Genomic DNA, 230,686 nt, shown 5'->3' on the forward strand with positions numbered 1-230,686 from the left:
TCTTTCTCTCCTTTGAAGAAGATCGGCAGTTCTATTTAGTTGAGCAATATATAACAGGCCAGAGTCTCAGTCGCGAGCTGAATTGGTGGCACTGGACCGAAGCCAAAACCGTGGCCTTTTTGCAGGACATTCTGGAAACCCTGGCCTTTGTCCATCGCAAGCAGGTGATCCATCGGGATATTAAACCTGAAAATTTAATCAGACGCGATCATGATCAACGGATTGTCTTGATTGATTTTGGTTCTGTCAAGAAACGTCAGCAGTCTGAACATACTGCCATTGTGGGGACCAAAGGCTACATGCCCCTTGAGCAACTTTTGGGCAAACCTCGCCTCAATAGTGATGTTTATGCTGTCGGTATGATTGCCCTCCGAGGTCTCACAGGCATCAATCCGGCCAAAACTGCTTTTCCGACAGACCCAGATACGGGTGAGTTGCTTTGGCAACATAAAACCGATGTCAGCCCTGAACTGGCCCAAGTTCTCAACACCATGGTCCGCCAGGATCATCGGCATCGTTACCCCTCGGCTCAGGAAGCTCTAAAAGCAGTCAGTCAACTGGGTGAAATCCCAGCTCCGAGTCGGCGTCGTCTACTGCAAGCCGCAGGCTTAAGCGTTATGGGTTTGCTGGGAACCGGCATGGCTTATCCGGCCTTTAGCCAGGAACTCCCCAACCGCAAGCCTCCCTCATCGTTCCCTGGTCATTCACCCGTTGCTGACAAATCTCCCACCCCTGAGCAAGAGGTATCGGTTGAGAAATCCCCCAATTCTGAGGGGAAAGGTACCACCTCCAAGGAGAGAAAAGAACCTTCTCCAGCATCCCCCGCTCTAGCAGCGGCCCCTCAACGTCTGGATAAGCAAGAACTGCTCCGTCGATACGGCTCCTATAACGAGTGTCGCAAGGTTGCGAAAGCCAACGGCATTAAATTCTCGACGACGCCCACTTGGGATAAGTTGGTCTATGCCTTTAGCTATTCCGAAGCCCTGCAACAAATGAGTCAGGTTTATCTCAAGACCTATCCCAACCCGGCCTTGGCGGGCATTTCTCTGGAGCTGCCTCTACAGAGCTGAGCAAACTACTCGAAATCCCACATCATAGGTGAAAAATCCAGAGGTGTTGTAGGTGCGAGACGCAGACCGACAAAGCTTGGGGTTAGACGACATAGAGCCCCCCCGCATGACTCGACGGGCAGTCCCTTCTTGCTCCCAGGCCTGACCATTAGTTGGTGCGCCCTGATAGGTCTCATGCCAAGTATCCTGGCACCACTCGCTCACATTGCCATGCATATCATGGAGGCCAAAGGCATTGGCAGGGAAACTGCCCACCCCTACAGTCTTTTTACGGTATTGTCCCCTGGGACCGTCGCCATAGGCATGGACTCCCCAGTAATTGGCTAACTCTGGTGTAATGGTTTCTCCCATATGAAAGGGGGTTGTCGTCTCCGCACGACAGGCATATTCCCATTCGGCCTCGCTGGGTAAGCGATAATCCCGCCCGGTTTTCTGAGACAGTCTTTTGCAAAAGGCAACAGCATCTTCCCAGGACACATTATCTACGGGGCGACTTAAGGCTTTCTCCCGTGAAGGATTAGAGCCCATAATGGCCCGCCATTGGGCCTGAGTCACTTCAAATTTACCCATGGCAAACGCCGGAACCGTCACCTGGCGCTGGGGTCCTTCGTGGCTCTCCCGATCAGACTCTCGATCAGGAGACCCCATAGTGAAGTTTCCACCGGGGATACTGACCATCTCTAGGGTGACGCTATCGCTCAAACGCTCTTGAAAAACTGAGGCTTTCCCCTCCGTCCGCTTCACAATTTTGCCTTGGGGATTAACTTGCACATAGGCAAATGCGCTATCCAAGGCGGAGACGGTTGCCGTCTGGTCCGATGACAGTTGCTCCAGCGAAAACAAAGACACGGCTGTGTCAATGGGAATGGCTAAATTAAAGCCAGACTTGACGGCGACATTGCCCACGGTTTGGCCTTCTGCCCGACCATGAATGCCCGCGACTTGACCTGAGCGGTTAAGAACAGGTCCACCACTCATGCCCGGTTGGGTAACAGCCGTATAGGTAATGCCATAGCCTCCCGCCTGGGTCCCGACGGAGGTTACTTGTCCCGGGGAAATCGTATATTGGGGCTGAGTAATCGCTAGTCCTGGCAAGGGGAATCCGGCTACAAACACTTCATCGAGTTCGCTTAAGGCATTCTTCCCGGCCAGCTGAGCCACGGCATAAGTGTTTTTGCTATTGATAGTGAACAAAGCCAAGTCGACGTTCCCCCCCGACTGAATCCCTGACGTGTCAATGGGATGTTGCTGACCATCAAAGGTTTCGATGTATGCTTCTTCCCCAGGATTGGTGTCTTTGAGGACATGGCCAGCCGTTAAGGCATAGTAAGTATTTCCAGCTTTACGAATCAATACTCCAGAGCCAGAAGTGCCTTGGGTCACTACTCGTACGGTGATTTTTTTAGCTAAATCTTTCAGGGTTCGCCGGTCTTGGGCTAGGAGCGAGCGCTGCCAAAATCCGACGGACAATAAGGTTCCACCAAATAATAGAAAGTCCCTGCGTTTGATTTCCATATTCCTGAGTTGAAGGGTGACTGCCGGTAGACCTCGGGCGTGATGCGGTCTCGATTGCGGCTCCACTATTCTATGCCAACCTTTTGCGAATCTCCCAACAGTAAGACTTTTGAGGCGATAGCCCCTCTTTCACAACGGCTCTTTTTTACAGTTTTCGGGCTAACTGCTCTAACTGCCGTTGGGCTTGGCTATAGTTCTTGAACTGTCGTTCATCCCGGCGAAATTCAGGCGTATGGACCCGGCGACGCCCGTTCTGAGTCCGTCCGCCATGGACTTTATGCAGGAGCTCATGGTACATCACAAATTCAATCACGTCCTTGGGGAGTTGGTCCGTATCCAGACTCAGACTGATCACCACCCGATCTCGACTCGGCTCATAGTGACCAAATTTGCGGTTGCTGTAGACTTTGCTCCAGGCAAGCCGGGGCTTTTCTAGGTTCTGGTTAAAGTACACCTGATTGACCCGTGCAAACACATCATCCAGATTGTGGACATTGCCTTGAGCCGTGTCCCGCAGATCCTCCACCATCAGATCCAGCGCTAACAGCAGCTCAGAAAATTCTTCCGATAGGGAGTACTCCGTCATGATGGTCGTAGTTTCAGGCGTTTTGCCCAGAAGCATGGAGTCGAGAACCGCTTGGATCACTTCCGGTTCTGCCAAAATAAATCCTTCATTGATCTTGATTTTGAGGTGGGGCGGTTTAAATTGGCAACGATAGAGGGCGCTCATAGGAGCGAATTCAAGCCTGAGATGCTCCAACGCTTTGAATTGCTGAGCCTTGCGGCCAGGCAATGGATTGGCCAAGATCTGTTCAACCCTTGCTTTGGTTTGGCGAGCGGCATGAGCGTGCAGATGGAGATGATCTTCCTGCTGGAGAAATTTCATCCAACCGTAGATTTGTTGAGACTGCGGGGTTAAATTCCCGGGGGTTGCCCCCTGGGCGGTACAGAGCTGCTCGATTTGTGTCGTTCGTTCTCCAAGCTTCTGTTTCAGCTTGTTTTCAGCATCGGTATCGTCGGGAGATAGGTCGGCAATTCGGTCTTGAAAGTATTGGAGCTGGCTGCGAATTCCCTGGATAGAAATTTCCAGCTTTCCCTTCGGTGATGATTGGTTGTTCCCATCAGATTCAACGATTGGTAAACGGTTGAGATTCACCCCTTTCAAAAACCTGTAGGCATTGCGAGATGGCACCGGCAGCTGACTGGGTTTGATCCGAGCCTGGGCACAAATTTGGTCTGTGGCCTGAATCGTCCCTTCCACATACTGTCGAAAGGCTGAGATTTCGTGACTGGGAATGCCAATCTTGAGTTGCTCTCGCACTCGATTAGAGGCTTTCACTAATCCGCGAATTCTCATGAACGGCCTATCAGGATGGACATGAGCAGAATAGCAGACAGAGCAGGGCGATTCCCCATAAGCTACCCCATTCCCTGCCCGATCCGACAAAGTGGATAAAAACCCTGGTTTTTTAAGAAATGCGAAGTTATCTTCCTATTGATCTGTTTTTGGGGTACTACCTCTACAACGGCTATTTGCGGGGAAAAGAAATTGGCGACTCAACATGACAGTCTGCATTACTATCTCAAAGAGATAGGGCGGTTTCCGCTGCTGACCCATGAGGAAGAAATTACCCTAGCTCGGCAAGTCCAGGCAGGTAACCCTCGCGCAAAAAGAAAAATGATCGAGGCGAATCTCCGATTGGTGGTCTCGATTGCCAAAAAACATCAGAATCGAGGTTTGCCGCTACTCGATTTGATTCAAGAAGGTAACTTGGGCTTAAGTATTGCCGTTGATAAATTTGAGCCGGAGCAAGGGAATCGGTTTAGTACCTATGCCTACTGGTGGATTTTGCAGGGGGTGACCCGTTCCTTGCAAAACAAAGGTCGCGTCGTCCGGTTGCCTGTGAAACATTGGCAAGTAGGTAATCAGATCAAACGCACTCGACATCAGTTGAGCCAAGAGCTAGGTCGAGAACCCACCGTCGTTGAAATAGCTGACGCCATGGAGATGGATCTGACCCGCTTGAAAAAGTACCTCCATAGCTTGCAAGAGACGGTGTCTTTAGACAAGTTTGTGGGCAGTGAGCAGGATACAACCCTAGGGGATCTGATTGAGGGGAATGATTCCACGCAGTCCTACCTCGATCTGCTGCTGCAGGATGAGGAATTGTCTGGGTACTTGGCGTTGTTGGATGATCGCCAGCGATTTGTGATTTCTGAGCGATATGGGTTGGAAGATGGTAAACCCAAGTCTATGGAGAAAATCGGCCAAAAGTTGGGGATTAGCCGTGAACGGGTCCGGCAGATTATCAAAAAGGCGATGCAAACCCTAGAGAAATGCGCATTATCGGCTTAGATTAAAAAAAGGGCATGGAAGACCCATACCCTGATTGGTCTCTGTTGTGAAAATTAGGCTTCTGCGTCTACCTCTACTGCCGTAACGGAATTGGCAGAAACTTCAGCTCCCAACTCTAATCGCTGACGGACCTGTTGCTCCACGCTATCGGTAAACTCAGGATTATCAGCAAAATATTGAATCGTATTGTCTCGACCTTGACCGATATTATTGCCGTCAAAGCTATACCAGGCCCCTTTTCGGACGATGATATTGGTTTCTTCGGCCATATCCACTAAGCAGCCCAAGGTGGAGATACCCTGTCCAAACAGAATATCGAACTCGGCAATCCGAAACGGGGGCGCGACTTTATTCTTTGCCACTTTGACCTTTGCACGGATGCCATACATCTCTGTCCCTTTTTTCAGGGTTTGGATCCGACGAATATCCAGACGAACGGAGGCATAAAACTTGAGGGCATTACCACCCGTAGTGACTTCGGGGCTACCGTAGGTGACGCCAATTTTCTGGCGAAGCTGATTCAAGAAGATCACAGTGCTACCAGACTTGCAGATATTGCTGGTGATTTTGCGTAGGGCCTGACTCATCAGCCGGGCCTGCAGGCCCATATGGGAGTCGCCCATATCCCCTTCAATTTCGGCGCGGGGGGTGAGAGCGGCGACAGAATCTACGACCACAAGGTCGACAGCGCTGGAGCGCACCAACTGATCGACAATTTCTAAGGCCATTTCACCAGAGTCGGGCTGACTGACGAGGAGTTCAGAGACATCAACGCCTAAGGCAGCGGCATAAACTGGGTCGAGGGCATGTTCAGCATCCACGAAGGCAGCGACGCCCCCGTTTTTTTGGATTTGTGCGATCGCATGTAACGCTACGGTGGTTTTACCCGAACTTTCTGGGCCGTAAATTTCAATCACACGTCCGCGGGGTAGTCCACCCCCCAAGGCCAGATCCAAGGTTAAAGCACCACTAGAGATGGTTTCGACCTGCATGCGAGCAGCATCACCCAAGCGCATAATCGACCCTTTACCAAAGGAGCGCTCCACATTTTTCAAAACTAAGTCTAGGGCTTTTTGCTTTTCTGATACTTCAGTGATGGCGGCCATACATCTCTCCTGAGAAAGGTGGGTGATTGAATTCATATAGTATACTTGTACTATAAATGTGTCAACCCGGCACAAAGATATAAATTTACAGCCAGTGTGGATGGTTGAGATGGATACCCTTGCTGAACTGATCGGATTTACAGGTAATTGGCTGGTGGGGGCGTCCTTTACCTTGGATCAGGGATATCAATGTTGGGTGATTACCCCAGAACGGCAAGTCTATACAGATGGTGAGTATTATGAGAGTCATCTGATGGCATTGGCTGCCGGTCGTTACTTGGTTGAACAGTCCCTGGAGGTGGAGTAATTATGTGTGGTCGCTTTGCCCTGACGGCAACCCCAGATGAGATCGCCACTGCCTTTGGCCTCCAGAATGTCCCACCGTTTCCACCCCGCTATAATATTGCCCCCAGTCAGCCCGTGGCCGTGATTCGGCAGCTACAGCATCAGCCCCGGGAATTTCGATTGATGCAATGGGGACTGATTCCCAGTTGGGCCAAAGATCCCAGTATTGGCAATAAGCTGATTAATGCTCGCTGTGAAACCGCCCATGAAAAGCCTTCCTTTCGCTCAGCGATTAAGTATCGTCGCTGCCTGATTCCGGCGAGCGGTTTTTATGAATGGCAAAAGGTCGATAAAAGCACGAAGCAGCCCTATTATTTCCACAAGCCTCAACCTTTTGCCCTGGCGGGGCTGTGGGAGTCTTGGAATGATATTGAAACCTGCATTATCCTTACCACCCAGCCCAATGATGTGGTGGCCCCCGTTCATCAGCGGATGCCCGTGATCATCTCTCCTGAAAACTATAAGGTGTGGCTCAACTTTGATACGCAAACCCCGAGTCACCTGTTTCATCTGTTTGACCCGGATTTAGTCCAAGATTTATCGGCTTTGCCGGTGACCACTTTAGTCAACAGTCCGACAGTGGATCGGCCTGAATGTATTGAGCCGATGCTGTAGCCTCTAGCCAAAAACGATGCGTAAGATCCTGCATATCGATATGGATGCGTTCTTCGCCTCCGTGGAGCAGCGAGATAATCCCCGCCTACGAGGCAAGCCCGTCGTGGTGGGTGGACGTCCAGAACAGCGAGGTGCTGTCGCTGCCGCCAGTTATGAAGCCCGCAAATATGGAATTTTCTCTGCCACACCATCGCGGGTAGCGGCCACAAAATGCAAGGACCTGATCTTTGTGGCGCCTCGGTTTGAGGTCTACCGCCAAGTCTCTCAGCAGATTCGAGCTATCTTTCACCAATTTACGGATCTGGTGGAACCAGTCTCTCTAGATGAAGCCTATTTGGATGTGACGGAGAATAAACCTGAAATAAACTCAGCCATGGCGATTGCCCGAGAAATAAAGGGTTTGATTCATCAGGAAACTCACTTAACGGCTTCAGCAGGGGTATCGATCAATAAATTCTTGGCCAAGATGGCGTCTGGATTGGATAAACCCAACGGCCTGTCTCTGGTCGCTCCCGACCAAGCCGAAGCCTTTGTTCAGCAGCTCCCGATTGAGAAGTTTCACGGCATCGGTAAGGTCACCGCTGCTAAAATGCACCAGCTCGGCATTCAAACGGGTGCAGAGTTGCGTCAATGGTCCGAACCTTCATTAGTGCGCCAGTTTGGCAAGGTAGGCCACTACTACTACGGCATCGCTAGGGGTATCGATGAGCGCCCAGTGATTGCCAATCGCATTCGTAAGTCCATTGGCGCGGAGCGCAGCTTTTTTCCGGATATTTCGGGATTGCCTGTTTTGATGGAAGAACTGGATGCGATCGCAGCCCAAGTACACCTGCGATTGGCTGAAAATCAACGGTCTGGCCATACCCTGACCCTGAAAGTAAAGTATGCCAACTATCAACAAATCACCCGCAGTCGGACGGTAGATCATCCCTTATATGAAGTGGATGAAATTTTGGTCCTTGGGAAAGAGTTACTCCAAAGCCATATCGATGAACAGCAGGCCGTCAGACTATTGGGGCTAACCCTCGCCAATCTTGTAGACAAAGACCGTAGTCCCAAACAGTTATCGATTGGGTTTGTCTAAGACCGTTTGGGCAACCCCACAAAAAGCAAAGGATGGTGATTCAAAGTGTCTAATCAACCCAAATTTGAAGCAACGTTCCCCTTTCAAGAGGATGTGCTAGCCTTGCCAGTCGTCGATCTGGATACCACGTCTAGCTGGTATGCCCAAGCATTTGGCATGGTAGAGGTGGAGCGCAAGGATCAGCCCAATCCCACCGTTATTTTAGAAAGAGATGATGTGACAATCGGTTTCTCCATTAATGGTAGAGATGCGTCGCAAGATGGTGCTGCCATACTGGTCTCCAATATTCAGGGCATCAAATCAGAATTGGAAGCAAAGGGGGTGGAGATAGGGAACTGGCGAGTAGACGAGCGAGATGGAAGAAGATTCCAAGTCTTCTTTGTCGTAGCACCGGATGGACTCTGCTATTGCTTCAATGAGCCTATTTGACATATGTTGAAAAGCTATGTTTAGCAATAACCTCAACGGGTTGGGATAAATATGGGCGAATACAAGATTTGCAAGATTATGTAGAGTGAAACAGGATAGCTCAAGGACTAAAATATCAATCTACCTTGGCATAAACATCTTCATCAGCCTTCTGCAAAGCAGGACGTTCCATTAGTCTAGCGAGATAGCTTTTAACTGGACTTTCTTGCTTGAGCATTCCTAGTTTTAATGCCCATAACAACACACCACCAGTCACGATATCCGCAGCCGAAAAATAGTCTTCTACTAAATAATCATTCGTTGTTAATTGCTCATTTAGGGGCTCACATACTTTAGCAAACCATTGTTTAGCTTCTTCAGGGGAAACGGTTTGTCGCGCTTGCTTAGGGAGTACCTTGTTAGGCAAGCCCGGTAATACATGGAACATATACTGTTCAACGGGTGCTTCTAAGGTTAGAGAAGCATAAAACAACCATTGATAGTAATAGGCCCGTGCTGGTGCATCTAGTTGTGGTGCAAAACCATGATCGATATATTTATCAGCCAGATAAGCACATATTGCTGCTGACTCGAAAATAGTGACATTCTCATCAATCAATACCGGCACTTTTCCGTGGGGGTGGAGATGACCATATTTTTTAGAACGAGACATGTCCATCGCCACACGAATTAATTTATAGGAAATATTAAGTTCTTCGAGCAGCCAGCGGGGACGGACTGCCCGTGTAGTCGGCATAAAATATAACTTCATATCTTAAATCGTGCCAAGTTCTATAAAAACTATTTTTTCATGGTGGTGAATTATCGGATTTTAATCAAATTGAAATTTAATTTATCCCTCTTTTATCACTTTAGTCAGATAACAAATAGACTGTTCTCAGTTTCTATTTTTCTAATGAGTGATGTCAGCTTCAAGAAGTCCAGAACCAACCATTGGCTTTGTTGATGAGTACTGCCAACTATTTGCAGAGTTATTTTCCCAAGTCCGAAGTAATGAAGCCTTCAAGCATCTCCATCTGGGGATGATTAATGATATCAAACGTAAATCATTGCCCGCCATTGCAAGAGCAGTGGGCTTGGAGAATCATCAAAGCCTGCATCATTTTCTGAGTGAATCACCTTGGGTAGCGTCACATTTGTCTGACAAGAGCTTGGACATCATCTTGAAAATACTGGATGGGCGCAGGTTAATTCTATTGATCGATGAGACGGGCGATTGCAAAAAAGGCAAGAGTACCGACTATGTGAAACGACAGTATATCGGCAATGTGGGCAAGAAAGAGAATGGCATCGTCGCAGTCACTGCCTACGGGCTGTTTCAAGGGATGATTTTGCCTTTGTCCTTTGAAGTGTACAAACCCCGAGAACGTCTTAAAGAGGGGGATGAGTATCTCAGCAAACCCCAAATTGCCGCTGGAATGATCCGACAGTTGCAAGGAATGGGCTTTTGCTTTGAGCTCGTCCTGGCCGACAGCTTGTATGGGGCAGCTCAAACAAACTTTGTGAATGTCTTAGAAGAGTTAAAGCTGCCCTATATCCTAGCGATTCGTAGCAATCATGCGGTGTGGTTACCCGCAGAACAAGCAGTCTTTGCCGAACCGTGGCAGTCATTTGAACGAACCTTCAGCAATGGCACCACTGAAACTCGTTACAGGCAAGAGATCATTTATGGCCAGCGACACCACCAGAAGCGCTATTGGCTATTAACCACGGACCCCCAAACGCTGCCAGAGAACTCAACCTCTTATGTCATGGCAGCGGCACCCGAGATCAAGCTGGATGAAATTGGGGATTGCTATGGCTTCAGAACTTGGATTGAGTATGGTCTCAAACAGTCTAAAGATACCTTGGGTTGGGCTGATTTTCGCATGACGCACTACGAACAAATTGAAAAGTGGTGGGAGATAGTGATGAGCGCTTTCTTGATGGTGAGTTTGTTCGCTGATGTCTTCAATGACTCTTGTCCAGTAGCAAACCAACACTTTGCGCAGCATCCTTGGTGGGATAACCAAAACGGGTGGAAGAATCTGCTCAATAATGTGCGCTTGATCATTCAACCGTTAATCAGTTGGAATCTTCTGAAGAGTTGGTTAGAAGTCTTTCCCATCCGTGCATTGAAAAAGGGGTTTGAGCAACTCACATCAAAGATGGAGGCATTTTGCTGTCCACTGGTAAGGAAATTGCTCAAGCATCCTGATTTTCTCTCTGTCTAAAGTGATAAAAGAGGGATATAAGGTGATGTTGGCGGGATTGCTGAGTGCGCGCAACCTGGTCTACCAGCGATAGGGTTGCCCTATACGACTTGCGGGACAGCCACGCGCTATGCTAATTCAACCCGCTCTTCACCCGTACGGACCTGGACTACTTTCTGCAAGGGAGAAACGAATATTTTGCCATCTCCAACTTGGCCGGTTCGAGCTGCAAAGGTGATTTTTTCGACGACTGGTGCCACCATCTCTTCATCTACCTTGACCTCTACTTTTAATTTGCGATGAAGCCGAATCTCGGCATCTGAGCCTCGATACTGTTGTAGTGATCCCTGCTGTCTGCCAAACCCTTTCACGTCTGACAAGGTAATGTCGATAATTCCCAGTTGGACTAGGACTAATTTGACCTGATCGCACTGTTGGGGGCGGATGAATGCGGTGATTGTCCTCATCTGAGCCATGATGGAACTGCATTAAGTCGCAAAACTTACATCACCATTGTTAACCCTATTCTGGCAAACAGTCATTTTTGATACAGTTTGCAATCGGTCGCCAGCTTTGCTGTAGAATCAAGAGTGAGGTGCCATGCTAGAAAAGCACCTTCACACATTGGGATATCAGTGTGAAACTCCCCACTTACCAGGCCATTCGGATTGTGTCGGCTCCCAGATATGGCAGTTCTCGGCCAATCGTGGTGGAGACGGAGGCTGGATACTTTTTGACTAAGTTGCGAGGGGCTGCCCAAGGCACCGCAGCCCTGGTCTCAGAAATAGTGGTGTCGGCCTTGGCTGAAGCCCTTGGGTTCTGGGTTCCCAGTCAGGTGTTTATCTCCATTGATGCATCTACCCAAAACGATATTTACGAAGATGAGTTTTTAGATCTCCTGGGTGCAAGCCACGGACTGAATTTAGGGTTTCAATATTTAGAAAGGGCTCGTGATCTTCGCCCCCAGGACATTGAAGCGGTGGATCGAGACTGGGCATGCCGAGTTTTGTGGTTGGACGCCTTGGTGATGAATCGTGATCGGACGCCGTCTAATCCCAACCTAATGGTTTGCCAAAATCAGCTGTGGGTCATCGATCATGGAGCGGCTCTTCCTTTTCAGTACAACTGGTCTCAGGTCACAGAAGAGGCGCCTCGGCGGTTGAATTACGCCATGGATCGGCACCTGTTCGGGGAGAAAGCGACCGCACTCCAGCAATGGGATTTAGCCTTGACCGCAAAGCTGTCTAGAGACGTGATCCAAGAGGCTATTGCCCATATTCCAGATTGTTTTTTGATGCCCCTCTGTCGCCCAGGGGCGATGGCCGAGCAGCTTGAACGTCGGCGGCAAGCCTATGGGGCATTTTTATGGAAACGTTTGAAATTTCCTAGACCCTTTGTCCCGGAGTTTTAGGACAGGGCATCATGACGCTAAAGCATTCAATGGGCGCTGACTTTGTCTCTTGAACAGAAAAGCAAGATTGCCCTGCCCAGACCTTGGACAATAAAAAACCCCCTGACGGGGGTTGGAAATCGCAGTCTAAATCACGAAAGGCTTATTTGTTGGGTTGAGGAGTCATCCGTAAATAAGGCTTGATTTCAGTGACCCCTTTGGGGAATTTCTGCTTGGCTTCTTCTGTAGGAATGGTGGGAGCAACGACGACATCATCACCATCTTGCCAGTCTACGGGAGTAGCAACTTGATAGTTATCGGTCAATTGGAGTGAGTCAATGACCCGCAGGATCTCATTAAAATTCCGACCTGTGCTAGGTGGGTAGGTAATGGAGGCTCTGAGCTTTTTATTGTTGTCAATAATAAATACTGTTCTGACAGTGACTTTGGCGTTGGCGTTGGGATGAATCATGTCGTATAGATCAGACACTTTCTTGTCCGCATCCGCCAAGATAGGGTAATCAACGGTTGTATTTTGGGTTTCATTGATATCGCCAATCCAGCCGTTGTGGGCCTGAGCATCATCGACGCTCAGGGCAATGGTTTTGACGTGGCGCTTGTCAAACTCAGGCTTAAGCTTAGAGACAGACCCGAGCTCAGTCGTACAAACGGGGGTGTAGTCCGCAGGATGCGAGAAGAGAACAACCCAGCTATCGCCAGCCCATTCAAAGAAGTCAATTGTGCCAGCAGTGGAATCTTGAGTAAAGTTAGGTACGGTGTCCCCTAGTCGCAAAGACATGGTGAAACTCCTGTCATGAAAGGTCGGTTTGTGGTTACAAATGAGATCATGCCATAACCGAATTCGGATAATGTCCGGTTTCCCGACCGAGAAACAGTTCTTAATGTAGTTGACGAAAAATGATCCTGAACAATAGATGGATTGATGCCAGGGCAGGAAGCCTTGAAGTCAAAACAACAAAAGGCTTACAGGCCTGGAGACTAGCTTGAATCACAGACTTCCAGTATTAAAGGGATGCTTAATTTAACTGTGAGGAGAAAACTGAGTGACTTCTCGCCATTCATGGATTACGGCAGGAGGGGCGATGATGTTGGCGGTCAAACCGCTCACTAGGGGAATTTCGAGGACGAGACGGGTATCACTATCTAAATTTTCAAGCAGAGGCTGTACGTTGTACTGACCTACGTTCTCAGGCAGCATCAAGGTTGTTCCATCCATGGCGGGTTGAGACTGCCAAAGAAATTGGTCGGCAATGCTCAATTGCAACGGCTGTTCGGGGGCGACTTCGACTTGCCCTGGGAACCCCACAAGACGCAAAAATATTCCTTCGAGCTGGTTATCGACATAGCGTTTAAAGAGAATGGTTTGCCAACTGCGCTTGGCCTGATCTTGGAGACTTTGTTGCGATCGCAACGTCACTTGCCCCGGTTTCTCTTGGTAAAGATGGGTCTCGGCCTGAACGGGCAGGGGATATGCAGTCAGACTGAGCAGCAATAGCAATAGGGTGATTAGACGACGAAGCATCATAGGGACAACACCTTAGACTTAAGGGTTTGAAAGGCTGCATCTAGATCATCATTGACCAGCTGAAAATCAAATTCATCGGCGGCGGCAAGCTCGACCTTGGCCTGGTCTAAACGGCGGGCAATGGCTTCTTCTGAATCCTGGCCTCGCCCCCGAATCCGAGCCTCTAAATCGGCCACAGAAGGGGGGCTGACAAAGATTTGAAAGGCATCGGCAACCTGATCTCGGATTTGACGAGCCCCAACCAGTTCAATTTCCAAAATCACTTTTTTTCCTTGGGTAATTTCCCGCATCACGGGAGCCCGTAGCGTTCCGTAGAAATTACCTGCATACTCTGCCCATTCCAAGAGCTGATTTTGATCAATGCGGGTTTGAAATTGGTCTTTGGTCAAAAAGTAGTAGTGTTTGCCATCCACTTCTCCCTCTCGGGGAGAACGAGTCGTGGCGGAAACCGCAAGGTATAAATCTGGGCAGGCTTGTAAGAGCTGCTGCAAAAGAGTGCCTTTGCCGACACCGCTGGGTCCAGTTAGGACGATCAGCTTACCCGTTTTTGTCATTTCCTGGGACCTTGCGTCTTATAGGGGGAAAACACCTCATTTTAACGCCAGTTCGGGTTAAGCCTGGTTTGAACTTTTTATATGAAGAAATAAAGGAGTTCGTCAGCACGAAAATTGGAGTTTTAGCATAAAATGAACGGCGTTCATTTTATGAGCATAAACTGCCAAATAATAAACCATTCCCTTCAAGGACTGGTTGAGGATGTACCGGGTAAAGGAGACATTTTGCTCGATACCAATCCTGAAGGAGATAGGTCGCCCTATTTATCTGAATCCTTGGTGTCCTTGTTGGACATAAAACGGTGAGCGACCGTTTCTGGCTGAATTGCAGACAGGACAACATGACCTGAATCAGTTACGATTACTGCGCGTGTGCGCCGCCCATAGGTGGCATCAATCAATTGGGCCCGATCTCGGGCTTCACTGATGATACGCTTAATGGGTGCAGACTCGGGACTGACGATGGAAATCACTCGATTCCCAGAGACAATATTTCCAAAGCCTATATTGATTAACTTGATATCCATAAATACAAATCCTCACGCAGATTCCAACCTTTTGTAATATCAGAGCGCATCACCCAAAAAAGCTCTGATATCATCCTTTTTTCCATCTTATCCACAAAAGATCTAGACCTACAACCTATTTTTAAGTATTTATTTCTAGTCATAGGAATCTTATTTAGGATTTACAGGATTACTTAGGGTGAAATGTATCGCAGGATACAAAATGGCTATGAAAAATCAGCATCTCAAGGCTTGGGTCGACAAATCAGTATTAATTCTTAAAATATGAATGAATTTCTGAAAGATAGGTTTTCCTGCCTAGGAACTCCTCACAAGAGGTCCATTTACTTGTAATTACCCGTGCAACAGGTTGACTTTACGACATTGACTGCAGCGTGCTGCGAGTTGCGATCGCAATGGCTACCGGCACGCATTGAACAAGTGGTTCAGCAAGATCGGTTTACGGTCTATATTGCCCTGCGTACCCTCGACCATCGAGGATGGCTTTCCTTGAGTTGGCATCCTCAAGCGGCCCGAATTTGTATGGGAACCCCACCCCCGAAAGGCGCAGATACCTTTACCTTTAGCCAACAGTTACGTCACCAGCTCAATGGCCTCGCTTTGATAGCCGTTGAACCGATTGCCGATTGGGAACGGGTGATCGACTTGCAGATTGGTCAGCGCCCTCAAGCCCCTGTGGATTGGCATGTCTATGTAGAAATCATGGGTAAGTATAGCAACGTTATCTTGACCAATGGAGAAAATCGAATTGTCACAGCGGCCCATCAAGTCAGTGCCCAACAGTCTAGTGTTCGCCCCATTCAAACCGGAGACCTTTACCAGCCACCGCCCCACCTAACCGACCCCATTCCCACTTTGTCGGAATCCTTTGAGCATTGGCAGCGACAGGTCAGCTTAGTACCGGGTCCTCTGAAACGAAATTTACTCAAAACCTATCGAGGCCTGAGTTCGGCTCTGGTATTGTCCATGCTGTCCTCCATTCATCTGCAGCCTGATCAATCTACTGAAACCCTGCAAGAAATGGATTGGCAACGGCTCTTTCAAGCTTGGCAAGATTGGCTATCGGCTCTAGAATCCCAATCCTTCACTCCTGGTTGGTGTTCATCAGGGGGCTACACCGTAGTGGGTTGGGATATCACCCGGCTAGCAGCGGATACGCAAACGTTGCTGGATGACTATTACAGTCAACAGTTAGGCGAGCAGGTCTTTAAGCAGCTCCGGCATCAGCTGCAGCAAAAGGTCAAAGGCCATCTCAAGAAGCTCAATACCAAAGCTAAAACCTTTCAAGATCAGTTGAAGGCATCCGATACAGCTGAAACCTATCGGGAAAAGGCTGACCTACTGATGGCTCATTTACATGAGTGGCAGGTGGGAATGAAAACCCTAACTTTGATGGATTTTGGGTCGGGTGAACCTCGAACCCTAACCCTCAATCCAGAAAAGAATGCAGTTCAAAATGCTCAAGCCTGGTACAAACGCCATCAAAAACTAAAACGCTCTCGTGCCCAAGTGCAGCCTTTACTGGAAGAGGTGCTATCAGAGGTGGTCTATTTAGAACAGGTGGAAGCCAGTATTCAGCAGCTAGAACAGTTTGAAGATGTCGCGGATTTGTTGACGCTGCACGATATTCGAGATGAACTGATCCTACAAAACTATTTCCCGAAACTGGAGTATCGCAAGGATGCGCCACCTGAAATTCCGTTTTACCAGTACCAATCTCCCTCAGGATGGGAGCTATTAATTGGTCGCAATAATCGCCAAAATGATCTGCTCACGTTTCGGACAGCTGCCACCTACGATCTGTGGTTTCATACCCAGGAGATTCCCGGTAGCCATGTGCTCTTGAGATTAGAGGCTGGTTCTGTTGCTGAACCCGAAGATATGCAGTTTGCTGCCAATATGGCCGCCTACTATAGTCGGGCTCGGCAGAGTCATCAAGTTCCAGTAATCTATACCGAATCCAAAAATGTGTACAAACCCAAAGGGGCCAAACCAGGGATGGTGATTTATAAACATGAACAAGTGATTTGGGGCCAGCCCCAATCTGTGAAAGATCAGGTTCATGGTTCTGGCTCAGTTTAGGATGCACTGATTCAGTCCCTTAGGATGCAATGCGATGGACCTGCAGGCGTGGCGTACGCTCTGCTTGGCTAGCGATTTTTGAGCATACCTCTAGTTCTGCTGTAGGACATGGAGTTCGAATGTATACTAGGAAGCTAAGTGACAGGAGTCTCATTTTTTTGCTGAAATTCTTCCTTGTCTGCAAAAATATCGAAAATTTGGTCCATTCTGGATAATTTCAGGACAAGGCTAACCTGTTTTCTCATGGAGCAGATAGATAGCTTGCCACTTCTACCATGCACTGCTTTATGCATCGCGACTAAAGCACCAATTGCCGAACTATTGATAAAGGTGACATCTTGCAAATCTAATAGGATCGTTTTAACGCCTTCATTCAGCACCGTATCAATTTCATTACGGACCTGATTTAGACCAATTCCATCTGTCAGGCTAAGGGGTTGGATAATTTTATAGCTCATTGGTTGCACTCCTAGGTCAGAACTGTTGGTTTTGAGTCAGGTAAAGGCGAGAAAGCTACCAATGAACGACCCGTAAACCATAAGGAATTCGTTGTGTATTCAGAATTCCCGTTTCTGAAAGCGAGCGAACACTTTTAACGCAACCAGAAAATCTGTGCACTATCTTGAATGATTGCCCAGACTGCTACGAATAGAGACTGATAATGACGAGTAGTCCTTGGGTTACCCAAGATAACTGGAGGTCCAGCCCCAGTTGCTGCATGCGAGGCCTGAGTTGTTCGACATCCGCTATCAGCGTCATCACCAGAAGATGGGGGAACCATAACTCCATCGCTAGTCGAGCAGCTTTCCCCCATTCCGGTAACCCTGACATAGCAGTGGTGAGATAGGCCCAATGAGCTAACAAATAGGCAATCATTGACAATACCAACCATCGATACACTCCTGTCAATGTCCCTTGGGCAAATCGAGCTAAGCTAAACCGATGCTTGGCCGTCTTGAACCATCCCTCAATTTGCCATCGTCGTTTCCCCCATCTAGTAATCGTGCTACCCTTCCAAGGCTTCGTGGAAAGCACATACCGAAGTTCCCGCTGGCTATTCTCTCGCTTAAGCCAAAACCAAGACACCCAAACCGGAAACCTCAAACCGACTAAGTGCGTCTGCTGCCCTCGCTGAGACAGTTGAGAAATGGGTCCCCCTGCTTGTTGTTTTCGGTCTTTACGAACCCCCACAATGGTGGGATATCCCAGTTGTTTGGTTCCTTCTAGAAAGTCAATGCTGCCAAAGCCTGTATCAGCTAACACCAACACTTGAAACCCTTGAGCCAACGGTTGTGGTAATCGCCGAAGCAACTGTAGTCCTAATTGAGCAGGAGAAGGCGTGTCTTTCCCTCGATAGACCCTAAAGTTCCAAGGCAAGCGCCATTTCCCCACAACTAGATACATCACGACCAGATGCAGACCTCGTTTGCCGTGATACACCCGAATCAAACCTGGCATGGCTTTGAACTTGCCTGTTTTCTCTAGGGTGGTTATAGAATCACTTGTAAGTAGGGCTGGCGCCCCGGCATCCTCACCTGCAGTAGTCGCTCAATGGCTGCTTGACGTACCGCACGAATCACTTGACGAGTGGGCCATTGATACTGATTGAGGAATCGACTGATGGCACTGGCAGATTTAACTTTGCTATGAGCAGGTAAAGATTGACCGGTTGCTTCTAAAAACAACTCCAATAAGGCTTGTAAGGTCTCTTGCTGATAGGGACTCGGCATCAGATGGAGCAAGGTGTAGACTAGCCCTTGGGCGTGGGCAAGGATGTGTTTTGGCATGCTTGTTTCTGGATATAACTGCACGCCCTTTTCTCATAGGCAGGAACCTTGGTGCAACATCTCAGCAGACTACTTTCAGCATGAGATTGAAGGATGGTCTAAAGGGTTTGAGGAGAAATCTGACGGTGATAATAGAGGGTATCGAAGGTCTCACTGAAAGTTCGCTGGCAGTGGGGCAACGGTAACGTTGGCTGCCTTTATTGGTTTTACCGCGTTTGTGGGTCTTTGGATGACCACATAGAGGACATTGCATCAGGGGATAGGATAACTCAACTCCCTATCGGTTTAACAAACCCACACTTTTTTGATGCACGACCAGTCAGTATGTCCCACGAGCCCATAAGTGAATGCTGATGGTTTTTTTATTAGGACTTATCCTAAACTTCTGGTTTTCGAACTGCACATAAACTACAGACAGACCAGCGTTGTAGTTCAGTCTTAGGTGTTGGACATTGGCAGATTGGGCAAGTCGGATACCCATGAGACCGTTTGTGAATCGCATTCGTCCACCGTTCAAACGCCTCATTCGGATCGAGACTAGGCTCCAGTCGAGCAACAGGTAAAGCAGGAAGCAGACTAGCCGGTGTAATCGACGGAGGGACAGAACGCCGATGGGTGTTGTTCGATCGTCTTGGCCATTGACTCGTGGAAAAACGAATGTCTGTAAACTCGTAGGAGAGCTGGGTATTTAGTTTATGGAGAATGCGACTCCGTTCGAACGCCAAATTCTGAGCCCAGGCAGAACTGGTTGTAGCCACAAGCAATATTTTTCGCGGTGTAATTTGGATGGGTTGAGTTTGGGCCGCAACGACAGGTCCAACAATCTGGGTCCAGGTATCCAACAACTGCACAAATTCCTGTTCATGCTGCCAATGGGTTTGTTTTAAGGTTGATAAAACCTGTTGAACGGGTTGTAGAGACATAACCAATTAAAACAACAGAGAAGACAAATACCTACTCAATTCAAGTAGAGGTTTGATTCAGCTCTTGGCCCCTTTATCACCTGATAGGGTGAGAAAACCCTCCATATTTTCAACTAAAGCAGGGGGCCAACGGCGAATTTCTGTTAACCAGGCTGTATCTTTATAGCGCGAATCTAATCCAATCGCAGCCACCCAATTACTTTCTGCTTCCCCAATTTGGCCTTTGTCCCATAAAGCTGCCGTCATTGCCGCACGCATATCGGCAAACTGGGGATATTTGCGAACCAAATTTCGCATGGTTTTGATGGCCTCATCCCGCTCACCCACTTGATACAACGCGAGGGCATAATTGCCTCTAGCAAACGCAAACTGGGGAGATAGCTCCATGGCCGTTTCAAAATCCGTAAGAGCGGCATTCCAATCCCCTTGCCCTGCTTTGGCGTTGCCACGATTGTTGTAGGCAGCGGCCTCCTTTGGATCCAGTTCAATTACTTTGTTGTAATCAGCAATCGCAGCTTCCCAATTGGCTAGCCCTTCCTGGACTGCACCCCGATTCAGATAAGCATCGGGTTGTTCGGGGGCAAGTTCAACGGAGCGGTCATAGTCGACCAACGCGGCCTCAAATTTCCCTTGGCTTATCTTGGAGTTACCTCGATTACTCCAGATGGCAGGATTGTTAGGCAGAAAATCAAGGGCCTCGGTCCAATATTGCTCTGCCTTGGCGAAGTTACCTTTGTTTGTGGCTTCCATGGCTGCATTAAATAGATTCTCTACCTGAGTCTCGATCTCAGCAGTATAAGCAGGTGGGGTAGATTGCTCCGGGGCAGCGAACGCCGGATGTCCACCGAACGTCATTCCAATACTGAGTAGACACAGTAGTAAAATTAGTCTTCCAAAGATCCAACGGAGGGGATGCCTCATGGCTTGCAAATTAGTCCTTGACACTTAAATTCCTTCTTTTACCGTAACGATTTCGCTGAATTTTGTGGTTAGGGGCAACAGAGTAGTGATTAAGCCTGGGCAACTATATTGTCTTTCTCGTCAACCATTGATATTGTCAAGCAGTGATTCAAAATCTGAATTAAATCATTTTAGCCAACCTCCTGATCCCTAATCCTGCTATCTTAATTGGGGAGCAATTTTCGTAGCAGTTATCATTGCATGGGGAATACCTATCAACGGGTCCTATTAAAGCTTAGTGGCGAAGCCCTAATGGGAACTTTGCCCTATGGTATCGACCCCACCATTGTTCAGGGAATTGCCGAAGAAATCTCTGATGTCGCCAGTCGAGGCATTCAGGTCGCTATTGTGGTCGGAGGGGGCAATATCTTTCGCGGCGTGAAAGGTGCAGCCGCAGGCATGGATCGAGCAACTGCCGACTATATTGGCATGATTGCAACGGTGATGAATGCCATGACCCTGCAAGATGCCCTTGAACAAATGAATGTACCGACTCGGGTACAAACCGCTATTTCCATGCAGGAATTAGCAGAACCCTACATTCGTCGTCGCGCCATGCGCCATCTCGAGAAAGGCCGGGTGGTTATTTTTGGTGCAGGGTCTGGCAATCCGTTCTTTACGACAGACACCACGGCAGCGTTGCGGGCGGCTGAAATCGATGCAGACATCATCATGAAAGCCACCAAGGTAGATGGGGTGTACGACTCAGATCCTAAAATAAATCCCGATGCCAAGCGATTTCAAAGTTTAACCTACGGACATGTCCTCACCCATGATCTGAAAGTGATGGACAGCACTGCGATCGCATTGTGCAAAGACAACGATATTCCTATTTTGGTCTTTGACCTTTCCGTTTCTGGAAATATTCGACGGGCCCTATTGGGCGAATCTATTGGCACTATTGTGGGAGGTTCTTGTGGAGTTAGCTGAGGCCGAGACTTTAATGCAAAAGTCCATTGAGGCCATGAAGCGGTCCCTCAACACCATTCGGACGGGGCGGGCCAATGCTTCTTTATTAGACCGAATTACGGTGGAATACTACGGCACAGAGACTCCCTTACGGTCTTTGGCCACCATCAGTACTCCAGATGCCAGCACCATTACCATTCAGCCCTTTGACCCCAGCAGCTTGACGGATATCGAGCGATCTATTTCTCTTTCTGATGTGGGCTTGGTGCCTAACAATGATGGCTCCGCCATTCGCCTCAATATTCCGCCGTTGACGGAAGAACGCCGTAAGGACTTCGTCAAAATGGCTGGCAAGATCGCCGAAGAAGGGAAAGTTGCCATCCGCAACATCCGCCGCGATGCCATTGATACAGCCCGCAAGCAGGGAAAAAGTGGTGATATCTCAGAAGATGAATCCAAGGATCTTCAAGACAAGATCCAAGGTTTAACCGATAAGTATACGGGCCAAGTCGACAAGATTTTGGCTGAAAAGGAAACAGAAATCACCACGGTTTAATATGTTTGATTGCATTATTGTCGGGGCGGGGCCAGCAGGGGGTACCGCAGCCTATCACCTTGCCAAGAAAGGTCGATCGGTCCTCGTTTTAGAAAAGGAAACTTTACCGCGCTATAAGCCCTGTGGTGGTGGTGTGTCGCCAGTCGTCGCAGACTGGTTTGATTTTGATTTTTCTCCTGCCATATCCCTGAAGGTGAAAACCGTTCGCTACACCTGGAATATGGAAGATGTTGTGCTAGCGGATTTACAGACCCCAGAACCAATCTGGATGGTTCGCCGAGATGTTTTTGACCATTTTTTAATTCAGCAAGCTCAAAAACAAGGGGCAGAACTGCGGGACGACACAGCAGTTACTGGGATTGAATTTCAATCCGATCATTGGCAGGTGAATACAGCCGATGGTCCCGTTTCTGGGAAATATTTAATCGCAGCGGATGGAGCCAAAGGCCCCATGGCCCGGTGGTTAGGCTTTAAAGAGCGAAAGCGCCAGCTGGGTGGAGCCCTAGAAGCTGAGGCCATGACGGAAATTGAGAACCCTGATACGGTTCACTTTGAATTTGGTTTGGTTAAAAACGGCTATATCTGGAACTTTCCCAAAGCAGATGGCTATTCCATTGGCATTGGCGCTTTTCGCGGGGGTGAACGCCAAGACCTGCGAGCCATCGTCACCGAATATTCGAAAATGTTTGGGGTGGATTTCACCTCGATTCGCCAACATGGCCATCCCCTCTGTCTTTGGAATGGCGACCAAACTCTCCATACCCAACAGGCGATCTTAGCAGGCGAGGCGGCCTGTGTCGTTGATCCCTTTACGGCGGAAGGGATTCGCCCTTCTATGTTTAGTGGATTAAAAGCCTCCGAGGCCATTGATCATGCTCTATCCGGCCAAAACAACGCCCTCGAAAAATATTCTGAGGTGATGGCAACAGAGTGGGGAGGCGAGATGAAGTGGGCCCAACGATTAGCCAGCGTGTTTTATCGGGTACCCAAAATTGGCTATCAGATTGGGGTTAAGCGACCGAGCGCTACCCGGAGAATGGGCCAGCTACTCTCCGGCGAAGTGGGATACCGAGATGTCGCCAATAACGCCATCCAACGCTTAAGTAAAGGGATGATGCCTGGTGTCAATTGAGATGGGCTCACCTTCTCTTAGCTTCAACGGCCCTCATGTGCGCAATTCATGTCGACCCCATCCACCACGAACCTACTGCTTAACTTAGCGTTTGAACCGGCCTTGGAAGCGCTGGGCGAAGGATTTTACGATCCAGTTATGGCAGCTGAGTTTCCCCATCATCTCTTGCGATTTCGCAATGATGATGTTCTGGGTCAAATGGGTCTGGATGCGAACCAGGTGAATGATATCGATTTTGTGGAAGCCTACGGGCAGTTTCAGAGTCGAGAACCTTTGCTAGCTCTTTGCTATCACGGTTATCAGTTTGGGGACTACAATCCCCGCTTAGGGGATGGGCGCGGCTTTCTATACGGCCAGGTCCGTGGAACCGATGGCGAACTTTATGATCTGGGCACTAAGGGATCCGGAACGACGCCTTATTCCCGAAGTGCAGACGGTCGCTTAACCCTAAAGGGGGGGGTTCGAGAAGTGTTGGCAGCAGAAGCCCTGCACCATTTGGGGGTGCGGACCTCTCGCTGCTTGAGTTTAATTGAGACGGGAGAATCTTTATGGCGGGGAGATGAACCTTCACCGACTCGTTCTTCAGTAATGGTGCGGTTTAGTCGGTCCCATATCCGCTTTGGCACCTTTGAGCGGTTATTGGCCCTGCAGCGACCTGACATGATCCAGCAATTACTGGATCATGTGATCCAGTATTACTATCCTCACCTATGGCAACAACCCGATGCCTATGCTCGCTTTTATGCAGAGTTGGTCCAACGGACTGCGGCGTTAGTCGGCCAATGGATGTCTGTGGGGTTTTGCCATGCGGTCTTAAACACGGACAATATGTCAATTACAGGGGAAAGCTTTGACTATGGCCCCTATGCCTTTATTCAAACCCTAGACCCTGACTTTACCGCTGCCTATTTTGATCATTTCCGGCGCTACAGCTATGGCAACCAGCCCGGTATGTGTCATTGGAATTTGGAGATGTTGCAGCGTCCCCTGGTGGCTGTAATTCCTCAGGCTGATTTAGATGCAGGGCTTGAAACGTTTAAATCCCATTACTATTCGGCCTATCGACAGCGGATGCTGGGGAAGTTGGGGTTTGAACCCACGGAAATGTCAGAAGCGGAAGATTTGTTGGTACAGACTTTGGATTTTTTGCAGCGATCGCAAGTTGGATACCATGCGTTCTTTGCTGAATTACGGCTGCAATTCCAAGAGACCTGGCGCGTTGACCCAGGCCATATTTTTAGTGAATCAGAGCTTCTAAGCCCGCCCCAATGGCAAGATCAATTGGAGACATGGCGGCAGCTTTATCATCGGCTGCTTCAGCAATACCCTGAGACTGAGTTAGCTGCTATCAAGCAACGCTTGCAGCGCAATCCCCGGACGGTGATTACCCGTCCTCAAATTGAAGCTATTTGGGAGCCAATCATGATAGAAGATGATTGGCAACCCTTCTATGACTTACTGCAGCACCTGCGTCAGCCTTAAAGAGTGAGGTTAGTTAATGCGTACTAACCGAATTTCGGTGCGTTGATTGCGAGCATCACTAGGTGGAATGCCCGGTAACGGTGCACTGAACCCCTTCCCTTCCGCTTGAATCGCTTGCTTTATCCCCAATCGTTTCAGATATTGAACGACTACTTGAGCCCGTTGTTGGCTTAGGGATTGATTTAAACTAGCAGACCCAGTTTTAGAGGTATGGCCAATCACTCGCACGGCAACTGTATCCGGGTTAAACTCCGCAATTTCCTTAGATAGCTTATCCAAGGTTTGACGCCCCGAGGAAGTTAAATTGGCGGCTCCTACCGCAAACTTCACTTCCCCTCGCACTTTGAGGTTGCCAATACTGGGGGCAGACTTGATATCAGCTGTCGGTTTAGATGCTGTCTGGGTGGAGGGCGACTTTCCTTCCAGTTTTTTAGCGAGTTCAGGATTATCAGCTCGAACAATATCGATTAATTTTTTGGTGTTATCCGCCGCCTGGCTCACAAACTGAGGGTCATAGAGCTGTGAGGGATTCTCCGGCACCTGAGTTAACGTGCCCGACAGGACCAAAACAGCGGCTGTTGCCGTAATCCGCTGGTTGAGTGCGTCTTGCTGCATCCAGTCTTGGGCTTCTAAGGCTGTAAAAAAGTTAATCCCGTTCAGGACCGTATCTGCATCGGGAGCAGATAAATCACCATCAGTCGCAATTTGGTCTTGAAGTTGAGACCGATTGCTAATGCCGGACTCAATGCGTCGATAGTAGGCGGCTAGAAAGGCCGAAATTTGTTCTGGCTGAGACTGAATTACCTTGTCTGAGGCCACCAAGACATCCACGATGGTATTGGGGGCATCTTTGCTAGAAAGAACGACGGTATGGCCTTGCTTGCGCGCTTGGGAAACAAAGGGTTCCCACAAAACTGCGATCGCAACATTTTCCTTCGTATCTTGCATCAGCTTCCAGGACTGGGAAGCGTCCTCCACCTTGATTACCCGGAAATCTGAGAGGTTAAAGGCATCAAACTTGGTATCGAGGACCAGGGCTAAATATTCACTAGGCGTATCGCCAGCATAAACAATGGAATATTGTTTCGATTTCCCTTGCTTAACCAGTTGACTGAGATTAATTAAGGATTTGAGCTGAGGAAACTGACGCGTATTCAATACCACTGCATCAGCCCCCACCGTTCGGTCGATCAGGCCAACAATTTTTCCTTTAGGCTTTTGCTTCAGAAACTGATCGAGGGTCGTAACGATAAAATCTGCTTTACCTTGCCCTAATGCCTGAGCCCGTTGGGACTGATCAAACTCATCCGCATAGTCAAGGCGGATTCCTGGTTCTCCCAACGCCTCTTGAAAGGCGTCATTACGAAAGGTACTGTAGCCGCTAAACGTATCCCCTAAGACCTTGAAGGTTCCTTTCGATCGTCTAGAACCACTATTGTCTCCTGATTGCCCTAGTAGGCTCGGCAACAGGTCCGGGGCTGTATTTTGCAACAGCAAAAGCCCACCTGCACTCAGTCCTAAAGTTAAACCCAAAGACGCAAGGAGGGCGATATTTTTATTTTGAGGCATTGACTCACTCTAGACGTGCCACAACTAGCCATCCTAGCAAGCGTGCCCCAAAAGGCATCTTATTTAACTAAAAACATGCCTGAATGGGGAATTAATCCTCATGCTCTTCAAAGGGATCTGCCAATTGTTTGGAGGGAGGACCGAAAGCTGTATATAGGGAAACCGCAGTAAAGGCAATGGTTACAGCCAAGATGGTTATGATAAGAACTGTTGCAGGGTCAGAAAATTGCATTTTTTTATGAGTATCTTTCCTCTATAATATTACGATAAGTTAAAAAATAGTGTTGTTTGTTGTGAGCCGATAAGCTATGCCAAAACAGACCTGGTGGGGAGATGTTCTCAAAGGTAACAATAATTCCGAAGCCGGCAAATTCGTGCCTGGTTGGGGGACGACTCCAGTAATGGCTGGTTTTGTAGTCATGATTACGTTGTTGTTGCTTATTATGCTTCAAGTTTATAACCACACTATCGTCCTTGATGGTGTTGATGCAGGCTGGACCAGCCTCGGTGGTTTCGGCCAATAAGAACATCTTTTAGCATGACGTTTTTCCTGTAGGTGATACCAATTTCTCTTGAAGTTGATATCCCATCTGCCCCGGTCTTCCGGGGCTTTTTATTGTCGTGAGGTTAGATTTAGGGGAGACTCTAGAGATCCATTACAATCGAAGACTAGACCCGCTGCGATCGGAATCTTGAGGAGGACCCCATGAACGTATTTGGTATTGGCTTGCCAGAGATGGCCTTGATTATGGTCATTGCTTTGTTGGTATTTGGTCCGAAAAAACTCCCAGAAATTGGTCGGAGTATGGGCAAGGCCCTCAAAAGTTTCCAAGAAGCCTCGAAAGAATTTGAAAACGAATTTAAAAAAGAGGCGGATCGGATTAATGAGACTCTAAATGAAACGCCCATGGAAGCAACCTTAGAGACCCCCAAGCCTCAAGAACAGCCTCAGCTGGAAGGCCAAGAGATGGCTGAAGCCCCAACCGACGACGTAATGGCTGAATCTCCTGAAGTAACGAACTCCTAAATGACCGCTCCACTGATTATTCCTGAACTGATTGTCGGTTTAGGAAACCCTGGTTCCAAATATGATCGCACTCGCCATAATATTGGTTTTGCATTTATCGATCGATTGGCTCAGCACTGGCAAATTTCCTTAACTTCAGAACGGCGATTCCAAGGTGAATACGGGGAAGGCTTGGGTGGCCAGGGTCGCCGGGTGCGCTTGCTTAAACCCCATACTTATATGAATAACTCTGGCCAATCCATTCGCGCGGTGATTGATTGGTTCAAGCTAGAGCCCACCTCTGTTTTAGTCATCTATGATGAAATGGCTTTGCCCGTTGGTAAGTTGCGACTGCGGCTGAAGGGATCTGCCGGGGGACACAATGGGATGCGCTCCATCATTTCCCATTTGGGTACACCTGAAGTACCCAGGCTACGAATTGGTATTGGCAGTCCACCCCCAGAAAGAGGCAAAGATACCATCTCTTTTGTGTTAGGACGTTTTGCCCCGTTAGAGAACCAACTGCTTCCGGCGGTTCTTGATCTCGGTGTAGATGCGGTGGAGATGGCACTCAAGAAAGGGATTGAGCAATCCATGACTCTTTTCAATGGGCGCACAGTTTCCATATCTAGTTCTGAATAAACTCAATAATCCTGAGGCGAGATTATATAAGTTGAGCCTATCGATAGGAAATTCTAATCTATTTCTAGATGACAATGACCTATGAGTCTTTCTCCGTAAGGAGTTTAAGGGTTCTTCCGCCGTTTTTTGCTCTTTTTTCTAAGAACCAATGATGACTTTTTTTAGGCGCTATAACCCTCTTTCTGTATTGCTTTTAAGGTATTTGTCTTTACTGTGCTTGCCAAAATCATAATGTATCTATTTGACATTAGATAAGTAAATCATGGTCTAAATGCGTTCATTCATTACAAATCCCATTGGCCCAAACCCTATTTCAGCTTTATAAACCTTAATTTTTTGCGTAGTATCAGAGAAGAAGGTTCAACCTTGAGTTTTCCTTAAGTCTTGAAAACCCATGGCTGAGCTTTTTGAACTGCCGTTTCCACGAATTTTATTGAGGAGTACATCATGGCTACATATAAGGTCACACTGAAAAGTGCATCTGAAGGGCTAGACACTACTATCGAATGCCCTGATGACGAATATATTTTGGACGTAGCTGAAGAGCAAGGTATTGACCTTCCTTTCTCCTGCCGTGCTGGCGCTTGCTCCACCTGTGCTGGAAAAATCACTGCTGGTACTGTTGATCAGTCTGATCAGTCCTTCTTGGATGATGATCAAATCGAAGCTGGTTTTGTGCTAACTTGCGTCGCTTACGCAACTTCTGATTGCACCATCGAAACTCATAAAGAAGAAGATCTCTACTAAATCCAACGCCACAGGTTGTGGCTTGTGGCTAATGGTTTGGGGCGTTGTTGAGCGCCCCAATTTTTTTTGTCGATAACGTTAAAGTAGAAGACATCGCGGTTAGTTGTTCCTAGCCCTATAAAAGGCTGATGTAATGAATGCAGTTGATTATCTTCGAATTAGCTTGATTGATCGCTGCAATTTTCGCTGTCAATATTGCATGCCCGACACCCAGGACTTGCAATTTTTGCAGCCCACAGCCGTTCTGACAGCGACAGAACTATTGACTTTAATTCGGGACGTTTTTATCCCGTTGGGATTTGCTCGCTTCCGCCTTACAGGTGGGGAACCGCTACTGAGGCCCGATATTTTAGATATTGTGCGCGGAGTTATCGCATTGCCTCAGGTTAAAGATTTGGCGATGACGACAAATGCGTTTTTACTTGAGCCTCTAGCTCAGGATTTATTTGAGGCTGGATTGCGTCGCATCAATATCAGCCTAGATTCCCTCGTGCCAGAGACCTTTGCCACTATCGTGGGTAGAGATTCACAGAGACACAAACGCTGGAATAAGGTCTGGGCAGGCATCCAAAAAGCTTATCAAGTCGGGTTTAACCCTCTCAAACTCAATGTGGTGATTATTCCTGGAGTAAATGATCATGAGGTGTTAGATCTGGCAGCGTTGACCATTGACCGCCAATGGCATGTGCGGTTTATTGAGTTTATGCCGATTGGGAACGCGGATTTATTTTGCGATCGCGGCTGGATACCCTCAGAAGAACTCCGAACCCAAATTCGAGATCGATGGGGCCTCACAGACGGACAAGTCCAGGGCAATGGCCCAGCCGATGTGTTCCAAATCCCAGGAGCCCAGGGCACATTAGGGTTTATCAGTCAGATGTCGGAATGCTTTTGCGATCGCTGTAATCGCATGCGATTATCGGCGGATGGGTGGCTGCGGCCTTGTTTACTGAATGAAACGGGACAGTTAGATTTAAAGACGGCCTTGAGGGATGGCGTGTCTACAGACGAATTAAGAGATCGCGTCCGGCAGTTATTGGAACTCAAGCCAGAGATAAATTACAAGGAGCGACAATCTGGCACGGTGGGAGCAAACTATAGCCGCACCATGTCTCAAATTGGCGGATAACTCAAATGTACGCGCAACATACACTAGAAGAGGCGTACGTTGATGCAACGTATGTTTGTTGCCGACTACGGGTAAAGGTAAAGTGTGAATTGTGCCAAATAATGCGAGCAAGTTTGTGCAACCTCTTATACGTTTATGAACGACTGCATACTCGAAATATGGCAATATACGGCAACTTCCAATGGCTCAGCACTGGTTATTCCTGATGGTTGCAGAGATATTATTCGATCCACCTCGTTTGGCAAACGACCTTATTGGCGAATCACAACATTAGATACTCAGACTCGTAATGTGTATATCCACAAAGGGGTTAGCCTGATGGGCATTAGGCTAAGACCTGGCACTCAGATCAATGAACAGAAGTTATTAGGTAACCTGTCTACTGGCAGCAATAAGCTGGACCTCAAGGATCGGATCAATAGTTTCTGTTTTCTAAATCAGGCAGTGGCTGAATCTCTTGAATGCTTGAGAAGCCAACCCAGAACAGTATCCACAGCAGCTAAATGGCTGGGAATAACCCCAAGAACTTTACAACGGTTGATCACAAGTCAGACAGGACAACCACCACGTTTTTGGCTACAGCTAGCACGGGTTCGGCAAGCAGCTTTAGCCTTAAAAACCTCCACTCCTCTCAAAGATATTGCCCATATTCATGGATATTCAGATCAGTCCCATATGAGCCGAGAAATCAAACACTGGTTTGGCGTATCGCCTTCGAATCTGACACCTGAGCAATATGACCGCCTTATGGACTCAGGTTACAGCTAGCTGGCAACTGGCGAACAGATCTCAATCAGAAAACCATTGGGATCGATGACATAAGCGGTGGTTTGCCCCCAAGATTCCTCTCGAATATCCTGCTGTAAAACTGCACCTGCTTCTAAAGCTCTTGTTAAATCAGAGCGAACGTCATTTGACTCAAAAGCCATTTCAAACACAGGTGCATGGGCTTGGGCCTGAGCTGGAGACTTCCCTAAGTCTTTCATCAAGCTGAATGCTGAAAACGAAAGCGTTGTACTCCCGGTACTCAGCTCACCATAATCGCCGCTTTCGTGAAGAAACTGCTGATTAAACCCAAACGCCCGCTTAAAAAAGTCTAGGGTTGACGTTACATCTTTCACATAGAGAATCGTGTATTTGAACTTCATTAGATTCTAATTGTAAGAAGGTCGAACTTTTTGAGGATAAGGCGGTATGGCTCAGATGGTCTTGAAAATATGCGACATTTTTTTGCAGACTTTGACTCCTGAAGGGTTCTTAAGATGGCTAGTCGATGATATGAATCAACTTGCTGCTTCAAACGGGTTTTAATTCCGCAATAACAGGCCGATGATCAGAACCATTGGCACGGCCTGCCCAAGCATCCATACAGACAAACCCACGGTTCGTAATATGATCGATAGGAATCTTGGCAAACCAATGGGGTAAAGAAGACTCATAACTCCAGGTAGCCCAGATGCCTTGTCCTCGGGTTGCACTCCATAAATTTGCCTCCTGTAAGAACTGATCGAAATAAGGTGACCAGGGAGAGGTATTGAAATCCCCCAGAACGATGACACGATTGGGAACCTGCTGAATAAAGGGGGCTAGGCGTTCAAACTGTTGGTTGCGAACGGCAAATGAGGATCGGGTTAGCGGAATGGGGGGATGAATCCCCACGACCGTCAGCACCTCCTGGGGTGTTTGAATTTGAGTAACTAAGCTAAACGTAAGACCATGCTCCGTCACATTGGGATATTCCGGAGTCGCTGAGAGGATAGGGTAGCGACTAAAAAATGCATTAGACCCCCGATTAGAGCGTTGACTATAGGGATAATCCAAGCGGTTTTCCAAATCACGCATGGCCGACTTCGTAATCTCTGTGAGAAACAGAATATCGGGATCTTCCTGCTGAATAGACTGTTGAATGGCACCATAATCTTGATTTTGGGTCCAGATGTTGTAAGACATCACCCGCAATCCTGATGGTTGCGCCCCTAGGGAGGGTAGTCCTAGCCATTGAATCCAAGGAGCAAGACTAATAGCCAGTAGAAGTGATGCCAATCCTAGCCCTAGTCGCTGCCTGCGCAGGTCTAGGTGAAACAATCTAAATCCAAGACCTAAACAAGGAATCACACAAACATAAGGCCAAAACTCCATTCCTAAGGTTAACGGGAATGAACGATTGACCCAGGGGCATAGATAGAAAATATATAAGCAGAGGCTCAGGAGTAAGGCGGTATGGGAAATGCCCTGTTTCAGAGTCATGCCAACGGTTTAGAGGCTGGGTATCGACAAGGATTGGTTCGATTATACTGGGGCAATTTCGAAAGCAATGTAACCTGAGCCTGCCCTTTAACCCTAGCCTGGATTATTCATGACTATTTAGGCAATTCCTCGAACACGTTTCTAATGGATTAAACGCAGCACCTGCCTGAAATACAGCTTGTTTCTAGAAGTGTCCCTGTAATCAGTGTTTGAAGCCCTCATGAATCATTCGGACTAGCGGGTGTGCTGACCCTCATAAAAAAACAGTCCCCCTAGCAATAGGAGGACTGCGAACCAAATGATTCTTGAAAGACCTTAGCTCATTAGATCCTTGGCTTTGGCGAGAACGTTCTCAACGGTAAAGCCAAACTGTTCTAGGCAAGTGTTTCCAGGTGCAGAGGCACCAAAGCGATTGATGCTGATAGATTGACCTTCAAAACCAATATACCGATGCCAACCGAAATCGGCTGCAGCCTCTACGGCTAAACGCTTAGTAATAGCCTTGGGTAAAACAGACTCTTTGTACTCCGGCGTTTGAGCTTCAAACAATTCCCAGGAGGGCATGGAGACTACGCGAACCTTCTTGCCTTCAGACCGTAACTGCTCAGCAGCTTGTTCACAAAGGTGTACTTCACTGCCTGTCGCAATCATGATCATGTCGGGTGTGCCATCGCTGTCGGACATAATGTAAGCGCCCTTGGCCACGGCATCAATGGAGCTACCGGCTAAGTTAGGGAGGGCCTGACGCGTAAAGGCGATCAGTGTGGGATATTTACGACTTGCGATCGCAACTTTATACGCCCCAGAAACCTCGTTTCCGTCTGCAGGTCGAATCACCGTTAGGTTGGGAATGGCTCGCAAGGAAGCAATTGTTTCCACGGGTTGGTGAGTTGGACCATCTTCACCCAAACCAATAGAGTCATGGGTCATGACGTAAATAACACCCGCTTCAGCTAGGGCAGATAGACGGATGGCTGCTCTCATATAATCTGCGAACACCAAGAAAGTGGCGCAGTAGGGAATTAAACCGGAATTATGCAGGGCAATACCGTTACAGATAGCCCCCATGCCATGCTCACGAACCCCAAACCGAAGGTTGCGGTTATTGTAATCTCCCTTTTGGAAATTCCCTGAGCCTTTAATTTCCGTCAGGTTGGAGTGGGTCAGGTCAGCGGATCCACCAATCATCTCAGGAATGGCACCTGCCAAGGCATTGATGGTGATTTCGGAGTGCTTCCGAGTGGCTAGACCTTTATCTGCAGGGGTGTATCTGGGAAGAGCCTTATCCCAATCTGCGGGGAGTTCTCCTTTCAACATCCGCTCAAATTCAGCTGCTTCAGCAGGGTATTGAGACCGATAGGAGGCCAGAACTGCATCCCACTCGGATTCAGCCGTAGCACCCCGATCCACTGCTTGCCGGAAGTGGGATAGAACATCGTCGGGAATATCAAAGGGTTCATGGCTCCAGCCCAGATTTTCTCGGGTGGCTTTAATCTCTGCATCTCCAAGGGCAGCGCCATGAACACCAGCGGTATCGGCCTTATTCGGAGACCCGTAGCCAATGGTAGTAGTGACCTTAATCAAGGAAGGCTTATCGGTTACAACTTTCGCGGCTTCAATCGCTTTCTGGATCCCGTCAAGATCGGTGTTGCCATTCTCAACATGCTGGACATGCCAACCATAGGCTTCAAACCGCTTGCCCACATCTTCTGTGAAGGAAATATCTGTAGAACCATCAATGGAAATATGGTTGTCATCGTAAAGGGCAATCAATTTACCCAAGCCCAAGTGCCCTGCCAAGGAGCAGGCTTCGCCGGACACCCCTTCCATATTGCAACCATCACCCAAGATGACATAGGAGTAATGGTCTACAAGGGTATGCTCTGGCTTGTTGAACTTGGCTGCCAAATGGGCTTCGGCCATGGCCAAACCGACGGCATTACAAATGCCTTGGCCCAAAGGCCCAGTCGTGACTTCAACCCCAGGCGTTTCAAAGTTCTCAGGGTGTCCCGGAGTTTTTGAGCCCCACTGACGGAAATTCTTAATTTCTTCAAGGGAAACGCTGTTAAACCCAGTCAGATGGAGAAGGGCATATTGCAGCATGCAGCCATGCCCTGCAGACAGCACAAATCGATCGCGGTTAAACCAATAGGGATTTTTAGGGTTAAACCGCATGATGCGGTCCCAAAGGACATAGGCCATTGGGGCAGCACCCATGGGTAAACCTGGGTGTCCCGATTTGGCTTTTTCGACGGCATCAATAGCCAGAAAACGAATGGCATTAATACAAAGTTCGTCTAGGGATTGGGTCGCAACAACCATAAGCTTGAATTTTTAGTATTTACTGAACTGCAAGAAGGGATAAGCGGCAAGAAAAAGCGTTGTCTTTATTCTCTATGGGCGTCAAAAAGAGGCTTGGTACAGACAAGCCTCAAATACAGATGCCATCTCGGCAAGGGAATCCAACATTAATCGACATACTTTCGGAAGGCAAGGGTGACATTGTGACCGCCAAAACCAAAGGAATTGGAAAGAGCAACATCCACCGTTAATTCACGGCTGGTATGGGGGATATAGTCTAGATCGCACCCTTCATCAGGATTGTCCAGGTTAATGGTCGGTGGGACTTGATCATTGGCAATGGCCATGGCAGTCGCCACTGCTTCAATTCCGCCAGACCCGCCGAGTAGATGACCCGTCATCGATTTGGTGGAACTAATGGCTACCCGATAAGCATTATCACCTATCGCATGCTTAATTGCAGCCGTTTCCGTTGTATCGTTGGCGTTCGTGCTGGTGCCGTGGGCGTTGATATAGCTGATTTGATCTGGGGTGAGGTTCGCGTCTTTGAGGCATAGCTCAATGGCTCGCGCAGCACCCACGCCGCCCGGAGAGGGGGAGGTCATATGGTGAGCGTCGCAGGTGACCCCATAGCCAATCAGTTCAGCGTAGATTTTGGCCCCTCGGGCTAGGGCATGCTCTAATTCTTCAATGATGAGAATGCCAACGCCTTCTCCCAAGACAAAACCATCCCGATCTTTATCAAAAGGTCGGCTGGCTTTCGTGGGCTCATCATTGCGGGTAGAAAGGGCCCGACAGGCCGCGAATCCAGCCATGGACAAGGGTGTTACGGCCGCTTCGGTGCCGCCGCAAATCATCGCTTTGGTATAGCCACGTTGGACAAATCGAAACGCATCGCCAATGGCGTTAGACCCAGCAGCACAGGCCGTCACGGAACAGGAGTTCGGCCCCTTAGCGCCGACATGAATGGCCGTCAATCCCGCCGCCATGTTGGCAATCATCATCGGAATCATAAAGGGACTACAGCGATCTGGCCCTTTGGTCAGGTAGATTTCCTGCTGATCTTCTAAAACTTTTAGGCCCCCAATGCCGGTACCGATAATAATGCCGATATCGTTGGCGTTGGAATCGTCAATGGTGAAGTTAGCATCCGCTAGGGCTTGTTTGCTGGCAGATACGGCAAATTGGGCAAAGCGGTCCATGCGTTTGGCGTCTTTGCGATCCATATAGTCTTGGGGATCGAAGCCTTTGACTTCTCCAGCAATGCGGCAGGCATGTTTCGCTGCATCAAATCGGGTGACGGGGCCAATTCCACTGCGACCTGCAAGCAACCCATCCCAGTATTCAGAGAGGGTATTCCCCAATGGAGTGATGGCCCCCAGCCCTGTAATTACAACGCGCTTAGGCTCTAGGTTAGTCATGATGGTCACATGTGATCAGCATAGGATGAAATATTGAGGGGTTGGCAATCATGCTGCATGCTCTCTAGCACGCAGCATGATTGCTAAGCCTTTACTTTGCCGGCGATAAAGTCAACGGCAGCTTGAACCGTAAGAATTTCTTCGGCTGCTTCGTCTGGAATTTCGATGTCAAACTCTTCTTCTAGAGCCATGACCATTTCCACAACATCCAGGGAGTCAGCATCTAGATCGTTCTGGAAGCTCGCTTCTGGCGTTACTTTGTCTGCATCAACACTTAATTGCTCAGCAACAATATCTTTTACTTTGCCAAAAATTTCCGACTCACTCATGGGTTCTCTTTTCTCTAAAACTACGGACTCTAGCAGAAGGGTGAATGCGGCTTCATATGAGGCCAAATGCTTTACTTCCTTCCCTGAGCATATTTCAATGTCCTTGCTCAAAGATCAAGGCCAGAGAATGTCTGATCCAGTCTTTCAGGGTTTCAGCCATTCCTTCCATAGTAATCTGAAACCGCCCTTCTGAAAGCATCGATCTTGTTTTCTTGCTAGACCATAAATTAAGTCTTAGCCAAGGCATGTTATGGAATTTGGGCAAAGCGGTCGGTTGCTTCTATCAAAGCATTGCGAATGCCAGGTTCTGTAATGGAATGGCCGGCATCAGGGATGATTTGTAATTCGGATTGGGGTAGTTGTTGGTGGAGTTCCCAGGCGGAGATAACGGGACACACCACATCGTATCGGCCTTGGACAATGACAATGGGGAGATGCTGGATGTGATCGCACCCCCGTAACAGCTGATCCTCAGTATCTAAAAAGCCCTTGTTGACAAAATAGTGACATTCAATGCGTGCAAATGCCGTGGCAAAGGTGTCTTCACCACATTTTTCTTGTAATTCAAGATCGGGGATTAGTTTGCTGGTTGTCGCTTCCCAAACAGACCAGGCTTTGGCGGCTTCTAATTGAATCGCTGGATCATTGCTGGTGAGGCGGCGATAATAAGCGTTGATTAAATCATGGCGCTCTTCTGGAGGGATGGTCTGGAGATAAGCTTCCCAGGCATCTGGGAAAATATTGCTGGTCCCTTCTTGGTAAAACCACTGCAGCTCTTGATTGCGCAACATAAATATGCCCCGCAAGATTAATCCCTTGCAGGCTTCAGGATGGGTTTGGCTATAGGCCAGCGCCAAAGTACTACCCCAACTCCCACCAAAGACCACCCATTGATCGATACTTAAATGCTGACGCAGGGCTTCAATATCCCTAACTAAATTCCAGGTGGTGTTTTCTCTTAACTCTGCATGGGGGGTACTTTGCCCACAACCCCGCTGATCGAACAGCACCAATCGCCATTGCTGCGGATCAAAATATTGCCGATAGACCGGATCGATGCCGCCCCCTGGCCCGCCATGCAGAAATACAGCCGGTTTCCCCTGGGGATTTCCCACTTCTTCGTAATAAAGGGTATGCAGCTCAGAAACCTGAAGTTTTCCCGTTGTATAAGGAGTGATAACTGGGTAAAGGTCACGCATTTTGGAATTCAACGGCTATCTCTTGCTCTTCAAGATAAATGGTCTCACCGCTCAAGACCTCTGATTTCACCGTTTTGTAATGTTCAATCACAGGTAACCCGAATTCTCAGGCCAACATGCTAGCGTTGCTCTAGCAAAGGCTCAGTTACAGCGAGTAATTCAGATGTCGGTCCCAACACTTCAATATGCTTACTTCCCAGGATGTGTCGCTCAAGGCGCTTGCCGAGAATTGTACATGTCAACCCAGGAAATAACCCAGGCCTTAGGGATTAAACTCATTGAACTGAAGAAAGCGGCCTGTTGTGGGTCCGGCACATTCAAAGAAGATTCTCAGCTACTAGAAGATACCGTTAATGCCCGCAATATAGCCCTAGCTGAACAGCTCAATTTACCTCTACTCACCCATTGCAGTACCTGCCAAGGAGTAATTGGCCATGTTGATGAGCGACTCAAAGACGCCAAGGATAATGACCCTGACTATTTTGATCAGATCAATAACCTCTTATCTGAGCAGCATTGTTCTCCCTATCAAGGTAGTACTGAAGTCAAGCATCTTCTCTGGGCCTTGGTTGGAGACTTTGGTTTGGAAGCTCTGTCCCTTCAGGTCAAGCGTAAACTTAGCGGCTTAAAATGTGCGGCTTTTTATGGTTGCTATCTGCTCAGAGCTCAACAGAGCCTCCCCTTCGACGATCCCATTCACCCTTCTTCCATGGAAAACGTGTTTTTGGCCCTCGATGCCACCCCGATCTATTACTCAGGGCGCACCCAATGTTGTGGTTGGCCCCTCGCGAGCTATGCTACCCCTCAGTCCTTTGCCATGGCTGGTGGCAGAATTCAGGACGCCATTGCAGCCGGAGCAGATTGCTTAGTGACTCCTTGTCCCCTTTGCCATTTGAATTTGGATTCTCGTCAACCTGAAGTTGAAAAGTCCATTGATACCAAGCTAGGGCTGCCTGTTTTGCATTTACCTCAATTAGTCGGGTTAGCTTTAGGAATTGAGCCCCAGAAATTAGGGCTAGAAAAGCATGTGGTCTCTACCAAACCCATACTAGAGAAATTAGGCCTAACTTAACAGGCTCAAAATCTGTCTGCAGTTAGGTCTTAATCTCTGTTCTGACTTGCTCCCGTTCCCAATTGTGAGACACATTACAGCCTGAAGAAACCCGAAGGATTAGGTTTAGGGTTTAAGGAAACGGGAATTAGCCAGGAACCTGAGGAATTTTCCCAGCATCTTCATGATCTAACCCTTCCCTCTGTCGTTAGCTCCCATGCGCCCCCCTCTGCCAACAATGGTTTTGCTGCCCCTTGGAACACTCTTACAAAAAGGAACCTATCGCTTAGAGCAGCTGGTCCGGCATCAGGGCTTGCAGTTAACTTATGAGGGCACGCATTTACCCAGTCAGCAGACTGTTCTGATCAATACCCTTAATCCATCCCGTCAAAATCCTAAAAAAATTGTTCTACATCGCGATGCTTTTATACAAGAGGCCCAAGCCTGGCAGAACTTAAAACATCCTTCTCTAGAATCCATCCGAGACATTTTTGTAGATTCCGTTCTCCCCTTTCTAGTCAGGGAAAAGCTATCAGGACAAACTTGGGCCACAAAAGCAAAAAAACAGCCTCTACCAGAGGTGGAGGCGATTGCCCAAATTACCCAAATTGCGGATGGCTTGAATCAGGCCCATCAGCAGCAGCTTCTCCATAGGGATATTCAACCCAAAAATATCTTTATCCACCCCCAAACAAATCATCCAGTTCTAGGAAATTGGGTTTGGCAACCCAGTGCTCTGGGGGGCTCTTCTTCCCTTCTTCATGCCTATACAGCTCCTGAAGTCGCTCAAGGTCAACAAACTGTTACAACCGATATCTACGGATTAGCGGCAACTTTATACACCTTGGTGACGGGAAAAATTCCGATAGCAGCCTCCCAGCGGCAGCATATTCGCTTGGAGATCCGTCACCCAGACTTAAGCCAGGCAACGATTGTTGCCCTACTCCGGGGAATGGCCATGCAACCTCAGCACCGTCCCCAATCTATCTCGGAGTGGTTGAAACTCCTACCCAAAGCCCCTTCTCCTCCTGTATCATTCCCAATAAAATCGGGTAACATAGGCGCAGCTTCCCTTTCCTCGACTGAGGCAGTGCCTCAACCCTCAGCAAAATCCACTACCCCAGAGAGCTCTTCTCTCCCCGATTCAGACCCTTCAGATCCAGAAATTTCTTCCCCTTCAGAGGAATTATCTTTAGCTCCCGAGGCTGAGGATCTTCCTACAGCATCAACAGTCCCTCGCCAGGAGCCCAGTCAGACTGTGTCAACCACTCGCCTTCAACCCTATTCCGTGCCTCCTAGATTTCCCTACCGAGCACTACTCATTTGTTCCGTGCTCTCAGGGGTTGTAGGAATTGCCTTTGGTCTGTTGCTCCGATTTCATTATCAGAATCAGTTTACGAACCCACAAGTGCCTGCAAAGGCCCCCCCAGTTCAAAATGAAGATTTTCTACCAAAGCCAGGAACAACCAGAAGACAATTAGAAACGCTGCCGACTCCGGCGGAAACACCCCTTGAGTCTCCCGAAACCTCGCCTCTAGAAGAACCGACGGTTGATCCTCAGTTTGAGCAGGGTGATATTGGGCCAGATCCCACTCTTCAAGATCCCGTCCCTCTTAGCCCTGTCCCCGCCGATCCCTTAGACCCGGATCCTGTCCTACAAACGCCAATAGAATCCTATCCTGATAGCCTGGCTCCCAGCCCAGAGCCATCTCCCTTCGATCCCTTTGCTCAGCCTGATTTTTCCACACCGCCTCCCTCTGAATCTCCAGAAAGCTTCCAGTAAGCCCAGGAGCTAGCCTCAAAGTATCGTATGTCCTCTACTCTGCTGCGGTAGAGTTGTTGAGTATGTGTAACAGTGACGATACTTCTGAAAGTTCAGTGCTGGAAGGCAGTTGGGTTAGGTTAGCATGAGAAAAAACCTCTAAGTCTCCCCGCTCAAGGGCCATCTCCTGGACCTCAGGATGAAGAATAACAAAAGGGAAAGAGATTAAGGGAGAGTCTGCTGCCATATTCAAGAACGGCGCAGAATCATCATCGGTATAGAGAATAACATCAGGTTTCCAAATATCTACCAATAACTCAGCTTCATCCAAAGTTGTAGTCGATATTACTCTCCATTGATGTTTATACAGGGATTGGCTGATATTAATGGGTAATGCGTTGCCGGATTGATCTTGATTGCTGTCTAAATGGAGAACGGTTAATTTTTGCGCTGTTGGGAAGTTGGATGGTGTGAGGTTTTTCGGCTTAGGGGCCGATCCATGGGTAGGAATCTTGGATTTTAAGCACTTCTCTAACCATCGTGCTAGGCCGGGTTGCAGCTCGTCTAAGGTTAAGCAACCATCCACTCTAAAGTCAGTAATTTGTTGACAGTCTGCGGTACTTCCTATTAAAAGGATGGGGCAATCCCTCTCTCGCTGTTGGAGAATTGAAAGGATATCCCATCCTGAGCCAGTGGTGAGCAGAGTTTGTAGAATAATGGCTTGAGGTTTGAATAGGATGATTTTCTGAGCGGCTTCTAACTCTGAACGGGCCACGACGACCTTTAGAGATTGCTTCGATAAATATTGATTAACTTGTTCAATCAAACTAGGGTTTGTGGCAATCAGAAGAACCAAGCTTTGAGTAATTTTAGTTTGCCGTCTTCGCAGGGGTTCTGGAGGCACATACAGTGAGAAAGTGTTCCCCAGCGTCGGCCCAGAGATAAAGGAAATATCCCCTGACATCTGTTCGGCTATGCGTTGGGCCAGCACCAACCCTAGTCCTGTTTTACCCAGAAAATCTTGGTCAGGAATCGTCCAAGCTTGGGGGAGTTGAAAAATGAGGGGTTGTTGTCGGTGGGGAATTGAAACGCCCTGATCAGAAATGGTAAAAATAGTCCACCCTTGCCACTGCTCAACTCTCAATGCGATGGGGGACTGCCCCTGAGTTGCCCCTAAAGCATTGTGTAAAAGATGTATCAGAATTTGACGTAATTTCAGCTCATCACTGGTGATGGAGCCAAGGACGCCCTGAGGATGCCGATGAATGATGAGAGAAGCCTGATTAGCTGTGCCTTCTTCCAGTTGATAGTATCGTTTCGCTTGTGCGATCGCATCGTCACAAAGCAGATCAAGGCGAACATTTGTCTGGGTTTCAGGCTGAACTTGGCCTGGTAGTTGAGTTAAGTCCAGCAGCGTATTGAGGATCCCCATCAGATGCTGACTTTTCTGATGAATCAACTGCATATATTGCAATTGCCGCTCCGATAAATTTTGAATGCCCTGATGACTGAGAACATTGGACAAACTGAGAATTGCCGTCAAAGGAGATTTAAGTTCATGGCTAATTTCAGCCAATAGTTCCGCACTCAAGGGAGCAGGTGTGGATATTGGGTCTTGAGAATCTGATGACTCTGGTGATGCCAGTGGTGTATCGGATAACGCTAAAGTTGGCGAGACTGAACTTTTTAGATCCGAAGAAAACTTGATCGCAACGCTCAAGGGGGCATGATGGGCCAAGAACTGAACGAGCTTAGGGGTATCCAATAAACCCAAATATTTACCGGTTCCATCCTCAACAATTGCCCAAGACAAACTGAGATCTTGGGAAAAGGTTTGTAAATACTGCCAAAATTGCTTGAGAGAGCTTGTAGCTGCCACCTGCTGTAAGGGGTGATTATGCAAATCGCCCCATTCTCCAATGGGTTGCTGAGGCGAAACCGCTTCGGCGGACTGTTTTTCAGCAATAAACAAATGGATAAATTGCGATAAAGGCACAAGACTAATAGGTTGCTGCTGTGCATTAACCACCACTAATTGGGATAGATTGCCCCCATCACTAGCCTCATCCTCAGACAGAGCATCGGGAGATACAGAACCTTGCTGCTGAAGTCTATCTAATATGTCTTGAATAGAAGTTTCCGCTTGACATACTAAGGTCTGCTGCAAAAACTCACCAACAGTGGTTTGTTCGAATAACACAGTAATCGTCTTAATTCGTGATCGGCTTGGAAGTTTGGCCAATATCGATACTGATAAAGAGATATAAAGAAGGACTTTGGTTGAAGATCGCAGATTTTAGGGCAGAAGGGGATACTAAAAACGAGATATGGCGAAATTAAATAAGAATCTTGAACTACTCTGGCTGCTTGTATTATTTCATGAATTGCCAGCGTACCTTGCAGATCGGAACTGGATAAAAAAAGATGGACTTAGACCTGGCCTAAGGTGATATTTCCCAAAGAAGTGGCAATCTGATCAAGGGGACTGTTGACCGAGGAGTTTAGATCTTAGATTCTTGATGCGATCGCGATATTTTGCGGCCTCCTCAAACTCCAGATTCTTCGCAGCTTCTTTCATCTGTGCTTCCAACTGGGTGATCAACTCTGGCACGCTTTCCAAGGGCAAATCATCCGCTTGTTCATAAGCATCTTCAAGTTCCTGGGTATTGAGGCGGCGGGAGACTTCCAGAAAGGCCAAAATCGCATTGTCAGATCCTTTTTTGACCGGTTGTGGAGTGATGCCATGTTTTTTATTGTAGGCAAGCTGAATCTTACGCCGCCGTTCAGTTTCGGAAATCGCCTTCTCCATACTATCCGTTAGATTATCGGCATAGAGAATCGCTTGGCCCCGGACATGTCGTGCAGCCCGGCCAATGGTTTGAATCAATGAGCGTTCAGCTCTGAGAAACCCTTCCTTGTCTGCATCCAAGATCGCCACGAGAGAAACTTCCGGTAAGTCCAATCCCTCTCGCAATAAATTGACTCCAATGAGCACATCAAATACGCCCTCCCGTAGATCCCTTAAAATTTCAATGCGTTGAATGGCATTAATTTCTGAGTGCAAATAGCGAACGCGTACCCCCCGCTCTTCAAAGTACTCCGTCAGGTCCTCCGCCATCCGTTTAGTTAGAGTCGTAATTAACGTCCGTTCTTGTCGCCCCACCCGCTCTTGAATTTCAGCCAATAAATCGTCCACTTGGCCTGTTGTTGGACGCACAAAAATTTCTGGATCGACAACGCCAGTGGGTCGAATCACTTGTTCAACCACGCGATTCTCTGATAACTCGATTTCCCAAAGGCCGGGAGTCGCTGATACAAATACACACTGCCCCACTTTCTGCCAAAATTCCTCAGACTTGAGAGGACGATTATCTGCTGCACTGGGGAGCCGAAAACCGTGATCAATCAAAACCTTTTTACGGGCCTGATCACCGTTATACATGCCTCGAATCTGAGGTACGGTCACATGGGACTCATCCACAATTAATAACCAGTCCTTGGGGAAATAATCTACCAGGCATTCTGGCGGCTCTCCCGCCTGCCGACCCGCCAGATGGCGAGAATAATTCTCCACGCCGTTGCAATAGCCCACCTCTCGTAACATTTCCAAATCGTATCGAGTGCGCTGATTCAATCGCTGAGCTTCCAACAGTTTCCCAGCTCCTTCTAGGTGCTCAACTTGGGCTGTTCTCTCCGCGTCAATGGCTTCAACGGCCATCTCCAATCGCTCTGTAGGAGTTACGAAGTGGCGTGCAGGGTATACATTCAGTCCTTCCAAACTCTGTAATGTCTCTCCAGTAACGGGATCGACATAGCGAATGGCATCGATCTCATCCCCAAAAAACTCTACCCGAATAATCCGGTCTTCATAGGCTGGACCAATTTCCAGAACATCACCTTTGACACGAAATCGCCCTCGCCCTAAGTCCACATCATTACGGGTATATTGCACGGCTGCCAGATTTCGTAGCAACTGCCGCTGATCGACCTCGGCTCCAACCTTAAGGGGGATTGATGCCTTAAGGTACTCAGCGGGAATCCCCAAGCCGTAAATACAGCTGATCGACGCCACGACGATGACATCCTGACGTTCAAAGAGTGACCGTGTGGCCGAATGCCGCAGCATATCAATTTCTTCATTGATAGAAGCTGTTTTTTCAATAAAGGTATCCGTGACCGGAATATAGGCTTCAGGTTGGTAATAGTCGTAATAGCTGATGAAATACTCAACGGCATTGTTGGGAAAAAACGAACGAATTTCGTTGCATAGCTGTGCAGCTAGGGTTTTGTTATGGGCCAAGATTAGCGTGGGTTTACCAATCTCTTCAATCACTTTTGCCATGGTGAAGGTTTTACCCGTCCCCGTCGCACCCAGCAACGTTTGCCTAGAATGGCCAGACTGAAGGTGCGTTGTTAGTTTCTCAATAGCTTGGGGTTGATCACCTTTAGGAACAAACGGAGCATGAAGGTCAAAAGCTGTCATTGGGGCGAAGAGGTGACTGCCTCTTTATAATGCCGAATTTTTCGAACTACGGCAGCAGCATGACATAGAACAATACCCCCCCGTGACAACTGTCACGTTCAGTCCCATTTCCTCCGCCTAAATTATAAATAACCAAGGACTCAAATCAAAGCAGGTAAAACAGCCCCTACATAGAGGATTCACGCTTTCTGCTTGAGTCACAGAAAGGAGTAATACATCATGTCTAAGTTCAATAAGATTTCTGCAAAAGCACTGGTAATGGCATCTGTGGCCGTAGGTGTTCAAGCGGTCAGTACCTTTGGTGCATTTGCTGGCCCTGCCCTCTTTTATCGCTACGGCACGGTTCGACTCAATCAGCGGGATTGTATGCGCAGGGCTTCTGTTTCCCTAAGACGAGAAGGTCTCAATGTCCGGAGGCCAGAAGTGAATATCAACAATACCCCGTTTATCTTTGCTGACAATGAAGATTATTCTGCCATTATCGATTGTTCTCAGTTTGCCAAACGATATCGTGCCAATAAGCGTGTCACTGTGATGGTCAGCGGTTATGGAAGAGGCGCAAATACCCTTTCCAGCGCATTGATTGACAACATGTACTAACCCGAGCATTCTCAACATAAAAATTAAGGCCGGACTGGTTCTTAATAGAGCTAGTCCGGCCTTATATGGTCGAAAGGGGAAAATTCCTACTTCAGTAAATCCTCTCCCCGTCGAAATAGTTCACGGGCATAGTCAGTCCAAGTCCCTTGACCCCAATATCGGAAACAACTCGTCTCTACTAGGAGAACGTAAAGTAAAGCTTCCTGATAATCGGGCCGTTGAGTCGTACTTGGATCCGCTTGAACGAGGGGATCATATTTCTGATGAAACATAGCGCTCAACTGGTTCATGGGTTCGAGAACATTCTCATATCCCTTCACCCAGCTCAAGTCATCCGTCCAAGAGGCCCCATCCATATGGAATTGGTGATCGGTAGCTTGTAGCTCTTTAATTGCAGTTTCGACCTTCTCTGGGCTAACCGCATCGGTCCCAATCTTATTCCAGATTTTATGTTGGCCTACAGCCTGGCAAGTGGGGTAATCGTCTGGATTCACACCCGCAGCATCCAATAGCTCTAAATACTCCGTACCATGGATGCCAGCGACCCCAGCCCCTTGATCTTTCAGCTCATGCCAAACGGGTTGGTAGTCCCGGGCGAATTCATTCATCATCACGCCCCCATTCTCACCATCGGCGATTTGGGTTACGCAGGAGGGTACTGAGATGCCTCCAATCTCTTGACGTCCCCGACCTTTAGCCTCGTGGTAAGGCTGCATTTGGGCAACCAACTTCGTATCAGACCCTTGAGTTTTGATCAAAGCAGTAATGCTGATGGTCTCGCCTTTTGAATTGCGAGCCACGAGCTGATTAGGGATGTACTTATCGTCATGCCATAAGCCGGATCCGTCTAATCGCTCAACAGAATGCTCTTGCACCATCAACCAACGATAGCCACATTCCTTTAGGGCTTTAATGTATTCAAAAAGGGTATCAGGATGGTTGGGAAGATGCATCTCCGGGGGAGAGAAGCCTTTGACCCGCTTGAGAGCCTCATCTCCAAATAGGCTGGCAAAATACTGCTGCCAGGCTTGAATTTGCAATTTCAAATCGGGGATTGGTGTGGAAGGAGCTACAGCATGACTCCACATGGTTCCCAACCATTCAACATAGGGTTGATACTGCGGATTGCAAGTCAGCTTTTTCAGGTTATCCAGAACATCGTCTCGTCCCATCTGTTGGAGTCCCCACAGGAGGTTGCCGGAGTAATCCAGCATGATTCGTGGGGAACAACCCGCACTCACTAATTCAGGGATGAAATCACCCATGCGGCTGTAACACCAGGCAAACACTTCAGCGTTATGGTTATCGCCATCACCAGGGTTCTCAAACATATGCTGCAGATTGCTGATGAGCGCTCCTTGTGGGCCCGCTGGGATAGTGGGCTGATGCATATGGAGGGCACAAGCAAAACTGGAGTAGATGTTCTCTAACCGTAAATCGGTTGTGGGTAAGTAAATTGGATCAGAATGGTTGACTAGGGCTGCTAGTTCTGATTCCCGTCCCGCAAGATTGGGTAACAGAGACTGAAGATTATCTTGTTGTGAATGGGGCAATGGTGCAGTTGCAATCATAAAGGCTTAATCCTTGCAATAGTGAGGATTTGGGTCAATCTGGAAGATTTTCCTGTCAGATGATAGATCACTCTTTCAGGAAATATGTTTAAGCTCTGATAAATTCTACAAATTATTGTCAGGATTCTGAATCGAATGAATTCCTACACCAGGATCTGACTCCTCATCGATATTGGGTGATTTTGCTTCTAAGTGGAGTATAGGATTGGGAAATTGTTGCGATATATAGCATTAAGGTGATGCTAGCGTTCAAATATTTAATGGTGCTTCTTAATTACAACTATTCTCTCGATAATATGTAATTAAAATTATGAATACAACGATATTTGATATTAGAAAATAATTTCAAGCTTTATTCTTAAACTAATTTTTTGCATAAAAATTAGATTCATTGCTGATATAGCTTATGAAACCACCCATTATCTAATCCACATTCTGGTCAAAATAGCCAAAAACTTCATCCATACTAATGGTAGTAGTTCCATGGCTTAACAATAAATTTAAATTCTAAGGAGAGGGACTTCTTTTTGCCGTTGTGGGAAAGGTGGGGCTTGAGGTTTGAGCTAATAGGTTTGATAACCTGTTGGCTGTCCTGAAAATCAAATTTGATGAGGGTTTTCATGCAATCAACATTTAAATTTTTACCATTGCAATTTAGTTGGGTTGCGATCCATCCAAGGCCTGTTGGGGTTGTTCAATTTATTGGAGGCGCTTTTTTTGGCTCATTCCCCACCATCTTCTACCGATTTCTCCTACAAAAGATCTATGACCAGGGATATACGATTATTGCTTTGCCCTATCGATTTACATTTCGCCACTGGTCTGTCGCCATTGGACTAGTTCGTGAGCAAAGAGCCCTCCGTCTAGCCATTCTAGAAGAGGCAAAACGGCGGAACTATGATTATAAAATTTATGAAGAGAATCCCAAATCAGCAACTAAGAATTATTTCTGGTTAGGACATAGTTTAGGAAATAAATATATAGCTTTACTTGAATTGCTAACGGATCTAGAAACTAAGTCTGAAAAAGAGATTTTAGGAAACTGTGTTGGTCTCGATCAGTATCAGGAACTTGAAGATCGCCTAAAAGGAGTTGATTTTAAAGATATTTCTCTCTTGAATCAGCCTTCTATATTGATGGCTCCAGCTATTACAGGCATTGAAAGTGCGATACCTGTTAAAGCAGTCGCAGATTTTGTGAAACGCCTGGGGTTAGATGTTAAACCTAGTGTGGAAGAGACTCATTGCCTTATTAAGGGAAGTCAGTTATTTGGATTGATGGGTTTAATCTCATTTACGAAAGATAAAATTGCTGAAGATACTGTAGATTGGTTGAAACAGAATTTACCCCACAAGCCTGCCCAGATGGCTGAATTACCTGGCGAGCATTTGACACCGATGGGGTTTCGGCTGGGCGATTCAGTACTAGTCGAAACTGTCTTGAAATTCCTAAAAGCGCTTTAATCAGCACCTGGCGCTGTTGAAACACTATCAAAGGATAGTGCAGTGCTTAGCCTTATTGACGGCTCAAGGTAATTTCATTTTCCTTGAGCTGTTTAGGTATATTCAAACGATGACATTATTGATGCTTTTCAGGCCTATGTGTTGAGTTGTTATCAATTAGGATCAATTTAGAAATGCCTTACTCGATATCTTTTTCAGCGACAATGACGCTTAAACTTCACGATCTTACGTTCATGGCGGTAGGTAAAAATTGGGCGTCGAAAACATACCCATTTTTTATGCCAACGCCAACGAACCCGACGAAATTTTCGTCTTCTTTGCCTGTGACCATGTGCTACTAATGAACTGTTCTTCTGTTCAAGAGCTTCGGATTGTTGCCCAACCTCAGGGGTAGTAAGCATTAGCTTGAGGAATAGCGAGTGTGGTTGTAGTTACTGCTATTAGTCCTAGTATTGTAACTTTAATTGTCTTTAGAAAAGTGAATTCCTCCAACAGAAAAATCTAATGAGAACGTTGAATGATGTGCTAGGTATATATCAGATTAAGCCGCAATAAATTCTCTCTGTTTTTATTAATTTAAGAGCTAAAAAATTGCTTTTAATCTGATTATTTATCTTCTAGTAGCTTATCGGCTAAGGCCAATAATTCATCCAGCCTAGATCACATCAACAACGTGGTTTTTCTGTGTTCTAGCATGATCTTTAGCCGGGATATTGTTTGTTAGTATTATGTATCTCTAGAGTTATTTTCTATAAATGCTTAGAGATGTTGGTTGGCATTTTTTACTTGTGATGTTTATATTTTTAATTCTTCTCTTAAGGCTATTGCCTTTATTCTTTATTAAGGATTTGGATGGCCTATTGGATATATCGATGACCATTTGGACTATGAATTTATTAAAAAAGGGATGTTTTTTGAAGTTTGTTTCATTTGAATTTTATTCTTTTTTGAATTTTCTGATATAAATATTGATATTGAACAAGGGGATTGATGAGTTGATTAAAAAAGTTTTTTTAAGGTTGGTTTTTGAAGTGAGTATATGCCAAATACATTAAAATGACACTTGAGAATATTTTTAATGAATACTCATGCCAAGGTCTTTGTTTGGTATGAAAAAAATATACATCTTCTGAGCTAGACTAAAGTTCAGTCGATCTACCTTCACTTTTTACCTGGGACCTAGAACTTTGGTACTACTCCCATCCGGTTCTTTAGATCCATAACAATTTGGGAAATGCGATCCTATCGGTCATAGAGGTGCTTTTCTTATGATTAGAGTGTTGGGAGTACTAATGCACACACATCCACCCAACATCTCCAAACAAGAGGTTTTCTAGTATGAAATTTCGTGCTGTTTATTTACTGGCTGCTTTACCACTATTAATCCCCATAGGGAATGGTTTGAATATTGCGACCGAATCCTTGTTTCCTAGCTACGCAATTGCACAAGAGACAACTGAAAAACCAAATAAGGAAGAGTTCAAAAAACGTCGACGAGAGCAGTTCCGTCAGCAACTGAATCTCAGCCCAGAGCAAGCCGCAGAAATTGATCAGATTCGAGAGCAGAATAAACAGGATAAGCAAGCAAAACGAGAAGCCTTGCGAGCTGCTAGAGACAAAATGCAGACCTTGATGGGTAGTGATGCAACTGATGATGAATTGAGAGCACAACATCGAGTTTTACAAGACTTGCGCCGTGACATGGGTGAAGCCCGATTTGAAACCAAACTAAAGATTCGACAAGTTCTCACACCTGAGCAACGAACTAAAATGGCAGAGTTCAAGAAGCAAAGAAAAGGCCGTTGGGGGCGCCGCCATGGTCGTCGACATCATAGACCAGGAAGTGCTCAAGGGGAATAGTGCCACAAGCACTACCCCAATAACCATAATTCCTAACCCAAAGCAGATTTGGAATTATGGTTATTGGAAAGATAATAAATTCACTTACCCCTCAAAACCCTAGCTAGTGTGGTTTGGTGCCTCGAATATAGTATCGAATGGCTTCCCTATCTCCTAAACTATTCACTATGGAGTATCAAATTAAAAAACTAAGCAGAAATATCCTTTGTGTTGTTCCTCCTCCGAGTAAACCACTAGAACCTATCAGTGATTCGGGCTTGGACTAAGTATGATCGCTATCCGGGTAAACCACTAGAGTTTTGGGCCACCTCGCATAACAAATCCGTGATAACTCTGTTTCGCTCCCAATTACTTTGGCAGATGATAAAAGAGAACTCAGGAAAAAAGCGGGGAGATCATGTTAACCAGCCTGTTAGCCGAAGCATTAGCAGTTACCTTTGATAACTTGACCATGACAGCTACAATCCTAGATTGTGCAGAAGAAGCTGCAGAAGATTTAAGTCCAGAAGCACGGCAGAGATTAGCGCTGGTTCATACTGGCCTTGCAATGGCTATTCAAGGAATGGAATGTGATGAACTACAACAGTTAATCAAGCAATCTGAACTATTTTGCGACTATTAATAACACCTCGTGTTAGTAGGTTGAAGAATCAAATGAGTAGTAGATTCGTTGATCTTCCTCTAAATTCGCAAACTCCTCTAATAACTTGGATAAAAAATTAAGGGTGAGTTTGATCGAAGCTTGGCCAGAGCCTTAACAAGGTATTGCATCGAAGGTTCAATATAAGGCCAAGTTATTGAAGATACTCGACTTCAGCCGTTTTCACTAGTACCGAGCTGGTAAAATCAAAAAATTATTCAAAGAGCGAGAAAATTCTCCTTCACAACAGAAAATCTGTAACAATTATTAAAGTTTAAGAATAGTTGTTACACAATGCCCCAAAAACTAGATTTATCTCTAAGCCATAATTGTTCGTTTCCCCTTGTCCAAGAGATATGGTTTGACAGCTTAACCATTTTTTGGGGGGAATGGCTAGATTTGCGTGTAAGGGTCAAGCAAATCATTGCCTCTGGTATGGTTTCTCCGATCATCTACATTTTGGCTTTCGGGTTGGGCTTAGGGAATTCTTTAGGCAAACCAACTGTGGGGGATACCTATCTGGAGTTTATCCTGCCAGGTATGATTGCCCTTTCGTCGATGACGATTTGTTTTGCTGGTACTACTTTCTCTATTTGTGGCGATAGGTTGTATAGCAAAACCTTTGAAGAGCTTTTGTTGCTGCCCATACATCCTTTAGCCCTCTATCTTGGGAAAGTCATGGCTGGTGTTGCACGAGGATTGCTAACATCATCGGCCGTGATCGTAATCGCGATTCTTAGTACAGGTAAGATATTCGGCTTTTTGAATCCGCTGTTCTTGCTCTTGCTGATCTTAAACTGCTCGGTGTTTGCTGGACTAGGTGTTATTGCAGGTCTAAACGTATCCTCAATCGAAAGCGTTGGGCTCTATAACAATTTTCTGATCGTACCAATGTCATTTTTAGGGGGAACTTTCTTTGACCCGAGTAGTTTGCCAATATACTTTAAGGCACTTCTTTACGTTCTACCTTTAACCTACACTAGCCTAGGGTTAAGGGCTGCTGCCTATTTACCATTACAGCAATTCCCTTGGTTTACTCTACCCATCTTACTCAGTATGGCCTTGATCCTTGCCATAATTGGAGCTCACCAGTTCTCCAATCAACAAGACTAAACTGCGCTTTTGGGAAAAAATCCGTTTCGAGAATTTGTAATACTTTATTTAACCTCCGGAGATACTAATTGAGTGCTCCTCGAAGCTAGTTGAATAGAGTTATTAGATACTTCAGTCACAACACCCATTTGTACCGTTGGCAAATGGACTCGGAAACAACTACCTACTCCAACTTGACTCTGAATAGTAATTTTGCCTTTATGGAGTTGAGCAATGGATTGAGCGATAGCCAACCCAAGGCCTAAGCCTCCTTGCCTGCGGGCTCGGTGTTTATCCACACGATAAAAGCGGTTAAAGATATATGGAATTTGCTCTTTAGAGATGCCTATTCCAGTATCTTCCACACTGATAATAGTGACCTGGTTAGTCCGAGCTACGGATAGAGTAACTGTCCCTCCAGAAGGGGTGTATGCTACAGCATTCCTTAACAAGTTTGAGAATAATCGAGCCAATTGCATGGCATCTCCAACTAATGTCATTGGAACTATGCCTTGGGTTACTAATGTAACCCCTTGCGTTTGGGCGGAAGGATCTAAAAAGTCGACTAGGTCTTTGAGGACTTCATCTAAAGCCACCCTAGTCCATTCGCGTCGGGCAGTGGGTACAGATGTATCTGTTCTCGCCAAAAAGAGTAGATCTTCAACTAAGCGGTTCATTTGTGCAGTTGCACTGGAAATAGCTGCAAGTTTTTTAGCATCTTTAGGATGAACCCTTTCTGGATGATTCATCATCACCTCAACAGATGTTTTGATTACTGTTAGAGGAGTGCGTAATTCATGGGAAGCATCAGCGGTAAACTGCTTCAGCCTCAAAAAGCTTTGCTCAACCGGCTTGAGTGAATATTCCGTTAGCCACAGCCCTCCTATCCCAACTAAACCTAGCGCAATTGTTCCTCCTACACCTAATCCCCACAGCAGTCTAAGCTGAGCTTTTTCAACAGGTGCAATGGACTGACTTGCCCGGATATACCCTTCTAGTAAGGGACGTTTTAACGCATCGGCATCGCTATGAACTGAAATAGTAAAGGCACGAACCTGAAAAGACTTCTCTTCTCTTATGACTCGGACGACTATATTTTGTTCTCTCAGTTTTGGTGGCAAATGAAGGGTAATCGCCCCTTTCCGAGCCAATAATCGGCCATCTGCTGTAAACCATTCCAAACTATGGCGGTCTCGATTAAAGATATCGCGCCACGGCACTTTATCTACTTTATCGAGATAGGGTTTACCTTCCTGTTTAATATCAGAGAGAGAAAGGGCTGCAGATTGGGCTAAAGTTTGTAATTCTGCATCAATTTGAGCGTAAAGTCGTCGACTAACGAAAACATAGACTTGTACGCTAAAAACGGCCAATATTGCTGCCATAACCAAGAGGTAAGACAGCAGTAAACGCCACCGTAATCCTTGAAAGAGAGGATTACGAAACCTGTTTAAGACGATAGCCAAAACCATAGACCGTTTGAATTAAATCATTGGGGGCTCCTGCCCCTTTCAATTTATGCCGTAACCCTTTGATATGGGCTTTCACCGTATCTTCTTCAGGTAAAACTTCATAAGCCCAAAGATGTTCCAGGATTTGGGCTCGACTGAATACTCGACGCTTGTTTCTTAAAAAAAGCTCCAATAGACTATATTCTTTGGGTGTCAAAGCAATTATCTCTTCTTGAAAAAAGACCTCACAGGTATTGGGATTTAACTTTAGATCCTCCCATTCCAGGATAGGTGGCGAGGTCATGGGACCCCGACGCAAAAGGGCTCGAATCCTAGCAGATATTTCCTCTAACTCACAAGGTTTGACGACATAATCATCGGCACCTGCGTCTAGACCATCGACTTTATTGGCCGTGGTATCTCGAGCCGTCAGCATCAATACAGGAATATCCAAACCTTGTGCTCTCATCTGTCGACAAAAGGCCAAACCATCCATTTTAGGCAACATCACATCGAGCAAAACCAAGTCATAGGTAAACGCCTCTAGTAGTTCCCAGCCCATTTCCCCGTCATGGGCAATATCTACTGCATAATGCTGATCCGTCAGATCTTCTGCCAATGCTTCTGCAATTCGCTCGTCATCTTCTACTAGTAGAAGCTTCATTCTGATTTTTCTCTCTTTGTCTCAATACCAAATGGGGAAGATCTAGCTACTCATCAGATGTCCCATACAGAAAACATTACGGCAAACTGGGTGTGCCGTAATGTTTTCTTATCAAAAAAGCAGATTCACTAAATGGGTGAACCGCTCTAGTTTGTTTGCAACATCTGCTGAACTTTAGTTCGCAAGGATTGGTCTTGGCGAACAGCCGCTAGGATTTGACTAAATCTCTGAGGCTCTAGTCCCTGAGAGCGAATTACCTTCTCTTGCTCAGCTTGTCCTTTTTTTTCAATGGCCTGAATTTTGGTCATCGCTTGCTCAAAAGATTGCTTCTCTGCGTCAGTTGCGTCTACGGTTGGGCTGCTGGCTTGCTGCCCATTGTATAGTGCATTGAACTTATCTTGGCTAAGTCCTGACTGTCCGATCACTTGAGAAATTTCACCTTTAGTTGTTTTCTCAAGGGAACTTAACTGAGGTATAGCGGTTGCAAATTGCTTGAGCTCACTCTCAGAGATGGAGGATTGTTCTCCAGAAACAGATTCTGCTTCTGGCTTCAAAGCATCAGCACTGGGTGTAGTTTCAGGAGTACTGCTGGAGGGTTGATCGGTTTCAGAAGGCATTGCTCCTTCAGGGCTCGCTTCTTCTATAGGGGCTGCAGGAGTGGCACCCGTATCATCTGTAGGTTGCGCAGCTCCCCCTTCACCGCCTTCAGGACCTGAAACGGGGGGAGTTACGGCTGGAGGGGTAACTGTAGGAGGCGTAACGGTGGGAGCTGACATCGCCGGAGTAGTGGCATCGGCAGGAGCATCACTGGCAGACGGATCATCAGCGGGTTGCTCTGCACCACCTTCTGCAGCAGCGTCCGTCTCATCAGTGGCCTTCATGGCGTCGTCGGTAGGAGCATCACTAGCAGATGGATCACCAGCAGGTTGCTCTGCACCGCCTTCTGCAGCAGCGTCTGTCTCATCAGTCGCTTCCACGGTATCTTCAGTAGGGGCATCACTGGCAGTAGGTGTTTCGGTGGGCTGTTCTGCACCACCCTCTGCCGTACCTGTTGGTTCAGTTGCAGCATCAACTTCACCACTTGGAGCATCGCTCATGGCGGGAGAATCAGTGGTTTCTTCTGATACAGTCGCATCTGCAGGTGCGCTATCTGATGCTGAAGCATCTTCAGTACTTTCAGTTGCGGCTCCAGTGCATTGAGAGTTGAGAGGAAAATTCTTGCATAGAATTTTCAAAGCAGCAGGAGATAGCTCTTTAGGCGCTTCTGCTTCAGCTATTAACTGGGTAGATGAAAGAAGGGAAGATTGGCTGGCAACGCTAGGTAAGCTGGTCAAAACACTCATGCTTGCTAGACCGAGCAGCGTAGGGAAGATTTTCAAAGTTGAGACATACTTTTGAGTATTCATAGGTACTCCTAATCAAAATAGGTAACGAATGGTCTGGAGTGATCTGTAAAACTCAGCTCATTAGTGGTCTGAATGCTTATGTCCTGAAACAAAGCTATCTATTGCAATGATTGTCGACTTGACAATTACTCTGTTCAGGAAATTTGAATGCACACAACAGTCGGAAAGCTCAAAAAGCATTTGCTGATTGTGAAAAATAGTTAAGCAATCCTATTCCTAATAAAGGATTCAACTGTTTCTTTGTACAGAAACAGTTGAATAGAAAAATCTTGCTTCTAAACCTAAGGGGCTTGAGGTTCAGTTGAATCTGTTGCATCAGGCGCATCTGGAATTGCTGGGGCTTCAGCGTCAGGTACAGCAGGAATTCCAGATGCTTCGTCTGGGCTATCGCCAGGAACTGCATCAGGTGCTGGGGGATACTTGGGAGTTTCTGTATCGTCTAATTCTGCGCCACCCTGAGGAACTTCAGCTTCGCTCCCAGGCTGAGTTGGAGCATTTTCGCTAACTGTTTCGCAAGCGCCAAGGAATGTGGCTAGTCCTAAAGTTAGTAATGCTGGGATGAGTTTAAGTTTCACTTCAAATACCTCCACCAAAGTGATAAAACAGAGCTTCTTTAGAACTCTTTCAAATACTGAGGATAAATTTAAAGTGTGAAGAAATTGGGAAATAGATGTACTTTCTTCTCCAAAACTCATGTGCTACTAGTCGCGTTTATCTATTTTTTTCTCCGATAAAACAGCTGTAGAAAGCCTTTTACGCTGTTGTAAGAGTGCGACGAGGAACTTGATAATTTAGAAAATCATAGGCCAATTCGGTATGGGGGAAGATAGCACTTGCTTCTGTTAAAAGCTCTTGCAAACCAGTTGCACTGTTTGGGGCATATCGAGGACTAAAGTGAGTGAGGAAGAGTTTTTTCGCTCCAGCGGCCTGGGCCACTTGAGCGGCCATTGTAGAGGTCGAATGCAAGCGTTGATAAGCTAATTCAGCTTCTTGATGGGAAAAGGTGGATTCATGAATGACTACATCGGCATCCCTAGACAACTCAACTGCCTCTGGACAATAAATTGTGTCGGTACAATAGGCAATTTTTCGTCCAATTTCTTTAGGGCCACAAAAATCTTGGCCAAAAAAAGTACGTCCATCGGGCAAAGTAATGCGTTCTCCCCGTTTTAGGCGTCCATAGAGAGGGCCTGCTGGTATTCCCATACTGATGGCTTTATCGGTATCGAAACGGCCAGGGCGATCGCATTCTTGTATCCGATAGCCAAAAGCTGGAACCCGGTGCTTCAAAGGCGCACAGACAACTGAGTAATCTTGATCCGAAAACACTTCTCCAGGTTGAACCGTATGAACTTGTATCGGGTAGGAGAAATGCGTTTGAGAATAGCGTCGACACGCTTGCAAATATTCCTCTAAACCTGCAGGTCCGTAGATATCAATCCGTTCTGTATTACCAGCCAGACCACAGCTTGCTAATAACCCCATTAAGCCAAAAATATGGTCCCCATGCATATGGGTGATAAATATGCGTCTGAGTTGGCTGCTCTTCAACTCACTCCTCAACAGTTGGTGTTGAGTTCCCTCCCCACAGTCAAACAACCATATCTCCGCCCTTTGAGGCAATCGAAGGGCAACACTAGAGACATTGCGCGATCTCGTAGGCACTCCTGAACTTGTACCTAAAAAGGTAATTTGCAAAACCCGACTATCCTTATACCTGATTTACCGTTTAGTCTATTTTCCCCGATTATTGTGACACCCCGGCAACCGGGCCACTATTGTCTCGCCAATAGTATTTGCTAGGCTGAAACCAATTCACACTCATGAACCTATGCGTGATCACTACCTTGAACTCCTGGATCAGATTGTTGCAGATACGTTGAAAGGCAATATTCGCTCCAAAGGGCAGATTTACCATACCTTAGAAGCTAAGATTGCCTCCGGAACTGGAGAACTCTTTGAAAGATGCTTACAAACACGCATAGATGAAATCCAAGCACTGCTAGACGATGACGATGAACTTAAGCAAGCCAAAGCCATCCGTAAGCAAAGAGCCCTCAAGACCATCCAAGGTGAATGGGAACGATGGCAAAAGCAAAACCAGGGTAATACTATATTGACAAACCTGGTGCAGGCTTTGACCACAGCTCCTGCTGAACAGAGATTACAGCCCCTACTCAAGGTGTTTGATCCGAACCAAAAAGAAATCTTAACTGTAGAACAACTACATCAGCTACAAAAATTACTTGAGAAAGTGAGCCATCCCCCTAACGATCTAGAACCTTCTGTATCAACCGCTTTGTTAGAGATTGCGAGGGGGCTTCAACAAGGGCTGAGCTCATGGCAACAAATTGAGTCCCAAGTTGTGAATTGGATCTACAACCAGAGTCAAAGCAATCTTGGGTTTGGCAATGGGACTGAACAACAAGGACCCTGGAGTCATTGGGCCAAGACGGTCAATAGTCAATCCCTCCAGCAAGTCTTCATGGATTTGGCTCAGCATCAGGCAATTACAGAAGCAGGAATCGAACAACCGGTTCAAATTAGCGACTGGCTGGAATTGGCGCTTGTTCTGCAGAAACTGCAATCGAACCTTGTCCGTTGGTTCGATCAGCAACCCTATGACGCCAAAGCAGGAAAACGTCTTTCCATCGCGACCTACTTAACCTTCACCATTGTTTGGGGACAACTTTCACAACGATTTCAACAATTAGGACAACCCATTCTGACTGAAGCCTGTTTTCAAATGGCATTGCAAGGGCTAGTCCAATTTGCTCAGCAATCCTACTTCCCCCTATACGGTGGATTATTTACCGCCCTATCCGGTGAATCATTACAAACCCTCCTAGACTATCTTGATAGTCCCTTGAAACAAACCCCTAACACTGGTATAAAAGCTCGTATTCTCATTCTTTTGGGATATACACAACAAGCCCTTGGCCACTATGACCTAGCCCTCAAATTCCATGATCAGGCTCTGGAGATTGCCCGTATTGCCCAAGATCTTCGTTGTGAAGTTGCCAGTTATAACCACTTGAGTCGAACCTATCTCACGCAACAGGACTTTTCTGAAGCGATTACCTGCAGCCAGAGAGCGTTAATTCTGGCTCGTCAAAGTGGAGATCGATTGGGGGAAGCGAATGCCCTTGCCAACTTTGGTTACAGTGAAGTTCTACAGATTCAGGCCGTAGACCCCCTAGATTCCCAGCGATATGAACAAGTCCTTCCTTATCTGGAGCAAGGCTTACAACTTTCTGAACAGCTAGGGGATCGACCCAGCCAGGCGCTGTGTACAAATAGCTTGGGTATTGTCCTCGTAATCATGGGTAAATATCAAGCGGCCATTCCAATCCTTGAGCAAGGAACCCGTATCGCTGAAGTCATTGGCGATCAATGGCTTGTCAGCCTCAATTATTGCTATTTAGCAGAGGCGTACCACGAACTCGAGAATATTGAAAAGGCTATCTACACCGGCAGCCTAGCCATGTATTTGATGTTCCAAATTGAATCCTCAACGTGGCGCCAACCCGCTGGCTTACTGAGTATTCTGTATGGGCAAATTGGTCCCGAAACCTTTCAAGAATACTTGAATCAGCTTCGGAAGAAACTGCTCATGGTTATTGGAGTTGATGGTTATGAGTATTTACCAAAACTGTTAGCAGAATATCGACAATCCCTAGCTTGAAGGATGCATTCTACCACATTTTAAACAATGATTCCCCATTACAAAACGGAACACAAGTGTAAAGAAGTCAAGAAAAGAATTGATTTAGAATCTAATAGTTTCGAGAATAAGCAGAATATTGAAGATCCTTTAGATGAAGTTCACTAATCCGTTTATGCTGCCACTGTAGACCGATGATCATGATGATGAAGAGCATAAAACCTGGTTCTTCCATTTGAGAGAAAATCAAGCCATGGGCAAAAACCGTTAGCCAGCAAAACTTGGAGAAATCATCGCGACATAAGTAAAAGAAGACCAACATATACAAGAATAAATAGGATAATAGGCCAAATAGTCCTGTATCTCCCCAGATTCCTGCCCAACCAAACAAGGGTGAAAACATACTGGATTGATCTCCCAGCCAGCTTTCTCCAACAGCCCCCCAAACGGCACCACTCGCCGGATGAATACTAGAACCGAGTGGAGCTAGTAAATCTTCATACTCGCGCAACATCCAACCCCCAAGTCTGCCAACCGTATGGCCTGGACCAAGCCCTAAGAACATATTCAATGGAGACTCATAGAACGTAGGGATGATTCGCAAGGAAGCCATTTTTAGTAACGTGGCTTCACCATCAGAACCATATATTTCAGGTCTCATCCAAGTATTAAATGCACCAAAAGCAGGGACATTTTGAACACACCATAAGAAAATAACACCCAAGATAAGGCCAGGGATCAAATACTTGAGGGTTTCAATAATATCTTTCGTCTTCGAAAGAAATAAAATTCCACCCGCGATGATAAAGGTAAATAATACCTGCTTAGCATCTGCAAGGAGCATCCCCCAAAAAGTTGCAAACAGCACGGATATTCTCATCCAAGTCGGAGCTGCCTTAGCAAAGAAAAAATAATATAACCCAAAGGTTAACCCAACTGAAGCGCCAACAACGTGTCCTGAACCAGATTCATAAAATATTCCTTGCACATAATCTGGATTGCCGGCTTTAGGATGGCGTCCAAGCACGATGAATAAAAAATACTGGCTGTATATCAGAAAAATATGAGTGAAGCAAAAACGGATCAGCCATTTCCGAATAAATTCATAACTCTGAATCGAGAGAGGAATACTGGTTATCGCTAAAAGTAAAAGAAAGGGTTCCACTTTTAGTAGGTAATCAACTACTAAATTAATGATTCCAGCCTGGTTAATCAGAGCGCTAGCGGTCATGATGGTTAGATATACAAGTAGCCCCCCAATCACCAACCACGAAATATTGATCTGTTTAGGATCCTTGGACTTACTTTGTGAAATGGCCAGAATGCAAGCAAAAGGAACAGCGATAAAATGAAGAAAATTGAGTGGTTTGGGGACGCCTACACTGGTAATAATACGCGGTAGAAATGCTGTAGCAAAAGCCACAAGAATCAGTGTAGACGTCCTATAATAATTTCGGCGCTTAGCACTCGTAAATTGATTTGCTCTCATTGTTTTTAATAAAATAAAATCTAAAAAATCTCAATTATTTGCAGCCATTCGATAAATTTCAATGAGTTGTTGATAATTAGCCCTTGCGGTGTATTTAGCTTCAAATTCTTGGCGGACTTCTAAGCGCATCTGTTGTAATTCCTCAGGATGAGACAGAGCCCATTCAACTTGCTCTGCTAAATCCAGGGAATCGCCTGGTTGAAACTGTAAGCCTGTTCTCTTATGTTCTACCAATTCAGCAATCGCACCGATCTGGGAAGCAATTACTGGTGTTCCCTTCGCAAACGCTTCTATCGCCACTCTGCCAAAGGTCTCATACCATTTCGAAGGGAAAATCAAAAAGGAGGCTTCCCCCATTAGTTGATGCACTTCATCGATTGATTTACGGCCTAACCAAGAAATATGGGGAGACTCTTTTATCTTGTCAAGAACTAATTCGGATAAAGGTCCATCACCAACAATGCGAAGCGGAAAAGGAGATTGCAACTTATCCCAAGCTGACAACAGGGTATCTAAACCTTTCTCAACCGATAATCGCCCCACATACAACGCAAATTGGCCTTTGCCGTGACCAACACCCGGATCTGGGTTAACAAAATTGGGTTTTACAATAATCTTATTTGCTGGTAACCCCCCTTGGATGAGTTTATTCCTAGCAAAGTGAGTCAGGGCAATATACTTATCTACCTTTCGGTCCCAGGTTTTTAGCAAACGATGAATGCTGATCATGCTGGCGGTAATGCCACTCGCTAAACGATTATTGCGATAGCAGCTGTGGATGATTCCAGGCCATGGAATTGCCTTATTTAGACAGTCCTCACAGACCTTCCCTTGCCGGAAAAATAGAGCATTGGGACATAATAATCGATAATTTCGGATTGTTTGGATAACTGGGACCCCTTCTGCTTGAGCAGCGTAATAGACAGAAGGTGAAATTAAAGGGAAAGAGTTTTGGACATGAACAACATCATAAGGCTGGTGTTGTAATTTCTGTCTCACTGCTTGGTAGGACTCTTGCGACCAAATCGTTTGGGTGGCGAGTTGCCAGCTTCGATAGGACGGAATCGATATGTTGTCTTTTTCATATTCATCAACGAGATGTCCCATCTCCCTCAATAGGGATTTCTCAGATTTGCAAGACTCGTCTTCACCTCCTCGAATTTTGTAATAGTTATGAACACTAAGAATACGCATACAGTGGCCTATATCAAAATCCAAGAAACTTAATCGCAAGCTGATAGATATCTAGAGCCAAACATTATGGTCTCACCCCAATTTGGTGACTGAATTAGGGCAAATCTACCTCCATTATGACGACCTATTCCTTGACCTAGATGAATAATAGAGAGTTTCAGAAATGGCATAAAAGCTCTAGATTCTACCACTCAGCACAGATTCATAGATTCCTTCTAACACCTTAGTTTGTTTTGCTCGATCAAATTGGGTTTCAACATGTTCTCGCCCTTTATAACTCATGGTTTGCCATAGGGTGTGATCTTGAAAGAGGCGTACCATCGAACCAGCTAGACCTTGTGAATCGGCCTCGGGGGATAAATAGCCAGTCTCACCATCAATCACTGCTTCTGGGATGCCAGCATGCACTGTACTCACAACTGGTAGTGACATGGCTTGTGCTTCCAGGACAACATTCGGCAACCCTTCCGCATCGCCTTGTGACGACGTCACGCTAGGTGCTGCTAATAAACGCGCTCGATTCATCCAGGATTTAACGATTTCTGGTGGTTGAACCCCTAGGAATTGATATTTTTTAAGACTTCTTAGAGCAATGGTTTCTAGCTCAGCTCTGAGAGGCCCATCTCCAATGATGACTAACTCAACATCAGGACACTCTCTTTGGACTATCGTAATGGCTTCCAGCAGATACTTACACCCTTTCTTTTCGGTAAGACGCCCGACGAATAAGACAATAGATTCACGAGCAATTTTAGGATCTGCCCAAAACTTCTGAATATCGACACCATGATAATGGTTGAGAATCTTGTCTTCAGGAAATCCCTGGGCGATGAGTTTCTGGCGTATAAACTGAGAGACAGTGAGGAAGAGTTGTGCTTTATGCTTAAGCGTCTCTTTCTTCTGAAAATAGAGCCAATGATTCAGTGAAGTGTATTTCGAATCTGCCTCAGATATAGTGGCATCCGCTCCTCTGTAGTGAACAATCAGAGGAATCTCCAGATCCTTGACCCAAGGCAGCATAAGTACACCACTTAAACCAAATTGAGCATGGATAAGTGCTGGCTTCAATGCCTTGATTTGTTGATAAAGCTGAGGAGCAAAACCAGTGAGTTTAAAGACTTGTTCTCCAACTTTGCCGAGCAGAGTACCTCGATTAACTACCAATGTTCTTTCAAGGGGTAATTCGAGTCCTTCAACTCTGCGGGACCCTACGTAGTAGGCTGTAAACCGCTCTAGTTTTTCTGCTGGATCTCGGATGAAAGTTTGAGATGGAGGCAATAATAAACTATTAAAAATAATGATATTCATAAAAAAAGTGACTTTCTACCGATAGGCGGGCAAAATACATCAATCTGTGAGGGGAATCATTAGATTATGGGGATGTTGTCTGCAGGAGATTCTGATAAAGTTTAGCTTGAGCTAACCCTTTACTTTCCCAGCTAAATTGGGTCTGAGCGCGCTCCTGCCCGGCCTGACTAAAGTGTTTCCATAGATCTGGATCGCCAGCAATCTGCACTAGGGCAGATGCTAAATCATCAATGACCTGTTGCGGGGTTTGTACGGCAATTTTATAACCTGTTTCTTCGGTTACATGAATTGCTGGACCTCCTATGTTTAGGCATATGACTGGGCAACCTGCAGCCATAGCTTCAAGACAGACTAGACCACCCGACTCATGCAAACTGGGATGAATGAGTGCCAAGCATTCCCCTAATTTATTGAGGGTTTCTTCTCGGGAGAGTTGAGACCAAAACTTAACTTGGTGATCGATTTGAAGCGTAGCGGCTAGTTGCTGTAAGTGTTGACGTTCAGGGCCATCACCAATAATCCAATATTCGGTATTCTCAGGTAAATTCGCTTGAGCAAAGGCCTGCAACCCTAAGTGAAAGCCTTTCCAATGCAGCAAACGCCCAATACTGACAAACCGCGTTGCCCGCTCGTGGTTATTCGATTTAAGATTTAACGTGGCAATTTCGCTTGTGGACAATCCTAATTGCGAGTAAACCTCCACCTCAGATGCACCGAGAGCTTTGAGCCGATCAACGGTATCTTGAGTGGTCCCTCGAGCGAGGGAACTTCTTGCAGCGGTCTGATGGACAAAAGGATCGACTTCTCCTAGTCGACGAGCAGATTCACGGAGGATTTCATAGATCTTGCCCCTAAGACTGAAACTTTGCCAGAACTGATTGGGAGTGGTTTCTCCGCCGCCTACCGGCCCCCAAATAAAAGGCGGGGGTAAGAATGACAGAAAACTTGGGGTGGAATAGCGAACATAAGTGACATGGTGGATAATGTCGAAATTTATTTCGTCATGTAATTTTTTGGCAACCCAATATGCTTTTAACTGCCAAAGATAATAGTGTAGGTGAACAATTCTCAGATTTTGATTGAGCTTGGCTAGAACTTGAGACGGTTCACAATAAATAAAGTTGAGATCGGAAACAGGATGTTGACTGAGTTCAGTTTCTATAGGAATTTGATTGTTTCCTCGAGTTAACACCCAAATACGGTGATACTTGGATAATTCGAGCACCAAATTCCAACCTACTCCAGGCTCAGACCCTTCATGGGGTCGGCAGGCATAAGCAGAAATCAACACATTCAAGCGTTGAGACATTAGCAGAAATCACCTTTATTGCAATGTGCCTTTAGCAACGCTAGCAAGGAATTCTGCTGCGGCTTCAGGAGTATATTGAGCCATGATTTGTGATGACCGTTCTCCCATACGCTGACTTAAAGAGGGGTCATCTACAAACTTCTTCATTACAGATGCGAATGCATTTGTATCATTAGGATCGAATATATAGCCATTATCGTCATTTGCTACCAATTCCGAGGCTCCAGCAAACTGAGAGCAAAGAATGGCCTTACCCACAGCCATGGATTCTAAGACAACCATCCCCCAAGTGTCTTCCAACGTTGGTAATACGAATATATCTGCATAACCAAAATACGCCCCTAATTTCTGATAATCGACTTTCCCTATCCATTTGACGTAGTCTTCCAAGTTATGGGTGCGACAATATTCCTCTAATCCTTGGCGTTGATCACCATCTCCTACAATCATCACCGTGAAGGGCTGACACCCGTCTTGAACTAAAGAGGTGCACGCCTTAAGGAGTAAAGAAATCCCTTTACGAACACTCACACTTCCAACAAATATAAAAATGGGTCGTTTAAATTCAAGATGACTTAAATCCTCCCCTGCAGAAGAGGCCTGGAGCGCATTGCCGGAAGGAACCTCATAAGGATGTAAATGAACAAGCTCGGCAGACGCTGCAAGGCATTCTTCTAAATACTGTTTGCCAGCATGGCTATTCGTAATACAGGCATCAGCTGCCCGGACCATTGCTTTGCGAATCGACAATCTCAGGTTGGAATTTCGATAATCTACTCCGGGCGAACTACCTTCATAGGCAATCACGACCCGCCATTTGCCGATGGGTTTAGACAAGAGTGCCAGAATCGTCCAAACCCCAAAGGAGTTGCAGAAGATCACATCAGGCTTGAATTTCAGTAAGCGGTTGACGATATTTAGGGGCATGACGGTGAAATTGTCACCGTAACTCGCCGCTGATTTTCGCAAGGAAACGACTTTCCGTTCACCGACAATATCAACTTTGAAGGCCTCTTCATAGCCTGGTGCAAATCCTCTCCAATTTGCCACAAATGCCTGAGTATCAGGGTTTATATCTGAGAGGCTTTTGAGCATCGGATGCCAGTAGTCAGCTGCTGAAGTTAAAAGCCAAGCAATACGAAGATTTTTCATTTCATGTATGGGGGTAGAGCAGTTCCAAACTCGAAACATCAACTAGTAAGGCGAATGTGAGGTTTATTCTGGCTTCGTATTATTCATTTAGTTCAATCATGGCTCTTGCTTTTTCAGATTACCCCCAAATGCAGAATGGACATTGGCAAGTTTGAGTTATGACATATTTACCAGAATTAACTGGCGGCGATGAATTTGAGTCAATACTATTGGCTGTCCACTGATATGTTCCAACATAAACATAAGATGTTCTGGGCGTAGGATAGTCCCATCATTTCGGCAGCTGCCAATATAGTTTATTTGAGTTGGGTTATCTGTCCCCAAATTTAAAGAGAACAGTCGATCACGTAAATTGACCACTTTCTGTTTCCCAGATTTGGTTGTTTGCTCAAACAAAATTTCTTTTGTCTCCAAAATTTGATCGAGCCAGATTTGCCATTGCTTAGCTTCTATGGACGAGTTGTTGCTGGCTGTGACGGTGAGTGAATATTCAGCCTGGCCCACGGCTTGAGTGGCGGAGGGGGCTTTGAGATCAATGACTTCAGCATTGTAGATGGGGATATCAGACGGCAAAAAAGTGTCTAGGGTTTGCCGAAAGGTTTCAAGGTCAACGCATTCTGTTAGTTCAAAATCGACGATTTCACCTGAACTGGTTGCGCCTAACATCAGGGCGTTAGCTGGGGCAATGCGAGGACTGGGATGAAAGCCTCCGGTGTACGCAATAGGAATGTGCGATCGCCTGACGATACGGTCAAACAATCGCAATAAATCCAAATGGCTGACCAAAGCCATATCCCCCTGTTTTCCGAACCAGACTCGAATGCGTTGAACACGCTCTTGGTTGGGAACGAAATTGCCGTTAAATGCAGGAATCGGTTGAGGGGGAACAACGACGTTATGACCAAAATCAACGCTACAAACTCCACAGTGGGAGCAGCCCTCGAAGGAGCAATCCGGGACAGTCGCCGCTTGCAGGGCTCGTTTCAGATCGTCCTGAAGCCACTGTTTATCGATGCCGGTATCCAGATGGTCCCAGGGTAAGGGGGCGTCTAAGCTCTGGAGAGGGTGATGGCTTGGCTGGAGAGAGGTTTCCTGGTCTGGAGAGGAGTTATCAAACAGATTCCATTCCCCTTGCTCGACTTGACGATATTTCCAGGTGAGATTCGCTTCTGCGATCGCATCGGTCCAGGCGCCATAGGCTTTGTCTAAACTTTCCCACCAGGAATCCATACCAGCCCCCAGTTCCCAGGCTCGTTTAACCACAGGGGCCAAGCGGCGATCGCCTCGGCCGACAAAATCTTCCATGGCCGAAATCCGCACATCCGTGAAGTTCACCTTCACCCCTTTTAATCGTCTAAATTCGGCCCGTAGGAGATCTTGCTTGCGCTGGAATTCCTGGGTGGAGACAGAATGCCACTGAAAGGGGGTATGGGGTTTAGGGGTGAAGTTAGAAATGGTGATGTTGAAGTTGAGACGGCGCTTGCCTTGACCCTGACATTCTCGGCGCAGCCACCGAATCGTCTCCGCAATGCCCAAGACATCGGCATCCGTCTCTCCGGGTAAGCCAATCATGAAATAGAGTTTGACTTTGCTCCAGCCCTGCTCATGGGCCGTTTTAATCCCTCGCAACAGCTCCTCATTAGTCAAGCCCTTATTAATGATGTCCCGCATCCGCTGAGTACCCGCCTCGGGAGCAAAGGTCAAGCCTGTATTACGAGTGCCGCCAATAATATTGGCAATATCTTCATCAAATCGGTCCACCCGCTGACTGGGCAAAGACAGAGAGACATTCTCATCCTTGAGCCGATTCTTGATTTCCATGCCCACAGCAGGGAGTGCCAGATAATCAGAACAGCTGAGGGACAAGAGGGAAAACTCGTTATACCCCGTCTCCCGCATGCCCGTCTCAATGGCATCTACGACCTGTTCCGGCTCAACATCCCGAGCGGGGCGGGTGAGCATGCCGGGCTGACAGAATCGGCAGCCTCGGGTACAGCCCCGCCGCACTTCGATGGTGAGGCGATCATGGACGGTCTGAACGTAGGGGACCAAGCCAATGGAATAAGCGGGCATGGGATCGGCCACTCGTCGCAAGACTCGTTTTGGGACATCGGGACGGTTTGGATGGACGGCTCCATCGTCAGCCATATCGTAGAACTGAGGTACGTATACGCCGGGAATTTGGGCTAAATCAAGTAAGATGGCCTGGCGGCTCAACCCTTGGGCTTTGCCTTCTTCTAAAATTAAGCCGATTTCCGGTAAGAGTTCTTCGCCATCCCCCAAGGCCACGAAATCAAAGAAATCCGCATAGGGTTCGGGATTAGATGTGGCGGTCTGTCCGCCAGCGAAAATCAACGGATAGGTGGCACCACTGGTCTTGCCCCAACCGGCCTGATTGCGTTCTTGCCAAGTTAAAGGAATCCTAGCCAGATCCAACATCTCTAGAATATTGGTAGCGCCCAGCTCGTAACTGAGGCTAAAGCCCAAAATGTCATAATCAGTTAACGATCTTTTCGTTTCAACTGCAAAGAGGGGCGTTTCCGTTTCCCGGAGTTTGGTGGCCAAATCTGCAGCTGGAAGATAGGCGCGATCGCACAACTGTCTCGGCTGGGCATTTAGAATGTTGTAGAGAATAATATGCCCCAGATTAGATGCCCCGACCTCGTAAACTTCAGGGTAGGTCAACACCCATCGTACTGAAGCTGAATCCCAGGCTTTATGCACAGCACCTAACTCATTACCGAGGTAACGAGCTGGCTTCATAATGTCTGGTGTAATCAGTGATTCAACAGCTACAGGCACGGGCAATCTCAAACTTCAACGTTAACCGTTCAAATCTACTATAACGAGGGACCACTCGAGTCAGAGATCCACCGTCATATTTATACTCAGGGCAATTCAAGATGGCCTCTATATTGATAAAGTCAGATCAGTAGGTCAATCGAGCAGTTCAACCATGACAAATGCAACGCCAACTCCCGTTATCGTCACTGGAGCCGCTGGCAAAATGGGGCGGGAAGTGATCAAAGCTGTAGTCCAGGCCGATGACTTGAGACTCTATGCTGCGGTTGACCGCAATCCTGACGTGTTTAGTCTAGATGCAGGGGAGCTTGTTGGTCTTGACACTTTAAATATTGAATTGACCAATGAACTTGAACCGGTTTTAGCAGCAGCGGCCCAAGAGAAACAGCCCTGTGTCATGGTGGACTTTACCCATCCCAGCTCCGTTTACAGCAATATCAGATCTGCGATCGCATATGGAGTATTTCCAGTAATCGGCACCACTGGCCTTAGCGATGAGCAAATGAATGATCTGACTGAATTTACTGAAAAAGCCAGTATGGGTTGTTTGGTCATTCCCAACTTCTCCATTGGTATGGTGCTATTACAACAGGCTGCCGTTCAAGCCTCCCAATATTTTGACCATGTCGAAATTATTGAACTACACCACAATCAGAAAGCAGATGCACCCAGTGGAACTGCCGTTAAAACGGCTCAATTACTCGGTGATTTAGGCAAAACCTATAACCCTGCCCTGGTCGAAGAGAAAGAGCATTTAGCTGGTGCTAGGGGTAGTCTAGGTAGCGAAAATATTCGAATTCATAGTATTCGGCTGCCAGGATTAATTGCTCACCAAGAAGTTTTATTTGGTGCCCCTGGTCAACTCTATACCTTGCGCCATGACACGAGCGATCGGGCCTGCTATATGCCGGGTGTTCTGCTTTCTATTCGAAAAGTTACCCAGTTACAAACTCTGAGTTATGGATTGGAGAAAATCCTGTAGCTCTCTAAAAAACCTGGGTTATGCAACAGCATGAAGCTGGACTGATAGACCGGCAGACGTTCAAATTGAGGTGAATACGTTTGTCTATGATTATCCTCTAGGGGCTAATTCCCGACAGGCCAATATTGACAAAGAATTCAATGCTTATTGGCGGCTTCTATGGAACATTAAGGTCGAGTATGTGAGTATAGTTAAAGACAACTTAACTGTTCTTAAAATATTCAACTCACATTATGTCAGCAGCAATTCAGTTTATCCGGGGCGTTGATGAAGAGGTCATCCCTGACGTACGGTTAACACGGGCTAAAGATGGTAGTTCAGGCCGGGCTATTTTTTACTTCGAAAATCCAAATCTTATCCAAGAAGGGAAATTGGAAGTGATGGGGATGTATCTGCAAGATGAAGAAGGAGAGTTAACGACTCTAGACGTGAGTGCCAAATTCGTCAATGGCAAGCCTCATGCTATTGAAGCTAATTATGATATGAAATCTGAAGAAGAGTGGGATCGATTCATGAGGTTTATGAATCGGTATGCAGAATCCCACGGGCTTGGGTTTTCGAAATCTTAGGTTGCGGCCATCAATTTAAGAACCACCTTCCCTTCAAGTCACTTCGCTGTGCAAAAGAGTAATCATCAGCCGAACATTTGAATTTGGACCTTGCACAGCGACTGTGGGGATTTTCTACTCGTTGGGTTGTTCGGACCAAAGATTGCAGATCAGCCTTATGGAAACTCACTTCATAGAATCTGCTTGAGCACGATTCACCGTTTCAGCCTTTCTGTTTTGCTTAGGGATTGCTACGGAATTTTGAGGTTTCCCATTATGTGAATGAATGGATTGCTGTAGACTTCGGATCGCCTGCATGTATTGAGGATCATTAAAAGTAGCCAGTTGACTGGGATCCGAGTAAAGGGTTTGCAATTGCTCCGGCGTCAGCTTCACAGGAATATCAGGTGTAATTCCTTTGTGGCTAATATCAGTCCCGTTTGGAGTGAAGTACTGAGATACAGTAATCGCAACCCCTGAGCCATCCGATAGTTTGTGGACAGACTGTACTAAGGCCTTCCCAAACGTCGATGTTCCGATCACTTTTGCTCGATGGTTATCCTGTAAAGCCCCTGTCAGAATTTCGCTAGAACTTGCAGAATCTCCATCAACCAAGACCACCAAGGGGCGCTTGGTTAGTGCAGTGGGATGTGCCCGAATATCATCTTGCTTGCCTTTGCGATCAACCGTGTGAACGATAAATCCTCGATTTAGCCACATTTCAGCAATTTCGATACTGGCATTCAAAAGTCCTCCTGGATTCCCCCTTAAATCGAGCACAAAGCCGTCGACATTTTGAGCTTCCAGTTCTTTGATCGCCGTTTTCATTTGCTCGGAGGCATGAGCGCTAAACTCCAGCAACCGAATGTAGCCAACACGATTATTCCCTTCCTGTTTGATTTTGGTATGAACTGTAGGGAGTTCAATGACGTCTCGGGTAATATTCAGGTCAAACGGATTTTGCCCAGCTCGACTGATCCGTAACTTGACTGCAGTATCAATCTCCCCTCGAATTAAACTGGAGGCATCTTTAAGATCCATGACATCAGTTTTGTTGCCATCGATAGCTAGGATACGATCTCCAACCTGTAAGCCAGCCTTTAATGCAGGGGCATTAGGTAACAGCTTAATGACTGTAATTGCATTCGTCGCTTTATTCTGTTCTAACCGAATACCAATACCAGACAACTGACCTGAAGTTTGAGTTGTCAGAGCCTTAAACTCTTGAGGCGACATGAACCGTGTGTAGGGATCATCCAGTTCCGCTAAGGCTTTACGGAGGGCAGAATAAGCATGCTGTTTGGAAACATACTGCTCACCTAACAAAGTCTGACGAGTTGCCTGCCAATCCTTCTGATTAAAGGTACCGTCAACATAGTAGCGGTTGACTAACTGCCAAGCTTCATCCAGAACAACCTTTGGACTATCTTCAAGAGCAGCCTGGACTTCACTCGTTAAACAAGGCTGTAACAAGGTAAAGGTCGTTGCTGGAACTAAGACGACACTTTTCAAAATCCCATGGCTACGAGTCGTCGAACGGAGCTTGAATGATTGATTCATATACCGAAGAAGAAAGAATGGTTACCGAGGCCAAGCGTTCAAAGAAACCTGCCATCTTTGCCAAGGCAAAAAAGTGGGTACACTCACTGAACAGCTAACGCTATTGAATTGAAAATTTTTTACCCCGCTGCATTTGTCATTAGGATGGACAGAAAGAGCTAGAAACCATCACACCCACAAAAAATTTCATAAACTCAGAACCAGCAAGCACATCTAGAGCAGACTTACCAGCGGCCCGAAGAGCGTGCTAGACCTTTTAATCCTATTCTAGCCAGGCCTGCACAGAGAAGATGAGCCCGCCCCTTACCAAACTGGACACTAAGGGTTGGGGAATCAAATTCTTCCTCACAAACTACACATCGAGGCTTATTGGACCGGGTTAGTCGAGATTGTTGAAAGAGTCGCTTACGCCTTGCTCGTCGTCTTGGTGCCATATAGGAACTGAGTATCTGCAGATTGTCGTTAGACTTACCGCCATTGTATTGGATCGATCTCAAAAAGGCTGCTTAAGTCATATTCATACGCGATTACTACACCAATTCTCAGTGATTTCACGGTTATCGGATGGGTTAATTAAGAGAAACGCCTACTGTTGTCGAGTCACCTAGAAACAGCTCAGCATCATTCACTCTAAACATGTGCTAGCTGTTATAGCATCTGGCTTGTGGCTCTTGCGCTAGATTTTTTATCTAACCTCTAGTCAAAAATAAAAAAACAAGAATCAGTGGTTATACGGTCGATGGGCCTTCTGGGAAAGAAGATACTAGGAAACATAGAAATTTTTCAAATCTCACTTTCTTAAGTATGTTTTCCCAAACCAGCTCAACAGTGGTGAATCGCTTAGCATTTCTCAGAACAACCGATTTTCTGCAACATATTGAGAATGAAGCTTTCTTAGAATGTTTAGCAGCAGACATGGAAGAGCGAACGTTTGAGGAGAATCAAGCCATCCTCCACAAAGGAGATCGAGAAAGATTAATCTTTTTCATAGTTGAAGGAAAAGTCAAAATTCATGTAGATGATATCAAAATGGCTGAGCTTTCACGGGGAGCCCATTTTGGGGATATCAATCTCTTTGATAGTCAGCCAGCCTCTGCAACTATCACTACAATTGAAGCCAGCAAATGTTTGGTTCTACATCAATCTAAACTACAAGCTGCATTGCAAAAGCATGCCGAAAGCAAGGCTGAGCTGGTTGCCAGCCTCTACCAGCGCCAGCAAAAGGCTCAAACCTCAACCTTTCAACAAAACGCACTCCAAAACTGGTGTACCAGAATCCAAAACCCGAGTTGGGCCTATTAAAACGCATAATTAAAACCCGGGTCCCTTCCGACAGCAATTAAATGTTTGAAGTGGACTAAAAACTTCAACTCGAATTTGTCGCTCCGGCATTTCTTTGCCGGAGCAAAATTGCATAAAGGTTTCAGTGGAACTCAAACTAAGGGCTAATTATGCCTTATCTGTCCAGCTGAACATCGCTCGTAAATCTTTGCCGACCTCTTCAATCGCATGTTCAGATTCACGCCGACGAGTTGCTGTAAATCCTGCCTTGCCGGACATATTCTCTAGCACAAACTCCTTGGCAAACTGCCCCGTTTGAATTTCATGCAGAACTCGGCGCATTTCAGCCTTTGTTCTGTCATCAACAATGCGAGGTCCACGGGTGTAGTCTCCATACTCTGCTGTATTAGAGATGCTATCTCGCATTTTGGCAAGCCCGCCTTCCACAATGAGATCCACAATTAGCTTCACTTCATGCATACATTCGAAATAGGCCAGCTCAGGCTGATATCCAGCTTCTACTAGAGTTTCAAAACCTGCCTTAATGAGGGCAGTCAACCCACCACATAGAACAGCTTGTTCTCCAAATAAATCCGTCTCTGTTTCTTCCCGAAAAGTGGTCTCGAGGATACCTGCTCGGGTTCCTCCTATCCCTTTGGCATAGGCCATTGCCCGATCTCGTGCTTGGCCTGAGGCGTCTTGGTACACAGCAAATAAGCAGGGAACGCCTTGCCCTTGGGTATAAGTCCGACGCACCAGATGCCCAGGACCTTTCGGAGCCACCATGACGACATCAACGTCGCTAGGGGGGACCACTTGGGCAAAATGGATGTTAAAGCCGTGGGCAAATGCCAATACCTTATCTGCACTCAAATGGGGTTGAATATCCTGGGTGTAGACGGTTCTCTGCACTTCATCTGGCAGCAAAATCATAATTAAGTCAGCAGCTTTTGCAGCGTCTGCAGCTGACTTCACCGTTAGTCCTGCTTCCTGGGCCTTTGCTGCAGATTTGCTCCCTTCATATAGGCCCACAATGACCTGAACACCGCTATCCTTTAGGTTTAAGGCATGGGCATGCCCCTGAGAACCATAGCCAATAATGGCAACGGTTTTATTTGCCAATAAATCTAAATTGGCATCGGCATCGTAATACAGGCGGGCCATAATATTTTGCTCTCTCCTTAACAGCCAGGGGCTATCTGCTGGCTTCTAATTCTACAATTAATCGCTGGTGAATCATACTACGAACACGTCAACAAAGAGCAACAAATTTCTGATGCTGTTGCTCAAAAAAGTGCGTTGTCCACCACAACAGCCACTGCCTCTTCTAAGGGAGGCAGCGGCTTAAAAACTATTTGCTTGTTGCTTGGCTGCTGCAGTCAAAAAAACTGGACAGACTACTAGAAATGCATGCCCTAGCGAAAACGACGCTTACGACGAGTAGCGATGCGCTTACGCTTTTTCTTCTCTAAGGGGGTCTCAAAATGGCGTCGACGTTTTACATCTGCCAAAATTCCGGCCTTTGAGACTTGACGCTTAAATCGTCGCAATGCAGATTCAATGCCTTCGTCTTCACCTAAAACCACCTGAACCACTACTTGACTTCTCCTTGATGTTGTTTCATTTACAATATTGACTTTCCTTTGAAGGTGATATTTCACCCTAGGGAATTGCTATCTATTCTACTGTTTTTTGGAGAAAACCAGCCATTCCTATCCATTGCAAGCATACCCTCACAACAAGAATGGCGTCACATTCCTATGATTTGTTGCCTATCCAAAACAGAAGTGAAATAGATCAGATTTTGAAGACTATTTTTGCAGAAGCCCCAGATATTGTGACCTCTGCAATATCTCTACCAGGAAGGTTTGGGAGTACGAGGGCGAGCTTTGTTGACTTTTAATTGGCGCCCCATCCACTCAGCACCATCTAGGTCTGCAATCGCAGCCTCTTCTTCTGAATCATTCTCCATATCCACAAATCCAAAACCGCGTTTGCGGCCTGTTTCCCGATCAACGGGAAGGTGAACTTTCACTACTTTGCCATACTCTGCAAATACGGCAGTCACGTCATCTTGGCTCGCTTCGTAGGATAAATTCCCAACATAAATCGACATTAGTGTATCTCCAAAGGGCGGGTAAATAAGGGTAAACAGGAAATATCCTGTCTATTGTTGAACTAAAGGTGTAGCTTTACAGTCACAGCCAACACAGCAGAGGTTGTGGGCATCTAGACCTAAAGGGCGCGTTGCGGCATGATTTAGGTCAAAATGCTATAGCAATAAATACCTGCAGTAATTGGACATGATCTTGCCCCAAGGATTGATCGGAAAAGTTAGCATGGAACAATGGAATTAGACAATGTTGATCTAACTCTATCGCCTTTACCGCATTTTTCCTAATGCTTACCCACTCACTATTTTGAACATGAAGAAAGTTGTTGTTGGCCTCTCTGGAGGAGTGGATAGCTCCGTTGCCGCAGCGAGCCTTAAAGAAAAAGGATATGAAGTCATTGGTCTTACCTTGTGGCTAATGCAAGGCAAGGGACAATGCTGTTCTGATGGTTTAGTGGATGCTGCTCAACTTTGCGAAGATCTAGATATTCCTCATCATGTGGTGGATAGCCGAGACCTATTTTCCAACAATATTATTGACTACCTAGTTGAGGGATATCAGCAGGGTATTACCCCTTTACCCTGCTCACAATGCAATAAAACGGTTAAGTTTGGCCCCATGCTAAACTATGCCCGCCATGAACTTGATACAGATACGATTGCCACAGGTCATTACGCCCGGATCGCTTACAGTGAGAAAGAAAAACGCTATCAGCTCCTGCGGGCTGTGGATCGAAATAAAGATCAATCCTATTTTCTCTACGATTTAGATCAAGATCTATTGAGTGGCACCGTTTTTCCGTTGGGAGACCATACAAAAACCGAAACCCGCCGTATGGCGACCCAACTTGACCTTCATACAGCCGAGAAACCTGAAAGCCAGGACTTATGTCTAATTGAGGCCCATGGTTCAATGCAAACGTTTTTGGATCAGTATATTGAGACCCATCCAGGAGAAATTGTTGACCAAGAGGGCAATATTCTTGGTCATCACCAAGGGGTGCATCATTTCACGATTGGTCAACGGAGGGGGATTGGTGTAGCTGCTCCTCATCCGTTGTATGTGGTGGATTTAGATCCAGGAAAGAATCGAGTCATTGTGGGAGATCGAGAAACGGCCCTTAAAACTGAATGTATGGTGAAACGGGTGAATTGGGTTTCAATTGCCCCTCCCCAAAATCCGATTCATGCTGAAGTTCAGGTTCGCTACCGGTCAAAACCAACAGGCGTTACTATTATCCCCCTGGATGCTGAAGCACCAGGTGGGCGAGTGAAGTTGGTGTTTGAGGACCCCCAATTTGGTATCGCTCCAGGTCAAGCTGCGGTTTGGTATGACCAGGAAATCCTGTTGGGTGGAGGCATTATTGAGGCGTTCTCTTGATTTTGACGTTTGTGCGTTAAACTGCTGTACCCGACTGCATTAACGCTTGCATCGGCTGCCAATTGCAGATGTCCATTAATAGGGATTGATAGCCTTGGGGATTTGGATGTAAACCATCCGCTCCAAGCTGTAGATCACGCCAGTCTGATCCTCTTTGTTGCCAGATATCAAACAGATCCAAGAATGGAATTTGTCGTTCATGGCAGGCCAAGCGAGTCGCTTCATTATAGAGATGCTGATCGGCGTGGTTGTAATAAAATGCGTCCAAAAACGGCATTGCCTGTTCATTCACCGGTACCATACCGACAAACAACACTGGGCAAAGCTCAACGGCGCGATCGAGCAGTTCTGCTAATTGATTTTGAAAATCTGAGAATGGAGTAAAACACCGACCGCCGAGACGACCCAGGCGAGCAGAATCATTCACCCCAACCGATAAGATAATTCGATCCGGGACCTGATGTCGCAGTTCCCCTCGATAACGAAATTCGCTTTCTAGCCGTCGCGCGACATGCTTAATGGTATCTCCGCGCACCCCTAAGTTGTAGAGAATGTGGCCTGCATTATCGGGATACATCCACTGTCGCCGGAGCCGCTCGACCCAACCTCCTCCTTCAGGATCGCCATAACCATAGACCAGGCTATCCCCCAACGCCACAAGTTTCAGGGGGATTGGGAATTTAGGCGTTGGCTGTTTGAGTTGGGGAGATGCAGAAAGACTATGCATAGGGATATGGTGGTTTGAGTTAAATCGAAAATTTAAAGTGCTTTGAATTAAGTTTTATTAATTTCTTAACATTAGCATTCGATTTCCCTCACTTTAAAGCGCTGTGCCAAAAAGCTGCAGTGATGAATCTCACATTTTTTGATAAATAAACAGGGCAAGCTAGGTTCGCACTGCACAAGCAGATGGGCAATTCACTGGATGAGTTGTAATGCGAAACTAACCAAGTACTTGCCATATTGAGCTTGGCAAATACTTGGTAAAGGTAGACTAACTTGCATTTGATGTAAACAATAGCTAGTCAATATTGAATCTATGGGGAGATGGGGCTAGAGATCACCGCGAATATCTTCAACCACACCATCTCGCAGGAGGATTTCAACCTGCATTCTGCGAATGAGGTGATCTCCTTTTTTGATGTAAAAGAAGCTATCGATTTGTCCTTGCTCAACTTCTTGTTCCATCTCAAGGGATTGGACCTGGTTCAGTTGCTGCAAGACCTGGTTTTTTTGATCTAAGAGCTCACTTTTGCGATTATTCGCTTGCATTTGGATATTTTGAATTTGAGCTTGGGTCTCTTCTGAAGTGCTACCTTCAGCCCCAATAATTTGAACCGTTTGCTTTTTTAACTCACCGATCATTTGTTGAACTTGGGTATCAAGTTGCTGAAGCTGACCATCAAATTGATTGATTTGGGCTTGGAGCTGTTGTTGAGCCTCATCTTTCCATAGAGGGGTAACAACTGCTTTCACGGTAATGGGGCGTTTCAACAGAAGCTGATCAGCAGGAATTTCCATAGGTCTTTTGCAGCGAATTTGAATCTATTTAAACATTCCGTTGATCATATCGCGGTAATGCTCCATGACAACACGACGACGAACTTTTAGGGTTTGTGTAAGCATTCCATTTTCGATGGAAAATGCTTCTAAGGCAAAGGCAAAGGGACCAATGCGCTCATCTGGGCGGTAGTTTGGTCGATTTTTGACTTCTCGTGTGAGTTCCTGGCGATAGAGATCTTGGATGGGCTGATCGGTAAAGGTAAGTACTTTACTCCCTGGCGTGGGAGTATTACCGGGGTGTTGAATAGAGGCATTTTGCTCTGATGCCCACTGCTGCAATGCATCGAGATTAGGAACAATTAAGGCCCCCAGACTTCGTTGATCTTGACCAACCACCATGATTTGGTCAATGAAGGAGCTGCGGGCACAGGCGTCTTCCAGGGGTTGCGGCTCAATATTTTCACCGTTGGAGAGCACAATGGTATCTTTGGCTCGTCCGGTTAGAACCAAATCTTGTGTAGGCGTCAACCAACCTAAATCCCCGGTATCAAACCAGCCTTCTTGATCGATCACTTTAGCAGTCGCTTCAGGATTTTGGTAGTACCCCTGCATGACTTGAGGTCCTCGGACGATAACGAGACCTTGTTGACCTGTCGGTAAGGTTTGACGAGTTTGAGGATCAACAATTCGAATTTCGGTCTTGGGAATGGGCTTGCCTGCTGAGCGGCGCAAATTGTGTTCCGCGCGACGAGAAGTCAAGACCGGTGAGGTCTCCGTTAATCCATAGCCTACAATCAGTTCAATGCCGACGGCTTCAAAAAAGGTTTCCAGGTGCATGGCTAAGGAGCCACCGCCACTAAACGACTGCTTGAATTGCCCGCCCATGGCTTGTCTGATCTTGGTATAAACGATGCGATCGCCCAATTGATGCAATGGACCTAGGAAAAGCATCTGCAGTTGAGCCAGAAACCGTTGTAGCCCTGACGGATTGAGATTATTAATGTCCAGCCCTTGCTGAGTCCGGCGGGCCAGAATGTATTTCTGGCTGATCCCAAAAAACGTATTGATTAGTTTTTGACGAGTGGCAGGTTCGCCCCGAAACTTTTTCTGCATCCCTTCGTAAAGGGACTCCCATAAGCGTGGCACACTGCCCATATAGTGAGGTTTATAGGTTTGCAAATCTCCTTTGAGATTTCGAATACTGGTATAGATTTGCGTGCACCCTTGGGACAGAAAGTAGTAATCTACCAATCGGCCGAAAGAATGCCAGGTGGGGAGGATACTGAGAATGCGGTCCCCCACTTCTGGCTGAACCGCCGCTGGCATGGCTGTAATGATATGGAGTAGGTTGCCATGACTCAGCATGACACCTTTGGGTTTACCACTGGTACCAGAGGTATAGATCAGTGTCGCTAAATGTTCTCGATCCAACGGAACCGCACGAACAGCTCCGTGAGTTCCTTCTTGGAAGATTTGGGGGAAGTTCAATACCTGGGATTGACCGTTGTTTGCCACGTCTTCATCGGAAAGCAAGGCCACTAACTTTAAGGGTAGTTTTGTTAGGAAGGGTTGTAACTTACTTAATGTTGCTGCATCTTCAACCAGTAAATAGGTCGCCCCACTGTTTTCCAGAATGTAGACAAGCTCCTCTGGGCTAGCTTGGGAACTACGGACCACATTGACGGCCCCTGCCATAATGCTGCCTTGATCGGCGATAAACCAACGAGAGCTATTATCGGCAAATAAAGCAACGCGGTCGCCAGGTTTAACCCCTAATGCCTGTAAACTAGCAGCGAACCGTTGGACTTGGCGATTCAATTCCACATAGGTGAGATTGACTTCTGGTTTGACATGGGGATCTCGAAGGGCCACAATTTCCCCAAATCGCTGGGCAGCAATCGGCCATATTTCAGAAATAGACTGTAACTGGTTATATTCCAACTTCACGGTTTCTGAAGGATGTGGAGGATGGCCAACAGACATAATTTGTCTTTCTCCAAAGATGTGTTTTTTACCTATATGACGATTCTCTTATATATTTGAGCCGTGATTGCAGGGAACACATTTAGATTAATTTCCTTAGAGGCCAGAGAATATCAGATGATTCCCCAGTTTACTGAGAACTGCCGGGATATCCATTGGGCAAAATGGTGGTGGGATGAATCTCAGTACCACTGAAGTCAACAAAACTGGCGCGGAAAAAATTGCTGCGAATTAAGATGGATTGTGACAAGTTGCACTGCTCCATATTGGCTCCACTGAGATTGGTCCCAATTAGATGAGCAGCAGAGAGATTGGCTTGCTGTAAATTGGCGTTTTGCAAATCGGCATGGGTTAGATCCGCTCTGATAAGCTGTGCAAATGCTAATTCTGCCCCGATTAGCGAAGCCTCTTTTAGTTTGGAATCGGCTAACAGAGTAGAGTCCAACCAAGTTTTTTCTAGCTGTGCTTGGTTTAAGTTGGTTCCAGTTAAATTAGACCGACTCAAGGTTGCATAAGCTAGATTGGAGCCGGTTAAGTCACTCCCTTGAAGATTGATCTCTGGCAAATATGCCTCAAACAAATTAATTTGACTTAGGTCAGTATGGCTGAAGTCTCTAATTCCTGAGTCATATTTGGCGAGTAAATCTTCAGCACTAATCTTTAGCATATAGATTTCTAACGACGCATATCCCTATTAGGTGAGCTGAGCATTTATACCTAATGCTTAATATGAATTTACAATCCTGCATTGGGGAGCAGGCCAGTCTTAAGAATGGCTTTAGCTTTTACACTCTTAGGATTGTCTGCTCTTATCGGACTGATTAGAGGAAATTAATGGTCGAAAAAATCAGCGAAATAACGTAAAGCATCTACACAAAAGATCAAGATTCAAATCGGTCAGTAAATATTCTGTTTAGATACTTAAAGGGGGCGCATCAGATCTGTGCGTATGTATTTGCCTATAGACTTCGGCTATGCTTGATGGAGGAGCTAAGAGCAATCTAGGCTTGCAAGCATGATTTGAAGTCCATTACAAATTTCCTTGCAAATTGTGTCAGTTCCTGACCACCGTACCGTTTCACAGCAAATTATTTGGTACAAATCTTTATAGAACCTAATAGTCGTGCACAAGATTGTTCACGTTAAAGGAGCGCGATCGCATGTTCACTCACGTCAAGTCCACCATTAGACATATTGTTCCCAAGGAGTTGCGGGGACGTTCCTTAATGAAGGTGGTCTATGTCGTGTTAGAGCCTCAGTATCAGAGTGCCCTGACGGCAGCCGCCAATGCCATCAATAGTAGCCATGACAGTGTAGCCGTAGAATTAAGCGGCTACTTATTAGAAGAGCTGCGGTCACCCGAAAATTACGAAGCTTTTGAAGCAGACGTGGCTGAAGCCAACATTTTTATTGGATCTTTGATCTTTATCGAAGATTTAGCCGATAAAGTCGTTGCTGCGGTGGAACCTCATCGTGATCGGTTAGATGTAGCAGTGGTTTTCCCCTCTATGCCTCAAGTGATGCGCCTCAACAAGATGGGCAGCTTCACAATGGCTAATTTGGGGCAATCCCAAAGTGCGATCGCACAATTTATGCGCAAGCGTAAAGAGCAGTCTGGTGCCTCGTTTCAGGACGGCATGCTGAAGCTGCTGCGAACTTTACCTAAAGTGCTCAAGTATTTACCCGTTGATAAAGCCCAGGATGCTCGCAACTTTATGCTCAGCTTCCAGTACTGGCTGGGGGGGTCCCAAGACAACTTGGAGAACTTCCTGCTGATGTTAGCCAACAAGTATGTGCCGGAGCTGGAGGATAAAGTCCAGTTTGACGATCCAGTGACATATTTGGAGATGGGGATTTGGCATCCCTTGGCCATGGAGATGTTTGCCGATGTCAAAGAATATCTCAACTGGTTTAGCTCTCGGCGTGATATCCCTGATGCGCTCAAGAATGGCACTGCACCTACCGTCGGCCTGATTCTCCAGAGAACTCACTTAGTAACGGGCGATGACGCCCACTATGTGGCGACGGTTCAGGAATTGGAGTCTTTAGGGGCTCGGGTAATTCCCGTGTTTGCCAGTGGCTTAGACTTTTCTAAGCCCGTTGAAGAATTTTTCTATGAAACCCCTGGTGGAGATAAAGCCTTAGTCGATGCCGTAGTTTCTCTCACTGGATTTGCCCTGGTGGGAGGGCCTGCTCGCCAAGATCACCCCAAGGCAGTGGAATCCCTGAAGAAGCTAAACCGTCCTTATATGGTGGCCTTGCCCCTAGTCTTCCAAACCACGGAAGAATGGGAAGAAAGTGATTTAGGCTTGCACCCGATTCAAGCTGCTCTACAAATTGCCATTCCTGAATTGGATGGGGCGATTGAGCCGATTATTTTGTCGGGTCGTGATGGTGTTACTGGACGTGCGATCGCACTGCAAGACCGGATCGAGATGGTGGCCCAACGAGCTATGAAGTGGGCTTCCTTACGCCGGAAGACTAAAGTTGAGAAGAAACTAGCAATTACGGTTTTCAGCTTCCCACCGGATAAAGGCAATGTCGGTTCCGCTGCTTACCTGGATGTGTTTAACTCCATCTACAAAGTGATGGAAGCCATGAAAAAAGATGGCTACACCATCGAAGATATGCCTGAGAATTCTGAAGCGTTGATGCTGGAGATCCTCCATGACGCCCAGGCTCAGTACAACAGCCCCGAACTAAACATTGCGCACCGGATGTCGGTGCATGAATATGAGTCCCTCACCCCCTACTCAAAACGTCTAGAAGAGTCTTGGGGGCCCCCTCCTGGACAGCTCAATAGCGATGGCCAAAATCTCTTGGTTTTCGGAAAAACTTACGGCAACCTATTTATTGGAGTTCAGCCGACCTTCGGTTATGAAGGTGACCCCATGCGCTTGCTGTTCTCCCGCTCCGCTAGCCCCCATCATGGATTCGCCGCCTACTATAGCTATCTAGAAAAGATCTTTAAGGCGGATGCCGTTCTTCACTTTGGCACCCATGGGTCTTTGGAATTTATGCCCGGTAAACAGATTGGCATGTCCAACGACTGTTATCCCGATACCTTAATCGGAAACATTCCCAACCTTTACTACTATGCGGCCAATAATCCATCAGAAGCGACGATTGCCAAACGCCGCAGCTATGCCAACACCATCAGCTACCTGACCCCGCCGGCAGAAAATGCTGGTCTTTATAAGGGATTAAAAGAGCTCAGCGACCTGATTGGTTCCTATCAAACCCTCAAAGAAAGTGGTCGAGGCATTCCTATCGTTAACACGATTATGGATAAAGCTCGCCTGGTGAACTTAGATCAGGACATTGACCTGCCTGATCAGGAAGCCAAGGACATGACCCAAGAGGAGCGCGACACCATTGTCGGCCGGGTTTACATCAAACTGATGGAAATTGAGTCACGGCTCTTACCCTGTGGACTCCATGTTATTGGTAAGCCCCCCACTGCAGAGGAAGCCATTGCCACCCTCGTTAACATTGCCAGCCTGGATCGCGGTGAAGACAATATTTTGGGTCTCCCTCGACTGATTGCCAATAGCATCAATCGAGACTTAGACGAAATATTCCGCAATAGCGATCGCGGTGTTCTTGAAGATGTTGATCTCCTCAACACCATTAATGAAACGACGCGAGCTGCCGTTGCTGCGATTGTCCAAACTCAAGTTGATGAAGAAGGCCGAGTGTCTACGGTTTCTCCTCTAAATTTATTTAACTTCGGTCGCCAAGAAGAACCTTGGGTAAAGGCCCTGAATGAAGCAGGTTTCCCCAATGTGGATCAAGAAGCGCTAACCCCCTTGGTGGAGTATCTGGAGTTCTGTCTCAATCAGGTCGTTGCTGATAATGAACTCGGTGCCTTACTTCAAGCCTTAGAGGGAGAATATGTGCTCCCTGGGCCAGGCGGTGACCCGATTCGTAACCCAGATGTGTTGCCCACCGGCAAAAATATCCATGCTCTTGACCCTCAATCCATTCCCACAGAAGCAGCGGTCCAATCCGCTAAAGTTGTCGTTGATCGGCTTTTAGCGCGCCAAAAGCAAGAGAATAATGGCGAATGGCCTGAATCTATTGCTCTAGTCCTGTGGGGCACAGACAACATCAAGACTTATGGCGAATCTTTGGCTCAAGTCATGTGGTTTGTGGGGGTAAAGCCATTACCAGACTCCTTAGGTCGAGTGAACAAGCTAGAACTCATTCCTTTAGAGGAATTGGGTCGACCTCGCGTTGATGTGGTCGTTAACTGTTCCGGTGTGTTCCGCGATCTGTTTATCAACCAGATGGCTCTGTTAGACCAAGCTGTTAAGATGGCTGCCGAAGCGGATGAACCATTAGAGATGAACTTTGTCCGCAAGCATGCACTCAAGCAAGCCGAAGATATGGGCATCAATTTGCGACAAGCTGCCACTCGAATCTTCTCCAATGCCTCCGGTTCCTATGCCGCTAACGTCAACTTGGCGGTGGAGAACAGCACCTGGGATGAAGAAGCTGAACTGCAAGAGATGTACCTCAAACGGAAGTCCTTTGCCTTCTCTGCTGATTCTCCTGGCGATATGGAGCAGTCCAGAGAAATTTTGGAAGCCTCCCTCAAAACAGTAGATGCCACCTTCCAAAACCTCGACTCTTCTGAAATTAGCCTCACGGACGTGAGTCACTATTTTGACTCTGATCCAACTAAGGTCGTCTCCAGCCTTCGGGATGACAAGAAAAAGCCCAATGCCTATGTTGCTGATACCACAACAGCCAATGCTCAGGTCCGCACCCTTTCAGAAACAGTCCGCTTGGATGCTCGCACCAAACTCCTTAACCCGAAGTGGTATGAGGGAATGCTCAGCCACGGTTATGAAGGTGTGCGTGAGCTATCAAAACGCCTAGTCAATACCATGGGCTGGTCAGCCACAGCAGGTGCAGTGGATAATTGGGTTTATGAAGACGTGAACACAACCTTTATCGAAGATGAGGAGATGCGGAATCGTCTTAAGAATCTTAATCCTCACTCTTTCCGCAAAGTAGTAAGTACATTACTTGAGGTGAATGGCCGTGGATACTGGGAAACCTCTGAAGAGAACCTACAAATGCTCCGAGATCTCTATCAAGAAGTTGAAGACAAGATTGAAGGTGTTGAATAGCCGTTTGAACTATCAACCTTAAAGAAAAAGCGCCCTACTCTAAGCAGGGTGCTTTTTTGAAGCTTTAGATTTCTGGATTTGAGTTCTAAACTGCAATATAAAGACCGATTTCAGCTCAATCTGAATTCAGTGCTTGATGGTTTTATTCATAAAGGTTTTACAAGTTCCCGTAAACAGGCTACTAGATTGATAAAGTGCAAGCTCAATCAAGATGAACAGTAAGAATTCTAATTTTTCAGCCTGTCTTTCGCTCTTTTCGGAGATAGACATCGCTTATTGAATTACTCTTGCTTAGCTTGTGCTCTTTTTTCACTTGTTCTAAAAAACAATTAATGTATTTCTTACAATGGCTGAATTCCCCCAAGCGCTGAGTTCTCTCCTAACTCATGCAGAAAATACTCAGATTGATCAAACTTTATTGCCCACGAGAGAACGATTCTCCATTCGCCTCACTGTCTACTGTTGGCGATACCTTCAGAAAATTAGTGAACAGATTCAAACCCCGATTGAGTCGCTTTCGGCGATACAAATAAAAGAGTGCATTGGCACCGATACAGAGTTACTGGCAGGACCACAAGTAGATGACCACTTTGTGGATTGGTTCAGTCACCTGGTCAACTCTTCACTCAAACCGTTGAATGCGATCGCATTAGAGGAACAAGTGCTCATTAATAATTTGTCTTTAGAAACAATAATTGGTTGGTATGCACGAAAAATTGTGCAATAAACAGATTAATAATCCATAAGATAGTGAGTAAAATACTAACCTTCTTGTTCTCTTGTTGAAGTTAATGCTATGGCTAAACAAAGGGCTGAAAAATCATTATAGATATTGGTAATTCACTAATTTGTCTAACCTTTGCAAGAAAATGACTATCTTTAACGATATATCTCTGAATGATGAGTAGTTACCATATCACTATTGTCGCAAATAAAAGTGATGGAATTGGCCTCCCAGGCGAGTTTAGATTTGTTTTGCCCTTCGTTAACAGCCAAATGAGCCGTAGGTCTTGATTTACCTTGAAGCTCCCAGAACAAAAGGGTTTTGGACTTGTAAATCATTCTGAGGTAAAAGTGAAAAAGTGACAGTTCTTAAAACAAATTGTGTAAAAAGAATTGTATAAATGACTTGACGGTGATCTAAGTCATTGAGTCCCAGTAAGAATAATATTAAAATAACGCAAATTTTATGTACTGTTTTTTATTTCCATACATAAAAAATAATTGTTGAATTATTTGGTTGTTCAATTGCCTGGATTCTAAGTTGTATAATTAACTTTTTTAGACTGAAGAAGATTTTTTCAGATTTCCATTATTTAAAAATTATTGATAAGGTTACAATGATTATTCGCAAAAATATTGTAGCCAATAAGTATTTCTATTGATAATTTATTTAACTCATATTCTTAACTATGTTCCAAAAAGTGTTTTCCTTTGATGTATTTGATACAGTTATAGTGAGGGTATGGGCTAGGCCAACCGATTTATTTGTCCAAGTTGCTGATGAGCTTGCCAAGGCAGGCCTGATTACGACAACCCAAGAGCAATGGCCAAAAATAAAAACTAATATTGAAAGGGAATTACGATCTAAAAATCGTACTAAAGAGATTCACATTGACTCGATTTATAATGCCCTAGCACTAAGATATAATTGGTCATCTACTGAACGTGAATTAGCTCTTCAGATTGAGACTGAGATAGAAAAAAAAGGATGGAATTTAGTCCCTTCAACAAAGAAGTATATTCAAGAGATACACCAATCTGGAAATAATGTTATTTATATTTCAGATATGTATCTGCCTGAGATCACTATTCGCTCATTTTTTGAAGAAAAAGATTTATGGAGAGAAGGAGATATTTTATATGTCTCTTCATCCACAGGATTAACAAAGAAGACTGGAAGCCTATTTGATTTTTGTCTAAAAGAACAAGGTCTTAGCCCTAAGCAGTTAAATCATATGGGCGACAATGTCATTAGTGATGTTTTAGTCCCCAAACGGTCTGGGATAAATACGTGCCAATATACTGATACCCAATTAACAAGATATGAAAAGAGAATTGCAGAGCATACTTCTCTTCCATTAAAATTGCGTTCATTGCTGTCAGGCTCTTGTCGCCTTAATCGCTTAAATTCACCATATACAGACCCTCATCAATTAGTCATTTGGCAAACAGCTAGCGATGTGATGGGTCCAGTATTTTTCAGTTTCGTTTATTGGTGTATTGTTGAAGCAAAAAAGCGAAATATTGAACGTTTATACTTTATAGCTAGAGATGGTCAAATCCTCCATAAAATTGCAATTTTAATTTGCAAAGCCTGGGGGTATAAAATCGATTGTCGATATTTATATGGTTCACGTCAAGCAATTAAGTTTCCTAGTATTAAGAAATTAGATGCATATGAATTAGACTGGATTTTTCAATTCAAAGAAGGATCTTTGTCAGTCGATAGTGTTTGTGAAAGAGTGAATATAAGTCCATTAAAAATAAGAGATGCATTAGTGCGGAATGGGTTTTCACAAGATATCTGGGGAATGGAACTCACAATTTCGGAAAGAGATAAGCTTAGAAAAATTTTTCAGGATGAGCAGGAAATTAGTAGTTTAATTTTAGCAACTGTACAAAGCTATCGTGAATCAGCTTTAGGTTATTTTTCCCAAGAAGGAATGTTGGACGAAATTTCTTATGGCTTCGTGGATTTAGGGTGGACAGGCAGTGTTTTAAAAGCACTTGGTGATTTATTGAAAGGTGAGAGATTACAGCCAAATAAAGAAATACAAGGCTTTTATTTTGCGTTGAAACAGCGAGTGGATTTACCTTCGGAGAGCCTAGCTGCGTATTATTATGATAATTTAAACCCTAAATTCAAAAGACTTTTAGTGTGCCAATCATCAGAACTATTTGAAGCTTTAGTGGCTGCAGACCATGGAAGTACGGTTAAATATGAAAAACAAAATGAACGATATATACCTATACTTCGCAACTCTGAAAAAAAAGAAATATTAGACTGGGGAATACACGCCTACCAAAAATCAATTTTGTCATTTTCAAATATCCTCTTGTTGAATGTTGAAGAAAACTTGTTTAGTAGCTATGACTCTCTTACTATAAGTGATTCGCTTTTAAACCTATTTGTAAAGTCTCCTAGCCGTTTGGAGTCTGAGGTCTTTGGACAGCTTCAACATTCACAGGATATGGTAGAAGCGCAATTATTCTATTTAGCTCCCAAATTGAGCGCGAAGGATTTTTTATATCTATTAGTCCAGGGAAATCCTTTCCCAAGTTATTTATGGATCAATGGCACTGACTTAAGCTCAATCAAACAGCTAGCTTAGCTTTGAGAGCAGAGCGAGGTTGTCGCATTCGCGGGAAAGATTTGGGTCTGCGTTTGACGACTCTCGGTTCGTGCCGATTCGGTCGAGAGGGTAATAGATCGGCTGCCATGGTCTCAAGTAGATGAGTAAACAACCGCTTTCTGGTCGCACGGTTGGCTGTCGCCAACAAAGCAAGCATCTGATTGAAGTGTTGTCGTGCTCCTTGCACAGACAGTTGAGTTCTAGCATTATCTGCTAGCGGTGCCGCAAGTTCCATGAGACTTCTGAGTAGGTTATAGCCCAACAAATGTACCCAAATGTCCTTGCGCACCATATCCGGAGTTTTGGCACTGAGCATCTCCATTTTTAAGGTGGTTTTGAGATGGCGCAGATTGACTTCCGCCACTGGCCAACGCCAGCCATACAAGCGAGTCAGTTGCCCAGCGCTGTAGCGTTGAGCATCCAGCAGCGTCGTCACCACAATAATGTGCTGGTCGCGAAAGCCCTTAAGGGATAAGCGCAAACACACCTCTCTAACGACCAATGTTTGAGGAATCAGGGCAAAATCTTGCTCACTCATGTGCTCAGGCCGTTGGGCTGGCTTATGCCATGTCACCTGATGATCACCAATGCCATGCTTGTTGCCTTTGCGGAAATCAGTCTTGCGAGCATGATGTTTACGCAACACTCCATCAGCCCTGTGTTGTTGAATGATGGCTAGATCAACATAGCTGCCATAAGCTTGGTCCGCCATGACCACATCACCGACCTCAAGGTCTTGATAGAGCAAACGACTCATGACAATTTCACTGGTGTCCCAGGAGGCAATACAAGCTGACGCCACTGCACCGGTAACCAAACAGAAGAACACTACCAAGCGAGCGATGGGAAAACCACAGCCTGCTGTTTGATTGCCATGTTGTGGATATGATGCTTGGTTGGCCGCACTATCAGCCATCAACACGGTGGTTCCGTCGTAGACCTTGACGGGCCGACCACACCAGAGGTGCTCTGGGGAGAGGGGTTGCGCTAAGCACTCAGCGCTTTCGGGAATTAAACGTTGCAACAGTGACTCTGGAAAGCGACTTCTGGCTTTGCTGTAGGCTCCGGTATCAGATGAGGGCGGTTGGATGCCAGCCGCTGTGAGCCAAGTCGTGATGCATTTGACTGTGTTACGAAGGCTTTTATCGGCTGATAGCACTTGGTAAAGCATGGCCCACAGCGTAACGATGGGGCTATATATCCGGTTGCGATAGGAGAATGCTTCTTCTTTCAGGAGTTCCTCTAACCTTGAGGCTAGAAGGATATCTGTCCACGGTAAACCCAGGCTTTGGGAAAATTGCTGCTTGAGAATTTCGGCTGACTCAGACATAGTGAAAGGCAGAAGTTTATGGCGTGCAAGTCTTGATCCTATATCTATCAAGACTTGTAGCCTTTTCCTGACTTCTTAAGTCAGTGCCATTGATTTATGGATTCCTGCAGTTTTTGCCCAAAGTAATCGTTATTCAATTCTACCTTTTGCCCTCTTCTTCAGCCTTTTTCAAGCTTTAAAGCTAGTAAAACAGCGAATTATTTGGTTAGTAAATAGCTAGGCCCAAGAATGAGTAAACTGATGACCAGGAAGAATATTTTTGGAAGTTTAGGCTGTTGTAACAGGAATAGCCGGGATATGAGGTAGGTTTTTATTGGTTAGGATTGATTCCACTGATTCTTTTTTGAGTGGCCTAGAAAATAAGTACCCTTGGGCGAATTCACATCCCATTTCTTGTAAATACTCTTGTTGGATTTTAGTCTCGACACCTTCCGCCACCACTTTCATATTGAGGTTTTGGCCTAGATTCACAATTGTTCTGACAATGGCGAGCCCATTGTCTTGATCCATACGGGAGACAAAAGAATAGTCTACTTTCAAGACATCAAGAGGAAAGGCATACAGATAACTCAGAGAAGAGTATCCTGTTCCAAAGTCGTCAATAGCCAGATGAATGCCCAGTTTTTTCAGATTATTTAATTGTTCTGAAATATTAGGTGCATTACTGAGAATGACTCCCTCAGTGATCTCCAGCTTCAGGTGATGGGGCTTCATCCCGGTTTCTTGAATGATGGCATTGACTTTCTCGCAAAAGGTCGATTGCAAAAACTGATGGGCCGAAATATTGACGTTGATGGTGAGTTCAGTTGAACCAGGATAGATATTCAACCAATGGGCCATCTGCTGACAGGCCTCAGTCAGCACCCACCAATCAATGGAAACCATCAGCCCTGCATCCTCTGCCACAGGAATAAATTCTGAGGGAGGGACTAGCCCTCGCTCAGGGTGATTCCATCTCAATAAAGCTTCAAATCCGACGATGTTTTCTGTATTGAGATCAACAATGGGCTGATAGACCAAGTGCAACTCGTTATTGCTAATGGCTCGTTGTAAGTCGGTTTCCAATTGCAGTTGGCTGTTGACTTGGGCTCGCATGCCCGAAGAAAAAACTTCAAAACAGTTTTTACCCTGTTTCTTGGCGCGATACATGGCGGTATCAGAGTCTTGCAATAGCTCTTCTGGCGCTTGGTAGTCTGGACTGGAAACCGTTATGCCAATGCTAGCGCTGGTATAAACTTCATGTTCTTCTAGTGAAATCTTGGCCTTGAGCGCTTGTAGGATTCTTTGAGCAACGTGAATTGCTTCATCAGCATCTTCGACCGTGTCCAGAAGAATAGCAAACTCATCTCCACCAAAGCGGGCAATGGTGTCTTGCTTGCGCAAACACTGCTGCAATCGCTTAGAAACTTCGATGAGCAACTGGTCTCCAACCCTATGGCCCAGGCTATCGTTAATAATTTTGAATCGATCTAAGTCGAGAAAGAGAACGGCAAACAGCCGAGATTGTTGATGTTTGGCCATGCGAAAGGCATGGGTCAAACGTTCCATAAACAGGACCCGATTGGGTAACTGGGTCATTTCATCATGCTGAGCTTTGAATTCTAGCTGAGCTCGAGTGGAGTAGTAGGCTGTAACGTCAGTTTGAGAACCCGCAATCCGAAAAGCCTGATTTTGATCATTGCGGAGGGCAAGACCGCGGCCCTTGAACCACAAATACTCCCCATTGCTGTGGAGAATGCGATATTCACACTCAAATTGGGGAGTATCCCCTCTCAAGTGAGCAGATAAGTCCTCCGTCACTCGGTCCTGATCCTGAGGATGAATGCGATTAAACCATTCGTCGGGACTGGCTCCAATCTCTTCCTCTGAGAAGCCCAACATGGCTTTCCAGCGATCAGAGAAGTAAATAGTGTTCCCATGCAAGTCCCAGTCCCACAGGCCGTCATTGGCACCCTTTGCTGCAGCTGCATAGCGAGCTTCGCTCAGCCTCAGTTGCTGTTCTGTCCGGCGATGTTGAGTAATCTCGATGAGATAACTACGGATCAGACCATTTTGGAGAATGCAATATATCGCTTGTTCATAGATAGAACTGCCGATTTCCATCTCTCGGACAACATATTCAGATTGTTCCTGGACCAACTTCTCGTACAATCCATCTGTCAGTGGGTGGCGTTTGATGGTTCGTAACTCGGGGAATTTGTTTGAAGCAGCCGGATTGATATAGGTAATGTTGCCGTCCAAGTCTGTCTCAATGATGGGCAAAGGGGTCAGTTCTGGAAATGAAGACAGCCGCACAAAAGCGGCGTCACCAGACTGTTGAGGGACGAGACTGTCTTGAATCCCTTGGGGGTTGCCCACGGTCGCTTTATGAAAAAGGGTAGAACCCAAGGTAAGGTTCGGTTTCGGTAAAGGAATGGGTAAGGATTGGACATGGTTTTTTCCTATACCAATTCTGGGATCGTTGAGGTTTGAGGTCGAAACATAGGTGGCATGGATACGTTCGCCAAAGGAGATGACGTCATGATCTTGTAGGTCATGAATAAAGCATCGTTTACCATTAACCCACAATCCATTTTGGCTACGTTTCCCGTTTAGATCACCATCAATGATGCGAAAAGAATGTTGTTTCGTATTGACATCACAGATTCTCAACAAAAAAGCGTGGTTGCGAGATACGGTTTGGTCATCTAGCACGATGGCATTCGCTTGGTGACGTCCGATCGTATAGGTTGCATCTTCTAAAGAAATCAGCTGTTTCTTTTGATCGATCTCAATTGCGAGAATATGATACGTTTGCCGGTTTGGATGAATTAGAGCTTCAACATTCCTGGCCGTTGATGCAGCTTTTTTATCCTTGCGACTAAACGCAATGGTGTATTCCTCTTCAGGGGAATTGGGGGAGTGCAGCATAGGAATGATCGATGCTCTGTTGAGTCGGAGGATCGCAAAAATGTGATTTACCTGGACTCAAAGATTGGTCTCACTTCCTGCTTAGTGTTCCCATACCGACCTGGATTGGAGCAACTAGAAGACAGATCCCGCTCTTTCCCCCGCCTGCCTTTGCTAAACAATCTTGAAGAGTGTAGGGAATTTACACCATCGGTTCTACACTCATCACAGGAATGCGGACATTACCATAGAAATAAGGTTTCATTGAGACAACCGTTATGCAGCAAGGTTCAAATGCAAACAGGCAGGTGGGGGCGGTTTTTGGTATTCCCCTCTATGTAGACCCATCCTGGTTTTTGATTCTGGCCTTAGTCACGTTTGCCAATGGCGTGTCCTGGCAACAGCTCTATCCCAATTGGTTAACGGGTACGGCCTGGATTGTGGGCTTTGTTATGGCTTTACTGTTGTTTGTCTCAGTGTTGCTCCATGAGCTTGGCCATAGTTTAGTGGCAAGATCCCAAGGGATAAAGGTGAATTCCATTACCCTATTCCTGTTTGGCGGCATTGCTTCCATTGATGAAGAAGCCAAGACTCCAGAACATGCGTTTCAAGTTGCGATCGCAGGTCCTGCCGTTAGCATCAGTATTTTCCTGTTCCTCAGTCTCTGTGGAGAGTTTGCAGCCGCGGAAAGTCCTGCTCGAGTTTTGTTGCAAAGCCTGGGAGAAATTAATCTAGTCCTGGCCCTATTTAACTTGATTCCTGGATTGCCTCTAGATGGCGGCCAAATTCTCAAAGCGTTAGTATGGAAAATCACTGGCAATCGACTGCAGGGCGTCCGATGGGCTGCTCGTGTCGGTCAGGCATTAGGCTGGTTTGCTGTAATTGTGGGTCTTGCGTTTACCTTCTTACTGGGACAGGTGAGCGGCATATGGGTGACCATGCTGGGATGGTTTGGTCTCCGTAATGCTTACAACTATGAGCAGTTCACGCAACTCCAAGAAGCATTAATCCAGCTCCAAGCCCAAGATGCAATGACTCGGGACTTTCGGGTAGTAGATGCTGAAAAATCTTTGAGTCAGTTTGCCGATCGCTATCTTCTCGACACAATGCGTCGATCTGCATATTTCGCAGCATCGGAAGGTCGATATCGCGGCATTGTAGATATTGATGGCCTCAATACCATCGAGCGGAGTCAATGGGAGGTACAACCCATTCAATCGGTGGTCCGTTCCTTACAGCAAATCCCTACAGTGCGGCAGGATACGCCAATCACAGAAGTAATTGAACTCCTAGAATCAGAACAGCTACCCTTGATTACGGTCTTATCCCCGGCAGATGCGGTTGCGGGTGTTATCGATCGAGGAGATACCGTTAAAGCGTTGGCGAAAAAGCTTAACTTGCCTATCTCCGATGAAGATATTCGACGGATTAAAGACGAAGGCAGTTATCCTTCCACCCTCCAGCTTCCAGCTATTGCCCGATCCGTTATGGCAGATATGATGGTTCCCGAACCCACACCAGAAACCAGTTCACACTAATTTCTAGCCAGATTGTTGCCAACTTTAGTATCAGCTTGCATCGACTTTACTTGTTCGATAGCTTCCAGCTCTTTTGGAGAAAGCGGTTCATAAGTAAATGTGGCTTCAAAGCAAGTTTTTGCAGCTGCAATTAATGCAGAGATAATGGCTTTTTCTGGGATCGGGTGGAGAGTTGGGTCATGTTCAGCAAAAGCTTGTCTGAATACCTGTTCAGTCAGTTCTTGACTGGGATTGATTCGCATTGAACCATGTTGCAAGACCGTTTGGTCTTGCCAAGCCTGGGCACTACCAATGAGTTTGTATCCATTCTCTAGAACTAGATCGGCATTCGTGGCAGTCGCAAAGCAATTGGCTTGGTGAGTATAGTTTCGGCGTGGTTCGCCAAAGCGCAGGTTGTACCCTAGTTCTCGCCAACCTTGAATTAAAAATTGACAGAGATCCTTATACGCTTGACGGCGATTGCGGTGGGGATGCGAAAGTATGATCCCATAGGTCAAATCCCCTTCATGCAAAACCGCCCGACCACCTGTTGGGCGGCGCACCAAATCAACTGGGCGACCCTGCCAAGCTAGGTCTTGCCAATGTTGAGGCCAAGTCAGCTGGTTGCGCCCCAGAGAGATTGCTGCGGGTGTCCAGGTATAAAACCGCAATGTGGGTGGATGGTTGCCTTGATGGCATTGGTTAAATAACCATTGATCAATGGCCATCTGGGTTATGCCATCGGTCTGGAGGTAAGGGATTAATCGCCAATCCAAAATTAGACAGCAGCAGCGGGAAATTCGGCCTGCAATTCGTCATCATGATCATCGGCAATGGTGGCCACTAGAGTAATGAGATGAGAAATTTCCCCAGGGGACAAATCAGCGACTGATCGGCTGGTCACGGCAACAACCTGCTGATTAAACATACTAAAGTGAGCCTCAAACGTGCTCAACCAGTTCAGTTCCAGCAACTTCCGCATGAGGTGAGTCTCATTTTGTACTGGGAGTTGCAATACCGGAGACCAAACTGTAAACGAGTCATCTTCTGAGCTGCCTGTCAATTGAATGAATACATCCACTGAACCGTACTTGAACTTCCAAATGTGTCCGTCTTCGGAAGAATTCACCAAAACGTTATTATGCTGGTCCAGGCTAGAAATAACGGTTTCGATAATATCCGTATAGTTTAAGGTTTCGACTTCGTTTGACATATCAGGATTAGTCTCAGTTTTATAGCTCATCATAGACAAACTATGTGAGGTTTACAGATGGGCGAACCGGCTGAAAATACGTTCAACTTATATAACGGTCGATGTGAGAATGCTCGCCGAGGGGAATCGTGCACGAAATTTTCCCAATCAACAGGCTAGTTTTATAAAAAGCCTACTTTAACCAGAGAGAACTCATATCGCTCTCTATCTTGCCCTAGGGATTGATAGAAATAAACATTCCATTGATAAAGTTTTAATTTATCCAATCTGACTTCGACTTTCAATCTGAAGATTTAAATAAGACTCTGCTGTCTCGGCTAAGAGCTAATTCAAGGTATTCTGAGCAAAATGCGACGAGACCCAGATCGCCATAAGCCTCTAAAGCCTTGTATTTGGAGGATATATGGAGATTAGAAGTTCGACTTGTTCTGGATTGATCAACAAGCTTAAGCTCCTACTTTTGCGGCTTTGCACGTAACAATGGATGACCGTGGGATCAAAAAGTTGCTCTGGGATCAAGGCAACTTCGCTGATCCTCTTGCGTCAAATCTGCTAGAACAATGTCATACCCTTGACTTTACGAAATGTTATAGTTTCTGCCAAGGATCTCTTGCAGGAATGTGGTTTTGAGGAAGTGAATCTATGTCGATTAGTCTGAAAGAGGCCGTTGAGGTTGGAACCTATCTCGTTACCCAACGTATGAAAGGCCGGAAACGATTCCCATTGGTTCTAATGTTGGAGCCTTTATTTCGCTGTAATTTAGCCTGCTCTGGCTGTGGCAAAATTCAACATCCACCCGAGATTCTGCGCCAACACCTTTCCCCGCAAGAATGCTTTGATGCAGTGGAAGAATGCGGGGTCCCTATCGTTTCTATCCCTGGAGGTGAACCCTTACTCCATCCCCAGATCGAAGAAATTGTGGCGGGATTAGTCGCACGCCGTAAATTTGTATATCTTTGCAGCAACGCGATATTGCTAGAGAAAAATCTTCATAAGTTCAAGCCCTCTCCCTACTTGACATTCAGCATTCATCTCGATGGATTGAAAGAACAGCATGACCACTGTGTTGATCGAGATGGAGTCTTTGATGTGGCGGTCGCTGCAATCAAAGCGGCTAAAGCTAAAGGATTTCGGGTCACTACTAATACGACCGTTTTTGATGGTGTAGATCCCAATGAAATGCATGAGTTCTTTGATTTTGTCAGTTCCCTGGGAGTAGATGGGATGATGATTTCGCCAGGCTACAGTTATGAGTGGGCCCCAGATCAAGATAGCTTCTTGAAACGTGAACAAACCAAAGCTTTGTTCCGCCAAGTTCTGGCTCCATTCCGCTCTGGCCAGAAAAAGTGGAACTTTAATCACAACCCCTTGTTCCTAGACTTTCTGACGGGAGAAAAGGATTATGAATGTACGCCTTGGGGTAGTCCCAGTTATAGTGTTCTCGGTTGGCAAAAACCTTGCTACCTTCTAAATGAAGGACATTACAAGACCTTCCAAGAATTATTAGACAATACCAACTGGGAGAAATATGGCCGAGCCAGTGGTAATCCCAAGTGTCAAGACTGTATGGTGCATTGTGGGTTTGAGCCCACTGCTGCTGTAGATGCGCTTCAACCCAATAATATGGGGCGAGCGGTTGCGGGTTTGTTTGGATAAATAACTGAAACTATGACTGCAAAAGTAGAAATTTATACTTGGGCCGCTTGCCCATTTTGTATTCAAGCCAAGCAGCTACTAGATAGTAAAAACATCAACTTTACTGAATATGGGATTGATGGGGACGAGATGGCTCGTTCTGAAATGGCTGAGCGGGCTTTTGGACGACGATCATTACCGCAAATCTTCATCAATGATGAACATATTGGGGGGTGTGATGACCTTTATGACTTGGAGGGACAAGGTAAACTGGATCCGCTGTTGCAAACTTAGGGTGCAGCGTGAAGCTAGCATTTATCATTGATCCCATTTCTGCCTTAGATCCAGGACACGATACCAGTGTTGCCTTGATGGAATCTGCACAAGCCGCTGGCTATGAAGTGTGGATTACCCAATTTGATCAGCTCAGCGTTTTAGATGGACAGGCATGGGCAACCCTAACGCCTGTGTCTCTAAAGCCTGTGGAGCTGATCGATGGGTTGTGGGTAGCGACTAAAGACTGGTTTGTATTGGGCGATGCTCAATTTCAACCTTTGGCCAATATGGATGCTGTATGGATGCGAAAAGATCCCCCAGTGACCGTTTCGTATTTGTACACTACCTATCTTTTAGACTACGTTAATCCTCAACAAACCCTCTTAATTAACCATCCTCGGGGTCTAAGGGCTGCTAATGAAAAGATGTATGCTCTACAGTTTCAGGGGGCGATTCCTGAAACAATCGTGAGTCAAGATAAGAGCGTGATCCTGCAGTTTGTGCAGGATAAGGGCATGGCTGTTCTGAAGCCGCTGGGAGGTAAGGCTGGAGAAGGGATCCTACTGCTGCAAGCGGAAGATCGCAATCTCAATTCTCTGATTGAGATCAGTACGCGCCGTGGACAGGAGCCAGTGATGGTTCAAGTCTATTTGCCCGAGGCTCAACAGGGAGATAAGCGGATTATTCTGCTGGATGGCGAACCCATTGGTGCAGTTAACCGTGTTCCTAGGGGACAAGAGTTTAGGGGCAATATGGCAACCGGAGGACGAGTAGTTCAAGCTCAAATCACCGATCAGGAAAAATCGATTTGCAGCCAGCTCGGCCCGGTTCTAAAACGGGATGGTTTGATGTTTGTTGGGATTGATATTATTGGTGGTTACTTAACAGAAGTGAATGTAACGAGTCCGACGGGGATTCGGGAAATTGATCGCTTAGATAATACGTCTCTAGGCGAAAAGGTGATGCATTGGTTGGTTACTGCTAAACAAGGTCTCTTACATTAGTCTGCAATAAATGAACAAACCCACTGTATTGGTAACTGGTGGTGCCGGTTACATCGGTTCTCACACTGTTCTGGCACTGCAACAAGCAGGCTACTCTGTGGTCGTGTTAGATAATTTAGTCTATGGTCATCGCGATATTGTTGAGTCCGTCTTGCAAGTTGAGTTTATTTGTGGCGATATTTGCGATCGCACTCTCCTAGACCAGATCTTTTCCCAACATGACATTGCTGCAGTCATTCATTTTGCCGCCTATGCCTACGTTGGTGAATCCGTTGAAGATCCAGCGAAGTATTACCGAAATAATGTCTTGGGCACCTTGACATTGCTAGAAGCGATGCTAGCAGCCAAAGTATCAAACGTTGTCTTTTCTTCTACCTGTGCATCCTACGGCCACCCTAATCAAATTCCCATCCCCGAAGAGCATCCCCAGGATCCCATTAACCCCTATGGCATGACTAAGTTTATGGTGGAGAAGATTCTCACGGACTTTGATCAAGCCTACAGCCTGAGATCAGTGCGGTTCCGCTATTTTAACGCCGCAGGGGCCGATCCAGAAGGTCGCCTTGGAGAAGATCACAACCCAGAGACCCATTTAATTCCTCTGGTGCTAATGACAGCTCTGGGAAAACGGGAAAGCATCACCATCTTTGGCACCGACTACAAAACTTCAGATGGCACCTGTGTCCGTGACTATATCCATGTCACCGATCTAGCCCAGGCCCATGTTTTGGGATTGGAATATCTCTTATCCGGTGGCGAAACCAGCGTCTTTAACCTAGGCAATGGCGATGGTTTCTCCGTGCGAGAAGTCATCGATATGGCCAAAAAGGTTACCGGGTTGCCCATCCCTGTTGTTGAAGGCTATCGACGAGCAGGCGACCCTGCCCTACTCATAGGTAGTGCCGCCAAGGCTCGCAAAATTTTGAACTGGCAACCCCAATATGCCGATTTAGAAAAAATCATCAGCCATGCGTGGCAATGGCATCAAAAGCGCCATGCCTAACTATTCTTGGGTCTGTACCGTTAATACCTGCGGTGGCGTGGAATCCGGTGGATAGAGGAAATCAACTTGAACCAGGCGAATATCCTGGGGCGCGATTTCCAAATTCACCAAGGCTTGGGCAGGCTCCCCTCGATGTTGAACAAAATGCACATAGCGAGTCTGGGGACGTCCCTGGTCATCCTGATAACGGGCTCTAACGGTTCCCCGAAAGAACACCTGTTTGGCAGGAGGCTCAAAAAATTGGAGATTTCCCTCACTTTGATCATTTTTGATTGGGGTTTGAAATGTAATGGCAACCTTCTTAGCTTGGTCACTGGAATTGTGGAGCGGTAGATTCAGGCTATATTGAATCCCATAGTTGCCATGGGCAGCATAGGCTGTATCTGGATAGCGAACGATCATCGGTGCACTCTGGATCTGTTGAGTTCCAAAGGTTCCTCGATCAACACTACTCAAGACATAAGAGAAAGCTTTGCCTATCTCTGGAATCTTAAGGGTATAGCCTTTAGAATCGGGATCGGTGATTTGAACCCTCCAGATAGAGCCTTTTGCGACTCCTGCAACTCGACCGTAAATTAATTGCCCTGGTTGTCCAGGTGGGGTAGGGGTTTTGTCTCTAGGACCAGACAACTTTCCCTCTTGAAGCAGTTGTTCCCATTCGGACAGAGTGGGTTCACGCTCCTCTCCTTCTGTATTGGTTGGGGCAAACATCGCTAGACTGGCTGCATAGACTTTCCCCGTACTGCGTAACCTCGCTAGCGTAGATCGACCATTGATGGGTGGGTCTAATTTCTTCACTGGGATAGGGACGTTCAATAGCATTCGACTTTCGCCTGCTGGAATGATGATTTGAGCGGGCCAACTATCTTGTCTCTTGCCCCTCAAGACATCATCAGTGGCCCGCCCCCCCGGGCCCGCATAAACGGCTCCGTTGGGATTAGGCAAATAGTTATCTAAAGGGATAAATGGAGCATCGGGCTGACTTAAGTAACTCGCTGCTTGAAGTATATTCACTGTGACAGGAGTTTGGCCTGGATTGTGTAAGAGCACCCCCATATATAAAGTCTTTAAGTCATCGGGGGCCGTGGCTTTTGCAATATGGTGGGTGAATACATCGAACCGGCCTTGTAAGTGCTGGTTAAGATGTGCGGTTGGAACTGCTTTATCTGTCCCTGGGAAGGTAGATAACAAGATTCCTTCCGTTTGGACGACTTCAGGACTATTGCTGTTAAATACCATGACTGAATCAAGTTGACCTGGTAGCGCTCTAACTTCCTGTGGCTGGACAACAATCTCAGGTTTGGCAGGTGCAGAAGATTGAGCAACAAGTAGAGCAGAGATCAGGGACAACATAGGCAAGAACCGAATAGAGGTATCACGAACAAGAAAATCTTACTGGTAGATGACGGTTCTCCCATAGGTTAAGGTCCACTTTCGATCATCTACTTAATAAATAGAGCTGTCGTCTGAAGATTTTACAGTCAAATTTGCCAGCTAATGGTTTAGTGGGTAAGTCTACAGACGAGGAGTAGGAAATGGGGTGGAAGTTTTGTAAGCCGAATAGTTGGTTTGCTAAGTAAGAGAGAGTACTGTCCAACTGGATATGGATGTACCCAAAAACTTTTTTTGGAAAAGCTTGACAGACCATAACAGGGTTGTTATATTGGTCAAGCGCTCGAAACGAGGTTCGCCTCCAGAAAGCGCCCCGAACCTAGACAAATCAATAGTTTGAAAGATTTAAGACAATCATCCTCGTCGGGGTTTTTAGACGAAGTGAAGCTTGCTTCTCGTAGTTTAGGAACTTCAACTTTAAGATAATTACAGAACAAATTCTCACATGGAGAGTTTGATCCTGGCTCAGGATGAACGCTGGCGGTATGCTTAACACATGCAAGTCGAACGGCAGCACGAGGAGCTTGCTCCTTGGTGGCGAGTGGCGGACGGGTGAGTAACGCGTGAGAATCTACCTTCAGGTCTGGGACAACAGTTGGAAACGACTGCTAATACCGGATGTGCCTTAGGGTGAAAGTTTTTTCGCCTGAAGATGAGCTCGCGTCTGATTAGTTAGTTGGTGGGGTAAAGGCTTACCAAGACATCGATCAGTAGCTGGTCTGAGAGGACGATCAGCCACACTGGGACTGAGACACGGCCCAGACTCCTACGGGAGGCAGCAGTGGGGAATTTTCCGCAATGGGCGAAAGCCTGACGGAGCAATACCGCGTGCGGGAGGAAGGCCTTTGGGTCGTAAACCGCTTTTAACAGGGAAGAAGATCTGACGGTACCTGTTGAATAAGCCTCGGCTAACTCCGTGCCAGCAGCCGCGGTAAGACGGAGGAGGCAAGCGTTATCCGGAATTATTGGGCGTAAAGCGTCCGCAGGTGGCCTATCAAGTCTGTTGTTAAAGCCCAGGGCTCAACTCTGGATCAGCAATGGAAACTGAAAGGCTAGAGTACGGTAGGGGTAGAGGGAATTCCCAGTGTAGCGGTGAAATGCGTAGATATTGGGAAGAACACCAGTGGCGAAGGCGCTCTGCTGGGCCGTAACTGACACTCATGGACGAAAGCTAGGGGAGCGAAAGGGATTAGATACCCCTGTAGTCCTAGCTGTAAACGATGAACACTAGGTGTTGGCCGTATCGACCCGGTCAGTGCCGTAGCCAACGCGTTAAGTGTTCCGCCTGGGGAGTACGCACGCAAGTGTGAAACTCAAAGGAATTGACGGGGGCCCGCACAAGCGGTGGAGTATGTGGTTTAATTCGATGCAACGCGAAGAACCTTACCAGGGCTTGACATGTCGCGAATCCGAGTGAAAGCTTGGAGTGCCTTCGGGAACGCGAACACAGGTGGTGCATGGCTGTCGTCAGCTCGTGTCGTGAGATGTTGGGTTAAGTCCCGCAACGAGCGCAACCCACGTTTTTAGTTGCCATCATTCAGTTGGGCACTCTAGAAAGACTGCCGGTGACAAACCGGAGGAAGGTGTGGATGACGTCAAGTCAGCATGCCCCTTACGCTCTGGGCTACACACGTACTACAATGGTTAGGACAAAGAGCTGCCAACTCGCGAGAGTGCGCTAATCTCATAAACCTAGCCTCAGTTCAGATTGCAGGCTGCAACTCGCCTGCATGAAGGAGGAATCGCTAGTAATCGCAGGTCAGCATACTGCGGTGAATACGTTCCCGGGCCTTGTACACACCGCCCGTCACACCATGGAAGCTGGCCACGCCCGAAGTCGTTACCCCAACCCTTGTGGAGGGGGACGCCGAAGGTAGGGCTGGTGACTGGGGTGAAGTCGTAACAAGGTAGCCGTACCGGAAGGTGTGGCTGGATCACCTCCTTTTAGGGAGACCTACTTGCTAACAGCCGAACTCACGTATATAGGCGTTAGACAAGTCATCCCAAGGTCGGTCGAGGAGTCTTAACTTTCAAACTATTCTAGGTTTGGTGAAAACTCTAGATTCGGATTCAGAGGTCTTGTACTTTTGGATCTGTTTTTGAGTTAAACACCACGGGCTATTAGCTCAGGTGGTTAGAGCGCACCCCTGATAAGGGTGAGGTCCCTGGTTCGAGTCCAGGATGGCCCACTCATTATTTATTTGGGGGTATAGCTCAGTTGGTAGAGCGCCTGCTTTGCAAGCAGGATGTCAGCGGTTCGAGTCCGCTTACCTCCACCAAAAGATTTTCAACTCGATACGGATAACTGCCTCTTGCAAGCTGTTTTGTCTGATTTTATGTTGACATAACAACCTGCTGGATGCGAGTCCAGCTAGAACCTTGAAAACTGCATAGCATTATAAATTCTGTCAGGTAGGTCAGTTGATTGCCTAGTGCAATGGACTGACATTTACAGACACCAATGAAAACTTTTTGTGGTCAAGCTACAAAGGGCTAACGGTGGATACCTAGGCACACAGAGGCGATGAAGGACGTGGTTACCGACGATACGCTTCGGGGAGCTGGAAACAAGCATTGATCCGGAGGTTTCCGAATGGGGCAACCCTTAAAACGGCTGACTGAATCCATAGGTCAGCACGAGCGAACCCAGTGAACTGAAACATCTTAGTAACTGGAGGAAGAGAAAGCAAAAGCGATTCCCTTAGTAGCGGCGAGCGAAGCGGGAACAGCCTAAACCAAGGGTTTTTACTCTTGGGGTTGTGGGACAGCGACATGGACTCTAGCGGTTAGACGAAGCAGCTGAATACTGCACCAGAGAAGGTGAAAGTCCTGTAGTCAAAAACTTAAAGATACTAGCTGTATCCCGAGTAGCATGGGGCACGTGAAATCCCGTGTGAATCTGCGAAGACCACTTCGTAAGGCTAAATACTCCTGTGTGACCGATAGTGAACCAGTACCGCGAGGGAAAGGTGAAAAGAACCCCGGGAGGGGAGTGAAATAGAATATGAAACCGTTAGCTTACAAGCAATGGGAGGCCGATTTAACGGCTGACCGTGTGCCTGTTGAAGAATGAGCCGGCGACTTATAAGTACTGGCAGGTTAAGGCGGAAATGCCGAAGCCAAAGGGAAACCGAGTCTGATAAGGGCGTTAGTCAGTATTTATAGACCCGAACCTGGGTGATCTAACCATGGCCAGGATGAAGCTTGGGTAACACCAAGTGGAGGTCCGAACCGACTTCTGTTGAAAAAGGAGCGGATGAGCTGTGGTTAGGGGTGAAATGCCAATCGAACCCAGAGCTAGCTGGTTCTCCCCGAAATGTGTTTAGGCGCAGCGGTTGAGATTATAGCGGGGGGGTAGAGCACTGAATCGGTGCGGGCTGCGAGAGCGGTACCAAATCGAATCAAACTCCGAATACCCCGTGTACACTCAACTAGTAAGACGGTGGGGGATAAGCTTCATCGTCGAAAGGGAAACAGCCCAGATCACCAGCTAAGGCCCCTAAATTGTTACTAAGTGGCAAAGGAGGTGGGAGTGCAGAGACAACCAGGAGGTTTGCCTAGAAGCAGCCACCCTTGAAAGAGTGCGTAATAGCTCACTGGTCAAGCGCTCCTGCGCCGAAAATGAACGGGACTAAGTAACATGCCGAAGCTGTGAACTTGTACTTGTACAAGTGGTAGGGGAGCGTTCTACATTAGGTTGAAGCATTAGCGTGAGCAGGTGTGGACGAAGTAGAAGTGAGAATGTCGGCTTGAGTAGCGAAAACATTGGTGAGAATCCAATGCCCCGAAACCCTAAGGGTTCCTCCGGAAGGCTCGTCCGCGGAGGGTTAGTCAGGACCTAAGGCGAGGCTGAAAAGCGTAGTCGATGGACAACGGGTTAATATTCCCGTACTGATTTTGGATTGTGCAGAGGGACGGAGTAGGCTAAGCCAGCCGGATGTTGGTTACCGGTTGAAGCGTTCAAGGTGTTGAGGGACGGCGAAAACGTCCTGAGCTGAGGCGCGAGTACGAGGAGATACGTCTCCGAAGTGGCTGATGTCAAGCTTCCAAGAAAAGCTCTAAACACGTTAATCCAAGATTACCTGTACCCGAAACCGACACAGGTAGGGAGGTAGAGAATACCGAGGGGCGCGAGGTAACTCTCTCTAAGGAACTCGGCAAAATTGCCCCGTAACTTCGGGAGAAGGGGTGCCACCGCGAGGTGGTCGCAGTGAATAGATCCAGGCGACTGTTTACCAAAAACACAGGTCTCCGCTAAGTCGCAAGACGATGTATGGGGGCTGACGCCTGCCCAGTGCCGGAAGGTTAAGGAAGTTGGTTAGCTTCGGCGAAGCTAGCGACCGAAGCCCCGGTGAACGGCGGCCGTAACTATAACGGTCCTAAGGTAGCGAAATTCCTTGTCGGGTAAGTTCCGACCCGCACGAAAGGCGTAACGATCTGGATACTGTCTCGGAGAGAGGCTCGGCGAAATAGGATTGTCTGTGAAGATACGGACTACCTGCACCCGGACAGAAAGACCCTATGAAGCTTTACTATAGCTTGGAATTGGGTTCGGGCTTTGATTGCGCAGGATAGGTGGGAGATGTTGAGACAGTGCTTGTGGGCATTGTGGAGTCACTGGTGAGATACCACTCTATCAAGGCTAGAATTCTAACCTTTACCCGTTATCCGGGAGAGGAACAGTTTCAGGTGGGTAGTTTGACTGGGGCGGTCGCCTCCTAAATGGTAACGGAGGCGCGCAAAGGTTCCCTCAGGCTGGTCGGAAATCAGCCGCAGAGTGTAAAGGTATAAGGGAGCTTGACTGCGAGACCTACAAGTCGAGCAGGGACGAAAGTCGGCCTTAGTGATCCGACGGCTCAGCGTGGAATGGCCGTCGCTCAACGGATAAAAGTTACTCTAGGGATAACAGGCTGATCTCCCCCAAGAGTTCACATCGACGGGGAGGTTTGGCACCTCGATGTCGGCTCATCGCAACCTGGGGCGGTAGTACGTCCCAAGGGTTGGGCTGTTCGCCCATTAAAGCGGTACGTGAGCTGGGTTCAGAACGTCGTGAGACAGTTCGGTCCATATCCGGTGTAGGCGCAAGAGCATTGAGAGGATTCCTCCTTAGTACGAGAGGACCGGGAGGAACGCACCGCTGGTGTACCTGTTATCGTGCCAACGGTAAACGCAGGGTAGCCAAGTGCGGAGTGGATAACCGCTGAAAGCATCTAAGTGGGAAGCCCACCTCAAGATGAGTGCTCTCATGGCATAAGCCAGTAAGGTCACGGGAAGACGACCCGTTAATAGGCGGTAGATGGAAGCGTGGTAACATGTGCAGTCGAGCCGTACTAATAGACCGAGGGCTTGACCTCATTTAATTGGTGTTGATGACAGAATTTAGCTATGCAGTCTTGAGGGTTTTAACCCTAACAGTCTTCCTGGTGCTTATTGCACGGTGGACCCACTCCGACCCATCCCGAACTCGGTTGTGAAACGCTGTAGCGGCGAAGATACTTGGGGGGTAGCCCCCTGGAAAAATAGCTCGGTGCCAGGTTAATATTTCAAGCAGACCTTCTCTGATGAGAAGGTCTGCTTCTTTTGTTTGATATTATCTGATATTCATTTCACCTAGTTTTTATCGATATTAAACGGAACCCTGAGGATGCATGACTTTAAAGGAGATATACTCTATGCCTGAACAGTTCTCTCAAAATAATTCTGGTGGAACTAAAAGAGAGTCTTCTGCCAAATCTCAGTTGGTTTCTTTAAAGGCAAAATCTACTGATAGTCAGTCGGGTGATGCTCCTGGAAAAAGAGAATGGTGGGCACAACGTTGGGTTGATGTGTTGGAATCTTTTGGTTGGCGTCGCAGACTAGAACGAGCTCGTAACTATGTTCGTGAAGGACGGGTACTAAAGTTAGAGTTCAATGGCCCTAAGGTAGTTGCAAGGGTTCAAGGAACTGCGGAAGATCCTTATAAAGTCTCTTTGGCTCTTGACTCATTTACAGATGAACAGTGGGGCTTTGTGATTGAGGAGATGTCTCAGCGGGCTATCTTTGCGGCGAAACTTTTGGCTGGTGAGATGCCTCAAAATATTGAAGAAGCCTTTACTGCGAGTGGTCTTAGTTTATTCCCATTTAGTAAGTTTGATATCCACAGCCGTTGTTCCTGTCCTGATCCCGTTAACCCTTGCAAGCATATTGGTGCTGTGTACTACTTACTGGGAGATTATTTCAGTCAAGATCCCTTTATTCTATTACAGCTTCGAGGACGGACTAAGCAGAGCATCGTAGAAGACTTAAGACAAATGCGGAGTGCAGGATCAGACCTTGAAGAAGGTGAATTAAAAAGCTCAGATGCTCCCCAATCCTCAGCCATTAAGGTTAAGGCCGATTTTTGGCGATATGACCAGCAGCTGGATCCATCTTTGGTTGTAATTACACCACCTCCTACAAGTGAAACAGTTTTGGATGTGTTAGGTCCCTTACCATTGTCAACAGAAGGTAAGGTTGGAAGCGATCCTCTGGTTAGTGATTGTTTGCGAACGATTTATCAAAGAGTCAGTCAGAGTGCCATGATGAAGGCAATGTTGAGTCGGGAGAGTGGGTAAATGGCGGAGCCAGCCAATGCAAGGCCGAGTTGGTTTGTCCGTAAAGATATTGATGGCTTTTTTGGTTTAGCGATTGATAATATTGTTCAAATCCTGTTGATTGTGGGTTTATGCCAAGGCGTGCTGGGGTTCAATTCGGATTTAGTCTATGGCCGAATCCTACCAGGCGTTGCCTTGAGTTTGATTTTAGGAAATGTCTACTACAGCTGGCTGGCCTATCGGCAAGGACTCAGAGAGGGACGAAATGACTTAACCGCACTCCCCTATGGCATCAATACAGTCAGTCTGTTTGCCTATATATTTTTGGTCATGTTGCCCGTTAAGTTAGATGCTATGGCCTCGGGGATAGCACCTCCGCAAGCGGCTGAAATTGCTTGGCGAGCGGGATTAGTAGCTTGTTTAGGGTCTGGATTGATTGAATTAGCAGGTGCATGGATCGGTAATCGGTTAAGACGAATAGCGCCTCGAGCTGCAATGCTTTCAACCTTGGGAGGGATTGCGTTAACGTTTATTGCGATTGGGTTTTTGCTGCGCACATTTGCAAATCCTATTGTTGGTTTGTTGCCGTTGGGGGTGATCTTACTGACGTACTTTGGTCAGGTTGATTTTGGTCTTCCAGGCGGGTTGTTGTCAGTTTTAGTGGGGATGTTGCTTGCTTGGGCCACTGGGTTAGTTCAATGGGATCCAGCTGTATTTGAACAGGCATTGCAACCTCTAGGTTTTTATCTTCCAAAGTTTTGGATAGGTGCAATTTGGGAGCAAAGTGGGGTGCTGAGTAAATATTTCAGTATCATTTTGCCAATGGGATTATTTAATTTGGTGGGAAGCTTACAAAATCTGGAGAGTGCTGAGGCTGCGGGAGATCGATATCCAACGGCTCCTTGCTTGGCTGCTAATGGTATTGGAACGTTAGTGGCAGCAGTATGTGGTTCTTGTTTTCCCACAACGATTTATATTGGTCATCCGGGCTGGAAAGATATGGGAGCCCGAGTTGGGTATTCATGGTTGAATGGTTTGGTCATGGGGATTTTGTGTTTGAGTGGCACTTTGGGGGTGATCACTTATTTGGTGCCCATTGATGCGGGTATGGCTATTGTGCTTTGGATTGGCATTGTGATTGTGGCTCAAGGCTTTACCGCAACGCCAAAAGCTCATGCACCAGCTGTGGTAGTTGGATTGATGCCGGGAATTGCTGCGTGGGGTGCATTGATTGCTAAAAATAGTATGCGTGTTGCAGGAGTCGGCACACCTGAAACCCCCTTTCAACCAGAAGTCTTGGTGGCAAATTTTAAGATGAGTGATACCTTCATTGAGGGTGCGTTTGCTCTGGAACAAGGGGTCATATTATTGGCAATGATTTTAGCTGCCATTACGGTCTATATCATTGAACAAAAATTTGGACTAGCGGCTCTTTGGGCCATTGCAGCTGCCATTCTAGCTTGGTTTGGGTTAATTCATAGTTTTGCATGGACCCCGACGGATACAGTGGTGGATTTGGGGTGGGGAACTGGAAGGGATTGGGCGATTAGTTACCTAATGTTGGCAGTTCTTTTTGTTTTTGCTTCTTGGCTTAATAAGCGAAACAAGCAGAATAAAACAACTTAGACGATTAAAATGAATGAAATTTTCCTAAATTCGAAAGAAGAACTCTGTTCGGGAGGGAGCAAGGCAGATGTTCACTAATGGGTTATTTGGAAGGAAAAATACACTCTAAGTCGGAGTTAGTTTACGAAGATAGTTGAGTGTCATCTCAAAATTAGCAGTTTTACCGGTATGCCAGAAAAGCTGAGCGGCATACTGGAAGTCAGTAATAGCACCTTCTTGATCTCCCAAGTTAAGTTTGAGTAGACCGCGATTACCATAAGCATTGGCATTCTCGGGGTTGAGGGAAATAACTTGGGAATAGGAATGAATAGCGCCCCAATAGTCCTGTTTTTCGGTTTGAGCTGCAGCTTGCTTCATCAATAGTTTAAAATCTTTATCATCCTGCTGCTTTGAGTGTTGAGAGGCGGGAAAGAATGGTTTTTGCTGGGAGAGGTGGTGAACGTGATGGGCAGAGCCTGCTCTATATGCATTTTCGAGGCGGCATAAGAGTTGGTAGTCTTTTAATCCACTAAGGACGTCGATGGTTGCATGGCGGATATCTGGATTGGGATGGCAGATGAGTTGATCTAATAAGAGGTAGGTTTGAGGTAACTGCATTAGGTGGAGGGTTCGCAGAGCAAGGTTACGCCATTCCTGTGTCTCAATAAGGTCTGTAAGGACTGCAATGGCTTCAGGGGCAACGGTAGTTAACATTTGGCTGATTTGATGATCAAACCGATCGTCTTCTGAGGCTTTTAGGGTATCAATTAGGCCAGTTACTAGAATAGATCGATCGAGTGAGGCGAGTGCTTGACCTGATAGGTGTCGCAAGGTCGAATCACTATTCTGATGCTGGAAGATGACGAATAAAGTGGGTACCGCTTTTGCACCAAATTTGGGTAGTAGTTGGGCAACTTGATGGCGGGCGGTTAGATCCTCTTCTGTGAGAAGGATATGAAAGGCTAAGCCTAGAAATCGATCAACATCCCACCAATTTAGGTCAACAGCCTGCATCCTCTGCCCTGCGAGAGGGATTAGTTTTTCAACACATTCAATAAATAAAGAATCTTGGGAGATAGGGGAACTTGGATTTGTAGGCTGAAAAGCTGACATAAGCTATTTCTAGTATTCAAGTTATATTCCTACTTTCTTATAAAGAATGTGTTTATGCACGTTTGTGATGAATTAAATATATGCGTTTCATTACATGACTCTTTGCATGGGTATTTCTCAAGAAGGATGATGGCAGGCTGCTAAGAACCTTGAATTTACTCCTATAAAACCTTTCAGGCTGACTAGCATTCGTTATTCTCTTAAAGTTTGTACAATGTGAGAGGTAATCTGTTTTCAAAAGTTTGCATTCTGATGTCCCTAAATTCCAATCCTGATGTCAGTAAGCAGGAAGATAGCCTAAAGAATAGACACCCACCAGAAATAGAAAAAATCCTCTGTCCCCATTGTCGACGTACGGCAACGAATGGAATTAAATGCAAGGGAATATGTGTTGCGGATAGCGATTATTGAACCCTTGCATTTAACCTTGGAGGGTTTGGTCTTTATGAATACCTGGCTATGGTGAATTTGGAATTGAGTTAAAGATGATGGTGGGTGATAGGGACAAGAACAATTACTGATAGATTTTTAAGCTGACTACTAGTTTTTAAAACGGTTATTTAGCCAAATAAGGTTAACGTGCGGGATAAACACGACCTTTCCAAGCTCCCCCTTTGCCTTGCCAATGCTGACGGGCAGAATCAAGGGTCATTAGGTTGTAGAGTAGTGCAATTAAAGGGAGTGAAACGGCCCAGATTGGGGAGAGTTGATAAAGCCGAATAGTGGGTAGATAGGCTAGGGTCATTAAGACCCAAGTGATTAATCCTGTAACGGTAATGCTGATACTTTCAAGATAGAGACCCAGCATAATACTGATGGGGGGGACCATATAAATTAGGAACATCCCTACTACAGTTCCTATAAGCAGCAATGTAGAGTAATTAAGCTGCGTGAAGGCTGTGCGGGCGACCATTGACCAGATGCTATCGAGGGTGTCGTAAGACCGCAAGCTCTGGGTTGCGGAAGTTAATCCGAGCCAGATGTTGCGGTTGGGTTGAGCGTTGGGCGTTTGTTTGATGGCAGCGGCAAGGGCACAATCATCGATCAAAGCGTCTCGAATGACTTGGATTCCCCCTATGGTACTGAGGGTTTGACGACGAACTAAAATACAACCTCCTGCTGCTGCTGCCATCTGTTTCTGGGGCTGATTGACCCAAAGGAAGGGATATAGTTTTTGAAAGAAAAAGACGAAGGCGGGAATTAGTAGCTGTTCCCAAATACTTTGGCACCGGAGTCGAACCATTAAGGAGACCATGTCTTGGTCTTCTTGTTCAGCTTTGGTGACTAAGCTGAGGAGGGAATTGGCCTCATGCTGGATATCAGCATCTGTCAATAAGAAGTAGGTGGGTTGAGTTGACTCGGCTAGAACCATTTCTATTCCTTGGTGCATGGCCCACAATTTACCGGACCATCCTGGGGGGAGTGGGGCGGTTTGGATGACCTGTAGCTGGTGGTTTCTATCTAGGTCAGTGGCGATTTGCTGGGCGATTTCTCTAGTTTGATCGGTGCTTTGATCGTCTATAAGCAGAATTTTGAAGGGGCCAGGATAGGTCTGTTGGAGAAGAGATCGCAAACTCACGGGCAGCACTTCGGCTTCGTTCCGGGCGGGGACGATGGCACAAACGCTCGGCCATTCTTGTAGGTCTAAGGTCGGCGGTGTGGGGTCTAGCACTTGATTGGCCCGCCAGAACTGGCCTCGGAATAGGAGGAGGCCAACCCAAATTAGAGCTGAGAGCAAACTGATGCTCAGCCAAATAGTGGTGAAGTTCATGCCTTATTTCATACCTAAAAATTCACTTCATACCTAAAAATTCAGGCTGAAGTTAGTACTGGATATTCAGGAGGGTGTTGAGAAGGTGCCAGCAGGGCCAGTAGTAGGCAGCGAGGGCATCGTCTAAGCTCCAGAAATCAGCATAGCTGTCGCTGGAGCAATAGCAGCCGACAAATAGTAATAACAAGTCTTGAAACGGAACGGCGTTTTTATTGATGGGCTCGGCATAGAGCTCGTTGAGGACGTTCTGCAAATAGAGCAGATTGCTGACGATATCGGTAAACAGACTGGCTTCCCCCGTCAATGTGGGGAGGTAAGTGGTGTTGTATTCCTGGAAGAAGATTTGGTAGAGGGCTGCGATCTCAGCTTTCAAGCTCGTTTTTAGTCCTAAGGAACTTACATCAACGCCTACCTGACCCCATTCGCGGAGGAGATCGATTTCCAGAGGGGTTTCTTCAAGGGCAGATAGATGGATCTCTACAAGAGGACGCAGTACCTGTAGGAATAGGAAATCAATATCCGCTAGGGTAAGATCTAACTTGGTTGGGAGGTCCTTAAAAACGGAGCTACTGAGAAGTTGGTCGGCCTGGTGAGGATTATCCCAAACGAACTTAAACTCAGCGGCATCTGCAATCATTTCTGCGATCAGATGGGTAAAGAGAAGCCCTAATCGTTGCTGGACTTCTCCATGGAAAAATAGATGGGCTTTGGGGGGATCGAGTTCAACTTGATCCCCTTGGACCTGAAAAAGCATGCGGCAATTGATAGGGCCATCAGGGGTATAGGCAGTTTCTCCAGCATGGAGGGGCTGACCACAGTCCTTGAGAATGGCGTAGTCACTGGCAAATTGGGTGCAGAGATATTGCCAGTGATGGCCCCAAACATCATGGATTAAGAAGGCCTCCATTTTATGGGTGGGGATGATGCCAATGGCTCGACTGAGGACACGGGCAATATCCGTTGGGGAATCGCCGGTTGCTTGAGCGAGAGCTTGGCACCAATCCGGATTGATATGGGCAGGATGACAAGGGCCAAAGGTGGGGAATCGATCAAACTTCTGGTAGTGGAATTCATCCAGTTGGTGAAGGAAAGATTGTAATGACTCAGAAAGTTGATCTGGAAGGGAAATATCTGGAGTCGAGCGATAGAATTTGCCGTCCTTATAGGGAAGACAGAAGTAGAGCTGGAGGGGAGTGTGGATATAGTCGATGATTTCTGCAGGGATTGCCAGGGGGCCAAAAAGGGCCTGGAATAGCTTGAGTCTTCCTTGGCTCGAATCCTGAAAAAAGGTCATGGCTGCTGCCATGATCCGTTTCTGCTGAGCTAGACGCTCAGTGACTTGCTGCTGACTGGCTTGTAGCTGGGACGCAAAGTCATCAGAGAGTTGGAAGAGTTCGCATAGCTGAGAACCCATGGTGGGTTCTTGCAAGATTGTTGGCAGTGGATCAGGGCGATAATGCTCCAAAGTGGGGGAGCTGAGCGTTCCTTGCCAATTGCTGCCGCCAATGTCCTGGTAGGGAACGAGCCTAACGGTGGCTTCTACAAATGCTTCTCGGACAGCCACTGGGATTTCATGGGCGGGGATGGGTTGTCGATGAACTTTATGGGTAAAGCGTTGTAAGTCTGTCTGAATGGCAGCCAATCGTTGGGAAACATTATTTGTGTCCTCTTGGCGAGCGAGCTGCAAAGCTTCTGCTAACAGGCGTTGCCGATGGGGATCAGCTTTGGGGATAGACATGGAGGTGCCCTTTACTTCAGGCTAGTCTGGCGATCTAGGTTAATGCTGGATGCAAGAGAGGCCCTTACTCGTCTGTGGAAGCGAGATAGGACCGCATGACCTGAACTTGATTCTTATCGGGGGACGCATAGTGATGCTGTTCTTTGACAAATGCGATCGCATCTTCCAATCCCAACCCCTGTTTTTGGGCCACGTAGAGGCAACAGACAGAAGCAGACCGCCCCACACCCGCTAGACAATGCACATACACCACATGGCCTTTGCGTTGCCAACGATTAAGGATTTTAAGGGCTTGGTCAAATTGTTCTTCCGAGGGAACGCCGCCCGTAAACCCGTCAGGAATGGGAACTCGCTGCCATAAAAATCCATGCTGAATATCATCTGGGACCGGTTGTTCACCCTCTTCATTGAGGCAGAGAATCGCCGTAATCCCTTCACGTCGAAGTTGAGATGCAGAGGTTGTTTGGTGGGGGAAGGAACCCACAGCGAGTTGGTTCGGTATGATCCAGGAGAATCGTTTGGGCATGGAGAATCGTTTAATCCAGGAAGAAATAGAGAAGACAACTTAGGTGAAGATTAAAGCTAACTCAAATTAGGGTGTCTTGGCTTAGCATTAACCATATCCCCCACTTAAGGATGATGATCATGGACCCCACCCCATTGTCACCCATGGCTGGGGTGAAGAGGAACCTTTCAATCATATTTCATCCCTATACTGCCCATGACCTTGAGTTCTATTGCACCTGGTTCCGACTTTAAGTCCCTAGAAGAAGCCCTCAAACACTATTTTGGGTATGACCAGTTCCGGGTTGGGCAGCGACCCGTCATTGAAGCGGCACTTCAGCGGCAGGATCTGATGGTGGTGATGCCGACCGGGGGTGGCAAATCCCTCTGCTTTCAGCTCCCAGGGTTACTCTTGCCTGGGTTGACGGTGGTGATATCCCCTTTAATTGCCCTGATGCAGGATCAGGTCACAACTTTGCAGGTCAATGATATTCCAGCCACTTTTTTAAATAGCAGTATTGATGCTGCCACAGCTCGGCAACGGATTTCGGAGATTTATTCTGGGAAAATCAAGCTGCTGTATGTTGCGCCGGAACGGTTGCTGAATGAGTCCTTCCTTAATTTATTGGATCAGGTGCAGGCCCAGGTGGGATTGGCGGCGTTTGCGGTGGATGAGGCCCATTGTGTTTCTGAGTGGGGACATGATTTTCGGCCTGAGTATCGTCGTTTGGCCGAGGTACGGCAACGATATACTCAAGTCCCCGTGTATGCCTTAACGGCAACGGCGACGGAGCGGGTGCGCCAAGATATTATTCAGCAACTGCAGTTGCGACAGCCCTTCGTTCATGTTGCCAGCTTTAATCGTCCTAATCTCTATTACGAGGTTCGTCCCAAGTCCCGGCAGGTCTACGCCGATCTCTATCGCGAGATTCGTCAGCACGGCCAAGATTCAGGGATTGTCTATTGTTTGAGTCGACGAGAAGTGAATGAAATTTCTGCTCGCCTCCAGGCTGATGGAATTAGTGCCTTGCCTTACCATGCGGGCATGAGTGATAGTGCCCGTACCCTCAACCAGGAACGGTTTATTCGAGATGATGTTCAGGTGATGGTGGCGACGGTTGCCTTTGGCATGGGCATTGATAAGCCGGATGTGCGGTTTGTGATTCACTACAACTTGCCCCGCAATATCGAGGGGTATTACCAGGAGTCAGGACGAGCAGGTCGAGATGGTGAACCGTCTAAATGTCTGCTGTTTTTTAGTACGAAGGATATTCACACCATTGAATGGCTGATTGAGCGTAAGGCCGATCCAGAGACGGGTAACCCCTTAGAAAATGAACAGCGCATTGCCCGCCAACAGCTCCGGCAAGTGATCGATTATGCAGAAAGTACCGTCTGTCGGCGAACGGTGCAGCTGGGCTATTTTGGCGAAACCTTTGCAGGAGACTGTGGGGGCTGTGATAACTGTTGCCATCCCAAGCCGGTGGAAGACTGGACGATTCCGGCTCAAAAACTGTTGTCTTGTGTAGCCCGCTGCCAGGAACGGTATGGGATGAGCTATGTCATTGATGTTTTACGGGGATCCAAAAATAAAAAGGTCTTACAGCGCCGCCATGACCAGCTTTCTACCTACGGAATTGGTAAAGATAAAACGGTGGATCAATGGCGGTTGTTAGGGCGGACTTTGCTACATCAAGGTTTGGTGACCGAAACCACTGATGGTTATCCGGTGCTTAAGTTGAATGAACTGAGCTGGGAAGTGTTGCGGCATCAGCGGTCCGTATTCGTTCCTGTGCCTGTCGCTCCAACTCAAGATAGGCCCAACGCCCGTCGGGAAGAGGCTGAAGCTCTATTTCAACAGTTACGAGAGCTGCGCAAGGAGTTGGCTGATCAGCAATCCGTTCCCCCTTACGTGATTTTTGCGGATTCCAGTTTGAAGCTGATGGCCCAGCAACAACCCCAAACCATGGTGGAGTTTGCCAAGATTTCGGGAGTAGGTAAGCGCAAGCTAGAACAATATGGTCAGCAATTCACGGCAGCGATTCGCACCCATCGACAGGAGCAGGGCTTGCCTGTGGTGAGTGAGGCAGATGCGGCTGAGTTGGAGGTGCAACCGTCAACTCTAAAGTTATCTAATACGGTTTTGGCAACCTTTCAACTTTATAAACAAGGGAAATCTCTGACTGAAATTACAGATGAGCGAGAGTTGAAGGCCAGCACAATCTCCATCCATTTGGAAGATCTGATTGAGGCAGGCCATATTGAGGAGATTGAGGCGTTAGTAGAGTGCGATCGCAAACAGACCATCGTCGAAATCATTGATCGTATTGGCCCCATTTCCCTTACAAAAATTCGAGAGCAGCTGGGAAACAACTATTCCTATGAGGAAATTCGGTTAGTCAGAGCCTGGTGGCAGCGCCAACAGTGAAGATCGATGTTGACAGTGGATGCCCCTGTAATAGAATCTGAAGACAACCCCAGGATTGATGCAACTAGAGTAGAGCACACCTATGCCGCCATTTTGGCCCCGAGAACCCGATCGCAAAAACGATACCGCTTTTCGTCGCTTTGGCGATCGCGTCAATTTAGCGTTCAATATTGCTATTTATGCCACTGCTGCTTCATCTCTGTGGTTCTTTAAGCTACTCATGTATCAAGATTGGCCTTGGCTCAAGAATTTAACGCTGGGGTGGTTAGGAGTGATTGTTCTGCAGGCTATTTATGTACTAGCGATTGCAGATTATAGCGATGCAGATGATACCAAGCCTATTTTCAAAAAAGATAAGGATAAGCTCGCCGATGAATCTAGTGAGTCTCCTGAAGGGTAAATAATTTAAGACAGATAAGCCTTAAATTTTCCCTGTAGTCCTTTCATGTATTCCTTATCAAAGTCAGCTCCAAAATGCTCAACTTTTTCTGCGACTTCTTGTAATAGTAGGTCTATTTTTGACCTTTACTCGAATAAGTGGACAGTTAATTTAAGCTACAAGTGTTTGATGTCGTGTCCTCCAGTAATTTTCTTCAAATTGGACAGGGGCGCAATGTCCAATGGTTGAATGCAGTCGTTGTCGGTTGTAGAAAACCTCAATCCATTCTGCAATGGCCGTCTTAGCCATCGCTCGGTTAGCGAACGTTGTGGAATAAATCAACTCAGTTTTAAGAGTTCCAAAAAAGCTTTCAGCAACCGCATGACCTTTAATACTAAATCCGATTTAAATAACCCCGATATTATGTATCGTTAGAGAATGCCAAGAAAACTGTATCTCGAAATTTTTCACCTGAAGAGCTAAAGTCTCATTACCGAGCCAGCAAAGACCCAGTAGAATCGCGCCGCTGGCATCTACTATGGCTCGTCAGTGAGCAAACAACCCTAACTCACGCAGCCCAAGTGGTGGGTCTCAACTACGATTACGCTCGAGAAATCGTCAGGGAGTATAACCACAATGGCGCCCATGGGTTACGCAACCACCGTAAAGATAAGCGACCTCATCAATCTCGCAGTCTTCTCACTCAAGACCAATGTGAACAATCGGCGACTCGTCTACAAACACCACCTGCCGACGGTGGTCTATGGAACGGACCCAAAGTAGCCCAGGTCATCGCTCAGATGACAGTAGTCGAGAAGGTGTGGCCCCAACGAGGCTGGGACTATCTCAAGCGGTTGGAGCAGTCCCTGCAACGCCCACGCCCTCATCACCGTAAAGGTGAACCGGAGGCCCAAGCCGCCTTTAAAAAAACTTCCTGAATACAAAGCAGAATTAGAGCGATGCTATCGTGATGCTCAGGTCGAAATTTGGTCTTTTGATGAACACCGATTAGGCCTTAAACCCATTATTCGAAAGATTTGGGCGCCTGTGGGGCAGCGTCCAATTGCTGAGGTGGACCATCGCTATGAATGGACCTATCTATACGGATTCGTTCATCCCGCAACCGGCGATACCGAATGGTTCATTCTACCTCGGGTCAATGGAGAATGGTTTAATCAAGCCCTACAAAGCTTTGCTCAGCAAGTTGGAGCGGGAAAGCACAAACAGATTCTTCTCGTTCTGGATGGAGCCGGATGGCATACCTGTAAGAATCGGGTGGTGCCACCTGGCATTCATCTGAAGATTTTACCCCCCTATTCTCCAGAGCTACAGCCAGCTGAACGGTTGTGGCGGCTAGCGGACGAGCCACTGGCTAATCAGTGTTTTGAGACCTTGGATGACCTCGAAGATGTTCTCGAGCAGCGCTGTCGAACCTTAATGACCATGCAATCGGATATTAAAGCTCTAACTATCCTGTATAAGCCTGCGCTTTGAGCGCAGGACTGGTCAGGTTTCACCTATACCGCGGTAGAAAGGTCTCCTTTGAAGACTTCAAAGGAGACAGAATGACACATCGAAAGTTATCTCACAGTGTGTGGGAATGCAAATATCATGTAGTATTTGTACCGAAATATAGAAAAGGGCGAATATATGGTCAGATTAGATGAAATTCAGGAGATATTTTTCATGAACTGGCACGTCATAAAAAGAATGTCATAGAAGAAGGTCATTTAATGCCAGATCACGTTCATATGTTGTTGAGTATTCCGCTGAAATACTCTGTGTCCAATGTGGTGGGCTACGTAAAAGGGAAAAGTGCCATTTATATCGCCCGAGAATTAGGCAATAGTCGGAATGCGACAGGCCATAAGTTTTGGTCTAGAGGATATTTTGTGTCAACAGTCGGCAGAGATGAGGCAATGATCCGTCGATATATCAGGCATCAAGGGCAAGAAGAGCAAAAGCTAGAGCAATTGAACTTGTTTCGAGCGTAGCCCAAATCCCCTTTAAGGGGTTCCAATTCAAGCCTCCGGTTTTACCAGAGGTAATTGACTTATCTAGTTGAGCTACCTTGTAGGCTGCGATAGAGTCGTAAACATACGATTCAGCCTAATGATCCTCCATGAGCGATTCTGTTGCCCCTGATGTCCCTGTTATAAGAGAAGGCAAAAACCCAGCCCAACATCGAGATCGCACTACCGTAGATCGGGAAGCTCTCTCCCCGATGATGCGCCACTATGTGGACCTCAAAGATGAATACCCCCAGACTATTTTGTTGTATCGGATGGGGGACTTTTATGAGACCTTCTTTGAAGATGCTTGTACTATTGCCCAAGCATTAGAACTGGTCTTGACCAGTAGGCAGTCTGGGAATGAGGTGGGTCGGGTGGCAATGGCGGGGATTCCCCACCACCAGCTCGATCGCTACAGTCGCTTGTTGGTGGAAAAAGGCTTTGCCGTTGCTATCTGTGATCAGATGGAGGACCCAGCCCAAGCTCAGGGGTTAGTGAAGCGGGAGGTCACTCGGGTGATAACCCCTGGCACCTTGTTGGAAGAGGGGATGCTGAATGCCCGCAGTAATAATTTTCTAGCGGCGTTTGTGTTGGCAGGTAATCACTGGGGGTTGGCCTATGCGGATATCTCCACCGGGGAGTTCTTGACGACTCAGTTTAGTGAACGGGAAACTTTGGCTCAAGAATTGCTGCGGCTTCAGCCTTCGGAAGTATTGTTCCCAACGGATGCGCCCGATATTCAGCAGATTTTGCGACCTGGCGAACAGTCGGATCTACTCCCGGAAGGATTGCCGAATCAGTTTTGCTACTCATTGCGATCGCAAACGTCATTCACGCAAGCAGAAGCCCGTCAGCGCATCCAAGAAGTCTATGGGGTGCGCTCTTTGGAAGGGCTTGGATGCGAACATCTCCCCTTGGCCGTGCGAGCGGCGGGTGGGCTATTAGCTTATCTAGAAGCCACCCAAAAAGATACCCACATTCCCCTTCAACCCCTGGCCACTTATACCCTCAGCCAATATCTGGTGCTTGACCACCAAAGTCGGCGTAATTTAGAACTCACCCAAACCTCCCGCGATGGAACCTTTCGGGGGTCTTTGCTCTGGGCAATCGATCGCACCCGTACTGCTATGGGTAGTCGAGCCTTGCGACGATGGTTGCTGCAGCCCTTACTCGATCTCAATGATATTCAGGCCCGCCAAGCTGCCATTACCGAGTTATTGCCTCAAACTGGTTTTCGCAAAGAACTCCAAAACCAGCTGCAGAAAATTTATGATTTAGAACGTCTGGCAGGGCGGGCGGGCTCCGGCACTGCCAATGCCCGCGACCTCGTTGCTTTGGCAGAATCTTTGGGGCAATTAACAGAGCTATCTCACAAAGTCGCTAAGTGTGAGGCTCAGTATTTGCAGGCTCTACAAACGGTTCCTCCCATCCTCGATCAGCTGGCCCAGCGTCTGCGTGCCCATTTAGTGGAGTCTCCTCCCATCTCTTTAACGGAAGGGGGCCTTATTAAGCCGAGCGTTAATCCTGAGCTGGATCAGATGCGTCAGCAAATTGTTAGCGACCAGCAGTGGATTGCCAATTTGGAGAAGGACGAACGAGAACGCACGGGAATTTCCACCTTAAAAGTGGGGTTCAACAAAGCCTTCGGTTACTTTATTAGTATTTCTCGTGCCAAAGCCGATCAAGCACCTGATGACTATATCCGTAAGCAAACCCTGACGAACGAAGAGCGATTTATTACCCCGGAGCTAAAGGAACGAGAGGCTCGGATCTTCACTGCCCAAACGGAACAATTTCAACTGGAATATGACCTATTTGTTACTCTGCGCACAGAAGTCGGGGAGCAGGCCAGTTTGATTCGGACGGTGGCTGCCGCCGTTTCTGCCGTTGATATTCTGGTGGGGCTGACGGAAGTTGCGGTGTATCAGGGGTACTGCTGTCCAACTATGAGCGACAGTCGCGAGATTCAAATCCTTGACGGTCGTCACCCGGTGGTTGAGCAGTCTCTGCCACCCGGTTTTTTTGTCCCTAATGCGACCGAATTAGGGAGTGCTCCTTCCGCTGAATTAACCCCCCATCCCGATCTAGTCATCTTGACGGGGCCGAATGCAAGTGGAAAAAGTTGTTATTTGCGCCAAGTGGGTCTGATTCAGCTTATGGCTCAAATTGGTAGCTATGTGCCAGCACAATCGGCGCGGTTAGGGATTTGCGATCGCATCTTCACTCGCGTAGGAGCCGTGGATGATTTGGCCACTGGACAGTCCACATTTATGGTGGAAATGAATGAAACCGCAAATATCCTCAACCATGCTTCTTCTAAATCATTGGTCCTATTGGATGAGATTGGTCGAGGCACCGCTACCTTTGATGGATTGGCCATTGCTTGGTCCGTGGCGGAGCACCTTGCTGCCGTTATCCAAGCCCGCACGATTTTTGCCACCCACTACCATGAGCTGAATGAGCTGGCGAGTTTGGTGGAAAATGTGGCTAACTATCAGGTGTTGGTTAAAGAACTTCCAGATCAAATTATCTTTCTGCACCAAGTGTGCCCGGGTGGGGCTAGTCGTTCCTATGGGATTGAAGCGGGACGGTTGGCCGGTTTACCCCCATCGGTGATTAAGCGAGCGAAGCAAGTGATGAAGCAGATCGAGCAGCATAGCAAAATCGCTGTGGGGCTTCGCAAAGGTAATACTCAACCGCGTGCCCGTAAATCATCTGCTGAAACTGAGGCTAAAACCCAGCAGTTTGAATTACCTTTTTGAGGCTGATGCATGAGCTGGTTGAAATAGCCCAGTATCCCTAATTGTGGGTTTGCAAGGGTGTCATTCAATGTTGCATTCTGGAATTCATATTTTAGATGGCTTAATTGATGGCAGTTAACGCTTCAAAAGTCCCTGACTACACCCCAAAGCTGATCGAATTGATGCAAAGAGTGGGGGTTCAGAGCTTTGCTGGGCTATCCCGAACGTCAGGTCTTTCGAGAACGAACATTAACTGGATCCGACAAGGTCGAATTCTGGATTTGAGTTTACAAAAAGCTCTCTTACTGAGTGAAGTTTTACAAGTGGATTTGGACTTATTACTGTCCACCTTTTCTCAAAATAACTCCGTGATAATACGGAGATCTCAGTTTCCTGATGGAAACAATCAGTCCATCTCCGTAAATTTGCGTAGAGATTCTGACCCTTCTGATCAGAAGTATGAAGAACTTCAGAAAAAGATTGTGAGGTTGGAACAGGAATACCAGCGCCAACAGCAACAACTACAGATCCAAAAAGAACAACTGCTAGTGGAGTACCAAAAATCCACGATTCAAGCTCTAGAGTCTTTGATATTACAATGGCCCACAGCTGCCTATGCTGCCCGTAAAAACCCGGATGCCCCGGCGATAAAATTGTTGCCTTTAGTCAGTCCCCTAGAAAAATTATTAGGCTCTTGGGGCGTCATTCCAATTGGTGAGGTGGGAACAGAAACGCCCTATGATCCCCAGTGGCAGCAGATTATGTCGATGGCTGAACAGGCTTTGAAACCAGGAGATCCAGTCCGAGTTCGCTATGTGGGGTATCGTCAGGGCGAGCAGCTCTTATACCGGGCTAAAGTGTCGCCTGTTTGAGATGAAAAGTAGTCTAGGTGACGGTTTGTCTGTCGTTTGGCCTTCTAAAAAATAAGGTTTTAGGATACTTCTAAATAATCCGTATTTTTTCTGATTTGTTTGGTTTGTGATCTCGGTATTGTTTAGTTAATTCAAAAAACAAGTCTGAACCGACTTAACTGACACTATCAACAAAAGGGATCGATACATCATGAGCACAACCACATTAGCCCACAAAGGTCAGCCCCTTATGCAGGCCATTGCCGAGGTGTATCAGCGCTATCTTAGAGGAGAGATTGGTGTCCACCACTATTCCTCCTTGGTGGATGAGCTAATTGAGCAAAACGCTGCCCACACTACTGCGAATGCCCACTGACCCTCAATGGCATCTAATTCAAGCTGTCACGCCACCGAAGTGGCTGATTGCTGATATACAACGTGTTGCGCCAGAAATATCAGGTCAATATTTAGCTCAATTGCTCTGGCAGCGGGGGATTCACGACCCTCAAATGATTCCTGGATTTTTAGATCCGAATCATTACCAACCCACTCCTCCTTCTGCCTTTGGAGCAGAGATGGAGCAAGCGGTTCAACGGCTGATACAGGCTTGCGATCGCAACCAAAAAGTAGCCATCTGGGGCGACTTCGATGCCGACGGCATCACCTCAACCGCCGTGTTCTGGGACGGACTCGGACAATTTTTTACCCAGAATCGCTTCCTCACCTACACCATTCCCAATCGCATCACAGAATCACACGGTCTGAATCGGCCTGGAATTGAGCGGTTAGCCGTGCAAGGTTATCAGCTGATCGTGACCTGCGATACGGGTAGTACGAATCTGACTGAAATTGAATATGCCAACGAGCTGGGGTTAGATGTGATCATCACGGATCACCATACCTTGCCGCCAGAACGGCCTCCCGTGACCGCTATTATTAACTCGCGGTATTTCCCCTCGGATCATCCCTTGGCCCATCTATCTGGAGTAGCAGTGGCTTTTAAGCTGGTGGAAGCCCTTTACTTGGCGTTGCCCCAGGTTCCTCAGCAGCCCCTAGACCATCTACTAGACTTGGTGGCGATTGGTCTGATTGCCGATCTGGTTGCTCTAAAAGGAGATTGTCGGTATTTGGCCCAACGGGGCATTCAGCAGCTGCAACGGCAACTTACCCAACGGACTCGACCCGGCGTTGCCAAGCTCTTAGAACTGTGTAAGCGCAACGGCGATCGACCCACCGATATTTCCTTTGGCCTTGGCCCCCGCATCAACGCGGTTAGCCGCATTCATGGCGAGGCTAGTTTTTGTGTGGAGTTACTGACCAGCAAAGATTCGGCTCGCTGTCGGCAGTTGGCGGAAGAAACTGAACTGGCCAATACCCGCCGCAAATCCCTACAAAAGGATGTGCTGCGGCAGGTGACCCGCAAGCTAGAACAACTGGATCTGTCTACTACGTCCGTTATTGTTTTAAGTGATCCGCAATGGCCCATTGGTGTATTGGGATTAGTCGCAGGTCAGATTGCTCAAACCTATGGCCGACCGACCATTCTTCTCTGTGAAGAAACGGTGGCGGGCAAGAACAATGTTCGCCTTGCCCGTGGTTCAGCCCGGTCTGTAAACCAGATCGATCTCTATGAACTGGTGCATAGTCAGGCGAATCTACTGACGAGCTTTGGTGGTCATCCCTTTGCCGCAGGGTTGAGCTTACCCGTTGCCAACATTCCCTTACTGGTGGAGGGCATTAATCAGCAGGCTCGACAACAGCAATCCTCAGACCCTGCAGCCGTTGTTCAGGCAGATTTGGTGGTGACCTTAGCTGAACTAGCCACTGATGGGGGCCGGTCACTATTTAAGGAATTAAAGCTGTTAGAACCCTGTGGGATGGGTAATCCTGTACCCAAGTTACTGATTCGCAACTGCTGGTTTGATCAGGTTTGGAACAAGAACATCAAAGACCGTAAAGGCAACAAGGTTCAATACATCAAAACCACCTTCTATATCTGTGATACGTCGTTTGAGTCAGGGTTCCCAGGATTATGGTGGGGGCATTATAAGGAGGAGATTCCCGCTGGTCCTTGTGATGCGATTGTGGAGCTGGATTTTAATGCTTACGAAAGACGATATGAGGTACGCCTTGAAGCAGTGCGACCAGTAGCAGAGAATCCAACCCAGACCTTGAATTCACCCATCGTGGATTGGCGACAGAACTCAAATAAGGCTGAACCCAACCCAGAACTATTGGTGATGGATCACTGTCCCGATTCCTGGGCTACGGTTCAAAGTTGGGCAAAGCAGGCCAAAATGGCGGGCAAGACGTTAGCCGTCGCTTATCAGAGCGCTGATGCTCCTGACTCAGTGGCGGTATGGAAACAGTTGGTGGGGATGGCTAAGTACTTGGCGCGAATGGAGAGAGGCGTCAGCCGAACTTTGCTGCAAGCCAGCCTCAAGATTGGCCCTCAGGCGCTACAGGTGGGCTTAGAGAGTTTGCAGGTGTACGGTTTTACAGTACGTGATCACAAAAACCTGATCCATATTAGCGGCAAGCCATCTACTAAAACCTTGACGGCGGAAGAGCGTCAACAGGCTATTCTGCAATTTGTAGATGCGGTCCGAGAAGAACAGTTTCAGCAGCAGTACTTTCAAGCCGTTTCGGTAGATGTGATGGGTGGAATCATTGCTGACCAGCAGGATCCTGATGATGCGATGCCCTAGGTGCGATCGCAACTTTCCTCCCTCCACAATCAAGCTTTCCTTAATTCCATCTTCTTTCTGATTCCATCACCCATCATGCTCCGAAAACTTGTCGCAGCCCTGGCTTGGATCCCTCTATTAGCAACCCCCGGAAAACTGAAGGCTCAAGTTGCCAAGGAAGCTCCATCGCTTGTGACCTTCCCCGATGTGGGTGTTGCGATACTGCAGCCGTCAGGATTTGAGAAAGCAGAAAGCTTCTATGGCTTTCAGCAACCTTCCACTGGGGCATCGGTGATAGTGTTAGCCATTCCAGGACCCTTTTCAGAGGTGACTCAGGGGTTTACGAAACCGGTTCTGTCAGAAAAAGGAATGACCCTGCACTCTAAGGAGTTAACTGAAGTTAAGGGGCAGTCTGGCGTCAAGATGTATTTTTCTCAGCAAGCCCATGGCCAGGAATTTCTGAAGTGGGCAGTGCTTTTTGGTGATACCGAACGAACAACAATGGTTGTGGCTACCGCTCCCAAGTCCCATGCATCTAAGCTAAGACACTCACTGCAAACGGTTCTTCAGTCCGTTGAACCTTCTCAAATGGCAGCAGCTCCCCTTCCCTTCGAGATTGAAGCGTCTGCTGACCTAACCCAAGTCCAAGGGGTGGCAATGGGGAATACCGCCCTCTTCACCCGAAATGGAACAATTCCTACTGCTACTCCGAATGAGCCAATGTTTATTGTGGCGTTATCGATTGGGGAGGTATTCGCTGGGAATCGTAAAGAATATGCACGACGGCGGTTGTTGGAAACAGCCCAAACTGAAATTGAATCGGTCCAGACCACTACACCTATAACCATCGATGGGCTAGAGGGCTATGAACTGACTGCGACGGGCAAAGATCAAAAATCTCAAACTCCCTTGATGCTTTATCAGGTCATGCTTTTCCCGGATGAAGGGGGATGTATTCTGATGACGGGAATGGTCGGTCAAGAGCAAGCCAAGAGGTATTTGCCCCAATTTAAGGCAATGGCATCAACATTCAGTTGCAACTTCAAATGATAATTTTCTTCGCATGGAAAGCCAAAAAAATCCAATTTTTAGAAAAATTACTACTTCTGAATCACTAATGCACTATCTAGTCATAGGGGCAGCATTCATCATCTTTTTAGGCTGTTCATTGTTTAGAACTACCTCAATCCAAATAGACTGTGATCGTTATATTAGTGAAACTCTCCAATGTGCTGTAACCAGGAGAAACTTAGTTTTAACAATGAGTCCAGTTAAAATCCCAAAACCTATAGCAGTAGATATTATTGACCACCACGGTGATTGTGACGGTTGTAATTCATATGCTTTAGAAATGAGGTCAGCATCATATTCATTTGCTGTGCCATTGTATTTGACTGAGAATTTTGAAGTCGCAAAACAATTGTCTACTGATGTAAATAACTTCCTGCTTCACTCACAAGAATCTTCATTTTCCAAAAGATATCCATAATCATGGGGTAGGTGCCAGCATGACTTCATCTATCCAAACCATAGGAATGGTAGTGAGAGGCAAGTGTTGCTATTAATTTCAAATGGTTGAGAAAGGGCAATCATCTAACGCCCTTAATCATGAGATACAGATAATGCTTAAAATCTTGGAGATTTGTGTGGCACTTTAAAAATTTAGGTCGCGATCATAACCTGTGAGTTCCACATAGCCCTTGCCCTGAATCGACTGTTGGGATTGGGTTCCAGAAATGCCAACTGCTCCTTCCCAGTACTTTGTAGATAGGAGTAGCTCTTGATTATTCATCATGGGTGCGACCTGTATCTCTAAATCGAGTTTGGGAACAGAAATAGCCCATTTGGATGGATATTGGGTTCGAGATTTAGGGCTAGTCCATCGCTCCAAGACTTGAATTTGATAATCTTCACCATTCAAATGCTGCACCTTACCATCAGAATTAATATAGGTTCCACTCGATTCTGGTAAATCAAAGCCATCAATTGAACGAAGACCATAGAGCATTAACGCTGAACTATCTTCTAACTGCAGGGAAAACCAATCCCAACCTTGAGTCCCTTGACTCAGCGGTCTGGTCGCAAATTCATGATCCGTCCAGCTAGAACCTGAGACCGTGAAGGGTTCTCCTTCAATAATGACTGTGCCTTGGGTGGGTTGCTGTACGACTGAGTAATAGTAGGAAGCATTGCCTGGCTCAGTCCCTTTGACAATAAAACCGTTATTACCCTGCAGAACAGGAGTGGTTAGCGATACCTGTAAATTAATTTCTGCTTTTGGTCCTTGAGCATGAAGTTGTAACGTTCCAGGTTGCTCCTCCTCCACAGACCAGTCGTCTAGCCAAATTCGGTAGGGATTGGCCTGTGCTCCTGCCAGCTCTGCGGCCCCGCGATTAAATCGCTCTACAGGGTAAAACTGTTGATTCTCAATATCGCTAAGGGTGAAGTGGGAGAAGTAGACCTGATTGCTGCGCCAAGCCGATCCCTGCTGGTTGGCTAAACCAGGCGTAAGCCCTCGACGAAATAGGGTTAACTCATAACCAAAGGGCCGCCCAGTTTCTGTTTCCAGATTACCTGTGTAGTACCACCATTCGGTTTGGTAATCTTCATGGAGACCAAAGTCCTTGGGGAATGAGAGTTTGATCGGGGCAGTTGCTTTTTGAAATTCAGGAACTTCTGTGGGAGTGGCCCATTCCACCGTGCCCTGTTCCATTGCCCAAGCGGGGCTGCCGATGATCAACAGCCCCAGAATCAGACTGATCAACCAGCCAAGCCATCTCTGCATGATTATTCCTCCCGAATTGCACTTGCCACTGTGACTCGACTTAATCGCCAAGCCGGATAAATGCCTGCTAATAAAGCAGCCACAATTGCTACTAACCATGCCTGCCAGAAATAGCTAGGATTGAGCTGCATTTGCAGGGTCCAGCCGAACGACCGGACATTAATTACATAGATCAAAATCCAGGCCAGAACATAGCCGAGAGGCATGGCCAGAAAACCAGCCACATTGCCCATAAGTCCTGTTTCCAGTAAGGTCATCCACCAGAGCTGTTGAGGCGTCATACCTGTGGCCCGGAGAATACCGATTTCGCGGGTACGCTCTAGCTGCAGGCTCATCAAAGCACTAAGCACCCCGATAAAGGCTACGATTACGGCTAGTAAGCGCAGGGCTTGAGTAATAGCAAAGGTACGATCAAAGATTTCTAGGGAGCCGTCCCGAAGGCTACGGGTGGATTGCACCACCACGTCCGTGCGGCCCTGATATCGTTCCCTTAGATCCTCCACTACGGTATCTAGGTCAATATCGGGGGCAGTAAACAAGCCCATAGAAGCAATCCCTTCATCCCCCCAGATCTGGATAAACGGATCGTTGTCCAAAATCACCGTGCCTTGATCCGAGGAATAATCATAAAACACTGCCAAGACAGGGAAGGTCTGTGGACCTTGGGGGCTGTCGATGGTAATTGAAGTGGGTGGATCGCTGAGATTGGCTTTTAGAAGTAGAGCTTCGGAGACAATCACGCCTTCACCCCGATTTAGGGCAGGCCATGGATCAATGGAATCCTGCCGCCAGGAGTACGGACGCTGACCATGGGAGACATCGCCTTCAGCGGAAATCAGTTTGATAGATCGTTCGATTTCTAAGGTTTGGTCACCATAGGTAAAGGCAGTGACGGTGGCATCGGTATCGTTATAGGTGACCACATCCTCTAACCCTGGCCAGCGTTTCATTTCGGCCACCACAGCTGGATCGAGTTGGCCTAAAACTCGGTTAGCGGTGGTACTGGGGGGTGTGACATAGATATCCGCCTGCAGGGTTTGATCCAGCCACTGGACCACGGTAACCCGGAAGGACCCCACCATAATCGAGACACCAACAATCACTGAGACCGCCACCATTAGAGCTGCGATCGCAACTGAAGTCCGGCTCAAAGATCGAACAATATCCCGAGGGGCCAACCGTCCCAACACTCCCAGGGACTGGGTAAGGGGCTGGACCAACTTCATCAAAGCAGCAGTAACGGGAGGCGTCAGCAAAGCGGATCCCAGGACAATGGCAAATAGCCCCGCAAAGGCCACCACTAATCCCGCTTTCAGTCGCAATAGGCCAATGCCAATCACTGTAATCACTACCCAACTGAGAAAAAGCCAGGGCAGAAGCTTTTGCACCTTATTTTCCAATGAGGAGCGCTGCAAGATGGTTTGGGGGCTAGTGCGCATGGCTTCTATGGCAGGCACCAAAGCGGCCAGCAGAGCAGAACTGATGCCAATCAGCATTCCCTTCACCAGCAAGACGGGCGGGATTGCCACCTGCTGCACACTGACCACAAAGTAAAAGTCGTTAATGGTTTGAGTAATCAGACCGACAATACTGCGGGCCAATACAATCCCTAATCCCAGCCCCAGAACTGATCCGAGAATTCCCAGAATGGCCGTTTCACCCATAATTAGGGTAAACAGCTGTCTGGGAGTGGTGCCTAGGCAGCGCAGCACCCCAAATAGAGGACGCCGCTGGACCACGCTAAAGGTAACGGTGTTGTAGATCAAAAACATACCTACCACAAGGGCTAGCAGACTGAGAGCCGTCAGGTTCAACCGAAAGGCTGCCGTCATCTGCCGCACAGCATTTTTCTGAGCAGCAGCGGTTTCTAGTTTGGCGTCTTCGGGTAGTAAGGTTGCGATCGCATCCAAGTCTTCCTCAGATTCGGCAATCAGATCAATATGGCTGAGATGCCCTGACCTCTGCAAGATTTCTTGAGCCGTGGCAATGTCCGTAAAAATTAGGCTGCTTAAGGCCCGCTGGGTGGTGGTGCTCTCTGGCTGCACCTTGCCCACTAAGCGCACAGGAACTAGCCGTCCTGCTAAATCGAGGGTCAGGGTATCGCCTAAGTCCACCTGATAGCGCCGGGCCACATCTGTAGAAAGGACAATGGTATTGGGTTCAGTGAGAAACGTTTGCAATCCTGCCAACCCCACGGTTTGATTCTCGGAGGCAAAGTAATTGCGAAAGGGTGGTTCCGAAAATAGATCCACACCGACGAGGCGCAAGGGTTGGTTGCCCAAATCAGGGGCTAAGACATAGCCATCCACAATTGGGGCCGTTTTAGTGAGGCCCGCCTGTTGGCGAATTTGCAGATAAACCGACTCATCGATACCCGCGGGAGCAATGGATTCAATTTGGTGGGTAGCGCGACCTGCGATCGCATCTGTAGATAATTCAAAGGCCGTTTGAGCGGACCCATTGGCCAGATCAATGGACACCAGCATGGCCACACCCAAGGCTACCCCCAGCAAACAGAGAAGATACTGCAAGGAGCGCTGCTGAAACCGTCGCCAAGCCATTCGCCACAGGGGCCGATTGGAACTTTGAGGTTCTCTTTGGGGTTCTAAGGCTGCGGTCATCAGGCCACTCCCAGTCGAGTGTCTTCCACCAGATGCCCATCCTGCATCCGCACTACGCGGTCAGCCAGCTTGGCGATTTCGGGGTTATGGGTGGCCATAATTAGGGTTTTGTGAGCCGAACGGGTTAGTTCTAATAGTAGATCCAGCACAATCTTGCCTGTTTCTTCGTCTAGATTTCCCGTGGGTTCATCGGCTAAGACCAGCATGGGGTCATGAACCAAGGCCCTGGCAATGGCCACCCGCTGCTGTTGGCCCCCTGAGAGTTTGTCAGGAAAGGCATCGCCGCGATCTTCGAGACCGACCCGCTGCAACAGTGCGATCGCCTTTTTAGAAACCTCCGCCTGGGAAATCCCTGCCAATTCCTGGGGCAGAGTGATATTCTCCAACACGGTCAGGGTGGGGATGAGGTTGAAAAATTGAAAGATAAAACCGATGCGATCGCGGCGAAACAAAGTGCGATCGCGCTCATTTAGATCAGATAATCCCACGTCATGAATGGTGACTCGCCCAGTGGTGGGCTGTTCAATGCCGCTAATTAAGTTTAGAAGCGTGCTTTTACCACTACCGCTCTGGCCCAACAGGACCACAAACTCACCTGCGGCAAAGGTAGCCGTAATCTCCCGCAGGACTTGACGATCAACCATCCCTTCTTGGAAGGCTTTACTCAGTCCCTCTAATTGGATAAAGGGTTGATTTTCGCTAGAAACCTTGTCTGAAGCCGTTTCTTTCAGGGGAGAAGATCGAGCCATCGCAAATTAACCTGAATAAGAATGAAAATCCTTTACAAAGGTTAACATTTTGAGGCGACAAGGTTAGAGAAGTGTTTGATTTCGAGAATAACTATCCTGTATAAGCCTGCGCTTTGAGTGCAGAACTGGTCAGGTTTCACCTATACCGCGGTTGAAAGGTCTCTTTTGAAGTCTTCAAAGAAGACAGAATGACATATCGAAAGTTATCTCACAGTGTGTGGGAATGCAAATATCATGTAGTATTTGTACCGAAACATAGAAAAGGGCGAATATATGGTCGAATTAGGAGGATTTAGGCGATATTTTTATGAGCTGGCACGTCATAAAGAGAGTGTCATAGAAGAAGGTCATTTAATGCCAGATCATGTTCATAAGTTGTTGAGTATTCCGCCGAAATACTCCGTGTCCAATGTGGTGGGCTACGTAAAAGGAAAAGTGCCATTTATATCGCCCGAGAGTTAGGCAATAGTCGGAATGCGACAGGCCATAAGTTTTGGTCTAGAGGATATTTTGTGTCAACAGTCGGCAAAGATGAGGAAATGATCTGTTGATATATCAGGCCAGGCATCAGGAGCAAGAAGAGCAAAAGCTAGAGCAATTGAACTTGTTTCGGGCGTAGCCCAAGTCCCCTTTAAGGGGTTCCAATTCAAGCTTCCGGTTTTACCGGAGGTAATTGACTAAATTTATAGAAAAACTTAATTCAAACACTATTGTAAATATTGGGTTCTCATTCTCAATTGAGACCTATGTCTACATTTCGACTTTTCTAAGATCGCACCTTGATTAATTGAGGGTAAGCTTTTTGCAGAGGGCACTATTTGTGCATTGATGAGGCGAACAGATTGGACTGGTCTACCCTTGGCGTTGTAATCGTGCCACCCATTGCTGGTGGCATCATTGGCTATTTCACCAATGACCTTGCCATTTCAATGTTGTTTAAGCCCTATCGAGCCATCAAAATAGGCGATCGTCGGCTTCCTTTTACTCCAGGGCTTATTCCTCGCAACCAAGAACGGTTAGCCCAAAAGGTGTCTGACGCAATCATGACCTCCCTGCTAACCCCAGAAGAGTTACAAGCCATTGCCCAGCGATTGCTGCAAACTGAACGGGTACAAGGCGCTATTTTTTGGCTACTCCAACTTGCCTTAGATCAAGTCAAATCTGATACGGGTCAAAGAACCGCCCAAATTTTAGCCAACATCCTTAGGGATTTTGCTGATCAATCCTTACCTCGCATCATTGTGGCTCTAGCCCGTCGCGAAGATTTTCTCCAAGATCAGCTGGACCAAGTGTTCGATCAAGTACTCCTGGACTTACAGCTGACAGATGACCAAGCCCAACAGCTCGCCAACTGGATTATTAATGTTGTAGTACCACCGGACACCCTACGACTACTGTTGATTGACTTCCTGACCGACCGCAATATTGCGATCCTAGATCGCGATCTACGCACCAAAACCAGTGGAACCTATTGGTTAGTCGCCAATGTAATGGGAGTCCAAAGTAGCTTAGTGAAATTGCGGACCTTCTGTATCGAAGAGAAGTTAGCGTGTAACGCGATAGTGGCAGAATTACTGACATCCCTGGGAATTCGTCAACGGTTTGTCGAATGGCTAGCCAGTTTATCGCTACAAAACCTACCCGTTCGCACCGTGCGACAGCTCCGGCAGCAGTTTCGTGAAAGCGTACGAGGATATACCCAAAACAAAGGAATTTCCGTATTGCAAAACCTTGGGACTTCCGTAGATTGGGATGAAACCGCCATGCTAATTGTCAAACGATTGCAGACTTCTGAAGTTGTTACAACATCTCTCAAAGACATCAGTGAAGATTTAGCCTTGATCTTGGAGCGATACTTGGAGCGTGATTTAGAAATGATTGTGGTGAAAGCCCTGCCCATTTTAAATTTGGACCAGGTGATCATCGATCGCGTCAACCACACTGCCCCAGAGGATCTAGAGGCAGCGATTCAGGGCATCGTCAAAACTGAACTCCAAGCCATCGTCATTTTAGGAGGGGTTCTGGGAATTGTAATTGGATTATTGCAGTCCTTAATTCTGTTATTTTCCTGACAAACAAGGCGACCAATCTCGATAATCTGAGGCAGGAAAAGTTCCACAACAAGATGTCATTTTCTGTTTGAAGTGCGGCTAGGTTTAAGAGTCAATCAAAACTAGGGAAAGATAAGGGAAGATTTTATGTTGTCTATTCATCTACAAAGGCTGATCACCTTTTTGCATTCCCAAAAGTCATGAATTCTGAACCTAAAGTCACACCCACATCCGACAATCCTTCATCCCCTGAGCAGGCCGAACAGCAACCCATTATCCAAACCTTTAGTTTACGGAAGACCTATCGTACTGGCTTCTGGATGAACAAAACTGTCACCTCCCTGCAGCAATGTAGCGTTCAGGTCATGGCTGGTGAAACATTTGGTCTACTGGGACCCAATGGTGCGGGAAAAACCACTTTATTGAAGATCCTCTTAGGCCTTGCTAAACCCTCTGCAGGTAGAGGTTTCCTATTGGGCAAGCCTTTAGGGGATCGGTCAGCCAAACAGCATATCGGATACCTGCCCGAGAATGCCTACTTCTACGACTATTTAACCGGGTGGGAATTTCTCAAGTATGCGGCGGGTCTTTTTCAAATCCCCGAAAAAGTCCAAAAACGACGCATCCCAGAACTATTAGACATGGTGGGATTAGATCGTAAAACCGCCAAGAAAAAGCAGATGCGACGCTATTCCAAGGGGATGCTGCAACGGGTGGGTATGGCCCAAGCATTGATCAATGATCCAAAACTCGTCTTTTTAGATGAGCCCATGTCAGGACTCGATCCCATGGGGCGGTATCAAATGCGGGAAATTATTCTGTCCTTAAAAGAGCAAGGCAAAACCGTATTCTTCAATAGCCATGTTCTGTCTGATGTGGAAGTGATTTGCGATCGCGTCGCCATACTGGCTTTGGGAGAACTGATCTGCGAAGGCACTCTGGATCAACTATTAGGCGCTAATACCCAAAACTATCAAGTGAAAGGGAGAGGGGGCAACTCAGAAGTCCTTTCAAAAGTTCTGATCGATTTTGAGATGCAGGCTGAGCAATGGCATGGCCAGCTTCAAGGCGATCCACAAACCTTTATTTCCAAACTAGACAGCATGGGAGGCACTTTGGTGGAAATGAAACTGATGCGACAATCCCTAGAAGACTTCTTTATCCAACAACTCCGGCAGCGAGGCATTCAAAAGAGCCGCTAAGCTTCGTTGAGGTCACCCGTAGGGTCGTCGTCCATAGCAGGCGTATCAGCCCAGCTCGAACTTTCCTCTTCTTCACCATCGCCTAGGGCAACAAGCACAACGGTAATATTGTCTTGCCCGCCTTCGTCTTTCGCCGCTTCGACTAAAGCATCTACAACCGTCTCGCAGGGATGTTTTGCCTCGAAGAAAGGTGCAATTTGCTCATCGGCCAACTCTTCAGTGAGGCCATCACTACAAAGTAACAACTGATCGCCAGACTTGACATCAAGCTGTTGGATGCCGATTTCATCTAGCTCTTCACGCCCCAAGCATTGGGCTAGCACATGACGCCAGGGATGGCTTCGCGCTTGATCCTTCGTCAACAAGCCAGATTTCACAGCTTGGGAAATCCAGGTATGATCCTCGGTAATCTGCGACAACTGGGATCCTCTCCATCGATATAACCGCGAATCACCAATATGAGCGCACCAAGGTTGACCTTCTGCAGGAAATAAGACCACCACAACGGTCGTTCCCATGTCAGCCCGTTCTGGGAAGTCTTTTTGATTCTGAATAATATCTTGATTCGCTTTCAGTAGTGCCTTTTTCAATAAATCCGGTGGATTAAGCTGGGCTTGCCAATTTTCCACCAAAAACTTCTGAATGGTTTCAGCGGCAATCCGGCTCGCTTCTTCGCCACCTGCATGGCCCCCCATTCCATCCGCCACGATAAAAAATCGGCCTTCGGGTTCATCAATCCGGTAAGAGTCCTGGTTCGCCTTACGGACTAACCCTTGATCACTAAGGCCTGCAAACAGACGTTTCATATTAGTTTCAACGATTCTATAATTCCTCTACTGTGATTACCATCTGCGTCAATTTAGGAAGATGATATAAAGCCTCAGACATTCAAATAGTGTAGCGAAAAAAGCACCTTTCCTGATTTGCCTCTAAAATGCTACAACATTCGTTCAAAACTGTCATAACGTTTCATTCTTAATAACAGCCGCAAGAAGACAATAGCAGCGACACTGGCAGCTAGAGCTGCAATCGCAGCCAGCCACACATACTTATTAACCAGCAGAATCGTTGCAGAGAGTGTAAAAGCACCAATCAGCAAAGCATAGTTGGTTCCCATATGGGTTAAATTAAGCCGCCGCAAAATCCGGTCTGTTTCCACTGAGCGCACTCGCATTCGGAGATCACCCTGCTCTAGCTTGTCCAGGGTATCTTCCATCCGTCGGGGTAGGCCCAAGGCAGTATTACTAACCTGGGCAGCCTGCCGCCCCAACTCTCCCAACAGATCACCATTTTGATTATTTGAAAATCCACCGTTGGTCATAAGTTCTGCTGCAAAGGGTTCTGCAACCTCCATAAAGTTAAACGTAGGATCTAAACCTCGCCCCACCCCTTCTAAAGTGGAAAAGGCCCGCATGACAAATGTAAACGTTGCGGGGAAACGAAAGGGTTGATCATAAGCAATCTCAAATAGATCATCGCCAATTTGAGCAACAGACTGTTTATCAAACGGCTGCCCCATAAAATTATCCAACATATATTGGATCGAGCGTCGGATCGGACCCATATCATCTACAGGTAATAGTGCCCCTAAATCGATCAAAGAAGCAATCACTTTATTGGCATCTTTTTGAGCAAACCCGAAAAACGTCTTTAGCAGCTTCTCTCGGGTCAGCGTCGTAATCTGGCCCATCATGCCAAAATCATAGAAGATCAGCTTTCCATCCGAACTCACAGCTAAGTTGCCAGGATGTGGATCCGCATGGAAAAAACCATCCGTCAATAACTGATAAAGATAGGCTTTAGCACTCAGTTGGGCAATTCGCTTCCGATCGATACCAGCTGCATCAATGGCATCATAATTACTAATTTTGAGACCTGGAACATACTCTAGGGTCAGCACTCGGGGCGTTGCATATCGCCAAAAGACTCGGGGCACATACACCCATTCTTGTTCCCGGAAATTGCGCCGAAACTGATCGGCATTGCGGCCTTCATTTAAATAGTCAATTTCTTCATAGAGGATTTTGCAGCATTCTTCGTAGATGCCCAGCCAGTCTCTCCCAGGCCCCCACTTGGGGTGGTTTTGAAAATAATGGGCAATGCCTTTTAAAATTCTCAAGTCAATATCAAACAGCTTTTTGAGACCCGGACGCTGAATTTTGACAACAACTTCTTCCCCAGACTGCAGTTGAGCACGGTGAACTTGACCTAAGCTCGCCGCAGCTAGAGGAACGGGATCAAAACTGCAAAATAACTCTGGAATAGTGCGGCCAAAGTCCTTCTCAATAATTCGTTCTACAATCTCATAGCTAAAGGCAGGCACACGATCCTGGAGCTTGGACAGCTCTTCGACATACTCCGCTGGGAATAAATCCGCACGGGTTGAGAACAATTGTCCAACTTTAATAAAGGTGGGTCCTAGATCGAGTAAGGTCTCTCGGATCCAGACGGCTTGCTTGCGTCGTCGGGTCGCTCGCTTGTCTTCCGTCATCCCTCCGGCATAACTCCAAGACTTACTCAACCACCACCTAGAGCTAAGCAGCTGCAGCACAAAGGCCCAAATATCCAGGAAACGACGTTGCCGAGAATAGCTTTCTCGATTCCAGCGATAGGCTTTGCGATTTTGTTTTGGGAAGGTCAACTCAGAGGATGAAACTGACACAGGCACTAACCAGAATGGCTGCGGTAGTTTTGCAGAGCTGAACGGAGCTGGGCAATTTCTGCCCGCAACTCATCAATGGTCTCTTGTAAATCACCAGAATTAGCAGAACCGGAAGCCGACGAGTAGCTTTGAGGATTGCGAGCTGCTTCTGAGTCAGCTCTTTCCCTGACCTGATCGGTGAAATGACGGATTTTTTCCCGTTGTTCAGCATCAAACTTTCCCACATTGCTGAGGGTATCTGTTAGTTGATGCTCTAGCTCTTCATATAAAACTTCAGCAGTAGCTCTACCCAAGAAAAATGCGCGGATTAAAGGGTTGGTCATGGGATAGTTACATTACGATGGCTTCGCAAAAATTATAACTTGCCTCTTTGCACTCCTGCTCTAACTTGAACCCATAGAATCATCCTGCTATAGATGAATTCAGGCTAACGCTAGGGAGGTACACCCTCAACCGTCAAGACTATCCGAAAGAAAAAATATGGAAAACCTTTTGAATTGATGACAAGGTAGGGGTTACTCCTAATAGGTTTCAAAGTTAAAATAAAGTTGTAAATCAATACCTTGTCGAATACCATGCAGATTCAAGCGAACACTGCAGAATTCCTGCAGATGTTTTAAAATTCTGCTGTTGTTATTCAATCCCTACTTGAGCTAAACGACAATGTCTGTTGAAACACTTGAAAAACGCTCTACAAGCCGAAAACTGGCACCAAAGTACCGTGTTTTGCTCCATAACGACGATTTCAACTCGATGGAACATGTCGTCCAAGTGCTTATACAAACCGTCCCCAATTTAACCCAGCCCCAAGCGGTCAGCGTGATGATGGAAGCTCATACCAATGGCATTGCCCTCGTGATTACCTGCGCTTTTGAACATGCGGAGTTCTACTGTGAAACGCTTAAAATGCATGGTTTAACGAGCACTATAGAACCGGACGAGTAAGCAAATTTTAGGACGGTAACTAGGGCAAAGCTGATGTCTCAGCCCTAGTTATCATCGCAACACAAAATTTTCTATCCCGGCCAATGGAGTGCTGTCTTCATCCGTGGTGCAACATCCAATTAGAAGGTGACATTTGTTGGTATTACCAGTCTATTCACCACTAACCAAATACCAACGCCCCTCTTTCCTAACGAGAAAAACTTTCCCATCCTCTTTGCCGTCTTCGTTGTTAAGACTCACCGTTGCTTTGTCGCCATTGATTTGCGACTGAGCCAAGCTTCCTTTAGAAATATCTGCTGAAAAGCGCTCCTGTGCTTCCTTTTCTGCATCCGCTAGATCGCATATTTTTTGGATTCCTTGGTCGGCCTCTGGAGCACATAACCCTCTTAATTCTTCATAGTTTTTGGAGGTTGCAACATCAAAAACTTTTTGAACAACCCTTTCAGGGGTTGAGTGCACCCCATGATCTGCACAGGCCGTTATCAGTAAAACTCCCAATAGCGAACCTAGACGCTGCATAGCCACCATCCCTCATACGTCATCGATCTCCAGCCCATCAGTTTCAAATCTGGTTCCACTAATATTCCGGGCAGAACTCAAACTTAATCCGTCCAACAAGGCTCAATACTACTCTTGGAAACGCTGCAAATACCAATTGCCATTTTCCTGAATGAGTTCGAATTTAAGGGAGTTTTGTTGGTTAGGACTCATTACGGCTTTTACAGTTGCTGTATAACCGCTAAATTCTGTACTTCCTCTTATTTGTGCAGTCAAGAAGCGATCAACAAACTTTTCTTTTTGGTCAGGCTGAGCTTCAGAAATTTCGCAGATAATGTTAGCCGTGGTTTCTGCCTGGGGGGCACACAAACGACTCAATTGGCTTAGGTCTTTCGTTTTCGCTGAATCAAAAATTCTTTGAATCACACCTTTAGGTGTGGATTGAGTACTACCTTGACATGCGGTAATACTCAGTAGTGAAGCGAATAAGATGAGCTTTCTCAGCATGAGATAGAGGCTCGAAAAAGGGGCAAAAGTGGCTTATGTGGCAGATTATACACAAAATCAGATTTCGAGACCTAAACGTAAAACCTAGTTTTATGAAGTACTAATAATTATTATCAAACTGGGTATCGTTCATAGGTTCACTGGCCCTATCCCTGGCGCAAAATAGCCATGAAAAATCCATCCATGTTTTGCTGATGAGGCAATATCTTGACGCTGCTTTGTGGGCCTGAAGTGGGCACCCATTCTGCTATAGGCTGTTGGGTTTGCCATTGAGGCATCTGTGCCAGAAATTGGTCAATAATATTCTCATTCTCTAGAGGATGGAGCGTGCAGGTGGAATAGAGGAGTATCCCCCCAGGTTTTACTCTACGGGCACTATTCAGGAGTAGATCGAGCTGAAGGGTTGATAAGTCTTGAATATTGTCTGGAGTTTGCTGCCAACGGGCATCGGCGTGACGATGTAAGGTCCCTAAGCCAGAACAGGGGGCGTCTACCAATACATAGTCAGCCAGAGGAATATGGTTGGAGAGTTGCCGACTATCCCCAGTCCAGATGGTGACGGTATCGATCCCTAAACGTTGGGTGTTTTGATTCAACTTGCGTAAGCGAGACGGGGTGCGATCGCACGCCCAAACCTCCCCCTGATTCTCCATTAGCTCCGCTATATGAGTGGTTTTCCCGCCCGGTGCGGCACAGACATCCAGGGCAATGGCTCCGGGTTGAGGATTCAGCAAATGTCCGACAAGCTGGGCGCTCGCCTCTTGCACAGTCCACAATCCCTCCTGAAAACCAGGCAACTGGGGAATGGGACCGGATTTACCTTCGATTCTGAGGGCTTGGGGTAAATGGGGGAGGGGCGTTGTGGTGACTCCTGCTGATGCAAGTTGCGATCGCACCGACTCCCGATCCGTCTTTAAGGAATTAATTCGTAAATCGATATGGGGAGGCTGGTTGCAGTAATCACATAGTTTTTCCGTCTCTTCCGAGCCAAGTTGATCATGCCAGACTTGAACAATCCAATCTGGATAACTATACAGAATCCCTAGGTGCTGAATCGGATCAGGGGGTAACTCTAGGGGGTCATTCAAGTTGGCGGCTGCCCGTGCATATTGCCGAAGCAATCCGTTGACGAACCCCGACAAACCCGACAGTTGATTCTGTTTCGCTAGCTCCACGGTGGTGAAAATAGCGGCAGCATCAGGAATATGGTCTAGGAAGCGCAGTTGATAAAGTCCCAAATGCAATAAGGTGCGTAAATCAGGCGGCTGCTGATGGGCAGGCTTTTTGGCAAATTGGTCAATCAGCGCATCCAGAGTCCTTTGGCGACGAACACTGCCGTAAAGTAGCTCAGTTAATAGGCGGCGATCGGCATCGGCTATCGTTTTTGGCATCACCCGACTAAGGGCAACGTCTGCATAGGCTCCTCGATGGACTGCTTTGAGGCCCCGATAAGCCAGTTGTCGAGGATTGGGGGTCATTCAGTACTGGTTCAGCAACTGGCCTCATTGTATAAGGACTCAGGTTCATGCACGGCTAGACCGTTAATCCCCCCATGTTCTGAAGCATATCTGCGACTCAACCATTTCAACGTCCTTGCTGGAGGCAATGAGCTATCAGGAGCCTAGAGACGATGAAAACTCAGCTATCTGTAACAGAAACTACCCAGACTAGTCCCATTGAACAGCACCTTACGCTGCGTAACGGTTCTTGGGAGACTTATGAGGAATTACTGGATGCTTTTGGCGAACATCGAGCCGTTCGGCTTCATTATGACAAAGGAGTTCTTGACTTCATGGTTAAGAGCTATCTATTGCAGCTCAAGGGATGGCAAACAGCAACACCACATTGTGAAATGAATATTGCAAGAGGTCTAGTGAATACCGGATCAACTGGGGGCCAGGATACCGTATCTACCTGATCCAAGATGGCAAGGAATTGATTGTTTTATTGGGGGGAGGAACGAAGAAGGATCAACAGTCGGATATCACCAAGGCTAAGGAGTTTCTCAAGAATATAAAAATCGGAAGAAGCAAGCGAATATAGATTCTCAAAAGAAGAAACAACGGCGAAAGCGTAAAAAGAAGTAAACATCATGGCATTGACGAGAGATTTCAAAGAGACCATCCACTCCCGAGTGCAGTCGGATCCTGAGTTTGCAACTGCTTTATTGGATGAAGCTGCATACCTCATGCTTAATGGTGAGCCGGAAACAGCCCGATTAATATTGAGGGATTTAGTCAATGCAACGGTTGGCTTTGAACAACTCGCTGTTGAAGCGAATAAGCCCAGTAAGAGTCTTCATCGAATGCTATCTGCGAAAGGGAATCCAACGATGGATAGTCTGAACGCAATTTTTAGTGCACTGCGTAAGAAGTTAAATGTGGATATTCAAGTTCATGCAGTTTCTACTTCAGGATAGATTTTCAGTTGAAACCAAAGTGGAAGTTTTCAGAGGACTCCACATTAAACATCGATTGGCCAAATCGTATTGTCTGAAAGGATTACTCTTAACTTAATAAAAAGGTGTGATCCTTAATACAAATGTGCTAGGGAATAGGATAAGTTTCTAGTTTTTCCAGAATTGTCATCCATGAAATTTATCCATCCACTCGCTCCGATTATTGTCACTGCAATGATTGCTGCTCCCTTTCAGAGTGCCCAGGCATTGAGTTCAGCGGAAGTGAGTGAGATCGCAGAAGCCATCACCGTCCGGATCGATGGTCAAAATTCTGGTTCGGGAGTGATTATCAAGCGCCAGAATGACGTTTATACAGTGCTGACTGCGGCCCATGTGGTAGCTACAGCGGATGAATATGATGTGGTGACAGCTGACGACTTACGATATCCATTGACCTATAGCAAGGTTAAAAAATTTCCTGGGATTGATTTGGCATTGGTTGAATTTACCAGTTCAAAATCCTATCAGGTGGCAAAACTGGGTGACTCGTCGAATGTACGAGCCGGAGAGTCCATTTATGTCTCTGGATTCCCCATGCCCACAGCTGCTATCACTGAGCCCATTTGGAATTTTTCTGAGGGGAAAGTGACGGCGAATGCCAAGCGCCCTTTGGCCGATGGCTATGGATTGGTTTATAGCAATAACACCTTGCCGGGGATGAGTGGTGGATCTGTTTTAGATCGCCAAGGCCAACTGATTGGGATTCATGGTCGGGCAGACGGGGAAAGGCAAGTTAAACGAACGGAAACGGTGTATGTGAAGACCGGCTTTAATTTGGGCATTCCCATCAATACTTTTTTAAGTTCGGTGGGCACGGTTCATCCGGCTTTGGGATTCTCTGGAACAGTGGCAACAGGTGGCGCTGAATTGACCCCGGATGATCTTTATGTGCAGGGGACCGATAAATTCCAGCGGGGAAACTACCAGGGTGCGATCGCAGATCTAAACCAATCCATTGATCTCAATCCCCAGAACGCCTTTGCCTACAACAGTCGCGGCAATGCCTACTACGAATTGCAGCAATACGAAGATGCGATCGCTCAGTACGACCAAGCCATTGCTCTTAACCCTGACTATGCCGAAGCTTATTTCAATCGAGGGCTTGCCCATCAGCTCATGGGGAATAACGCTCAAGCCCAGCAAGATCATCTGAAATCAAAGCAGCTCTTAGGGGGGCAGGTCGACTCACTGCAAAATAAAGCCGATCGCATTCAGCAATTGTTAGATCAGAAACTCAAACCCTTTGAGCGGCGATAGTTTTTGCAAGTTGCTTCCTATTCATAAAGAAACAGAGGGTCTTTAAAACCAGGGGCTATCCTAGAAAAGATAATCAAGTGAATTCAAAAGTTCACGCTATCCACCCCTAAAACTGGGGGTACCCTAAGCTATGGCAGACCAAATTGCAACTGTAGACGTAGAATCCCTCGCCGCAGATATTGGCGAAAAAATCTACATTGATGTGGCCAAATGGCACCTCTTTTTGAGTGATGCCCATCTGCATCAGTCTTTGGCAGAGCAATTTTGTAACCTTTTAGAAAACGGATTATTGGAGGAACCTCAGATCCTGCAAGTGTTGTCAGATGTTTCTGTGCCCCTGGGGGGTGGTAAACGGAAATTACCATTGATTGATCTAGTGCCTGCTGTAGGTCAACAAGATCTGATGGATATTCTGACGAACTTCCGTCATCGTCTTGAAGAGTCTGGATATAGTTTTTAACGTCTGAAGTGAGCACTAATCAAAAATTTTCTCGCCAGGTGCGGAACGGCAAAGTCGTTTACGTGCCTGCAACTCCGCGTACTCATACACAATCTGCTCATTCTCAAACCTCTCGACCGCTACTTAAACTCCGGTCTAGTCTGAATTTGCTGCTGTTGGTGGGTATCGCTACCACAGTAGTGGGCTTGGCTTGGTTAAGTTACCAAGTCATTACGGATCCAGATGTGGCGTTTTGGTTGAATCAGTATTTGCCAACCACAAAAGGGAAACAAACCGCTGCCCATCAACCCCGTACCTTGCAGCAAATTTTGAAGCGTCTCCAGGATCAGAAACAGTCGCCCGGAAAGCCAATTGTGTTAGCGGCGAATGGCAATACCAATCTTTCCCGACCCGTCACTAAAGATATTTTGGTCCCTATCTATGGCAAGAAGTGTTCTCGGCCTCCTTGCCAGAACATCCAATCTTTGCAGGTATACCGTTCATTAAAACTGCCCTCTCTCCTGAGACTGTTCCAGGGCAAACGCTATTATCGTTTGTTGGATCGGATGACGGTGCGTGGTCCCACGGAAGAACAGCTAGTGAGCTTAGCCCGTAATCCACGTTTGGTGACAGGGTCCACCCGGCCTTTAAATTTATCTCGGGTCGAAGTTTATAATCCTGCCCCTAAGCCAGGGGCTTGGTTACGGTTAACAGGGCTGAGGACAGAAGGGAGTGCAACGGCTACCTATGGCCAAGTTTTATATTTCCATCCTGATGAAGCTCGGTTGGTCTTGATGTTGAATTGGGCTAGCCCCTCGGGGGAATATCCTCAATGGCGTCAAGTGACGGGGGATCCGCAGCCAGAATTGGTCGTCAAACAAACAGTGGGTCTAGAGCCACAATATGCAGTCTATTGGCTGCGTCCTGCGCCAACAGGTGACTTGCAGGTAGAACATATCTCCCTAGCCAAGCCCGCCTTCGCCGATCCAGGCTATACCCAAAGCTTGTTGCTGGCTCGAAGTGGTTTATGGTCTCCAGCTCAAAAGCGGTTGTTGGCGGTCAAAAAAAGGCAGTTGCGTCGGTGGTCGCCTAAGGCTCAAGCCCAATTGGACTATATCAATCTCCATGCGGCTGTAGCCAAGTCTCAAGCCCAGCAAATTTCGGCGAGTCGAGTGCAAACGATTGTGGCTCGGCTGGTGAATGGAGAATGGAGTGCGGCCCTGAAGCTCTTTCAAGCCCCCCAAACGGATCCAGTAGAAGTGAGGGCCATGCTGGCTACCGATCCAGGGCGCTTATTTGCACGAATAGAAGCTTCATTAAAGGTCAATCCCAAGAATCAAGATGCGATCGCATGGGGTACCCTTATCCGTCATGTACAGGATGATCCGAAGACAGCCCTGGTTTGGGCCCAGCAGCGGACGGGAAAAAATAAGACTTCACTTGAGACCATCAAGAAACTGTTGAAACGTCTGGATCAGCCGCGCTATACCCCGAAAGAAACCCCCACTAAGCCCAAGCCCCCCGTTTCCCAAGAAAAGCCTCCCGCCCAGTCTTCTCCAAAAGTCAAGCCTTCCCCCAAGGCTCCGCCTCCCCAGCCCCAGTCATCCGGGGCTCAACTTTCTTCGCCGGGGTCTTCGCCAGCGCCCCCTAAACCTGCCCCCGTCCCCGAGCAGACTGCACAGCCTGAACCTTCACCGCCACCAGAGGTTGCTCCTGTTCCGGTTGAGGAGACGCCAAGGGAATAGCTGGAAAGACAGGGCTGACTTGAATAAGGTATTCTGGATCTTTCCACTATTTTGGTGCCTTAGCTGTTGTAGTTCCCCAAGCCTGATCTAGAGTCTATGTCTACTGATACTGCAAGTCTAAAAGGAAGAGATCTGCTAAGTTTAGCAGACTTAACAAGCCCAGAAATTGATGGTTTGTTGGAACTGGCGGCTCAAATCAAGGTGGGACAGGTCAAGCCCCATTGTCCCAAGGTCCTGGGGTTGCTATTTACCAAGGCTTCTACCCGCACAAGGGTTAGTTTCTCCGTGGGCATGTACCGTTTAGGAGGACAGGTGATTGATTTGAGGCCGGATGCCACCCAGGTGGGTCGAGGAGAGCCGTTAGAAGATACGGCTAGGGTCTTAGATCGATACTTAGATGTTTTGGCGATTCGCACCTATGAACAGCAGGATTTAAACATCTTTGCTCAATACGCTTCAATACCTGTGATTAATGCCCTGACAGATTTAGAACATCCCTGTCAGATCTTTGCGGATTTGTTGACCCTACGAGAAGCCTTTGGACAGCTAGAAGGCTTGACTCTTACCTATTTAGGGGATGGCAACAATGTCGCCCATTCCTTGCTGTTGGGGTGTGCCCTAGTCGGAGTAAATATTCGAGTCGCGACTCCCCTGGACTATCAGCCTCTCCCTGATTTTGTTGAGAAAGCCAAGATACTGGCGGGCGATCGCAGTTCTGTACTGATCACCACCGATCCCCAAAAAGCCGTCGATGGGGCTCATGCCCTCTATACCGATGTCTGGGCCAGTATGGGCCAAGAAGAGTTGGCCAGTAATCGGATTCCTATCTTTCAGCCCTATCAAGTGAACGAATCCCTTTTGACGAAAGCGGATCCTAATGCCATTGTCCTCCATTGCTTGCCTGCCCATCGCGGAGAAGAAATTACAGCAGACGTGATGGAAGGGGCACAGTCCCGCGTGTGGGATCAGGCCGAGAATCGCTTACACACCCAGCAGGCCCTGCTAGCTAGCGTGTTAGGCGCTAAGATCGACTGAGCGTTTGGCGATTAAGCCCCATCAATCCGTGAATGAGTAAGTCTTCGATTCAGCCAGCTTTAATTTCAGGGGTGGTCCCCGATTCGATTGCAGCAGAAGTCGGATTTGAGCCGGGCGATCGTTTGGTATCGATCAATGGCGAAGTGCCCCGAGATCTGATTGACTATCGGTTTCTCTGTGCAGATGAGGTTCTGACCCTTGAGGTCTTGGATGCGGCAGGCCGACCCCATCAGGTGGAAATCGAAAAAGATTTTGATTCTGAACTGGGACTGGAGTTTGAGACGGCCCTGTTTGATGGACTGATTCAGTGTAATAATCACTGTCCCTTTTGTTTTATCGATCAAAAGCCGCCAGGGCTGCGATCCAGCCTTTATCTCAAGGACGACGATTATCGCCTCAGCTTTTTGTATGGCAGTTATTTAACCCTAACCAATATCCCCCCCCATGAATGGGACCGTATTGAGGCGATGCGTTTATCTCCTCTCTACGTGTCTGTCCATGCGACCCATCCAGACGTGCGCATACGGCTGCTGAAAAATCTTCGAGCTGGCCAAATTCTGGACCAATTACAGTGGTTTCAGCAGCGACGACTCCAGATTCATGCCCAGGTTGTGGTTTGCCCTGGCATCAATGATGGGGAGATTCTGCAGCAAACCATTCTGGATCTGGCTCAATTTCACCAGTCGGAGGTGCCTGCAGTGGCGTCTGTTGCGGTTGTCCCCGTGGGATTAACCCGATTTCGCCCGCCAGAGGATGAACTGAATCCAGCCGAATCGACGGATGCCATCGCCGTGATTCAGCAAGTTCAGCAGCTTCAGACCCAGTTTCAAAATCAGTTTGGGACAACATTTGCTTGGTTAGCGGACGAGTGGTTTTTAATTGCTGGACAAGATCTGCCGCCTGAGAACCACTACGAAGACTATCCGCAAATTGATAATGGTGTGGGGTCAATTCGGCAATTTCTGTCACAGTTTGATCGAGCGGCTAACGCTTTGCCCTCCCAAATTCCTGTTGCGAAGCGCTTGACTTGGATCGTGGGAAATACGGTGGAAAACGCTTTTCAACCCATTGTGCAGCGTTTAAATCAAGTCAAAGGCCTGACGATCACTCTGGCCCCACTTCGAAGTGATTATTGGGGGCAAACGATGACCGTGACGGGACTTCTAACCGGACAAGATATTTTATCGGGTTTACGCCATCAACCTTTAGGGGATGGATTACTCTTGCCGACCTTAATGCTGAAGTATGGAACCACTCAATTCCTGGATGATATGACTGTCGCGGAGTTATCTGATGAATTGAATGTTCCGATCGGCCTTATTCAAGGAGGGGCTGAAGATGTTATCCGAGCTTGCCTACAGGACTGTGTAGTCCCATAAAATTCCCTTTTTATCATGAATAAATTTGGGAGTTTTAGTTTAGAGCTGCAAAAGGGGCAATATGATTGGGTGGATTCAAACGGACCTTGGATGTAGCCCTTTTGAAGAGAAATTTGGTTGAGTTGGGATTCCACCTAATCAAGGAGGTATAACGCTGAATTCTCTTCAAAATCCGGCCTCACAATTTACTATTAAGCGTAACAATTTCTTAATAAACTAGAGTATGAGCTGGTTATTGGGAAAAATCTAGAGGTACTGAGGCAAAAAGACAAAATTTTAGCTAAGGTTTATTTGAAATTTTTAGATCGACCACAGGGTTATCTTGTTTGGATTGGCTTGTCGATTGATATTCAGTTGTGAAATGTGATGGCAACATCGGGGGGTTGGTATGCAGGCTAGTGCGCAAATCTTGATGATAGAGGATGATGATCAAGATGCGGAGCTTGTACGCAGATACTTGACAGTCAAGCAGGCTTTCCCGATTCAGATTGAGCACAGCAAGACCTTGTCTGATGGCATTAATCTTCTCAATCACAGAGAGGGAATTGACTTAATCCTGTTGGATTTATGTTTATCAGATGCTCAAGGATTAGAGACGTTTTATCAAGTCCACCAAGCTTTTCCTGCCAAGCCTTTAATTATTTTAAGCGGCAATACCGATCAATCTTTGGTGGAAGAGGCTCTCCAAAAAGGAGCATTGGATTTTCTAGTGAAAGGGCAGTTTGATAGCACTTCCCTTTGCCGTTCGATTCAATATGCCCTAAAACAGCAGCATCAATCTGTTGAAATTGGATATCGAGATCTCACCCTTGATGCCCTCACCCGGCAGCTCAAAATTGCTCAACAGGAGCTAGAACGATTAGCGGAGGTGGACAAGGTTACCCGCGTCTTTAACCGCTGTCGGTTTGATGAAGTGTACCTGTCGGAATGGAATCGCTTGACGCGAGAAGGCTCCCATTTATCCTTAGTCTTGTGTGAAATTGATAATCTACAAGCCTACCAAGAGAAATATGGGGCTGAAGTCTGCGATTACTGTTTGCAGCGGGTTGCTGAAGAGATCGTAAAAGTTGCCAGACGCCCTGCTGATTGCGTGGCTCGTTATAGTGGGCGAACCTTTATGATTCTGTTGCCCAATACCGATTTGGCCGGTGCCACTTATCTTGCAGAAGCGATTCGCACGGGGGTCAGGTCGGTGCCGTTCCCCCCTGAAAGTTTAGGGGTAACGAATTCCCCGATCACCCTGAGTTTAGGGGTGGCTTGTCAAATTCCACGGGCAAAAGTTGCGCCGTCTTTGCTGATTGAAGCGGTGCATCAAGCCCTCCATTTTGCGCGAGAACAAGGGAAAGATCGAGTCCAGATTCATCATACGGGGTGTGCAGACCCAGACCTCCACTCAAACCAGACCCTGCATTGGGTGAGTCGACTATTAAAGGCTTTAGATAAGGACCAATTTAAGCTTTATGCTCAGCCCATTTACCCCCTGAGCCGGGGGCAAAAGTCCTGCAGTTATGAGATTTTATTGCGGTTACAGGATCAGCCTGGTATTGTTTGTTCCCCCAGTTTGTTTTTACCCATGGTGGAACAGTATGACTTTATGACTCGAATTGATCGGTGGGTGATTAACAACTTGCTGGCTAATTTGGAAACTATGCCTGCTTTGGATGAACTGGATGCCCGGTTCTTTATTCACTTGTCAAGCGCGACCTGCCGCAATGGAGAACTGTTTGAGTTTTTGGATAAACAATTTTCTCACTCCAATCGTCATGTGCAGCGATTCTGCTTTGAGGTGACTGAAAATGTGGCTCTGAGTCATTTGACGTCTACAGTGGAATTGAGCCGTTTTCTCAAATCTATGGGATGCCAGATTGCGCTAGATAATTTTGGTAGTGATATGTCTGCCTTTATGAATTTGAAACATCTGCCCGTCGATTTTGTGAAAATCGATGGGTTGTTGGTCCGGGATATTGCCCAAGATCAAATTTCTCGGGGCATTGTTGAGTCGATTCATAATGTGGCCAAGGTGATGGGCATGCAGACGATTGCTGAGCATGTGGAGTCGGATGTCGTGCTGGATGCGATCGCAAATGTGGGTATTGATTATGCTCAAGGGCATTACTATGATCGCGCCAAGCCTTTACTCGACGTAGTGTCAGCGACTCGCCGATCTCGCTAGAGCCGAGCGTATTGTTCAGACTTGTTCGATAGCTTCCCTTTAGCCCTTGAGTCTCGAACCCGATTTCTAAGATTTTCTGGGATTTAAGGTTGTAGGCTAAGGGGGGACCTATAGGGATGGTTGTCCTGAACGGAAAGTCTATCGAACGTACGCACGACATCAATTTATGATCAGAAAATTTTCTTCTCTTTGTGCAGCTCTTCTGGTCGCATTGACCTTGGGGAGCTGTAGTAGTTCTGAAGCTGCTGGAGGCCGGTTGCAGCAGGTGCTAGCTCAGAAGAAGGTGCGCTGTGGTATCAGCGGCGAGTTGCCGGGCTTTAGCTTTGTGGATGAAAAAGGCAACTATTCGGGATTAGATGTGGATATCTGTCGTGCGATCGCAGCTGCGTTATTTGATGATCCTGATGCGGTGGAGTATCGTCCCTTAAATGCAAAAGAGCGATTTGCTGCAGTTCAGACTGGGGAGGTGGATGTTCTCAGCCGGAATACAACTTGGACTCTTGATCGAGACAGTTCGGTGCGGATGGCGTTTGCACCTGTGGTGTTTTATGACGGTCAGGGGGTAATGGTCAAAGCAGATAGCGGTATCAAGACCCTCAAGGATTTCAAAAATCGGACGGTTTGTACTCAGACTGGCACCACCAACGAGAAGAATTTAAAGGATCAAATGCGGAAGCGTAAGGTGGACTATAAGCTTGTGGTTTATGAAGATATTAACTCTGCCTATGCTGCCTATGCGGAAGGCCGCTGTGACGGGGTGACCTCTGATCGATCGCAGCTGATCTCCCGTCGAACGGCTCTACCCAAGCCTGAAAGCCATACCATTCTAGATGAGGTTCTATCCAAAGAACCCCTAGCCCCTGCGGTTGCAGATGGAGATGTGGAATGGGCCGATGTGGTCCGTTGGGTGGTCAATGCCACGGTTGAAGCGGAAGAGCTGGGAATTCAACAAGATAATTTAGCGTCTTTTGCTAAAAGTGAGGATCCCGTCGTTAAGCGCTTTTTGGGCACGGAAGAGGAATTGGGGAAAAGTTTGGGCCTCAGCCCAGACTTCGCTGCCAGAATCGTCAAGCATGTGGGCAACTATGGCGAAATTTACGATCGCAATTTGGGGCCAAACACTAAACTGAATTTACCCAGGGGCCAAAACCAACTGTGGAGTAAAGGTGGATTGATGTATTCTCCCCCATTTCGCTAGTTGGAGAGTTGAGGATTTTTAGGACGATAAGCAGAAAATCCCGTTCGGAGTTTTCCTAGGATCCTCTGGTGAAAGCCTGAGTTTCTAGGAGTAAAGTTCTTGAATCGTTGAGCTGGCCGACTAAGCAGAGCTTGACATAGGAATTATCTTGGACAAAGACTTTGAGGCCTTTGCTGGTTGGAGGGCTGTTCCCGCTGCCAGTGCAGTTTGGATTGACACTTGAAATTGCATCCACCAACGCATATGTGGAAGGTCCAGCAAGTGCTGGCGCAATTTGCTGGCGATAAACAGTTCTTGGTCCTCTCCAAATGGCACTCGCGCTTTTCGGAGCCGTATAATAGGCAAATTCAAATTCTTGCCTCGCAGCTCCTTCACCTTCAACTTTTGTTAGCTTAAACACTCCCAGATAATTGGCCCTCGCAGGGATATCACTAACTGATACCGACGTAGCAGTTTTAATATCATCGACGATAAAGTCTAAAGCTCTATTCAGTTCTGACTGCCGTTCTGCTTCAACTGTATTGCGTTCGTTGGCTCTCAAGATCTGAATCAAACCCAAACCCGCTAGGGTAATCACCAAGCTCAGAATTAGTGATGCAACTAACAATTCTGGTAGCGTAAAACCATTAGAACGGCCTCGAACAGGGAAAGTATTTCTCGATAAAAGCAAGATAAGTCTGACTTGCGGAGTTAGGGTCTTACACATTTATCTATTCCCAAATCGTAGTTGCCGGTACGCATAAGGCCAATTCCTGTGGAGATTGCGAGACATTTGGGTGTAACAGAACTATTAGGAATAGAAACCCATAGTGTAGTCCCTGGAGGGGTATATAGCCCTTTAAAGTTGAAGGATATATCGTGTGGAGCGGAATGATTGTAGAAGATGGTTACATCTTCAATTTTGCGACTTCCTGTAACTAGGCAATTTCCGGTAATGCTTTGGTTGATTCCTTTGGGAACAGAGATAGTACAATCCTGACTTCGTTTGATAGCTTCCCTTTGGGTTTCCTTAATGGCCCCCTCTATTTTGGCGAGGGCATCATCCACTTTTTTTTGATTGAGCCAACCCAAAAAGCTGGGAGTAGATAGGGTCGCGAAGATACCAAAAATGACGACTAGGGCAATCGTTTCAGTTAGTGTGAAACCCACTGAGGTCTGTTTGCGTCTTGGAGTGAAGGAATAATAGCGGTGTTTCAATTTCAATGATATTGAGTGGAAATTTGAGAAGAATTTTAGAATCCTGCACTCATTTGTGGCGCTAAAAAACTATATCTTGAGAGATGGTTTTCTAGGATTATATTTTGTCTCTTATCTTGTCTGAACTACAACAAACTTTATTTGACTTAATAATTTTGCCTAAAAAACAAAAGTTTTTGTGGACGGTTACAAGGTGTAGCGTAGGCTCAATCGATATTGAAATGAATGTTGTTAAGCGTTAGTGAGGTCAAACTCAGAATTCAGGACTGACTGGATCGACCTGCTGGCAAATCCCTTGTGAACTCTATGGTGCGAACTATCGTAAATATGACTGGAAATTTGGCTCAGCCGTTCCCCTCTCTACTCGGAAGCTTTAGACGTCGTTGGTGGGTGCCCATATTGGCAAGTGCTAGTGTGTGTTTGGTTTTCGATGGGGCCGTATTAGAGCTATTTTCGATATCTTCTGGTTGGAATAGCTCGGGTCAAGTATGGGCTCAAGCCGTTAATACACAACCCCTTAATCCTCGCATCAAAGTCAGTATTAAGCAGCGTTTTGGTCGCAAACCTACGGATAAACTGACGGTTGAAGCGCTTCCAGGGGACCAACTGACCCTTCAATTTACGACGGGTAAACGGCTACAGACCCTCACTACAAATAAAGTTGAGTTTGCGATTACGCCCATTCCCTTAAAGCAGCCTAGATGGGAAGAACGGGTGGTTTTGAGTGTTCATCGGAGTTTTGAAACAGCAGAAACCAAGGCGAATGAATTGAAGACTTTGGGAATTCCGGTGGAAATTGCCCAGCCCAAACAGTGGCAGGTGTGGGCAAAGCGCGATCAATATCCCACTTCAGCCGATCGGATTCTCTTAATCGACACCCTGAAGCAACAAGGCTATGACAATGTGTTTCTCCATCGGCGACGGTTGCGTGACAAGCCACAGCTCAGTTTTGTCACCAATGGTACTCAATTCAAACGCAGTATTGTCAGTATCACCAGTAAGAAACAGCAGTTTCAGGTGGGCGACGAGCTGCATTATGGCAGTTTAAGATTTCAGCCCAATACCTATGGGACTTATACCTTGGTGAATAGGGTGCCAACGGAAACCTATCTTCGAGGGGTTGTTCCCTATGAAATTGGCTTTAATGCGCCCACGACGGCCATTGAGGCGCAAACCATTATTGCCCGCACCTATGCTTTGCGTAATCTGAGACGTTTTCAGATAGATGGATATGAGTTATGTGCGGATACCCAATGCCAAGTTTATAAAGGAATTGCTAAAACCGATCCCATTGTGGATCGCGCCATTAAAGCGACAACGGGACAGGTGCTAACCCATAACGATGAGCTAGTGGATGCCCTTTATTCTTCCACCACGGGTGGAGTGACGGCTGCTTTTCAGGAGGTTTGGGAAGGAACCCCTCGCCCTTATCTAACGGCAAAAATTGATGCCTTACCCAGGGGCACGTGGGATTTGACCACCCGCAGCTTGGCAGAAGAGTCGAATTTGAAAGCCTTTATTAACCTGAAACAAGGGTTTAATGAAGCGTCTTGGAAGACCTTTCGTTGGCAGACAGAAACCCCTATTGCTGAACTAAATGGGTTCTTGCGGAAATTTCTGCGTCAGACTAAGCATCCCTTGGCTAATTTCAAAACCATTCAAAAGCTGGAAGTGGTGGAGAGATCCCACGGTGGCAGAGTCCAGAAATTGCAGGTCACCACGGATATAGGTACTTTGGTCTTAGCCAAGGATGATATTTTACGGGGATTTGAAGCGCCCAATAGCTTGCTCTTTTATGTTGAACCTAGGTATCGAACCGTAAAGCCTAAGCCAGCGGACACGACTCAATCCAACCCGGAATCGGTGCAGTTGACTAGTTCAACGCCAGTTGCTAAACCTCAGAAAATTCTTAAGGGATACGCTTTTATTGGTGGAGGCTTTGGTCATGGTGTTGGACTAAGCCAGACGGGATCGTATCACCTCAGTAATTTAGGCTGGTCAGCGACTAAAATCCTCAATTTTTATTATCCTGGGACAACAGTTCAACCCTTGAATGAAAGCATTGTATTTTGGCAGCAGCCTTCTATTCCTGTGGTTCCTAGCCAAACAGTTCCCAATGAACTCAAGCCACAGAGCAATCAAAGTAACCGGCTGATTAGCCATAAGATGCCGTTCCTGAAATCCTTCCAATGGGTATGGGATTGGATACCGTTTTTGTAGAGAGAGTTCAGAACGGTTCGAAAAAAAGATCTGAGGTTTAAGAGATACGGGATACTGGCTGGGCTTTGGTTTCTGATTCTACGGAGACCACAGGAATATCTGGGGTGGCTGCTGAATCGGGTGATACCATCCGCAATCGCAAACTGATCAACGCCGTTTTAATTACTACAGCCGTAGGGACAGCAATCACAACCCCGATCAGCCCGCCGGCCTTAGCCCCGATCAGAATTGAAATAAATACCCATGCTGGATTGAGCCCCGTCATGGTGCCTAGAATTCTGGGGGCAACTAAGTTGTCTAAAATTTGCTGAACCACTACAGCTGCAGCTAATAGTTTGAGGCCCAGCCAAATATTTTGTAGGGTGACCAAGCACGTTACCAGAATAATACCGACAGTCCCGCCAAACGGGATAAGCGCCATTGTACCAATAGTGAGGCCGAACAGTAGGCCAAAGGGTACTTTCAGGATTAAAAAGGTGGGTACGAGAACAGAAGTCATGCAGATACCAAACAGCAGCTGACCAATAAAGTAATTCTGGAAGCTAGATCGAAGGGTTTCGGACACAGGCTGTTGACTTTCTTCTGGCAGCCAATCAATCAAACTGTCCCAGAGTTCATCCCCATGTTGGAGGAGATAAAAGGTCAGAATTATCGTTACAAGGACATCGATCAGAATATCTAAAACACTGCTAACCGTTCCCAATGCGATATTGAGCAGACTTTTGGTTAAAGCTTGGAGTTGACCCTGGAGCCGATCAAAGGCTTGAACTGCCAAGACATCCAGATTGAGGGAGACCCCTCGTTCCTCTACCTGCTGACTGAGAAGGATTAGCTGCTGTCGGCCTGATTCCAACCAGTCGGGTAAGCGGTTGGCCAATTGTTGGGCCTGATTAAATGCGATCGGAATCAGAATAATGCCGATGCCAAACAGAATGGAAATGGCTAATAGCGCCACAATAATCGATGCAGGCTCTCGTCGCAGTCCTCGCTGGACACACCAACTCACTGGATAGTTAAGGAGAAATGCCAGAAGTGACGCTATCACAATAATTCCGATCAACACCCCAAAGTAATTGGAAATCGAAGCTAAGGTCCAAAAATTGAGGGCTAAAATTGGTGCGGCTAAGCCGATCATCAGTAGGCGAGAGGGAACAGATAACTTCTGCCACCAATGAAAGTAATTGGGTTTATCCATGCCTACTCTCCTGCACAGAGGAATACTTACAGCAAGGGAAGAATAATCTAAGCCAACCTTCCAGGTGATTGTCAACCACGAGGTCCCTGTCGTCAAGCTGTTGTTGCATGGTTAGCTTGGTACTGAAGAAGAAAGCGGGACTTCGATTCGGTCGCCAGGAGAAGGATTCAGCACTTGGGTGTCACAGCCGTTCTCTTGCAGGCGTTGACGAAATCCATCAATGGTTCCTTCCATACTCAACAATTTGTCCAACATGCCGCTGTATTCAACTTCGCCTCCCGATGCGGTGGGCAGAATAAATTGGGGTTGGAGTTTTTTCACCACCTCTAGGGCAAAGTCACCTCCCTGGATAAAGGGTCCCAAGAGGGGGAGTACTAAATCCTGGATGGGAGCAATAATTATATCCGCCGCTTCTAGCTGGTCAATGGCTGCAGAATGAAAACCATGGGGTTCATAGTAGATACGACTTTGGGAGGCTTGGTCCATGAGCACTAAGGCATTCTCGACCAGGAATGGTCCAATCGGTGAACCGGGCAATGCCTGGACTTGGAGTCGGTCTGCCCAAGTAAAGGTTTCGCCATGGGCCAGGGTAGTGACATCGGTATAGCCCAATTCTTCCACGACCTTAGTGGCATTCTCGGAGGCCACGACCGGGATTGATCGGTCTAACTGCTTCAACGTGGGGACATGAGCGTGGTCGGGAAGTCCCTGAGAGAGCAGAATCAGATCAATCGATTCAGGAATATCAATTGTTTTGGCCCGCTCACCCTTGAAGAACCAAGGCTGATTCCCAAACACCAACGGCCCAACCAACCAAGGATCTAAAAGGATTCGCTGTCCGGCCATTTCGATAAGCCAACTGTTGGAATCCATCCAGGTTAAAAACATTGTTACTTTAGGGAACTTAGTACATCTTCTATGTTACGAAATTCCAGCTATCTCTTCACCTCTGGCTTAGAATCGGCTGTGAAGGATAAAAGACGTTCTTCTCTCCAGCAGGCAAGACGAACTAGCCTAAGACGGTCGCTAGGTCTAAAGATCCCTGACTCCATCAGCAAGATGTTTCCTATTCTCCTCAGTTAGCCCCACCTATTGAGTTAAATAGATTAGAGTAATGTAAAGAGAGGTTAAGCTGCTTAGCCCAATTTAGTGTGTTGATGCCCAAAGCGATTGTAAGTAACCCATGCGCGTAATCTTAATGACTGGCAAAGGTGGGGTTGGTAAGACCTCTGTTGCTGCTGCTACTGGACTCCGCTGTGCCGAGCTGGGTTACAAGACCCTTGTTCTCAGTACCGATCCCGCCCATTCTTTAGCCGATAGCTTTGATATGGAGCTGGGCCATGAAGCCCTGGAGGTTAAACCTAATTTGTGGGGGGCTGAGTTAGATGCCCTGCTTGAATTAGAAGGGAATTGGGGCGCGGTTAAACGCTACATTACCCAGGTGCTGCAAGCCAGAGGACTTGAAGGGGTGCAGGCGGAAGAGCTAGCTATTCTCCCTGGCATGGATGAAATATTTAGCTTGGTGCGGATGAAGCGTCACTACGATGAGGGCACCTATGATGTCCTCGTGATTGACTCAGCACCGACCGGGACGGCTCTTCGTCTCCTGAGCTTGCCAGAAGTGGGCGGCTGGTATATGCGTCGGTTTTATAAGCCTTTCCAGCGCATGTCTGTGACCCTCAGACCTCTGGTAGAGCCCTTCTTTAAGCCTATTGTCGGTTTCTCACTGCCTGATGAAGAAGTGATGGATGCTCCCTATGAGTTTTACGAGCAGATTGAAGCCCTAGAGAAAGTATTAACAGACAATACCCAAACCTCCGTTCGCCTGGTCACCAACCCAGAAAAGATGGTGATCAAAGAATCCTTAAGAGCCCATGCCTATTTGAGTCTGTACAATGTCTCCACAGATATGGTGGTGGCCAACCGGATTATTCCTGACCATGTCTCTGATCCGTTCTTTATGCATTGGAAACAGAACCAGAACCAATATCGCCAGGAAATCCACGATAACTTTCAACCCTTGCCTGTTAAAGAAGTGCCTCTCTTTCAGGAAGAAATGTGTGGGTTAGAAGCCCTGGAGCGTTTGAAAGAAACCCTATATGACCAAGAAGATCCGACTCAGGTCTATCACAAGGAAACTACTTTAAGGGTGATTCAGGAGCAGGGACAGTACAGCCTAGAAGTGTATCTCCCCGGAATCCCTAAGAACCAGGTGGAGTTGAGTAAAACGGCGGATGAGCTGAATATCAGAATTGGTAATCACCGTCGTAATTTGGTTCTCCCCCAAGCGCTTGCTGCAATGCAGCCTGCCGGGGCCAAGATGGAAGAGGACTACCTCAAAATTAAGTTTAGTGGGGCTGCGGCATAGCCCACCGATACATCGGCCCCCGCAATGTCATAAGATAGTTGAGCAGATTTTTTGGCTCAGAACCGTTCATGAATTCATTGCAAGATAAGGTCGCAATCGTTACGGGTGCCTCTCGAGGGATTGGACGGGCTACCGCTTTAGCCTTAGCAGGTGAAGGGGCCAAAGTCGCTATTAACTACGCCAATTCTAGTGGTGCAGCGGATGCTGTCGTCGCCGAAATTACGGGTCAGGGGGGAGAAGCATTAGCCCTCCAGGCCAATGTGGCAGAAGCCGATCAGGTGGATACCCTATTTAAGACCGTGCTCGATAAATGGGGGCGGGCTGATGTATTGGTCAATAATGCAGGCATTACCCGAGATACTTTGCTGTTGCGGATGAAGCCGGAAGACTGGCAAGCCGTGATTAATCTCAATCTCACTGGAGTTTATCTCTGTACTCGGGCCGTCAGTAAGGTGATGCTCAAACAGCGCTCCGGTCGAATTATCAATATTGCTTCGGTCGCAGGACAAATGGGGAACCCAGGACAGGCCAACTACAGTGCTGCTAAGGCAGGGGTCATTGGTTTTACCAAGACGGTGGCCAAGGAGATGGCGTCTCGGGGAGTGACGGTGAATGCAGTGGCCCCTGGATTTATCGCCACGGATATGACGGAGGGGCTAGGGTCCGAAGAGATTATCAAATTTATCCCCTTGGGTCGATATGGCCAGCCTGAGGAAGTGGCCGGTATGATTCGGTTTTTAGCGGCTGATCCGGCGAGTGCTTATATTACCGGTCAGGTCTTTAATGTGGATGGTGGCATGGTGATGGCTTAGGCGATTTTCCTATCCCTAGAGATAGGATCGCTGTGGCGTCCCCCTTTATTGTGTAGTATTTTAAAGTGTTCTTAATGAAGTTGAGTTTGTTATCAAGCCAGCTTGAGGGTATTTGTTGCCCAGGGCACCCTTGCTAGGATCGATTAATTGTCTTTGGCACTATTAATCAGGACAACAAGGCTGAATTGTTTATCTTTTGACTAGGTATCTGCGAATGGCTGTTTCCGATCGCAAACTCCAACTGCTTGACTTTGAAAAACCCTTAGCTGAATTAGAGGATCGGATTGAGCAGATCCGTAGCCTCTCTGAGCAGAATGGGGTGGATGTTACGGATCAAATTGCCCAGCTAGAAGGTCGGGCTGAACAGCTTCGTCAAGAAATCTTTAGCAGTTTAACTCCGATGCAAGAGCTTCAGCTGGCTCGGCATCCTCGGCGTCCGAGTACCTTGGACTATATCCATGCCATTAGTGATGAATGGATGGAATTGCATGGTGATCGTCGGGGGTATGATGATCCAGCGATTGTTGGGGGTGTGGGTCGGATTGGTGGCCAGCCCGTGTTGATGTTAGGCCATCAAAAAGGACGCGATACCAAGGATAATGTGGCCCGCAACTTTGGTATGCCTTTTCCGAGTGGGTATCGGAAAGCAATGCGATTAATGGATCATGCGGATCGGTTTGGCTTGCCTATCATTTCTTTTATTGATACGCCTGCAGCCTGGGCCGGATTAGAAGCTGAACAATTTGGGCAGGGCGAAGCGATTGCCCTCAACCTCCGGGAAATGTTCCGACTCGATGTACCCATTATCTGTACAGTGATTGGAGAAGGTGGATCTGGGGGGGCCTTGGGAATCGGTGTGGGTGATCGGCTATTGATGTTTGAACATTCGATCTATAGCGTTGCGCCACCGGAAGCCTGTGCGGCGATCCTTTGGCGGGATGCCCAAGAAGGCCCTCAAGCTGCGGAAGCCCTCAAAATTACGGCGACGGATTTGCAAGAACTGGGGATAATCGACCAAATTTTGCCTGAGCCCCCTGGAGGAGCGCATGTTAATCCTATTAAGGCTGCAAATATTATTAAAACTGCGATTTTAAGTAATTTAGAAGAATTATGGCGTCTTAGCCCCCAAGAGCGTCGCCAACAGCGCTATCATAAGTTTCGGAATATGGGGATTTTTTCCCAGCTTCCTTGAGTATGCGCTCCATCTTGAACCAGTGGTATGATTACAGGGGCGCAACATTTGTTTACAATTAGCGTAAGCTCACGCGCTTTGACTGCCTCTCATCTGCGCTGATAGCTTCAAGGAGTCTACACCCGTCTTTTAAGTCCCTCAATGATTTGCTCGTTCATCTCGCAGAAGCGTTTGTTGTTGGGCAAGTTTTTACCGAGTATTGATTTTAGGAATTTTGCATGACTGCTCAACGGAAACTGCGAGCTCTGATTACAGGAGCGAGCAGGGGTATTGGTCGGGCCACGGCCGAAGCATTTGCTGCGTCCAATATTGATTTGGTTTTAGTCAGCCGCTCTCAAGCTCAGCTGGATGAATTAGCGCAGACTCTTCAAGAACAAGGGGTCGAAGTCCGTGGGGTTGCGATTAACTTGTCTGAAGTTGGCCAGGTAAAGTCTCAGATCAGTCAACTTTTAGATCAGGTCGGCTCCATTGATATTTTGATTAATAATGCTGGGATGGGGTATACCGGTGAGCTGATTGATATGCCTTTGGCTGATTGGCAAAGGGTGCTGGGTCTGAACGTGACCAGTGTATTTGAATGTGTGCAAGCGGTGTTGCCAGGGATGCGATCTCAACAGCAAGGCACCATCATAAATATCGTTTCCATTGCGGGGCAACAGGCGTTTCCCCAGTGGGGGGCCTATTGTGCTAGTAAGTTTGCCTTAATGGGCTTTACTAAGTCCCTCGCGCAGGAAGAGCGTCCCCACGGGATTCGGGTGACGGCTGTTTGCCCAGGTGCTGTGAATACGCCTTTGTGGGACACAGACACCGTAGATGCCGATTTTGACCGTAGCGCTATGCTCAGACCTGAGAATGTGGCTCAGTCGATTTTACATATTGTCCAGATGCCTCAAAATGCGGTGATTGAGGAGCTTGTCTTGATGCCGAACGCGGGGACATTCTAAATCTCCTTGTTGTCATCAACCCCCAACTCTTCTGTCAAATTTCCTACAATTAACTGAAACAATGACTACTTTTTCTCCTAAACCTTCTGATCAAGCCAATTCTTCTATGAACTCAACTTCTAATAACGCTCAGCTTCGTCCCGATCGCAGCTTATCTCAACGGGCCAAGGAGAAAGAGACCCATCGTCAAGCCAGCAAAGAAGAGATGATGGGAGCGGTAGAAACGATGCTGCTAGGGGTTGGTGAAGATCCAGAGCGGGAAGGTTTACTGAAAACACCGAAGCGGGTGGCTGAAGCCATGCGGTTTCTCACGAGTGGCTATCAGCAGTCCTTAGAAGATTTGGTGAACAATGCCATTTTTGATGAAGGCCATGATGAAATGGTCCTCGTTCGAGATATTGATGCCTTTAGTTTGTGTGAGCATCATATGTTGCCCTTTATCGGCAAAGCCCACGTGGCATATATCCCTAATCAAAAGGTGATTGGTCTGAGTAAGCTGGCCCGTATCGTAGAAATGTATTCTCGCCGGCTGCAGGTGCAAGAAAGATTGACTCGCCAAATTGCAGAAGCAGTACAAACGGCTTTAGAACCGAAGGGTGTGGCTGTGGTTATGGAAGCCAGCCATATGTGTATGGTGATGCGGGGCGTACAAAAACCAGGTTCCTGGACGGTGACGAGTTCTATGATCGGGGTCTTTCAGGACGATCATAAAACCCGAGAAGAGTTCTTAAATCTGATTCGGCATCCCCATAATTTCTAAGTTGGACTGGTAGGAAAATGCAAATCTGTTCTCTCTTCGGGGCATACTCAGGGTTGATACGCTTTTGTTGAGGGGGGATTCCTCCCATCTGTTGGAGTTATAGAACATGGGCAACCGTCGGCTCAAAAAAATAGGTCGCAAAGTTGCGATTTCTTTCTTGATTGGGAGTCTTGCTACATTCTTAGCACCATCAGTCAGAGCTGAGAAACCTGAACATTTGCAAAGGATTAAACAAACTCGAACCTGCTTTAACTGTGATCTCAAGAAGGCAGACTTAGCTAACATCTCTTTAAAGGGTGCTTTTCTGAGAGAGACCAATCTGCAAGAGGCTAATCTTGAAGGGGCTGATTTGCGGTTTGCTGTTCTGAAAAAGGTGAACTTCAAAAAAGCTAATCTTAAAAATGCCGATTTCACTGGGGCAATTTTGCATGATGTTAATTTGGATGATGCAGATCTAAAAGGGGCCACCTTACCCCCTAGATATCGGAGAAAATCCAATTCAAATTCTAAGATTCGTGCCCAAGAATTAATTATAGATGTCTTAAAACTGCAGCGCCGTTGATATTGCAAGCAAGACTTAAGTGAATACGCAACTGCCGCCATTGTTCCTTGCTTGCTGTAGGTTGCGATCACCGGCTTCTATGAATGCCTCAATGCCTATATCTGATGTGGGCTGGATGGAGGCGAGGCCAATACTAAAAGAAAAGGTCTCCTCTCCTTCCTTGACTTGCTTTGATAACTCTTGAGCAATTGCCTCAGCTTGGGCAGAAGTCTGTTGGGGTAAAACGATGGCAAAGGTGAAGGTGCCATATCGACAAACTAGATCATTCGGACCATGTACAGTTTGCTTGATAGTTTGAGCAATGCGATACAAATACTGGTCTCCTTTTTGGGAATTTCCACCTGAACCATAGAAATTGAAATGATCAAGTTGGCAGAGCATTAACGTCAAAGAGTGTTGGTCTTGAATGGCTTCATGCCAGGATGTCAAAAGGTAGGCGTCAAAGCGGCGGCGGTTGGCGACCTGGGTGACATCATCCAGGGCAGCTAGACGCTGCAGTTCTAAATTTGCTTGGTGGAGTTGTGCGTTTTGAGTCTTAAGCGCTTGCTGGAGTTGTTGAATTTTTAGTTGATTTTGTACTCGGGCTAAGACCTCTACGACCTTAAAGGGTTTGGTGATGTAATCTACTCCTCCCACAGAAAAGGCTTTGACCTTATCCCAAGATTCATCCAGAGCGCTAACGAAGACTACGGGAATGTCTTGGGTGGATGGATCAGCTTTAAGCTTTTGACAAACAGTGTAACCATCCATTTCTGGCATTTGAATATCTAAGAGAATCAACTGAGGTTGATCGAGAGACACGGCCTGGAGAGCAACATTGCCGTTGAGAGCTTGGAGAACTTCATAGCCCTGTTCTTCTAATACGTCTGTGAGCAACCGTAGATTTTGGGGTTGGTCATCCACCAGTAAGATTTTGACTTTTCCAGTGGGGACAGTGGGTTCAGGGGGTGGAGGTGCCTCGATAGAGGCGTTAGAGGATGGGTTATGCGCACTGCTGGTTTGAGTCGTGTTGCGCATCTCCTGAGTGAGGATGATTCGCACATTAGATTTTGAAACTTTTTTATCTAGGGCTTGGGACAGCAAATGCCAGAGTTTAGGGGCAACATCCTGTTTGACATATTTAGGGGAATAGCCACATTCATCTGCGAGCTGATCGTAGGTTTTGCGTTCTCCTTGCAAGGCCGTACTGAGGATACGCCGTTGAAGTTCACTGCAGTAGGTGTCCGTTTTTTGCAGGATTAAGTTTTCTGCAAATTCTAAGATGGGTTCACTGGAATGATCGATGTCGCTCATAGAAACGGACCTTAAGGTTTGTCTTGCGTTAATTTGGTCGTAACTTCAGTAATATGAGCATATTCATAGTTCTCGGCTAGCTCAATCAAATATTGGGAGGCTGATTCATATTCCGGTGGCATTTCGGATAAAAGCTGGATCACTTGTTTGCCCTTGAGTCGGAGGGCAGCATGGTGCAGTTCATCTAACCAGTTGGCGGACATCGATCCTAAGGCTTGATCAATGATCTCTGAACTAATGACGGCTGAGGGGAGTGCTTCTGGTTCAACCCTATCATTTGGTGGTGGGGGGGGAGCCACCCCGTCTGCAATATTTTGTAAACTGGCGTCACTGTCGGACTCTGCGATGGTGACTTGGGCCGTAAAGGTGAAGGTTGTCCCTTGCCCGACTTGGCTGGATACCTTGATATCCCCACCCATTAGCTGAGCGAATTGTTGACTAATGGGTAAACCAAGTCCTGTGCCAGCTTTCGATTTCTCTCCACTTTCAGTTTGTTCAAAAGGAACAAACAATTTGTGCAGTTCAGAAGCGGCAATTCCTTCGCCTGTGTCTTCAATTTCAAACCGTAATGTCAAACCTGCTGGTGTGGGTATGCTCCCTATGCGGAGAAAGATGTGTCCGGCCGGGGTGAATTTAAGGGCATTGCTCAACAAGTTGATGAGGACTTGTCGGAGTTTCTGGGCATCTCCGAATAAATAGGGTGGGAGATCGGGGGTGGCTTTAACCCGAAAGGCTAATCCTTTTTGTTCGATTCGAAGTCGAAAGATGCCTTCTACGGTCTCCAGTAAGGTACTGAGTTGGAAGGGACCTTCTCGCAGTTCTTGTTTTCCTGACTCTAGTTTGGCTAGAGATAAAATGTCGTTGATCAGTCCTAATAAGTGTTCGCCACTTTGGTTAATTAAGCGATTGCGTTTGTGATTGGCTTCAGAGAGAGTGGTGTCTTGGGCCATCATTTGGCTAAACCCCAGAATGGCATTGAGGGGCGTGCGTAATTCATGGCTCATTTTGGCGAGAAATTTTCCCTTGGCCCGACTGGCCATTTCGGCCGCTTCTTTGGCTTGGCTGAGCTCTAGATTTGATTGCTGAAGTTCGGAGGTTCGTTGGGCAACCTGAATTTCCAGATCGGTTTTGGCCTGTTCCAGGATGCGAAGGGTCTGTTGTTGGGCTTTGACCTTGGTTTGGATGAAGCGATCGTACTGATAGAAGGCATCTAGACTGAGGCTGATTAGCAGAAAGCTGGCTAGGGTTGGGACCACGGGTAGCCACCATCCCCAAAGTAGTGCTAGATAGCTGATGCCGGATACCAGTAATGCGGAGAGTGCGATCGCAAGTATCGTATACCGAGGTGAGTGAATATAGGCGGCAACAATGATGCCCACTAGACCGCCGCCCAAAATACAGAGGTACTCTATCCAATCTGGCCAAGTACTGATCAGCGGTCGTTGATCTAAAGTTGCACTCAGAATTTGACTAATGGCATGAGCATGTATCTCAATGCCATAGACCCAGTTTGCTTTCGGAGAGATGATGGAGGGAATGGCAGCGGGAGAATAGTCCTGGAAGCTAGGGGTGGTGATGCCAATCAGGACGATACGATTTCTGACTGAATCCGGTGAAACATTGCCTGATAGTAATTTATGAAATGAGACAGTCTCAAATGCTTTGGGATGGTTGCGAAAATTGAGCAGCATTTGGACATCTGCATTCCCAGTATTGGTGCGAATATAGCCCCCAAAATTAGGTCGAATTCGAGGAATCTCCGCAGACTTAAATCTCATGGCTACGGGATCATTGATGCCATTATCTAGATGGATATTTTGGGCAATTAGAAATTTCTCGGCTAGGAGTAATGCTAGGGAGTATCGGAAGACTTGTTTTTTCGTTTGAGTTCCCAGCATGACCCGACGTTGGCTACCGTCCAGATCGACAGGGGCATCAGCAAATCCAACTCGGTCTAGGGGTAAGCCGGGGGGAGGATTCACTCGTTCCGATTGGTTCTCATCCAGTTCTTTCTTATTCTCATCCAGAATTTTATCGATACCAAATAGATTTTCCATCTCCTGAAAGGCGGTGGCCAAGTCTGCTGAACCCGGTTCTACGGGGATATCTCGGAATAAATCCAGACCAATTGCTCTAGGCTCATGCTCTTGAAGAATGTTGAGCGACTGGGCGAGGTATTGATCGGGAATGGGATAGCGGCCAATCGAGCGAATACTATCCTCATCAATCGTGACCAACAGAATGCGTTTGTCTTGGGTTTCTGTCGGTTGATATTTCAGAAAGAGATCTAAGACTTGCAATTCCCAGGATTGGAAGGTTCCTGCCCATCGTCCACCGAGGATTAGGCCCAGTATAAGTAAGCTGGGGAGCGCCACAAGCTTCAGTGGGGCTAATGGTTGACGAAGTTTATGCCAAATCTCAGACTTCAATCCTTATCCCCTTAATTCGTGATATGTGATATGAACCCATTCCCCCTGCAATCCTCGAATTCTGGTCTAGATTTCGTTTTGAAGATCAACCTGAACGCTCTGATTATCAATACCTGAACTTTGGCTGAAGTTTCCTGATGATAACGGGATTTTTTCTGCCAACAAGCTCAATTAAGGTAATTTCAATAACCGAATTACGGGGAGATCTGATATGCCTTCTGACTTTAGGTATGGAGAACCGATACACATTACACTGCCATCATTGTCATCAATGATGGCAGTGATAAAGGAGCAATTTCAGGAATGGGTCCGTCGAGAAATTATTGATTTTGACCCCTATGACGACGAAGGGGGATTAAGCAATTTTCCAGAAGAATTGAGAATAGATAAATAAAGGAGGTATTACTATGTTTTTAGAGAAAACCCGCCACTACTTCCGTTCCGCTACCCAACGATTACGAGTGTCATTAGAACCTTGGCAGGAGGCCGCTTTGGGATGGATCGATCAGAACTTACAGATCATTGCTGATCGAGATGATTGTTCTACTCAGGGGCAAACAGAACAGATTGCGATCGCATTTTGTACCGTCAGTGCTAAGTGAGGTATGCACCTATGGTTATGGCTCATCTCAATCCAATTCATCTGCTGAAAAGGCGCCGGGGAGAAAGACAGAACGGCTTCAGCTATCGTTTCGGGCTAGGTCTATTGCTCGTGTCCCTGTCGATATTGCCTTCCCCCGCTTGGGCAAGACGATATCAGCCGCCCAAGGGTGATCCGCCGAAAGGTAAGTTTGGGTCCAATGGTTCTCGGGGTTGTAGTTCTGCCCCATCCAAGTCATCGGCTTTGAGTCGTCCAACGGTGCCAGAGCAAAATCATGCCCAGACGGCAGCGGCTCAGCCCAGCAGCATTCCCGTTACCCTGTTAGCTCCCAGTACTCATGTGGGGAGAACCAGTGTGGTGGCACCTACGCTGGCTTGGTTTGTAACGGCAACGGATCCCTATCGCGTCAGAATTTCTCTATTTATTCTGGATGCGGATCAAAGTTCTGAACTGATCCATGAGTTGGAATATATCGAAACGTCTTCTGGACTGGTTCAATACACTGTGCCAGCGGACCAGACCACCCTTGAGGATGGCCAACGGTTTTTTGTGGAGTTGAGTATTGCCTGTAAACCGGATGACGATCGATTTAGTCCCCCCTTTGTGGCTGAAGTAGATGTTGATTTGCCGGATACTGCTTTAAAAAAGGCATTATCGAAAGCTGAGACGCCTAGTCAGAAAGCAGCGTTGTTTGCAAAAGCCGGTTATTGGTTTGATGCGGTTAGAGAGCTGTTATTGGAAGCCAATGAGTCCCAGTCATACCAAAAACTTCGGACCTTTCTGAAGGAACAAGCTCAGGCTGGTGAAGGGGAAAAGCATAGCCAGACATTGGTTAATATTGCTGATCAGCTAGAGGATACAAATCTAAAGTCTGTTGTGCGGCCTTTGGATATGAACCCATCCCCCGCTACCCCTTGAATTGAAAGTTGTGTGTTCCCGTCTTTAGTACACTTTCATTAGCCATAAGATTATGAAAAGGATTGGGTGCGATCGCATCCTGATACAACATTGGGTAAGGCCAGCCATTGCTCCCCTGATGGGAGTGATTTTGAGTCCACTGATGTTCTCGAAAATGGTGTTGGCTCAACTAATTGTCCCCGACAATACCTTGGGACCAGAACAGTCTGTTGTTGCCCCGGGCGCGACGGCTGACGAATTTTTTATCGATGGTGGGGCTCAGCGAAATACTGCCCTGTTCCATAGCTTTGAACGCTTTGGCATCAATCCCAATCAAACTGTTTTTTTCAGTAACCCGGCTATTGTCGAAAATATCTTTACCCGGGTGACCGGGGGGACGGCTTCCAACATTAATGGGTTGCTGGGTGTGGACGGTCCAGCTAATCTGTTTTTCGTCAATCCCAGTGGGATTTTGTTTGGCCCCAATGCTCAGTTGGATGTGGCAGGTGCATTTGTAGCCACTACGGCGGATCGATTTTTGCTGCCCAATGGTAATTCCTTTAATGCGGTGAATCCAAATGCGCCCCCGCTGCTGACGGTTTCGGTACCCTTGGGGGTGCAGTTTGGCGCTACTCCTCAACCTATCTCAGTCAATGGTTCCACTCTAGAAACGGCCGTAGGAGAACCCTTCGCCTTGTTGGGGGGGCAGGTCAATCTCAATGGAGCTGAAATTTTGGCACCTGGAGGCCGGGTGGGTCTCAGTGGCCTGTCCCAACCTGACACTCTCCTTTTTGATTTAGAAGCAGCAACACCTGATACTTTTCTGACTGTTCCGGTGGGGGGACGGTCTAATCTGACCCTCACTAATTCAACCATCGATACGGTAGAAGAGGGTGGGGGAGATATTGTCTTTGAGGCTGGGAATACCTCTCTCAATCAAACGAATCTATTCGTGGGGCTGAATGCGGATGTTGCTGATGTTAATGCCCAAGGTGGATCCGTTCTTCTGAATGGAACTGGGGATATTCAACTCATTGACAGTACTGTTCGAAGCTTGGTAGAAGATCTGGGGCAAGGTGAAACCGTCAGGATTAGCGGCCAGAATCTGACTCTGCAGGACAATTCTCAGATTTTGACGAGTACGTTAGGAGATAGCTCTAGTGGCGATATCCGCATTGATCTAACCAACCGTCTTCGCCTAGAGAGAGGGTCAGAAATTGTAAGCCAATCCTCAGCGGATGGGTTTATGAGTGATGCAGGATCTATCTTAATCAACGCACCTGATATTCGTCTTAGTTTCAGCTCTGGCATTAGCTCTGAGAGTGCTGGATCGGGAGGAGATATTCGTATTACGACGAATTCTCTTTGGGTTCGAGAGGAAAGTGGTATTAGCACGAGAAAACTGGGACCGAATACCTCGGAGGGAGATATTCGCATTCAGGCCAATAGTATTTTGGTGGATGATCGAGGCGGACCCACGCTAGATCGATCGCCGATTGGGATTACAACTAGTGTGACCTTCTTCCCTGAAGATTTAGGACTACCCCCTGAAACCCTGGGTGGAACAGGAGGAAACATCGAGATAGATACCCAGAATCTGACCCTAATTGGTGGACTGATTGCTCCCGTTGTCTTTGGGAATGCCCAAGGGGGAGATCTGACGATTCGAGCTGGAGATACAGTCCAGTTAATTGGGGATCCAGCCGCAGCTCGAACGGACTTTGCTGGGGTGGCCGAGTTGTCCACTGCCATTCGGGATTCGACAACGGAGGGGTTTAGTGGCGATATACGCATCAATGCTCGCCATTTAATTCTGAGAGATGGTTCCATTATTGATGCTGGGGCTGAAGGGTTAGGCAATAGCGGCGATATCTTTATCAACACAACAGAGTCCGTGACCCTGCAAGGCACCTTGAATGGACAGCCCAGCCGGATTCTGACCCAATTGCAAAACCCTGGTCTGTTTGAAGGCGGCAATATCGATCTGGTAACTGGACGGCTAACCATACAAGATGGTGGACAGATTTCAACCTCAACTACGACTAACTCGATTGGGAATGGGGGAGATATCTCAGTCGTTGCCAATCAAAGTGTTCTAATCACTGGTTCATCGCCTCGGGTGACATTACCTGCTGCTGATGCAGATTCCCCTTTTGTTCTGGATTCAACGAATACCCTATTCCCGAGCGGGATCTTTGCTACTGCACCCGGTGATGGGAATGCCGGTGGGATAGAAGTTGTTTCTCCCAATATCACCTTGAGAAATGGTGCTCAATTGTCAGTGAGCAGTAGGAATGATGGCTCGGCAGGAAATTTATTTGTGCGTTCCAACAGGTTTGTATTGGATGATGCAGCCCTGTTAGCTGAGGCTGTGGAAGGGAATCAGGCGGATATTGGGTTGATCGTCAGGGATTCCTTGCAAATCCTGAATGGGAGTCGAATCTCAACGCTGGCTGGAGGGAATGCTGATGGCGGCAATATTGAATTAACAACGGGGCAGCTGACGATACGAGATGGAGGGCAGATCACGGCATCGACCACTGCTGATTCCGTTGGGAATGGCGGGATTGTAAGGGTGAATGCCAATCAAGGTATTTCCATCACTGGCTCTATGCCATCTCCCACTGGGATTTTTACCAGCTCTTTAGGGGAAGGGGATGCCGGTGATGTGGAGATTGTGACCCCCACTTTAATGGTCAGTAATGGTGCTCAAGTTTCCGTGAGTAGTTCGGCGGGTGCTGCGGGATTTTTATCCATTGACGCCAACAAGGTTACCTTGGATAATTCCGCACTTCTGGCTGAGGCGGCTGACGGAAACCTGGCTGATATACGGCTATCCATTCGTGACTCACTGCAACTGCTCAAGGGGAGTCGGATTTCGACGGTGGCTGGGGGGAATGCGGATGGCGGCAATATTGAATTAACGACTGGGCAGCTGACGTTACGAGATGGGAGCCAGATTTTGGCATCGACGACTGCTGATTCAGTGGGAAATGGTGGCGTTGTTCAAGTTAATGCTAATCAAGGTATTTTGATTACTGGTTCATCGCCAGTTCCCAGTGGAATTTTTGCTAGCTCTCTGGGAGAGGGAGATGCCGGCGATGTGGAGATTGTTACCCCCGCTTTAATGGTCAGTAATGGTGCTCAAATTTCGGTGAGCAGTGCGATGGGGGCTGCGGGCCTTTTATTTATTGATGCCAACACCGTTGTTTTGGATAATGCTGGACTCCTGGCTGAGGCAGTGGAAGGGAATCTTGCCAATATCGAGCTGTCGGTTCGAGATTCATTGCAGCTTCTGAACGGAAGTCGGATCTCAACCGTTGCTAGTGGTGATGCGGATGGAGGCAATATCTTTATTGGCGGGACTGATACACAGCTACTGCGATTTTTAACCCTCCAAGGCGGTTCAATTATTTCTGCAGAAAATTCTGGTGGATTTGGTGATGGCGGAAGTATTGATATTAGTGCTCAGTTTATTATTGCTTTTCCCAGTGAACTGAATCGCATTATTGCCAATGCCTTTGAGGGGGACGGAGGCGATATTGATATTTTTACGAATGCAATTTTTGGCCCACAGTTTCTCAACATCTCTGCATCGTCGCAGTTAGGGTTGAATGGCGAGATTAATATTGAGACCATTGCTACGGATCCGGCGAGTGCCCTCAGTCAACTCCCCGAAAATGTGTTGGATTCAAGTACGCGAATTGCAGATGCTTGCGCTGTTCCGCGTACGGGGCAATCGCAATTTGTGGTGACGGGCCGAGGTGGGTTACCTCTGATGCCCTCCAGCCGACCCGCCGGGAGTTATCTGTTAGTGGATTTAGGTACTCAAGCACTTCCGGAGGTTACACCTGCTTTGCAAGAAGCGAAGCAGCTAGTGGTTACAGCCAGGGGAGACTATTACCTGCAGGGAGAATCGTCTCGTACCCTCCCCAAGCTGCTAGAAGAGGGTCGTCAAGCCTATCAACAGGCTAACTATGCCGATGCAGTTGTCCACTGGACGCAAGCTGCAACTCAATTATCCAAACACCCTGATGCATATGCTTCAGTTCAGAGTCATTTAGCTTTGGCCTACCATTATCTAGGAGATTGGGAGCAGGCGAGAAGCGCGATAGAGTCTAGCCAAAGGGCATTGACCCCTGACCTCATAGCTGAGCAACCTGCTCTTCAGGCTCAGGTGCTAAGTGCAAGGGCGAGTTTATTCCTTGCTCGGGGTGATACTCGTAGCGCTCTGGAGGATTGGCAAGCGGCGGCGAATGCCTATCAACGGGCGGGGGATGATTCGGGTAACCTGCAGGTACAGTTGAATCAGATTCAGGTTCTCCAAGATCTGGGCTATTTGCGCCAAGCTCAACAGCAGCTCGTGCAACTGATGCAGATTCTAGAGCAACAGCCGCCGTCACCCGTAAAGGCGATGACTCAGTTGAATCTGGGGAAAGTGTCGCGGGCTGAAGGGAACATGTTGCGATCGCAACGCCAAATCGAAGCTGCTCTAAATACCGCTCAATCCCTCAACCAGCCAGCCCTAACCAGTACTATCCTTCTGAATTTAGGCCATACTTTTCGGGGACAGGGAAATACCCAGAAGGCTTTGGATTACTATCAACAGGCCCTTGGAATTGCACCGACCCCTCTGATTCAATTTCAGGTGCAAGTGAGTCGGTTTGATCTGTTAGTTGCTCAAAAAAATCCTGCAACATCAGAGCTTTTGCAAGAGCTACAGGAGCAAACAGGATCGCTTCCCAGCAGTAGAGAGGGGATTTATGCACAACTCCACTTGATCGAAACGGTTCTGACTGCGGCAAAGAAGGATGAGTCCTCGACTCTATTGGACTTACTGAACCGAGCACAAAGTCAAGCCCAAGGGTTAGATGATCCCAATGCTCAGTCTTACATTCTGGGGTATCAGGGACGGATTTATGGTGAGGCTCAACAATGGTCCCAGGCGGTGTCTTTGACGGAGCAAGCCTTACAACATGTCCATCGGCAGCAATCTCCAGAAGTGCTGTATCAACTGGCTTGGCAATTGGGCCGCTATCGTCGCCAACTCGGCAATCGCCAAGGGGCAATTTCGGCCTATCTCGATGCTGTGGCAGCCCTGGACTCTTTACGAGGAGATCTCAAAACAGCGAGTGATGATGTTCGCTTTACCTTCAGAGATGGAGTAGAACCCGTCTATCGAGAGTTGGTGGGGCTGCTGCTAGAGGGGGATATGACCCAGGCAGATTCTTCGAGTAATCTAAGGCGTGCCCGCAAGCTCATCGAAAATTTGCAGCTCAATGAAATTCGAGACTACTTTCAGGATGCTTGTGTGCAAGCCGAACCGCGAGAAGTGGATCAAGTGGATCCAAACGCAGCGGTCATTTATCCCATTGTTTTAGAGGATCGAGTCGATGTAATTATCAGTATCGGTGATCAACCCCTGCGCCACTACAGTACGCCGATTGAGCCTGGACAAGTGGATGATACGGTGAAACAACTGTTGCGATCCCTAACCACGCCCTTGGGGTCCGTTCAGAAGAAAAACCTCACTAAACTTAAGCAAATTTACGACTGGGTGGTAGAGCCAGCAGCTGCAGATCTAGCCCAACAGGATGTGGAAACGTTGGTGTTTGTCGCCGATGGAGCCTTGCGCACCTTACCCTTGACCATGCTCTACGATGGCGAGCAATATTTGATTGAACAATATAATGTGGCGCTCTCCCCCGGTTTAGATCTATTAGCGCCTCGTCCCCAGGCGAGAGAAAAGGTAAAGCTGCTTGTGGGAGGCGTAAGTGAGGCTCGGTCTGGTTTCCCGGCTTTGCCCTATGTAGCCAAAGAAGTAGAGCAGATTACGTCACAGATTCAAGAACATGCTGTTCTGTTTAACCAAGATTTGACCCAACAGAATTTGAAGGATTACCTGACAGAAGTATCTTCTGAAGTGGTGCATTTGGCGACCCATGCTGAGTTTGGTGCTAGCCCTGAAGATACGTTTATTCTCACTTGGGAAGGGAGACTCTCGATTCAGGCGATGGCCTCTTTACTCCGAACTCGTATTCGCACGTCTGAGGTTCCCATTGATTTGCTCGTCTTGAGTGCTTGTGAAACGGCTACGGGAAATAGTCGGGCGGTGCTTGGTATTGCCGGGATGGCGATTCGATCCGGCGTTCGTAGTACTTTGGCTGGCTTATGGGCGTTGGATGATCAGGCGGCTGCGGCGTTTATGGGGCATTTTTATAAAGCGTTGGCTCAACCCCATACCACGAAGGCCGCAGCGTTTCGTCAGGCCCAGTTGGCTTTGATGAAGGACCCACAATTTAAAGCCCCCTATTTTTGGAGTCCATTTGTGCTGGTAGGTAACTGGCTGTGATTTGGTCTGCTGATGGGCAATACTATCCGTCCATTATCTTCCAGGTGATTTCTTCTCCTGCCCTGAGGGGGACAAGGCCAGTTCCTGGGAAGGGGACTTCATCAGGGATTTGCCAAGTCTGTTTCGCCAAAGTGATTGTCTTGGTATTGCGGGGAAGTTGGTAAAAGTCTGGACCATAGAAGCTGGCAAAGGCTTCCAGTTTGTCGAGGGCATTCGCACTTTCAAATGCTTCCGCATATAATTCCATGGCATGGAGGGCCGAATAGCAACCAGCGCAGCCACAGGACTGCTCTTTCGAATTGCGGGCATGGGGGGCGCTATCGGTGCCGAGAAAAAACTTGGGATTGCCGGATGTCGCTGCCTGCAACAGCGCCTGCCGATGTTTCTCTCGTTTCAGAATCGGCAGGCAATAATAATGGGGACGAATTCCTCCTTTAAATATGGCATTACGACTGAATAGAAGGTGTTGAGGCGTGATCGTTGCACCAATGTTTTCGTTGGTATTGAGGACAAACGTCACTGCTTCGGAGGTGGTGATATGTTCAAGTACCACTCGCAGTTTAGGAAATCGCGATACGAGGGGAATCAGGTGGGTTTCGATAAACACTTTTTCGCGATCAAACACATCAATATTGGTGTCGGTCACTTCTCCATGGAGTAACAGCGGGATATCTTCTTGCTCCATGGCTGCGAAGATGCGATCGCATTTCCGAATATCCGTCACACCAAAGTCAGAATTGGTAGTTGCCCCTGCTGGATAGTATTTCACCGCCTTGACAAATTTCGATGCTTTGGCAGCACTGATTTCTTCAGGGCTAGTATTGTCGGTCAGATAGAGGGTCATCAAAGGTTCAAAGGTTTGACCCACTGGAAGGGCTGCCAAAATTCGGTTCCGATAGTCTGCAGCATCAGCCACGGTACGGACTGGGGGCTTTAGATTGGGCATAACAATGGCCCGAGCGAACTGGCGTGCCGAGTGGGGGAGAACTGCCTTTAAGGCATCTCCATCCCGTAGATGGAGGTGCCAATCGTCGGGCCGAGTGAGGGTGAGTTTTTGCATCTCTCAATCATAAATTCTTGTCGTTAGCTTACTCCACATCCTTTTGCTTTAGTCACGGGAGCAGACAAGCAGAAAACACCTGAACTTACCTGAATAAATCGGGATTTTATCTACCGTTTGATTTGGCGATAGTAGGGACATCAACGAAGCAACGACCACACAGGACAGCTTCTAAATCTTTTAACCCAATCAATACAGGTAATCCATCATGACCACTACCCCCGCAACAACTGAATTCGATCTAGAGCAAATCCAAGAAGCACCTGAAGCAGACCTCGTGATACCCGTTGATAACGCAGCTATCCCTGAACCTATTGAAGCGACAGATGGCCATCCAGAACAAGATGCTATTACTTCAGGTTCAACTGAAGAACAAGCCCCTACTCCTGAACAACGGGAAGAGGCTCAAGCTCAAACCTCACCAGAGGTGATGCGGCAGCGATTACAACTTTTAGGCGGCATTACTTGGTTAATGTTGCAATCTCCCCAACACTGGCATTGCACCATCGAAGAATTAGAAGCGAGAATTTTACCCAGTCTCACCCTCAACCAATTTCGTTATTACGAAGTCGGTGGTCAGCCTATCGGATTTGTGAGTTGGGCTTACTTGTCCGATGAGGCAGAAGAGAAGTATCAAACTGGAGAATACAAGCTGCTTCCCCAAGAGTGGCGGAGTGGTGAACGGCTTTGGTGTACCGATTTTATTTCACCTTTTGAGCATGACCAAAGTATATTTGAGGACTTGCGCCAGACGATTTTTCCCCAGGGCACAACAGCAAAAATGATCCGCACCCAAGAAGATGGCTCTCGCTCCATCGTTGAATATCAACTGGGATCCAATGAATAAGAGACATCACCCAAGCTGAAGTTGTAATAGATGCGCTTCAGACCACCCAAATTTTAAAAATTGAATGATCACCTCACTCCTGTGGAATGGTTTGACTTGCACTCAAAGCCTATTCTGCAGGACTTTCTTTTGGGTTAGAGAGATAAAGAAACACCTGAACTTACCTGAATAAATCGGGATTTTATCTTCCCAGAGATTTGGCGATAGTAGACCCATAGACTCATAGATAACTTCTCCAGTTTCTCGTCTAGCCTTGCTTTTCCACCCCATCACTAGAGGTAATGATCATGATGACTCAAGATATGCCAACAACATTCGATACCACTCCAGATCAGATTGAGGCTCCTGAAACACCCCTATCAGCGACAGCCAGTGCAGATGATCTGCCTCAAGTCACCCCAGAAGACGTGCAACAACGGCTGCAATTGCTGGGATCAATCACTTGGTTGATGATGCAGTCTCCTCTCCATCGGTCTTACACCCTTGCAGAACTCGAAGCCCGCATCTTACCGAGCTTGATGCATGATCAATTTCGCTATTACCAAGTGGGCGGACAGCCCGTGGGATTTCTCAATTGGGCCTGGCTTTCGGAAGAGGTGGAAGCGACTTATCAAACGGGAGAATACCAACTATTATTTCCCGAGTGGAAATGTGGTGACCGCCTTTGGTACCCCGAATTTATCGCCCCCTTCGGTCATGCTCGCCACATCGTCAAAGATATTCGCAAAAACATCTTCACCAAGGGCACCCCCGCTAAAGCGCTTCGGGTGGATGCTGATGGCAATCTGCGTTCCATCGCCAAGTACACCCTCTAAGTTTATTTGGCACTAATCATTCTATTTCTCTCAGTCAGAGGCCCCTGCATTGCAGGGGCTTTTTTTTGATGGCCATTCGTCCTTACACCTGAATTGAGGTCCTGAACATTTACCTGAATTTAACTGAATAAATCGGGATTTTTTCTACTTGGCGATTTGGCGATAGTGCATTTAGTCAATCGATTAGTAAAAAACACAAGGAGAAAACCCATGGGACGCGTTGTTAAAGCAGTAGTAAAAGAAGTGAAGAAAATTGCACCTTCCCCCACCAAGCACGGGGGTTGGGGCAATGACACCCTTATCGGATATATGCCCGTCAACTATCTTTATGGTCATGGCGGCAACGACACATTAAAAGCCTACGGTTGGAAAAACACAGTTGACGGTGGCAGTGGCAATGACCATGTGGAAGCATGGGGTGGTCGCAATACCCTCCGAGGCGGCTCTGGCCATGACCGCATTTATGGCTATGGTGGTTCGAATTATGCTCGCGGTGGTAGCGGTAATGATCAAATTCGTGTCTTTGGTTGGAGCAACACCGTTTATGGTGATTCAGGAAATGACTATATCCGTGCTACAGGTGCCAAAAACAAACTTTACGGTGGCTGGGGCAATGACAAGATTGAAACTACAGCCTGGGGCAATAAAGTTTACGCTGAATGGGGCGATGACCATGTAATCGCCAAAGGGGGCTGGAACCACATTGACGGAGGTTCTGGACGAGATTGGCTGCAAGTTTATGGCATTAAAAACCATATCAATGGTGGTTCTGGAGCTGATTGGTTAAGGGCTTATGGCGCTGAAAATACAGTCTACGGCGGTTCTGGTGATGACAGTATCAAGACATTTGCTGTAAAAAACACCGTCTACGGTGGCTGGGGCAATGACAAGATTGAGACTACAGCCTGGGGTAATAAAGTCTACGCCGAATGGGGCAATGACCATGTAATCGCTAAAGGGGGCTGGAACCATATTGATGGAGGTTCTGGACGAGATTGGCTGCAAGTCTATGGCATCAAAAACACTATCCAAGGTGGCTCTGGCGGTGATTGGATTGAAGCTTACGGTGCTCAGAATACAATTTACGGTGGTTCTGGAGATGACAACATTAAGACGTTTGCTGCATCAAACACAGTTTATGGTGAACAGGGCGACGACCATGTAATCGCTAAAGGGGGCTGGAACCATATTGATGGAGGTTCTGGACGAGATTGGCTTCAAGTTTATGGCATCAAAAACACCATTCAAGGTGGCTCTGACAGCGATTGGATTGAAGCTTACGGTGCTCAGAATACAATTTACGGTGGTTCTGGAGATGACAACATTAAGACGTTTGCTGCATCAAACACAGTTTACGCAGGGGATGGACATGACACGATTACAACTGCTGCTGTTTCCAACACCATCCATGCAGGTTCTGGGAATGACAAAGTCATTGCCCTCGGTGGAAAGAACACCGTTCATGGCAACGGAGGCAACAACACGCTAATTGCGGCGGGCGGATACAACCGTCTGACTGCAGGCTGGGGTAACGACACCCTGATTGCGGTCGGTGGTTACAACAACATGGATACAGGCCACGGCAACAACACCTCAGTGGGTGTCGGTGGTTTTAACACCATGAACGCTGGCCACGGCAACGACTTTATGTTTGGGTTTGGTGGAGCCAACAAAATAAATGCAGGCCACGGTCGCAACACTGTTATCGGTTTAGGTGGCGCTAACGTTATCAACTCTGGTTCTGGCAACGACACCATCATCGGTGTGGGGGGTGCCAATGTGGTCAATGCGGGGGATGGCAATAACACCGTTATCGGCTTTGGCGGACTCAACAAACTCCATAGCGGCAATGGTAACGACATCATGGTCGGTGTTGCCGCAGGTAACTGGCTCACCTCCGCTGGTGGTAACGACCTGATCATTGGCCTAGGAGCAGCCAACTACTTAAACGGTGGCGCTGGAAATGACATTCTGATCAGTGCAGCCGCAGCCAACGTTCAAGTCGGTGGCGAAGGCCAAGATGTGATGGTGGCCCTTGGTGCAGCCAATGCCATGGCGGGCGATACCGTCGGCAAAGACACCCTTAAGAACATGGCTAAAGATTTAGACCTGGGTTCTCTGAAGCTTTCTGATGCCAGCTTGCCAAAGTTAGACTTCTCCGACTTCAGCCTTCCCAACTTCAAAGAATTTGAAGTGGACTTTAGCGACTTGGGTGACGTTATCCCTGCCTTCCAAGCACCTAGCTTCTTTCTGGGTCAACTTCCCAATCCTGGCAGTCTGAAGTTCAGCTTGAACGGTCCAGAAATCAAGTTACCTGAACTACCTGATGTTCGCGACTTGTCCCTCGATACGCCTGATATTGGTTTGAACTTCCCAGGATTTGACTTTAAGGTCACGGGCTTTAAGAATGTGCAACTGCCTTCCATACAGATGCCCTCCATTAACCTGCCTGGCTCATTAATTCCCAGCCTGAAACTGCCCACATCTAGCATTGGTTTGCCTTCCCTAACGATTCCTAGCTTGAGCCTCCCTACTATCGATATTCCTAAGGTCAACCTACCTTCAATTCCCGTTCCTCAGGTCACACTCCCGACCCTCAATATTCCAGCTTTAGGCTTACCTTCCTTACCTGACTTGCCTTCTATTCCTTCGGTTAACCTTCCAGATCCCTTACAAACCCTTAAGGACAAAGCCAATAGCGTCGCCCAATCCATCAAGCTTCCCAATCTGACCCTGCCTAACTTCAATCTCTATAGCCACGGTGCCAACAGCGACATTATGGTTGCAGCCGGTAAAGCCAACTTCCTCCTCGGTGGTCAGGGCAGCGATATTCAAGTCTCTCTCGGAAAAGCCAATGCTCTCTGGGGTGGCGACGGTGCTGATGTCCAAGCTGCTCTGGGTGCAGTTAACATCCTATCGGGTGGTCGAGGTGATGATATCCAAGTCGCTGGCGGTAAGGTCAATGTAGTGGATGGTGGACTGGGTAACGATATCCAAGCTTCCATCGGTAAGTTCAACCTTCTCAAAGGCGGACAAGGGAATGACCTGATGTTGGCGGGTGGCTCCCTCAACAAGATGATGGGTCAGGATGGCAACGACATCATGATTGGTGGCGGTAAGCTCAACACCATGATGGGCGGAGCTGGTAATGACATCATGGTTGGCGGCGGTAAGTTCAATAAAATGCTTGCCGGAACTGGGGATGACCTGGTGGTGGGCGGCGGTAAGATTAATTCTTTATCCGCTGGCAAAGGTAACGACATCATGGTGGGCGGCGGTAAGTTCAACACCATGCTGGGGGGCGAAGGCAACGACATTCTCCTGGGTGGGGGTAAGACCAACACCATGCAAGGCGGTGCAGGGGATGACATCATCGTCGGTGGCGGTAAAATGAATCGCCTCTTCGGTGGAGCTGGCAATGACCTGATTCTAGGTGCCGGTAAGACCAACATCTTCAAAGGTGGCAAGGGTGACGATATCATCCTCGGTGCCGGTAAGAAGAATGTCCTCAAGGGTGGCGATGGCAACGACATCATCCTCGGCGGTGGTCAGACCAATAGCTTCACTGGTGGCAAAGGTAACGACATCCTCATCGGGGGCGGTAAGAAGAACACTCTCAAAGGTGGTGCTGGGGATGACATCCTCATTGGTGGCGGTAAGGAAAATAAGCTTATCGGTGGCAAAGGCAACGACTTTATCCTGGCTATCGGTCAAAAGAACACCTTTGACGGTGGTAAAGGCGATGATATTATCATTGGCCTCGGTCAGGAGAACAAAATCAAGTCCGGTTCCGGTAACGATATTGTCCTGGTCAAGGGAGCCAAGAATAGCTTTATGAGTCTGGGTGGTTTGAACCGCATCTACGGTGCCGGTAAGAACAACACTATCCAGGGTGGACAGGACAAAGACACCATCCATGCAGGTGGTGAGTCCAATACTTACGATGCGGGTGCTGGAGATGACACCCTGATTTCTATCGGTAACAACATCACCTTGACGGGTGGGGCTGGTAACGACACTTACCAAATCGGTAGCAAAGATGCGTTTGGCGCTTCTCTGGGGGCCAATCCTGGCGGAATTCGCACCACCACTATCGATAACCAAGGCGACGCCAGCACCACGGACAAGCTATTGCTAGGGGCCAATATTGATTACCGCAATATTGACTTCTCCAGAAGCGGCAATGATGTCCAGCTTAATGTCCTAGACACCAATGAGGTGGTTATCCTCAAGGATTGGTATGCGACGCCTCTATCCCAGCAGGTTGACACTATCCAAATTGGCAACGGAGCTTCTATCCAGAGTTCTCAGGTCAATGACATGGTGGACGCTTGGGATGCTTATGAGAACGCAGGGTCTACTCTAGCGGCTAAGACTCAGTTAGATTCAACCCTTAAGCAAGCCTGGGCTATCTAGAACCAACGACTGAATGAGTCGATTTAGGAGAGGAGGGAAACCTCCTCTTTTTTTTCTGCATGGAAGGGATGGATGCAGGTCGCTATCAATCCAGGGCGTTTCAGCAGGCTAATTCATGGCTGGCGAATTTTTTTCCACCGCTTTCGGTAAGTTGATCATCTCTAGGAGGGTTCAGCATTTCTACCTATCGGTAGAGGCGATTCTTATCACTCTTTTGTTTAGGTGGATATAGATCAGCCCCATGATTGGGTGGAGAGTATGTATAGCGCGATGGAGGCTCCAAGTTCTTTGGGTGAGGACTTATCGATTATGGCCCAATCAACCTCCGAACTATCGATGCTCGGAGGTGGTGAAAAGAGTCTTTTCCTCCTCCCTGTAAGAGAGCCAAGGATTTTACCTTGCTGTATTCAAACGTATTGAATGTGCCTGTATGAGTTATTTTCGAAACTTTAGACGATTTTTTCAGCCATTGAGTCATCTTTGGCGTTGGTTGGCTTTGGCCGTAGCTACCGCTATTCTTTGCAGTAATTTTGTCTGGATATCAGCGGCCATGGGTCAAATTCCTGGTAGCTTCCTGCCATCGATATCAGGCCAGGCGAATTCGTCCGCCAATCCAATTAAGGGACTGAAACAAAATTCCTCACTGAATGAGGATTTTGTGGTTAAGGGTATTTATTTAGATGGTCGGCGAATGGTTGATATTGCCGTTCCAGCTTCGAAAGTCCAAAATGACTCATCGGAGGAAACTGAAGAGTCTACGACGTCCGTGTCAATTTCTAACCGGGCCGAAGTGATTCAAGATCGGTTGCAAGACTTAGCGCAAGATAATCTCAATCGCAGCTCTCTGACCGTTGATTTTCAAATAGATCCTGAAAACCAGTTGCCTCGAATCATGGTCAATGGGAGCTATTTGATGACGGTGACGACCAGCGATGCAGAGGTTCAAGGGGACAATCTAGTGCAGAGATCTGTAAATAGTTCATCAGCTATAGTCGAGGTTGGAATCCCTTAAATTGCCATTGGAAAGGTTTGGCCATCGTGTGATTGAAATACTCAATAAATTCGAGGATGCGCTGTTGCAAATCATCCTTGGAGGTGAAATTGCCTCGACGAATCAATCGACGCACCAAAATACTAAACCAGCATTCAATCTGATTGAGCCAGGAGGTATGTTTGGGGATATAAACAAATCGGATCCGATGGCTGGGGTCGCTCAAGAAAGCTGTGCGAGTCTCCATCGATTTGAGAATACCGGATTGACCTTTAACACCTAACTCTGAATCCATACCGCAACAAGCAGCAACCCATCGCACCAAGGAAGCAGAGCGATGGGTATTGAGTTGGTCGAGTAGAAAAATCCATCCATCGTCCGGTGCTGTTTCAACGGTATTGGCAATATGATTGGCAAAGTCAAACTCTTTTCGAGTGGGTCCGATAGAAGGCGCAATCACCTTTCCCAGAGCCACGTGCCAGTTGGCAATCAAACTGAGGGTACCGTGCCGTTTATATTCAAATTCCAAGCGACGTGGTTGCCCTGGTTTCATGGCTTGGTCTAGGTATAGTCGTTCAAGCGCTTGAATGCCCGTCATTTCATCCGTACTGACAAGGTGAATCTGTTGAGCTGCCAATTCAGCTGCTGAGTCATACAGTTGACAAATCTGACGCACTTTCGCCTCGAACACCTCTGGGTCCTCAGGGTTAGCATTGAGCCAATAGCGACTCCGATGGGGCTGCAGCTGAGCCTCTCCCCAAAAAACGTCTCACACTGCTGGCCGACAGGTGAGGGACGATGCCGCGTTTAATCGCTTCATCAGCAATCTCTTCAGGTGTCCATTGACTCACAGGTCGGGCTGAGTCCTGGGGAGATTCACAGGCAATAGCCACAATTTGGATCACCTGCTCTGGGGTAAAGGTGGGTGGGACACCTGGACGCGGGGCATCTGTTAAAGCCTCCAACACTTGCTGGTGCAATTCTGTTTCGCTGTCGTCTACCTGCTCACAAAGGGCAAGACGCTCTTGATTATCAAGCCAGCGCTGACGCCAATAGCGAACTTGGTTGCGGTCGAGTTGCCATTGACGGCTAATCTGGGTGTTACTTTCGCCTGAGGCGGCTGATAGGATGATGCTTGCTCGACGTACCAAGCGATAAGGATTGGTGGTTTGTCGCACGATTTGGGTCAAACAATGGTGTTGTTGCTGCGATAGTTCGATTGGAGAAGCTTTGGGAGTTGGCATTGGCAGAAATCATATCTTGTGAAGAGGGTTTCTCTGACACTATCCGATTGATGACCAATCTTGTATAACTGCCGGATTATCTTCAAAATCTAGGACTAGAAACAGCGACTCAGGGAATCATTCAATCCATTAAGGATGGGCTTCAAAACTATAAGCGGGAACGTCAACCCGATTACCTAAGACGGCAAGGGTTGATTGCAGGTGGGCTCACCGTCGGATTGCTGGTATTGACGATTGGCATTAAGTATCGACAGCGACAACTTAAAGCTCGATACAAACAGATTTTGGCTGAGATTGAGAAGGCTGAGTCATTCGTAATTTCTTCTTCTGAATCAGATACCAATTCTAAGGAAACGTTATCTGAGCAGAGCAACGGGGTGGCCCAAAAGCAGCTTGCCAAACACAAAAGATTGAAAGTATGGATGGAACTTCGACAAAGATTATTGACGATTGGTCTGATTGGAATTTGGGCCGGAGGAGTGGCGTTAGTCTTGCGCCTTTTCCCCCAAACCCGGTGGCTGCAGTCATTGGTGTTGTCTGGTTTAGGGCAGGTACTCCTAAAAATTATTGTCATCCTAGTGGCGACCTATTGGGCGGTTCGGATCAGTTTTGTGTTGATCGATGGGATCTTCACTTTCTTGGGTCGAAGTAGTCTCCTCTCTTCTCCAGCCTCAGTGCGAAAACAGCAGCGGCTGCAAACGGTCGCAGGCATTGCTAAAGGAATTGTCACCATTTTGATGGGAATTATTGGATTCCTGATTGCGCTATCAACCCTGGGAGTCAATATTGGTCCTTTGCTAACAGGAGTAGGGATTATAGGTGTGGCGATATCCTTGGGTGCTCAGAATTTAGTGAAGGATATGATTAATGGATTTTTTATCCTGCTGGAAGATCAGTTTAGTGTGGGGGATGTGATTACCATCGGGGATGCGTCGGGATTTGTCGAAAAAATGAATTTGCGCATTACTCAATTGCGCAGTATTGACGGTGAATTAATTACGGTTCCAAACAGCAGTATTTCAGAAGTCAGAAATCATACGAATAAATGGTCTCGGGCCAACTTAGCGATCGCAGTTGGGTATCACACTGATCTGGATCAGGCGATTTCGATTATTGATGATGTTGCTCAAGAGATGGGTAGTCCTAGTCCTGTAAGGATGCATTGTAGTGATGGACAAACATCCAGATTGCTCCAATATGATTCTCTAGCTTTTTCGAAAACGACAGTGTCTTTCGAACTAACCGAGACACTCGCTGGCGCATGGTGCAATTAAATCGTTCAATGTAGCAGGTTTGGCCTGTTTCCTTGCCCACAGCTTGATGTCGTTGTTTGGGGAAAACACAGCCGTAGGCATCCCAAAAATCCGTGTAGGCAACCGCACATTGACGATAGATTCCTGGCAAGGAATTCCATAGCTGACGAGCACCTTGCTTGGAGCGTGCCCCCACATAAACACCGACTATCTCACGCGTGATGACATCAAGAGCAAGCCATATCCACTGTTTATTGCTCTTATCGTTCACAAATGACCACATTTCATCACATTGAAGAGTTAATCGGCCTTTTTTTTGATGATATGTTCACAGTACGAGGCACTGCTTCATACTTACAGTTCACGTACTCTTGTAACCAGCTTTCAGAAACATCACAGACCCTGGCAATACCTGCCAGAGGTATCTTTTCAAGCAATAGCTTATCGATCAGGCCTTTAGTGGATGAATCAATTCGCTTTTGCTGAGGAGCTTCCACAAACTGACGACCACAGGTTTTACATTTGTGGTTTTGCTTGCCATTATGGATTCGACCGTTTTTGACAACGTTTTGAGAACGACAGTTAGGGCAGGTCAATGTCGACATTTGTGATGCTGGATTTTGGATGTTGGATATATCTATCCTTACATCTGGCGGACTACCCAAGAGATGAATCGGGTGCAACCCTGGCAGGACCTTATCTTAGAGCCTCCTACAGTATTGGGGGTGGATGAATTCAATGAAAATCATCTGACGATTCGGTTGTGGATTAAGACTAAGCCGTTGAAGCAGTGGGATGTGGCTCGAGAGTATCGCCGTCGCCTTAAGAATGCCTTTGATCGAGAAGGCATTTCTAATCCTCTCCCCCACCGAACGATTCAGATTGAGAGTGCAAGTGAACTAAGCAATCTCAATGGTCGTAAATAGACCTCTGACATAAATTACAAAGGGCGGTATGTATCGTTCTAGCCGATTTTTTAATCGTCCTCAAACGTATACCCAGGTACAGCCAGATATGACAGGATTTACGATAATAGAAACGATGAATAATACCCTTTACAAACTTCCATGAAATCTATCGCTGAACGCTATAAAAGTCTCGCCGGAGCTTATGTCAAACTCTCTGACAAATTTCATCAGCTCGACGTGGCTCATATGAATCTCAAGGAAAAGCTGTTGCCTGCCGTTAAAGCTATCAACAGCTATCGTTCCTTAATCCAACAGCTTCAGCAGGATAAAGCCGAACTTGAGCGGACGGTTCAGACGCTCACAGAGCGACAGAAGTATTTGGAGGACAATCAGCTCACCCTGCAAGCGAAAGAGGTTGAGCTGTCGATGGCAGTCAATACCCTGACAAAGGAGAATACTGATTTACAGGTTGCCCTCCAAGACTTTCAGGCGAAGTACGAAGTGGTGTCTGGTTTTGAATCTCTATTAGCGTCTGAGCCTCAAGCCATGCTGACAGAGGCGGAACAGCAGATGGAACTAGTGGAAGAAACTCTGCAAGAGATCGCGCTCAACAGTGATCCTGACCTGAGCCAGGAAGAAAAAGAACTGATAGAGGCTTATCAAAAGGAAACCGAGAGTTTGTTTGGCTCTATGGAGCCTTTAAAGGACTGGGATTCTCCAGAAGTGCCAGAAGCGATACCCTGCGTTGCATAGGTGTAAATTTCTAAGGCGTTTTACTGTTATTTTGTAACTCCCCTGCAGTTGACGATGCGGGGGAGATTTTTGATGTGCGATCGCATGTTCAATACCGGGATGCGATCTCAACTTACAGGCTACTCAACCGACTTGGGGATAGAACAGACACAGGACAAACGCATTGACAGAAATTACACCCAATGTTCAAGAGAGCTATCCCAACAGTCAATGGCACTGACTTAAGAAGTCAGGAAAAAGCTACAAGTCTTGATAGATATAGGATCAAGACTTGCACGCCATAAACTTCTGCCTTTCACTATGTCTGAGTCAGCCGAAATTCTCAAGCAGCAATTTTCCCAAAGCCTGGGTTTACCGTGGACAGATATCCTTCCAGCCTCAAGGTTAGAGGAACTCCTGAAAGAAGAAGCATTCTCCTATCGCAACCGGATATATAGCCCCATCGTTACGCTGTGGGCCATGCTTTACCAAGTGCTATCAGCCGATAAAAGCCTTCGTAACACAGTCAAATGCATCACGACTTGGCTCACAGCGGCTGGCATCCAACCGCCCTCATCTGATACCGGAGCCTACAGCAAAGCCAGAAGTCGCTTTCCAGAGTCACTGTTGCAACGTTTAATTCCCGAAAGCGCTGAGTGCTTAGCGCAACCCCTCTCCCCAGAGCACCTCTGGTGTGGTCGGCCCGTCAAGGTCTACGACGGAACCACCGTGTTGATGGCTGATAGTGCGGCCAACCAAGCATCATATCCACAACATGGCAATCAAACAGCAGGCTGTGGTTTTCCCATCGCTCGCTTGGTAGTGTTCTTCTGCTTGGTTACCGGTGCAGTGGCGTCAGCTTGTATTGCCTCCTGGGACACCAGTGAAATTGTCATGAGTCGTTTGCTCTATCAAGACCTTGAGGTCGGTGATGTGGTCATGGCGGACCAAGCTTATGGCAGCTATGTTGATCTAGCCATCATTCAACAACACAGGGCTGATGGAGTGTTGCGTAAACATCATGCTCGCAAGACTGATTTCCGCAAAGGCAACAAGCATGGCATTGGTGATCATCAGGTGACATGGCATAAGCCAGCCCAACGGCCTGAGCACATGAGTGAGCAAGATTTTGCCCTGATTCCTCAAACATTGGTCGTTAGAGAGGTGTGTTTGCGCTTATCCCTTAAGGGCTTTCGCGACCAGCACATTATTGTGGTGACGACGCTGCTGGATGCTCAACGCTACAGCGCTGGGCAACTGACTCGCTTGTATGGCTGGCGTTGGCCAGTGGCGGAAGTCAATCTGCGCCATCTCAAAACCACCTTAAAAATGGAGATGCTCAGTGCCAAAACTCCGGATATGGTGCGCAAGGACATTTGGGTACATTTGTTGGGCTATAACCTACTCAGAAGTCTCATGGAACTTGCGGCACCGCTAGCAGATAATGCTAGAACTCAACTGTCTGTGCAAGGAGCACGACAACACTTCAATCAGATGCTTGCTTTGTTGGCGACAGCCAACCGTGCGACCAGAAAGCGGTTGTTTACTCATCTACTTGAGACCATGGCAGCCGATCTATTACCCTCTCGACCGAATCGGCACGAACCGAGAGTCGTCAAACGCAGACCCAAATCTTTCCCGCGAATGCGACAACCTCGCTCTGCTCTCAAAGCTAAGCTAGCTGTTTGATTGAGCTTAAGTCAGTGCCATTGATCCCAACAGTGGTTGTTCAAGAATGAACTGTCGCGCAACCTCCTGATATAAATTACGCTGGAGGGCATACCAGTTGTCTATCTGTTGGTGCCAGACTTGTAATTCAAGCTCTACAAAAGCCCTCAGAGCGCAAAAAACATGGGTATGAACAGCTTCCGTCAAACGCACCCGAAATCGCTGAAGCCCACACAGTTGTTTACCTGCACGATGAAAGCATTCAATACCCCAGTGCAGGGTATGTAAGTGCTCAAACTCTGCTTTACCAGCATAAGCTAGCTCTTTCGGGTCTGGCGCATAGAGAAGGTAATAGCGACACGATCCGTTTTTGAACCGCTGGCAAAAAAACTTGACGATGCCCACCCCTTTGAGATGAACGTGTAATCCTTGTTCTGAAATAATGAGGTTATCCACTCGTTGATACTGCTGAGCGCCCACTCGCACCTGTCGATTTTTGGCAACACCAACCAGGAATCCCATTTGCACGTCTTTGAGTAAATTGAGATTGGCCTTGGACGCATACCAAGCATCGCTAGTGAAGGTCGTCGGTCGGAGCCCCCAATCCAGAACTTCTTGGAGCATCTCCTGAAGATATTGATTCTTTGTTTTACCCTCCTGTTTGTCATAAATTCGATAGTTGATGGGGACTCTCAAGCCATTCGGACTGCTGTAGTACAGGGTGATTAAGGGAATTCCTAAAATGGGTTTGCTATATTTGCTACTCCAGTAATATCCCAGCAAGTCCATTTTCTTGGGGTTGCTGTAGAGTTTTTCGAGGATGGTATCATCAGCACTCACAATGCCTCCAGTAAGCTCAACCCATCCATTACCAACCAGCAAATCAAATAGGTCTTTGGGTTCATACCGTTCTCGAAGCAAAAAGCGATTGATGCTGTCGTGAGAGACATCTTGGAGGATTTCAGCCATATGGCTGCACCCATCTCCTTTGGGTTGAGCCAAGAGATAGCGGACATACAAGTCTTGGGTGCAATGAGCTGTTGAAGGCTTACTGGGTATTCGCAAGAGAGGTAGAACGTTAACAGCCTTTATCTCTACAACTCACACAATAAAGTCCATGTCAATGCGTTAGTCCTGAGACAATCCGAAACCCCTGAATTAAACCAGCAATAGGACTGCGACCACGATTCGCACAGCGACAGAGCCTCGGACCGCTGATGTAGGAACCGCCACGAGCTACATGATATTTAGGATTATGATCACTCCAAGCATTCCCATCCGTTGGCGCACCTTTATAGTTCCCATGCCAGGTATCAAGGCATAATTCCCAAACATTTCCATGCATGTCGTATAAACCAAATCCATTGGGAGGAAAGCAACCGACCTCTGTTGTCTGTTGCTGATTCTTTCCCTCGGAGCCATAGTTAGCGTCGTTATAGTTGGCAAGGGCGGGGGTAATCGTCTCTCCATAATGAAAGGGAGTTGACGTTCCGCCTCGGCAGGCATATTCCCACTCTGCTTCACTCGGAAGGCGGTAGTCCTTGCCACTTTTCTGGGACAGTTTTTGGCAAAAGCCCACTGCCTCATTCCAAGTAATATTTTCGACGGGCCGATTCGCTCCTTTGAATTGAGAAGGGTTTGACTCCATGATGGCTTCCCACTGGGCTTGAGTCACAGTAAACTGACTCATCAAAAATGGGGCGATGATCACATGATGTTGAGGCCGTTCCCGATCCCAACTTCCTTCCTCTGCTTCAGATGCGCCCATGATAAATTCCCCTCCTGGTATCTCAACCATATAAATAAAGGGTTGTTGATCAAGATGTTCAATATATTGCTGCAAGGCGGTTCATTGGGTAGAAAAGCCGATTTAGCCCCCAGTGTATTCCGATTTGTGTTGATGCTTGAAAGAGATGAAGTTGATCTCCAGGCTAGCTATACTAACCCTTTCAAGTATCTTTGTCGTTCAGATTGTGGGAATTTCTCAATTGCATACCGTAACATCGTCCTAGGCATCTCCTGGTAATGGGCTTTGAGAAAGGCTTTCTCTGTTTCTAAATCCCGTTTGCCAATTTCCCGCAGCATCCAGCCTACGGCTTTATGGATGAGATCTTCGTTGTCGTGTAGCAGTAGTTTGGCAATCGCTAATGCATCCTCAAAATCATGGTTGCGAATCCATTGTAAGGTCGCCATCATCGCAATTCGTCGCTCCCAAAGACTGGGAGACTGGGCAAGGGGGTAGATGGGTTGGCGATCTTTCTCTTCTAGGAAGGCCCCCACGATTTGGTAGGCAGAACTGTCTACCAAGTCCCAGTTGTTGATGAACTGGGTATGGCGGAGATAGAGACTATAGAGATTAGCTTGTTCTTCTTCAGGGGCTTTCTGGAATTGTTTGACCCAAACGAGAAGGGCGAATAGGCGCTCTTCATGAAAAGGGGATTGCAGAAGACGAATCACTTCATCATTGGGAAGTTTTTGATATCGAGTGACCTGCTGCCGAAGCACAGGCACCCGAATCCCTAAGAATTGATCCCCCTCTCCATATTCACCTGCCCCGGTTTTAAAGAATCGCTGAGAATGCTCAGCAATTTCTAGATTGGCTAGGGATAGGAGCTGTTGATGAGCAGCTTCAGCGGTCAGGTTATTTGCCACCGTAATAAAAAGCGATTTCCTTATCTTTTAAGGGAGCGAAGTCTGCATCCAAGAGCATTTGGTTCAGTTCAGCTTGAGCAATATGCTTGGCTCCAATGCGGACAATCCGCGATCGCATCGTATTTGATACGCCACTGCGCTGCCGATTAGACTCTAGGCCCATCACCTGATTGTAGAGATTGAGTTTGGCGGCGGGGATAGGAGAGCCATCGAGATCGAGACCGTTTGCGATCGCAGCATCAACAGCCTCAGCACCAGTTGTATTGCCAGTATTTGCCATATTAATAGGGGTTGCTCAGTTCACGTTGGGATTGTACCAATGATTGGGCTGTAGCTCACCCTCATTTAGGTAAAGAGATTGCACCTATGATTAGTAGGGGTATCATTCAGAGCACCTAGGAAATAAATAGGTGTAAAGAAGGGGCGGAATGTATACCTTTTCTTTCACAAGCGATATCCAAAGACTTCACTCTGTCGAATGAGCCGATGATCCACCCGGCAGGGCGGCCACAATGGCGTCGGCAACTCGGGCGACGGGGATGACTTCTATATCCAGACTGGGAAAAGACTGGCCTTTGGGAATGATGGCCCGTTTAAATCCTAGTTTCAGGGCTTCTTTGAGCCGTAGTTCGGTTTGCGATACGGAGCGAACTTGCCCCCCCAATCCCACTTCACCAATCACAACGGTGGTAGGGTCTACCAGGCGATCACGGAAGCTGGCTGCCAGTGCGATCGCAACTCCCAAATCTGCCGCAGGTTCAGCCACACTCAATCCGCCGGAAGAGGCCACATAGGCATCCAGCTTAGACAGAGGAATGCCCAGCCGTTTCTCTAACACCGCCAGAATTTGCAGCAACCGATTATATTCAATCCCTGTCGTTGAGCGGCGAGGTGAACTGTAGCTGGTGGGGCTAACCAAGGCCTGTAGTTCCACCACAATGGGGCGGGTGCCTTCACAAGCCACGATAGTGGCTGTTCCGGGCGATACCTCTTCACGATCGCCCAAAAATAACTCCGATGGATTCAAGACTTCCCGCAAGCCCCGATCAATCATTTCAAATACACCGACTTCGTGAGTTGCGCCAAACCGATTTTTGACGGATCGGAGTAATCGGTGATTGGCAAATCGATCCCCTTCAAAGTAGAGCACCGTATCCACTAAATGTTCTAAAACCTTGGGACCGGCGATGGCACCTTCCTTCGTGACATGGCCAACGATAAACAATGTAATGTGGTTCCGTTTCGCCAAGCGCATCAGGGCTGATGTGCATTCCCTCACCTGGGCAACAGAGCCAGGAGCCGACGTTAAAGTGGAGAAAAATAGGGCTTGAATACTATCAATAATGGCCACTTGCGGTTGCAGGGAATCTAGTTCTTGCAACACCATTTCTAAATCCGTTTCCGGCAACAGGTATAAATCGGCATTTGCGGATTTGTCTTTTGATTTGGGAGGTGGATCCGTGATTTCTTTATTTAAATTTAAGGTTCCAATTCCCAATCGCTGGGCACGCAATTTAACCTGTTGGCCAGATTCTTCTGCACAAACATAGAGAACCGTTTGTCGGGCACTTAAAAAGTTGACAATTTGCAACAAAAGAGTCGATTTACCAATTCCCGGATCACCGCCCACCAACACCAGGGAACCGGGAACAATACCGCCTCCTAACACCCGATCGAGTTCACTATAACCGGAGCTAAACCGCTGAATTGGCTGCTCAGAGATTTGGGCCAAAGTCAGGGAGGAAAGTGCCTTGGGTGAAGTGTTTTGACGTTGGCGATGTCGTTGTGCCAAGCGGGTTCCGTCGGTTGCCGCCGGTGTATTTGGCACCACTTGTTCGACCAAAGAATTCCAAGTGTGACAGGAGGGACATTTACCAAAAAACTGAGGAGAAGCTGCACCACATTCTTGGCAAATGTAATGAGTTCGTATTTTTGCCATATAATTCTTAAATAAAATTGAACTGTAAATATTTTTAAAGTCTTTAGTCTGAAAGCATTTCAGCGTTTTTTCCTGTTACTAACTTCATGCTAACTTAATAACAGAGGACTAAAATTTAACTTTTAGAAATGACTCGCAATTAAGGAGCATTACGGAAATTGGAAAATCATAAAGAGAAAATTCTGGTGGTCGACGATGAAGCGAGTATTCGTCGCATCCTAGAAACACGCCTCTCCATGATTGGCTACGATGTCGTCACCGCCGCAGATGGAGAAGAAGCCATCGACACATTCCATCACGCCATTCCTGACTTAGTTGTCCTTGATGTCATGATGCCAAAACTAGACGGCTATGGCGTCTGCCAAGAACTCCGCAAAGAATCCGACGTTCCCATTATTATGTTGACCGCCTTAGGGGATGTCGCTGATCGCATTACCGGTTTGGAACTCGGTGCAGATGACTATGTGGTTAAACCGTTTTCACCGAAAGAATTAGAAGCTCGCATTCGCTCCGTGCTAAGGCGTGTGAGCAAAAATGGTAACTCTGGTATTCCCAGCTCCGGGGTGATCAGTGTCCATACCTTGAAGATTGATACCAATAAGCGCCAGGTCTATAAGGGAGATGAGCGCATTCGGCTCACCGGCATGGAGTTTAGCCTGCTGGAATTATTGGTCAGTCGCTCCGGTGAAGCCTTCTCCCGCTCCGATATTTTGCAAGAAGTTTGGGGTTATACCCCGGAACGCCATGTGGATACTCGGGTGGTGGATGTCCATATTTCTCGATTGAGAGCCAAACTGGAAGAGGATCCCAGTAATCCTGAACTGATTTTGACCGCTAGAGGGACAGGGTATCTGTTTCAGCGAATTGTTGAGCCTGGGGAAATGCCTTAAGGCTTAGCTGTACCACATCCAATTTAGTAAAGCGATGCCCTATAGATTGATATCTATAGGCGTTTTGCTATGGAAACTTATCTTTTCAACATCACTGACTCAACAAACTGTTTCCGACAATCCTTACAGACATAGCATTGTTGGTTTCGACGTTTCCCATTTTTCGATAGTCGATCCGATTGGCAATGGGGGCATATCATTACTTTCATTACATTCTGGCTGAGAGGGTCCCCAACATAAGGTTCTAAATATGACGTGAGTAGGTTTTCGATCTGCTCCGTTAGGCGTTGACGATGCCCTACGTCGTTCGTTCGCAAGGCGGATAAGGTGACGGCATTACTGCTATGGACACAGACTTCAGCTAGCAGATTACATTGGTCCTCTGGTAGAGAAGGATTTCGTTGTTGCAGGATATTCGCTAAAAAGTTGATGGCCTCTTGGGTCATGCTTTCATCAATGGATTGGAACATGTCCTGGGAGGTATAAAACTGAATAAAGATGATCCGCGATACGGGATGCTCAAAAAGTTCAACGGCTGCAGTGATCAGCTGATGCATCATTTGCCGTAGGGGTAACTGCACCACCTCTGGGGTATTGAGTGTACTCCAAAAAGTCTTGACCCGCTCAATGTGGCGCAATTCCATGGCGTTAAAGATGGCGGCTTTATTGGGGAAAAACTGATAGAGGGAGCCGACGGCAGTCCCGGCTTTGGCGGCAATCTGGTGGGTGGTAGCCGTTTTGTAACCCACTTGATCAAAGACTTCTGCTGCCGCATTTAAAATTTTATCGACCCTGTCTTTACCTCGTTGTTGTTTAGGCTGTCGACGGAGATGACTTGACGAATATGAATTAGCTGTCATATTTTTAAAACACGACGAATCTTTCACAATTTTATAGCGAGCAAAGAAGATGATGCGATCTATGCTTCCGGGTGCGCCTTGGCTATTGGCGCACAAGTCGATGCTGCCCGTTAATCAACCCCTGAAAGTAACCCTATACGGAGAAGACTATGTGCTTTGGCAAGATGGTACGGGTACCGTACAAGCCTTACCGAATCGCTGTCCGCACATGGGGGCGATGCTATCGGAAGGTTGGTGTGAACCCTTGTCAGATAAGGATGATGGCCAATCGGGAATTGTGTGCCCCTTTCACGCTTTGAAGTTTGATGGGGCGGGTTGTACCGTTTTACCAGGGGCAAACCAGGAAACATTACCCCAATTACAGCCTCCAGAGCTAATGATTCAAGGCGATTTTATCTGGTCTTATGGTGGGCATGAGCCGAAACTTCCGATTCCCAAGATTATGAATGAAATTGCTCAAGCCTATGACTTTATCGGATCCGCCGCTGACTATAGCGTAGAGACTGATTTACTGAGCATGCTGCTGGTCATGCATGACTATAACCATCAAAATGGCACTCACCGAGATTTATTTCAGATCACCGAGGTTGAATTTCATCAGTTTATCGACAATGGGCATCAATCCCATGCCTTTTACGATATGCCCACAGAAACCTATTCCTGGACGGAAAAACTGCGAAAGCCTGACTTAATGCTATTGCCCAAAACCATCAAGGCGCACTTAGAGAACTACTTTCCCAGCCTAGTGATTTTGCATGCCCAAACCCCTATGGGAAAAATTGCTCAGTGTCATTTTTTTGTGCCTGAAACGGAAAACCAGACTCGCACCTATATTTTGCTGTTTGGTCGGGTTAAGCATCCTATTTTTAAGGGGGCAGGAGGGACGTTTTTGAAATTTGGACAAGTTGCTGTTGAGCAGGATGTGGATATTTTGGGCAAGCTGTATTCGGATTCTCCCCAACAAATTAAGCTCAACAACGAAGTGGGAATGGATTGGGTGCGACGAAATTTTGAGAATTTCCCAGAAGTTGTGGCGCCAAATCTATCCAAGTGAATAGGGCAGTAGGATGGTTCTATCCCTAATCTTGAGCGGCGGTTTGAGATTGGAACCACTGGTTTGAAGGGAATGAAAATACAGCCTTTCTGACCACACCTACATTGAGGAGAAAAATTCCCATGGCATCCTCAGAGGACAAAAAGGCTTGGTTACAGGAGCATACTGATTTAAATATCTTTCCCGAAAAGATCTTGGATCGGCTGGCGAGAAAGGTAAAAGTACAGACCTTGGAAGCCAATCGGCGGTTGATTCTAGAGGATACGTTGCCGGATGCTGTATATATTTTGCGTCAAGGCCATCTTGAAAGTTATCACACCAGTTTGGTGGATACGGCCCAGGTCTGTAGCTTGTTACCCGGGGCAGTGCTGCATCTATTCGATATCTTGCTCGAACAGCCGACGCTTCAAACCATCATTACTTTAACGGATTGCGAATTTTGGGTCATTTCTAAAAAAGACCTGCTCAAGATCGCCGGTGAATATCAAGACGTGACCCGCATCGTGTCGCAAAAGCTATCAAAAGATTTGGCTCATGTTTCACGAGAACTGGAGGCTGAACAGGAGCGACAAGCCATCCTCAGACCCTATTTGGTCCCTAGAGTAAATCGGGGAATCGTCGGTTCTAGCCGCTATGCCAAGCGGTTGCGAGAACAACTCAAAGAGGCAGCCTGCACCCGCCATTCAGTGATTATCTTTGGTGAACCCGGTCTAGAGAAAGATAATGCTGCTGCTTTGATTCACTTCGGCTCGAACCAGCGGCGCGAGCCGATGGTGAAAATTAACTGCAATACGCTTCAAATTAGCGGGGCCGATTTGTTTGGTCGAGTGGGGGGTAAGCCTGGGCTGCTAGAAGCGGTGGGTGAGGGGACTGTTCTTCTCAATAATATTCAAGATCTGCCGCCCGTACTATGTCCAAAGCTACGACAGCTGCTAGAAACCCAAACTTATTTACCGGTTCAAAGAGACGGGACTGCTGCTAAGCCCCGAACCAGCAACGCTCGTTTAATCTTTACGGCTGAGAAAATTCAGCCGGAACTGGATGGGGAGATTTTCCATCGGATTAAGATGCCGCCGTTGCGGGTCAGTAAGGCGGATGTGGAGGCTCAGGTTGAGTACTATATCAGTCTGCTTTCTAAAGAACAGGGATTTGCTAAGCGCCAGTTGACCCCTGAAGCCTTACGACGACTGCAAAGCTACAATTATCCGGGCAATATTGTCGAGCTTCATAGCTTGGTGGAGCGTGCGATCGCACAATCGTCTCCCAACGAAGATCTCACCGCAGAAATCTTTTGGGCAGCCCAAGATCGCCAACAGCGCTTCCGTCTTAACCTGCTGAATGCCAACCCTTGGTTGCGCCGTTTTCTCCGCAGTCCCTGGTGGCCCACCCGCATTAACTATGGAATAGTCCTACCCCTGTTTATTTTTGTGGTGATTATTCTATTTGTGGGTCCTCAGCAGCGGAGTCAGAACTTTGCCTTGAACTTGTTTTGGGCTTGGTGGTGGCCGTTGATATTAATTGGCTTTCCCTTTGTGGGCCGTCTCTGGTGCTCCGTCTGTCCCTTTATGATTTGTGGTGAACTGCTGCAAAAACTGTCTTTATGGCTGGTGCCTAGACAACTGCAGCGCTGGCCCCGGCAGCAGGCGGAGCAGTGGGGAGGCTGGTTCTTGTTTGGTCTGTTTGCTCTGATTTTTCTCTGGGAGGAGCTGTGGAATCTAGAGGATACGGCTTATCTGTCTAGTTGTCTGCTGTTGTTGATTACGGCGGGGGCAGTGATTTGTTCGCAGATTTTTGAGCGACGATTTTGGTGTCGATATCTTTGTCCCATCGGGGGAATGAACGGGTTATTTGCCAAGCTGTCCATGACAGAGCTAAGGGCGCAACAGGGCACCTGTTCTGCTGAGTGCAGTACCTACCAATGTTATAAAGGTGGACCTGAAAAAGGGGAAGGACAAGAAACAGATGGTTGCCCTCTCTACTCCCACCCTGCCCAGTTGGAAGATAACCGAGACTGTGTGCTCTGTATGACCTGCTTGCAGGCCTGCCCTCACCGCTCTGTTGAGTTCAATTTGCGTCCGCCCGGCATTGAATTATGGACGACCCATACCCCTCGGATCTATGAGGTTGCACTGCTCCTACTGTTGCTAGGAGGGATATTCCTGCATCGATTACCCGAGCTGCAAGCCTGGTTGGGGTTAGATTTTCACTTACAGCAGTTTTCAGCTCATTTACTGGTGTCGGTGTTGGTGTTGGGAATCGCTGCCTTGATTCCCTTGCTTACCCATACGATCCTATGTCGCATCAGTACTAAATTAAAACCTCGACCCTTTATCGAATTGGTCTATGGCTATTTGCCTTTAGTTCTGGGTGGTACCTTAGCCCACTATTTAAGGTTAGGACTCACAGAAGCAGGCCAAATTCTTCCGGTCACCTGGGTAACGTTTGGTTTCTCTGGCGTAGGTTTACCCATCTGGGTGGCCCATCCTGCGGTAGTTAGTTTCCTTCAGGGTTCTACGATATTGACGGCAATTTTTTTGACATGGGTGTTGACTCAAAAAATTGCCCGACAACCCATTACTGTTCTGCTGCCCCAGCATATGACCAGCCTGGGACTAGGATTCTGTTTATGGTCAGTGATTGTTGGGGTTTAATTACTAACGGTAGGTAATCTAGAGACTAACTTGGGCAGTAATTTGAGTCTTGATTCGAAGCATTAAGCCTCAATAAAAAATCGATCAGTTTGGGTCGTAGTGGGTGAGCAAGGAAGGCCATACTTGCAGCTGAGTGTTTTGCTGTTGATCCATCGCTTTTACTCAAAATAGCAGGAATTTTGAAGTCAAAATTCCTGTTTGGATAGGAAGTTGGGCACGCTATTCTAAATAGATTTTTGAGCTTCCCTTCAGGTATTTGTTGATTGAATTTTGTCTGAAAAAGCTCACTCTTCGCTGATGGACCATTTTTATGGCTTTTGCAAACTTGCACCATTACTCTCCCAACGTCGAGGAGCTAATCGATTCAGAACCGTTGATGGTGCCGCCTTCTATGCCATTGCGGAATGTCGTTGATTACATGAGCCATGCAGAAGGGAGGAGTTGTGCTCAGCAGTCTCCACCCCGAGAAACTCCCTTCGAAACCGCACCTCAATCAAGCTGTGCTTTGATTGTCCAGGAGCAACAGCTATTGGGGATTTTTACAGAAAGAGATTTGGTGCGATTAACGGCTGGGGGCCAAAGTATCGAGGGTGTATTTATTGCAGATGCCATGAGTGTCCCTCTGGTGACTCTACCTGTACATAAATTCAGAGATGTGTTTACAACCTTGGCCCTGATGCGGCAAGAGAAGATTCGCCATTTACCCGTTGAAGATGATCAGGGCCACTTTGTGGGGCTAATTACAACGGAAACCCTCCGTAAAGCGATTCAACCGATTAACTTGCTGGGGTTATGGTCCGTAGGGCAAGTCATGATTGATGGTGTCATTTGGATGAGACCCAATACACCTCTGATCGATATTGCTCAAAAAATGTCTGAGCATGCCATTAGCTGCATCGTTATTGCTCAACCTTTAGCTTCGACACAAAACCATCATGCCGTTACGCCATTAGGAATCATCACTGAGCGGGATATTGTTCAATATCAGGTTTTAGCCTTAAATCTCCATCGGCTCACAGCCGAGATGGTGATGAGTACTCCCCTATTTTGTGCCCACCCAGAAGACAACTTATGGGCTGTGCATGAACAGATGGGAAATCGGCGGATTCGGCGTTTGGTGGTTATCTCAGAAACAGTTCATGGACGCGAACTCCAAGGCATCGTTACTCAAAGTGATTTGTTACGCTCCTTTGATCCGATTGAGCTGTTCTCCCTTACGAAATCATTGCATCAAGATGTCTGTCGGTTAGAAGCAGAGAAGGTGGATTTATTACAAAAGCAGAATCGTCATCTGGAACAAGAGGTTCAACATCGCACGGCAGAATTAGAACAGTTAAACCAATCCTTAGAAATTCATGTTGAGCAACGTACGGCTGCTTTAGAAGCGGCGAGGCAAAAAGCCGATCAAGCGAACCGGGCTAAAAGCGAGTTCCTTGCCAGCATGAGCCATGAGTTGCGTACACCCCTGAATGCCATTTTGGGATTTAGCCAATTGATGAGTGAGGATCAGGCTATCTCAACCCAGCAGCAGAATACACTCCAAATCATCAATCGAAGTGGTGAACATCTGCTTGAGCTGATTAACGATGTTTTGGACATGTCCAAGATTGAAGCTGGTCGAACAACCCTCAATCCAGCAGATTTTAATCTTCATGGTCTACTTCAGTCTTTGTATGACATGTTCAACTTGAAAGCTCAGTCCAAGGGATTGAAGTTGGCGCTGAAGTTAGATGATCACTTGCCTCAGTTTATTCATGGGGATGAGAGTAAGCTGCGTCAGGTTCTGATCAACCTGATTGGGAATGCGATTAAGTTTACGGAGGCTGGAGAAGTCTCGATTACGGCTGGTATGGCAGAGCAAACTGGTGACGGTGAGCTTTCTCTTACGTTTGCAGTTGAAGATTCAGGGCCAGGCATCGCTCCTGATGAGGTAGAACGAATTTTTGATCCATTCATTCAAGCCAAGTCCAGCCAAGCTCAGCAGGGAACGGGTTTGGGATTAGCTATCAGTGCTCAATTTGTTCGGCTGATGAAGGGGGATATCTCCGTTTGTAGCAAACTAAGCCGAGGCAGTATTTTTCGGTTTACGATTGGTTGCCAAACACCCCTGTCGTCGGTTGCTCCAAGGGCAGATTTACCACAGGTGATGGGGTTGGCTCCAGGTCAACCCACTTACCGAATCCTAGTGGTTGAAGATCATTTGGATAGCCAACTGCTCTTGCAGTCCTGGTTGACCTCCGTGGGATTTGAAGTCAAAACTGCGAACAATGGCCGAGAAGCTGTGTCGCAGTTTCAGGCTTGGCATTCCCATTTGATTTGGATGGATATGCGGATGCCAGTGATGGACGGAATGCAAGCAACCCGAGCGATTAGAGCGTTAGTTCAGGAATCTGAGAGCCAAGCTCCCGAGCCTGTGATTTTGGCCTTAACTGCAAGTGTGTTTGAAGAAAATCGGGAAAAGATTCTCTCTGCTGGATGTAATAAATTTGTGCGCAAACCCTATAAAATTCAAGAGATTTATCGGTTGATGGCAGATTTTCTAGAGATTGAATATCTCTACCGTTCTTCAGCGCAAAGCTCGACTGAGCTTCCTGAACCAGAGCTCAGTCGAGACTGTTTTCAACAGCTTCCCTCAACTTGGATTAGTCGTTTGAGAACTGCCGCAATGCAATTGGATATTCAAGCAATTGAAGCTTCTTTAGAAGAGTTAACATTAGATCACCCCTCCATTAAGACTAAAATTCAAAAATTGGCGAATGATTTTCGGTTTGATGTCATCTTAGAACTAACTCAAGGACTAGAAGCAACGGTCTGAATATATCCGCTGGAAAAGCTCAATGAATCTATATCTAAGACTGGTTAAACATCATAAACTCGACAGGCATCGGACCAATCGTTGATGGCACAGTATTGCTCCCAAGTGGCTGTCTTAGCGTCTGCTTGACCTTGCTTGGTGAGTAATTCAGTTGTGGTGGTGGGGGTTGTTTGTGGTTTGATTTGAGTCATTGTTATTTACCTGAATTCTACTAGTGCAGTGTCGTAGATTGGAGGCCACAATTCTCAAACGAGCCATCAGAAAATCGTTTAATACTGAAGCCTTTTTTCTGATGTAGCCCCATCTGCGATGTCTTTAATCTAGGCGATTTCTTGAGATCACCCTGAATGGTTTCTGAGAAAACTGAATAACTTTGAAAGGGATCAGTTTCAAAAAAGACACTAAGAATAGTTGGGATTCTTTTGCTGCAAAATTAGCTTTGTTTCTGAAAGCGATTGGTGCCAGCAAAAGCACCGGAAAGCCACATCATGAAGAACATCATTAGAGTGATGGCTGAAGCGTGGCCCAATATTCTGAGAGTGTCGAGAAGAACCATAACATTGTCCTCTGCTAGGTTGATACGGTTTAGTATGCTGGGTCAGCCCATCAACAGCAGTGATCGATTTCAGAGATGGGAGTGATGGTCATCACCCAGACAAGAGGTGTCCCTAATCCAGCGTTTTAGGAAGAAGAGAGGGACCGATTAAGGGGTGGATTTAGAGGATTCTCGGTATAGCTCGGTTAGGGTGACGACTCGATATCCTTTTTGTTTAAGCTGGGGCAAAACCTGGTTGAGGGTTTGGATGGTTCGGATTCCCCAGGCTCCTTCAGGACCATGATCATGGAGGACAATAATGCTACCAGGCTGGACATTAGCCAAGATTTGCTGAGCGGCAAACCCTGAAGAAGGCAGGGACGTGTCATAGGGCCAGGGTGCTCCCAGGGCGATTTTGTAGCCTTGTTGCTGGGCTATCTGGGCCATATCTAAATTACATCGGCCACTACCTGGACGCATCCATGCTAGAGAGGTTTGACTCTCTGAGGCGGCGAGGATCTCCTGTTCGGCCATTTGCAAAGCTGCTTTGAATTCTGGCAGGGAAAGGTTAATGCTGGGTTCATCAACGGTGAGATGATTACCTAACTCGTGGCCTTGGCTGACCATTTGGGCAATTAAGGCTCGGTTTTGCGGGGTAATCTGACTACTGATCAGGAAAAAGGTGGCTTTGGCGTTGTGCTGGGCCAAGGTTTGCAAGATATTTTGGGTGGTGTTGGCGTCGCCTATTCTCTGGTCATCTGGGCCGTCGTCAATGGTGAGGGCAACAAGCGGTTGATCCATGGGCAGATAGAATTTAGCCCCTGGACAAATATAGGATGTCAGACGATCCAGCGCCCATCGGGGCTGCATCCACAGGATGATCAGAACGGCAACGAATAAACCTGTGGCTAGGACCGCGATTTGCAGTCGGTATCGAACAAAGAAGCGAAAGTTAGCCATTTAAAACAACGGATGGAGGCGGGATGAATCCTATGGTTCAGCAAGACTTCCAGCGGAATTTAACGCAAGAATCGTGACAGGAATTCCAAAAGCTGGAAAGATAAAGATTACGGAAAGTAAACATATCATTAACAAAATATTCATTCTATGAAGATGAAACATCAATATGTGATGGCAGGCATCTGTTTAGGTGCTTTAGCGTTTGCTGCTCCCGCTCAAGCGGCTGGTCGAGTGGCTGGCTATCAATATGCAGTATTTAAAGATAGTGAAGCCCCCCTCGAAGATAATGTGATTCACTATATCCCTTGCTATCCCCAAAATGACTGCAAGGAGTTGGCCACTAAGCTCACTGCAGAACTTCGGCAAGCCCAGGTAAACCTGACTCGGGCCCGATTAACCCTAGAAAAGCCGGTTGAAGCTTGGACTTTATTTACTCAACTCGATCAGCAGTTCTTGCCTCAGATTACGGATAAGAAGGGCTATAAAACGACCACGACGCAAAAGAGAGGCGTTTTTTCCTTTTATTGCCCTACTCAAACTTGCTTGGTCTACTCTTTCGGGACCGTCCGCGATCGCTTTAATTATTGGGTCACCGTTGCCAAGAGTCGTAAGCGTTGGGACCTAGGGCCTGGAAGAGGCTTTATCGAAGACAAACCTGAAAAGCTAGCGGATTAAGGATCAAAATGATGAACTATAAATCTTTAGTCCTGGCGGCTGGTTTGGTTGCGATCGCACTTCCAGTACGGGCAGAATTACCTGAGCATATTCAAGAATTACTCAATACCCGTCGCTGTATTCGGTGTGATTTGTCTCGCGCCAATTTTGGCGGTATGGATCTGAGCGTGACCAACCTGCAAGGGGCAAACTTGATTTTCTCTAATTTGGAGAATGTCAACCTCAACGCCTCTAACCTGACGGGGGCCAAGCTGATCCAGGCTCGGATGTCTGACGCGAATTTGCAAACCACCAACTTAAGCGTCACGGACTTAAGTAAAGCGGATTTGCGAGGCGCTAACTTGGTGGGGGCAGATTTGCGCAGTAGTCGCATGACCTCTGCCAACCTGAAAGGGGCAAAACTGCAGCAAGCCAAGCTGCAAGGGGTCAACCTAGGGGCCGCCAATCTGAAAGGGGCAAAGCTAAATGGGGCTAATTTGTTCTCGGCTGATTTACGCGGGGCCAACCTTCAAAATGCGGACCTATCAGGGGCCAACCTCAAGGAAGCTGATTTGAGTGGTGCGAATGTGAAGGGGATTAAACTCACGGACGCCGACCTAACGGGGGCCACCCTCCCGGATGGCATCCCCCAGTAGGTCTTACTTACAGGTTGCCAAGGCTTGAAGAGAAGCGGGGATATCCATCTGACAGAGTTTAGCCCCGCTTAAGTCTGCATTGCTCAAGTTGGCACCGCGCAAGTTGACATCTTTCATGGCAATCTTGCCTAGGTGAGCGCTGCTGAGGTCGGCTTCACTAAGATTGACGCTTTCTAAAGATGCTTTCCGCAGATCCGCGTTATTCAGCTTGGCCCCATTGAGGTTGGTGTACTTCAGTTGGGCCTGCTTCAGCTTTGCCCCTTTTAAGTTGGCTTCGCTCAGGTTGGCATTGGATAAATAGACCTGGTTAAGGGTGGCATTCTTAAGATTACTTTTATTGAAATTAGCCTCTCTCAAATCGCTGAAGTAGACACGACGAATGCCTTGGGTCGTTTCCACCACTGCAACGCTAAAGTCCGCATCTTCGAGAGTCGCTTCAAATAAGTTGGCACGACGCAGATCGGCCCCTTTGAGCTTAGTTTTGACTAAGGTTGCCTGGGTGAGATTGGCGTCTTGCAAATTGGTGGCTTGCTTGAGGGTTGTGGTTAAGCTGGCCCGTCTAAGAGTTGCTTTGCTGAGATTGGCGTACTTTAAATTAGCGCTTTCTAAATTGGCATCGTCCAAATTAACGCCCTGCAAATTAGCGCCTTGCAGGTTCGCCCCTTGCAAGCTAGCACCCTTTAGATTTTGATCTTGCAAATTGGCTCCCCTGAGGTCGCATCCATCACAACTGTTGGTGGCCTGTAGCTGCTGGAGATGCTCCGGGTTGGGAGTCTGAGCGCTATTGCTGGCAGCACTCAGGGGCAAAAATGCGATAGAGAAGGAAGCCAGGGCTGTTCCTATGACAAGACTGCCTTTATTCAACTGTTTCATGTAATCCACCCAAATTAAAACGGTCTGCAATAGGTATTTATTCTCTAATCACTGTACTGTGATCAGGGCAAGGTTACAAAATGCTAAGGAACCAGAAAACTGCTAAACGCCTGCCTGAAGGGATTTTCGTTACAACACGCGCCAAATTAAGGTCCAAAGGGTCAAAAGACTGGTGGTGAAAACCGCTTTTTGCGGGGCAAGAGTCTTAACGCCCCAGTACAGTAACCATAAGGACCAAAGGCTACCGACCAAGACAAACCAAAATAGCACCTGTATAAAGACCTGACTGCTCAGGGTTTGACTGTATAGGCTCAGCCAAGTCAAATACTGGTTCAGCCAGGGGGCTTCTGGTCTAAACGCCACAAATTGGCTAAAGGGAATGACTCGTCCGGTAGCAGGCCAAAGTCCTGCTGCTCCCACCAGCAACAATCCTGCCGCGGCCAGGGGCCATTGGCTCCACCCGGCAAGTTGCCATGCCCGACATTGGCTTCTAGTGGTGAGCTGAATGATCCATCCGTAAATGCCCCAGCTTAATAGGGGCCAACTGATTAAACCAATCAAGATAAGGCTGATCAAAAAGGTCCCTCCAGGTGTAGTGCTGAGGGATTGCAATATATCTAGGGAAATAATGGATGGCAGGTTTCGAGTCCAGATCCAGTAGGCGGTGTATCGTAGCCAGCCGGCACCTAAGACGATTCCCAAGGGCACCCAGAATTTAGGCGGTTGTTCGAAAAGCTGCCGGAAAAATAATTTTGGGTGGGCAATAAGGGACCAGAGGTTCATCTGGAGTCATATTCCCTTTCTTAAAGTACTAAGCTTTACGGATTCTAATCCTTTTGGTGGACTGGATGGCTAGGGAATTCGTATTCCAAAAATAGACATCAGGGGATAGGGGAACTCAACTCTCTATAGCTTTGAAAATCCACATTTATTTGAGGCATAAACAAAGATTTGGGGTATTAATCGCTGTTTTCAAGGGTTGGACTAACCACTTCTGACAGATTTTTCTGAAGATGAAGAGTAACATGAAAAATCAAAAAATTTAGGGTTCAAACGCTTTAAATGGTAAGGATATCAAAAACTCTATTTGCTGATAACCATGGCTTAGGGAAAGGATAAAGTAGAATATTCTTCAAATCTTTAAAGCATGAATCCTAATGGAAGTTCAAAGCAATTTTTGCCTAGCTATTACTAAAGATAACTCTCTAGTATCATGAGTTTACCATAGAAGCAAAACAAAAGCTTATATTTTTTATATGGGAAATAAATAAATTTATATTATTTAACTATAAAAACTAAAAAATAATGGTAGCAATAAATAAGTGATATTTTATGGAAAAAATTAACGTTTATCGATATTTTTCAAATTGCTTGTTCAAGTAACTAATATAAAGACTCAAACTATGCCTTCTACTTTAAAAAAACTAAAAATATACATTCCAGCACTTATTCTACTATTACTAATAGTTATTGCCAGACTAAAGACGAATATTCCTATAAATGTTTTTTTAAGTGATCCAGCTGTTATTGCTGGTTCTAATGGGCTTAGCTCCTTAATCCAAGCCACAACAAATCCTTTCGTTGGAGTAGCTTCCAATATAGGTATTTTGTGTTGGTGTATTTCTGCATCAGTGTGTTTTTTTAGCTGTTTTTTAATCAGAAAAAAACTCATGCCTTATAGTAATGGCTATAAGGAATTATTTAATTTTTTGCTGCTATCAGGACTGATTACCTCAGTGTTATTAATTGATGATTTATTTCTTTTACATGAGGCTATTATTCCTAAGCTACTTAAAATCCCTCAGTATCTTACTTATTCATTATATATGGTTACAGTATTCTACTGGATTAATAGATTTAGGAAGATAATTATCAAAACAGAATGGGATTTACTTGCTTTAGCATTTATATTTTTTACATTCTCTATTTTTACTGATACTGCAATGGATTATTTTGAATTAAGTAATCATATGAATATACTATCAAATAATGAATTACTAGTATTGTTAGAGGATGGTTTTAAGCTATTTGGAATAATAAGTTGGCTTACATATTTAAGTAAAACTTCCTTGTTGATTATAGAAACCATTATTGAAGGAGAAAGACTATAAAATAACGTATGTCATTTTTAAGTCTAAAAAAATAAAATATATGAAAAATAAATATCATTCAATTTTAATAATAGATGAATGTGATCAGCCCATTGCTTATTATGTATTGAGATGTTTGAAATCGGGGAATCAGAATTTAAAGATCAGTATAATTATCCCGTTAAACCAGTCATCTATAGAAAATAATTGGATAACTTTCTATAAATATTCGAGATATATAGATCGTCTAATTATTGCAAGTAATGAGATAGATTCCAATGACTTTCTGAATGAAGTAATTCAAGCAATCCAGCAAGAATCGATCGATTATATTTTTCCGGCTTCTGAAAATAGTTTTAAGTTTGTATCCAGACATAGGGTTCAACTATCATCTTCAAGTAACTTAATAGCCTTACCCAGCCAAAATTCTTTAGATGTGACATTTAATAAGTGGGAATTGAGTCTTTTTCTGAAAAACAGAAAAATTCCAACTCCTAAAACTATTCTACCAAGTTCAATCACTCAATCGAATCAATTATCTTACCCAATTCTACTAAAACCAGCCTGCGGAAGTGGAGGTGAAAATATTAAAAAGATCGAAGAAGTATCAGTGCTTAAATCTATAATACATAATCCAATTGCTAAGAATGATTATAAAGATTATATATTGCAAGAATATATTGATGGCTATGATATTGATTGTAATGTACTCTGCAAAGATGGAAAGATTCTTACTCATTCTGTGCAAAAACCATTAGGTATAGAAAAAGGATTTTCGCCAAAGATTGATAAATTACATTTTATTCATGATAACTCTGTATTGAGTATCGTAAAAAAAACAATGTTTGAGCTTCAATGGAGTGGAATTGCCCATCTAGATCTTAGGTACTGCCATAAAACAGGTAATCTATACTTAATTGAAATAAACCCTAGATTTTGGCAATCTTTAATGGGCTCACTTTCCATTGGTATTAATTTCCCATATCTACTATTTCTAGTATCAGCTGGGTTTGATATCGGAGACGTTTATTATGATGATCAATACTATGCAAAGTTTTCTAGATATATAAAAGATATACTTAGTGGTTCACTAGACTATAGTCTAGATAATACTAACCTAAAATACTTGCTGACAGATTTAAATTCAATTGCTAATTATGGTATAAAACGTTTTTTTGGAAGCAAGACCATTAGTTAGTTTAGCTATTTTATTGATATATCTTATAAAGAGTAAAAATGGACGTAAAGATAATTAATACAGAGAATGATTTGTGGCTAAAAGTCTTATCGAACTTGCAACATGATATATATCACTTGCCAGGATATATTGCTTTAGAAGCAAAAAGGTATAATGCTATCCCTAAAGCTATTTTAATAACTGATGAACGGAAAATTTTCTTCCTACCTTATCTCCTTCGTCAATTTAATGACTTATCTCTCCAAGGAAATGAAGTGGGGCCAATACTTGATATCATCTCTCCCTATGGCTACCCAGGTATATTGCTAAGTAAAGATGCATATTCAAGCCCAGAATTTGTGAATCTAGCGATTGAAAAGCTAAAAATAAGTATATTTGAACAAGGTGCCTGCTCAGCTTTCTTTCGACTTCATCCCATCCTTAATAACTTTGTAAGTGATTCTCAGCCTGAATCTTTTGTTGAAAATGGAACAACAGTATCTGTTGACTTAAAACTCTCTGAAGAAGAGATATGGGGCCACACAAGGAAAGGGCATAAAAGTACAATCAATAAATGTAAGCGGTTGGGTATGCAAGCAAGAATGGTTCCAGTTCTTGAGTACCTTGAAGTGCTATCTAACATTCAGGAAGAAACTAACGAGCGGGTAGGCGCTTCACAAAGCTACTACGATTTTAATTATGATTATTTTTTAAATATGTTCAATGCTTTTGGAGAGAAACTACATATATGTATTGTTGAACTTGATGATCGGATTTTGTGTGCTGGCCTATATTCTGAGTGTTGTGGAATAGTGCAAAGTATATTTGGTGGTACAAAAAATAATTATATTAATTTATCTCCAAGTACTTTAGAAACGGATTATGCCAGATACTGGGCTAAAAAACGCGGGAATAGCTATTTGCATTTAGGTGGTGGTGTTGGTGGAAGAAAGGATAGTGTATATACATTTAAGTCAGGCTTCTCAAAGCAAAAACATTCTTTTGTTACACTACGTTTAATTAGTGATCAACCTGTCTATGATCGTTTAGTTCGGTTGCGTGCCAAATCAATAGGTATAGAAACAGATAAACTACTTAGGCTAAATTTTTTCCCGGCCTATCGATACTGTTATCAACCAAATCTTAGCTCTTGATAACGGAATAGTAATTTATCTGATTGAATATATCATGGAGAAGCTGGGGAAAAGAGACTCAGGTGGAGTGGGGAACTGGTCTATTAACAGGTCATATCCTTTAACCCTTTACTTAGTGAAGAGTTCTAATGTGCTCAACGGACGGGAACAAAATCTTATTTTCATTGCTGGTGTCGTCTGCTTACTGAGCCCCCAATGGGGTCTAACCCAGTAATGAATAAGTCGTTGTACGTCTAGCACTCGCTGTAACCCTGACTGATTCTTTGTGTAGAGATTCTGCTGCCTTCGATAAGCACTACTTCATCTCTTCAAAGCAGCATTGTGAACCTCGTTGTAATTGGCATAGACTTCAGATGTTGGGGTTATAGCGGTAAAAGGATGCTCTACTTTCATCTATCCCTCTTTTATCACTTTAGACAGAGAGAAAATCAGGATGCTTGAGCAATTTCCTCACCAGTGGACAGCAAAATGCCTCCATCTTTGATGTGAGTTGCTCAAACCCCTTTTTCAAAGCACGGCTGGGAAAGACTTCTAACCAGCGCTTTAGAAGATTCCAACTGATTAACGGTTGAATGATCAAGCGCACATTATTGAGCAGATTCTTCCACCCGTTTTGGTTATCCCACCAAGGATGCTGCGCAAAGTGTTGATGTGCCACTGGACAAGAGTCATTGAAGACATCAGCGAACAAACTCACCATCAAGAAAGCGCTCATCACTATCTCCCACCACTTTTCAATTTGTTCGTAGTGCGTCATGCGAAAATCAGCCCAACCCAAGGTATCTTTAGACTGTTTGAGACCATACTCAATCCAAGTTCTGAAGCCATAGCAATCCCCAATTTCATCCAGCTTGATCTCGGGTGCCGCTGCCATGACATAAGAGGTTGAGTTCTCTGGTAGCGTTTGGGGGTCCGTGGTTAATAGCCAATAGCGCTTCTGGTGGTGTCGCTGGCCATAAATGATCTCTTGCCTGTAACGAGTTTCAGTGGTGCCATTGCTGAAGGTTCGTTCAAATGACTGCCACGGTTCGGCAAAGACTGCTTGTTCTGCGGGTAACCACACCGCATGATTGCTACGAATCGCTAGGATATAGGGCAGCTTTAACTCCTCTAAGACATTCACAAAGTTTGTTTGAGCTTCCCCATACAAGCTGTCAGCCAGGACGAGCTCAAAGCAAAAGCCCATCCCTTGCAACTGTCGGATCATTCCAGCAGCAATTTGGGGTTTGCTGAGATACTCATCCTCCTCTTTAAGACGTTCTCGGGGTTTGTACACTTCAAAGGACAAAGGCAAAATCATCCCTTGAAACAGCCCGTAGGCAGTGACTGCGACGATGCCATTCTCTTTCTTGCCCACATTGCCGATATACTGCCGTTTCACATAGTCGGTACTCTTGCCTTTTTTGCAATCGCCCGTCTCATCGATCAATAGAATTAACCTGCGCCCATCCAGTATTTTCAAGATGATGTCCAATCTCTTGTCAGACAAATGTGACGCTACCCAAGGTGATTCACTCAGAAAATGATGCAGGCTTTGATGGTTCTCCAAGCCCACTGCTCTTGCAATGGCGGGCAATGATTTACGTTTGATATCACTAATCATCCCCAGATGGAGATGCTTGAAGGCTTCATAACTGCGGACTTGGGGAAATAACTCTGCAAATAGTTGGCAGTACTCATCAACAAAGCCAATGGTTGGTTCTGGACTTCTTGAAGCTGACATCACTCATTAGAAAAATAGAAACTGAGAATAGTCTATTTTTTATCTGTCTAAAGTGATAAAAGAGGGCTATACTCTAGACGGTTAAGAGATTAACTTTCTGGAAAGACTGAAACTTGAGTGAGAGCAGGCTGGTTAGTTTCGCCTTATGCTCTGTATTGCATTGGTCAATGCACTGTTGAATGGCCCCTTTGAAAGAGTGAAAATCCGAATAATACTTCGAGTAGAGACATTCCTTGCGCACAAAGCGCCAAAGCCGCTCAATCAAATTCAAATGGGGTGAATAGGAGGGCAAATAGACTAACTCAATATCGACGATCTCAGCAAAGTCAGTCACCAGCTGGCATTTTTGATATCGGGCATTGTCTAAAATGACGCTGATGGGTATGACTGGGTCGAGTAGTGCCAGCTTGGCTAGCAACAGACACATGCTATGAGAGTTGATGTAGGTGTGGTTGGTGATACTGGTGACTTCTTTGGTGACAGCGTTGAGTGCACCCAGAACATTGAATCGTTGACGGCCAGAAGGAGAAGGGATGAAGATCCGACGAAGGCACCAGAGAAACCCCAGATAAGCCCGGTGAACAAAATGAGCAGCATCCACAAAAAAGACAAGACGCTCTTGGCGTTGAGCTTCCTCTAATAAGGGTTCAAGGCGAGTTTGTCGAAACTGCTCTTGCTCCTCAATTTTCTCGGGCAGACTCGACTTTCCCGGCACATACCCCACTTTTCGAGAGCGACAACCAATGCGTTTGAGGAAGGCTTTGATCTGGGTTGGAGAACGCTTAATACCTGTCAATTGTTCAATGACTGCTTGGGCTTCTGCACTGGTGCGGGGCGGGTGTTGCTCAAAATAGGCTCTCACACTATCGCTATGAGCGTTGAGTGAACTGGATTGACCTTTGTATTCCAGGGTTTTCAACCCTTCAATTCCGCCTTGTTGATACAGACGAAGGGTTTTAGCTAAGGTCGGACGACTAATCTGACAAAGCTGACAAATCTGGGCATGGGGAAGACCCTGACTTTTCAAGTAGAGCACTTCCATCCGTCGCTGCACCCGTGGGTGAGGGTGATGATAGCGTTCGTAATTGAGGTGTTGGATTTCCTCTGCGGTGAAATCAATTTTAATCATGCAAGTAGGGGAGTCGGTTGAGGGATACTCCCAGTCTGCCAAATCTCTCCACTACAATGTTAAGCCGCAAGTCGTACGCAGTATAATTTGATTTTGATCTGACGTTTCCCCTTTATTTCATATCCCTAAGGATTCATGTATAGTCCACGGTGGCCTCAGCTCAATAATCTATAAGATGTCAAACTTGTCCTCTAACTCCTATTCAGCTTGTTTCAAAGCATTTATCTGCAAAGGCAGCAACTTTAGTGTAAATTCTGGAACTGAACTGATCCCAAATGAATTTCAGAGCAAAGCTTTACTTGGAGAAGAGGGTTGAATAGAGATTCTAGGAGCGGCGAACAAGTATACACCATTGCCAATCTCTCTAAACTGACCCCTGATGGAATAGGTACTACCTGCTAGAAAGTCAGTAATCCTTCGAGCAGATTCATAGGGTAATTTTCCTAAGTTAACGAGCAATAGCTGTCCCTTTTTTAAGGCTTGTGCATCTACTTCTGCTTCAGTAAAGGTATTTGGATAAGATAAGATTATTTCACAAGCAAGACCATGGATTGGCGTCAGATTATTCATGATTTAATGGCATACTAATCAGATAATTATTTTTTTTCTGTAAGCCTTTTATCCTACTCATATATGAGAAATGTTTGGAATTAAGTAAAATTTCAGATATATTAAGCAAAGGATTTTAAGTCATTAAATGAGTTGATTGATAATGAATTTACTTTGAATCTCTTAAAGATAAATCACCAAGCCAAACACTGGTCGTGCATCAAAGAAGTGTGGGTTTGTTAAACCGATAGGGAGTCGAGTTGTTTTATTTCCTCATGCAATGTCCTCTATGTGGTCATCCTAAAACCCACAAACATGGCAAGACCAGCAAAGGCAGTCAACGTTACCGTTGCCCCCACTGTCAACAGACCTTTAGTGAGACCTTTGACACCCTGTGTTATCGCCGTCAGATCTCTCCTGAAACGATCCAGACCATCCTTCAAGCTCATGTTGAAGGGAGTAGTCTACGAGGACTCTCTCGCATCACGGGTGTAGCGTATAACACTTGTGTGAGTGTGGTTCGTTCAGCGAGTCATAAATCCCAAATGATTCACAATGGGGAAGTTCAGGCCGTTGCGACCGACGTCATTAATGCAGATGAGTTGTGGTCCTTTGTCAAAAAAAGCAAAAGCACTGTGAGCCGAAGGAGTTGAGGGTAGGCGACTGCTGGATAGCATTGAGTCTTGCGAAAGAGAGTGGTCTCGTGCTCAGTGGCCGTATTGGCAAACATACCGACGAGCTAGCTCAAGAATTGATTGAAAATACTGAGGGCAAAACCGCCTGTCATCATTGGCAAACGGATGGTTGGGAAGGGTACGCACGACAATTACCCGATGAGGTCGTCCATGAAGTGAGTAAAGCCCTGACCCAACGCTTAGAGCGGACCAATGGCATCGTGCGTCAGCAGACCGGGCGTTGGCATCGACGACAGAATAAATTTGGCAAAGTCTGGCAACAGAGTGCGATGACTTTAAGATTGGTGCTGAGCTATTTCAACTGGATTTGGTGCCACTCTCGATTCAAGAACACGGCTGCCCAACGAGCTGGATTGACGGAGCGTCCTTGGAGATGGCAAGACTTAGCTTCCTATCCCACACTTTGTTGATGCACAATCTCTTAATTGAGCTGAAATTCTTCTAGGATTTTGAGATATTAAAAATTGACTAACTTAGTATTCAGTGAATTAGATGGTTGCCAATGCATATTTTCGACTATTCAGTTCTAGAAATTCGAGCCAAAGCTTTGACAATTGGTTGGCTTCGTCCAGCCTACTTGAAGGGATTATCAGCATACGCCTAGGCCTTCCTCTTCCAGGAAAATTTTTCCAATAAGAAGTAATAATACCTTCATGCGTCAGGAAGTTTAATGCGTTATATAAAACTGTATCTGATAGACGATATGGTGGATATTCAGTTTCTACATATTGCATTAGAGCAGAGCCATATGATTCACCATTATTAATTAAAATAGTGAGGATACAGCAAACTGCGGCTTCTCTATGTAAATAAATGGGAGGTGGGTTCTGAAAGTAACTAAAAATATCCTGAAAATTCAATATGATCAACCCTTGGTAATTGAGCAAAATATCCAATTAAGCTTACAAAATACCTGATATTTGTAGGCAGTAAACTGGCATGAATTATATGAAAATAATCATTGAGAAAATGCAGATTTATATCTAGCTACCAAAGAGGACGGTTTATTCTGTCCAATGGGTTAGTTTCTCCCATTTTAGCTCCTGACCATTTTCTAAAAATAACTTTGAATCTCCAGCAAAATCTTGATGTGGTAAACCAAGCTCGTACATGGAATTTTTGGTATTCACATAAATACGACCATTTTTTGAAAAACAACCCTGGATCGGCGATGTTTTTAGCCTTTTACCTGATGGATGATTTGGGTGATTGTGAATTTGACCAAAGATGATTACCTTTTTATCGACGTCAACACAAAGCCAAGATTCTATGATTGAAGAGCAAAGCGAAGACAATGATATTTTGCTTATTGTAGATTGATAATTCTGTAAATAGTATTCTATGATATCGTCTGCTACCACTTTCAATCTCTCAAAAACTAATCAGTATTTATGTTGGTAATATGGTGAGTTGTTTTATATACTCTATGTTCTTCATGGAAGGCAGTATCACCTACTAAATTAATCAGGAAAAGTAATCGAAATGAAAAGGCTGCTCATAAAATAGTCCAACCTTGATTTGAGATTGATTCAATATAGATTATTTCAGTGAGAGTCCCAATAAGGTAGATGATTTTATGATATTGAGCCAAGTGATTTTATTTACTTAGTGAATTGCAAGATTGCTCCTCGTTACTAGCTTGTACCTGAATATTAAAAAAGTCTGTGTGATATTGTTACTATTTTTCTTATGAGAAGCTATCTAATTGTGTGCTTGATGTTGAGGATTTCATGGTTATAGTCATTACTTTTGATTTTAAGAGATACTATTCACACCAATCGGTTCTGTACCTTAGGATTGGTGTGACGACTTCCTTGATGGATATAGACCTGTGAATCACATCTAATGACAGTTGATGAAGCACTAGAAATTATTGATGTTGCGCTTGCACCCCAACGTCTTAATGCTCTCCAGGAGTTAATCTTTAAGCAATGCTGGAAGGGACTTACGTATCAAGATATTGCGGCGTTAGCTGGATATGACAATGACTATATTCGGCGAGTCGGATCGCAGCTTTGGCTTGAATTAACGGATTTATTTGCAGAAAAAGTCACAAAAAGTAACTTTCGTTCCGTCCTCAGGCAACAAAGCCATAATTCTGACACCCAGAATACCCCTGATACAGAATATTGCCAGAAATCTAATCCTATACCTGATTTCCCCAGCAGTTCAGTTCCCTTGGAATCACCTTTTTACATCAAGAGGAACCTAGCCGAGAAACGGTCCTATGAAACGGTTGTTCGACCTGGATCTCTCATTCGGATAAAAGCACCAAAAAAGTGGGGGAAAACCTCTTTACTGCTCAGAATAATAGTTTATGCTGAGTCACAAAATTTTAATACGGTTAGATTAAATTTTAATCAGGCAGATCAATCTATTCTCATGAGTTTAGATAAGCTGTTGAGGTGGATATGTTTGAACTTGACTAACCAACTCCAAATACAATCGAAAGTTGATGAATTTTGGGATAGAGACCTAGGCAGCAAAGTAAGTTGTACGAATTATTTCAGAAGATATATCCTAAGCCAACTGAGTGATCCCCTCGTGATTGCATTGGATGATTTAGATCGATTGTTTGAGTATTCTCAAACAGCTCAAGATTTTCTGCCCATGCTGAGGTATTGGCATGAAGAAGCAAATAATTTTGAGGTATGGAAAAAACTCCGACTCATTGTTGCCCATAGTACGGAAGCCTATATCCCCCTCAATCTCAGTCAGTCCCCTTTTAATGTAGGCCTTCCCATTCAGTTACAAGCGTTAACTGTCGATCAGGTCCAAGAATTAGCAGATAGATATGCTTGTACTTGGACAAAAGGTAAATCTGGTCGAACAAAAATATCCTGCCTATGTGACTTATGTGGAGGTCACCCTTATTTATTGAACCTGGCTTTTTACCACCTTTTTCATAAAGATCTCTCTCTTCAGGAGCTTATTGATGATGCCCCGATACCGACTGGACTCTTTAGCAGCCACCTAAGTAACCAGTTGTTTACGCTTCAACAGCATCCTGAGCTAGCTCGTCACTTTAAAGAAATTGTGTCTGTGGAACAGCCCATATCTATACCATATGTTTCAGCTTATAAGCTCGAAAGCCTTGGCTTGATTCGATTTGAAAAAGATCAAGTGGTACCAATGTGCGAGTTATATAGACGATATTTTCGCAATTGCACAAGTCAATTTTAGGAAATTTGGTTTAGGTTTATGCTATCCAACAACCACAAGAACTATGAGTACCAAGTCGGGGGTAGCCTCAGCATTGATTCTCCAAGTTATGTTGAACGTGAAGCAGATTCTTTATTATTTGACGCCCTTGTGAGAGGTGATTTCTGCTACGTCTTTAATTCACGTCAAATGGGTAAATCTAGTTTACGAGTGCGTGTTAGACACAGACTTCGACAAGCTGGTTATAATTCGGTATCGATCGATATCACGAGCATTGGTAGCGAAAGGACTTCACCTGAACAGTGGTATAAAGGAGTCGCCAATGAAATATTTTACGGATTCAATTTACAGGAAACACTTCACTTCAATCATTGGTGGAAACAGCAATATGGCTTGACTCCTGTTCAAAAGCTGAGTCTTTTTATTGAAAATGTACTGTTGACCCATATTGTAGGTGAGAAGATCTTCATCTTCATCGATGAAATCGATAGTATCCTTAGCCTCGATTTCCCGATGGATGATTTTTTTGCACTCATCCGGTCATGTTATAACCAACGAGCAGATAATCCTCAATATAATCGCCTGGCCTTTGCCCTGTTTGGGGTTTCCACACCCTCAGACTTAATCCAAGATCGAAATCGCACCCCCTTTAACACTGGCCAAGCCATTGAATTAAATGGGTTCCATTTAGAAGAATGCCATTCTCTTGTGCAAGGGATGGTAGATAAGTACGATCGCCCCGGTAGATTTTTGGAAGAAATTCTATTTTGGACAAATGGACAACCTTTCTTAACTCAAAAGCTCTGTCAAATTGTTGTCCAGCATGTTGAAGTTGAAGAAAAATGCAACTGTCCACCAGCTCTTTTATCTGACTCTCAATATTCTATTAAGGATTTTATTGAGCATATTGTTCAGTCCCATATCATTCAAAATTGGAAATCTCAAGATAACCCCGAACATCTTCGTACTATTCATACTCGACTGCTAAGAAACGAACATAAAGCCACCCGACTATTAGGAATGTATCAGCATATTCTCCAGGATGGAGTTTTAGCTGAAACGAATAGCGATACTCAAGTGGAATTATTACTTTCAGGCTTAGTTGTTAAGCGAAATGGTTTATTGAAAGTTTCAAACCGCATTTACAAGTTCGTTTTTGATCAGATGTGGGTTCAAGACCAACTGGAAGAATTAAGGCCGTACTCGGAAGCATTGACTGCTTGGATGAATTCTGGTGCTCAGGATGAATCTCGGTTGCTTCGAGGTCAGGCATTAGCAGATGCTCAAGCTTGGTCTTTAGGAAGAAGTTTAACCAATCAAGACTATCAATTCCTTGCCGCGAGCCAAGCCTTAGATAAGCAACTTGTTGAAGAACGTTTAGCCTTAGAAAGCGCTAAGAACATAGAGCAAAAACGACGAGAAGACGCCTTGCGTTTAATTATGGAAGGTACCGCTGCCAAAATTGGAGATGAATTCTTCTACTCCTGTGTGCGCTGCCTTGCTGAAATTTTAGATGTTGAGTACGCTCTCATTGCTGTCTTGGATGATAAAAACCACACCCATGCCATGACTTTGGCTTACAGTGGTGATGATGAGTTAGGCAATTGCTGGGAGTATGAGATTGCTGGAACTCCCTGTGAGCAGGTTATTCAACGGCTTGAAATCTGCCATTACCCTCACTCTCTCCAAACCCTATTCCCTAACGATCCCTATTTAATCCCTTTAAATGCTCATAGCTATCTCGGCATACCTATCTTAGATAGCCAGGGAGACTATTTAGGCCATTTGGCTGTGATGGATACAAAGCCGTCTAAAGAAAATATTTCAGATGAGATTGTTATTCTAAAAATTTTTGCTGCTCGTGCGGGAGCAGAACTAACGAGGAAGAAAACGGAAGCAGCGTTAGCAAAGCATTTAGAGCAAGTATTGCTCTTGGAGCATATTACTCAGAAAATCCGACAGAGTCTTGATACAACACAGATATTGCAAACCACGGCAAATCAAATTGGCAAAGTCTTCCAAGCCAATCGTTGTTTAATTTATACTTATTTACCTAATCCAACTGCTCAACTACCATGGGCTGCTGAATACTGTGAAACAGGGTTCACCTCTTTGCTGGATTGGAGTCGTTCCATCATTGATATCCCTTTTGTACGAGAGAGTTTAGCAAACGATGAAGCCATTTCTCTTCCAGATGTACATACAAATTCTCTGATGGAACCTCTGCCAGATGGGGTTAATATTACTGGCTTGAAGTCAATGATTGCCATTCGAACGTCCTGTCACGGCGAACCCAATGGATTGATCCTGATCCAACAATGTGATCGATTTAGGCATTGGACTCAAGAAGAAATTGAATTGTCTGAATCTGTAGCATTGAGGGTAGGAATTGCTCTGGCGCAAGCTAAGCTCATTGAAAAGGGAAAGGAGCAAATGCTCCAATTGGATCGACAGAATCATCAACTCCATCAGGAAATCTCTGAACGTAAATGGATTCAAGACTTCGTGGATGGACAGAATAAGGTATTAAACTTGATTGCCAAGGGAGCAGCCCTTTTGGAAACCTTAAATCTTCTGGCTAAGATGATTGAGGATCTTTCAGATCAGTCTTTATGTTCTATTCTCTTGTTAGATAATTTTACTGGCAAGCTACATCATGGGGCAGCTCCAAGCCTACCTGAAGCTTACAACCAAGCCATTGATGGTTTAAAAATTGGACCCATGGTTGGTTCCTGTGGGACGGCTGCCTATTCAAAACAAACCGTTACAATTACGGATATTGCTACTGATCCTCGTTGTCAATCAGTCAAGGATGTAGTTTTACAGTATGGACTCAGAGCATGTTGGTCTACTCCAATCATCATCAATGATGAAGTTGTAGCCACCTTTGCTATGTATTATCGAGAACCTAGAGCACCTGGTTCGAGAGATATAGATTTAGTTGCTAAAGCCACCGATCTAGTCAAAGTTGCGATAGAGCGTTACAGAGCTCTAGAGAATTTAGCTTGTATATAGAGAAAACTCGCAGTTATTTCCTTGGAGGTATTCCGAGATGTTGAGATTCGCTACAACCCCCTCGACTAATAAGCTAAATTTCTAAATTTTGGTATGAAATCTGGTTTATTTAGGTGCACTTCGCCTCTGTGAATTCTGACAATATTCGTTCTAGCCCTTTAAGACGAATGGGTTTGGCAATGTAGTCATCCATACCTGCAGCTAAATAGGACTCGCGATCGCCTTGCATTGTATTGGCTGTCATGGCCACAATGTGAGGCCGATTCGTTTTATCCCACTGTTCACAAATGCTCTGGGCCGTGGTGATGCCGTCCATCTCCGGCATTTGGACATCCATTAGCACCACGTCATAGGATTGCTCTTGCAGGGCAGTGAGCACCTCCAAGCCATTGGTGACTAAATCCGCCTGGTAACCTAAGCGGTCTAACAGTTTAAGAATGACCTTTTGGTTAATAACATTATCTTCAGCTACCAAAATTCTGACGGAGGAGGGCGTTGGTTTGGGAGGAGGTTGGGATATGGCAGGCTGGGGAAGATCAGGCTGGTGGGTGGAGAGTGCCTTAAGAAGGGTCTGGTAGAGCCTAAATTGCTTAACCGGTTTGCTGAGGGAGGCGGATAGCAGGGGCTGATATTGCCAGACGGCAGCACTTTCTCCGATGGCACATAAACCAATAATCGGAAGCGGAGCGTGGATATGATTTTGGGTTAGTTCAGATAGGAGTCGAGACCAGGTCATGGTGGGGAGTTGCAGATCTGCGATCGCAACATCAAACCGCTCTTTCTTGACCCATGCCAACGCCTCCAAGCCAGAAGAAGCCAGGGTAGGAACGAGCCCCCATGCCTGGACTTGTTGGCAGAGAATCTGCCCCGTACTGGCATTGTCCTCGACAATTAAAACCCGCTTGTTTTGGAATTGGGGCTCCGTGGCTCGGTGATCTTCAGGGCCGGGTAAGGCAGAAGCAGCCATGGTAAAGAAAAAGCTTGAGCCGATTCCCACCTGACTTTCCACCCAAATGGTTCCGCCCATCAGCTCGCAGAGTTGCTTGCTAATGGCCAATCCTAATCCCGTTCCGCCATACTCCCGGGTAATGGAAGAGTCCAGTTGGCAAAAGGACTGAAACAACTTCTGCTGATGTTCTGGCGCAATGCCAATACCGGTATCTTTGACTTCAAAGAGGAGTTCATGGAGGGATAAAGGGACTTCTGGGGTCATCTCAGCAGTGGCAACATCTCGGGCGGAGATGGTCACAATCACTTCGCCATCAGCCGTGAATTTCACCGCATTCCCCAGCAAGTTGACGAGGATTTGTCGGAGGCGATTGGCATCCCCCTGGATATGGTTGGGTGTTCCCGGTTCAATCAAATACGCTAGTTCCAGCCCTTTGGCTGTCGCTTTGGAATTAACAATATCTAAGGCTTCTTCCACACAAGTGGAGATGGGGAAGGGGTGCAGTTCTAGTTCTAGTTTCCCTGACTCGATCTTGGAGAAATCGAGAATGTCGTTAATGATATTGAGGAGTGATTCACCGCTGGTTCGAATCGTTTCCACAAAATCCTGCTGATGGGGATCGAGGTGAGTATCTTTCAGTAAATCCGTCATGCCGATGACGGCATTCATGGGCGTGCGAATTTCATGGCTAATCATGGCTAGAAACTCACTTTTGGCTAGGTTTGCCGCTTGGGCGGCTTGGCTACTTTCTAGCAGGGCCTGGTTTTTGGTTTGCAGGGCAGTTTGCAGCTGTAGGGTCTTTTGGAGCTGGAGGTACAGGGCCGCCTCGGCCTGTTTGCGTTGGGTAATATCCTGCATCTCAGCAATGAAGTAGGAGGGTTTGCCTTGAGAATTGAGGATAAGGGCGACGCTTAAGAGGACGGACAGAGTGTGGCCTAAACGATGGAGGAACCGCTTCTCAATTTGGTAGCTCGATGTTTGGCCGATGAGTAGCTGGCGGACTTGATGCCGATCAATGTCTTGATCCTCCGGGTGAGTGAGATCTTCAATGCGTAACTTTAGTAATTCAGTTGGGTCATAGCCGAGGAGTTGACTAAGGGCTGGGTTAACTTGAAGCCATGACCCATCTAGGGCAATTAATGCCTTGGCGATGGTCGCATTATTAAACGATGTCCGAAAGCGCTCCTCGATCTGGATGGTTTGCTGTTTGAGGAGGGCTTCCCGCTTCTTTTGTAGATCCTTTTTGATGGTGATATCTCGGCAAATTCCCCACACCTGCCGTTCGCCTGTCCTGGCATCTGTGGTGGGGGTATAAATCGTGTCGTAGTAGTAACGTTGCTGATTAAACACAAGTTCCTGCTCAGCAAAGACTCGTTCCCCAGTTTCTAAGGCCGACATCAGAAACGGATCAATCAGTTCTGCTTGTGCCCCAAAGAGTTGCTGATTGGTTTGTCCCAGGATTTGTTCATAGGGTCGCTGCAGCCGCTGCGCCCCGATGCGGTTGATGGTGATAATTCGCAGATCCTGGTCGTAGGCCACAAAAATATCAACCGTTTGGTCGATAAAGGCTGCGAAGGGATTGGCCAAGGACAAAGGGGATGCAATGTCGAATGGATCAGCAGGCTGGTGGGGCATTGGCATAACCGTTGATTCCCTCAGCCGTTTGAACAAAGAGGGATAAAGCTGACGTAATTATGGCATGCTCATTCAAAGACCTGCATTGACCTTGTTACAGTGTTCACTGATGGATATGGACGTTCCTCTCTATGTGCCGTTTGTTGGGCTATTTAGGCGAACCGGTTTCGTTAGATACCTTTCTCATTGCCCCCCGCCATTCCCTCGTGGCCCAGAGCTACCAGCCCAAAGAAATGACGGCGGGTTTAATTAACGCCGATGGATTTGGTATGGGTTGGTATAAGCCAGCTTCCCAACATCCCCCCTATCGGTATCGCAACAGTTTACCCATTTGGAATGATCCCAACTTTGAGGAACTCTGTCGCTATATTTCGTCCGGGAGTTTTCTCGCCTATATTCGCAGCGCCACCCTGGGACAAAGCCTGCAGCTCAGTAATTGCCAACCCTTTGGCGATCGCCAATTGCTGGGGATTCACAATGGCTTTATTGATCGGTTTCGTCAAACTCTCTATCGACCGATGCGGGACTGTCTCAGTGACGAACGCTACCAAAGTATTGAAGGAACAACGGACTCAGAACATATTCTGGCTTTGATTTATGAAACCCTGACCCAAAATCCGACTCAGACCTTGGCCCAGGCTTTGACTCAATCCTTGCACCAGATCCAAGCTTGGGCTAAATCCTATGAGGTGCGGGTAAGCCTGAATATTGTGCTCAGTGATGGTGAATCTATGACCGTGTCTCGTTACGCCTATCCCGATCCGCCTCCGTCTTTGTACTGGTTAGAAGTGACCCATCCGGTGAAAGGGGTACTGGTGGCGTCAGAGCCTTTAGATGCCGATGCAGAGATGCGATCGCAATTTGGGGAGCGTTGGCAATCCATTCCAGCCAACTGTTTGTTAACCATCAATCCCAGGAGAGAAGTTGCCACCCATGCCCTCTAAGGAACTATTTTCTGGAACAGAACCGCTGCAATTAGAGATTAAGGACACCTTGACCCAATCCCGCGCCCGCACCCTCCAGCTTTTTGAAGGCGTTAGTGAGGAGACGTTTCGCCTGCAAGCCAATTCTGACTTTAGCCCGGTGGGGTGGCATTTGGGACATATTGGCTTTACCGAAGGACTGTGGCTTTTAGAACATGAAGCTGGATATGCCCCCCTGTTTCCAGAGTATCGGCGGTTATTTGCGGCGGATGGCTTACCTAAGGCTGAGCGCCAAAACCTGCCCTCCTTTGCGGAAATATGTGCCTATCTAGAGCAAATCCGGAATCAAGTTTGGGACTATTTGCTAGAAGCCCCTTTAGACACTCGGGCTTGGCTATGGCATTGGTTAGTCCAGCACGAAAGCCAGCATTGCGAGACCATCACCTGGGTGCTCCAACTGCATCGCCGACAATCCCAACCCGTTTCGTTTGTGGCCAAGGAAAAGCCATGGCCTGCTGCCCTTGTCAGTACCTCTAAAGAGAAGCCCACCCTGCCAGATCATCAAGACATGGTTCCCATTGAAGGGGGGCAGTTTCTCTTAGGCAATGACGGTTTGGAAGCCCTCGATAACGAAAGAAAAGCCCATTGGGTTCAGGTGGATTCATTTTGGATCGATCGATTTCCCGTGACTCAAGGCCAGTATCAACAGTTCATTGAAGCGGGGGGATATCGTCAGTCCCAATTTTGGTCAGATGAGGGATGGCAATGGTTACAAGAGAATCCCGTTAACCATCCCACCCATTGGCTTGCCGAGGGGGGAGCTGATCATCCCGTCTGTGGGGTGAGCTGGTATGAAGCAGATGCCTATGCTCGGTTTGTGGGCAAACGACTACCGACGGAGGCGGAATGGGAGAAGGCAGCCTGTTGGCAGCCTAGACCTCAGGATCCACCCACCAAGCGAATCTATCCTTGGGGCAACCAGACCCCGGACAACCACCACTGTAATCATGGGGGCTTGCATTGGGGGACGACCCCCGTTCATCAGTATGCAAACGGGCAAAGCGCCTTTGGTTGTTTCGATTTACTAGGCAATGTTTGGGAATGGACCAATACCTGGTTCCATCCCTTTCCTGATTTCGATCCCTATCCCTACAAAGGCTATTCCATGGTTTATTTTGATCACCAGCATCGCATCTTAAAAGGGGGGAGTTGGGCGACCCAGGCCCCGGTTCTTAGGGGGGCCTTCCGTAACTGGTATGAGCCTCGGATTCGAATTCATTTTGCAGGGTTTCGCTGTGCCTATGGGTGATTGTGCGGGTTTGTTGGGGATGGTTTACAGTGGTTGGGAACCTAAGGCGACCCCTGTGTTGCCTCCCTGTTGGAGACCTCTCACCCATGCTTGAGTCTGTGCATACAGAAACTCAATCCCTGTCGGCACCATCCCCCACTGACCTTCAATCTCGTTTACAGATTACCCAATTTGCCTCGGATCCGTCTTCGACCGCTAGCCAGCCCGGATTAGATGTGATTCAAGGGCTGTCGAAAACCCCAAAAACGCTCCCAGCCAAATATTTTTACGACGATCAAGGCTCCCAACTCTTTGAACAAATCTGTGAGCTGCCGGAATATTACCCGACCCGGACCGAGACCGCTATTCTGCAGGCCTATGCAGCCGAAATCGCCACCATCACTGGCCCGAGTGAGTTAGTGGAATTGGGCAGTGGCAGCTCTACAAAAACACGGTTGCTGTTAGATGCCTATGTTGATATGGGGCTGGCCTCCTGGTACTGCCCTATTGATGTCAGTGGCGGCATCCTCAAACAAAGCGCCATCCATTTGCTAAAGGACTATCCCACCCTCAATATTCATGGCTATGTTGGCACCTATGAGGCTGCCCTCGCTGCGTTATCCCCCTCTCAACTGCCAACCCGAATGATTTGCTTTCTGGGCAGTACCCTAGGAAATCTCAATCCGCAAGAATGTGAACACTTCTTTGCTGAGTTAACCCAAGCCCTGCAGCCCGGTGAGTATTTACTGTTAGGGGTAGATTTGCAAAAATCGGTTCAGCAATTGGAAGCAGCCTATAACGATAGCCAAGGGGTTACAGCTGCGTTTAACTTGAATATGCTGCATCATCTCAATCAGCTATTTCAAGGGGATTTCCAGGTGAACCATTTCCACCATCAATCCTTTTACAACCTGGATAAACATCAGATCGAAATGCATCTTGTGAGCCAAACGGCTCAGAAGGTGAACCTAGCCGCTCTGGATTTGACGGTTGAGTTTGAACCGGCAGAAACCATCCGTACGGAAATCTCTCGTAAATTTGATTTAGAGACCTTAAAGCAACAGTTGCGCTCCGTCTCACAGACTGGGGCTCAGGCTTCGGGAGGCGGGGAAATTGCGGCACACAAGGAATTAACCCCTTTGCGAACTTGGACGGATGCCAACCAATGGTTTGGGCTGGTGCTGTGCCAATGCCAGGAAAAGGCTCAGGTGGTCCAGGAGGATTGATGGCTGCCCCGGAGAGAAGACGGCTGAGGTATTCTGTAGACTTAAGGAGAGGCGTAGAACCGATGGGTGGTTAACATCAGGGAGGTTGCTCCTCAGTCGGGGCGACTCTTAAAGATGTTTATGATCAGCTGAAGCATTCGTTCTTTGGGAGAGACCCTTCTTAAGCATGGAACAGATCTTAAGCACAGAACAGAATCCGTTTAGCAGGATAAAATATTAAATTCAACGGTTCACGATACAGATCGCACCAGGCTGGCGATAGGAGAAATAGAGTTCATGGGCAGAATTGTCGGCATTGACCTAGGTACTACTAATTCAGTGGTGGCAGTGATGGAAGGGGGCAAGCCAGTGGTGATTGCCAATACCGAAGGTAGCCGTACAACTCCTTCTGTGGTGGCGTTTGGCAAAGAAGGTGAACGGCTGATAGGTCAGCTGGCCCGCAGACAAACCGTCCTCAATCCCCAGAATACCTTCTATGCCTTTAAGCGATTCCTGGGGCGTCGGTATAGTGAACTATCGGCTTTTTCCAAACGGGTGCCCTATACAATTCGGCGCGACCAGGCGGACAATGTCAAAATTAAATGCCCAGCTTTGGAGCGAGAATTCGCCCCGGAAGAAGTATCGGCCATGATTCTGCGGAAACTGGCGGATGAGGCGAGCCGTTTTCTGGGAGAACCCATTACTGGGGCAGTGATTACGGTGCCTGCCTACTTTAATGATGCTCAGCGACAGGCCACGCGGGATGCGGGGCGAATTGCGGGGTTAGAGGTCAAGCGGATTATCAATGAGCCGACGGCGGCAGCCCTGGCCTATGGACTGGACAATCAGTACAACCAGACGGTGATGGTGGTTGATTTAGGCGGCGGGACCTTTGATGTCTCGATCCTAGATGTGGGAGATTCGGTCTTTGAAGTGCGAGCGACGGCTGGAGACACGCAATTAGGCGGCACGGACTTTGACCGGGTGATCGTCGATTGGCTGGCGGAACAGTTTCTAGAGAAAGAAAATATTGATTTGCGCCGGGAACCCCAGTCTTTACAGCGCCTGACGGAAGCGGCGGAAAAGGCCAAAGTTGAACTATCGGGCTTGCCGGAGACCAATGTGAGCCTGCCCTTTATCACGGCGACAGAAGAAGGCCCCAAACATATGGATGTGGTGTTGAGCCGGGGGCAGTTTGAGAATTTATGTGCCGATCTAGCAGAGCGACTACAGGCTCCGGTGGAGAGGGCTTTGCGGGATAGTAATCTTCGCTCCATCGATATTGATGAAGTGGTGTTAGTGGGCGGCTCCACCCGCATCCCCATGGTCCAGACCTTGATCGGTCAGATGATCAATAAGCGTCCCAATCAGAATGTTAACCCGGATGAAGTGGTGGCTGTGGGAGCAGCGATCCAGGCTGGGATTACGGCAGGGGATTTGCAAGATATTTTCTTGTTGGATGTGACCCCCCTGTCCTTTGGCCTAGAAACCATTGGTGGGGTGATGAAGACCCTAATTCCCCGCAATACGACGATTCCCGTGCGGCGGTCTGATGTCTTTTCAACGGCCCAGGACAATCAAAACCAGGTGGAAGTCCATGTGCTCCAAGGAGAGCGACAGCTAGCCAATAATAATAAATCCTTGGGACGATTTCAGCTGCGGGGTATTCCCCCCGCCCCCCGAGGGGTGCCCCAGGTCCAGGTGTCTTTTGATATCGATGCCAATGGCATTCTGCAAGTGACGGCGATGGATAAATATACGGGCCGAGAACAAACCATTACGGTCCAAGGGGCGGCCAATCTGTCGGATTCTGAAGTCAACCGCATGCTCCAAGAAGCGGAGCAGTTTGCTGATAAGGATCGCCTGCGTCGGGAGCGCATTGATAAGCGGAACCGGGGGCAAGATCTGATTAGCCAATGCGATCGCAAGTTAAGAGAAATCACCCTAGATTTTGGTCCCCAGTTTGCCAGCAACCTCAGAAGGCGGGTCGAAACCCTCTCCCGAGATTTGCAAGACAGCATTAACCAGGATCAGGATCGTCAAATTGATTTGGACTATGCCAATCTCCAGGACGCCCTATACGAACTTAATCAAGAGGTGGCTCGCGTCAATCAAGAGTACTACGATGATGAAGAAGAGCTGTTCCCCTTGCCTTCCATGTCTTCCATTAGTGAGGCGGTCTCTAAAGGGGTGAATAAAGGCGTGGAATTGGTGACCGGGCGACCATCCTCAGATGATCCGCCCCCTCGTCGATCTTCGAGTCGAATGGATGGTGACTTCTGGGAAGACTGGGATGATGATGATTGGTAAACTCAACGGTATCGTTGCAAATTTGGCGAACTAGGCTAACAAGAGGTAGATGCAGAACTTCCGCAATTACTACGACATTCTTAAGGTGTCTAAAGAGGCATCCACGGAAGAGATTAAGCGTTCCTATCGAAAATTAGCCCGGCAATATCATCCCGATTTGAACCCGGGCGATAAAGCGGCGGAAGAGCAGTTCAAAACCATCAGTGAAGCCTACGATGTCTTGTCGGATGTCGAAAAGCGTTCTAAGTACGATCAGTTTGGCCAATATTGGCAGCAACAAGGATTTCAAAAATCGAGCAGTCCCCAATCCACGAAGAAATGGGGGGGACAAACCAATCCCTTTGTCTCTGATAAGGTGGATTTTAGTGAATTTGCAGATTTCCAAGAGTTTTTAGATCAGCTCTTAGAGCGGCCCTATGGCAAGAAGAGCAATGCTCGTAAGCAAACGAGGAAGAAGCCGAAATCGTCCTCGGTGGGTCAGCGAGATGCCGAAGCTCGCCTGACTCTGCCCTTGGAAAAGGCTTATGCCGGGGGCCGAGAGCGTATTCGCCTAGAAGATGGACGGTCCTTAGAAGTGTCGATGCCCATGGGGATGGTGTCGGGCCAGCGCATTCGTCTGAAGGGGCAGGGAACTTCCGGCGGTGACCTTTATCTCAAAATTGATGTTTCGCCCCATGCCTTCTATCGCTTAGAAGGGAACGATATTATTTGCGAACTACCGATTACCTGTGCAGAAGCCATCCTGGGGGGACAAATCGAAGCCCCCACCTTAGACGGATGGGTGAAGGTGACCATTCCTAGTGGGGTTCGTTCTGGCCAGCGGCTACGGCTGGGGGGGAAAGGATACCCGGCTTCAAATGGAAAGCGAGGCGATCAATTAGTTGAGATTCGCATTGAATCGCCTAAAAATATTAGTCCTAGAGAGCGGGAACTCTACGAACAAATCCGCCAAATTGAAACCTATAAACCACGGGCAAATTTACCGATTATGTGAACTATCTTGATCGGCAGGTATTTTAGCAGCGGCTTTAAGATGGCACCCTTAAATTAGGCTGATGTTGAAGAGCTGCTTTATTCCTAGCTTTTAAGGGTCTAACTGCTAGTAGCTTTGTAATCTCCTTGATATCAGCATTTTTCTGGCGGTAGATTTTTAATTCCACATCAGTGGCATTGAGCTGAGATTTATATCGTCTCTCAATCGCTTTAAGCTGAGCAGAGTAATGCTGTTTCGCCTGGGCTTCAATCGCCTCATAATTGGCGTCAATGGGAACTTCTAGGCGGACTGTAAAAGCACCTCCACTTTTCTTTTCAATAGCCTGAATCTCGATGTCACACTGTTCAAATTCCTTGGTAAGCGCTTGGAAAGCGGCGACAAAGGCCAACCAATCGATACCGTGCAAAAAGAGTAAGTCAATGGTGCCTAAGGGTTTTTGTATTAAGTTGATAAACTCACCGGAGATAAAATCGCCCGCTAGGGGATGGCGATCGCGTTGGGAAGACTTGAGATAAACATAGGCACAGTCAACTTCATCAAATTTGGTGTCGTTACTGATTTTCCAGTTTTCGATACTGGCCCCAGTAAAGGTGGCTCCGGTAAAGTCAGACGAAAGTGCGATCGCATAATCTAGCGACGAATACCGCAAATCGGCCCCGCGCAGATCCGTCCATCGCAAATCCGTTTCATATAGGTTGGCTCCCCGCATATCGGCCCAGCGGAGTTCTGTCCAACTGCAATCTGCCTTTCTCAGAATCGAACGGCAAAGGGTGGCCCCACTCAGGGTAGCCCCTCGGAGGTTAGCCTGGGTGAGTCTGGCAAAGCTAAGGTCAGCCCAACGCATGGTTGCCCCACGCAGTTTGGCATAGCTTAGGTCCACCTGTTCCAGGGTGGTGCCACTCAAATCGGCTCCCCATAAATAGGCCCCTCTCAAGGTGGCTCGACTCAAATCCGACCAACGCATAAAGGCCCGACTGAGATTAGCGCCAATTAGGTGAGCATGCCTGAGTTCTGTTCCACTCAGATCCGCACCGCTCAGATCCGCTCGACTGAAATTGATCTTGCTGAGGTTTTTGCCATTCAGGTTTGCCAATTGCAGATTAGGACGAATATTAGGGTTGGCATCTCTCCACTGATTCCAGGCTTTAACGCCCTGATTCAGTATGTTTAGATGCTCTCGACTCGCCATGCTCGACTCCAAAATCCCCTAACATCTCCACTAAAATAACTCTGAAAAAATTTTTTCGCCGCATTTCTGTGAATAAGAGCAAAAGATTTTGCTAAATCCCTCTATTCGGGGGAAAAAGGTTGACAATCCCTGGATTATGTGTAAGATAGCTTCAACGTCTATGGGTAGGGCTAGTTCATGGCTGATCAGAGTGGCGAATGGTTATCGGTGGTCGTCAATAATGGATTTCATCTACTGAAACAATTTACCCAGGGAATATGCTTACCTCGGTGGTTAGCTCCCCTTGGTATGGTGGGGGTATTGTCTGCCTTAGATAAGCTTCTACCTGCCATGCAAAAAGGGTCCTTTTGGGCAGGTATTGGTAGCTATCTGCTAATCGGGATTCTGATCGTCAACTTGTTGGCTTTGTCCTTCTTTTTGTATTTACCCGGTCACATTGTAACCTCGACCACCCCTGCAGTAGCTCAGTCTGGCCGAACGCTGCTGAAACTCTTGCTGATGGGCTGCTTAGTGGTGGTGAAAAACGTGGTGGTCCAGAGCTTGAAACTGGCGTTTGATCTCATCGTCCTGCTATTCGCCGCCTTGACCTATCCACCTCGCGAAGCCAACCAAATTGCAGCCCACTGCTAAGCTGCTGTTGGTGGAGGGGGCCTAAAAGCCGTCAAGAAAGGCTGCAGATACCTGCAAATGCTGGTCTAGCTTGTCGCCCATGCGATCGAGATGGCTGACGGTCATCCGCGTGCGAGGATTGCGCTCAAATAATGATCGATGCTTGTGCATAAACCGCCAATACAAACCGTCCCAAAGGGTGCTCCAGTCTCCTGGCTTGAAGTAACTCATCTTGCGCAGGTAGTTGGAAGAACTGACATAGGGTTTAGTAATCATTAGGCCCCCGTCGGCATACTGGCCCATGCCATACACATTTGGGACCATCACCCAGTCAAATGCATCGATAAACAACGATGAAAACCACCGATAAACCTGATCTGGATCGAATTCGCAGAGCAAGAATAGGTTGCTAAACACCATGAGTCGTTCAATATGGTTGGCATAGCTATTGTCCAGCACCCGTGCCATGGCCGAATCAAAAGGCAGGATATCGGTGTTGGCGTCCCAAAAATCTTCAGGGATAGGCCGTTGGTGCTGGAAAAAATTAGTGGTTCTTTGGGTTCGTCCTTTTAGCAGGTAGACACCTCGGACATATTCCCGCCAACCAATTACCTGACGAATAAACCCCTCCAAGGAGTTGAGAGGAATGGGGCGCTCTGCATGCCGGTCTAAGGTGGCTTGGACGATTTCTTCTGGATGCAATAAACCAATGTTCAGTGCAGGCGTCAACACGGAGTGGAATAAGTAGGATTGGTTTGTATCGATGGCATCTTGGTAGGCACCATACTGGTCAATGCGGGTTTCTAGGAATTGATAAAGGAATTGCACGGCACTGTCGTGATCAATCGGATAGACAAAACCGTGGCTACTACCTGGATTACTGGCAAAGTGTTGCTGGGTGTAGATAACGGCCTCTTTGACATAGGTATTGGCTGCAGGCCACTGGATACGAGGAAGCTCAATTTTTTGAGGTAAGCGCTTCCGATTGTCCGCATCGTAGCTCCATTTGCCTCCTACGGGTCCCTCCCCGTCCAGGAGAATCCCTAATCGCTGGCGCTGTTTGATATAGAAGGAATTCATCCGTAAGGATTTGTTGGTAGGCAAAAGGGATTCTAATGCGGAGGTTTGGGTGAGGAAGTTAGGGGTTGGATACCAATACAGCTGGATGTCGAAGGTCAGTGCTGCTTTATTAATCCGTTGCTCTAACCAGTCATCGGTTACTTCGCAAATATGGGCACAGCGAATGCCCTGGCTCTTGAGAATGGCGAAAACGGT

Annotated in this window: 187 protein-coding genes, 2 tRNA genes, 3 rRNA genes and 7 pseudogenes (2 of these 199 only partly in view); 107 read left to right on the forward strand and 92 right to left on the reverse strand. The window is 46.9% G+C overall.

All coding sequences use genetic code 11. The features are described from left to right. Positions 1 to 1,070 carry the 3' portion of a serine/threonine-protein kinase gene (locus tag AM1_RS24800; protein WP_012165670.1) on the forward strand. It extends 229 nt beyond the left edge of the window, so 1,070 of the gene's 1,299 nt are visible here — the last part of the coding sequence; the start codon falls outside the window, past its left edge; it ends in the stop codon at positions 1,068 to 1,070. Here AM1_RS24800 and AM1_RS24805 read toward each other — a convergent pair. Beyond that, positions 1,059 to 2,585, reverse strand: coding sequence for an SUMF1/EgtB/PvdO family nonheme iron enzyme (locus AM1_RS24805; protein WP_012165671.1), 1,527 nt, complete (start codon positions 2,583 to 2,585; stop codon positions 1,059 to 1,061). The two genes, AM1_RS24800 and AM1_RS24805, sit on opposite strands and share 12 nt — an antisense overlap. A gap of 145 nt (positions 2,586 to 2,730) precedes the next feature. Then, complete coding sequence (locus AM1_RS24810) at positions 2,731 to 3,942, reverse strand: M48 family metallopeptidase (protein WP_041660485.1); 1,212 nt, start codon at positions 3,940 to 3,942, stop codon at positions 2,731 to 2,733. Between the two features lie 192 nt (positions 3,943 to 4,134). Here AM1_RS24810 and AM1_RS24815 point away from each other — a divergent pair, with 192 nt between their 5' ends. After that, entirely contained in the window at positions 4,135 to 4,941 is an 807-nt protein-coding gene (locus AM1_RS24815) for a sigma-70 family RNA polymerase sigma factor (protein WP_012165673.1), read from the forward strand. Between the two features lie 53 nt (positions 4,942 to 4,994). Here the strand turns inward: AM1_RS24815 and recA are convergent, their stop codons facing one another. Then, complete coding sequence (recA, locus tag AM1_RS24820) at positions 4,995 to 6,047, reverse strand: recombinase RecA (RefSeq protein ID WP_012165674.1); 1,053 nt, start codon at positions 6,045 to 6,047, stop codon at positions 4,995 to 4,997. Positions 6,048 to 6,156: 109 nt separating this feature from the next. On the opposite strand from recA, the gene AM1_RS24825 reads away from it, so the two are divergent. The 4 genes from AM1_RS24825 to AM1_RS24840 are packed head-to-tail and all read left to right on the forward strand — an operon-like array spanning position 6,157 to position 8,520. Then, on the forward strand, positions 6,157 to 6,354 hold the full coding sequence (locus tag AM1_RS24825; protein ID WP_012165675.1) for a hypothetical protein: 198 nt from the start codon (positions 6,157 to 6,159) through the stop codon (positions 6,352 to 6,354). A gap of 2 nt (positions 6,355 to 6,356) precedes the next feature. Further along, positions 6,357 to 7,007, forward strand: coding sequence for an SOS response-associated peptidase (locus AM1_RS24830; RefSeq protein WP_010472547.1), 651 nt, complete (start codon positions 6,357 to 6,359; stop codon positions 7,005 to 7,007). A gap of 16 nt (positions 7,008 to 7,023) precedes the next feature. After that, positions 7,024 to 8,091, forward strand: coding sequence for a DNA polymerase IV (gene dinB, locus AM1_RS24835; protein WP_012165676.1), 1,068 nt, complete (start codon positions 7,024 to 7,026; stop codon positions 8,089 to 8,091). Between the two features lie 45 nt (positions 8,092 to 8,136). Beyond that, entirely contained in the window at positions 8,137 to 8,520 is a 384-nt protein-coding gene (locus AM1_RS24840) for a VOC family protein (RefSeq protein WP_012165677.1), read from the forward strand. Between the two features lie 115 nt (positions 8,521 to 8,635). On the opposite strand, the gene AM1_RS24845 is transcribed toward AM1_RS24840, so the two are convergent. Continuing rightward, positions 8,636 to 9,271 (reverse strand): glutathione S-transferase family protein, encoded by a 636-nt coding sequence (locus AM1_RS24845; RefSeq protein WP_012165678.1) that lies wholly within the window; start codon positions 9,269 to 9,271, stop codon positions 8,636 to 8,638. A gap of 151 nt (positions 9,272 to 9,422) precedes the next feature. Between AM1_RS24845 and AM1_RS24850 the strand changes: the two genes are divergently transcribed. Beyond that, positions 9,423 to 10,733 (forward strand): IS701 family transposase, encoded by a 1,311-nt coding sequence (locus tag AM1_RS24850; protein ID WP_012165679.1) that lies wholly within the window; start codon positions 9,423 to 9,425, stop codon positions 10,731 to 10,733. Between the two features lie 107 nt (positions 10,734 to 10,840). Here AM1_RS24850 and AM1_RS24855 read toward each other — a convergent pair whose 3' ends face one another. Then, positions 10,841 to 11,179, reverse strand: a complete 339-nt coding sequence (locus tag AM1_RS24855; RefSeq protein ID WP_041661044.1) for a P-II family nitrogen regulator — start codon at positions 11,177 to 11,179, stop codon at positions 10,841 to 10,843. Positions 11,180 to 11,349: 170 nt separating this feature from the next. Here AM1_RS24855 and AM1_RS24860 point away from each other — a divergent pair, with 170 nt between their 5' ends. Further along, complete coding sequence (locus AM1_RS24860; RefSeq protein ID WP_012165682.1) at positions 11,350 to 12,123, forward strand: HipA family kinase; 774 nt, start codon at positions 11,350 to 11,352, stop codon at positions 12,121 to 12,123. A gap of 142 nt (positions 12,124 to 12,265) precedes the next feature. On the opposite strand, the gene AM1_RS24865 is transcribed toward AM1_RS24860, so the two are convergent. From AM1_RS24865 to remA, 4 genes are all read right to left on the reverse strand, one after another. Further along, a complete protein-coding gene (locus tag AM1_RS24865) occupies positions 12,266 to 12,901 on the reverse strand; it encodes a peroxiredoxin (RefSeq protein WP_012165684.1) in 636 nt (211 codons plus the stop codon). 243 nt (positions 12,902 to 13,144) lie between these two features. Then, the gene (locus AM1_RS24870; protein WP_012165685.1) at positions 13,145 to 13,648 is read right to left on the reverse strand and encodes a DUF3122 domain-containing protein; all 504 of its coding nucleotides are present in this window, start codon (positions 13,646 to 13,648) and stop codon (positions 13,145 to 13,147) included. Beyond that, a complete protein-coding gene (gene gmk, locus AM1_RS24875; RefSeq protein ID WP_012165686.1) occupies positions 13,645 to 14,202 on the reverse strand; it encodes a guanylate kinase in 558 nt (185 codons plus the stop codon). Before gmk ends, AM1_RS24870 begins: the two co-directional genes overlap by 4 nt. A 260-nt stretch (positions 14,203 to 14,462) precedes the next feature. After that, positions 14,463 to 14,729, reverse strand: coding sequence for an extracellular matrix/biofilm regulator RemA (gene remA, locus AM1_RS24880; RefSeq protein ID WP_010470866.1), 267 nt, complete (start codon positions 14,727 to 14,729; stop codon positions 14,463 to 14,465). 339 nt (positions 14,730 to 15,068) lie between these two features. Here remA and AM1_RS24885 point away from each other — a divergent pair, with 339 nt between their 5' ends. Continuing rightward, positions 15,069 to 16,811: an Rqc2 family fibronectin-binding protein gene (locus tag AM1_RS24885; protein WP_012165688.1), complete on the forward strand. Its 1,743-nt coding sequence runs from the start codon at positions 15,069 to 15,071 to the stop codon at positions 16,809 to 16,811. Positions 16,812 to 16,945: 134 nt separating this feature from the next. On the opposite strand, the gene AM1_RS24890 is transcribed toward AM1_RS24885, so the two are convergent. The 5 genes and pseudogenes from AM1_RS24890 to AM1_RS24905 all read right to left on the reverse strand — a co-directional run bounded on the left by AM1_RS24890 (position 16,946) and on the right by AM1_RS24905 (position 20,376). Beyond that, positions 16,946 to 17,269: an STAS domain-containing protein gene (locus tag AM1_RS24890; RefSeq protein WP_012165689.1), complete on the reverse strand. Its 324-nt coding sequence runs from the start codon at positions 17,267 to 17,269 to the stop codon at positions 16,946 to 16,948. Between the two features lie 227 nt (positions 17,270 to 17,496). Continuing rightward, positions 17,497 to 18,622 (reverse strand): annotated as a pseudogene (locus tag AM1_RS24895) (transposase); the annotation flags it as partial. Between the two features lie 77 nt (positions 18,623 to 18,699). Next, positions 18,700 to 18,851, reverse strand: a pseudogene (locus tag AM1_RS41230) (transposase); the annotation flags it as partial. 124 nt (positions 18,852 to 18,975) lie between these two features. Further along, the gene (locus AM1_RS24900; protein ID WP_012165692.1) at positions 18,976 to 19,521 is read right to left on the reverse strand and encodes a DUF721 domain-containing protein; all 546 of its coding nucleotides are present in this window, start codon (positions 19,519 to 19,521) and stop codon (positions 18,976 to 18,978) included. A gap of 57 nt (positions 19,522 to 19,578) precedes the next feature. Continuing rightward, positions 19,579 to 20,376 carry a tetratricopeptide repeat protein gene (locus AM1_RS24905; RefSeq protein ID WP_148215825.1) on the reverse strand — a complete coding sequence of 266 codons (798 nt, stop codon included), beginning with the start codon at positions 20,374 to 20,376 and terminating at the stop codon, positions 19,579 to 19,581. A gap of 306 nt (positions 20,377 to 20,682) precedes the next feature. On the opposite strand from AM1_RS24905, the gene pyrH reads away from it, so the two are divergent. From pyrH to AM1_RS24925, 4 genes are read left to right on the forward strand one after another with little or no spacing between them, the layout of a single operon-like run. Beyond that, a complete protein-coding gene (gene pyrH / locus AM1_RS24910) occupies positions 20,683 to 21,411 on the forward strand; it encodes a UMP kinase (protein WP_012165694.1) in 729 nt (242 codons plus the stop codon). After that, positions 21,398 to 21,946, forward strand: coding sequence for a ribosome recycling factor (gene frr / locus AM1_RS24915; RefSeq protein WP_041660492.1), 549 nt, complete (start codon positions 21,398 to 21,400; stop codon positions 21,944 to 21,946). The genes pyrH and frr overlap by 14 nt, the downstream gene beginning before the upstream one ends. 1 nt (position 21,947) lies before the next feature. Beyond that, positions 21,948 to 23,078, forward strand: a complete 1,131-nt coding sequence (locus AM1_RS24920; RefSeq protein WP_012165696.1) for a geranylgeranyl reductase family protein — start codon at positions 21,948 to 21,950, stop codon at positions 23,076 to 23,078. 48 nt (positions 23,079 to 23,126) lie between these two features. After that, positions 23,127 to 24,560 carry a protein adenylyltransferase SelO gene (locus AM1_RS24925; RefSeq protein WP_012165697.1) on the forward strand — a complete coding sequence of 478 codons (1,434 nt, stop codon included), beginning with the start codon at positions 23,127 to 23,129 and terminating at the stop codon, positions 24,558 to 24,560. Positions 24,561 to 24,569: 9 nt separating this feature from the next. Here the strand turns inward: AM1_RS24925 and AM1_RS24930 are convergent, their stop codons facing one another. Next, a complete protein-coding gene (locus AM1_RS24930; protein ID WP_041660495.1) occupies positions 24,570 to 26,129 on the reverse strand; it encodes a phosphate ABC transporter substrate-binding/OmpA family protein in 1,560 nt (519 codons plus the stop codon). A 91-nt stretch (positions 26,130 to 26,220) separates the two neighbouring features. Continuing rightward, positions 26,221 to 26,361: a photosystem II reaction center protein PsbN gene (psbN, locus tag AM1_RS24935; RefSeq protein ID WP_010477325.1), complete on the reverse strand. Its 141-nt coding sequence runs from the start codon at positions 26,359 to 26,361 to the stop codon at positions 26,221 to 26,223. A gap of 76 nt (positions 26,362 to 26,437) precedes the next feature. Between psbN and psbH the strand changes: the two genes are divergently transcribed. The 6 genes from psbH (at position 26,438) to AM1_RS37775 (ending at position 30,421) form a co-directional block, all read left to right on the forward strand. Continuing rightward, a complete protein-coding gene (gene psbH, locus AM1_RS24940; RefSeq protein WP_010477322.1) occupies positions 26,438 to 26,653 on the forward strand; it encodes a photosystem II reaction center phosphoprotein PsbH in 216 nt (71 codons plus the stop codon). A gap of 182 nt (positions 26,654 to 26,835) precedes the next feature. Then, entirely contained in the window at positions 26,836 to 27,156 is a 321-nt protein-coding gene (locus AM1_RS24945) for a TatA/E family twin arginine-targeting protein translocase (RefSeq protein WP_010477319.1), read from the forward strand. Further along, complete coding sequence (pth, locus tag AM1_RS24950; RefSeq protein WP_012165699.1) at positions 27,157 to 27,777, forward strand: aminoacyl-tRNA hydrolase; 621 nt, start codon at positions 27,157 to 27,159, stop codon at positions 27,775 to 27,777. Positions 27,778 to 28,224: 447 nt separating this feature from the next. Then, positions 28,225 to 28,524 carry a ferredoxin gene (locus AM1_RS24955; RefSeq protein WP_010477315.1) on the forward strand — a complete coding sequence of 100 codons (300 nt, stop codon included), beginning with the start codon at positions 28,225 to 28,227 and terminating at the stop codon, positions 28,522 to 28,524. A 133-nt stretch (positions 28,525 to 28,657) separates the two neighbouring features. Next, entirely contained in the window at positions 28,658 to 29,653 is a 996-nt protein-coding gene (moaA, locus tag AM1_RS24960; RefSeq protein WP_012165700.1) for a GTP 3',8-cyclase MoaA, read from the forward strand. A 135-nt stretch (positions 29,654 to 29,788) separates the two neighbouring features. Continuing rightward, positions 29,789 to 30,421, forward strand: coding sequence for a helix-turn-helix domain-containing protein (locus AM1_RS37775; protein WP_063710536.1), 633 nt, complete (start codon positions 29,789 to 29,791; stop codon positions 30,419 to 30,421). Here the strand turns inward: AM1_RS37775 and AM1_RS24970 are convergent. From AM1_RS24970 to pip, 6 genes are all read right to left on the reverse strand, one after another. Beyond that, positions 30,418 to 30,801: a VOC family protein gene (locus tag AM1_RS24970; protein WP_012165702.1), complete on the reverse strand. Its 384-nt coding sequence runs from the start codon at positions 30,799 to 30,801 to the stop codon at positions 30,418 to 30,420. The genes AM1_RS37775 and AM1_RS24970 overlap by 4 nt on opposite strands. A gap of 148 nt (positions 30,802 to 30,949) precedes the next feature. Continuing rightward, complete coding sequence (locus AM1_RS24975) at positions 30,950 to 31,900, reverse strand: endonuclease/exonuclease/phosphatase family protein (protein WP_012165704.1); 951 nt, start codon at positions 31,898 to 31,900, stop codon at positions 30,950 to 30,952. A gap of 315 nt (positions 31,901 to 32,215) precedes the next feature. Beyond that, a complete protein-coding gene (gene tkt / locus AM1_RS24980) occupies positions 32,216 to 34,222 on the reverse strand; it encodes a transketolase (RefSeq protein WP_012165705.1) in 2,007 nt (668 codons plus the stop codon). Positions 34,223 to 34,368: 146 nt separating this feature from the next. Further along, on the reverse strand, positions 34,369 to 35,622 hold the full coding sequence (fabF, locus tag AM1_RS24985) for a beta-ketoacyl-ACP synthase II (RefSeq protein WP_012165706.1): 1,254 nt from the start codon (positions 35,620 to 35,622) through the stop codon (positions 34,369 to 34,371). A gap of 83 nt (positions 35,623 to 35,705) precedes the next feature. After that, complete coding sequence (gene acpP, locus AM1_RS24990) at positions 35,706 to 35,951, reverse strand: acyl carrier protein (protein ID WP_010477306.1); 246 nt, start codon at positions 35,949 to 35,951, stop codon at positions 35,706 to 35,708. Positions 35,952 to 36,199: 248 nt separating this feature from the next. Then, positions 36,200 to 37,150, reverse strand: a complete 951-nt coding sequence (gene pip / locus AM1_RS24995; protein WP_012165708.1) for a prolyl aminopeptidase — start codon at positions 37,148 to 37,150, stop codon at positions 36,200 to 36,202. Positions 37,151 to 37,313: 163 nt separating this feature from the next. Here pip and AM1_RS25000 point away from each other — a divergent pair, with 163 nt between their 5' ends. Both AM1_RS25000 and AM1_RS25005 read left to right on the forward strand, forming a co-directional pair. Next, positions 37,314 to 38,222: a CoB--CoM heterodisulfide reductase iron-sulfur subunit B family protein gene (locus tag AM1_RS25000; protein WP_012165709.1), complete on the forward strand. Its 909-nt coding sequence runs from the start codon at positions 37,314 to 37,316 to the stop codon at positions 38,220 to 38,222. Between the two features lie 196 nt (positions 38,223 to 38,418). Beyond that, entirely contained in the window at positions 38,419 to 39,984 is a 1,566-nt protein-coding gene (locus AM1_RS25005; RefSeq protein ID WP_041660498.1) for a serine/threonine-protein kinase, read from the forward strand. A gap of 34 nt (positions 39,985 to 40,018) precedes the next feature. Here AM1_RS25005 and AM1_RS25010 read toward each other — a convergent pair whose 3' ends face one another. Together AM1_RS25010 and uvrB are read right to left on the reverse strand one after the other, a co-directional pair. Next, positions 40,019 to 42,163, reverse strand: a complete 2,145-nt coding sequence (locus AM1_RS25010; protein ID WP_012165711.1) for an ATP-binding response regulator — start codon at positions 42,161 to 42,163, stop codon at positions 40,019 to 40,021. A gap of 276 nt (positions 42,164 to 42,439) precedes the next feature. After that, on the reverse strand, positions 42,440 to 44,446 hold the full coding sequence (gene uvrB, locus AM1_RS25015) for an excinuclease ABC subunit UvrB (RefSeq protein ID WP_012165712.1): 2,007 nt from the start codon (positions 44,444 to 44,446) through the stop codon (positions 42,440 to 42,442). A 219-nt stretch (positions 44,447 to 44,665) separates the two neighbouring features. On the opposite strand from uvrB, the gene AM1_RS25020 reads away from it, so the two are divergent. Next, positions 44,666 to 45,046, forward strand: a complete 381-nt coding sequence (locus tag AM1_RS25020; protein WP_012165713.1) for a hypothetical protein — start codon at positions 44,666 to 44,668, stop codon at positions 45,044 to 45,046. Positions 45,047 to 45,132: 86 nt separating this feature from the next. Here the strand turns inward: AM1_RS25020 and AM1_RS25025 are convergent, their stop codons facing one another. Beyond that, complete coding sequence (locus AM1_RS25025; protein ID WP_012165714.1) at positions 45,133 to 46,617, reverse strand: hypothetical protein; 1,485 nt, start codon at positions 46,615 to 46,617, stop codon at positions 45,133 to 45,135. 620 nt (positions 46,618 to 47,237) lie between these two features. Between AM1_RS25025 and AM1_RS25030 the strand changes: the two genes are divergently transcribed. From AM1_RS25030 to AM1_RS25050, 4 genes are all read left to right on the forward strand, one after another. Further along, positions 47,238 to 48,080 (forward strand): DUF1350 family protein, encoded by an 843-nt coding sequence (locus AM1_RS25030; protein WP_010477286.1) that lies wholly within the window; start codon positions 47,238 to 47,240, stop codon positions 48,078 to 48,080. 1,338 nt (positions 48,081 to 49,418) lie between these two features. Continuing rightward, positions 49,419 to 49,940 carry a Spy/CpxP family protein refolding chaperone gene (locus AM1_RS25040; RefSeq protein ID WP_010472705.1) on the forward strand — a complete coding sequence of 174 codons (522 nt, stop codon included), beginning with the start codon at positions 49,419 to 49,421 and terminating at the stop codon, positions 49,938 to 49,940. A 397-nt stretch (positions 49,941 to 50,337) separates the two neighbouring features. Continuing rightward, positions 50,338 to 50,562 carry a hypothetical protein gene (locus AM1_RS25045; RefSeq protein WP_010472706.1) on the forward strand — a complete coding sequence of 75 codons (225 nt, stop codon included), beginning with the start codon at positions 50,338 to 50,340 and terminating at the stop codon, positions 50,560 to 50,562. Positions 50,563 to 50,874: 312 nt separating this feature from the next. Then, positions 50,875 to 51,693 (forward strand): ABC transporter permease, encoded by an 819-nt coding sequence (locus AM1_RS25050; protein WP_012165718.1) that lies wholly within the window; start codon positions 50,875 to 50,877, stop codon positions 51,691 to 51,693. 44 nt (positions 51,694 to 51,737) lie between these two features. On the opposite strand, the gene AM1_RS25055 is transcribed toward AM1_RS25050, so the two are convergent. The 5 genes from AM1_RS25055 to AM1_RS25075 all read right to left on the reverse strand — a co-directional run bounded on the left by AM1_RS25055 (position 51,738) and on the right by AM1_RS25075 (position 56,891). After that, the gene (locus tag AM1_RS25055; RefSeq protein WP_010476847.1) at positions 51,738 to 53,057 is read right to left on the reverse strand and encodes a sensor histidine kinase; all 1,320 of its coding nucleotides are present in this window, start codon (positions 53,055 to 53,057) and stop codon (positions 51,738 to 51,740) included. A 52-nt stretch (positions 53,058 to 53,109) separates the two neighbouring features. Beyond that, positions 53,110 to 53,787, reverse strand: coding sequence for a response regulator transcription factor (locus AM1_RS25060; RefSeq protein WP_010476848.1), 678 nt, complete (start codon positions 53,785 to 53,787; stop codon positions 53,110 to 53,112). A gap of 146 nt (positions 53,788 to 53,933) precedes the next feature. Beyond that, entirely contained in the window at positions 53,934 to 55,193 is a 1,260-nt protein-coding gene (locus tag AM1_RS37780) for a DUF4168 domain-containing protein (RefSeq protein ID WP_012165720.1), read from the reverse strand. A gap of 281 nt (positions 55,194 to 55,474) precedes the next feature. Next, on the reverse strand, positions 55,475 to 55,768 hold the full coding sequence (locus AM1_RS25070) for a hypothetical protein (RefSeq protein WP_238549068.1): 294 nt from the start codon (positions 55,766 to 55,768) through the stop codon (positions 55,475 to 55,477). 178 nt (positions 55,769 to 55,946) lie between these two features. After that, entirely contained in the window at positions 55,947 to 56,891 is a 945-nt protein-coding gene (locus AM1_RS25075; RefSeq protein WP_012165722.1) for a ribonuclease Z, read from the reverse strand. Positions 56,892 to 57,024: 133 nt separating this feature from the next. Here AM1_RS25075 and AM1_RS25080 point away from each other — a divergent pair, with 133 nt between their 5' ends. Next, on the forward strand, positions 57,025 to 58,878 hold the full coding sequence (locus AM1_RS25080) for a tetratricopeptide repeat protein (protein ID WP_012165723.1): 1,854 nt from the start codon (positions 57,025 to 57,027) through the stop codon (positions 58,876 to 58,878). A gap of 91 nt (positions 58,879 to 58,969) precedes the next feature. Here AM1_RS25080 and AM1_RS25085 read toward each other — a convergent pair whose 3' ends face one another. The 6 genes from AM1_RS25085 to AM1_RS25110 form a co-directional block, all read right to left on the reverse strand. Further along, complete coding sequence (locus AM1_RS25085; protein ID WP_012165724.1) at positions 58,970 to 60,280, reverse strand: hypothetical protein; 1,311 nt, start codon at positions 60,278 to 60,280, stop codon at positions 58,970 to 58,972. Positions 60,281 to 60,376: 96 nt separating this feature from the next. Beyond that, the gene (locus tag AM1_RS25090; RefSeq protein ID WP_012165725.1) at positions 60,377 to 61,540 is read right to left on the reverse strand and encodes a glycosyltransferase family 4 protein; all 1,164 of its coding nucleotides are present in this window, start codon (positions 61,538 to 61,540) and stop codon (positions 60,377 to 60,379) included. A 177-nt stretch (positions 61,541 to 61,717) separates the two neighbouring features. After that, positions 61,718 to 62,848, reverse strand: coding sequence for a glycosyltransferase (locus AM1_RS25095; RefSeq protein ID WP_012165726.1), 1,131 nt, complete (start codon positions 62,846 to 62,848; stop codon positions 61,718 to 61,720). 64 nt (positions 62,849 to 62,912) lie between these two features. Then, positions 62,913 to 64,157: a glycosyltransferase family 4 protein gene (locus tag AM1_RS25100; protein WP_012165727.1), complete on the reverse strand. Its 1,245-nt coding sequence runs from the start codon at positions 64,155 to 64,157 to the stop codon at positions 62,913 to 62,915. A gap of 15 nt (positions 64,158 to 64,172) precedes the next feature. After that, complete coding sequence (locus AM1_RS25105) at positions 64,173 to 65,309, reverse strand: glycosyltransferase family 4 protein (RefSeq protein WP_012165728.1); 1,137 nt, start codon at positions 65,307 to 65,309, stop codon at positions 64,173 to 64,175. Between the two features lie 156 nt (positions 65,310 to 65,465). Next, positions 65,466 to 68,111, reverse strand: coding sequence for a TIGR03960 family B12-binding radical SAM protein (locus AM1_RS25110; RefSeq protein WP_012165729.1), 2,646 nt, complete (start codon positions 68,109 to 68,111; stop codon positions 65,466 to 65,468). A 154-nt stretch (positions 68,112 to 68,265) separates the two neighbouring features. Here AM1_RS25110 and dapB point away from each other — a divergent pair, with 154 nt between their 5' ends. After that, positions 68,266 to 69,093 carry a 4-hydroxy-tetrahydrodipicolinate reductase gene (gene dapB / locus AM1_RS25115; RefSeq protein ID WP_012165730.1) on the forward strand — a complete coding sequence of 276 codons (828 nt, stop codon included), beginning with the start codon at positions 68,266 to 68,268 and terminating at the stop codon, positions 69,091 to 69,093. 233 nt (positions 69,094 to 69,326) lie between these two features. Beyond that, positions 69,327 to 69,662 (forward strand): photosystem II reaction center protein Psb28, encoded by a 336-nt coding sequence (psb28, locus tag AM1_RS25120; protein WP_010476862.1) that lies wholly within the window; start codon positions 69,327 to 69,329, stop codon positions 69,660 to 69,662. Between the two features lie 165 nt (positions 69,663 to 69,827). On the opposite strand, the gene ctpB is transcribed toward psb28, so the two are convergent. Beyond that, positions 69,828 to 71,201, reverse strand: a complete 1,374-nt coding sequence (ctpB, locus tag AM1_RS25125; RefSeq protein WP_012165731.1) for a carboxyl-terminal processing protease CtpB — start codon at positions 71,199 to 71,201, stop codon at positions 69,828 to 69,830. 804 nt (positions 71,202 to 72,005) lie between these two features. Here ctpB and AM1_RS25130 point away from each other — a divergent pair. After that, positions 72,006 to 72,503: a cyclic nucleotide-binding domain-containing protein gene (locus AM1_RS25130; protein ID WP_012165732.1), complete on the forward strand. Its 498-nt coding sequence runs from the start codon at positions 72,006 to 72,008 to the stop codon at positions 72,501 to 72,503. 147 nt (positions 72,504 to 72,650) lie between these two features. Here AM1_RS25130 and ilvC read toward each other — a convergent pair whose 3' ends face one another. The 3 genes from ilvC to AM1_RS25145 all read right to left on the reverse strand — a co-directional run bounded on the left by ilvC (position 72,651) and on the right by AM1_RS25145 (position 74,598). Next, complete coding sequence (gene ilvC / locus AM1_RS25135; RefSeq protein WP_012165733.1) at positions 72,651 to 73,646, reverse strand: ketol-acid reductoisomerase; 996 nt, start codon at positions 73,644 to 73,646, stop codon at positions 72,651 to 72,653. 251 nt (positions 73,647 to 73,897) lie between these two features. Then, positions 73,898 to 74,077, reverse strand: a complete 180-nt coding sequence (gene rpsU / locus AM1_RS25140) for a 30S ribosomal protein S21 (protein WP_010476866.1) — start codon at positions 74,075 to 74,077, stop codon at positions 73,898 to 73,900. A 260-nt stretch (positions 74,078 to 74,337) separates the two neighbouring features. Beyond that, positions 74,338 to 74,598, reverse strand: coding sequence for an RNA recognition motif domain-containing protein (locus tag AM1_RS25145; RefSeq protein WP_010476867.1), 261 nt, complete (start codon positions 74,596 to 74,598; stop codon positions 74,338 to 74,340). Positions 74,599 to 74,908: 310 nt separating this feature from the next. On the opposite strand from AM1_RS25145, the gene mnmA reads away from it, so the two are divergent. Continuing rightward, the gene (gene mnmA, locus AM1_RS25150; RefSeq protein WP_012165735.1) at positions 74,909 to 75,976 is read left to right on the forward strand and encodes a tRNA 2-thiouridine(34) synthase MnmA; all 1,068 of its coding nucleotides are present in this window, start codon (positions 74,909 to 74,911) and stop codon (positions 75,974 to 75,976) included. 16 nt (positions 75,977 to 75,992) lie between these two features. On the opposite strand, the gene AM1_RS25155 is transcribed toward mnmA, so the two are convergent. From AM1_RS25155 to AM1_RS25170, 4 genes are all read right to left on the reverse strand, one after another. After that, the gene (locus AM1_RS25155; RefSeq protein ID WP_012165736.1) at positions 75,993 to 76,703 is read right to left on the reverse strand and encodes a GDSL-type esterase/lipase family protein; all 711 of its coding nucleotides are present in this window, start codon (positions 76,701 to 76,703) and stop codon (positions 75,993 to 75,995) included. Positions 76,704 to 77,029: 326 nt separating this feature from the next. Beyond that, the gene (locus AM1_RS25160; RefSeq protein WP_010476870.1) at positions 77,030 to 77,497 is read right to left on the reverse strand and encodes a YlqD family protein; all 468 of its coding nucleotides are present in this window, start codon (positions 77,495 to 77,497) and stop codon (positions 77,030 to 77,032) included. A 24-nt stretch (positions 77,498 to 77,521) separates the two neighbouring features. Further along, the gene (locus AM1_RS25165) at positions 77,522 to 79,462 is read right to left on the reverse strand and encodes an AMP-dependent synthetase/ligase (RefSeq protein WP_012165737.1); all 1,941 of its coding nucleotides are present in this window, start codon (positions 79,460 to 79,462) and stop codon (positions 77,522 to 77,524) included. 130 nt (positions 79,463 to 79,592) lie between these two features. Next, positions 79,593 to 80,129 (reverse strand): pentapeptide repeat-containing protein, encoded by a 537-nt coding sequence (locus tag AM1_RS25170; protein ID WP_012165738.1) that lies wholly within the window; start codon positions 80,127 to 80,129, stop codon positions 79,593 to 79,595. 493 nt (positions 80,130 to 80,622) lie between these two features. On the opposite strand from AM1_RS25170, the gene AM1_RS25175 reads away from it, so the two are divergent. From AM1_RS25175 to AM1_RS25185, 3 genes are all read left to right on the forward strand, one after another. Further along, positions 80,623 to 84,600, forward strand: a complete 3,978-nt coding sequence (locus tag AM1_RS25175) for a magnesium chelatase subunit H (protein ID WP_012165739.1) — start codon at positions 80,623 to 80,625, stop codon at positions 84,598 to 84,600. A 346-nt stretch (positions 84,601 to 84,946) separates the two neighbouring features. After that, positions 84,947 to 85,327, forward strand: coding sequence for a hypothetical protein (locus tag AM1_RS25180; RefSeq protein ID WP_012165741.1), 381 nt, complete (start codon positions 84,947 to 84,949; stop codon positions 85,325 to 85,327). 685 nt (positions 85,328 to 86,012) lie between these two features. After that, positions 86,013 to 87,935 carry an HAD family hydrolase gene (locus AM1_RS25185; RefSeq protein WP_012165742.1) on the forward strand — a complete coding sequence of 641 codons (1,923 nt, stop codon included), beginning with the start codon at positions 86,013 to 86,015 and terminating at the stop codon, positions 87,933 to 87,935. Here the strand turns inward: AM1_RS25185 and AM1_RS25190 are convergent. Beyond that, positions 87,919 to 89,337 carry an IS4-like element ISAcma16 family transposase gene (locus AM1_RS25190; RefSeq protein ID WP_012161147.1) on the reverse strand — a complete coding sequence of 473 codons (1,419 nt, stop codon included), beginning with the start codon at positions 89,335 to 89,337 and terminating at the stop codon, positions 87,919 to 87,921. The genes AM1_RS25185 and AM1_RS25190 overlap by 17 nt on opposite strands. A gap of 216 nt (positions 89,338 to 89,553) precedes the next feature. Next, a complete protein-coding gene (locus AM1_RS25195) occupies positions 89,554 to 92,196 on the reverse strand; it encodes an EAL domain-containing protein (RefSeq protein WP_012165743.1) in 2,643 nt (880 codons plus the stop codon). A 257-nt stretch (positions 92,197 to 92,453) separates the two neighbouring features. Here AM1_RS25195 and AM1_RS25200 point away from each other — a divergent pair, with 257 nt between their 5' ends. Beyond that, positions 92,454 to 93,713, forward strand: a complete 1,260-nt coding sequence (locus tag AM1_RS25200; protein WP_012165744.1) for a site-2 protease family protein — start codon at positions 92,454 to 92,456, stop codon at positions 93,711 to 93,713. Here AM1_RS25200 and AM1_RS25205 read toward each other — a convergent pair. Both AM1_RS25205 and AM1_RS25210 read right to left on the reverse strand, forming a co-directional pair. Next, positions 93,710 to 94,468 carry a lipoate--protein ligase family protein gene (locus tag AM1_RS25205; RefSeq protein ID WP_012165745.1) on the reverse strand — a complete coding sequence of 253 codons (759 nt, stop codon included), beginning with the start codon at positions 94,466 to 94,468 and terminating at the stop codon, positions 93,710 to 93,712. The genes AM1_RS25200 and AM1_RS25205 overlap by 4 nt on opposite strands. Positions 94,469 to 94,470: 2 nt before the next feature. Further along, a complete protein-coding gene (locus tag AM1_RS25210) occupies positions 94,471 to 94,938 on the reverse strand; it encodes a YbjN domain-containing protein (RefSeq protein WP_012165746.1) in 468 nt (155 codons plus the stop codon). A 609-nt stretch (positions 94,939 to 95,547) separates the two neighbouring features. Between AM1_RS25210 and hpnH the strand changes: the two genes are divergently transcribed. From hpnH to galE, 4 genes are read left to right on the forward strand one after another with little or no spacing between them, the layout of a single operon-like run. Further along, a complete protein-coding gene (gene hpnH, locus AM1_RS25215; RefSeq protein WP_012165748.1) occupies positions 95,548 to 96,561 on the forward strand; it encodes an adenosyl-hopene transferase HpnH in 1,014 nt (337 codons plus the stop codon). A gap of 12 nt (positions 96,562 to 96,573) precedes the next feature. Next, entirely contained in the window at positions 96,574 to 96,834 is a 261-nt protein-coding gene (gene grxC / locus AM1_RS25220; RefSeq protein WP_012165749.1) for a glutaredoxin 3, read from the forward strand. An 8-nt stretch (positions 96,835 to 96,842) separates the two neighbouring features. Continuing rightward, positions 96,843 to 97,820 carry a glutathione synthase gene (gene gshB / locus AM1_RS25225; protein ID WP_012165750.1) on the forward strand — a complete coding sequence of 326 codons (978 nt, stop codon included), beginning with the start codon at positions 96,843 to 96,845 and terminating at the stop codon, positions 97,818 to 97,820. Positions 97,821 to 97,830: 10 nt separating this feature from the next. After that, positions 97,831 to 98,823, forward strand: coding sequence for a UDP-glucose 4-epimerase GalE (gene galE, locus AM1_RS25230; RefSeq protein WP_012165751.1), 993 nt, complete (start codon positions 97,831 to 97,833; stop codon positions 98,821 to 98,823). On the opposite strand, the gene AM1_RS25235 is transcribed toward galE, so the two are convergent. Then, positions 98,824 to 100,176 carry a DUF3370 domain-containing protein gene (locus AM1_RS25235; RefSeq protein WP_012165752.1) on the reverse strand — a complete coding sequence of 451 codons (1,353 nt, stop codon included), beginning with the start codon at positions 100,174 to 100,176 and terminating at the stop codon, positions 98,824 to 98,826. A gap of 481 nt (positions 100,177 to 100,657) precedes the next feature. On the opposite strand from AM1_RS25235, the gene AM1_RS25240 reads away from it, so the two are divergent. The 7 genes from AM1_RS25240 (at position 100,658) to AM1_RS25270 (ending at position 108,413) form a co-directional block, all read left to right on the forward strand. Next, positions 100,658 to 102,160: ribosomal RNA gene (locus AM1_RS25240) — 16S ribosomal RNA — on the forward strand. A 170-nt stretch (positions 102,161 to 102,330) separates the two neighbouring features. Beyond that, positions 102,331 to 102,404: transfer RNA gene (locus AM1_RS25245), tRNA-Ile, on the forward strand. A 14-nt stretch (positions 102,405 to 102,418) separates the two neighbouring features. Beyond that, positions 102,419 to 102,494, forward strand: a tRNA-Ala gene (locus AM1_RS25250). 197 nt (positions 102,495 to 102,691) lie between these two features. After that, a 23S ribosomal RNA gene (locus AM1_RS25255) occupies positions 102,692 to 105,569 on the forward strand. 65 nt (positions 105,570 to 105,634) lie between these two features. Continuing rightward, positions 105,635 to 105,751, forward strand: a 5S ribosomal RNA gene (rrf, locus tag AM1_RS25260). Together the 16S, 23S and 5S rRNA genes with 2 tRNA genes alongside form the textbook arrangement of a ribosomal RNA operon. A gap of 136 nt (positions 105,752 to 105,887) precedes the next feature. Beyond that, positions 105,888 to 106,808 (forward strand): SWIM zinc finger family protein, encoded by a 921-nt coding sequence (locus AM1_RS25265; RefSeq protein ID WP_012165753.1) that lies wholly within the window; start codon positions 105,888 to 105,890, stop codon positions 106,806 to 106,808. Beyond that, positions 106,809 to 108,413, forward strand: coding sequence for a permease (locus AM1_RS25270; protein WP_012165754.1), 1,605 nt, complete (start codon positions 106,809 to 106,811; stop codon positions 108,411 to 108,413). 105 nt (positions 108,414 to 108,518) lie between these two features. On the opposite strand, the gene AM1_RS25275 is transcribed toward AM1_RS25270, so the two are convergent. The 4 genes from AM1_RS25275 to AM1_RS25290 all read right to left on the reverse strand — a co-directional run bounded on the left by AM1_RS25275 (position 108,519) and on the right by AM1_RS25290 (position 113,540). Then, positions 108,519 to 109,406: a tetratricopeptide repeat protein gene (locus AM1_RS25275; RefSeq protein ID WP_187152905.1), complete on the reverse strand. Its 888-nt coding sequence runs from the start codon at positions 109,404 to 109,406 to the stop codon at positions 108,519 to 108,521. A gap of 673 nt (positions 109,407 to 110,079) precedes the next feature. After that, the gene (locus AM1_RS25280) at positions 110,080 to 111,276 is read right to left on the reverse strand and encodes a glycosyltransferase (RefSeq protein ID WP_012165757.1); all 1,197 of its coding nucleotides are present in this window, start codon (positions 111,274 to 111,276) and stop codon (positions 110,080 to 110,082) included. A gap of 52 nt (positions 111,277 to 111,328) precedes the next feature. Further along, positions 111,329 to 113,014, reverse strand: a complete 1,686-nt coding sequence (locus tag AM1_RS25285; RefSeq protein ID WP_012165758.1) for a hypothetical protein — start codon at positions 113,012 to 113,014, stop codon at positions 111,329 to 111,331. Positions 113,015 to 113,078: 64 nt separating this feature from the next. Further along, on the reverse strand, positions 113,079 to 113,540 hold the full coding sequence (locus AM1_RS25290; RefSeq protein ID WP_012165759.1) for a protein-tyrosine phosphatase family protein: 462 nt from the start codon (positions 113,538 to 113,540) through the stop codon (positions 113,079 to 113,081). 195 nt (positions 113,541 to 113,735) lie between these two features. Between AM1_RS25290 and recQ the strand changes: the two genes are divergently transcribed. Both recQ and AM1_RS25300 read left to right on the forward strand, forming a co-directional pair. Further along, positions 113,736 to 115,946 (forward strand): DNA helicase RecQ, encoded by a 2,211-nt coding sequence (gene recQ, locus AM1_RS25295; RefSeq protein WP_012165762.1) that lies wholly within the window; start codon positions 113,736 to 113,738, stop codon positions 115,944 to 115,946. A gap of 82 nt (positions 115,947 to 116,028) precedes the next feature. Then, the gene (locus AM1_RS25300) at positions 116,029 to 116,346 is read left to right on the forward strand and encodes a hypothetical protein (protein WP_012165763.1); all 318 of its coding nucleotides are present in this window, start codon (positions 116,029 to 116,031) and stop codon (positions 116,344 to 116,346) included. 150 nt (positions 116,347 to 116,496) lie between these two features. On the opposite strand, the pseudogene AM1_RS38845 reads toward AM1_RS25300, so the two are convergent. Then, a pseudogene (locus AM1_RS38845) lies at positions 116,497 to 116,709 on the reverse strand (IS3 family transposase); the annotation flags it as partial. 200 nt (positions 116,710 to 116,909) lie between these two features. On the opposite strand from AM1_RS38845, the gene AM1_RS43305 reads away from it, so the two are divergent. The 9 genes and pseudogenes from AM1_RS43305 to AM1_RS42340 all read left to right on the forward strand — a co-directional run bounded on the left by AM1_RS43305 (position 116,910) and on the right by AM1_RS42340 (position 126,105). Beyond that, entirely contained in the window at positions 116,910 to 117,263 is a 354-nt protein-coding gene (locus AM1_RS43305; protein ID WP_238549070.1) for a helix-turn-helix domain-containing protein, read from the forward strand. Then, positions 117,223 to 117,819 (forward strand): IS630 family transposase, encoded by a 597-nt coding sequence (locus AM1_RS43310; protein ID WP_238549071.1) that lies wholly within the window; start codon positions 117,223 to 117,225, stop codon positions 117,817 to 117,819. Before AM1_RS43305 ends, AM1_RS43310 begins: the two co-directional genes overlap by 41 nt. 71 nt (positions 117,820 to 117,890) lie before the next feature. Further along, positions 117,891 to 118,319 (forward strand): annotated as a pseudogene (gene tnpA / locus AM1_RS25315) (IS200/IS605 family transposase). A gap of 128 nt (positions 118,320 to 118,447) precedes the next feature. After that, entirely contained in the window at positions 118,448 to 121,099 is a 2,652-nt protein-coding gene (mutS, locus tag AM1_RS25320; protein ID WP_012165766.1) for a DNA mismatch repair protein MutS, read from the forward strand. A gap of 107 nt (positions 121,100 to 121,206) precedes the next feature. Further along, entirely contained in the window at positions 121,207 to 121,950 is a 744-nt protein-coding gene (locus tag AM1_RS25325; RefSeq protein WP_012165767.1) for a nucleotide exchange factor GrpE, read from the forward strand. A gap of 190 nt (positions 121,951 to 122,140) precedes the next feature. Beyond that, a complete protein-coding gene (locus tag AM1_RS42335) occupies positions 122,141 to 122,305 on the forward strand; it encodes a hypothetical protein (protein ID WP_010467869.1) in 165 nt (54 codons plus the stop codon). After that, positions 122,295 to 124,637, forward strand: coding sequence for a single-stranded-DNA-specific exonuclease RecJ (gene recJ, locus AM1_RS25330; RefSeq protein ID WP_012165769.1), 2,343 nt, complete (start codon positions 122,295 to 122,297; stop codon positions 124,635 to 124,637). Before AM1_RS42335 ends, recJ begins: the two co-directional genes overlap by 11 nt. A 75-nt stretch (positions 124,638 to 124,712) precedes the next feature. Further along, entirely contained in the window at positions 124,713 to 125,666 is a 954-nt protein-coding gene (locus AM1_RS25335) for a hypothetical protein (RefSeq protein ID WP_238549072.1), read from the forward strand. A gap of 13 nt (positions 125,667 to 125,679) precedes the next feature. Continuing rightward, on the forward strand, positions 125,680 to 126,105 hold the full coding sequence (locus AM1_RS42340; RefSeq protein ID WP_187152907.1) for a hypothetical protein: 426 nt from the start codon (positions 125,680 to 125,682) through the stop codon (positions 126,103 to 126,105). 165 nt (positions 126,106 to 126,270) lie between these two features. Here AM1_RS42340 and AM1_RS25340 read toward each other — a convergent pair whose 3' ends face one another. Genes AM1_RS25340 through AM1_RS25350 form a run of 3 tightly spaced genes read right to left on the reverse strand, consistent with a single transcriptional unit; the run spans position 126,271 to position 130,771 of the window. Further along, complete coding sequence (locus AM1_RS25340) at positions 126,271 to 127,401, reverse strand: lipocalin-like domain-containing protein (RefSeq protein ID WP_012165771.1); 1,131 nt, start codon at positions 127,399 to 127,401, stop codon at positions 126,271 to 126,273. 2 nt (positions 127,402 to 127,403) lie between these two features. Further along, a complete protein-coding gene (locus AM1_RS25345) occupies positions 127,404 to 130,022 on the reverse strand; it encodes an ABC transporter permease (RefSeq protein ID WP_012165772.1) in 2,619 nt (872 codons plus the stop codon). Beyond that, positions 130,022 to 130,771, reverse strand: a complete 750-nt coding sequence (locus tag AM1_RS25350; protein WP_012165773.1) for an ABC transporter ATP-binding protein — start codon at positions 130,769 to 130,771, stop codon at positions 130,022 to 130,024. Before AM1_RS25350 ends, AM1_RS25345 begins: the two co-directional genes overlap by 1 nt. Before the next feature lie 188 nt (positions 130,772 to 130,959). On the opposite strand from AM1_RS25350, the pseudogene tnpA (AM1_RS38850) reads away from it, so the two are divergent. From tnpA (AM1_RS38850) to AM1_RS25360, 3 genes and pseudogenes are all read left to right on the forward strand, one after another. Continuing rightward, positions 130,960 to 131,390: pseudogene (tnpA, locus tag AM1_RS38850) on the forward strand (IS200/IS605 family transposase). A gap of 199 nt (positions 131,391 to 131,589) precedes the next feature. Next, the gene (locus AM1_RS25355; protein ID WP_071819967.1) at positions 131,590 to 132,843 is read left to right on the forward strand and encodes a DUF445 domain-containing protein; all 1,254 of its coding nucleotides are present in this window, start codon (positions 131,590 to 131,592) and stop codon (positions 132,841 to 132,843) included. 179 nt (positions 132,844 to 133,022) lie between these two features. Further along, complete coding sequence (locus AM1_RS25360; protein WP_012165775.1) at positions 133,023 to 134,024, forward strand: ABC transporter ATP-binding protein; 1,002 nt, start codon at positions 133,023 to 133,025, stop codon at positions 134,022 to 134,024. Here the strand turns inward: AM1_RS25360 and AM1_RS25365 are convergent. From AM1_RS25365 to AM1_RS25375, 3 genes are all read right to left on the reverse strand, one after another. Continuing rightward, on the reverse strand, positions 134,021 to 134,830 hold the full coding sequence (locus AM1_RS25365) for a Stp1/IreP family PP2C-type Ser/Thr phosphatase (RefSeq protein ID WP_012165776.1): 810 nt from the start codon (positions 134,828 to 134,830) through the stop codon (positions 134,021 to 134,023). The two genes, AM1_RS25360 and AM1_RS25365, sit on opposite strands and share 4 nt — an antisense overlap. 131 nt (positions 134,831 to 134,961) lie before the next feature. Beyond that, positions 134,962 to 136,692, reverse strand: coding sequence for an ABC1 kinase family protein (locus AM1_RS25370; RefSeq protein ID WP_012165777.1), 1,731 nt, complete (start codon positions 136,690 to 136,692; stop codon positions 134,962 to 134,964). Continuing rightward, entirely contained in the window at positions 136,692 to 137,009 is a 318-nt protein-coding gene (locus AM1_RS25375) for a DUF6825 family protein (RefSeq protein ID WP_012165778.1), read from the reverse strand. Before AM1_RS25375 ends, AM1_RS25370 begins: the two co-directional genes overlap by 1 nt. Before the next feature lie 340 nt (positions 137,010 to 137,349). Between AM1_RS25375 and clpS the strand changes: the two genes are divergently transcribed. Beyond that, complete coding sequence (gene clpS, locus AM1_RS25380) at positions 137,350 to 137,631, forward strand: ATP-dependent Clp protease adapter ClpS (RefSeq protein ID WP_012165780.1); 282 nt, start codon at positions 137,350 to 137,352, stop codon at positions 137,629 to 137,631. Between the two features lie 150 nt (positions 137,632 to 137,781). On the opposite strand, the gene AM1_RS25385 is transcribed toward clpS, so the two are convergent. The 3 genes from AM1_RS25385 to AM1_RS25395 form a co-directional block, all read right to left on the reverse strand. After that, entirely contained in the window at positions 137,782 to 138,150 is a 369-nt protein-coding gene (locus AM1_RS25385; protein ID WP_148215826.1) for a DUF4878 domain-containing protein, read from the reverse strand. A gap of 108 nt (positions 138,151 to 138,258) precedes the next feature. Then, positions 138,259 to 138,636, reverse strand: a complete 378-nt coding sequence (locus AM1_RS25390; protein ID WP_063710537.1) for a hypothetical protein — start codon at positions 138,634 to 138,636, stop codon at positions 138,259 to 138,261. Positions 138,637 to 138,782: 146 nt separating this feature from the next. Beyond that, a complete protein-coding gene (locus tag AM1_RS25395) occupies positions 138,783 to 140,114 on the reverse strand; it encodes a 16S rRNA (cytosine(967)-C(5))-methyltransferase (protein WP_012165783.1) in 1,332 nt (443 codons plus the stop codon). A gap of 152 nt (positions 140,115 to 140,266) precedes the next feature. On the opposite strand from AM1_RS25395, the gene AM1_RS44295 reads away from it, so the two are divergent. The 9 genes from AM1_RS44295 (at position 140,267) to AM1_RS25440 (ending at position 150,320) form a co-directional block, all read left to right on the forward strand. Further along, the gene (locus tag AM1_RS44295) at positions 140,267 to 140,554 is read left to right on the forward strand and encodes a hypothetical protein (RefSeq protein WP_012165784.1); all 288 of its coding nucleotides are present in this window, start codon (positions 140,267 to 140,269) and stop codon (positions 140,552 to 140,554) included. A gap of 174 nt (positions 140,555 to 140,728) precedes the next feature. Continuing rightward, positions 140,729 to 141,055 carry a helix-turn-helix domain-containing transcriptional regulator gene (locus AM1_RS25405; protein ID WP_041660508.1) on the forward strand — a complete coding sequence of 109 codons (327 nt, stop codon included), beginning with the start codon at positions 140,729 to 140,731 and terminating at the stop codon, positions 141,053 to 141,055. Positions 141,056 to 141,226: 171 nt separating this feature from the next. Further along, positions 141,227 to 142,351 (forward strand): trypsin-like peptidase domain-containing protein, encoded by a 1,125-nt coding sequence (locus AM1_RS25410; RefSeq protein ID WP_012165787.1) that lies wholly within the window; start codon positions 141,227 to 141,229, stop codon positions 142,349 to 142,351. Positions 142,352 to 142,481: 130 nt separating this feature from the next. Then, the gene (locus AM1_RS25415) at positions 142,482 to 142,811 is read left to right on the forward strand and encodes a DUF3181 family protein (RefSeq protein WP_012165788.1); all 330 of its coding nucleotides are present in this window, start codon (positions 142,482 to 142,484) and stop codon (positions 142,809 to 142,811) included. Between the two features lie 8 nt (positions 142,812 to 142,819). After that, a complete protein-coding gene (locus tag AM1_RS25420; RefSeq protein ID WP_049783783.1) occupies positions 142,820 to 144,535 on the forward strand; it encodes a hypothetical protein in 1,716 nt (571 codons plus the stop codon). A gap of 96 nt (positions 144,536 to 144,631) precedes the next feature. Beyond that, positions 144,632 to 145,570 (forward strand): ornithine carbamoyltransferase, encoded by a 939-nt coding sequence (gene argF, locus AM1_RS25425; protein WP_012165790.1) that lies wholly within the window; start codon positions 144,632 to 144,634, stop codon positions 145,568 to 145,570. 32 nt (positions 145,571 to 145,602) lie between these two features. After that, positions 145,603 to 146,949, forward strand: coding sequence for a TIGR03279 family radical SAM protein (locus AM1_RS25430; RefSeq protein ID WP_012165791.1), 1,347 nt, complete (start codon positions 145,603 to 145,605; stop codon positions 146,947 to 146,949). A 388-nt stretch (positions 146,950 to 147,337) separates the two neighbouring features. After that, positions 147,338 to 149,122, forward strand: coding sequence for an EAL domain-containing response regulator (locus tag AM1_RS25435; protein WP_041660510.1), 1,785 nt, complete (start codon positions 147,338 to 147,340; stop codon positions 149,120 to 149,122). 166 nt (positions 149,123 to 149,288) lie between these two features. After that, positions 149,289 to 150,320: an amino acid ABC transporter substrate-binding protein gene (locus tag AM1_RS25440; protein WP_012165794.1), complete on the forward strand. Its 1,032-nt coding sequence runs from the start codon at positions 149,289 to 149,291 to the stop codon at positions 150,318 to 150,320. Positions 150,321 to 150,375: 55 nt separating this feature from the next. Here AM1_RS25440 and AM1_RS25445 read toward each other — a convergent pair whose 3' ends face one another. Then, on the reverse strand, positions 150,376 to 151,026 hold the full coding sequence (locus AM1_RS25445; protein ID WP_012165795.1) for a PulJ/GspJ family protein: 651 nt from the start codon (positions 151,024 to 151,026) through the stop codon (positions 150,376 to 150,378). Further along, positions 151,011 to 151,469, reverse strand: coding sequence for a pilus assembly FimT family protein (locus tag AM1_RS25450; RefSeq protein WP_148215971.1), 459 nt, complete (start codon positions 151,467 to 151,469; stop codon positions 151,011 to 151,013). The genes AM1_RS25445 and AM1_RS25450 overlap by 16 nt, the downstream gene beginning before the upstream one ends. 354 nt (positions 151,470 to 151,823) lie before the next feature. Between AM1_RS25450 and AM1_RS25455 the strand changes: the two genes are divergently transcribed. After that, positions 151,824 to 153,737, forward strand: a complete 1,914-nt coding sequence (locus AM1_RS25455) for a SpoIID/LytB domain-containing protein (protein ID WP_238549073.1) — start codon at positions 151,824 to 151,826, stop codon at positions 153,735 to 153,737. Between the two features lie 37 nt (positions 153,738 to 153,774). Here AM1_RS25455 and AM1_RS25460 read toward each other — a convergent pair whose 3' ends face one another. Beyond that, a complete protein-coding gene (locus tag AM1_RS25460) occupies positions 153,775 to 154,932 on the reverse strand; it encodes an AI-2E family transporter (RefSeq protein ID WP_012165798.1) in 1,158 nt (385 codons plus the stop codon). A 111-nt stretch (positions 154,933 to 155,043) separates the two neighbouring features. Continuing rightward, positions 155,044 to 155,820 (reverse strand): MBL fold metallo-hydrolase, encoded by a 777-nt coding sequence (locus AM1_RS25465; RefSeq protein ID WP_041660512.1) that lies wholly within the window; start codon positions 155,818 to 155,820, stop codon positions 155,044 to 155,046. 295 nt (positions 155,821 to 156,115) lie between these two features. Here AM1_RS25465 and AM1_RS25470 point away from each other — a divergent pair, with 295 nt between their 5' ends. The 6 genes from AM1_RS25470 to AM1_RS25495 all read left to right on the forward strand — a co-directional run bounded on the left by AM1_RS25470 (position 156,116) and on the right by AM1_RS25495 (position 161,570). Then, complete coding sequence (locus AM1_RS25470) at positions 156,116 to 157,300, forward strand: TRC40/GET3/ArsA family transport-energizing ATPase (protein WP_012165801.1); 1,185 nt, start codon at positions 156,116 to 156,118, stop codon at positions 157,298 to 157,300. A gap of 68 nt (positions 157,301 to 157,368) precedes the next feature. Continuing rightward, positions 157,369 to 158,112 (forward strand): 3-oxoacyl-[acyl-carrier-protein] reductase, encoded by a 744-nt coding sequence (gene fabG / locus AM1_RS25475; RefSeq protein WP_012165802.1) that lies wholly within the window; start codon positions 157,369 to 157,371, stop codon positions 158,110 to 158,112. Between the two features lie 214 nt (positions 158,113 to 158,326). Further along, the gene (locus tag AM1_RS25480) at positions 158,327 to 159,304 is read left to right on the forward strand and encodes an acetyl-CoA carboxylase carboxyltransferase subunit alpha (RefSeq protein WP_012165803.1); all 978 of its coding nucleotides are present in this window, start codon (positions 158,327 to 158,329) and stop codon (positions 159,302 to 159,304) included. Between the two features lie 218 nt (positions 159,305 to 159,522). Further along, complete coding sequence (locus AM1_RS25485; protein WP_012165804.1) at positions 159,523 to 160,248, forward strand: SDR family oxidoreductase; 726 nt, start codon at positions 159,523 to 159,525, stop codon at positions 160,246 to 160,248. 106 nt (positions 160,249 to 160,354) lie between these two features. Next, a complete protein-coding gene (gene folE, locus AM1_RS25490; protein ID WP_148215972.1) occupies positions 160,355 to 161,008 on the forward strand; it encodes a GTP cyclohydrolase I FolE in 654 nt (217 codons plus the stop codon). Positions 161,009 to 161,114: 106 nt separating this feature from the next. Next, the gene (locus AM1_RS25495) at positions 161,115 to 161,570 is read left to right on the forward strand and encodes a pentapeptide repeat-containing protein (protein ID WP_012165806.1); all 456 of its coding nucleotides are present in this window, start codon (positions 161,115 to 161,117) and stop codon (positions 161,568 to 161,570) included. A 15-nt stretch (positions 161,571 to 161,585) separates the two neighbouring features. On the opposite strand, the gene AM1_RS25500 is transcribed toward AM1_RS25495, so the two are convergent. Both AM1_RS25500 and AM1_RS25505 read right to left on the reverse strand, forming a co-directional pair. After that, entirely contained in the window at positions 161,586 to 162,863 is a 1,278-nt protein-coding gene (locus AM1_RS25500) for a response regulator (RefSeq protein ID WP_041660515.1), read from the reverse strand. A gap of 11 nt (positions 162,864 to 162,874) precedes the next feature. After that, positions 162,875 to 165,292 carry a CHASE2 domain-containing protein gene (locus tag AM1_RS25505; protein ID WP_012165808.1) on the reverse strand — a complete coding sequence of 806 codons (2,418 nt, stop codon included), beginning with the start codon at positions 165,290 to 165,292 and terminating at the stop codon, positions 162,875 to 162,877. Positions 165,293 to 165,503: 211 nt separating this feature from the next. Here AM1_RS25505 and AM1_RS41245 point away from each other — a divergent pair, with 211 nt between their 5' ends. From AM1_RS41245 to AM1_RS25520, 4 genes are all read left to right on the forward strand, one after another. Then, complete coding sequence (locus AM1_RS41245) at positions 165,504 to 165,686, forward strand: hypothetical protein (protein ID WP_148215827.1); 183 nt, start codon at positions 165,504 to 165,506, stop codon at positions 165,684 to 165,686. A gap of 13 nt (positions 165,687 to 165,699) precedes the next feature. After that, positions 165,700 to 165,894 carry a hypothetical protein gene (locus AM1_RS25510; RefSeq protein WP_012165810.1) on the forward strand — a complete coding sequence of 65 codons (195 nt, stop codon included), beginning with the start codon at positions 165,700 to 165,702 and terminating at the stop codon, positions 165,892 to 165,894. Between the two features lie 110 nt (positions 165,895 to 166,004). Further along, positions 166,005 to 166,811: a DUF928 domain-containing protein gene (locus AM1_RS25515; RefSeq protein ID WP_238549075.1), complete on the forward strand. Its 807-nt coding sequence runs from the start codon at positions 166,005 to 166,007 to the stop codon at positions 166,809 to 166,811. Positions 166,812 to 166,863: 52 nt separating this feature from the next. Then, complete coding sequence (locus tag AM1_RS25520) at positions 166,864 to 173,142, forward strand: CHAT domain-containing protein (protein WP_012165813.1); 6,279 nt, start codon at positions 166,864 to 166,866, stop codon at positions 173,140 to 173,142. Between the two features lie 22 nt (positions 173,143 to 173,164). On the opposite strand, the gene pyrC is transcribed toward AM1_RS25520, so the two are convergent. Next, positions 173,165 to 174,202, reverse strand: a complete 1,038-nt coding sequence (pyrC, locus tag AM1_RS25525; protein ID WP_012165814.1) for a dihydroorotase — start codon at positions 174,200 to 174,202, stop codon at positions 173,165 to 173,167. A gap of 208 nt (positions 174,203 to 174,410) precedes the next feature. Between pyrC and AM1_RS25530 the strand changes: the two genes are divergently transcribed. The 4 genes from AM1_RS25530 (at position 174,411) to AM1_RS25545 (ending at position 181,292) form a co-directional block, all read left to right on the forward strand. Beyond that, positions 174,411 to 175,049 (forward strand): toxin-activating lysine-acyltransferase, encoded by a 639-nt coding sequence (locus AM1_RS25530; RefSeq protein ID WP_012165815.1) that lies wholly within the window; start codon positions 174,411 to 174,413, stop codon positions 175,047 to 175,049. Between the two features lie 287 nt (positions 175,050 to 175,336). Then, complete coding sequence (locus AM1_RS25535; protein WP_238549076.1) at positions 175,337 to 175,864, forward strand: toxin-activating lysine-acyltransferase; 528 nt, start codon at positions 175,337 to 175,339, stop codon at positions 175,862 to 175,864. A 210-nt stretch (positions 175,865 to 176,074) separates the two neighbouring features. Further along, positions 176,075 to 180,280, forward strand: coding sequence for a calcium-binding protein (locus tag AM1_RS25540; protein ID WP_012165817.1), 4,206 nt, complete (start codon positions 176,075 to 176,077; stop codon positions 180,278 to 180,280). A gap of 430 nt (positions 180,281 to 180,710) precedes the next feature. Further along, positions 180,711 to 181,292: a hypothetical protein gene (locus AM1_RS25545; RefSeq protein WP_012165818.1), complete on the forward strand. Its 582-nt coding sequence runs from the start codon at positions 180,711 to 180,713 to the stop codon at positions 181,290 to 181,292. On the opposite strand, the gene AM1_RS43315 is transcribed toward AM1_RS25545, so the two are convergent. Together AM1_RS43315 and AM1_RS25555 are read right to left on the reverse strand one after the other, a co-directional pair. Further along, positions 181,267 to 181,869, reverse strand: coding sequence for a transposase (locus AM1_RS43315; RefSeq protein ID WP_049783824.1), 603 nt, complete (start codon positions 181,867 to 181,869; stop codon positions 181,267 to 181,269). The genes AM1_RS25545 and AM1_RS43315 overlap by 26 nt on opposite strands. 109 nt (positions 181,870 to 181,978) lie before the next feature. Next, positions 181,979 to 182,515: a helix-turn-helix domain-containing protein gene (locus AM1_RS25555; RefSeq protein ID WP_049783712.1), complete on the reverse strand. Its 537-nt coding sequence runs from the start codon at positions 182,513 to 182,515 to the stop codon at positions 181,979 to 181,981. A gap of 422 nt (positions 182,516 to 182,937) precedes the next feature. Between AM1_RS25555 and AM1_RS44030 the strand changes: the two are divergent. Further along, positions 182,938 to 183,543: pseudogene (locus tag AM1_RS44030) on the forward strand (mechanosensitive ion channel family protein); the annotation flags it as partial. Between the two features lie 115 nt (positions 183,544 to 183,658). Here AM1_RS44030 and AM1_RS39980 read toward each other — a convergent pair. Next, a protein-coding gene (locus AM1_RS39980) for an IS1 family transposase (RefSeq protein WP_202947661.1) occupies positions 183,659 to 184,364 on the reverse strand; the annotation gives its coding sequence in 2 pieces (ribosomal slippage) (positions 183,659 to 184,085 and positions 184,084 to 184,364; 708 coding nt in all). Between the two features lie 24 nt (positions 184,365 to 184,388). Here AM1_RS39980 and AM1_RS25570 point away from each other — a divergent pair. From AM1_RS25570 to AM1_RS25580, 3 genes are all read left to right on the forward strand, one after another. Then, positions 184,389 to 184,694 (forward strand): mechanosensitive ion channel family protein, encoded by a 306-nt coding sequence (locus AM1_RS25570; RefSeq protein WP_238549077.1) that lies wholly within the window; start codon positions 184,389 to 184,391, stop codon positions 184,692 to 184,694. Between the two features lie 141 nt (positions 184,695 to 184,835). After that, on the forward strand, positions 184,836 to 185,429 hold the full coding sequence (locus AM1_RS25575; RefSeq protein ID WP_012165822.1) for a hypothetical protein: 594 nt from the start codon (positions 184,836 to 184,838) through the stop codon (positions 185,427 to 185,429). A gap of 249 nt (positions 185,430 to 185,678) precedes the next feature. After that, positions 185,679 to 187,097, forward strand: a complete 1,419-nt coding sequence (locus AM1_RS25580) for an IS4-like element ISAcma16 family transposase (RefSeq protein ID WP_012162310.1) — start codon at positions 185,679 to 185,681, stop codon at positions 187,095 to 187,097. Positions 187,098 to 187,103: 6 nt separating this feature from the next. Here the strand turns inward: AM1_RS25580 and AM1_RS25585 are convergent, their stop codons facing one another. The 5 genes from AM1_RS25585 to radA form a co-directional block, all read right to left on the reverse strand. Continuing rightward, entirely contained in the window at positions 187,104 to 188,141 is a 1,038-nt protein-coding gene (locus AM1_RS25585; RefSeq protein ID WP_012161146.1) for an IS701-like element ISAcma42 family transposase, read from the reverse strand. Between the two features lie 55 nt (positions 188,142 to 188,196). Further along, the gene (locus AM1_RS25590; RefSeq protein ID WP_269150238.1) at positions 188,197 to 188,874 is read right to left on the reverse strand and encodes a formylglycine-generating enzyme family protein; all 678 of its coding nucleotides are present in this window, start codon (positions 188,872 to 188,874) and stop codon (positions 188,197 to 188,199) included. A gap of 137 nt (positions 188,875 to 189,011) precedes the next feature. Continuing rightward, positions 189,012 to 189,728: a DNA alkylation repair protein gene (locus AM1_RS25595; RefSeq protein WP_012165826.1), complete on the reverse strand. Its 717-nt coding sequence runs from the start codon at positions 189,726 to 189,728 to the stop codon at positions 189,012 to 189,014. Continuing rightward, entirely contained in the window at positions 189,718 to 190,008 is a 291-nt protein-coding gene (locus AM1_RS25600) for a small RNA NsiR4-regulated ssr1528 family protein (RefSeq protein ID WP_012165827.1), read from the reverse strand. The genes AM1_RS25595 and AM1_RS25600 overlap by 11 nt, the downstream gene beginning before the upstream one ends. Before the next feature lie 186 nt (positions 190,009 to 190,194). After that, positions 190,195 to 191,667, reverse strand: a complete 1,473-nt coding sequence (gene radA, locus AM1_RS25605) for a DNA repair protein RadA (protein ID WP_012165828.1) — start codon at positions 191,665 to 191,667, stop codon at positions 190,195 to 190,197. A 158-nt stretch (positions 191,668 to 191,825) separates the two neighbouring features. On the opposite strand from radA, the gene rpaB reads away from it, so the two are divergent. Then, positions 191,826 to 192,557 carry a response regulator transcription factor RpaB gene (gene rpaB, locus AM1_RS25610; protein ID WP_010477475.1) on the forward strand — a complete coding sequence of 244 codons (732 nt, stop codon included), beginning with the start codon at positions 191,826 to 191,828 and terminating at the stop codon, positions 192,555 to 192,557. A gap of 77 nt (positions 192,558 to 192,634) precedes the next feature. On the opposite strand, the gene AM1_RS25615 is transcribed toward rpaB, so the two are convergent. Beyond that, entirely contained in the window at positions 192,635 to 193,417 is a 783-nt protein-coding gene (locus AM1_RS25615; RefSeq protein WP_012165829.1) for a TetR/AcrR family transcriptional regulator, read from the reverse strand. A 49-nt stretch (positions 193,418 to 193,466) separates the two neighbouring features. On the opposite strand from AM1_RS25615, the gene AM1_RS25620 reads away from it, so the two are divergent. The 3 genes from AM1_RS25620 to AM1_RS37785 all read left to right on the forward strand — a co-directional run bounded on the left by AM1_RS25620 (position 193,467) and on the right by AM1_RS37785 (position 199,937). Beyond that, positions 193,467 to 194,471 (forward strand): Rieske 2Fe-2S domain-containing protein, encoded by a 1,005-nt coding sequence (locus tag AM1_RS25620; protein WP_012165830.1) that lies wholly within the window; start codon positions 193,467 to 193,469, stop codon positions 194,469 to 194,471. A 122-nt stretch (positions 194,472 to 194,593) separates the two neighbouring features. Continuing rightward, the gene (locus tag AM1_RS25625) at positions 194,594 to 197,122 is read left to right on the forward strand and encodes a sigma 54-interacting transcriptional regulator (RefSeq protein WP_012165832.1); all 2,529 of its coding nucleotides are present in this window, start codon (positions 194,594 to 194,596) and stop codon (positions 197,120 to 197,122) included. A gap of 310 nt (positions 197,123 to 197,432) precedes the next feature. Further along, a complete protein-coding gene (locus tag AM1_RS37785; protein WP_012165833.1) occupies positions 197,433 to 199,937 on the forward strand; it encodes a CBS domain-containing protein in 2,505 nt (834 codons plus the stop codon). Positions 199,938 to 199,981: 44 nt separating this feature from the next. Here the strand turns inward: AM1_RS37785 and AM1_RS42345 are convergent, their stop codons facing one another. Both AM1_RS42345 and AM1_RS25635 read right to left on the reverse strand, forming a co-directional pair. Further along, positions 199,982 to 200,128, reverse strand: coding sequence for a hypothetical protein (locus AM1_RS42345; RefSeq protein WP_012165834.1), 147 nt, complete (start codon positions 200,126 to 200,128; stop codon positions 199,982 to 199,984). 512 nt (positions 200,129 to 200,640) lie between these two features. Beyond that, the gene (locus AM1_RS25635; protein ID WP_012165836.1) at positions 200,641 to 201,432 is read right to left on the reverse strand and encodes a polysaccharide deacetylase family protein; all 792 of its coding nucleotides are present in this window, start codon (positions 201,430 to 201,432) and stop codon (positions 200,641 to 200,643) included. A gap of 153 nt (positions 201,433 to 201,585) precedes the next feature. On the opposite strand from AM1_RS25635, the gene AM1_RS25640 reads away from it, so the two are divergent. Both AM1_RS25640 and AM1_RS25645 read left to right on the forward strand, forming a co-directional pair. Beyond that, the gene (locus AM1_RS25640; RefSeq protein ID WP_238549079.1) at positions 201,586 to 202,107 is read left to right on the forward strand and encodes a hypothetical protein; all 522 of its coding nucleotides are present in this window, start codon (positions 201,586 to 201,588) and stop codon (positions 202,105 to 202,107) included. A gap of 8 nt (positions 202,108 to 202,115) precedes the next feature. Continuing rightward, positions 202,116 to 202,742, forward strand: a complete 627-nt coding sequence (locus AM1_RS25645) for a pentapeptide repeat-containing protein (RefSeq protein ID WP_238549080.1) — start codon at positions 202,116 to 202,118, stop codon at positions 202,740 to 202,742. Between the two features lie 3 nt (positions 202,743 to 202,745). Here the strand turns inward: AM1_RS25645 and AM1_RS25650 are convergent, their stop codons facing one another. Both AM1_RS25650 and AM1_RS25655 read right to left on the reverse strand, forming a co-directional pair. Continuing rightward, positions 202,746 to 203,615: a pentapeptide repeat-containing protein gene (locus AM1_RS25650; RefSeq protein WP_238549081.1), complete on the reverse strand. Its 870-nt coding sequence runs from the start codon at positions 203,613 to 203,615 to the stop codon at positions 202,746 to 202,748. Between the two features lie 129 nt (positions 203,616 to 203,744). After that, positions 203,745 to 204,398 carry a hypothetical protein gene (locus tag AM1_RS25655; protein ID WP_012165840.1) on the reverse strand — a complete coding sequence of 218 codons (654 nt, stop codon included), beginning with the start codon at positions 204,396 to 204,398 and terminating at the stop codon, positions 203,745 to 203,747. Positions 204,399 to 205,018: 620 nt separating this feature from the next. On the opposite strand from AM1_RS25655, the gene AM1_RS41250 reads away from it, so the two are divergent. The 3 genes from AM1_RS41250 to AM1_RS25675 are packed head-to-tail and all read left to right on the forward strand — an operon-like array spanning position 205,019 to position 208,036. Continuing rightward, positions 205,019 to 205,726, forward strand: a complete 708-nt coding sequence (locus tag AM1_RS41250; RefSeq protein ID WP_012165841.1) for a hypothetical protein — start codon at positions 205,019 to 205,021, stop codon at positions 205,724 to 205,726. 40 nt (positions 205,727 to 205,766) lie between these two features. Then, on the forward strand, positions 205,767 to 206,903 hold the full coding sequence (locus AM1_RS25670) for an ATP-grasp domain-containing protein (protein WP_148215829.1): 1,137 nt from the start codon (positions 205,767 to 205,769) through the stop codon (positions 206,901 to 206,903). A 38-nt stretch (positions 206,904 to 206,941) separates the two neighbouring features. Continuing rightward, on the forward strand, positions 206,942 to 208,036 hold the full coding sequence (locus AM1_RS25675; RefSeq protein ID WP_012165843.1) for a peptidoglycan bridge formation glycyltransferase FemA/FemB family protein: 1,095 nt from the start codon (positions 206,942 to 206,944) through the stop codon (positions 208,034 to 208,036). 83 nt (positions 208,037 to 208,119) lie between these two features. On the opposite strand, the pseudogene AM1_RS41255 reads toward AM1_RS25675, so the two are convergent. The 4 genes and pseudogenes from AM1_RS41255 to AM1_RS25690 form a co-directional block, all read right to left on the reverse strand. Next, positions 208,120 to 208,429: pseudogene (locus AM1_RS41255) on the reverse strand (IS1 family transposase); the annotation flags it as partial. A 19-nt stretch (positions 208,430 to 208,448) separates the two neighbouring features. Next, positions 208,449 to 209,759 (reverse strand): IS701-like element ISAcma8 family transposase, encoded by a 1,311-nt coding sequence (locus tag AM1_RS25680; protein ID WP_012160919.1) that lies wholly within the window; start codon positions 209,757 to 209,759, stop codon positions 208,449 to 208,451. Between the two features lie 73 nt (positions 209,760 to 209,832). Further along, positions 209,833 to 210,888 (reverse strand): IS630-like element ISAcma41 family transposase, encoded by a 1,056-nt coding sequence (locus AM1_RS25685; protein ID WP_041660524.1) that lies wholly within the window; start codon positions 210,886 to 210,888, stop codon positions 209,833 to 209,835. A gap of 282 nt (positions 210,889 to 211,170) precedes the next feature. Then, entirely contained in the window at positions 211,171 to 211,458 is a 288-nt protein-coding gene (locus AM1_RS25690) for a cell division protein SepF (RefSeq protein WP_012165845.1), read from the reverse strand. Between the two features lie 239 nt (positions 211,459 to 211,697). Here AM1_RS25690 and AM1_RS39985 point away from each other — a divergent pair. Next, a protein-coding gene (locus tag AM1_RS39985) for an IS1-like element ISAcma3 family transposase (RefSeq protein ID WP_076611323.1) occupies positions 211,698 to 212,542 on the forward strand; the annotation gives its coding sequence in 2 pieces (ribosomal slippage) (positions 211,698 to 212,054 and positions 212,057 to 212,542; 843 coding nt in all). A gap of 78 nt (positions 212,543 to 212,620) precedes the next feature. Here AM1_RS39985 and AM1_RS38865 read toward each other — a convergent pair. Together AM1_RS38865 and AM1_RS25705 are read right to left on the reverse strand one after the other, a co-directional pair. Beyond that, complete coding sequence (locus tag AM1_RS38865) at positions 212,621 to 213,028, reverse strand: PadR family transcriptional regulator (protein WP_315875422.1); 408 nt, start codon at positions 213,026 to 213,028, stop codon at positions 212,621 to 212,623. Positions 213,029 to 213,136: 108 nt separating this feature from the next. After that, positions 213,137 to 213,493 carry a hypothetical protein gene (locus AM1_RS25705; RefSeq protein ID WP_041660526.1) on the reverse strand — a complete coding sequence of 119 codons (357 nt, stop codon included), beginning with the start codon at positions 213,491 to 213,493 and terminating at the stop codon, positions 213,137 to 213,139. A gap of 484 nt (positions 213,494 to 213,977) precedes the next feature. Here AM1_RS25705 and AM1_RS25710 point away from each other — a divergent pair, with 484 nt between their 5' ends. Further along, entirely contained in the window at positions 213,978 to 215,315 is a 1,338-nt protein-coding gene (locus AM1_RS25710; protein ID WP_012165848.1) for an AAA-like domain-containing protein, read from the forward strand. Between the two features lie 18 nt (positions 215,316 to 215,333). Then, the gene (locus tag AM1_RS25715) at positions 215,334 to 218,309 is read left to right on the forward strand and encodes a GAF domain-containing protein (protein WP_012165849.1); all 2,976 of its coding nucleotides are present in this window, start codon (positions 215,334 to 215,336) and stop codon (positions 218,307 to 218,309) included. Between the two features lie 109 nt (positions 218,310 to 218,418). Here the strand turns inward: AM1_RS25715 and AM1_RS25720 are convergent, their stop codons facing one another. After that, positions 218,419 to 220,899 carry a response regulator gene (locus AM1_RS25720; protein WP_012165850.1) on the reverse strand — a complete coding sequence of 827 codons (2,481 nt, stop codon included), beginning with the start codon at positions 220,897 to 220,899 and terminating at the stop codon, positions 218,419 to 218,421. 125 nt (positions 220,900 to 221,024) lie between these two features. On the opposite strand from AM1_RS25720, the gene egtC reads away from it, so the two are divergent. The 5 genes from egtC (at position 221,025) to AM1_RS25745 (ending at position 227,613) form a co-directional block, all read left to right on the forward strand. Further along, on the forward strand, positions 221,025 to 221,837 hold the full coding sequence (gene egtC, locus AM1_RS25725) for an ergothioneine biosynthesis protein EgtC (RefSeq protein ID WP_012165851.1): 813 nt from the start codon (positions 221,025 to 221,027) through the stop codon (positions 221,835 to 221,837). Then, on the forward strand, positions 221,827 to 223,125 hold the full coding sequence (locus AM1_RS25730; RefSeq protein ID WP_012165852.1) for an SUMF1/EgtB/PvdO family nonheme iron enzyme: 1,299 nt from the start codon (positions 221,827 to 221,829) through the stop codon (positions 223,123 to 223,125). The genes egtC and AM1_RS25730 overlap by 11 nt, the downstream gene beginning before the upstream one ends. An 86-nt stretch (positions 223,126 to 223,211) precedes the next feature. After that, the gene (gene egtD, locus AM1_RS25735) at positions 223,212 to 224,330 is read left to right on the forward strand and encodes an L-histidine N(alpha)-methyltransferase (RefSeq protein ID WP_012165853.1); all 1,119 of its coding nucleotides are present in this window, start codon (positions 223,212 to 223,214) and stop codon (positions 224,328 to 224,330) included. Between the two features lie 276 nt (positions 224,331 to 224,606). Continuing rightward, positions 224,607 to 226,619, forward strand: coding sequence for a molecular chaperone DnaK (dnaK, locus tag AM1_RS25740; RefSeq protein WP_012165854.1), 2,013 nt, complete (start codon positions 224,607 to 224,609; stop codon positions 226,617 to 226,619). A gap of 49 nt (positions 226,620 to 226,668) precedes the next feature. Beyond that, a complete protein-coding gene (locus AM1_RS25745) occupies positions 226,669 to 227,613 on the forward strand; it encodes a DnaJ C-terminal domain-containing protein (RefSeq protein WP_012165855.1) in 945 nt (314 codons plus the stop codon). A 34-nt stretch (positions 227,614 to 227,647) separates the two neighbouring features. Here AM1_RS25745 and AM1_RS25750 read toward each other — a convergent pair whose 3' ends face one another. Next, a complete protein-coding gene (locus AM1_RS25750; RefSeq protein WP_012165856.1) occupies positions 227,648 to 228,802 on the reverse strand; it encodes a pentapeptide repeat-containing protein in 1,155 nt (384 codons plus the stop codon). Positions 228,803 to 228,979: 177 nt separating this feature from the next. Here AM1_RS25750 and AM1_RS25755 point away from each other — a divergent pair, with 177 nt between their 5' ends. Further along, positions 228,980 to 229,432 (forward strand): hypothetical protein, encoded by a 453-nt coding sequence (locus AM1_RS25755; RefSeq protein WP_012165857.1) that lies wholly within the window; start codon positions 228,980 to 228,982, stop codon positions 229,430 to 229,432. A gap of 21 nt (positions 229,433 to 229,453) precedes the next feature. Here the strand turns inward: AM1_RS25755 and AM1_RS25760 are convergent, their stop codons facing one another. Further along, positions 229,454 to 230,686, reverse strand: the 3' portion of a protein-coding gene (locus AM1_RS25760; RefSeq protein WP_012165858.1) for a cryptochrome/photolyase family protein. 228 nt of this gene lie beyond the right edge of the window; only the last 1,233 of its 1,461 coding nucleotides appear in the window; the start codon falls outside the window, past its right edge — the gene reads right to left on this strand; its stop codon occupies positions 229,454 to 229,456.

The organism is Acaryochloris marina MBIC11017 (genome assembly GCF_000018105.1).
Classification (GTDB): domain Bacteria; phylum Cyanobacteriota; class Cyanobacteriia; order Thermosynechococcales; family Thermosynechococcaceae; genus Acaryochloris; species Acaryochloris marina.

Excerpts from the sequence above, each read along its gene's own strand:
- AM1_RS24805 (WP_012165671.1), bottom strand. The coding sequence starts at position 2,585 with ATGGAAATCAAACGCAGGGACTTTCTATTATTTGGTGGAACCTTATTG.
- AM1_RS24810 (WP_041660485.1), bottom strand. The coding sequence starts at position 3,942 with ATGAGAATTCGCGGATTAGTGAAAGCCTCTAATCGAGTGCGAGAGCAA.
- recA (WP_012165674.1), bottom strand. The coding sequence starts at position 6,047 with ATGGCCGCCATCACTGAAGTATCAGAAAAGCAAAAAGCCCTAGACTTA.
- AM1_RS24825 (WP_012165675.1), top strand. The coding sequence starts at position 6,157 with ATGGATACCCTTGCTGAACTGATCGGATTTACAGGTAATTGGCTGGTG.
- AM1_RS24830 (WP_010472547.1), top strand. The coding sequence starts at position 6,357 with ATGTGTGGTCGCTTTGCCCTGACGGCAACCCCAGATGAGATCGCCACT.
- dinB (WP_012165676.1), top strand. The coding sequence starts at position 7,024 with ATGCGTAAGATCCTGCATATCGATATGGATGCGTTCTTCGCCTCCGTG.
- AM1_RS24845 (WP_012165678.1), bottom strand. The coding sequence starts at position 9,271 with ATGAAGTTATATTTTATGCCGACTACACGGGCAGTCCGTCCCCGCTGG.
- AM1_RS24850 (WP_012165679.1), top strand. The coding sequence starts at position 9,423 with ATGTCAGCTTCAAGAAGTCCAGAACCAACCATTGGCTTTGTTGATGAG.
- AM1_RS24855 (WP_041661044.1), bottom strand. The coding sequence starts at position 11,179 with ATGAGGACAATCACCGCATTCATCCGCCCCCAACAGTGCGATCAGGTC.
- AM1_RS24865 (WP_012165684.1), bottom strand. The coding sequence starts at position 12,901 with ATGTCTTTGCGACTAGGGGACACCGTACCTAACTTTACTCAAGATTCC.
- AM1_RS24870 (WP_012165685.1), bottom strand. The coding sequence starts at position 13,648 with ATGATGCTTCGTCGTCTAATCACCCTATTGCTATTGCTGCTCAGTCTG.
- gmk (WP_012165686.1), bottom strand. The coding sequence starts at position 14,202 with ATGACAAAAACGGGTAAGCTGATCGTCCTAACTGGACCCAGCGGTGTC.
- remA (WP_010470866.1), bottom strand. The coding sequence starts at position 14,729 with ATGGATATCAAGTTAATCAATATAGGCTTTGGAAATATTGTCTCTGGG.
- AM1_RS24890 (WP_012165689.1), bottom strand. The coding sequence starts at position 17,269 with ATGAGCTATAAAATTATCCAACCCCTTAGCCTGACAGATGGAATTGGT.
- AM1_RS24900 (WP_012165692.1), bottom strand. The coding sequence starts at position 19,521 with ATGTCTCTACAACCCGTTCAACAGGTTTTATCAACCTTAAAACAAACC.
- AM1_RS24905 (WP_148215825.1), bottom strand. The coding sequence starts at position 20,376 with ATGACGTTCGGTGGACATCCGGCGTTCGCTGCCCCGGAGCAATCTACC.
- pyrH (WP_012165694.1), top strand. The coding sequence starts at position 20,683 with ATGGGGAATACCTATCAACGGGTCCTATTAAAGCTTAGTGGCGAAGCC.
- AM1_RS24920 (WP_012165696.1), top strand. The coding sequence starts at position 21,948 with ATGTTTGATTGCATTATTGTCGGGGCGGGGCCAGCAGGGGGTACCGCA.
- AM1_RS24925 (WP_012165697.1), top strand. The coding sequence starts at position 23,127 with ATGTCGACCCCATCCACCACGAACCTACTGCTTAACTTAGCGTTTGAA.
- AM1_RS24930 (WP_041660495.1), bottom strand. The coding sequence starts at position 26,129 with ATGCCTCAAAATAAAAATATCGCCCTCCTTGCGTCTTTGGGTTTAACT.
- psbN (WP_010477325.1), bottom strand. The coding sequence starts at position 26,361 with ATGCAATTTTCTGACCCTGCAACAGTTCTTATCATAACCATCTTGGCT.
- psbH (WP_010477322.1), top strand. The coding sequence starts at position 26,438 with ATGCCAAAACAGACCTGGTGGGGAGATGTTCTCAAAGGTAACAATAAT.
- AM1_RS24945 (WP_010477319.1), top strand. The coding sequence starts at position 26,836 with ATGAACGTATTTGGTATTGGCTTGCCAGAGATGGCCTTGATTATGGTC.
- pth (WP_012165699.1), top strand. The coding sequence starts at position 27,157 with ATGACCGCTCCACTGATTATTCCTGAACTGATTGTCGGTTTAGGAAAC.
- AM1_RS24955 (WP_010477315.1), top strand. The coding sequence starts at position 28,225 with ATGGCTACATATAAGGTCACACTGAAAAGTGCATCTGAAGGGCTAGAC.
- moaA (WP_012165700.1), top strand. The coding sequence starts at position 28,658 with ATGAATGCAGTTGATTATCTTCGAATTAGCTTGATTGATCGCTGCAAT.
- AM1_RS37775 (WP_063710536.1), top strand. The coding sequence starts at position 29,789 with ATGAACGACTGCATACTCGAAATATGGCAATATACGGCAACTTCCAAT.
- AM1_RS24970 (WP_012165702.1), bottom strand. The coding sequence starts at position 30,801 with ATGAAGTTCAAATACACGATTCTCTATGTGAAAGATGTAACGTCAACC.
- AM1_RS24975 (WP_012165704.1), bottom strand. The coding sequence starts at position 31,900 with ATGACTCTGAAACAGGGCATTTCCCATACCGCCTTACTCCTGAGCCTC.
- tkt (WP_012165705.1), bottom strand. The coding sequence starts at position 34,222 with ATGGTTGTTGCGACCCAATCCCTAGACGAACTTTGTATTAATGCCATT.
- fabF (WP_012165706.1), bottom strand. The coding sequence starts at position 35,622 with ATGACTAACCTAGAGCCTAAGCGCGTTGTAATTACAGGGCTGGGGGCC.
- acpP (WP_010477306.1), bottom strand. The coding sequence starts at position 35,951 with ATGAGTGAGTCGGAAATTTTTGGCAAAGTAAAAGATATTGTTGCTGAG.
- pip (WP_012165708.1), bottom strand. The coding sequence starts at position 37,150 with ATGCGTGACCTTTACCCAGTTATCACTCCTTATACAACGGGAAAACTT.
- AM1_RS25000 (WP_012165709.1), top strand. The coding sequence starts at position 37,314 with ATGTCGGTCCCAACACTTCAATATGCTTACTTCCCAGGATGTGTCGCT.
- AM1_RS25005 (WP_041660498.1), top strand. The coding sequence starts at position 38,419 with ATGCGCCCCCCTCTGCCAACAATGGTTTTGCTGCCCCTTGGAACACTC.
- uvrB (WP_012165712.1), bottom strand. The coding sequence starts at position 44,446 with ATGACAGCTTTTGACCTTCATGCTCCGTTTGTTCCTAAAGGTGATCAA.
- AM1_RS25020 (WP_012165713.1), top strand. The coding sequence starts at position 44,666 with ATGTCTAAGTTCAATAAGATTTCTGCAAAAGCACTGGTAATGGCATCT.
- AM1_RS25025 (WP_012165714.1), bottom strand. The coding sequence starts at position 46,617 with ATGATTGCAACTGCACCATTGCCCCATTCACAACAAGATAATCTTCAG.
- AM1_RS25030 (WP_010477286.1), top strand. The coding sequence starts at position 47,238 with ATGCAATCAACATTTAAATTTTTACCATTGCAATTTAGTTGGGTTGCG.
- AM1_RS25040 (WP_010472705.1), top strand. The coding sequence starts at position 49,419 with ATGAAATTTCGTGCTGTTTATTTACTGGCTGCTTTACCACTATTAATC.
- AM1_RS25045 (WP_010472706.1), top strand. The coding sequence starts at position 50,338 with ATGTTAACCAGCCTGTTAGCCGAAGCATTAGCAGTTACCTTTGATAAC.
- AM1_RS25050 (WP_012165718.1), top strand. The coding sequence starts at position 50,875 with ATGCCCCAAAAACTAGATTTATCTCTAAGCCATAATTGTTCGTTTCCC.
- AM1_RS25055 (WP_010476847.1), bottom strand. The coding sequence starts at position 53,057 with ATGGCAGCAATATTGGCCGTTTTTAGCGTACAAGTCTATGTTTTCGTT.
- AM1_RS25060 (WP_010476848.1), bottom strand. The coding sequence starts at position 53,787 with ATGAAGCTTCTACTAGTAGAAGATGACGAGCGAATTGCAGAAGCATTG.
- AM1_RS37780 (WP_012165720.1), bottom strand. The coding sequence starts at position 55,193 with ATGAATACTCAAAAGTATGTCTCAACTTTGAAAATCTTCCCTACGCTG.
- AM1_RS25080 (WP_012165723.1), top strand. The coding sequence starts at position 57,025 with ATGCGTGATCACTACCTTGAACTCCTGGATCAGATTGTTGCAGATACG.
- AM1_RS25090 (WP_012165725.1), bottom strand. The coding sequence starts at position 61,540 with ATGCGTATTCTTAGTGTTCATAACTATTACAAAATTCGAGGAGGTGAA.
- AM1_RS25095 (WP_012165726.1), bottom strand. The coding sequence starts at position 62,848 with ATGAATATCATTATTTTTAATAGTTTATTATTGCCTCCATCTCAAACT.
- AM1_RS25100 (WP_012165727.1), bottom strand. The coding sequence starts at position 64,157 with ATGTCTCAACGCTTGAATGTGTTGATTTCTGCTTATGCCTGCCGACCC.
- AM1_RS25105 (WP_012165728.1), bottom strand. The coding sequence starts at position 65,309 with ATGAAAAATCTTCGTATTGCTTGGCTTTTAACTTCAGCAGCTGACTAC.
- dapB (WP_012165730.1), top strand. The coding sequence starts at position 68,266 with ATGACAAATGCAACGCCAACTCCCGTTATCGTCACTGGAGCCGCTGGC.
- psb28 (WP_010476862.1), top strand. The coding sequence starts at position 69,327 with ATGTCAGCAGCAATTCAGTTTATCCGGGGCGTTGATGAAGAGGTCATC.
- ctpB (WP_012165731.1), bottom strand. The coding sequence starts at position 71,201 with ATGAATCAATCATTCAAGCTCCGTTCGACGACTCGTAGCCATGGGATT.
- AM1_RS25130 (WP_012165732.1), top strand. The coding sequence starts at position 72,006 with ATGTTTTCCCAAACCAGCTCAACAGTGGTGAATCGCTTAGCATTTCTC.
- ilvC (WP_012165733.1), bottom strand. The coding sequence starts at position 73,646 with ATGGCCCGCCTGTATTACGATGCCGATGCCAATTTAGATTTATTGGCA.
- AM1_RS25145 (WP_010476867.1), bottom strand. The coding sequence starts at position 74,598 with ATGTCGATTTATGTTGGGAATTTATCCTACGAAGCGAGCCAAGATGAC.
- mnmA (WP_012165735.1), top strand. The coding sequence starts at position 74,909 with ATGAAGAAAGTTGTTGTTGGCCTCTCTGGAGGAGTGGATAGCTCCGTT.
- AM1_RS25155 (WP_012165736.1), bottom strand. The coding sequence starts at position 76,703 with ATGCATAGTCTTTCTGCATCTCCCCAACTCAAACAGCCAACGCCTAAA.
- AM1_RS25160 (WP_010476870.1), bottom strand. The coding sequence starts at position 77,497 with ATGGAAATTCCTGCTGATCAGCTTCTGTTGAAACGCCCCATTACCGTG.
- AM1_RS25165 (WP_012165737.1), bottom strand. The coding sequence starts at position 79,462 with ATGTCTGTTGGCCATCCTCCACATCCTTCAGAAACCGTGAAGTTGGAA.
- AM1_RS25170 (WP_012165738.1), bottom strand. The coding sequence starts at position 80,129 with ATGCTAAAGATTAGTGCTGAAGATTTACTCGCCAAATATGACTCAGGA.
- AM1_RS25175 (WP_012165739.1), top strand. The coding sequence starts at position 80,623 with ATGTTCACTCACGTCAAGTCCACCATTAGACATATTGTTCCCAAGGAG.
- AM1_RS25180 (WP_012165741.1), top strand. The coding sequence starts at position 84,947 with ATGGCTGAATTCCCCCAAGCGCTGAGTTCTCTCCTAACTCATGCAGAA.
- AM1_RS25185 (WP_012165742.1), top strand. The coding sequence starts at position 86,013 with ATGTTCCAAAAAGTGTTTTCCTTTGATGTATTTGATACAGTTATAGTG.
- AM1_RS25195 (WP_012165743.1), bottom strand. The coding sequence starts at position 92,196 with ATGCTGCACTCCCCCAATTCCCCTGAAGAGGAATACACCATTGCGTTT.
- AM1_RS25200 (WP_012165744.1), top strand. The coding sequence starts at position 92,454 with ATGCAGCAAGGTTCAAATGCAAACAGGCAGGTGGGGGCGGTTTTTGGT.
- AM1_RS25210 (WP_012165746.1), bottom strand. The coding sequence starts at position 94,938 with ATGATGAGCTATAAAACTGAGACTAATCCTGATATGTCAAACGAAGTC.
- hpnH (WP_012165748.1), top strand. The coding sequence starts at position 95,548 with ATGTCGATTAGTCTGAAAGAGGCCGTTGAGGTTGGAACCTATCTCGTT.
- grxC (WP_012165749.1), top strand. The coding sequence starts at position 96,574 with ATGACTGCAAAAGTAGAAATTTATACTTGGGCCGCTTGCCCATTTTGT.
- galE (WP_012165751.1), top strand. The coding sequence starts at position 97,831 with ATGAACAAACCCACTGTATTGGTAACTGGTGGTGCCGGTTACATCGGT.
- AM1_RS25235 (WP_012165752.1), bottom strand. The coding sequence starts at position 100,176 with ATGTTGTCCCTGATCTCTGCTCTACTTGTTGCTCAATCTTCTGCACCT.
- AM1_RS25265 (WP_012165753.1), top strand. The coding sequence starts at position 105,888 with ATGCCTGAACAGTTCTCTCAAAATAATTCTGGTGGAACTAAAAGAGAG.
- AM1_RS25270 (WP_012165754.1), top strand. The coding sequence starts at position 106,809 with ATGGCGGAGCCAGCCAATGCAAGGCCGAGTTGGTTTGTCCGTAAAGAT.
- AM1_RS25275 (WP_187152905.1), bottom strand. The coding sequence starts at position 109,406 with ATGCAGGCTGTTGACCTAAATTGGTGGGATGTTGATCGATTTCTAGGC.
- AM1_RS25280 (WP_012165757.1), bottom strand. The coding sequence starts at position 111,276 with ATGAACTTCACCACTATTTGGCTGAGCATCAGTTTGCTCTCAGCTCTA.
- AM1_RS25285 (WP_012165758.1), bottom strand. The coding sequence starts at position 113,014 with ATGTCTATCCCCAAAGCTGATCCCCATCGGCAACGCCTGTTAGCAGAA.
- AM1_RS25290 (WP_012165759.1), bottom strand. The coding sequence starts at position 113,540 with ATGCCCAAACGATTCTCCTGGATCATACCGAACCAACTCGCTGTGGGT.
- recQ (WP_012165762.1), top strand. The coding sequence starts at position 113,736 with ATGACCTTGAGTTCTATTGCACCTGGTTCCGACTTTAAGTCCCTAGAA.
- AM1_RS25300 (WP_012165763.1), top strand. The coding sequence starts at position 116,029 with ATGCCGCCATTTTGGCCCCGAGAACCCGATCGCAAAAACGATACCGCT.
- mutS (WP_012165766.1), top strand. The coding sequence starts at position 118,448 with ATGAGCGATTCTGTTGCCCCTGATGTCCCTGTTATAAGAGAAGGCAAA.
- AM1_RS25325 (WP_012165767.1), top strand. The coding sequence starts at position 121,207 with ATGGCAGTTAACGCTTCAAAAGTCCCTGACTACACCCCAAAGCTGATC.
- AM1_RS42335 (WP_010467869.1), top strand. The coding sequence starts at position 122,141 with ATGAGCACAACCACATTAGCCCACAAAGGTCAGCCCCTTATGCAGGCC.
- recJ (WP_012165769.1), top strand. The coding sequence starts at position 122,295 with ATGCCCACTGACCCTCAATGGCATCTAATTCAAGCTGTCACGCCACCG.
- AM1_RS25335 (WP_238549072.1), top strand. The coding sequence starts at position 124,713 with ATGCTCCGAAAACTTGTCGCAGCCCTGGCTTGGATCCCTCTATTAGCA.
- AM1_RS42340 (WP_187152907.1), top strand. The coding sequence starts at position 125,680 with ATGGAAAGCCAAAAAAATCCAATTTTTAGAAAAATTACTACTTCTGAA.
- AM1_RS25340 (WP_012165771.1), bottom strand. The coding sequence starts at position 127,401 with ATGCAGAGATGGCTTGGCTGGTTGATCAGTCTGATTCTGGGGCTGTTG.
- AM1_RS25345 (WP_012165772.1), bottom strand. The coding sequence starts at position 130,022 with ATGACCGCAGCCTTAGAACCCCAAAGAGAACCTCAAAGTTCCAATCGG.
- AM1_RS25350 (WP_012165773.1), bottom strand. The coding sequence starts at position 130,771 with ATGGCTCGATCTTCTCCCCTGAAAGAAACGGCTTCAGACAAGGTTTCT.
- AM1_RS25360 (WP_012165775.1), top strand. The coding sequence starts at position 133,023 with ATGAATTCTGAACCTAAAGTCACACCCACATCCGACAATCCTTCATCC.
- AM1_RS25365 (WP_012165776.1), bottom strand. The coding sequence starts at position 134,830 with ATGAAACGTCTGTTTGCAGGCCTTAGTGATCAAGGGTTAGTCCGTAAG.
- AM1_RS25375 (WP_012165778.1), bottom strand. The coding sequence starts at position 137,009 with ATGACCAACCCTTTAATCCGCGCATTTTTCTTGGGTAGAGCTACTGCT.
- clpS (WP_012165780.1), top strand. The coding sequence starts at position 137,350 with ATGTCTGTTGAAACACTTGAAAAACGCTCTACAAGCCGAAAACTGGCA.
- AM1_RS25385 (WP_148215826.1), bottom strand. The coding sequence starts at position 138,150 with ATGCAGCGTCTAGGTTCGCTATTGGGAGTTTTACTGATAACGGCCTGT.
- AM1_RS25390 (WP_063710537.1), bottom strand. The coding sequence starts at position 138,636 with ATGCTGAGAAAGCTCATCTTATTCGCTTCACTACTGAGTATTACCGCA.
- AM1_RS25395 (WP_012165783.1), bottom strand. The coding sequence starts at position 140,114 with ATGACCCCCAATCCTCGACAACTGGCTTATCGGGGCCTCAAAGCAGTC.
- AM1_RS44295 (WP_012165784.1), top strand. The coding sequence starts at position 140,267 with ATGAAAACTCAGCTATCTGTAACAGAAACTACCCAGACTAGTCCCATT.
- AM1_RS25405 (WP_041660508.1), top strand. The coding sequence starts at position 140,729 with ATGGCATTGACGAGAGATTTCAAAGAGACCATCCACTCCCGAGTGCAG.
- AM1_RS25410 (WP_012165787.1), top strand. The coding sequence starts at position 141,227 with ATGAAATTTATCCATCCACTCGCTCCGATTATTGTCACTGCAATGATT.
- AM1_RS25415 (WP_012165788.1), top strand. The coding sequence starts at position 142,482 with ATGGCAGACCAAATTGCAACTGTAGACGTAGAATCCCTCGCCGCAGAT.
- argF (WP_012165790.1), top strand. The coding sequence starts at position 144,632 with ATGTCTACTGATACTGCAAGTCTAAAAGGAAGAGATCTGCTAAGTTTA.
- AM1_RS25430 (WP_012165791.1), top strand. The coding sequence starts at position 145,603 with ATGAGTAAGTCTTCGATTCAGCCAGCTTTAATTTCAGGGGTGGTCCCC.
- AM1_RS25435 (WP_041660510.1), top strand. The coding sequence starts at position 147,338 with ATGCAGGCTAGTGCGCAAATCTTGATGATAGAGGATGATGATCAAGAT.
- AM1_RS25440 (WP_012165794.1), top strand. The coding sequence starts at position 149,289 with ATGATCAGAAAATTTTCTTCTCTTTGTGCAGCTCTTCTGGTCGCATTG.
- AM1_RS25445 (WP_012165795.1), bottom strand. The coding sequence starts at position 151,026 with ATGTGTAAGACCCTAACTCCGCAAGTCAGACTTATCTTGCTTTTATCG.
- AM1_RS25455 (WP_238549073.1), top strand. The coding sequence starts at position 151,824 with ATGGTGCGAACTATCGTAAATATGACTGGAAATTTGGCTCAGCCGTTC.
- AM1_RS25460 (WP_012165798.1), bottom strand. The coding sequence starts at position 154,932 with ATGGATAAACCCAATTACTTTCATTGGTGGCAGAAGTTATCTGTTCCC.
- AM1_RS25465 (WP_041660512.1), bottom strand. The coding sequence starts at position 155,820 with ATGTTTTTAACCTGGATGGATTCCAACAGTTGGCTTATCGAAATGGCC.
- AM1_RS25470 (WP_012165801.1), top strand. The coding sequence starts at position 156,116 with ATGCGCGTAATCTTAATGACTGGCAAAGGTGGGGTTGGTAAGACCTCT.
- fabG (WP_012165802.1), top strand. The coding sequence starts at position 157,369 with ATGAATTCATTGCAAGATAAGGTCGCAATCGTTACGGGTGCCTCTCGA.
- AM1_RS25480 (WP_012165803.1), top strand. The coding sequence starts at position 158,327 with ATGGCTGTTTCCGATCGCAAACTCCAACTGCTTGACTTTGAAAAACCC.
- AM1_RS25485 (WP_012165804.1), top strand. The coding sequence starts at position 159,523 with ATGACTGCTCAACGGAAACTGCGAGCTCTGATTACAGGAGCGAGCAGG.
- folE (WP_148215972.1), top strand. The coding sequence starts at position 160,355 with ATGAACTCAACTTCTAATAACGCTCAGCTTCGTCCCGATCGCAGCTTA.
- AM1_RS25495 (WP_012165806.1), top strand. The coding sequence starts at position 161,115 with ATGGGCAACCGTCGGCTCAAAAAAATAGGTCGCAAAGTTGCGATTTCT.
- AM1_RS25500 (WP_041660515.1), bottom strand. The coding sequence starts at position 162,863 with ATGAGCGACATCGATCATTCCAGTGAACCCATCTTAGAATTTGCAGAA.
- AM1_RS41245 (WP_148215827.1), top strand. The coding sequence starts at position 165,504 with ATGCCTTCTGACTTTAGGTATGGAGAACCGATACACATTACACTGCCA.
- AM1_RS25510 (WP_012165810.1), top strand. The coding sequence starts at position 165,700 with ATGTTTTTAGAGAAAACCCGCCACTACTTCCGTTCCGCTACCCAACGA.
- AM1_RS25520 (WP_012165813.1), top strand. The coding sequence starts at position 166,864 with ATGAAAAGGATTGGGTGCGATCGCATCCTGATACAACATTGGGTAAGG.
- pyrC (WP_012165814.1), bottom strand. The coding sequence starts at position 174,202 with ATGCAAAAACTCACCCTCACTCGGCCCGACGATTGGCACCTCCATCTA.
- AM1_RS25530 (WP_012165815.1), top strand. The coding sequence starts at position 174,411 with ATGACCACTACCCCCGCAACAACTGAATTCGATCTAGAGCAAATCCAA.
- AM1_RS25535 (WP_238549076.1), top strand. The coding sequence starts at position 175,337 with ATGATGACTCAAGATATGCCAACAACATTCGATACCACTCCAGATCAG.
- AM1_RS25540 (WP_012165817.1), top strand. The coding sequence starts at position 176,075 with ATGGGACGCGTTGTTAAAGCAGTAGTAAAAGAAGTGAAGAAAATTGCA.
- AM1_RS25545 (WP_012165818.1), top strand. The coding sequence starts at position 180,711 with ATGAGTTATTTTCGAAACTTTAGACGATTTTTTCAGCCATTGAGTCAT.
- AM1_RS43315 (WP_049783824.1), bottom strand. The coding sequence starts at position 181,869 with ATGACGGGCATTCAAGCGCTTGAACGACTATACCTAGACCAAGCCATG.
- AM1_RS25555 (WP_049783712.1), bottom strand. The coding sequence starts at position 182,515 with ATGCCAACTCCCAAAGCTTCTCCAATCGAACTATCGCAGCAACAACAC.
- AM1_RS25575 (WP_012165822.1), top strand. The coding sequence starts at position 184,836 with ATGAAATCTATCGCTGAACGCTATAAAAGTCTCGCCGGAGCTTATGTC.
- AM1_RS25590 (WP_269150238.1), bottom strand. The coding sequence starts at position 188,874 with ATGGTTGAGATACCAGGAGGGGAATTTATCATGGGCGCATCTGAAGCA.
- AM1_RS25600 (WP_012165827.1), bottom strand. The coding sequence starts at position 190,008 with ATGGCAAATACTGGCAATACAACTGGTGCTGAGGCTGTTGATGCTGCG.
- radA (WP_012165828.1), bottom strand. The coding sequence starts at position 191,667 with ATGGCAAAAATACGAACTCATTACATTTGCCAAGAATGTGGTGCAGCT.
- AM1_RS25615 (WP_012165829.1), bottom strand. The coding sequence starts at position 193,417 with ATGACAGCTAATTCATATTCGTCAAGTCATCTCCGTCGACAGCCTAAA.
- AM1_RS25620 (WP_012165830.1), top strand. The coding sequence starts at position 193,467 with ATGATGCGATCTATGCTTCCGGGTGCGCCTTGGCTATTGGCGCACAAG.
- AM1_RS25625 (WP_012165832.1), top strand. The coding sequence starts at position 194,594 with ATGGCATCCTCAGAGGACAAAAAGGCTTGGTTACAGGAGCATACTGAT.
- AM1_RS37785 (WP_012165833.1), top strand. The coding sequence starts at position 197,433 with ATGGCTTTTGCAAACTTGCACCATTACTCTCCCAACGTCGAGGAGCTA.
- AM1_RS42345 (WP_012165834.1), bottom strand. The coding sequence starts at position 200,128 with ATGACTCAAATCAAACCACAAACAACCCCCACCACCACAACTGAATTA.
- AM1_RS25635 (WP_012165836.1), bottom strand. The coding sequence starts at position 201,432 with ATGGCTAACTTTCGCTTCTTTGTTCGATACCGACTGCAAATCGCGGTC.
- AM1_RS25640 (WP_238549079.1), top strand. The coding sequence starts at position 201,586 with ATGAAACATCAATATGTGATGGCAGGCATCTGTTTAGGTGCTTTAGCG.
- AM1_RS25645 (WP_238549080.1), top strand. The coding sequence starts at position 202,116 with ATGATGAACTATAAATCTTTAGTCCTGGCGGCTGGTTTGGTTGCGATC.
- AM1_RS25650 (WP_238549081.1), bottom strand. The coding sequence starts at position 203,615 with ATGAAACAGTTGAATAAAGGCAGTCTTGTCATAGGAACAGCCCTGGCT.
- AM1_RS25655 (WP_012165840.1), bottom strand. The coding sequence starts at position 204,398 with ATGAACCTCTGGTCCCTTATTGCCCACCCAAAATTATTTTTCCGGCAG.
- AM1_RS41250 (WP_012165841.1), top strand. The coding sequence starts at position 205,019 with ATGCCTTCTACTTTAAAAAAACTAAAAATATACATTCCAGCACTTATT.
- AM1_RS25670 (WP_148215829.1), top strand. The coding sequence starts at position 205,767 with ATGAAAAATAAATATCATTCAATTTTAATAATAGATGAATGTGATCAG.
- AM1_RS25675 (WP_012165843.1), top strand. The coding sequence starts at position 206,942 with ATGGACGTAAAGATAATTAATACAGAGAATGATTTGTGGCTAAAAGTC.
- AM1_RS25680 (WP_012160919.1), bottom strand. The coding sequence starts at position 209,759 with ATGTCAGCTTCAAGAAGTCCAGAACCAACCATTGGCTTTGTTGATGAG.
- AM1_RS25685 (WP_041660524.1), bottom strand. The coding sequence starts at position 210,888 with ATGATTAAAATTGATTTCACCGCAGAGGAAATCCAACACCTCAATTAC.
- AM1_RS25690 (WP_012165845.1), bottom strand. The coding sequence starts at position 211,458 with ATGAATAATCTGACGCCAATCCATGGTCTTGCTTGTGAAATAATCTTA.
- AM1_RS25710 (WP_012165848.1), top strand. The coding sequence starts at position 213,978 with ATGACAGTTGATGAAGCACTAGAAATTATTGATGTTGCGCTTGCACCC.
- AM1_RS25715 (WP_012165849.1), top strand. The coding sequence starts at position 215,334 with ATGCTATCCAACAACCACAAGAACTATGAGTACCAAGTCGGGGGTAGC.
- AM1_RS25720 (WP_012165850.1), bottom strand. The coding sequence starts at position 220,899 with ATGCCAATGCCCCACCAGCCTGCTGATCCATTCGACATTGCATCCCCT.
- egtC (WP_012165851.1), top strand. The coding sequence starts at position 221,025 with ATGTGCCGTTTGTTGGGCTATTTAGGCGAACCGGTTTCGTTAGATACC.
- AM1_RS25730 (WP_012165852.1), top strand. The coding sequence starts at position 221,827 with ATGCCCTCTAAGGAACTATTTTCTGGAACAGAACCGCTGCAATTAGAG.
- egtD (WP_012165853.1), top strand. The coding sequence starts at position 223,212 with ATGCTTGAGTCTGTGCATACAGAAACTCAATCCCTGTCGGCACCATCC.
- dnaK (WP_012165854.1), top strand. The coding sequence starts at position 224,607 with ATGGGCAGAATTGTCGGCATTGACCTAGGTACTACTAATTCAGTGGTG.
- AM1_RS25745 (WP_012165855.1), top strand. The coding sequence starts at position 226,669 with ATGCAGAACTTCCGCAATTACTACGACATTCTTAAGGTGTCTAAAGAG.
- AM1_RS25750 (WP_012165856.1), bottom strand. The coding sequence starts at position 228,802 with ATGGCGAGTCGAGAGCATCTAAACATACTGAATCAGGGCGTTAAAGCC.
- AM1_RS25755 (WP_012165857.1), top strand. The coding sequence starts at position 228,980 with ATGGCTGATCAGAGTGGCGAATGGTTATCGGTGGTCGTCAATAATGGA.